We start from the raw sequence: 230,686 nt of genomic DNA on the forward strand, positions 1-230,686 counted from the left end.
ACGGCGGCGCCTTCCCCACACCCACCGCAACGACCCACCGAACCCAACGACACGCCCCAAGTCCCCGAATCAGCCCTTTGTGTTAGCTCCTCTTAGGCGCGGTAACTGGAAGTGCCTCTGCGCCACGGTGTGCACGCTTCGGTACGCGGCACTGCAACTGCGTACTCCAGCAGGTGAGTTGAGCCGGTACGTCGAGGGTCGAGCTGTCACGGTCTGGGCACAGCCCACCCGTCCGGCCCCGGAGCCCGGGAGGGGCAGCCACCATCAGGAGCGTGAACTCAGGTGGGGGACGTCGCCGGCTGCTGTCGGGTGTCGTGTGTGCGGCGGCTGTGGTCGCGTCGGTGGTGTACGCGATCCTGCAGGCGTGGCACGGGGGACTCGGGCCGGCGGATCTTGTGACGGTGCTGGGCTTCCCGCTGGCTGTGGTCGGCGCGGTGGGGATGCTCGCAGGTTTCCGCAAGCCGCGCGACGGTACCGAGGCAACGCTCGCGCTGGAGCAGGCGGGGACGCTGGCCCGGCTGGTCGCCGAGAGCGAAGGGCGGGTCCTCACGCAGTTGCTGGGCAGGGACACCGCGCGGATCAACCTGCGGTACGGCCTGGTTCCGGGTCCGGGTCGAGCCGCACAAGCGCCGGCGGCGGGGCTCACCGTCCCGGACCCCGTAACGGGCCTGCCGGAGATCGCGGCCTACTACCTTTCCACCCGCCCGGCCCGCCTGGTCATCACCGGAGCCCCGGGCGCCGGCAAGACCGTTCTCGCCCTGCAGCTTCTGCTCGACCTGATCGCGGAGCGCGACGACGCCGATCCGGTGCCGGTGCGGTTCTCGCTCGCGCAGTGGGACACCGACGTCCCGCTGCGCAAGGTTCTGGTGCGCCGGCTCATCGACACCTTCAACCTCCCGCGAGCGGTCGCCACGAACCTTGTCGCGCACGGGCTGGTGCTGCCCGTGCTGGACGGCTTGGACGAGATGGATCCCCCCTTGTCGAACGGCGATCCCGACCCGGTCGCTCCCCGGGCCCGTGCCGCTCTCGACCGGCTCAGTGCCTACCAGGACGCCGGGGCGGCGGCGCCGCTGGTGCTGACCTGCCGCAGCGCGCACTACGACGCGTTGGCCGCCGAGGATCTTCTGCTGGACGCGGCCCGCATCACCATCGCCCCCGTCGGTCACACCTCAGCGGTCGCCTACCTGACCGCCCGCGCCCGCGACCTGCCGCGCTGGCAGCCCCTCTTGAACCACCTCGCCGCCAACCCGACGTCCATGCACGCACAACTGCTGTCGACGCCGTGGCGGTTGGGCTTGACCGCGACGGTCTACCACCGCACCGGCGATCCCACCGAACTCCTCGCCCACCCTGCTCCAGCAGACCTCGACAACCACCTCCTGGCCCGGTACATCACCGCCGTCGCCTTCGCTGCCGCCGACGCCAACCCCCACCGTTACGCCCCCCGGCAGATTCACCGCTGGCTCCATCAACTCGCGGCCCACCTCGCGCCCACCCCCTGGGTCCCGGCGCGCACCGACATCGCCATCGACCGCCTGTGGCTCATGGCCGGGCCTCGGCGGGTCCGTGTCACAGACGCCCTCCTGGCAGGCGCCATCGTCCTTCTCCCCCTCCCCCTCGCATGGGCCACTCCGTCGCCAGCCGTGTTCGCTTGGTGTGGTGCGGGCATGGCTCTTGTGCTCGCGTGTGCGCATGGGATGGTCAAGCAGCCGACTGCGGGACGTCTCAACCTCCACCCGTTGGCGACCCCCGCCGGGCGTGCCCGGTTGACGCTGAATCTGGCGGTGTGGGTGGTGCTCGGACCGGTGCTGGGGCTGGTGCTCGGACTCGCGCGCGGCCTGCAGATCGGACTCGCGGCCGGACTGGGCATCGGCCTGGCGATCGGACTCGCGGCCGGGCTCGCGATCGGCCTGGTGGCGGATCAGAGCTCCGCGGCCACGCCAGGCACGATCATCGGCGAAGACGCACGGCTCGGGGTGCTGGTGGGGCTGGAGGCCATGCTGGTGGGCGGACTGGTGGCCGGGCTGCTTTTCGGGGTGGTGGGCGGACTGATGGGCGGGCTCGTGGCCGGGCTGGTCGGTGGGCTGGCGACCGGGCCGCAGCCCAGCAGCGCTTCGTGGCGATACCTGGTGTTCCTGCTGTGCACGCGAAGGAGAGTCCCGTTCCGGCTGGCACGTTTCCTGGACTGGGGCTGTCGGGCAGGGCTCATGCGGTATTCCGGCTCGGCCTACCAGTTCCGGCACCGCGAGCTGCAGTTGTGGCTTGCCGCCCATCCCGATCCGGTCATCTGACCCCGCCGGCCCTCAGGTGAGGCCGCGGGCGATGCCCCGGGCGGCGACCCGCAGGGCCGCGAGCAGTCGCGGGCGGGTACGCCGCAGGTCGGGGACCACGAAACCGACCGAGGCGACGACGCGGTCGGCCACGACCACCGGCACCGCGACCGAGCAGGCGCCCGCTGACATCTCCTCGACGGTGGTCGCGAAACCCTCGGCCCGCACCCGGTCGAGTTGCCGCTCCAGCCGTGCCGGCGCCGTCACCGTGCGGGGGGTGAAGCGGCGCAGGTGCCGGGACAGCACCGCGTGCCGCACCTCGGCGGGCGCGTACGCGAGCAGGACCTTGGCGACTCCGGTGGAGTGCAACGGCAGGCGGGAGCCGATGGTGCTCACGATCGGAACCGACGCGTGCCCGGCGAGCCGGTCCACGTAGAGCACCTCGGCCCCGTCACGGACCGCCAGGTGCACCGTTTCCAGTGTCGCGCCGTAGAGGTCGTGCAGGAACGGCGAGGCGGCCTCGCGCAGGCCGGTCTGGACCGGGGCGAGCATGCCGAGGTCCCAGAGCCGGCGCCCGACGACGTACCCGCCGGTGTCGAGGCGGCGCAGCGCCCCGCAGGCCACGAGTTCGGCGACGAGCCGGTGCGTGGTGGTCAACGGCAGTCCGGACCGTGCCGCGATGTCGGTCAGCCGCAGCGTCCGGTGGTGCTCGTCGAAGGCTCCCAGCAGGGCGAAGACCCGCGCGGTGACGGAGGGCGTCGACATCGGGCCCCCTTCCAGGGTGGCTGTGGGCGCCGTGGCAGCGCCAGGGTGACGGCCACCGCGACGTCCACCCGTTGGAAGCCGATCTCACCGTCGGCGCCGGCCACGGGAGTTCGCCGGACTTCTGCGGCGAGCCGATCGGTGAGCGGATGACGGTGTCCGGCCGGATCCTCGACGGTGACGGCCCCCGGCCCCGCCGGCCCGCCGGGTGTTCCGCCCTTCGACGACGGCGGTGGACAACGAGCCGAGCCACCTGGCGGGGAGGCCGGACATTCCCGATGCCGGCCTCTCACCAACCGTTCAGGCGAACATGCCTCGCCCCAGCCAGTCCTCACGGTTCCGCACGCCCGGCAGGGCGAAGAAGTAGCCGCCGCCGAACGGTGAGATGTAGTCCACCAGGGGCTCGTCGACCAGCCGCTTCTGCACGGTCACGAACTGCCGCTCCAGGTCCTGGTTGAAGCAGACGAAGATCAGGCCCATGTCGAGTTGGCCGTTGGGGTCGGTGCCGTCGCTGTAGTTGAAGCCGCGCCGCAGCATGCGCTGGTCGTCGGCCGAGCCGTCATGCGGGTTCGCGACGCGGACGTGCGCTGTCACCGGCACGACGTTGCCGTACGGGTCACGTGCGTAGTTCGGCACGTCGAACTCGGAGCTGCCGGCCAGCGGCGCCCCGCTGTCACGGTCACGCCCGATCATCCGCTGCTGCTCGGTGACCGAGACCCGGTCCCAGAACTCCACGAACATCCGGATCAGCCGCACGACATGGTAGGAGCCGCCCTCGACCCAGGCCGGCTCCCCGTGGCCGCCGCGGGTCCACACGAGACGGTCGACGAGCGCGCGGTCGCCCGCGAACTCCCGGTTGGCGGTGCCGTCCTTGAAACCGAGCAGGTTCCGCGGTGTGCCGCCGGGCCGCGGCGGGCTGGTGAAGCCCTCCTTCCGCCAGAGCACCTGCAGATCGGCACGCGTGGCGCGCATGATGACGCGCAGCGCGTGCAACGCGGTGTCCTGGTTGTTCGCACAGATCTGCAGCAGCAGGTCGCCGTCGCACAGAGCGCGGTTGAGCGCGTCGTTGGGGAACTCGTCCATCTGCCGCAGCTGGGAGGGCTTCACCTTCTCCAACCCGAAGCGGTGGTCGAACAGGCCGGCCCCCACGCTCACCGTCACGGTCAGCCCGTCCGGTGCGATCCGGGTGCCGAGCACTCCGTTCTCGTAGGCGGTCGACGCCATGCCGTCGTACGGCACGTCCCGGCCGGTGGTCAGGTAGCGGATCGTCGAGGTCAGTGTCCGCAGGGCCTGCTGGAGCCGATCGCGGTCGCCGCAGGTCAGGGTGAAGGACACGAAGACCGCGGCGCGCTGCCGGGGTTCGAGGATGCCGGCCTGGTGCGCTCCTTCGAACGGGAACGCCGCGGGCGGCGTCGGCCCGGCGTCGCGGTCGTCCGCCGCGGCGGACGTGCCGGTGAACGCGGCGGCGACGGCCCCTGCCGAGCCGGCCGCTGCCGCGCCGAGAATGCCCCGGCGCGTGGGGCGCGCGGTGGTCATTTGCCGTTGCCTCCTGTCTCGTTGCCCGAGGCGTTCCCGGCACTGCTGCCTTCGTCCGGGCTGTCCCGGGGCTCGGTGATCGGTGGGATGTGGGACAGCAGCTCCACGGCCTGCTGGACCTGCGCGTCCAGCACGGCCCGCTGCCTGGCGGTGAGGGAGGTCAACGGCACCCATCCGTCCTTGTGGTGGTAGCTCTCGACGAGCGTCCGGGTCTGGCTCAGCCACTGCTGCGTGGCGCCAAGCCAGGGGTCCTGAGCGGTCAGAAGCGGCAGCAGCGGCTTGAGCGCCTGCTCGGTGCCGGTGATGTTCGCGTCGACGGTGGCGAGTTCGGTGTGGCTGCCGGCGTCGCCGGTACCGTTCAGGACCTTGCCGAGGGTGTCCTCGAGGATCTCGTGGGCACGGATGCCCATGTCGAGTGGCGTGATCGAGTTGGGCTTGGCGAGCTCGGCCGGCAGCTTTCCGACGGCGGTGACCAGTGCGTCGGCGTACGGCGTGACGGCCGCCGGCGGTCTCCCCGCCCACAGCAGCGCCTCGATTTTCCGGAAACCGGTGAGGTCGGTTGCGGTGACCGCGGAAGTGCCGCTCGGCGGGGCGCCGTTGATGGCGTCGCCCAGCGGCCCGAAGGCGCCGTACGCGGCGCCCAGCGTCTCGTAGGCCAGATGCGCCGCCAGCCAGTCCCGCTTCGCTGCGGCCGCGTCGCCCGCGTGCACGTCCGCGGCCAGCCGGCGGACTTGGCGGCTCAGCTCCGGCAGCCGGCCGGTCACCCACGCGGTGTACGTGTTGATCGGGATGCGCAGGTCGAGCGGGGTCACCGGCACGATTCCGTGGACCGGTCGTGCCGGCGGGCGACCGGTGACCGTGATCGGCTTGCTGGACTTGATCGTGTAGGCGGTGATGCAGACCCAGCGATAGGTCCCGGGCGGGACGATCCCGGTGACCTGGCGGGTCGCGTTGATGCCGAAGTTCTCGACCTCCAGGTAGATCTTCTTCGAGGTCGTGTCCTGGAGGTAGACCTCCATGTCGTCACCCTCGTCGTTGAGGACGTCGAAGGAGTAGCTGCCGGACGGGCCGCCGGCCCAGCCGTCGATGCAGGTCGGTGAGCCGGCGACGACATGCACCTCGGTGCCCGCCGCCGTGCGCTCGGCCGGGTGCGCCGCCCAGGCCGCCGCGGAGGCGTCGACGAAGGGGCCCCGGGCGGGGGCTTTCCGGGCGGAGCCGTGCCGGCCGGACGCCCACAGGCCGCCCGCGACGAGCGCGGCCGCCAGGACGGGGGCCACGACGAGGGTCCACCGCGGCAACCGCCGCCGCGGACCCCCGTCAGCCGGCAGCCCTTGAGGATCAAGTGCCGGGTGCATGGGTGCTCAGATCTGCGCGACGCGGCCGGCGTAGCGCTGCTTCCAGCCGTCGACCCCCTGGGCGGTGACGACGATGTCGTAGTAGCCCGACTTCGTGGGCCAGGTGACGGTCTTGGACGCGCCCGCGGCCACCGCGATGACCTGGTCGCGACCGAGGAAGTCGTGGGCGGCCAGCTCGAACGTCAGCGCCTGCGAACCGTCGCTGTGCAAGGTGAGCTCGACCTTCTGGTCGGCACCCGGGCCGCGGACCAGCTCGACCTCGACGCGCGGGATGGCCCCGTCGGTCTGCCCGGCCGGAACGACCTCGCCGGCGAACGAGCGGACGAAGCGGTCCGGGCCGTAGATCGAGAACGCGTACTGCCCGCCGGTCTGCGTCGCATCCCATGTGTACGTGCGCGGGCGGGTGTTGCTGACCGTGTACGGCGTGCCGTAGGTCTGCTCCGGGAGGTACTTGTCCGGGAAGACCAGCATGCTCGCGCCCTTGCCCGGGCGGCCGCCGTCGAAGCTCATGGCCGCGGTGACCGTGCCGGCGGCGCGGTCCTCGACCAGCGTGGCGTGCTGGTGGAAGGAGAGCGGGCGGACCTTCAGCGGGCCGGTGGCGTGCTGCGTCGGCATGGCCTGCCCGCCGACCGGCGGCTGCGGCACGGCCGGCAGCTTCGCGTCCTTGTCGACGATCGCGGCCAGGCCCGCCGGGGAGGGCAGCGACGGGAAGGAGTTGTCGAACGCGGTGAAGTCGATCGCCGAGAGCATGTCGCCCGAGACGGTGCGGCGCCACGTGCTGATGTTCTTACAGATGGCCGGCTTGCCGAGAGCGGTGGTCCACTGCTCGAGCAGCATGATGGTCGAGGTGTGGTCGAAGACCTCCGAGCAGACGTGGCCGCCCCGGGTCCACGGAGAGATCATCACCAGCGGGACGCGGCCGCCGAAGCCCGGGTACAGTCCCGGCGCGCACTCGCCCGGCGTGCCGTCCTCCGGGATCGCCGGCAGGACGTGGTCGAAGAAGCCGCCCTGGCCGACGCGGTTGGCACCGTTCGGCTCGTCGTAGTTGAGGATGATGAGGGTCGAGTCCCACAGCTCCGGGTTGTCGTGCACCGCCTGGATGACGCGGTTGACGTAGATCGCGCCGTCGTTGGGGGCGTGGTTCGGGTGCTCGCTCCACGAGGCCGGCGAGGTGATCCAGGAGACCTGCGGCAGGGTGCCCGCGGCGCAGTCGGCGATGAAGCCGCCCAGCACGTGGTCGAGGCTGGTGCGGTCGTTCTTCTGGTCCGCCGGCGGATTGGTGTACGACGCCGTGATGTTCGCGCGCGCGACCACGCCCTTGCCCGGCTCGAGGTCGGCCGCGCTGGCCTTCGCCGGGTTGTACCGCGCGAAGTCGCGCAGCAGGTTGTCCTCGAAGTCGCCGAACCAGCCGGTGTCCTTGTTGTTGTCGACGTACATCTGCCAGCTGACGCCGGCCTTCTGCAGGACCTCCGGGTAGGTCTCCCACTGGAACAGGAACTGGCCGTTCTGGTTGTTGTTGATGCGCGGGCCGCCGCCGAGGACGCCCTGCGGGTCGTTGGTGCCGGTCCACATCATGATGCGGTTCGGGTCGGTGCTGGTGTTGAGCGAGCAGTGGTAGTGGTCGGCCACCGTCCACGCCTTGGCGATGGCGTGGTGGAACGGGACGTCCTGCTCCTCGAAGTAGAACATCCGGCTGCTGGTGTTCTGCGCGTTGTACTTCGTGGTGTCCGCGCGGTAGGGCAGGAGGTAGCCCTCGGCCCGGCTGTTCGGCTCGTAGAAGTTGGTCCGACCGTTCTGCCAGGTCAGCGCCTGCTTGTCGGCGAAGCCGCGGGCGCCCGGCAGGTTCAGCGTGCCGAAGATGTGGTCGAACGACCGGTTCTCCTGCGTGACGATGACGACGTGCTTCAGATCGGCGATCGTGCCGGTCCGGCGCTGCGGCGCCGCGGCCTCGGCGTGCTGCGGCCTGCCGATGCTCAGCCCGGCCGCGGCGGCGGCCGCCGCGCCGGCCGTCAGGCCCGCGGCCCGCAGCACCCCGCGGCGTGAGATCCGGCCGGTACCGGTCGTCTCCGCCGCGGTGACGGCGTCGTCGCCACTGCCCGGTGCGTTCTGCGCGGGCGTTCCCAACTCGTTGCCAGACATGGAGGTGTTCACCTTTCGGTCATGGGGTGGAAGAGCCCGGAATGGGCTGCGCCGGCCGCGCGGGCCGCAAGCGGGGTGGGGGCGGCGGGGGCGGCTGCGCCGGGGCGGGCGGTGGTCTCGGCGGCGACAGCCTCGGCGAGGGCCGGTTCGGCCCCGGTACGGACCGCGCCGCGCGCCTCGACCTCACCCGTGAGGTGCACGGCCTGGTGGCCGCACTCGACGCCTCGCGCCCCTGCTCCGACGACTGTCACTCGCATGACCAACACCGTGGGCGGACTGGATGCAGCACTGAGGATGCGGCGAAGAACGGTCAATGAACACGAGCAGAAGTTAGGACTAGACCCGTTATCGTTCCGTTACTTCACTGCCCGGGGAAGCCAGGGCACTTCGGGGCGAGCCGGGTCAACTGCGGCGCTCGGCGTCAACCGCCGCTCGCAGATGTGCTCGCCGGTGGAGGGGACGTAGCCGGGCGACACGGCACTTCAGCGGTGCCGCACCCACACGTTCGGCTCCACCAACTCACCCCGATCGGCGGCGCGATCGATGACCACCGGAGAGAGAGCCCCCGGGACCACGTAGCTGCCGGAAGCGGGAAGAGCGAGCCCCACCCACTTCTCCCACTCCGCGACCGAGCCCCTCATCACCATGGAGCGCTCGGCAGCGCAGAGCAAACGAGCGCCCATGCGAAGGTGCGACCTCAGCCACGGATCCAACGGAGCGCCATCCGCGCGGGTCCAGCTCATGAACTCGTCCATCGCGATCAGGGGGTAACGCGCCTTCAACGTCGGCCGTACCGGAGCGATGACGCGTGCCAGCCCAGCTCTTTCCCCGGCCGACACGAGCCGTCCCAGCATGTCGGCAGCCAGGCCACGTCCCTGCAGATCCTCACGGACCTGAGCCGCGGCAATCACCAACGTGTCAGCCTGGCCACCCGCCCCACGCAGGGCGACCGCCCGCACCAGCGACTCGTCATAGCCGCCGGGCAAGTCGTCGAGCGACCCGTCCCAGCGCACGGGGACACCCCACCCGCCCGCCACGATCTGGTCCTCGCCATCGACCAGAAGCAGGTTCAGCGCCCCGAACCACTCTCGGACCCTGCCCATCTGCTGGTCAGCGACGGGGTCATGGAAGATGAACTCGGGCCAGCCCGCGCTGAAGATCTCCCCAGCCTGCCCATGCAGATCAGGCCGGTCATCGAAAGCAAAGGTCCGCAGATCCACAGCGCCGGAGCCTACGCCGCTCAGGGGTAACGCGCAGGCCCCAGGCTATGAGCGCTCCATCAGATGCTTGAGCGTGATGAGGTCGGCGAACACGGCATCCGCATCGCGTGCGAAGTCCTCGTCGCTCATCCCCGGCTGTCGGCGAAGAGTGAACACCACTTCGCACCCGGAGCCGTCAGCAGTTACCCGCATCGGGTTGTGGAAGGTCTCACCCGAGGGCAACGTGACGTCGTGATCGAGTACGCCGAACTCATTTCTGGCCGCAAAGGCGACCACGACCCGACCCATGGGTGACTCCACGATCCATTGCCCGCCGACCGTTTCGACGGAGCTGCCCAGCCCCGGGGCCCACTCAGGCAGGTTGGCGGGGTCCGACGCGTAGCCGTACACCTCCTCGGCGAGCCGATCGATGTGCGTGCTGAGGTGCCGGGATTCGGAAGTCGTCGTGCCCATGGATGCGACGCTATCTGCCCCTGCCGGCGCCGTCTTGAACAAACCGGTCACGGCAGGGCGGTGAACCGTGAACCCTGCCCTCACGCCGACTACGTCCCCCGGTCGGCCGCCGCTCCGAAAGGGCTCGGTCAATTGTCAGCTCGGACAGGGAGTTCGGTGATGCCGAGGGCGAAGTCCGTGTTCCCCACTCCGTGGTTGGCGAGGCCCACCGTGACCAGGCCCGCTCCTTCCAGCCAGTGCGCCATTCTCAGGCCGCCGACGTCCAGCGGGCGCAGCCCGAGGCTCTCGATGAACGCCTCCACGCTTGCCTTGGCCTGCGCGTTGTCGCCGGCGAGGAAGACGTCGGGCCGACCCTTCTCCAGGACATGGCGGAAGATGGTGTTGAACGCCTTCACCACGCTGGCGCCGGCCGGGGCGGCCTTGGCGACTTCCTGCGCGATCGAGGTCTCCTCGCGGTGGGCCAGGCCGTCGAACGTGGAATTGAAGGGATTGCTGATGTCGACGATGACCTTGCCCGCGAGAGTGTCTCCGTACCGGGCGACGACCGGCACGACGCTGTCGTGCAAGAGGGCGATGATGACGATGTCCCCGGCCGGGGCGGTGCCCCACTCTCCCGTCGTGGCGCCGTCGCCCAGAGCCTCGGCGAGGTCAGCGGCCTTGGACCGATCGCGGCCCATGACCTCGACGGTGTTGCCGCCCGCTACCGCCCGCGCGCCGATGGTGCGGGCCATGTTTCCGGTGCCGATGATGCTGATGCTGCTCATGAGATGTCCTGCCCTGGTGGTGTGTTGGCCGGTTCAGATGGCGGTGGTGCCGCCGTCCGCGACGAGTTCCATGCCGTTGACGTAGCTGGAGTCGTCGGAGGCGAGGAAGAGGGCGGCGGTGGCGATCTCGTCGGGGTGGCCCATCCGGCCGCGGGGGATGAGGGACTCGAACTGGCGCTTGGTGGCCTCGTCGAAGAGTTCTTCCTGCTTGGCGGTGGCGACCTGGCCGGGGGTCAGGACGTTGACGCGGATACGTCGGTCCTTGAGTTCGTTGAGCCAGACGCGGGCCCAGGCCTGCTGGACGGCCTTGCTGCCGGCGTAGACGCTCCAGCCGGGGAACGCGCCGAGGGAGGCGTTGGAGCCGGTCATGAGGATGGAACCGCCGTCGTTGAAGAGCGGGAGGGCCTTCTGGACGGTGAACAGGGTGCCGCGGGCGTTGAGCCCGAACCAGGTGTCGAACTGGGCCTCGGTGATCTCGCCGAGCGGGGCGGGCTCGCCCCCGCCTGCGCTGGCCCACAGCACGTCGAGGCTGCCCTTCTCCCGCTTGACGGTGTCGTACAGGCGGTCCAGGTCGTCCAGGTCGGCGGCGTCGCCCTGGACACCGGTGACGTTGCGGCCGATCTGCTTCACGGCCTCGTCCAGGGCGTCCTGGCGACGGCCGGTGATGAAGACGTGCGCTCCCTCGTCGACGAACAGCTTCGCGCCTGCCAGCGCCATGCCGGTGGTGCCGCCGGTGATGACCGCGACCTTGCCGTCGAGCTTTCCCATGGCCGTTCCCTTGAGTCGGTGGTGCCGTGTGTACCTGGGACGACGGCGTTATGTACACCGCCCTGTGTACGTACCGTACGGGGCGGGCGGCCGGGACGCAAACTATGTACACCGGTCGTTACCCAACCGGGGTACCATGGCCGCATGACGGAGCTGGAGAAGGGCCCCACGGGCCGCCGCCGCGGCCGGGGCGCCCGTGAGCGCATCCTCAGCGCGTCCCAGCGGCTGTTCCGCGAGCAGGGCATCAACCGCACCGGCATGGACCAGCTCTGCGCGGCGGCCGAGGTGTCCAAGCGCACGGCCTACCAGCACTTCGGCGGCAAGGACGAACTCGTCGCCGAGTACCTGCGCCGGTTCGACCCCTCCGTTCTGTCCGGCGTGTTCGACCGCACCGACCTCACGCCCCGCGAACGGCTCCTCGCCGCCTTCGACATCCCCCCCACCACCCCCCTGTGCCCCTACATCGGTGCCGCCGTCGAACTGAACGACCCCGAGCACCCCGCATCCCAGTACGCGCGCGACTACAAGAAGGCCGTCGCCGCGCGGCTCGCCGGCACCGCCCGCGAAGCCGGCGCCGCTGACCCCGAACAGCTCGGCGAGCAGCTCGCGTTGCTCCTCGACGGTGCCGCGGCCCGCACCCGGGTCCTCGACGCCGACGCCTTCCCCACCGCCGCCGCCATCGCCGCCGTCCTCATCGACAACGCCATCCCCGCCGCAGCCGGCGACGACCGGCGACGGGAGGAAGTGCCGAGCTGACGTGGGCACTCCGCGATGGGGCTGCACCCGCTGGTACGCGACACCGGCCGCCCGGCACCCGGCCCGGACCTGCCGGCTTGTACGCAACTGGCCGCCCGCCTGCTGAAGGCCGCAGCGCAGAAGCGGCCGAGGAGACCGGCAGCCCCCGAGGACCCACCACCGTGGTCGGCCTGGCGGGCCTGCTTCTTCTGGCCCGTGTCGTCCAGTACGACGCAGCCGCGCTTTCCAAGCGGCAACTGAACCAGATGCACACCATCGAACTGCCCCGGCGGACAAGCGCATCCGATGAGCCGTCACCTCCCGCCCGGGACCGGCTCCGGTCCCATGGCATGAACGAGCCGGGCAGGACAGGGCCCCCACAGAGGCGGGAAGATTTTCTCGTCTCTGCTTGACGCAGCGAGGGTGCGACCCCTAAATATGAGAAGAACTTCTCTCCTTGGGGTGTGCCGATGCGGATCCGCGTCGTGGTGCTGATCACGGCGTTCACCGTGGTGATGGCCGGTCCGAACCTGCCGACGCCGCTCCTTCCCGGCTACCGTGCCGCTTTCGGGCTGGGTGCGTTCGGGCTGACCGTACTGTTCAGCACCTACCTCTTCGTGCTCGTCGGCGTACTGTCCTCGGCCGGCCGGGCAGCGCGCCGCGGTTCGCCCCGCGCCTTGCTGCTGGCCGGTCTCCTGCTGGGCGTCGTGTCCGACGTGTGTCTGGCGTGGGGCGCCTCGGCGCTCGCCGGAGTGCTTGCGGGCCGCGCGCTGTCGGGACTCGCGGTGGGGCTGTCGACCGGCGCGACCGCCGTGCTCCTGCGGCATCACGGGCAGGCGCGGTCCGCGTCCGCGACCGCGCTGTGCGCGCTGCTCGGGTCCGCGGTCGGTACGGCGCTGACCGCGACGCTCGCTCAGTACCTGCCGTGGCCAAGGACGTTGTCGTACCTGGTGCACGCCGGGTTCAGCTTGGCCTGTGCGGCGTTCGTCGCTTCCCGGCGTGAGTTCGCCGAGCCCCGGCGGACCGACACCATCGGCCCCGGCACCAGCGGCCCCGGCGGATCCGTCGTGCGGCAGGGGCAACTGGGCCGGTTCGCCGTGGCGTCCGCGACTGGGGTCGGAGCATGGGTGACCGCCGGCATGGTGGTCGCCCTCGTGCCCACCTACGCGGCAGAACTGCTCGGCGCGACCAACCTCGTCGTGGCCGTAAGCCCGGTGGTGCTCTACCTCTTGGCGGCCTGCGCGGGGTCGCTGGTCGCCGGACGACGACCGGCACGCCTCGAACTGGCGGCAGCACCCGCGTTGATGGCGATGGGTCTGGCCCTCACCGCGCTGTCCGGTCCGGTGCGCTCGACGGCGGTGCTGCTGTCCGGCGCGATCGTGACCGGCGTCGGCCAGGGGCTCGGGTTCCGCGGCGGGCTGTTCGCCGCGCTCATGGTGTCCGCGGCGGGGCGCGAGGGGGCAGCGACGTCCCGGTTCAGCGCGCTGGCCTACTTCGGTGCCGCCGTGACCACGCTCGGCATGGGATTGCTGACCGGGCGACTCGGCCTCGATGTCGCTTTCCGCTGGGCCGCGGTGCTCTTCGCCGCCTTCGCGCTCGTGCTCGGCGTCCTCGCCCGCCGCCTGTTCGCCGCGCACACCGCGGAACCGGCCGGCCGGAACAAGGCCGGTACGGCAGTGGGCCGGTAGGGCACGCGGGGTGTTACGCGGGGCTGTCCCGCCAGGCGGCCAGGAGCGAGGCGGACAGGGTGGTCGAGATCCGGCGCGGCGGCCAGTCCAGGCCGGCCAGATCCACGATGACGCGCTCGTCGAACACCGTGATCCACAGCAGGACCGCGTAGTCCAGGTCCTGCTCGGGGATCGTGCCGTCCTGCGCGAGTTCCTCCACCACGGGTGCCAGCGCCGCGTACAGCGCCGACGTCTGCGGGTCCCCGTCGGCCACTCGCTGCAGGAAGCCTTCGGAACTGCGGATGCGCGTCGCCGCGCGTCCCCAGTGGATCGCCAGATCCACCCACCGCTCGCCGATCGCAGCGAAGCGTTCCGCGCCACGGCCGTCGATCGCGTTCAACTCCGCGACCAGGCCGTCGAGCAGCCGGCGGTAGAACGCGCCGTGGACGTCCCGCACATCCTCGAAGTGCCGGTACACGGTCGCGATGGCGACACCGCTCGCGCGGGCGAGGTCCGGCAGGCTGAACCCGGTGCCGCGCTCGGCGAGCAACTCCCCGGCGGCGTTGAGCAGTCGGTCCCGGGTTTGGGCGGTGTCGCGGCGCAGCCGCATCCGGTTCTCCATGATGTCTCCGCAGCATCGTACCCCGCGGCGCTCCAGCGAGAACAAGTTCCCACATCATGCCGTGACCTGCATCGACCATCGCTGCCAGTTCGCTGCGGCGCAGCGCGACGAGCACGCGAATGACACCGGCCCAACTCCGAAGACGCCGACGTGCCCCCGGCCCGCCCATCGGGCCGGGGGCACGGTCGTCGGCACCGCCTGCATCAGCTCGGCCCCACCAGGCTGCCGAGCGCAGCCTCGATGTGGGACACGTCCGGGACGAGGGCCGAGGCCAGTTCGGGGGCTGCCGGGATACGGGAGTCGGGGACTCCGAGGCGCAGCGGGCGGCCCCGCAGGACGCCCGCTTCGGCGACTCGGGTGACGACCTCCGCGCCGAACCCCGCGGTCGTGTTGGCCTCGTGCACGACGGCCAGCCGGCCTCCGGTACGCGCCACCGATTCGGTCACCGCGTCGGTGTCGAACGGGTTGAGCCAGGGCGTCTCGATGACCGTCACCGCTGTGCCGCGCTCGGCGAGTCGGTCCGCGGCCTCCAGCACCCGGTGGGTGATGGCGCCCCAGGTGACGACGGTCGCCGCCGGCCCGGTCCTGCGGGTGTGGCTGCCTCCGACGGGGGCCGGCGGGCGGCCCGTGACGATCTCCTGCTTCGCTCCGAAGTACAGGGTGCGGTTGTCGATGACGATCACCGGGTCGTCGCAGTGCACGGCGGAGACCATGGTGTCGTAGGCGTCCTGCGGGGTGGACGGCATCGCCACCCGCAGCCCGGGGGTGTGCAGGAACAGCGCTTCGAGGTTCTGCGAGTGCTGCGCGCACGCACCGGGGGCGTTGCCCTGCTGGGTGCGGACCACCAGCGGCGCGGTGAGGCGGCCCTCGGAGACGTAGCGCACGTTGGCCGCCTGGTTGACCACCTGGTCGAGCGCGACGAGGAAGAAGTCGGCCCACATGATCTCCACGATCGGCCTGCGTCCCATCATGGCCGCGCCGACCGCGGAGCCGAGGATCGCCGACTCGCTGATGGGCGTGTCGAAGACCCGGTCGCCGAACTCCTTCCACAGCCCGCGCGTCACGCCGTGCACCCCGCCGGGCTTGGCCACGTCCTCGCCGTACAGGAGGGTCTCGGGGACCTCGGCCAGCACCCGGTGGAGCGCGGCGTTGACCGCCCCCGCGTAGTGCACCTTGATCGTTTCCTCAGGCATAGATGTGCTCCCTCACGCTGTTCGCGTCGGCGGGCGGGTCGGCGAGAGCGGCCCGGGCGGCCAGCTCGACCTCTTCGCGCGCGTCGTTCTCCGCGGCCTGGATCTCCGCCGCGCTCACGCCGGCCTCGGCCAGCCGCCTGACCGCCACCGCGACGGGTTCCCGTTCGCGGTCCTCGGCCAGCTCGCCGCGGGTCCGGTAGGTCTGCATGTCGCCCACGTAGTGGCCGACCAGGCGCTGGGTGGTCAGTTCGACGAAGGCGGGGCCGCCGCCCTCCCGGGCGGCTTCGGCGAGGTCGGTGACCGTCTCGCGGATCAGCCGGGGGTCGTTGCCGTCGATCCGTACCGCCGTCATGCCGAGCGCCTGAGGGCGGTCGGTGAGGGTCTGGTTGTGGACGGCCTCGCGGATCGGGGTGAGTTCCGACCAGCGGTTGTTCTCGCACAGGAAGAGCACCGGCAGTTGGGCCGCGGCCGCGAAGTTCATGGCCTCGTGGACCGCGCCCTGGTTCATCGCGCCGTCCCCGAAGACGGTGGCCGCGACGCGGCCGGTGCCGTCGTGGCGACCGGCGAGGGCCGCGCCCACGGCTATGGGGGCGCCGGCGCCGACGATCGAGTTCTCGCCGTGGAAGCCGTGTTCGGGCGCGCTCAGGTAGGCCGAGCCGCCGCGTCCGCCGTTGACGCCGGTGGCGCGGCCGAGCAGTTCGGCCATCAGCGGGCGCAGCGGCGTACCCCGGGCGATGGCCCATCCGTGCCCGCGGTAGGTGGCGAACAGGGCGTCCACCTCGTCGAGCGCGGTGCAGGCGCCGACCGGCCCGGCCTCCTGCCCGATGCACAGGTGTACGGACCCGCGGATGTCCCCCGTCCCGCACAGCGCCTGCGCCTTCTCCTCAAAGGCCCGGATCCGCCACATCGCCCGCAGATCCGCCAACAGTTGTTCCTGCATCGTGCCTCCGCACCCGTCCGGCTCTCGATGGCCCCTCGTCCGGCGCACCCGGCGCCAGCCAGCCCACGTAAGTCAATCGATTGCTTCAAGGTAGTCGAAGACCCTTCCGCCGACAAGGAATCGTCTCTGAGCAGCCTCGTTTCATCCGATTCCGGGCGGACGCGTCTTGCCGGAAGAGGTCTTCGGGCTTACGTTAGACAAACGATTGATCTGACCGGTCGGCTTGCCGTCAGGTCCGGTTGGCACATCAGCCGGACAGGGAGAAGGGGACGATGAGTCCGCAACGTTTCGAACTGCTCATCGGCTTGTACGGGGACGACCGCATGGCGGCGATCCTGTCCGAGCAGGAGCTCATCGCGTCGTGGCTGAAGGTCGAGGCGGCGCTCGCCACGGCCCAGGCCGAGGCCGGCGTGATCGCCGCCGACACGGCCGCCGTCATCGCCGGCGCCGCCGTTCCGGCCACCATCGAGGCCGGGCGCCTGTGGCGGGAGACCCGGAACGTCGGCTACCCGATCCTGCCGCTGGTGCGCCAGCTCGACGAGGCACTGCCCCACGAGCACCGCGGCCGGGCGCATTACGGTGCGACCACGCAGGACATCATGGACACCGGCCTCGCGGTGCAGTTCGACGCGGTCGGCGGCCGGCTCACCGAGCTGACCGACGCGTTCGGCGACGCGATCGCCGCGCTGGCCACGGCCCACGCGCACGTGGTGATCGCGGGCCGGACCCACGCGCTGCAGGCCGTACCGACCACCTTCGGCGCGAAGATGGCCGGCTACCTGGGCGAACTCGCCCGCGACCGCGCCAGGTTGGTGCGGGCCCGCGAGGAGATGACCACCGTGTCGCTGTTCGGCGCCGGGGGCACCTCGGCGGCCTACGGTGAGCACGCGGTCAAGGTGCGCACGCGGGTGGCCGAACTGCTCTCGCTGCGGGCGTCCGACATCCCGTGGCACGTCTCCCGCGACCGGCTCGCCGAGTTCGGTGCGGCCTGCGCCCTGCTCGCCGCGACCTGCGCCCGTTTCGCGCGCGAGGTCGTCGACCTGTCCAGGACGGAGATCGCCGAGGTGTCGGAGGCGGCCGGGCACCTGCGCGGGGCGTCGTCCACCATGCCGCAGAAGGCCAACCCCATCGAGTCCGAGGCCGTCATCGGGATGGCCGTCACGGCCGGCGCGCTCAGCTCGGCGCTCTACCGGATCATGGAGGCCGGCCACGAGCGGGCCGCCGGCGAGTGGCAGGCCGAATGGCAGGTGCTGCCCCAGCTGGCCGCGCTCGCCGCCGGAGCGCTCGGTACGGCCCGCGCCGTCGCCGAAGGCCTCCAGGTCTTCCCCGAGGCCATGCGGCGCAACCTCGGCGCTGACTCCGGGCTGGTGATGGCCGAGGCGTACATGATCGGGCTGGCCCCCCGGCTGGGCCGCGAGAACGCGCACGACCTGGTGTACGCGGCGGCCCGCCGCTGCCGCGCCACCGGGGAGAGCCTGCAGGCGGTGCTGAGCGACATGGTGCCCGGGGAGGCCGCCGGGGCGGTCGCCGAACTGAGGCCCGAGGATTACGTGGGACATCCGGACGTCGCCATCGAGGCGGCGCTCGCCCGGTGGCGTGACCGCGGATGACCGCCACCAACGGGACTCGCCGGGCGGGAGTGTCCGGCTGATGCCAGGAGCAGCGCAGTGGGAAAGGGCAAGGCGATGAAGGACTTCGAAGGCCGGACAGCGGTGGTCACCGGCGCCGGCGGCGGTATCGGCAGGGCCTGCGCCCGGTCACTCGCCGAGCGGGGCGCGCGCGTGGCGCTGCTGGACATCTCCGCGGACAGCGCGTCGCTGACCGCCGAGTCGATCGGCCAGGCGGGCGGCGGGGCAGGCGGCACCACCGCGGTGTACGCGGTGGACGTCACCGACCCGGACGCGGTCGAGGAGGCGCTGGGCCGGGTGGAGCGGGATCTCGGGCCCGTCACGCTGGCGGTGGGCGCCCACGGCATCGTCCGCAACCACCCCTTCCTGGAGCTGCCCGCGGCCGACTGGGACGCGACGCTCGCGGTCAACCTCAAGGGCATGTTCGTGCTGCTGCAGAAGGCGGCGCGCCGGGCCGTGGCCCACGGCGGCGGAGCCATGGTGGCGGTCTCCTCGGTGGCCGGCCGCGGGCCGCGGGCCACGTGCGCGGACTACGCGGCCAGCAAGGCCGGGGTGATCAGCCTGGTGCGGTCGGCGGCCCTGGCGCTGGCCGAGCACGGCATCCGGGTCAACGCGGTCTGCCCGGGCGTGGTGGACACCGAGATGACCCGCGCCATCCACCGCCAGAAGGCGGAGATCGAGGGCATCACCCCGCAGGAGTCCTTCGCCCGGCAGGCGGCGAAGATCCCGCTGGGGCGGATCGAGACCCCCGAGGAGATCGCCGATGTCGTCTCCTTCCTGCTCTCGGCGCAGTCCTCGTACGTCACCGGGCAGGCCCTCAACGCCTGCGGCGGCCTGGAGATGGACTGAGAGATGGACTGACCGACCACGAGGCCCCGACCGGCCGAACGGATCGACCCGACCGGCCGGCACCGACCGGCACCGACCGACAGCGATCGGCAGGGACAACGCACATGCTGCACGGCGTATGGCACTTCAGCTTCACCGTCGCGGACATCGAACAGTCCGTGGACTTCTACACCCGCCTGCTCGGCTTCGACCACATCCACAGCCAGGAGCAGCGCGGCGGCTACACCAGCAAGCTCGTCGGCTACCCGGACGCGCACCTGCGCATCGCCCAACTGGCCGTCCCCGGGCGCGCTCCCGGGCTCTCCACCCACGACCTGGAGCTGGTCCAGTACGTGAATCCGGCCGGCACCCGGCAGGACCCGGAGATCCGCCACCCCGGAGCGGCGCACCTGGCCCTGACGGTGGACGACATCCACGAGCTGTACGAGCGGCTCACCGCCGCGGGCGTGCGCTTCTTCTCCCCGCCCAACGCCATCACCGCCGGTGTCAACGAGGGCGGCTGGACCTGCTACTTCGAGGACCCCGACCGTATCGTGCTGGAGCTCGTGCAGCCGCCGGCCCACCGGCTCGAACCGTAGCCCGCCACCGACCGACGACCAAGGAACCGCAAGCTCCGGAAGGATCCCGACCGTGCTGGACATCTTCGCCCCCATCGCCGCCGCCTGCGACATCTCGGTCCCGCCCGGGGAAGGGCTGCCCGTCGCGGTGGTCGGGGCGGGCGCCATCGTCGATGTGGCCCACCTGCCGTCGTACCGCTCGGCGGGAGTCGAGGTGCGCGGGCTGTTCGACCTCGACGCCGAGCGCGCCCGGGAGGTGGCCGCACGCCACGGTGTGCCGACCGTCTACCCGACCCTGGACGCGCTGCTGGCCGATCCCGAGGTGCGGATCGTGGACATCGCGGTGGCGCCCGCCGCGCAGCCGGAGATCGCCCGCCGGGCGCTGGAGGCGGGCAAGCACCTGCTGTGCCAGAAGCCGTTCGTGCCCGACGAGGCCACCGGCCGGGAGCTGATCGAGCTCGCCGACCGGCTCGGTCTGAAGATCGCGGTGAACCAGCAACTGCGCTACGACGAGGGCATCGCGGCGGCGCGGGCCATGGTGGAGGCCGGGTGGATCGGCGAGCCGACCGCGATGACCTTCACCGTGAACATCGCCACCGACTGGAGCCCGTGGCCCTGGCTGGTCCGCAACGACCGGCTGGAGATCATGTACCACTCCATCCACTACCTGGACGCGGTCCGCTCGGTGCTCGGCGATCCCGAGACGGTCTTCTGCGCCGGCGGCCGCACCCCCGGCCAGCTCGCGGCCGGCGAGACGCGCACCATCAGCACGCTGGTCTTCCCCGGCAACGCCCGGGCCCTGGTGCACGCCACCCACGAGAACCGCACCGGCGACCCGGAGGCCCTCGTCCGCATCGACGGGTCGAAGGGCGCCATCCGCGGCACGCTCGGGCTGCTCTACGACTACCCGCACGGCCGCCCCGACACCCTGGAGGTCAACAGCCGGTCGCTGCCCACCGACGGCTGGCTGCCCTACCCGGTCACCCGCCGGTGGATCCCGGACGCGTTCGCCGGCCCGATGGCCTCGCTGATGCGCGCGGTGTCCGGCGGCGGCGAACCGTACCCTTCCGCGCGGGACAATCTGGGCACGATCCGGCTCGTCGACCGGCTGTACGCATCGATGGACGCCGGGCACAGCATGCCCGTGGAATGATGGCCGTGATGACACCGAAACCAGGGCAGGGCGGCGACAAGGCCGTTCCTCAGAAGGCGGGACCGCCCGGTGGGTCGGCCCCGGGGAAGGTCACGTTGAACGACGTGGCCCTGCTCGCCGGGGTGGACCGTTCCGTGGTGTCCCGGGTGATCAACGACGATCCGCGCCTGAACATCAGGCCCGACACCCGGCGGCGGGTGCTGGAGACGATCGAGAAGCTCGGATACCGCCGCAACGCGGCGGCCCGCAGCCTGCGGACAGCCCGGTCGTACATGCTCGGGCTGTTCATCCCCGACTTCGCCAACCCCGTCTACGCCGAGATCATCAAGGGCGCCGAGACCGAGGCGGGCCGGGTCGGCTACGGGCTGATGACCGCGAGCTCGGAAGGCATCCGCCAGGGGGTCGACCACTACATCGACCTGTTCGGGCACGGGCGCGTGGACGGGCTGCTGTTCGCCGGCGAGGAATCCGGCCGGGAGCTGGAGCAGCTGCGTGCGCTGCGGCTGCCGTGGGTGCTGGTGAACCGGCGGATCGAGGGCAGCGACCGCTACGTGGTCCTCGACGACGAGCACGGCAGCCGGCTCGCCGTGGAGCACCTGGTGGCGCTGGGGCACCGCCGGATCGCCCATGTCGCGGGGCCCGAGACCGCGGACACCGCCCGTCGCCGCCGCGCCGGCTACAGCGCGGCCATGAACAGCGCCGGGCTGGCGGCGGACGCGCGGCTCATCGTCCACGCCGACTACACGCCGGCAGGCGGGCGGGCCGCGATGGACGAACTGCTGGCCGCCGAACACCGCCCCACCGCGGTGTTCGTGGCCAACGTCGCCTCCGCCGTGGGTGTGCTGCACGCCCTGCACGCCGCGGGCCTGTCGGCTCCCGCCGATCTCTCGGTGATCGCCATGCACGACATGCCGCTGGCCGACCACCTCGTTCCGGCGCTGACCACGGTGCGGATGCCGCTGGGCGAGCTGGGGGCGCGCGCGGTGCGGATGATGGCGTCCCGCGGCCCCACCGAGCCGATCACGGAAGTGGTCGCCGAACCGGTGGAGGTCGTGGTCCGCGCCTCCACCGGCCCGCCCCCGGGGACGGCCCCATAGCAGGTGCCGGTGCGGTGGCACGAAGGAAGTCCAGGCAGCCGAGGCTGCCTGGACTTTCCCCGTTGCCGGCCCGGATCGTGGCGGGTACCCGCGGCTACCGGGCCGCCGCGTCCTCCAGCGGGTGGCGGGCGAGTACCGTCACCGAGACGGTCGCATAAGGCATGAGGGGCAGGCTGGTCAGCGCCTCGTGCAGTGCCTCGGCGTCCGGCGCGGACCAGATCCCGACGTTGGCGAGCCGGCCCGGAAGCCGCCAGATCCGCGTCAGCGTGCCCTCCGCGCGCAGCGCGAGACCGCGGTCCCGCTCCCGGGCCAGCAGTGCGGCCCGCTGGTCCGCGGGCATGTCCGGGGGCAGCGCGACCGCGATCTCCACCAGGAACTCCATCCTCTGCCCGCTCAGTTGAGGGCGTCGAGTCGCCGGTGCGCCAGGGCCACCGCGTCCTCGGGCACCGCCTCACCGCTGACCAGGGACCCGACCATGTCGTTGAGCACCTCGGAGATGGCCGGCCAGCGCGGGTCGCGCGGCAGGGCCCTGGTGTGCTCGTGGGCCTCCTCGAACCCCTCGTAGTAGGGGGCGATCCGGGACACGGCCGGGGACGACCAGGAGTCGCGCCGGGTCGCCGTACCGCCCTCCTCCGCGGTGATCCGGTCCATCTGCGGGGTGGTCAGCGCGCGCAGCAGCCCGTAGGCGGCTTCCGGGCGCTCGCTGCCCGCGGCGATCGCCAGCACCCAGTAGCTGTTGAGCGCCACCCGGCTGCCGCCGGGGACGTCCGCCCGCGGGACGGGCGCGCAGCGGACCAGCCCGTGGGTGGGGCTGTCGACGGGAGCGGAAAGGGCGGCGAAACCGCTCCAGTTGACCATCATCGCGGCTTCGCCGGCGGCGAAGTGGACCCCGCTGGCCACGCTGTCCCACTGGGCCGCGGCCGGGTCGACGACCCGGTGGGTGTGCCACAGGTCGTACAGGAAGCGGGCGGAGTCCAGTGCCTGCGCGCAGTCCAGCGACAAACGGCCCTCGGCGTCGGTCAGTTCGGCGCCGCGGCTCCAGAGCTGGGTGAGGAAGTCGTACACCGTGTTGTGCTCGTCGGGGAAGCCCGCGACGATCGTGCCGTGGCGCCCCTCGTCCGGCCGGGTGAACCACCGGGCCTGGTCGGTGTACTGCTCCCACGTGTCGGGCGCGGCCAGCGGGTAGCCGAACTTCGCCGCGAATCCCGCGCGTTCGGCCGGGTCGTCGTAGAGGTCGGCCCGGTAGAGCAGCATCATCGGGCCCACGTGGTAGGGAACGCCGTACGTCGACCCGTCCGGGCCGCGCTGGAGTTCACGCACCGCCGGGTGCCAGGCGTCGGGCCAGCCGGCCGGCGGGGACTGGGCGATGAACGGGTCGAGCGGAAGGATCCTGCCGTCGGCGATCAGGGTGGGGAGCCAGTCGGTCACCACCATGAGGAGATCGGCCTCGCCGCTGATCGCCGCGTCGCCCGCCACCACCTGCTGCTGCAGGTCCAGGATGTCGGGCAGGCGGTATTCGGCCGGGCCGGCCGCGGCCGCCGGCAGCTGGCGGCTCAGCGCCCGGTCGAATCCGTCGAAAGCCCGGCCCAGCAGCCGCAGGGGCCTTTCCGGTGCGGACATGATCCTCCTCGAAACGAGTGCGTGCGTACTGGGAGACATTCCATCAATCGATGGTCTGACGTGCTTCGCGGCTGGACCGCGACGGGGCCTGCGGCTCCGCCGGGGCCGGCGCGGGACCCCCTTCCAGGGCCTCGCCGCCCTGCCCGCCCCGCATCGCCGACCAGCGCGCGCGCACGAAGGACCTGCCCCGCGAACTGCTCGCCGTGTACAGGGCGGCGGCCGCGACCAGGACCGAACCCTGGACCACGTTCTGGTAGTTCGACCCGATGTTGAGGACGTTGAAGCCGTTGCTCAACGTGAAGAGGATCAGGGCGCCGACCACCGACTTGGACACGTAGCCGGAGCCGCCGAACAGCGAGGTGCCGCCGAGGACCGCGGCCGCGATGACGGTCAGCTCGCCGCCGGTCAGCACGGTGGGGTCGACCGAGTTGAACCGGCCCGCGTAGAGGACGCCGACCAGCGCGGCCATGCCGCCGTTGAGCACGAACGCCGCCATCTTGTACCGGTCGACGTTGATGCCCGACAGCCGGGCCGCTTCCGGGTTGCCTCCCACCGCGTACAGGTTGCGGCCGATCACCGTGTACCGCAGGACGGCACCGGCCAGCAGCGCAGCGGCGAGCATGATCCAGACGGGCACGCTCTGGTTGAGCAGCGCCGGCCGGGCACCCGCCACCAGGAGGACGACGATCCCGACGACGGCCAGTTCCACCGTCGTCCGCGTCGGGCGGCGCCCAGCGCGGACCGCCACCAGCACGGCCGCGGCCACGAGCAGCGCGCCCACCGCGAACGCCGTCCCCCGGTCGGGGATCACACGCGCGGTCGAGAAGGTGTGGAAGCCGGTGTTCGTCGCGGTGATGCTCTGGCCGTCGAGGATCGCCTGCACCACGCCGCGTACGGCGGTCAGGGTCCCCAGGGTGACGATGAAGGCGTTGACACCGACCTTCTGCACCAGCACCGCGTTGACCAGGCCGACCAGCACGCCGACCAGGAGCGCGGTGATCAGCGCGAAGGCGATGCCGTGCCCGTCGACCAGCTTGAGGGCGACCGTGCCGGACAGGGCCGCGGTGGACGCCACCGACAGGTCGAAGTTACCCGTGATCAGCATGATCGTCATGAAGACCGACAGGGTGCCGTACAGGGCCGACTGGTCGAGGATGTTGCTGATGTTGACGTCGCTGAGGTAGGCGGGCCGGCCCTGCGCCGAGGAGGAGATGGACAGGACGGCCACGAGCACCACGAGCGCGTAGACCACACCGGCGGAGCGCGGCGACAGGGCGCGACGCCAGCCCGGGGTGCCGCCTCCCGCCGGGCGGAGGACGCCGGTGTCAGTACCGGAGGTCATGATCTGCTGCCTTTCTGCGAGCTGGCGTGAGCGCGCGGTCTACAGTCCGCTGGCGAGAGCGGTCAGTTCGTGGAGGTCGGTGCCGGCGGACGGCCGTTCGGCGACGAGCCGGCCGCGCCGCATCACGAGCACGCGGTCGCAGGCGCTCAGCAGTTCCTCGAACTCCGAGGCGGCGATGAGGACGGCGTGACCACGATCGGCGAGGCGGCGGATCAGCTGGATGATGTCGGCCTTGCCGCCGACGTCGACCCCGGCGGACGGCTCGTCCAGCAGGAACACGCGCGCGGGACCGTAGACCCACTTGGCGAAGACGACCTTCTGGGCGTTGCCGCCGCTGAGCTCGCGGACCGGCGCGTCGACGGACGGCGCCGCGATGCCCAGTTCGGCGACCGCGCGGTCGGCCAGCCTCCTCTCCTCGTCCGGGTCGACCAGGAAGCGGCGCAGGGCGGAGCCGCGCAGGTACGGCAGCGAGATGTTGCGCCAGATCTCCCACTCCGGCAGCAGCCCCAGCCGGGTGCGGTCCTCCGGTACGAGCGCCAGGCCGCGCTTGACCGCATGGCGCGGCGACCCCGGTCGCACCCGCCGGCCCGCCACCTCGACGCTGCCCGTCGCGGCGGGATCGGCGCCGAAGATCGCCTGGAGCAGTTCGGTGCGGCCGCTGCCGAGCAGCCCGGCGAGGCCGACGACCTCACCCGGGCGGACGGCGAGGGTGACCGGGCCGAACCGCTGCGGTGAGGCGAGGCGGTCGACACTGAGCAGCGGCTCGCCGCCCTGCTCCCGTGCCGGGGCCGGCGGCTGCTCCTCCACCTTGCCGAGCCGCTCGCCGACGATGGCGGCGACGAGCCGTTCCTCGGTGGTGTCCGACGTCGGGGCGTCGACGACCACCCGGCCGTCGCGCAGCACCGTCAGGTGGTCGGTGAGGTCGAGGATCTCGTCGAGGAAGTGCGAGACGTACACGAAGGTGGTGCCCTGGTCCCGCAGCCGCCGGACGGTACGGAAGAGCACGTCGCGCTCGGCCGGGGACAGGGCCGCCGTCGGCTCGTCGAGCAGGACCACCGACGGGTCGCGGGCCAGCGCCTGGAGGATGGAGATCATCTGCCGGGCACCCACCGACAGCTCGCCGACCGGCGTGGCCGGATCGAGCGGGTAGCCGATCCGCTCGCACAGCGCGGCCAGTTCGCCCGTCCTGCGGCCGGCGTCCCAGCGCGCCGACTCGCGGCGCCCGAGGAAGACGTTGTCGAGCACGGTCAGCGTGTCCACCAGCGGGGTGTGCTGGTGCACGGCGGCCATGCCGTGGGACAGCGCCTGCGACGGGCTGGACCAGGCCACCGGCTCGCCGCGCCAGCAGACGGTGCCGGCGGTCGCGGTCTGCGCGCCCGAGAGGATCTTGATCAGGGTGGACTTTCCCGCCCCGTTGGCGCCGATCAGGCCGTGCACCGTGCCCGGGCGGATGTCGAGTGACACACCGCGCAGGGCGCGCGTCCCGCTCGGGTACACCATGTGCACGTCCGCGACGGACAGCACCGGCCCTGTGTCGGGGTGCCGGCTCCCCGGTTTCTCCGTGGCCATGGGTCCTACCACTGGGGCGTGCAGTCGGCGGCGTTGGCGGCGGTGATACCGGGCGTGTCGTAGAAGGTGGTCTTCGGCGGGCCGGTCAGCTTGCCGGTCAGCGCGTCGTGCATCATCTGCACCGCCATCGCGCCCTCGTCGTAGGGCTTGTAGCAGACCGTCCCGTACAGGTCGCCCGACTTGATTCCCGCGATGCCGCTCTGCGAGCCGCCGACACCGAGGATCTTGGCGTGCGACCCGGCCGACTTGACCGCCGAGGCGCAGCCGACCGCCATGTCGTCGGAGATGGCGTAGAAGAGGCCGATGCCGGGGTTCGAGGCCAGGATGTTCTGGCAGGCGGACTGGCCGTCCTGCTTGGTCCAGTTGCCCGGCTGGGTGGCGACGATCTGGTACTTGCCGGCGCCGGCGCCGGTCAGCGCCGCCTTGAAGTCGACGACCCGGGTGTTGTTCTCCACGAAGCCCGCGGCCCCGGTGATGACGGCGACCTTGCCGCCGCCCGGAAGGGCCTTGAGCGCCATCTGCCCGGCGGTGCCGCCCGCGGCCTTCTCGTTCTCGTCGAGGACGAACTTCAGCTTCTGGTACGGGTCGTTGACGTCGCGGTCGGCGCCGACATAGCCGTGGACGGTGGCGATGGGGATCCCGGCCGCGTCCGACTGGTCCACCAGCGCCTGTGCGGGGCCGGGCGACAACGGCGACAGCAGGATCGCGTCCACCCGCCGCGCGATCAGGTCCTGCACCTGGCTGGCCTGCTTGGCGGTGTCGCCCTGCGAGTCCAGGTCGACGATCTTCACCCCGAGCTGCGCGGCCTTGGCCTTGGCGCCCTTGGCGATGGCGGCCGGGAAGGTGACGGACTCCTGCTGGTTGGCGAGCCCGATGGTGAAGGTCTTGTCCTTCGCCGCGGCCGCCGGCGTACTCCCACCGGCGTTGCCGGAGCCGGAGCCCGTAGTCTGCACCGTGCAGGCCGCGGTGGCTGCGACGAGCAGCGTCACGGACGCTGCCATGGTTCGGGCTCTACGGGCGTTTCTGCGTACGTTCACTGTGTCTGTCCCGTCTGGGCTTCACACGCGGGCTGGGGTTCCTGACGTGCGGCCCGCCGCTGCCGCGACGCACCGATCGGCACTCTCGTCGATCCGCTAGTCAATCGATTGCCTGAGCGCTTGATCCGACGATAGGAGCCCTTCTAGGCAGGTGCAAGGGGTGTAGAGCACCAAAGATGACACGGCGACGACATCAACTGGTCAAACGGTTGTCTCACGCGGAAGAGGGAACCTGCACCTGACGGGCAGGCACCTCACCACCCCTTGCAGTACGTCGGCGAGGGCCTGGGGCCCTCACGCAACCCTTCCCATAAATGGCACTCAGTGCCACAGTGTGGAGATGAATTCACCCACCACCTCGGGGACCTCACAGGCTTGGGCGGCACTGGGTGCCGATTCTTCGCTGCTCGACCGGGTGTCCTACGGCGGTCCGTCCGGAGGGCTGCCGGCGCGACTGCCCGTCATGGAACTGGCGCGGGCCACCGTCGCGGTGTGCTCGCTCGCGGCCGCCGAACTCACCTCCGCAACCACGGGACGCCCCGTGCCCCGTGTACGGGTCGATGACGAGGCAGTCGCGACGGCATTCCTCAGCGACCGGTTGGTGCGGGCCGAAGGGCGAGCGTGGTCGACCTTCGCGCCGCTGTCCCGGTTCTGGCGGGCGACCGACGGATGGGTTCGTACGCACGCCAACTACCCTCACCACCAGGCCCGATTGCTCGCCGCTCTCGGAGTGCCGGGGAACGCCGACGAGGACACGGTGGATGCGGTGGTGGATGCGGTGGCCCGGACGATCGCGGGGCTTGGCGCGCGAGAAGTGGAGGAGACCGTGTACGCGGCGGGCGGTCTGGCCGTCGCGGCACGCGGCCCCCAGGACTGGGCCAAGAGCGAGCAGGGGGTCCTGGTTGCGGGGCAGCCGCTGCTGACCACGACGCGCATCGATGACGCCCCGGATCGAAGGCCCGGTGGTGCCGCACTACCGTGCGCGGGGCTGCGCGTCCTGGATCTGACCCGAGTACTGGCCGGACCGGTCGCCACCCGAACGCTGGCGCTGCTCGGCGCCGACGTGCTGCGGATCGACGCCCCACAACTGCCAGAAAGTCAGGAGGCCCACAACGACACAGGGATGGGGAAACGCTCGACCACCCTGGACCTGCGACAGACCACCGACCGTCGGCTCTTCGAGGAACTGCTCGATGCGGCAGACGTGGTGGTCACCGGCTACCGGCCGGGCGCGCTGGAACGGTTCGGACTGACGCCCGAGGCGCTCGCCGAGCGCCGACCGGGTCTCGTCATCGCCCAGCTCTCCGCGTGGGGCCGTTACGGACCGTGGGGCGAGCGGCGCGGCTTCGACAGCCTGGTCCAGGTGGCCACCGGCATCGCCGAGCTGGAGGGCTCGCCGGACTCGCCCGGCACTCTGCCCGCCCAGGCACTCGACCACGGCACCGGCTATCTGCTCGCGGCCGGTATCCTGCGCGCGCTCACCGAGCAGCACCGCACGGGCGGCACACGGCTGGTCCGCGTGGCACTGACGCAGACCGCGCACTGGCTGATCCACGACCTGGCACCCGCTCCGGGCGAGGAAGAGGGCTTCGACGCCGAACACTGGCTGACCGAGACCGACAGCCCCATGGGCCGGCTGCGGCACGCGCTGCCGCCGGTGTCGTACGACGGGGGCCCGGTGAACTGGGCACGCCCGCCGGGTCCATGGGGAACGGATGCCCCGGTCTGGAGCGGCGCCTGACGCACACCTTCGGGGCGTGCGCCCGTCACGCCGATGCAGCCGGCGACGTCAGCCTGGAGTTCCTCACCGGAGAACTCAAGGGCTCGCACGCCCCGTCCGGCATCGTGTTCACCGTCTTGCCGCCATGTCCGGCATGGAACGCGAGGACATCCGCAACCGCACCCTCGAAGGCCACGTCCCCTCTTGGGACCAGCCGAAGTCGGTGCGCGCCGGCCAGGCGCGCCGACCAGGTCAGCGCGCATGCACCTGTTATTTTCCGCAGGCTTTGCGATGGACGGACGCTGTTGTCCAGATCAAGGCTGGCCGGGAGGGATCAGGATCCCCTTCTGGCGGCACGAACGACTCGCGCCAGGGCCAACGGCTTCCCCTGATCCTCTCAGCAGGTGACCGTATCCAGTTGCACGGGATGCGGCATGGACGGGCCCAGGGTGACCCGGTAGCAGACGACGGCAGACGCACCCCAGCCGTTGCCCGGCGTCGAGTAGCGCTCGTCCCCCTCAAAGCCGACCACGGTGCTGGTTGCGGCGGGTATCGCGCTCACCATGCCGAGACGTCCGCCGCCCACCGTTGCGGCGAGCGTGCGGAAGTCCGACTCGTCCTTCCTGCCCTGCGCATACGACTCGGCCAGCGCATCTGCGTACCGATGGGCGCGCCGGTCGAGGTCCCTGCGTGCGGAGTGCCGGTGGGAGCTGCTGATGAGACTGCCGACTCCCACCAGGGCCAGGACGATGGCCAGCGGTACCGCGAAAACGGCGGTGACGCAGCCGAGACCACGTTCCAACCGGGACATCGCCCCACCCTCAGCTCTGCTAGCGGTAGTTCGCCCGCGCCAGCGCCCTCGAACGCCAGAGCATATCGGACGGTCCCGGCGCTGTCCGGGTGGTAATTCGCCCCATCGACGCGGGCGTCGGTCACCTCACACGGGAAGCCGCCCGGGCCGGTCTGGGCGGCCCGACCGCGCGAAGACCGCCCAGGCCCCGGAAATGCTCTGGCAGGCGCCGATCCTGCGGGACTGATCCGATGCGGATCGAGCGCTCCGGGGCGCCACGCGGCCGGAACGTGGAGCACGCCGAGGCCCGAGTCCGGCGGCCTGGGTCGTCGTTGGGCCCTGAGCGTTGTCATAGACGACTGACGGAGCCCAGGACAGCAGCCGGGGCCGACGAAAAGGGGGACGCCGAGCCCCGGCTCCCGGACTGCGCCGCTGCCAATCAGTCGTGAGGCCGCAGAACCACGTCCGTGATCACCATCATCAGCGCCTTGACGGCCGCTGCGATCGCCAACCTCGAAGCCAGTTCCTTGGCCCACGTCTTCTTGCCATTGGACACCATCTTCACCTCCCAGAACCCCGGACCATCGACGACGGCTGTCGCCGCGAGATGAGCCACAGGGGAGCGACTCACCTCGGCTGGGAAGGGTGGAACCGGGGCCCGGAACGCCCCCTTTCGCGCCCCGAGCCCCGGCCTTTCCCCTGTTGTCCAAGGTTCAGACAGGTGATGCCACCACTGTACTGAGCGGCTCGTTCAAGTCGCCCCGAACTCACACAAGTTGCTGGGCGCACACAGATGGCGCCTGGCGCGATCTGCCGGGCCAGGACTTCGAGCCCGACGCTCCCGCCGACGTCCTCAACGCCCCGGGCGAGGGCGTCACGGTCAGCATCGACAGCAACGCAACCGCGGCCGTTCTCGTACGGCTGCCCGGTACCGCATGGCTGCTGCGCGCGGATCCCGGCCCGGTCCATCTGCTGGCGGATCATCCTCCACGAGGAGGTCGCCGACCCCGATCTCTCACGTCGCGGATGCGGCGCCCGTGCTCTGCGCCGGCCCGGACGTCAGGGATTTCATCAGTTGACGCATGGTCGGCACGAGAGCCGGCCGCAGGAACTTCGTGTCGGCCACGACCGGCCGCCGGGCGCCGCCACCAGTGGTGGGTGGCTCACCGGAGCCCTGCCATTGGTTGGTGCCGTCGATGCTGAGGGAGAGGACCACACCGCCGTCCAGGACCCGGATGGTCTGCCGAGTGTCGCTGAGCGTGGTGAACGCGAGTTCGCCCAGATGCGCAACGGGCTTGGTGACGCCGACCGCACTGGTCGACGCGTAGGTGCCCAGGCTGGCGAGGGCCAGTGTGTCGTCCTGGAGGCGGCCCGCATCCTGGAACTCGGCTCGGGGATCGGTCTTCTTGTGAAGGTCCACCGTCACTGTCGCCGTGTACTGCGTCGCCCACCCGTCACCGGCCGACTGCGTGCCGAAGAGCGTGCAGGACACGTGGTCAAGGGTCTTGCCTCTGAGTACCGTCCCGGGGCCCGCCTCGAAGTCCTGGAGACCCAGCGCGTCGGTGAAGGGCTGAAGATGCACAGCCGTGCACGTGTCGTCAGGAATGCGGTAATTGTGCAAGCTCGGGTCGTGGGCGTGACCAGTGGCGGTGAACACCCAGCCCCAGACCACCGAGGTCGCCACGACCGCCGCCGCCACCGCCAGAAGCATCCGCGAACGCACCCGCCGTGCGATGCCCGGATCGGCCAAGGGCCGGCTGCCGCCCTGCAGTTCATCTCGTTCCGGCCCCGCTCCCCCGCCGTCGCCCAGTTCCGGCTCGGTGATCATCCGCGGTCCTCCCCCTGCTCCTTGTGCCGATTCACTGGTCTCCCCCGGCAGTAGCTTCATCCCACCAGCGGGCGAGCTTGTCCATCTTCCACTCCCGCCGTGCTGGACCACTCCACCGCGTCCTCACGCTGCTTCTGACCTTGGAGGTCGTGGGCTTTCAGCTCCCGGCACCGAGGCCATGCGCCGGGGCTGGCTCTGAAAGGACGCGGGCGGCCCGGCTCGATGGCCGGGCCGCCCGCGCCTCTGCGGCAAGTCCCCTTCTAGCAGGCGTGATCAGGGTGCAGGGTGAAGTCGAGGACGGTGGTCTGTCCTCGCTTGACCTTGGCCGAGGCCGGATGCGGTGCCCAGCCGTCCTTCGCGGCGGTGACGGTGAGCGGGCTGTTCGCGCTGTCGAGCCACAGCTCGTACCTGCCGTTGGCGTCGGTCCGCAGGGTGAAGCTCTGGGCGGAGCCGTCGAGTTGCACGGTCGCGGCCCTGAGCGGCGCCGGATCGGCGGAGCAGAGCGCTCCGGTGACCGTTCCGGTGATCTTGCCCCAGGACTTGGGCGGCTGGACGGTCATCGCCACGGTGATCGGGGCGACCTGGTAGGGCGTGCTCTGCCGGACCGACAGCGCGGCGGCATAGGTGCCGGGCTGGTTGATCTCCGCGCCCGAGGCGTCCAGGGTGACCTTCACGGTCGTGGACTGCCCGGGCGCCAGCGTGATCGCCGTGGGGTCGGCGGACAGCCAGCCCACGTCGGTGGCACCGGTGCAGTCGCCGTACCCGGGCAGCATCTCGGCGTTGCTGCTCGGGGTGTAGTTGCCGGCGGAACCACCGACCTTGTAGAAGCCGCAGGCGCTACCGGCCCGGTACAGGGCGGCGTTGGAGTTGGGCAGTGCCGTCCAGGTGTTCGTCAGCGGGTCGTAGGAGGTGCCCTTGTTGGTGAGCAGGGTGTTCTGACCGGTCACACCGGCGGACAGCAGCAGCTTGCCGCCCGCGCCGGCCGCGCCCATGCCCCACAGGTCGAAGGGCATGTCCGGCAGCCGCGTCCAGGTGTCGGTCGCGGGGTCGTAGCCGTAGGCGTGGGCGGAGGCGGTGGTGCCGCTGGTGCCGCCCGCGCAGTACAGGGTGCTGCCGATGCCGCCGCAGCCCAGCCACGCGGTGGCTTCCGGGTAGTCGGCCGCGGCGTTCCAGGTGTCGGTCGCCGGGTTGTAGACCTGGACCGCGGTCGCGCCGCAGGCCGAGGCGCAGCCGCCGACGACGTACCACTTGCCGCCGACGACCGCGGAGCCGGCGCCCGCGAAGCCGCGCGGGATGCTCGCGACGGTCGCCCAGGTGTTGGACGCGGGGTCGTACGCCTGGGTGGTCTGCCCGGTCACGCCGGTGTCCGACCAGCCCCCGGTGACGTACAGCTTGCCGTTCATGAAGGCGGCCTGGGGCGCCTCACGCGGCACCCCAGGGTCGGCGACGGCCGACCAGGTGGTCGCCTCCGGGTCGTACACCTTGACCGCGGAGAGGATCGCGGTCCCGCTCAGCCCGCCGACGCTGTAGACCCTGCCGTCGGGCGCGGTGGCCGCGGCGTTGTCCATGACCGCGGTCGGCAGGTTCGCCAGCGTGGTCCACGGAGCCGCGGCCGGGCCGGCCTCGGCGGTGGAGGCGGTGGTGCCGCGGGCCGGGTCGATGAACCCGGGGGTGTAGGTGCCCCGGATCTCCTGGTCCGGGGCGCCGGTCGACCGGCTCTGCAGGGTGAACCCGCGGTCCTGCTCGTCGAGGTTGACCACGGCGTCCGCGGTGCCGGTGTTGGTGACCGTGACGGTGGCCGAGCCGCTGCCCTGCCAGCTCAGCGTCTTGGCGACCGAGGACGAACTGACCGCCAGCCGACCGGCGTTCAGGGCGATGTCCGCGGTGTTGGCGCGGTCGGCGGTGAGGGTGACCGACGAGGTGGCCGCCGAGTAGCGGCCGGCGGACACCGCCAGGGGGTGCGTGCCGGTGAGGGTGGAGAAGAACCAGTAGAAGCCGTCGCCGAGCGCCGGGTCGTCCGGGGTCGGCGCGGAGGTGGCGGACTCGGTCGGCTTGTCGGTGGAGATCACGCCGGCGCCGGCCACGCCTTCGCCGGTGTTCTTGTCGGTCACCTGGCCGACGACCAGGTCACCGGCGACGAGGTCGCAGGTCTGGCCGCCGATGAAGACGTTGTCGACCTCCCAGTAGTAGGAGTAGGCGCCGAGGTAGCGGAACCGCACCCGGACGTCGCTGTGGCCCGCCGCCTGCGGCAGGTCGAAGCGCGCGACGTGGCCGCGGTTGGCGGTGTTGGTCCAGTGGCCGACGTTCGCCCACGTGCCGCCGCCGTCCAGGCTCAGGTCCACGTCGGCGCTGCTGTTGCTGTACCCCTCGTACCAGGTGGCGAACGAGACGTAGGGGTGCGTCTGCGCGCTCATGTCGTAGACCGGGCTGACCAGCGAGGTGTCCTGCTTCCCGCCGGTCCCGTAGTTCCTGCTGTCCACCATCGCCAACGGACCCGATCCGGTGGTCGAGTTGCCGCGGGTGGAGTCGAAGCGCCAGGTCTGGCCGGTACCCGCGCCGTCGGTGACGGTCCAGCCGTCGGGCGGTGTCGTGCCGGACGCGGTGGTGAAGTCCTGGCTGTCGCCGTGCGTCTGGAGGGAGTAGCCGGCCGCGGTGCATCCCTCGTCGACCGGGACGGCGATGTCCTGGGTGAGGTCACTGCCGCCGACCGTGACGCTGCTCTGCGGCTGGGAGTAGCCGGCGTAGGCCGCGGCGGTCTGCAGGGTGTAGCTGCCGTCCACCGGAACGCTCAGCGTGTAGTGCCCGGTGGCCGGGTCGGTGTGGACGGCGCTGGTCGGCTCGCCCTTGACCTGGACGGTGGCGTAGAGCGGCCAGCCGTGGCCGGAGGCGTCCGTGACGGTTCCGCTGATCTTCACGTGCGCCTTGGCGGTGAGGGCCGCGTCCTCGGTGAGGGTCTGCCCGTCGGCCAGCGCGACGCCGGTGAACGTCCTCGTCGCGTACCCGAACTTGGCGACCGCGATGTCGTACGTGCCGGGGTCGAGGCTCAGCGCGTAGCTGCCGTCGGCGGCGCTGGTCGCCCGGGTGCTCCCGGCGGTGACCACTGCGCCGGCGATCGGCGCGCCCGTGGCGGTGTCGGTGACCTTCCCCTGGACGACGCCGTGCGGGCCGCTGGTGAACGCCGCGACGCCGTTGGGCGTCCCGAGGCCGGTGGGGCCGTCGTAGCGGGTGGTGCCGGTGCACAGGTAGCTGCCGCCGCACGATCCGTTGGAGCCCGACGTGACGTCGTTGAGCGCCTGCGGACGCGCGTACGGGAACGTCATCGGGTACGAGCCGGCCGGTGCCGCGCCGGCCAGCGCGTAGACCGCGGCGATGACCGGCGAGGAGACGCTGGTGCCGCCGAACACGTGCCAGGCCGAGGCGGAGTAGACGGCGACACCGGTGTTCGGGTCGGCGACCGCGGACACGTCCGCCACGGTGCGCGCGGCGCAGCCGCTGTCGGTCTGCACCGCCGGCTTCGCGCCGTAGAGCGAGCAGCCGCTGCCGGCGCCGCTCCACGCGGACTCCGACCAGCCGCGGCTGGAGGAGTCGTCGCGGACCAGCGAGGTGCCGCCGACCGCCGTCACCAGGGGCGAGGCCGCGGGGTAGCTCACCCCGTAGCCGTTGTCACCGGAACTGGCGGTGATCACGACGCCCGGGTGGTTGTAGTACGAGGAGTCCGCCTGCGGGTCGGAGGGGTCCTCGGCCCCGCCGTAGCTGTTGGAGACGTATCCGGCGCCCTTGGCGACGGCCGTGTTCACCGCGGTGCCGAGGTTGGCCATCGAGGCGCTGTCCGCCTCCACCAGCATGATCTTGCAGTTGGGGCAGACCGCGCTGACCATCTGGATGTCGAGGGCGATCTCCCCGGCCCAGCCCGAGTTGGCGGCCGGGTAGGAGGTGCCGCCGCGCTGGTCGAACTTACTGAAGCAGCCGTTGGCGGTGGTGCACGCCGCCAGCCCGTACTGCTGCCGGTACGCGGCGAGTTCGGACTCCGCGTTGGGGTCGTCGTAGGCGTCGACGATCGCGACCGTCTGCCCGGCGCCGGCCGTGGACGACGGCAGGTTGTAGGCGGCCTGGAGGTCCGCCGGGCCGAACCCGGACGGCGCGGCGTCGGCGTTGGCCTTGAGCTGGGATGCGGTCTGCTTGACGTCGTCCCGCTCCACCGCCGAACACGCGGCCTGCGACGGGTTCTTGGAGTGCGCGCAGAGGCGGTGCGAGGGGTGTGCGGTGGTCTTCACCGCCGCTGACTGCTTGCTCGCGGCGGCGGGCTGCTGCTGCCCGGCCGCCGCTCCCTGCGCGGCCTGCGCCGGGAGCTGGACGGTCAGGGCGAGCGTCGCGGCGGTCGCCGCGACCCCCAGCAGCCGCCTGAGTTTCTTCCGTGAACGGTCATCGTGTGTCGCCAAGACGTTCTCTCCTGAGAGTGAGGTGCTGACGGGATGGACCCCTGGTCCTGCGAGCCGCGGTGGGCGTCGCAGGACCAGGGGGAACACGGGGCGCCGGCCGCTGCCGGGAGCTGCCGGCCGCCGGGGAGCGGCAGCGGGGTCAGCCGCCTTGACGGGTCACTGCGGCGATCCGACGCCGAAGGCCCGGGTGATGGTCTGGGTCAGCGAACTGCCGTCGCTCGCCGTGACCTTGGCGCGGAGCGTCGCGAAGGACGCGCCGGCCGGGGCGGTCAGGTCGGCGTGCGGCGCCGACTGCCCGTGGGCGGGGTGGACCGTGACGGGCTGCCAGGTGGCGCCGTCGTCCCAGCTCACCTCCATGCTCGGATCGCCGACGGTGGCCGCGGCGGCGCCGGCCACCCGCTGGACCGCGACGTCCACCCGGGTGGTGGTGCCGGGCGCGGCGCGGCCCCGGTCATCCAGCCCGTAGGGGGTGAAGCGGACGGCCATCAGCGGCAGGAGGGTGCCCGAGCCGTCGTCCGTCGCGGAGTCGAAGTCCCACACGGTCTGCACCCGGGTGGACAGGGCGGCATAGGACTGGGCGCGGGTGACGTCCGCGCTGAGGGTGTAGTGGCCGCCCCCCGCCGGGACGGGGATGTTCCGGCCGGAGCCGACGGCGTTCCACGTGCTGACCTGGCGGCCGTCCTCGGTGAGGGTGAGGGTGCCGGTCGCCCCGGAGTCGGTGCCGCCGCGGGTGCCGTCGCCGTCGGCGAACCACGGGGTCGCCGTCCAGACCATGGCGTCGTTGAGACGGTAGAAGGGCGCCGCGGGCAGCGCGGGGCCGAGGATCGGCGCGGCGAAGTCCAAGCTGTGCAGGGCGTGTTGGCCGAAGGTCTGGGACGGGGTGGCCAGGGTCTGGCGGCCGGCGACGTTGGCGCGGTCCAGCCACTGCCCCTCGGTGCGGTAGTCGTGCACGGCCGACGGGTAGGCGACCGGCTGGTCGATGTTGAGCGGCAGCAGGACGTCGTCGTCCGGGGCGGCCGAGGCGGTGCCGGCCGCCGCGACGCCCTGGGCGTGGAAGTGGACGCGGACGTCGGTCAGGTCGCCCCGGTGCACCGAGAACGCGGGGTCGGCGGGCACGCCGCCGGTCCACGTGCGGGTCACGTGGTAGAAGAACGGGCTCGGGGCCGCCGAGGAGGCGCCCTTCGCCGCGAAGACGGCGTACGTGCGGTACTTCGCCGTCGCCTCGTCGAACGGCGTGGCGTACAGCGACTGTCCCGCGGAGGCTCCGGTGGTCACCACGCTCATCGTGTACGACCCGGAGCCCGCGGGCAGTGCCAGCGCGGCCTGCACGGCGGTGGCTTGGGCCTGGTCGTCGTGGACGTCGACGCGGACCGGCGCGGCGGTGCGGGCGTCGAGCGTCACGTCGGTGTCGGTGACCGGTGTCACCGACGCGACGGCCAGGGTGGTGGTCCGGTCCGTGCCGGATCCGCTGGTGATGGTCATGCCGGCCCAGTACTGGGCCTCGGGCACCGTCGCCGTGCCGGTGCCGGCGGTGATCCGGACCGGGTAGCGGTCGCCGGTCCAGCGGTTGACGAGCATGACGCTGCCGGTGGCCGGGCTGCCGTCCCGCTGCACCGCCTTGACCGTCAACTGGTGGGTGGGAACGGCGCTGTTGACGCCGAGGATGGTGCGGGTGACCGGTGTGCCGCCGTGGGAGGCGGTGAGGACCGCGGACCACGGGCCGTGCGGCAGCAGGGCGGCGCGCGTCGTGACCGTCGCTGTGGCGGTGCCGTGCGCGGGCACGGTGACGCTGTCGCGGTCGACGGAGAACTGCGCGGCGTTCCCCGGTTGCGCGGTGGGCGACAGGGGGTTCTCGATCGCCAGGTCGAGCGTCGTGGCGCTGTCACCGGTGTTGGTGAAGGTGACGGTGTGCTCGGTGTCCTTGCCCGCGCCCTGGGACCAGTCCTGCGTCGTCGTCAGGTTCGCGGGGGTGGCCAGGACGGTCTGCTCGACGGCGCGGCCGGCGTCCACCCGCCCGGTGCCCTGCTGGTAGGCGGAGAGCTTGGCGGTGGGCTTGGCGCTGTTCATCAGCGCGGTCTTGATCTGCTCGCCGGTCCAGTCGGGGTGCGCCTGGGCGACGAGCGCGGCGGAGCCGGCGACGTGCGGAGTGGCCATCGACGTACCGGACTTGGAGGTGTGCCCGCCGCCCAGCTTGGCCGCGACGATGTTCACGCCGGGCGCGGTGATGTCAGGCTTGACGGCGTTGTCGCTCGGGCGCGGGCCGCGGCTGGAGAACACGGCGAGCTGGTCGGCGGAGTCCACGGCACCGACCGCCAGCGCGGAGTTCGCGATGGCGGGCGCGCCGACGGAGCCGGGGCCGTTCTCGCCGTCGTTGCCCGCGGCGACCACGAACAGGGTGCCGTCCTTCGCCGACAGGTCGTTGATCACCGCGATGGCCGGGTCGGTCTCGTCGGCGGGGCCGCCCAGGCTCAGGTTGACGACCTTGGCGTGCACGGTGTTGACCGCCCAGTCGATGCCGGCCAGCAGGGCCGAGGTCGGGCAGGTGCCGGTGCTGTCGCAGACCTTGCCGACGGCCAGGGAGGCGTCGGGCGCGACCCCGCGGTAGGTGGTGTCGACGCTGGCGATGGTGGCGGCGACATGGGTGCCGTGCCCGTAGTCGTCCTGCGCGCTGGTGCCGCCGAGGAAGTTGGCGGAGGTGGCGACCCGGCCGGCCAGGTCCGGGTGGCTGAAGTCCACGCCGGTGTCGAGGACGGCGACCGTCACGCCCTTGCCGGTGTAGCCGTCCGCCCACGCCTGGGGCGCGTTGATCTGCGGGACGCTCTTGTCCAGTGCGACGTGCATCCGCCCGTCGAGCCACACCTTGGTGGCACCGCCCGCCAGCGAACGGCCACCGGCGGTCAGGTGCTGCCACGTGGTGACGGCGTCGGCGCGGCCACCGGGTTCCAGCGGCGTCAGCCCGAGGCGGGATATCGACCGGCGCGGGTGGGCCGCGCTGCCGGCCGCGGTGCGCGCCCGCCCGGCGGCGGCGGTGCCCTTGGGGTGCTGCACGATCATGTCGACCGCGCCGCTGGCGCTGGTGCCCTTCGTGCCGTAGCCGGCGTCCAGCAGCGCCCGCACGTCGAACAGCCGGGGGTCGATCCGCCCGGCTGCGAGCAGCGGTTCGGCGTCCGCGGGGACGACCTGCACGTCTCCGGCGCCGAGCGTCGTGGTGGTGAAGGTGAGGTTCTCCCGGCCGGGTGCGGGGGTGACGGTCGCCGAACGCAGGGCGCCGCCGGAGCGTTCGACGGTCACGGTGTCGCCGGTGGGCAGCGGAACGGTGACGGCGGCCGGTGTGCCGGCGGCCGCCGGACCGGACGGCGGTGCCGGGGCCGGCGTCGCCGCGTGGGCGGCGGTGGCCGGAAGGAGAGCGGCCATCGCCACGGCGGTGGCGGTGGCCGCGAAGGATCTCAGACGCACGGAAGGGCTCCTGGGGGTCGGAAGGTGGTGATGCGCCGATGCTGGCAGCGGTGCGGGCGCTGACAGGGGTGTGGACATGGCGACTTGACGACACGACGCGAAATCGACAGGCCGGGCCCCCGGACGGCGGGTCCGGCCGGTTCCGCGGTGGTGGGAAGGCGTGGGCGGCGGGCCCCCGTCACCGGCCGGCCCCGAGAGGACCGGCCGGTGACGGCGAGCGGGGTCAGAGCGTGTCGAGGGTGAAGTCGACGGTGCTGACCTGGCCCTGCTTGATCTTGACGATCTGGAACTGCGGCTTGTAGCCGTCCTTGGTGACCTGCACCGCGAGCGAGTTGAGGCTCTTGTCGAGCCACAGCTGGTAGTGGCCGGCGGCGTCGGTCCGCAGCGTGTAGCTGACCGCGCCGCAGCCGCTCTTCTGCGTCCACTGGCCGCAGATCTGGACGACCGTTCCGCCCACCGGCGCGCCGCCGGAATCAGCGACGGTGCCGGTGATCTTGCCCCAGGAGGCGGGCGGGTCGACGTGCATCGTCACGGCCACGCCGTCGGTGGCGTAGGGCGTGTCGGTGCCGACGTCGAGGGAGGCGGCGAAGTCACCGGGCTGCGTGATACCGGTGGCGTCGGCGGTGACCCGCACGGTGACCGACTGGCCCGGAGCCAGGTCGAACCCGGTGGTGTCCTCGGTCAGCCAGGGGACGTCGCCGCCGCACTGGTCGTAGCCCGGCAGCGCCTCGCCGTAAGGCACCGGCTTGAACCCGCCGGGGGTGCCGCCGATCTTGTAGACGCCGCAGGCCGCGCCGCCGCGGTAGAGCGTGTTGTTGGAGTTCGGCAGCGCCGTCCACTTGTCGGCCGCGGGGTCGTAGGTGAAGCCCTGGTTGGTCACCGACTTGCCGCTGTTGATGGAGCCGCCCATGACCTGGAGCCGGCCGTTCGCGGTGGCCGAGTCCGCGCCCCAGGCGTCCACCGGCAGGGCCGCCTGCGGCGTCCAAGCGGTGGCGCCGGGCACCAGCGCGTAGGTGGCGGTCGTCGGCTTGTTGGCGTCGGCGTTGACGCCGCCGGCGCAGACCACCTCGCCGCCGACACCGCCGCAGGCGGTGAAGGCCACCGGGCTCGGGTACGCGGGTTCCGCGGTCCAGGCGTCCGCCGCCGGGTCGTAGCTGTAGGCCGCCTTCGAGGTCGGCGTGCAACTGCCGGTAGTGCAGCCCCCGATGACGTACAGCTTGCCTTCGAGGACGGCGGTACCGGCCACGGCGAGCCCGACCGGCAGGTCGGCCACGCGGGTCCAGGTGTTGTCCGCCGGGTGGTAGGCGTAGGTGTGCTTGCTGGTGCCGCCGGAGGCGTTCCAACCGCCGGTCAGGTACAGCGTGTTGCCGACGAACCCGGCCGAGGCTCCGTTGAGTGCCTCCGGCAGGCTGGCGATCGACGACCACGCTCCGCCGGCGGTGTCGTAGACGCTGGCGGTGGCGTACGACGCCGAGCCGCTGCTGCCGCCGAGCACGTAGACCTTGCCGGCGTGTGAGGCGACGGCGTTGTCCATCACCGGGCTCGTGTAGTCGGCGATCGGCGTCCACGGGGCCGAGGCGGGCTGCTGCTGGTCGCTCGGCGCCGCCTTCCCGGCCGCGGCCGCGGCGGCCGGCGTCACGGAGTCGGTGAAGCTCGTGTCGGCCGGCTGCACCATCGTCGGGGCGCCGGTGGCGGGCTTGTCCATCGGGGTGTTGCCGGCCGCGGACTCCTCCAGCTTGACGTGGACCGGCTCGGTGCCGTCGTTGCCGAAGGTCACCGTCCCGGACAGCGACGTCGCCGGCTTGGTCTGCCCCATCTGCCCGCTCAGCCGGATCGAGGAGGTGTCCATCGTCAGGTGCCCGGCGCCCAGGTCGAAGTCGTGCTTCGTCACGGCGTCGGCGGCGACGTCGAGGGTGGCCTTGCCCGGCGTGTAGCGGCCGTCGGTGGCGGTGAAGCCGGCGCTGCCGGTGCGGGTGGTGAAGAGCGAGTAGTAGCCGTCGGGCAGGTTCGGGTCGTCCGCGGTCGCCATGGTGACGCCGAACCCGGCCGGGTCGGAGTCGCTCGTGACGGTGGCTCCGACGAGCGGGTCGCCTGTGTTGTGGTCGCGTACGACTCCGGCGACCAGGGCGCCGGGGGTGGGCGTGCAGGACCGGCCGCGGCCGATGACCACGTTGTCCAGCTCCCACCAGGCGCCGGCGTAACCGGTGAAGTGGAACCGCACCTGCACCTGCGGCTGGCCGGCGGCACCCGGGATCGGGAGGTCGACGTGCCCGCGGACGCTGGTGATGCTCGTCTTCTTCCAGACGTTCGTCCAGGTCTGGCCGCCGTCGATGCTGTAGTCGACCATGCCGGTCTGGCCGCCGACCCCGTTGTAGTCGGTGTCGAAGCCGACGCTCGGGGCGTCCACCGCGCTGAGGTCGATCACCGGCGAGACCAGGCTGGTGTCCTGCCCGGCACCCGCGGCGTAGTAGTCCGAGTCGACGATCGCGAAGTTGCCGCTGCCGCCGGTGTGGTTGTTGGCCTTCCCGGGGTCGCTGAACGCCCAGGTCTGGCCGTTGTTCTTGGCGTCGGTGACGGTCCAGCCGTCCTGCGGGGACTTGCCCGTCCAGCCCTCGAAGTCGGTGCCGGTGCCGTCGTAGGTCCAGCCGTAGCCGGTGGCGAAGCAGAGGCTCTTGTCGATGCCGAGGCCGATGTCGGCGGTGGCCGCGCCGCTGCCGCCAGTCAGGTCGACCGGGGTGTCGGAGGCGGCGTAGCCGGACAGGTCGGCCGCGGTCGCGTGCAGCGTGTAGGCCGTGCCGGCCGGCAGCGGGAGCGAGTAGTGGCCGGTGTACGGGTCGGAGTAGACCGCCTCGTCCGGGTGGCCGGCGACGGTGATCCGGGCGCGCATCGGCCAGCCGTGGCCGGAGGCGTCGGAGACGGTGCCGGACACCGTCCGCGTGGCGAGCTTGGTCAGCGCGAAGTCGCCGGTCACCTGCTTGTCGACGGTGACCTGGACGCCGTCGGTGGTCTTCGGCTCGTAGCCGAACATCGAGGCGGTCACCGCGTAGCCGCCCGCCGGGGCGTGCAGGTCGTAGTGCCCGTCGTCGCCGGTGGTCGCGGTGAAGGCGGTGCCGCCCGGGGTGTCCGAGGCGGTGGCGCTGAGCGCGACGCCGGACACCGGCTTGCCGGTGGCGGCGTCGGTGACGGTGCCGACGATCTCGCCGGTCGCGCCCTGGGTCAGCCCGGCGACGCCGTACGGCGTGCCCAGGCCGGTCGGTCCGTCCCAACCCGGCCCCGCCTGGCAGAGCTTGGTGCCGCACGGCCCGTTCGCGCCGGCGGTGACATCGGTGAACTGCGAGGTCGCCGTGTAGGGGTACGACGCCGGGTAGGTGCCCGGGGTCGGCTTGCCGGCGAGCGCGTACATGCCCGCGACCAGCGGCGCGGCCAGCGAGGTCCCGCCGTACTGCGACCAGCCGCCGGCGCCGGGCGTGTTGTAGACACCGAGGCCGGTGGCCGGGTCGGCGTCGGCGGAGATGTCCGCGGTCGCCTTGCGCGCGCCGCACGAGGTGTCGACGTCCTGCTGCCACAGCGGCGCCGGCTCGTAGAGCGAGCAGCCAGAGCCGCCGCCGGCGCCGCCGCGCACCGTGCCCCACGCCGACTCGGTCCAACCGCGGTCCGTGCTGCTGTCCTTGGTCAGGTTGGTGCCGCCGACCGCGGTCACGTTCGGGTTGGTGGCCGGCCAGGACTGGACGTTGCCGGTGTCGCCCGCGGAGACGGTGACCGCGATGCCCGGGTGGTCGTAGTAGCGGTCGTAGGAGCCGACGCCCGGGTCCTCGCCGTCGAGGCCGTAGGAGTTGGATATCGCCACCACGCCGGGCCGCGCCGCGGCGGTGTCGACCGCGGCGCCGAGATCGTCGAGGCCCGCCGTGTCGCCCTGCACGAGCAGGATGTTGCACTTGGGGCACACGCTCGACACGGCGTCCAGGTCCAGCGCCGTCTCCACACTCCAACCGCTGTCGTCCGGCGGGTAGTTGGTGCCGCCGCGCTGGTCGATCTTGGTGAAGCAGCCGTTGGCGGTGGTGCAGGCGCGCAGGCCGTAGTAGCTGCGGTAGACCGCCAGGTCCGCCTCGGCGCTGGAGTAGCCGTAGGCGTCGACGATCGCGACCGTCATGCCGTCACCGCCGTCGGGCAGGTGGTACGCCTGCTGGAGTGCGGCCGGGCTCATCGCCGTGATCGGCGGCGCCGGGACCGCCGGCGCGGCCTGCCCGGCCGCGGTGGCCAGACCGACGGCGAAGCAGTGGGCGACCGGCACCTCGGCGCTCCGCTGCGCGGCGGTGAGCGAGGCGCACGCCGCAGGCTTGTACTGAGGGTCGGTCACCGGCGCCGGATCCGCCGAAGTCGATCCGCCCGGATCCGTCCCGCCGGGCGCGGCGATGCTCGGCACGGCGGTGCCGAGCCCCAGCCCGGCCACCACCAATCCGATCACCACCACCCCGGTCAACCACTGCCACGCCCGACGCGCCACGACCGCACCCTCCTCGTAAAGATCGACGGCGAGACGCTTCCACGACCTGACGTGCCCAACAAGAGGATCCAGGTTGCAGGTTTAGGACACCTGACCTGAAGTGCATGGCGCGCGGATGAGAATCCGTGGGCATCGCCGAGCACGACGGGCGGTTCCACGAGGCGTGGGTGAGGTGTCATCAGGCGGACGCCTGGGCGCTCGCGACGGAGTTGTTGGCCCTGGCCCGCCACCAGATCGTCCGGCCCCTGGCCGCCGAGGGCCTGTTGCGAAAGTCGCTGGTCACGGTCCTTCGGGCTGTGTTTCCATGTCGCGGTGAAGAGCGAGAGCGTGTCCGGCGCGAACGTACCCCCGAGGGCCCGACAGCGCAATGATCGCGACCTCAGTGACTGTGTGCGGGTGCTGACAGAGGTCCATGAGCACGACGGCTATCCGGTGAACTGGCCCGACCTCCCAGGGGCATGGCTCACGCCCCCCTCGCTCATTGCCTCATGGGTGGCGGAACTGGACGGCCGCATTGCCGGCCACATCGGCCTGTCCCGGAGCGGCGTAGAAGACGCGGCTCCTGGGCTGTGGAGCACTCGTGCAGGGACGAGTATCGACGCGACCGCCGTGGTCAACCGGCTGTTCGTCGCCCCGTGGGCTCGCGGCCACGGAATCGGTGCGCTGCTGATGGCGCGGGCGGTCACAGAAGCACAGGCTCGCGGCTTGCATCCGGTGCTCGACGTGGTGGCTTCTGACACTGCGGCGACAGCTTTGTACGAGCGGCTCGGCTGGCAGTTGCTGGCCACAGTAGAACAGCAATGGAGCCCGGAGCAGAAGGTGGCCGTCCGGTGTTATGCGGCGGCAACATGACGGGGTCCCCCTGGTCACAGCCACTCATTGAGCAACCCGGCCTGCGGGTCGGGGACCCCAGGCCGGGTTGCGAGGGTGCGGCGGCAGCCGCCCGCAACCGGCGGGCTACTTGCCGGGTGTGCCGATGAACGTCAGGTAGCTCGAATCGCCCTTACCCGAGATCCCCGTGTTGGGCCCCAGGACCACGCGACCGGCCGGCATCTGCTTCTCGAAGACGACGAGCGGCACGTCCTGGCGGTCAGTGGGGATGTCCCACTTCGACAGGTCGCCCGAGAAATCGTCGTTGAAGAGCACGGCTCCCTGGGGCGAGCTGACCTTGATGCTGTCGTACTCGCCGATATCGCTGCCACCGAGGTTGAAGCCGACCCGTCCGCGGGCGAACGTGCCGTCGGTCCGGTCGTCGACCAGCTTGCCGTCGATGAAGGTGCGCAGGTGGTTGCCGATCGCCTCGATCCGCAGCGTGTATGCGTTCCCGGCCGCGGGCTCGATCGGGATGACCGAGCCGATCAGGGTGGACTTGCCGTTGACCACCGTGCTCATGCGCAACTGTCCGAGGCCGCCCGGGCTTCCGAGCGGGCCCCCGATGTTCCACACGTATCCGTTGCTGCCGTCCGCGGCCCTGAACATCACGCTGGCGCCGCCCTGGATCTGGCGCACCTTCGCCTCGACGACCTGGTCGCCCCAGTCCGCTCCGTCACGCGAGAGTGTCGCTCCGCCTCCTGAGGCCCGCAGCCGGCCGCCGTCGACGATCTGGACCTTGCGCGCGAACTCGCGCTTGCCGACGGTCATGTCGGTTCGGGTGAACCCCTGCTCCTGAAGCCAGGACGGCCACCACGTGCCCTCGCCCCGCTTGTCGAAGGCGACGTACACCGGCGCGGGCTTGGCCAGGTCGAGCGTCAGATAGTCGGCCGGGGCGTTCTTGGAGGCGTCGCCGTTGGCTCCCTTGACCAGGACCGACCCCGCGAGTGCGGACGGGAGCGAGGTGATCCGGTCACTGCGGTCGACGTACGCCGAGACGTTCTCCTGCGCCGTCACCAGCGGGTGGAGCTTGTCGGGCGCGACGACGGACACGTTGTCGCTCTGGATCTGCGGCGTGGTCCGCGGGACACCGAGGGTCTGGGTGCCGAGGTGCTTGACCGCGCTCGCCTGCCGGCCCTGGACCTGCTGGAAGCGGAAGGAGCCGTGCGGCCGGCCGACCCGCTCCAGCACGTAGGACTTCCCGGCCTCGACGTGCGCCGAGATGACCGCGTCACTCGTGGCGGGGACCACGACCCGGGTTCCGGACCCGCTGTCCTCGACGAACTGCACCGACGTCCCGGGCCAGGGGTTCTTGATCTTGAGGGTGTCCGCCGAGCCGGCCTGGATGCCGACCAGGGTCGGCTTGCCCTGGCTCACCTGGGTGCTGACCCGGTGGCCCCCGGCGATCACGACGGTCCCGTCGACGGTCCAGTCGTCCGGCAGCGCGCTCGCGATCCGTACCGTCCCGTCGCTGACCTGGACGAGGGCGTCCTGCAGGGCGTTGGCCACCACGGCGTTCCACGAGCTGTACATGTTGTGGATCGACGCGGGGTCGTCGTTGCGGCCGTGCCCGGTGAAGCCGTTCGGGTACTTCTGCAGGTCCGCTGTGCCCTGGACGAGCAGCCGTTTCATGTCGTCGGCGCGACCGAGGTCGGCGGCCCAGACCGGCGACTCGTCCCACTCACGCGTGAGCGGGAAGACACGCTCGTCGAAGGTGTCCTGCATGATCGTGGAGTCCGCACCGACCAGCCCCCAGGGGCTGAGCGGCTCCATGTCCGTGTTCTGGGTGTTCTTCGCCGGCTCGTTCGTGGCGGACCAGGCGTAGACCTTCTTGCCGTCGCGCGTGGTGGTGGCGATCTCGGGGAGCTTCGTCACCGCCGCGCGCAGCCGGCCGGCCAGGTCACCGTCACCGCGGGCGTCGGCGAGATCGGCGATGATCGGGAACATGACCTTCATGCCCGAGAGGTCGGGGGTGGGGTCGGTGGTGTCCCACTGCGTCTCGAACGAGTTGACGTGTTCGAGGTGCAGGAGCCCGTCGCCACCTTCCTTGAGTTGGGAGAGGTAGAACTTCGCGACCTCTCTCATCAGGGGGTAACCCCGGTCCAGGACACTGGCATCGCGGGTGAACTCGTACTGGCGCCAGAGGTCGTGCGAGACTTCGAGGCCGCCGGTGAGGATCCTGTTCGTCCAGGTGGGATCGGCGCTGCTGACGCACCCGTCCGGTGTGCCGTCGAAGCGCAGCAGCTCGGGCACGCACACGCCGTCGGCACCCGGCCAGTTGCTCTTGGTCCACGCCTCCATCTGGGCGAGGTGCGAGGTGTAGAGGTTGAGGTACGGCGCGTTGAAGCCGGCGGTTCCCGCTCCGTAGTTGGCGTCGACCTGCTGGCGCAGATTGAAGTGGAACCACGTCGACGGCGAGGCCGGCGTGTCCTGCCACGGGTAGAGCATGTCGGCGGCGCCCGCCTGGCCTGTCGGCAGGTCGCCCCGCTGCGTGGATGCCGTGGTGTAGAGCTGCTGGGCGCGAAGGGCCTCGAAGTACTCGCCGGTCCCGTCCGAGGAGGTGATCTTCATCGGCGCGGCCTGGTTCCAGAAGCTGTGCCACCACTTCAGGTGTGCCGTGTCGACCCGGTCCTGGGTCGCGCCCTCCACCGCCTGGCGGCTGGCCTTGCCCACGTCACCACCGGTGTACGAGGGGACCCCCACGACGATGCGGTAGCTGCCGTCGGAGCGCGGCTTGAAGGTCAGCCGAACCGTGTGCGCGTCGACCACCGACGACGTCACGTCGCGGGCGTCGGCGGTGATGGCGGCCACGGCTCCGGTGGTCCCGCCGGATGTGGAGTCGGTGAAGGTCTCCGCCAACGCACCAACCCCGCCGTCGGCGTAGGTGGTGGGATGGCGCCCGTCCCCGAGGCCGAGGTCTGCCGTCTGCTCCTTGCCGGGCTTGGCGCCGGTGACCTCCAGTACGAGCTGGTCGCGGTCGGCGCGGACGAAGGTGCGCGCCGTCATGCCCCTCCCGCTCTGCACCAACTCGGCGTCGGCCAGGTCCAGTCGCCCCTTGTAGTTGGGCGCGCTCGCGAGGTCGAACAGCCCAGGCACGACGAGCCGGCCGGCCGACTTCAGGTCCGGGAACGTGTCGTTGCGGTTGAGCTGCGCGGTGAATCCGTCCTGCGACCAGACCGCCGCACCGAGGTGGCCGTTCCCCAGGGGCATGCTCTGGTAGTCGCGCCAGGCCGGGCCTTCGAGCACCGGGTCGGAGCGCGACACCACGTCGGCGGTGTCCACCTGGAGTGCCCCATCTCGCCAGGCTGAAGTGACGTGATGGTCCGTCGTCGTTGTCCGCGGCGCGGTCGGCGCCGCCGATGCTGCTCCCGAAGCCGGGGAGACGGCCACCATGGCCGTCGTGATGGCGACCGCGAACGCCATTGCGGTGAACGCCTTGCCCATCGGACACACCCTCCTAGTCAAACGATTGACCAGCTAAAGATAATGTGAGGAATGACAGACAGTCAATCGATTGACTTCACCAGAGTCCTGTGCGTGCCGAGCATTCGGCCAGCCTGCGAGCCCTCTCCGCGTTCGAATGCGCAGGCCACGGGGCCGGTGCGAGCCGGCGCGAGCCGGCACGAGAACGCGGCCCTCGCCCGAAGCCGCCCCGATCTTGTAGGGTCCCCGCATATGCCAGCTCGACCCTCGGGCCACACGTCCACGAGATTGAAACGATTCACTGCCGTCCGACGATTCACTACCTCCCGGTGAGCAACGCGCCGCGGCGCCCGGGGAGTCGCAACCGTAAGGAGCATGCTTCATGGCTGAGACACCGCACGAGCCAACGGGACTGCCCCGCCGCCGCTTCCTCAAGTCGGCCGCCCTCGCCGTCACCGGACTGACCGTCATGGGATCGGGTGTCGGCCTCGGCGGCACCGCCGCGGCTGCGTCAGCCGGCTCGACCGCCGTCGACGGCCTGTCCATGGGCGGCAGATCCGACCAGCCGCTGGGCGTCAACGACCGTGCCCCGCTCCTCGCCTGGCGGCTCGAGAACGGCAGGCAGAGCGCCTACCAGATCCGCGTGGCCAGCTCTCCCGGCCCGCTGACCGCCCCCGATCTCTGGGACAGCGGCTGGGTCGAGTCGAGCACCTCGTCCGGCGTCGCCTACGGCGGCAAGGCTCTCCCGTCGCGCCGGCGTGCCGCATGGCAGGTGCGGGTACGGGACGCCGACGGCAGGGTCTCCGACTGGAGTGCCCCCTCCTTCTGGGAGGCCGGTCTGCTCGACCCGGAGGACTGGTCGCCGGCCCGGTGGATCGAGCACGCCACCCGGGGCAACGCCGACCCCTTGCCCGTCTTCGCCCGGGCCTTCACCCTCGACGGCGACCGGCGCGTCGATCACGCGCGGCTCTACCTCGCCGGCCTCGGCATCTACGTAGCCACGGTGAACGGCCGCCACATATCCGACGCGGTGCTCGAACCGGGGAACACCAACCCCCAGCAGTCGGTCGAGGCCGGCACCTACGACGTCACCGCTCTCCTGGCCACCGGCCGGAACACCCTCGGGGTCCAGCTCGGCAACGGCGTCACCAACGTCGGCTCCGTCACCAACGCCGCTGTGGGCCGGACGAGCGTGTACCGCAAGTACACCAGCACGGTCGCCAAGCCGACGACGCTCGCGGTCCCGGCCGCCCCGGGCGACACGACCGTACGCGTAGCCGACGTGAGCGGCTTCGCCGTCGGCGCCACGATCAACATTGACACCGGCGACGGCGGCGCCCGCCTCGAGAGCCGGGTCATCACCGCCGTCGGCACGGACATCGCTTTCGACGGGCCGCTGGCCGAGCAGCACGCCTCCGGCGCCACCGTCACCCGCTCCGGCACCCCCAACGCCACGATCACCGCGGTCAGCCCGCGCCTCATCGCCCGCCTGGAGATCGTCTACACGGACGGCCACACCGACACCTACGTGACCGACGAGAAGTGGCGTACGGCCCTCGGCCCCACCGTCACCGACAACTGGTATGCCGGCAGCGACTACGACGCACGCCGCGAGCAGCCGGGCTGGGACCTTCCCGGAGCGGACCTGACGGACAGCGCGAAGCGGCGCGACGGCTCGCCCACCGGCTGGACCGGCGCCGGTATCGCCCCGCCGCCCAACCTCGCGACGAAGCTCACATGGCGCCGCGCGCAGCCGGTGCGGATCGTGGACACCGTCTCTCCGGTCTCGATCACTCAACCCGTCTCCGGCACCTGGGTGTTCGACTTCGGGCAGAACGCCGCCGCCCTGCCCGAGCTGCACGTGGACGGGTCGCTGCCGGCCGGCACCGTGGTCAGGATGCAGCCGGCCGAGTCGCTCAAGGCCGACGGCACCGTCGACTCGGCAAGCCTGGGGTCGGGCAAGGGCATCCTCGACACGTACACCACCTTCGGCGCGACGGACGGCGAGACGTGGCGCCCCCAGTTCGGCTACCACGGCTTCCAGTACATCCAGGTCACCGGCCTCCCCGCCGGCTACCAGCCGGACACCGGCACCGTGACGGCACGCCATGTCCGCGCTTCGGCGCGGGTCTGCGGCGACGTGTCCACCTCCAGTGAACGGGTCAACCGGCTGCACCGGATGAGCCGTTACTCGATCGCCAGCAACATGATGTCGATCTTCACGGACTGCCCCGGCCGGGAGAAGCTGGGCTGGCTGGCCGACATGCTCCACTCGATGCCCGCCATCGACCGCAACTTCGACATGTCGGCCTATCTGCCGCACATGCAGCAGATCATGCGGGAGTCCCAGCTCGTCGACGGGCCGGATGCCGGGCTCGTACCCGAACACACGCCGGAGTTCCCGGTCTTCGACGGCCAGTGGGCGATGTACCGGAACGACATCAACTGGGGCAGCGCGGTGATCCTCGCGCCGTGGTGGCTGTGGCGGCACCACGGCGACACGGAGACCATGGCCGTGCACTACCGGTCCATGACCGACTATCACGACTACGTGCGCACGACCCAGGCGGGCTCGGGAGCGGACGAACACCTGGTGGACGGCCCGCTCAAGGACTGGGTCGCCCACGACGAGAGCACCCCCGGGCTCCTGGTCGGGACGTACGCGTACTACCTGATGACCGACCGGCTCGCGCAGATGGCCGCCCACCTGGGCAAGGACTCCGACGCCGGCCGCTACCGGACGTTGGCCGGCGCGATCGGGACCGCGTTCAACGACCGCTTCTTCAACGACGAACTGCGCACCTACACCAACGACGGCAACGCGGGCACGGCAGGCACCCAGGCGGCGAACGCGCTCGCCCTGGAAGCCGGCCTGGTCCCGCGCCGGCAGGAGCAGCACGTCCTGGACGACCTGGTCCGCCGGATCCGCGACTACCACCCGAACGGCGGCGGCCCGCACGTCAGCGGCGGGACGATCTCGCTCGGCCCCACGTTCCGGGCGCTGAGCGCGGCCGGTCGCGACGACGTCATCTGGGAGGTCCTGCACGAGGACACGCGCCCGGGGTACGGCTCATTCCTGCTCCCGACCGTCGCCAACCCCCAGGGCATGACGACGGTCCCGGAGCATTGGTACGCGCCGGACGACAACTCCTCGCTGAACCACATGATCCTGCTCCAGATCGACGAGTGGTTCAGCGCGGGCCTGGCGGGCATCCAGCAGGCGCCGGACTCGATCGCGTACGAGCGCATCACGGTGAAGCCGAAGCTGGTCGGGACGCCGGAACACCCACTGACCCGTGTCGAGGGCTCCTACGAGGGGCCGCGCGGGCGGATCAGCAGCGCCTGGCGGATCTCCGGGCCGGACAGCGCGGACTTCGCACTCGACGTCACGATTCCGGCGAACACGGCGGCCGAGATCCACGTGCCGACCGTCCACCCGAACAGGGTCCGGCTCGACGGGCGCCCGGTGCCGGCGTCACGTGCGGCCGTGTTCAAGGGCTTCGCGGACGGCTGTGCCGTCTACTCCGTGGGCCCGGGCACCTACGCACTCAGCTCGCGGCTGCGCTGACGACCGGTACACCGCTTTGCAGGGCAGCGCCCGGACTCCCGTGCGGGAGTCCGGGCGCTGCCCTGTGCGCGCCTTCAGCCGGTTCGCTCTACCAGTCACACGGAGCGTGCAGATCGTGGATCGAGTCGTCGAGTTCCACGGGCCGGTCGGGCCAGCCGTTTCTGGACCATTCGGTGATACGCCATGCCAGCCTCTTGGGCCAGACGGGAGTGCTCGGCAGGAGGGCCACGTCCACCCACGCCAGTTGCTGACCTGGCGACAAGTCACCGGGAACCGCGCGCTGTTCAGCGGATTCCGGGTCGCCCAGGCGCATCAGGTAGTAGTGCTCCACGCGGTCGCTGTTACGTACCACGGCCAGTTGCCGCTCAGCCGTCGCGACCAGACCGGTCTCTTCCGCCAACTCCCGTTCGGCAGCCACCGATGGGGCTTCCCCCGGCTCGACGCCACCGCCGGGGATGAAGTACTTGTGGCCGTCCTCCGGGGCGTATCGGATGAGGAGCATCCGCCCTCCGACCAGTACGACCGCACCTCCCCGGCGAGGAACGTCGGGGGTACGAACCTGCCGTGCATCCGTCATCGTTACTCCTGCACTCCAGCTTCAGATCGCGATGTGGCTGGTCTACCAAGTGCGGCCTGGGCACGGCCACCGCTGACCCTCGTGAGTCGCGTGGACGAACGACAAGACGGTGGCCGCAGGCCACTCGCCCGCCCCGCGGCCCGTTCCCGGCGACGGCTGCCGTTGCGTCCGCGCCGGATCAGCCGGGTATCGGCGCGGTGATGCGGTACCGGCCCGAGGTGATCCTGTGGTCCTCGAGTCCTGGGAGCCGGACGGTCGCCCGGCAGCCCACGGGCACGCTCACGTCGAGAGTGACCGAGCTGCCGGAGCGGCGCCACTCGCTGGTGACCGGACCACGGGGCGTCTGGTAGGTGGCCGCTACATGGGTGAGGTCTCCGACGAAGGTCGGGGCGATCAGCAGGTCGGCGAAGCCGACGGACTGGCCGGCCTGGTCGATGCCGGCAAGGGAAGCGCTGAACCAGCGGTCGATCGCGCCGAGCATGAAGTGGTTCTGCGATCCGGAACCGTCCCAGAACTCGGTGAGCGAGGTCGCGCCACGCGCCAGCATCGCACCGTAACTGGGCGCTGTGGTCTGGGTGGCGATCTCGTAGACGACATCGCTGCGGCCGGCCGCCGCCAGCACGTCGAACAGGGCGGGAAGACCGATCTCGCCCAGGTTGAGGTGGAACCCGTTGGCGGTCAGGTTGGCGAGGAGGTGGTCCAGGACACCGCCGTGCAGTTCGGCGGGGACGATGCCCATGTCCAGGGCCAGCGCGTCGCTGCACTGCGAGCCGGTCGCGTACGTGGTGTTCTTCGCATCGAAGTAGGCGGCGTGGAACGCGTTCCCGATCGCGTCGCGCAGGGTGCCGTACGTCGTCGCGTCGGCGGTGTTGCCGATCGCCGCCGCCACCGAGGAGAGTGCGTCGGCCGCCTTGAAGTAGCCGTAGGTGGCGGTGACTCCGGTGGGTGTGGTGGCGTTGATCGTCGCCCAGTCGCCGAGCCCGTAGTCGAGGAGGTGGCCTTTGGCCTTGGACGTCAGGTAGTCCACATACCGCCGCATGTTCGGGTAGTACGTCGTCAGCAGATCGCGATCCCCGTACGTGCGGTAGTGCTTCCACGGCACGATGACCATCGCGTTGCCCCAGTTGGGGTCGTCGCGGAACCCGCCACCGAACACCGTGTACTCCGGCGCGATGTCCGGCACCATGCCGTTGGGCAACTGGGCGTCGGCCATCGCCTGCACGATGTCGTACGTGTAGGCGGCAGCGTCGTAGTTGCGGGTCACGGTGTCGAAGACGAAGTGGTCCTGCTCCATCCAGCCCAGCTTCTCCCGGGTCGGGCAGTCGGTGAGGACCGAGAACATGTTGCCCTGCACCGCCCTGTCGATGATCCGGTGGATCCCGTTGATCAGTTCGTTGGAGCAACTGAACGATCCGGCGGACGTGTTGGCGGCGCGGAGCACGAGTGCCGTGAGGGTGTCCTTCGAGGGTGCTGCCTGCAGTCCTTCGACCTGGATGTAGCGGAACCCGTGGTAGAGGAACTCCGGATGCCAGGTCTCGACACCACTGCCGCCGAGCGTGTAGCAGTCGTAGATCGGGTTGCCGGTGGAGGCGTAGTCGATCGTGCCGTCGGCCTTCAGCAGCTCCGCCGGCCGCATGGTGATCTTCGTGCCCTGCTGGCCGCGGACCTTGAGCTGCTGCCAGCCGGCCACGTTGGTGCCGAAGTCGAACACGTAAATGCCAGGCTTGGGTTGGGTGATCGCCTGCGGGGTGAGGACGTCGACGACCTCCACGCCCGGTCCGCGCCGTGAGGTGAGGACCGCGTCGGGTGCGGGTGCCGACGAGGCGCTGACCTGCTGCCACGTCGAGCGGTCGGTGCCCGGCTGGTCCCAACCGCGCGGAAGCCGGCGGGCGTCGTAGTCCTCGCCGCCGTACCAGTTGGAGAACGTGACGGGTCCGAGTGCGGTCAGCCACGACCGGTCCGTGACCACCCGTTCGGTGGAGCCGTCGACGTAGGTGACCTCCAGTTGGGCCAGGACCTTCGGCGGCCCGATCCGGGCGTTGAACTTCGCATAGCGGGCGTTGTAGGTCAGCGTGTCGTAAATGCCGGTCCCGACGGTGATCCCCAGGGCGTTGTCGCCCTTGCGCAGCAGTTCGCCGACATCGAGCGTGGCGTAGTCGAGGTGCTTGGTGTAGGTGGTGTTTCCCGGTTCCAGGACGGCGCTGCCGGCGCGATGTCCGTTGACCGTGGCCGTGTAGACGCCCAGCCCGGTGACGTACAGGCGGGCTGACGACACGGGCTTGCGCAGCCGGAACTGCCGGGCGAACAGGGGCAGTCCGGCCGGCGTCACAGGTGGTTCGGGAGGGGTCTGCCCGGTGACGGCGGCAGCCACGGTGAACGGCCCGTCGAGTGAGTCGGCGGTCTGGATGGTGAAGTCGACGGGGAAGTTGGGTGTCCTGCCGTCCGCGGTCCGGATGTCGGTGCGCGGCCAGAGTGTGACGGTGTCGAACGACTGCGGCGCGCCCAGGTCGATGGTGAGCAGGATCGGACTGGCCGAGACATCGGGGTCGTCGTGCTGGAGGCTGGTGAAGCCCACCGGTGCGGTGTCGCCGCTGGTCTTGCCGTCGGTGACGTAGGCCGGCTCCCACGTGCCGGGGGCGCTGTAGACGTCGGTCGCGGTCACGGCGCCGTTCAGCGCGACGTTCACCTTCGGGTCGAGGGAGTCGAACACCTGCATTTCGGCGATCTGCAGGCGGGACACCGGTTGCGGCCATCCCTCCTTGAGCGGCAGGCCGAGCCTGCTGACCGACAGCCTCACGAAGCGGGCCCGCTGCGTCGCGAAGTTCACGGTGGCTGGTGGGACGGGTGAGCTGAGCGCGTCCCAGTCGGCGTTGCCGACCCACGCGGCGGTCCAGTCGCCCGGGTTGAGCAGTCCCATTTCGAAGGAGGCCGTCGGGCTCCAGTCCGAGGTGCGACCGCTTTCGTCCCGAACCCTGACCTGCCAGTACGCTCGGGTCCGTGACGTCAGCGCCCGCCCGGCGTAGACGGCGTGCCCGGCAGCCGAGGCGACCCAGCCGCTGTCCCACTGGTCGGGCCGACCGGAGTCCAGCCGGCTCCGGCTGCCGGCGACACGCACCTGGTAGGCGGTCTGCTCCCGCTGGTTACCGGTGCACGTCAGTGTCCATGACAGCGTCGGTTCGGCGTCGTGGATCCCCGTCGGGTCGACCATGCTGTCGACGCGCAACCCGCCGACGCCGAGCGGGCCGGCCGACGCCGGGCCCTGTCCCGGCTGTCCGGCCCATGCCGGTCCCGCGGCTCCGGCCACCACCGCGCCCGCTCCCACCGCGGCCCCCGCGCCCAGCAATCCACGTCTGCTCAGCCGGCTTTCGCTGGGCTTCGCTCGCTCTCGCATCGTCAGTCTCCGTCTCGTTGATCGCCTTCACGCACGGGTCCTGCGGGGGCGGGTGCCACAAAAACCAACGTGGGACCGTCGTTCCGGTCCCGACGAGCAGCCACCCCGCCTCGCTCTGCGGGGACCAATGTGGCGGATGGGCATCACTTGGTTGGAACGATTCATTTCCCCCGGGTGACGACGCTAGGAGTCCGGACAGTCCAGTGTCAATGCCCGTGCAGCAGCCAGGAAACGTGCCGCGTTGTCAGGTCGGGCGGAGATGCCTCGAGGCGGCTCCCGGAGCCCACCCGGGTCCGTGGGGGATTGAACGATTCAGTGAGTCCGGCGGACGGGGCTCCCGCAGCCGGCGTGGGAACGGGTGTTCGCCGGCCATCAATGCGCCGAGCATTGCCCGGACCGGGCAACCGGCTCGAACCCCGAGGGCCACGGCTCCGGTGGCGGTGCGGTGGCTCGCGCTCGACGCGCCGCTGCCCGGCGACCTGATCCTCGTTCAGGGCGTGACCGGGCAGGGCGCGCCACGAGGACCTGGACACGTCGGCCGCTACCTCGGCGGAGGTGCTCCTCGAAGTACCGCACACCGGCGCCGCTGGCGGCCAGGGCGACTGAGCGGGGGTGCGGAGCCGCGGCAGGGCGGCTGACCGGGTGATTGTCGCCGATTCGCCGCGCTCGCCGCGGTGCTCGTGGGCGCCCATCGCACAGGATTTCTCGCAGGCCCGTCCGCACTCCGCCTCGGCAAGGAGAATCCCGTGTCGACCACTCCCGCCGGCCCCGACGCCCCTCCGGCCGGCTACGAAGACCTGCGGGCCCTGTTCTTCAACTGCACCCTCAAGCGGGGACCCGAGCGCAGCCACACCCAGGGCCTGATCGACCGCAGCGCCGGCATCATGCAGGAGCAGGGCGTGTCCGTCGACGTCGTGCGGGCGGTCGACCAGGACATCGCCACCGGCGTCTGGCCGGACATGACCGAGCACGGCTGGGACAGCGACGCCTGGCCCGCCCTGTTCGAAAAGGTCATGGCCGCGGACATCCTCGTCGTGGCCGGCCCGATCTGGCTCGGCGACAACAGCTCGGTCACCAAACGCGTGATCGAACGCCTCTACGCCTGCTCCAGTCTCCTCAACGACGCCGGCCAGTACGCCTACTACGGGCGAGTCGGAGGCTGCCTGATCACCGGCAACGAGGACGGCGTCAAGCACTGCGCCATGAACGTCCTCTACAGCCTGCAGCACCTCGGCTACGTCATCCCGCCGCAGGCCGACGCTGGATGGATCGGGGCCGCCGGCCCCGGACCGTCCTACCTCGACCCCGACTCCGGCGGCCCCGACAACGAGTTCACCAACCGCAACACGACGTTCATGACGTGGAACCTCCTCCACCTGGCCCGCATGCTCAAGGACGCCGGCGGCATCCCCGCCTACGGCAACCAGCGCACGGCGTGGGACGCCGGCTGCCACCGGGACGCGGAGAACCCCGAACACCGCTGACCGCGAGCGGGACGAGCGCGGGCACCGCCTCGTGGTCCGCGACGGCCACCACCGGCCCCAGGACCGTGGTCACGTCGGGCCGGCCCCAAGTCGTGGTGACCGCACAACGGGTGAACGACCGCCGCGTGGACGAGCAGCCCTGGTGCGCCCCGGAGCCACGTTCGCCGAACGGCGTCCTCGTCGAACGCGGAGCCGGCGACCGCAGCCTGGCATACGGTGCTGGACATCGACACCTTGAGAGAGGCAGACATGGACCAAGGCACCCGCGGCGAGCTCATCGGTCGGCTGGCCGAGGCGATCACGTCCGTCACGACCACGCACCCGCTGCGGGTCGCCATCGACGGGCCGCCCGCCGCCGGCAAGACCACGCTGGCCGACGAACTCGCCGTCGTCCTGCGCGCGCAGGACCGCGCCGTCATCCGCGCGACCATCGACGACTTCCTCTGCCCCCGTGCACGGCGCTACCGACGCGGCCAGTACTCGGCGGAAGGCTGCTACTTCGACGCCCACGACCACGCCGCGCTGTGCCGGGTCCTGCTCGATCCGCTGGGCCCAGGCGGAGACCGGCGATTCCAGCACGCGGTCTTCGACGGAGACGCCGACACCCCGTTGTCGCCGCCGGCCATGACCGCCCCCGCGGACGCCGTACTGCTCTTCGACGGCGTGTTCCTCCTGCGTCCCGAACTCATCGACCGGTGGGACCTGCGCATCCTCGTGTCCGTCCCCTTCGAACAGACGGTGGACCGCGCCCGGGACCGAGGCACAGCGCTGGCCGGATCCACGGCCGACACCGCCGAAATCGAGCGGTCCTGGCGCAACCGCTACATCCCGTCCCAGCAGCTCTACTACGCCACAGCCCGCCCGGCCGACCACGCCGACATCATCGTGCACAACGATCAGATCCAGCGGCCGAGCTGGGAGGTCCGCTCCCACCCGTCGATACACGGGATGTGACCACGTCGCGATCTCACTCCGCAACGAGGCGCGAGGAAGGCCCCCACCGGTGCGGTGGGGGCCTTCCGGCGGAGCGCCAGCCCGGACTCGAACCAAGACCTCCCGCCAGGAAGGCGGGCGTGCTGCTTGCACTACTGGCGCGGGCGGTCGGCTGCACACTGCGCAGGTCAGCCGCCTATGGATGACACTACACACGCCCTCTGCCCTCCGCCCGTCACGTTGCGCCGTCCGGTGGAAGAGGTCGAGTACAGTGCCCGCCTCCGGCCCTGCCGGGCCGTCGCCGCACACCCGCCCCGGCCCGCCGTCGGCCGGCTGCTCAGCCGGACCGGCAGGCAGGGGCTTCCGCGACCTGTCGCCGGAAGCGGGTCGGGGTCGGCAGGATGGGGGCATGGCTGACGGCGAGGTGGGACCGGACGGGATGTGGCCGGTCGTGGTGCGGTATCCGGACGGCCCGGTGGAGGCGGTCGAGGAGGCAGACGCGGTCGATGCGGCCCGGCAGGCGCAGACGCTGATGGTGCGGGGCCCGTTGTACGGGGTGGCCGCGCAGAGCGGCGGCGACGGTCCGCGGTGGCGGGTCGTCAGGTCGGTGACGTCCGCTTGCCCGCAGGACGCCCGGGACCGTCTGAACTCGCTGCTGTGGTTCCGGGCCAAGGACGAAGCGCAGGATCGGGCGGAGCGGCGCGCCCTGCTGGCGGCGGTCGCCCGGCTGGAGACCGAGCGCGTCGACGAGCTGACCGTGCTGGGCAGCCGGTACCGGGTGGTGCGGGCCGAAGAGTATGCAGGAGCCGGCCCGGACGGGATCGAGCTGCCCCGCCCGACCGACCCTGAGCCCGCCGTCGCCGACTGGGAGGGTTCCTACCGCGACCCGGAGGTGGATGACGGGCTGGTGCTGGACCCCGAAGCGCCGCTCACGCCCACTCAGGCCGCCGAACGCCTGGCCATGCGCGGCCTCGCCTACACCGGGACCCAGTTCCCGGAAGACGTGCTCCGCGACGCCGCGCGGGCCCTGAAGGGCCACGCCGACGTGCTGCTGCTCCCGACCAGCTACCGGGTGCTGGAGTACGACGTCGACCGGTGGAGCATCGCCGGCGGCCTGCACACCACCGCCCACGGGGCCCGGCGGTCCTTGGAGTTCGGCCTGACCTGGTTCGAGCCGCGGCACCAGGGCCTCATCGACATCGACGCCGACCGGGACACCGACGCCCGCACCGTGGTCGCCGCCGGCACCCATCCCGCAGCCGGCCGTCTCGCCGCGTTCGTCGAAGCCGCCGACCGGCTCCGCACCGAACACGCCAACGAGGTCGAGGTCCACGGCGTCGTCCGCCGGATCTGCCGGATGCGCCGCCTGCTGCGCTGGGGCCCCGACGGACCCGAACGGCCACGCCCCTCCGACACCGACACCCACCCGCCCGAGCAGATCCACCCCCACCTCGACGAGAACGGCGAGATCCACTACGAGAGGGACCACGAGCCTCCCGAAGCGTGAACAGCCCGGCAGCCGTGGGGAGACGTGGTCGCGGGGAGGGAGCGAAGGGAGGGTCCGCAAAAAGGCGTTGCGGATGTCGTCCCCTCCCCGCGGGACCGGGGGGCGGTAGCGGCTATTCGGGGGTGACGTACGCCCCGGAGATCCCGCCGTCGACCAGGAAGGTGCTTGCGGTGATGAACGACGCGTCGTCGCTGGCGAGGAACGCGACGGCTGCGGCGATCTCGTCGGCTTCGGCGAACCGGCCCATCGGCACGTGCACCAGGCGGCGGGCGGCCCGTTCGGGGTCCTTGGCGAACAGCTCGCGCAGGAGCGGTGTGTTGACCGGTCCCGGGCACAGGGCGTTGACCCGGATGCCCTCGCGGGCGAACTGCACGCCCAGTTCACGGGACATCGCGAGCACGCCGCCCTTCGAGGCGCTGTAGGAGATCTGCGAGGTGGCCGCGCCCATGACGGCGACGAACGAAGCGGTGTTGATGATCGACCCCTTGCCGAAGCGCTGCATGTGGGGGATGGCGTACTTGCAGCACAGGTAGACCGAGGTGAGGTTGACCTCTTGCACGCGCCGCCAGGCTTCCAGGCCGGTGGTCAGGATGGAGTCGTCCTCGGGAGGCGAGATGCCCGCGTTGTTGAAGGCGATGTCGAGTCGGCCGTAGCGCTCGACGACCTCCTCGAACAGGCCACGCACGGCGTCCTCGTCGGTGACGTCCGCCTGGATGAACAGGCCGTCCACGTCGGCTGCGGCCTTGGCGCCCGCTTCGGCGTCGATGTCGACGCACACCACCCGTGCTCCCTCGGCGGCGAACCGCCGGGCGGTGGCCAGGCCGATGCCGCTGGCCGCTCCGGTGATGGTCGCCGTCCGGCCGCTGAGTCGCGTGTTCATGCCTGGGGTTCCTCCGTCGCGATGAAGACGTTCTTGGTCTCGGTGAACGCGGACAGGGCGTCGGGGCCGAGTTCGCGGCCCAGCCCGGACTGCTTGAACCCGCCGAAGGGCGTGGAGTACCGCACCGAGGAATGGGAGTTGACCGAGAGATTGCCCGCCTCGACGCCTCGGGCGACGCGCAGGGCCCGGCCCACGTCGCGGGTCCAGATCGATCCGGCGAGCCCGTAGGCGGTGGCGTTGGCGATGCGGACCGCGTCCTGCTCGTCGCGGAACGGCACGACCAGGACGACCGGCCCGAAGATCTCCTCATTGAACGCCCGGTCGTGCTCGCCGACATCGGCGAGGACCGTCGGCGGGTACCAGTAGCCGGGTCCGGTGGGCGCTTCCCCGCGATAGGCGACCCGGTCGACGTAGGAGGCGACGCGTTCGCGGTGGGCGGCCGAGATGAGCGGGCCCATCTCCGTCTTCTCGTCGGCCGGGTCGCCGACGCTCACGCCCCGGACCGCGGGTTCCAGCAGGGCGAGGAACCGGTCGTGGACGCTTGCTTCGACCAGGATGCGCGAGCGTGCACAGCAGTCCTGGCCGGCGTTGTCGAAGGCGGCGTACGGCGCGGTGGCGGCGGCACGTTCGAGGTCGGCGTCGGCGAAGACGATGTTGGCGCTCTTGCCGCCGAGTTCCAAGGTGACGGGTTTGACCTGCTCGGCGCAGCCCGCCATGACGGCCCGGCCGACGGCGGCGGATCCGGTGAACACGACCTTGCGCACGTCGGGGTGGGTGACGAACCGGCGCCCGACGACGGGTCCGCGGCCTGGCAGGACGGTCAGCACACCCTCGGGAAGCCCCGCGCGCAGGGCGAGTTCGGCGAGCCGCAGGGCGGTGAGCGGCGTGAGTTCGGAGGGCTTGAGCACGACGGTGTTGCCGGCTGCGAGCGCCGGCGCCAGGCCCCATGCGGCGATGGGCAGCGGAAAGTTCCACGGCACGATGACGCCGACCACGCCGAGCGGTTCCTGGAAGGTGAGGTCGACTCCCCCGGCGACCGGGATCTGCCGGCCGAACAGCCGCTCGGGGGCGGCCGCGTAGTAGTCGATGACGTCGCGGACGTTGCCGGCCTCCCAGCGGGCGTTGCCGGCAGTATGGCCGGCGTTGGCGACCTCCAGCGCGGCCAGGTGCTCGCGGTCGGCGTCGACCTCGGCGGCGAACGCCCGCAGCAGCCTGGCCCGGTCGGCGGGCGCCACGGCACGCCACCGGGCGAACGCGGCCTTTGCGAGGGCGATCGCGGCGTCGGCCTCGGCGACCGAGGCCATCGGCACGGACGCGATGACCTCCTCGGTGGCCGGGTTGCGCACCTCGAACACGTCGGGAGCATCGATGTCGGTCATACGACAGCCTCCTTGCGGCCTGCGGCGACGAGGGCCTCGAAGAGCCGAAGGTCGTTGAGGTCGGTCTCGGGGTGCCACTGCACGCCCACGACGAAACGGTGTCCGGGCGATTCGACGGCCTCCACCACCTCGTCGTCCGCCCACGCCGAGGGCAGCAGTCCGGCGCCGATCCGGGCCAGTGCCTGGTGGTGGTAGCAGGACACTTCGGCGGATCCGCCGAGGATCCCGGCGAGCCGGCTCTCCGGACGGACCCGCACCGCGCGCCGCACGAAGCGGCCCGGCACGATCTGGTGCCCGCTGTCCGGGAGATGCTGCTCCAGCGTGCCGCCGAGGGCGACATTCAGCAGCTGCATGCCCCTGCACACGCCGAGTACCGGCAGGTCGCGGGCCAACGCCGCGCGAGCCAGGGCCAGTTCCCACGCGTCGCGTTCCTGGTGCGGCGGCCCGGTGCGTGCGTCAGGCCGCGCACCGTACCGGGCCGGGTCGATGTCCGGGCCCCCGGTCAGTACGAGACCGGCGAGCAACGCCACCAGCGCTTCGACGGCGCCCCGATCCGGCTGCACCGGCAGCAGCACCGGCATTCCACCGGCCCGCACCACGCCGTCCAGGTAGGACTGCGGGACCAGCGCGGCGGGCTGCGACCACACCGACCAGGACGCATGGTCGCGGTAGCCGGACACGCCGATCACCGGGACCCCGCCAGGGGCGACGAGCCGGCCACGTTCCAGGGGGGTGGTCACAGCCGCTCGAATCCGCGGCGCCGCTCCCAGTCGGTCACGGACGCGTCGAACGCGGCGAGTTCGACCCGTCCGGCGTGCGCGTAGTGGCGGACGACGTCCTTGCCGAAGGCGGATTCGGCCGCCTCACTGGTCTCGAACGCAGGCACGGCGTCCCGCAGCGTGGCGGGAACCCGGGGAGCCTCGGAGGCGTAGGCGTTGCCCACGAACTCCGGTGGGAGCGCGAGCTGCTGCTCGACGCCGTGCAGTCCGGCGGCGATGAGGGCGGCGACGGCGAGGTAGGGGTTGGTGTCGCCCCCGGGCACGCGGTTCTCGAAGCGCAGGGAGGACCCGTGTCCCACGACCCGCAGTGCGCAGGTGCGGTTGTCGCGCCCCCAGGCGATCGTGGTGGGTGCGAAGCTTCCGGGCGCGTAGCGCTTGTAGGAGTTGACGTTCGGCGCCAGCAGCAGCGAGAAATCGGCGAGGCAGGCGAGCTGCCCGGCCAGGAACTGCTCCATGGCGGGCGAGAAGCCGTGGGGGCGGGTGCCGGCGAAGACCGGAGTTCCGTCTGCTTCGCGCAAGGACAGGTGGATGTGGCACGAGTTGCCCTCGCGCTCGTCGAACTTCGCCATGAAGGTGAGCGCGTAGCCGTCCTGTGCGGCGATCTCCTTCGCGCCGGTCTTGTACACCGCGTGGTCGTCGCACGTCGTCAGCGCGTCGGCGTACTTGAAGGCGATCTCGTGCTGGCCGAGGTTGCACTCGCCCTTCGCGGACTCCACGGTGAGGCCGGCGCCGGCCATGGAGGTGCGGATTCGGCGCAGCAGCGGTTCGATACGGGCGGTTCCGAGGACGGAGTAGTCGGCGTTGTACTGGTTGGCCGGGGTCAGGTCGCGGTAGCCGCGGTGCCACGCCTGCTCGTAGCTGTCCCGGAAGACCATGAACTCCAGTTCGGTGCCGACGTGGGCGGACCAGCCGTGCTCGGCGAGCCGGTCCAGCTGGCGGCGCAGGATCTGGCGGGGCGAGATACCGACCGGCTGCCCGGCGTGGTCGACGACGTCGCACTGGACCATCGCGGTCGCGGGGTGCCAGGGCACGCGACGCAGCGTGGCCAGGTCGGGTGCGAGGACGAAGTCGCCGTAGCCGGTGTCCCAGGAGGAGTGGGCGTAGCCGTCCACGGTGTTCATGTCGACGTCGACCGCGAGCAGATACCCGCAGCCCTCGGCGCCGCCCGTGCCGAGCACGTCGTCGAGGAAGTACCGGGCCGCGACCCGCTTGCCCTGCAGGCGGCCCTGCATGTCGGTGAGGGCGACGACGACGGTGTCCACCGCTCCGTCCGCGACGTCGGCGCGCAACTGCTCCAGGGTCAGCCGCGGACCGGGTTCCACATGCGTCACAGGTTCTCCACTCCGGAATCGGACAGGGAAGGGTCGGCCGTGCCGGTCCGGGCGGCTTCGGTCATCCGCGGGCCGGTGAACCACCGCCGCGCGGACACCAGCCACCACAGCGCGGAGAATCCGAGAACGACGGCCACCGCGACCGGCGTGTAGTTGAACGATTTCGCGGTGATGGGGTTCGCCGTCGGCAGCATGAACAGCACGCTGATGAACACCGTCCACACGACCGCCACGGCGCCGATCGGGCGGCTCCAGCGCCCCAGGTGCCAGGGGCCGCGTCCGAAGCCGTCGCCTCGCCGCAGCCTCAGGAAGACCGGGATGACGTAAGACAGGTACAGGCCGATCACCGAGATGGACGTCACCGCGGTGTAGGCGGTGGTGTTCCACAGGGCGGGCAGTCCCAGCAGCAGCGCGCCGCCGGCGCCCAGCCACACGGCGCTGGTGGGCGTCTGGGTGCGGGGGTTGATCCGGTGCCACAGCCGCGAGCCCGGGAGCGCGCCGTCACGCGAGAAGGCGTAGATCATCCGGGAGTTGGCGGTCACCGACGCCATGCCGCAGAAGAACTGGGCGCCGATGACGATCAGCAGCAGGAACTTGGCGCCGGTCGCGCCGATCGCGTCGATGAAGATCTGCGCCGGCGGCACTCCCGTCTTGCTGCCCAGCTCCCCGTCGTAGTCCTGGATCGCGAACGTCAGGCCGATCAGCAGCACCCAGCCGGCGACCAGCGAGACCACGATCGCGTTGACGATGCCGCGCGGCCCGGAGATGGCCGCCCCCTTGGTCTCCTCGGTCATGTGGGCGGAGGCGTCGTACCCGGTGAGGGTGTACTGGGCGAGCAGCAGGCCCAGCATCGCGACGTAGAACGACGATCCGAAGCCGGTGTTGTTGACGTAGTGGGTGAACACGAACGACGCCGAGGAGTGCTTGGAGGGCACGATCGCCAGCACGGCCACGATGATCAGCACGCCGACCAGGTGCCACCACACACTGACGTTGTTCAGCAGCGCGACCAGGCGCACCCCGAAGGTGTTCAGCAGGCCGTGCAGTACCAGGATGACGGCGAAGATCTCGACCGTGTGCGCGGGAGTGGTGGAGAAGCCGAACTGCATGTCCAGCAGGGCGTTGGTGAAGAAGGCGGCGCCGTAGTCGATGCCGGCTGTCACCGCGACCTGGCCCATGAAGTTGCACCAGCCCGTGAACCAGCTCCAGGCCGCCGCGTTGCGTGGTGCGAGCCGGGCCGCCCAGTAGTACAGGCCGCCGGCGGTCGGGAACGCCGAGCAGATCTCGGCCATCGCGAGGCCCACGCACAGCGTGAACAGACCCACCAGCGGCCAGCCCCAGGTGATCATCACCGGGCCGCCGGTGTTCATACCGGTGCCGTACAGGGTCAGGCAGCCGGAGAGGATCGACACGATGGAGAACGAGACGGCGAAGTTGGAGAACCCGGACATCGAGCGGGCCAGTTCCTGGACGTAGCCCAACTCCCGCAGACGGCGCTCGTCGTCGCCCGCCTCGCACTGGTCGGCACCGGGGTCCCCCTTGTGGTCGGGGACTTCGCCGGCGTGGTCGGGTGAGCTGGTGGAAGTCATCGGGGCACCCCTGGCGGTAGAGGCGGAAAGGAGGAGCACCCACGACGAAGCGGTGTGCCCTTCCAAGATCAATGGACGACTTTCGGGCCATTGGAGTGCCGCCACTTTGGCGGCCGGGGTCCCAGCGCGTCAAGAGGGCGGTCGCCCGTTCCGGTTACATCGCCGTTACGCTTCGGCCGTGGACGCCGATCACGATCCAGGAGCGCACCGGGAGCCGAAGGTGTCCGGCGGCATGCTCCGTTCGGCCGCCTTCCGTCCTGTCCGGGCCGGAAACGCCTTCGAAGAGACCATCGAGCGCATCCTGCAGGTCATCAAGCTGGGGCTGCTGGGATACGGGGACCGCCTGCCCTCGGAGCGGGACCTCGCGGGGCGCCTGAACGTGAGCCGCGACACGCTCCGCGAAGCCCTGCGCTCGCTCCAGCGGACCGGCTACGTCGAGTCGCGCCGCGGCCGCTACGGCGGCACCTTCGTCACCTACCGGCAGCCCGCACCGCGCCCTGGAGCCCTGCGCAAGGCCGTGGAGGGCTTCGGGAGTGACGACCTGGAGGACGCGCTCACCTACCGACTCGCCCTGGAGACCGGTGCCGCCGAAGCCGCGGCCCGCCGGACCCTGAGCGACAGCCAGCGGGCCGACCTGCGCCGCCACCTGACGGAGCTCGAAGCCGCGCCCCCCGACCGCTACCGCCAGCTGGACACCCGCTTCCATCTGGCGATCGCCGAGCTGACCGGGTCCCCCTCGCTGGCGGCGAGCACCACGGAAGCCCGAATGCGGCTCAACGACCTGCTCAACGCCATCCCCGTGCTCGAGCGGAACATCGCTCACTCCGCACTCCAGCACCGGGCGATGGTCGAGGCGGTCCTCGCCGGCGACGCCGAGGCCGCCCGCCGGGCCACCGAAGAACATCTGGAAGCCACCGCCGCGCTCCTGCGCGGTTTCCTCGGCTGACCCGCCCCCAAACGCGGCCCGGCCTTCACCCGCCTCATACGCCTGACTCCGCTCACGCTCAGTAGCCTCCGCCGACCCGCCCACGGCGGAACGGCCGCGGCAATGTTTCACGGATAAAACACTTGCTAAACTCTTCCCTATGAGCAGCCCGAGCCCTCGGCCCCCGCACATCCGCCGCCTGCCCCTCCTCGGCGCTCTGAGGATCGGCCAGCCGTCCGCCATATGGTTCAAGCCCGCACTCAGCGTGGTCGCCGCAGTGGCCCCGCCCAACCTGGCCCTGGTCGCCCTCGGGCACCTCGACCTGGCGATGTACGCGATGGCCGGATCGCTCTCCGCCCTGTACGCCCACCACCGCCCGTACGCCGCCCGCGCCCGCGTGCTGGCCGCAGTGGTGCTCGGCATGCTCGCCGGACTGGCCGTGGCTCTGACCGCTGCCTCGCTCACCCGGAACACGGCCGTCCTGATCGCCGTCGGGGCGATCCTCGCCGCCGGACAGAAGGTGCTGTGCGACGCCACCCGTATCGGCCCACCCGGCCATGTCGTCCTCACCTTCGTCAGCTCCGCGTCCCTGTTCGCGCCCCAGACCGCCGGCCAGATCCCCGGCCATCTCGGGATCGCCGCCGCCACCGGTACCTGGGCGTGGCTGGTCGGCATGGCACCCGGACTCCTCCGGCCGTACGGTCCCGAACGCCGGGCCACCGCCGGCGCCCTGAACGCGGCGGCGGCCCACGCCGAGGGCCGCGGAGCCTCCTCCCGGGCCGCCGGCGCCGCGGCCGTGCACGCCGCCTGGCAGTCCCTGCGGTCCTCCGGCGCCCGCTCCGCGCCCCGCCGCGGCCTTGAACGGCTCGTCGTTCGTGCCGAGGTGGCCCTCGCGGCGCCCGCCGACACGGACCCCGCCCGCCTGCGTGCCTGGGCCCGCGCCCTGCGCGGCACCGGCCCCGTGCCCCACCCCGACGACCTGGGCCCGGCAATCGACGAACTCCACGGCATCGACGCCGAGTTCGTCGGCCCCCGAAGGCCGTTGTCCGGCCGCCTCCGCCCGCTCGCCCCCATCGCCGTCCGCACCGCGCTCGGCTGCGGCCTCGCCGGCTACGGCTCCCTTGCCCTCGGTGTGGGCCGCCCCTACTGGGCACTGGTCACCGCGGCCTCGCTCTACCAGGCCAACCTCACCCTGAGTTGGAACCGGGGCGTCCAACGGGTCCTCGGCAACCTCCTCGGCGTACTGCTTTTCGCGGCCCTGGTCCCCCTCGCCCATCTCGGCCAAGTGGCCCTCGTGTTGTGCTGCGTCGCCCTCAGCTTCGCCGCCGAGGCCCTGATGGGCCGCAACTACTGGCTCGGCAGTGTCTGCGTGACCCCGATGGCGCTGCTCGTCACCGAGTTCTCGGGGATCCAGCAGCCAGGCGAACTGATGACCGACCGGGTCCTGGACACCCTCATCGGCGCGCTGCTCGGTTTCGTCGCCGCGGTCGCGGTCACCAACCGGCGTGCGGGCGACCGCATCGAGGACGCCCTCGCCACCCTCGACGGCGCACAGCAACGGGCCGCGGTCACCATGGCCGCCGAGTACCCCGCACCCGGCACGCTGGAGGCCGCCCGCCGCGGCCTCGCCGCGGCCCTGGTCGACCTGCGCGACGCCACCGACACGGCGGCGGGCGAGTGGCGGCAGCGCGCCGCCCTGCCTCAGAAGCGGGTGCTCGCCGCCGAACGGAGCGGGCACCGTACCCTCGCGGCGACGGTGCGACGGCAGGGACTGCACATGGCGGAGGAATCGACCACATGACAGCGGCGAGACGGCAGACGGCCGATGGCGGCGGAAGCGGAACAGGCGGCGGAGCAGACGGCGGAACAGCCGCGAGGCGGGAGGCGCCGGGGGCGGGTGCCCGGGAGGAGGCACGCGATCGCCGCGCGTCGCGGGAGTCCGCGTCCGACACTGTTGGCGCCGTCGTGCGCCAGTGGCGCGCTGTTCACCCCGACATCGACACCGGCCCCATGGAGATCATCGGCCGAATCAACCGCTGTGCGGCCCTGCTCCAGCAGGCCGAGGACGCGCCGCTGCGCCGGGCCGGGCTGACCCGCCCCGAGTTCGACGTCCTCGGCACGCTGCGCCGTACCGGCCACGAGCTGACCCCCGGCGAACTGGCCCGTGAGACGTTCTCCTCGGGAGCCGCCGTGACCAAGCGGCTCAAGCACCTCACCGAACGCGGCCTGGTGGAAAGGCGCGGCGACACCCGCGACCGGCGCGTCGCCCACGTCCGCCTCACCGACGCGGGCCGCGCCCTCGTCGACGGCCTCCTTCCCGCGCAGCTCGGGTACGAGGCCGCAGCCCTGTCCGGTATCGACGGCGACCGCCAGGAGGAACTCGCCCGTCGGCTCGGCGAGTTGCTGATTCAGCTGGAGGGTCGTCTCGGCGTGTCCAGGGGCTGAGCCCCAGCGGACGTCCGGTCAGGGGCTCCTGCGCGAAGGGGTCGAAGCGCGGCCCTCCCGGACCGAGCTCGCCTTGGCCGGTTCGCCGGCCGCAGCGGACGGCTCGCTGCTCATCACCGCTGAGGCAGGCGTGCGGCAGCGTCGCCCGGCCGTTCGGGTCCGCCCGGCCGGGCGACGCTGCCTGCCCCCTCAGTTGTAGTGGTGCTCGGGCGGCGGGGTGCTCGTGCACGTCAGCGGCCCGTGCGCCGGTACGATCCGCTCCACGGAGCCGGGGTTCATATGGACCGAGGCCAGCTGCGCGGCGTTGAGGTAGCCGATGAACAGCTGCTTCCCGGCCGGCATCGCGGCCGGGGTGAAGATGAACGTCACCTTGCCGTCGCTGTCCCTCCTGCTCTTCACGACGTTCGTGACCCCGGGCCCGGACCCGCTGGGACTGAGCGTCCCGTCGTCGTGCGGGCCCTTGCAGAACACGCCCTCCTTGATCAGGACCGGGAATCCCGCCTTGCCCAGCGCCTGCTCCAGGCCCGCGTGGTCGCTGAAGTAGGCGGCCTTGTCCCAGGTGACGACCAGGGTGCCGTCCGTCTTCGTGTCGATGGTGTAGGCGGCGGTCTGCACGTGCACCGACCCCGCGCCCGTGCTGTCGCCGCTCGACGGCGGTGCCGTCGAGGGGTTGCTCAGCGCGGGCACCGCGATCGCGAGGGCCACGGCGGACGCGGCGGTGGCCGTGCCCACCAGGCGGCGCCGGTGGCGACGGGCCCTGCCCGCCGCTTCGATCCGCTCCACCGGCGTGGACATGGTGATGTCGTCGAGGGAATCCCTCAGTGCATCGAGCACCTCGTGCTCGCTCATGGTCGGACCTCCTGGTCGTGGGTGGCACCGTCGTGAGGGGTGCCGTCGTGGGTGGTGCCGTCATCGACGGTGACGAGTTGCGCGCGCAACGCCGACACGGCTCGCGACAGATGAGCGGTCACGGTGCCCTCCGCGATCCCCAGCACCTTGGCCGTGGCCCTGGTGTCCAGATCGAGGAAGACCCGTAGCGCGATCACTTCCCGCTGCCGCTGCGGCAGTTGACGCAACACGGCGAGCAGAGCGGGGTCCAGGCCGGGCTCGGCTTCCCGCGGATCAGGCACATCGGGCGGGCCGTCCTCCAGCCCGACCTCCTTGCGTCTGCGTCTCCACCACGACACCCGGGTGTTCAGCGCCGTACGCACGATCCACGCACGCGGCGCCGGATGCCGGCTGACCTTCGGCCAGGACGCCCAGGCCCGGGTGAACGCCTCGGCCACCAGATCCTCCGCGAGCTGCCGATCCCCCACACTCACCAGCACAGCCCGCAGGCAGACGTCCCGCCCGGCCCGGTAGAACTCCTTGAACTCCATCTGCTCCACACCCCCTACACGCCGCAGGCCCCCCACACACTTACCTCCCCCGCTGTGCGTCCTCGGGTGCGGCAGCCAGTCCGGGCCCTTCCGCTCGAGCCCCGGCCGGGCCTGTCCCGAGGATGGCCACCCTCGTGATCACCGCGGCCGGCCATGCCCCCACCCGCCCCCGACGCCTAGCCAACGGAATCCACGCCGGATCCCGCCACGGTGGATGCGCCCACGACGCACCGCCAACAGCCCACGCCGGTATGTACGGGCCGTGCACTTCGCTCAGGACATGATCGCCGCGATCGTCGACGTCGCCACTACTCTCGGCAAGCACCGCTCGGCCCGGTCCGCCCCCCGCACGGCGTTGTCGGCTGCCACGGAACCCTCGCGCTCACCATCAGGATGGAGGCAGCAGGAGGGACAGCGTGAGCAGTTGCCCCCGCCCCCGGTGGTTCAGCCGCCGACGACCACGCACAGGTGGCGCACCGTCTCGGCGATGGCCTCCCGGCCGCGTTCGAGACAGTGGCGCGGGTCGACGGTGTCCGGGCGGGCCGCCAGTGTTTCGCGAACCGCGCGGGTGAAGGCCGCGCTGAGCGCGGTGCCGACGTTGACCTTGGCGATGCCCGCACCGACGGCGCGGCGCAGTTCGCCGTCCGCGACGCCCGACGAGCCGTGCAGAACCAGCGGGACCGGCACCGCGTCCCGCAGCCGTTCGATCAGCGCGTGGTCCAGCGATGCCGAGCGCTCCGTCATCGCGTGGCTGCTGCCCACCGCGACCGCCAGGGCGTCGACGCCGCTGTCCGCCACGAAGCGCGCCGCCTCCTGCGGATCTGTCCGCACCCCGGGTGCGTGCGCGCTCGCGGGCGCACCGGGTTTGCCGCCCACGTAGCCGAGTTCGGCCTCCAGCCACACTCCCGCATCGTGCGCCCACCGCGCCGCGGCGAGCGTGGCCGCGAGGTTGTCGGCGTACGGCAGCCTCCCGGCGTCGAACATCGCCGAGGAGAAGCCCGCGCCGGGCGCGCGGTGCAGGAGTCCGATGTCCGTGACGTGGTCGAGGTGGAGCGCGATGTCGGCCTTGGAGACACGGGCCACCTCGGCCGCGGCTCGCGCGAGCGGCTCGACCTGGCCGCCGTGGAACCGCACGGCGTTCTCGCTGATCTGCAGGATCACCGGTACGCCGGAGGCCGCGGCGCCCTCGGCGATCGCCTCGGCGTACTCCAGCGTGATCACGTTGAACGCCGGGACGGCGCGCCGGGCTGCGGCAGCCTGCTCGACGAGTTCCCGCGTGTGCACCAGGGACATGGGTGGGGCCTTCGATTCTGTGCTGGGCGTGTTGCACGGGTGCAGCCGGCACGGACGAGGCACGTCCGTGCCGGCCGGCTCGGGGGTGTCAGCGCTGGTTGACCGTCGGTGCGGCGTGCGCGACGCCGGCAGCGACGCCCGCCTCCGGACCGGGGGCCGTTGCCGGGTCCTCACCTGTCTTCTCGTCGCTGTACACCATCAGGGTCGAGCCCACGAGGGCGAACACGATGCCGATGGTGCCCCAGACGTTGGGCAGGGTCTGGTAGACCGCCAGGGACAGCACGATCGTCAGGACCGGCGCCAGCGCGTTGGTGATGGGGGCGACCACCGAGGCCTTGCCCCGGCTGAGCGCCATCACCAGGAACAGCGCGCCGATCGCGTTGAGCACCTGGGTGACGGCGGTGAGTGCCGGAGCCTGCCAGGGAGCGCCGGAAGGCAGCCCGCCCATCATCGCGTACGCCACCGGCACCAGCAGGAGCCCGCTGATGGTCATCCACCCGAAGGTCGTGGCGTCGTTGACGCCGACCAGTGCCGCCTTGCGCATGCAGAACGCCTGCGCGCCCCAGGCGATGCAGATCAGGATGGCCAGCAGCAGCCAGGGGCCGTGCGAGGCCGAGCTGCCGCCGCCGGGGATGCTGAGCAGCACGATCGACACCAGCGCGATCACCACTCCCACCACGGCGAGGCGGGCGATGCGCTCACGCAGCAGGACCGTCGCCATGAGCACGGTGATCACCGGGGAGAGCGACACCACGGGGAAGATCAGGTAGGCCGGGCCCTCGGACAGCGCCTGGAAGAGCAGCAGTTGCCCGCCGGCGCCGGTGAGTCCGGCGAGCAGTCCCCAGACCGCCGCGACGGGCCGCCGGTCGAACCGGTTGCCGCGCAGCGCGAAGTAGGCGGGGATCAGCATCGTGAAGGCCCAGATGATGTAGATCATCTCGTTGGGGTAGCCGTAGCGGGAGTTCGGCTCGCTGGAGAACGCGCCCCAGACGCCCCAGAAGACGACCAGCAGGGTCGCGTAGACCATCCAGCTGCGCTTGACGCCGTTCATCACTTTTCCTCATCTGCGGTGTGCGGTACCGATCGCAGGGCGTCGAGCGCGGTGTGATCGAGCGGGGTGCCGGCCAGTTTCGCCGCGTACAGCGCGGCGCCGATGACCGGTTCGTAGAGCGGGCGCCGCAGCTCGTAGCCGGTGTGGCTGCCGTGCAGTGCGGCGGTGAACGACGCCAGGACGGCGTCGGCGGTGAAGGTGCCGCCGGAGTAGGAGACCGGCACGGTCTCGTCGGGTGCGAACTCCAGCCGCCGGCGGGTGACGTCGACCACCGTGGCGAGCTCCCGGCCGGCGTCGGCCAGGATGGCCGCGGCGCAGTCGTCGCCGAGCGTGGCGGCCTCCGCCACCACGCGGCTGAGTGCGGCGATCCGCCCGCGGTCGCCCTTCCACTGGTTGTAGACGATGTCGATCACGTCCAGGTCGGAGACGGGCTCCAGGTGCCTGCGGAGCAGCCCGGCCAGCGGGCCCTCGGGCTGCCGGCCGTCGCTCATCCGCGAGAAGGCGTTGAGCCCGCGGATCGCGATCCAGTAGGCCGACCCCTCGTCGCCGAACAGTTCTCCCCACCCGCCGACGCGTACGCCGCGGCCGAGCCGCTCGCCGTACGTCATCGAGCCGGTGCCGCTGATCACGTTGATGCCGTCGACCGCGCCCAGCGAGCCGGCCCAGCCGCACACCATGTCGTTGTCGCACGCGTAGCGGTCGTGTCCCAGCACGGCTCGCGGGGCGGCGTCCAGGGCCGGCAGGTCTCCGGCGGCCTCCCCGTAACCAGGGAGGGCGAAGAAGGCGTAGTCGAACTGCGCCGGAGTCACCCCGGCCGCGGCGCAGATCTCGTCCACGCCTTGCCGCAGGACGCGCCCGACAAGGTCGATGCCGTCAGAGAAGTAGTACGAACTTGGCGCCTTCGCCCGCGCCAGCACCTGACCGGAGTGGTCGATCAGGCTGAAGGCGGTCTTGGTCCCGCCACCGTCAACACCGAGGAACACGGTGAAACCTCCGTCCGGCGCCCCCGCCACGCCGCTTGAGCCGACTGTCTCAGTTGTGCAGGGAGTGCAGGATCACGCCCTGCACCACCCGGTTGACCTCGCCCGAGGGAAAGGGCTGGTCCGGCCGGATCCCCCTGGCGAGGGACGCGTGCAGGGCCAGGAGCTGGGCGTACACCACGGCCGGCAGGGCCAGGGCGACGTCCTCGACGTCCGCCAGCGCGGGCAGCGCCCAGCTGTCGGGGTCTCCCCCGTGCGGGTCGGCACCGGAGGCCGCGCTCACCGTCACGACGCTGCCGGCGGGCAGCCCGCTCCGCAGCTCCGCGGCGATGTCCAGGTCGTACCGGCGGGTGTAGGGGTCGTTGGACACGTACACGACGACGACGGTGCGTTCGGTGAGTACGGCCTTGGGGCCGTGCCGGAATCCCAGCGAGGACTCCGATGTGGCGACGAGCGCTCCCCCGGTGAGTTCGAGCACCTTGAGCGCCGACTCCCCGGCGAGACCCTTGAGCGCTCCGCTTCCCAGGTACACGATGCGTTCGGGCGCCCGGGCCATCAGGTCGCCCACGGTCTGTTCGGCGTTGGCGGTGATCCACTCGGCCGCCTGCGCCAGGCGGCCGGCGACACCGCGGTAGGCGTCGCCGCCGAGGGCGAGCAGCGCGGCCAGCGTCATGCAGGTGAAGCTCGACGTCATGGCGAAGCCCTGGTCGTTCGCCGCGGCCGGCATCAGCAGCACACGGGAGGCGGGCCGGTCGGCGTGCCTGAGCGCCAGGCTGCCCTGGGCGTTGCAGGTGATCACGAGGTGGTGCGCTTCGGTGAGCACCTGGTCGGCCAGCTCGGTGGCGGCCACGCTCTCGGGGCTGTCTCCCGATCGTGCGAAGGAGACCAGCAGGGTGGGCAGGTCCTCGGCAAGGCATCCGCGGGGGTCGGCCACCAGGTCCGTGGTCGCCACCGCGTCGACGCGCACTCCCAGCTTCCGCGACAGTGCCGTCTGGAGCACCTGCCCGGCGTAGGCGGAGGTTCCGGCGCCGGTGAGCACCACCCGCAGGTCGGGGCGTGCCAGCAGCGGGCGCAGGAAGGCGTCCAGTTCCTCGCGGGATGCGGCGAGGATGCGCTCCACCTCACGCCACAGGGCGGGTTGCTGGGCGATCTCACGAACGGTGTGGGCTGCCCCGTCATCGACGGTCGGGCCGCCGGGGAGGGTGGTCGTCACACGAACTCCTTGTGGTTCGGGTTGCACGCGCGGCTGTAGTCGCGCAGGACGTCGCGGACATGGTCGATGGCCAGGTCGCGGGGTCGGAGCGGGAGCTCTCCCCGGCGGGCCCGGGCGTACTGGAGGGGAAGGTGGGCACTGATCAGCGGCAGCGGAAGGTCGACAGCCGCGAGGTTGTCGAACAGCCGGGCCTGGGCCTGCGCGATCTCGGGGTCGGGCCAGAAGTAGCGGAGCCGGTCGCTGTAGCTGTAGCGGCGGGCCAGGCGCTGCTCGGCCGGGCTGCCCGGGTAGTAGCTCTCCCACAGAGCGGGCTCGACGAGCATCCGCCGCTCGACCACCTCGGGCAGGCCGGAACGTTCACCGGCGGGCACCAGCTCCTCCTCGATCGCCGCGAGGGCGAACAGGGCCTCGCGCAGGGCGAAGGTCAGGCCCGGACCGACTTTGAGGACCGCCCAGTGGTCCTCGACCAGCGCGGTCAGGGCCTCGACGGTCTGGTAGTCGGTCGAATGCGCTTCGAAGACCATGCCGGGTTCGTCGTCGAGGACCTCGCGGAGCTGCACGGTCTGCTCGGGCCGGTAGTCGACGACCCGCAGGTGGTCGAACTCCACGGCCGGCTGGACCACCAGGGCCATGACGCGTGGCCACACGCCCTCGATGCCCTGCGCGGCGAATGCCTTGCGATGCTGCTCCAACGTCGCGCGTGCCGCCTCGGCGCCGGTGGGGGCGAGGACGCCGAGGTCCTCGTGCGCGCCGCCGGGCGTGGGAACCTCGGTCCCGATCACGTAGCGGATGCGCTCCGCACCCTGCGGGCCCACGGCGTCCTCGGCCGCGCGGATCAGCCGCGCGGCGCGATCGGCGACCATGTCGTCGGTCAGCGGCGCGGGATCGCCCGCGCACGGGAAGCTGCAGTCCAGGTGGATCTTGGTGAATCCGGCCGCCGCGTAGGCGGCGACGAGGGCACGGGATTCCTCCATCGCCTCGTCCGGCGGCAGAGCCTGCCACCGGTTCGGGCCGAGATGATCGCCGCCCAGGATCACGCGGTCCAGTTGCAGACCATTGTCGACCGCGATGGCATGTACCAGGTCGCGGAAGTCCGCCGGCCGCATGCCGGTGTAGCCGCCGTACTGGTCGACCTGGTTGGAGGTCGCCTCCACCAGCAGGTGATCACCGGTTTCCAGCGCCTGGCGGACAGCCGCTTCGATGACCAGCGGATGAGCCGAGCACACGGAGGTGACGCCCTGGGATCGTCCGGCCTTTTGCTGTTGGACCACTTCGTCCAGCCAGATCCCCATTACCAGCTCCTTGCATGACTTGCCATACTTTGAACCACTTCGGGCCCAAAGTTCAAACTTGCACGAACGGTACTGGCCTAGGGGGTGGCCGTCAATGGTCGATATCTGGTATTACTCTGGTATGAATCCTTCCGCGGATCCCGCCCCCGCCTTCCCCCGGGGCCTACTGGCTGACGACGCACTGCCGCTGTATGCCCAGGTCGCAACGCGTCTGTGGGCCGATCTCTCGGCCCACGGCGCCCAGGTCGGCGACCGGCTGCCGTCGGAACGCACGCTGGCAACGCGGTACGCCGTGTCGCGCGTCACGCTGCGTGCGGCGCTCACCGAGCTCTCGGCCCGGGGCATGGTCGAGTCCGCCGCCGCCCGCGGATGGTTCGTCACCCGGCCCGCGGCGGTCCCGAACCCGGCTGATGTGGAAACGCCGGACACCGCCGGCAAGCGCACCCATGCCGTCGAGGGCTTCGCCGACTACGCGGCCAAGCACGGCCTGACCACCAGCAGCCGGGTTCTGCACTCGACGGTCCGGCCGGCGACCGTCAGCGAGGCGGAAAGACTGCGCATCGGCCCTGGTGCGCCCCTGTTCGAGATGCGGCGGCTGCGCTCCATCGACGGGCAGGTCGTCGTCGTGGAGCACAATCGCCTGCCGCTGTCGCTGTGTCCCGCACTGGCCGAGACGGACTTCACCACCGCGTCGCTCTTCGCGACGTTGCGCAGCGCCGATCCGCCGCAGCTGCCCCGAGTCGCCGAGTACTCCGTCGAGGCCCGGCTACCGGACGCCACCGAGCGCGAACTCCTGGAGATCGACGACGCCACGCCCGTGCTCCTGGCGCTGCAACTCGCCTTCAACCAGGACGGCCGCCCGCTCGAACTCACCCTGGCCATCTACCGGGGCGACCGCTACCGCTTCCAAGGCACCATCAGCTCATAGGTCCCGTAGGGCATCCCCGCGGGTACGGGGAGCATCGGCTCGTCGGAAAGATCCGCGCTTCCCGCCGTGCCCGCGTACTGCCCGTCGGCGACCTGGGCGGCTTGCTCGCTCAGCGAGGTGACGACGGCCGGGTCCAGCCGATGCGGCAAGCCCCTCGGCGCCGGGCAGCACCCGGAGGCCGTCCGGACCTAGCTGCCGCCTTCGCCCTTGCCGACGTCATCGCTGTGCGGCTGCTCGAACCGTGGATGTGGCGGCGCGAGCGGTGGCGGTGGTGGGGCCGGCGTGTGGATGTTCCGACGTCTGCTCCATCGATCGGACAATTCGAGCATCAGCAGAGCGATGACGAACGCGGCAGCTGTTCTGATCAGGAAATGCAGGACGTGAAAGCCGTTCTGCCAAACGCCCAGGACATCGAACCACGCGGCCCAGAGCAGAGCCCTGCCCACATTGGCCAAGCGCAAAGTGCCACCCCCCTCCGCACCGTCACGCTCCACGGCGTGCCCGCGCACCCGGAGCATCTCATGTGGCCGTCACGGGAGTGGCCCTGACGAAGCCGCCGGGCACCCGAGTCCTTGGGCGCGCGAGCGCCCGGCGCACCCTCTCGGCGAGGTGCTGCGCCGGGCGCCCTGCCTATCTCCCGAGGACAGGCCGGATCAGGAAACGCCCCATGCCGAGGTGCGGCACCAGTAGGTGTAGATACCGCCCTTGTACAGGCACACCGTCAACCGCACGCCGATCCCATCCGTGATGTTCGCGCTGTTCGCGATGCAGGTGTTGTCGGACTGCGGATCGTCGACGTGCTTCAGCGCAGTGCCGGCGCTGTTGTACAGCGTCGCCCTGACCCCATAGCCGTCAGCCTGGTTGTCGCAAGCGACGAGAATGTCACCGTTCCACTTGAACTCCGCCGATCCCCCGGGGTTGCCATCCGTCGTCTCGGTGTAAGGAATGTTCTTCCCTGTGGCAGCCTGCGCAGCCCCCGTCCCCAACAGCAGACCCCCCGTCGAAAGCACCGCGATGACCGCGGCCCCCACCCTCTTCCTCATGCTTCCTCCTGTCGATGGATGAGCCACCATCTGACCGGCGATCGATAAATAGGACGTAATCACTCCATTCCCAGCCACCCCACGAAGGAACGATCCGAACCGGGGCCAAGGAACCGCGATACGTCCCGGCCGGTCACATGCCTGCCCACCATGTCGCCCAGACGCCTGGTGTCGACCTCCCGGGAAACCGCGAACCCTGCCGCCGCGGCCGCCAAAGAAAGCGATGCCTGCTCGCGACATGATGCGCGCCGGCTCAGGAGCGGGGGGCCGCTGTCGCGCTGGCCCGCCACTCCAGTGCCTCGGGCTCCTCCTTGAACTCCACCAGGTGCTGACCGGCATGGCGTTGCAGAGCGTCACGCACGTCCCCCGGGGTGACGTAGAAGAACTCCTTGCGGCCGTTGACGCGGTTCACCCTTCGCGCGTCGAACTCCTGGTGAAGCCTCGTTTCGAGGCCGACGGCATCCTTGCTGAAGATCAGCGCGTGCACGTCGAACCGGAACGGCACGGACGCGCCGCTGAGTTCCTGCACGCGCTCCAGCGGTTCGAGCCTGCGGGTCAGACCGATCTTGACCATCCGGTCGCCGAAGGCGCCGACGTTGGAGATGACGTAGACGTATCCGGCGCGGATGTTGGCGGCCCGGGTCTCGACGTCGCGCAGCGCGCTCTCGATCTCGGCCAGTTTGGCCTCCATCTCGGCTGCGGCGGCGTGGTCGCCACGTTCCCGCAGGCGCTCCAGCGCTGCCTCGTAGTGTCCCTGTTCCTTGCGGAGTTTCTCCAGCTCGCGCTCCAGCTCCCGCTGGACCGCGGCTTCCTCCTTCTCCCGTGCCCGCAGCTCGCGTTGGGCCTCCTTCTCCTCGTCCTTCTTCTGCAGGAAGTCCGAGGTGAGCTCCAACTCCCTGACGCGGGCGTTGTGGTAGCCGTCCGAGATGCGGATGTGCATGGTGGCGCCGAGCTTCGCGATGGTCTCCCGGCTCTTGTACAGGCGATCCACAAGCGAGTTCAAGCGGTGCGGGCGCATACTCCGCACCGCGAAATCGGCCTCCGCGTTGTAGGCGCGCAGCATGAGCTTGGAGAAGTCGCGGATCATCTTCTGGCCCTCGCGCCGGGAGCCGTTGACGGTCCAGTCCGTGGCCGCGAGCACCGCCTGATTGGTCCGGGCGAGGTTCTTGATCTCGGCCTGCAGCGAGTCCAGGCGGCTGCGGTAGGCGATGGCGTCGGCCAACTGGTGCCGGTAGGCGTAGATGCCGACTTCCTGGAGCAGCGCGGTCTCGTCCGCGGTGACGATCCTGGCCTGAGTCGCCGCGAGCTGCGCCTGCGCTTGGTAGGTCTCCCGCTGGTACTTCTCCGCCTCCTTCTGCAGCCGCTGCGTCTCCTTCGCCGTCTGGCGGGCGTCGTCCAGGATCTCCTTGGCCACGTCCCGGGCGTCTTGAAGGATCTCCTCCGCCTCCTCCTCCGCCTGCCCCCGTAACGCCGCTGCCTCCGCGCGGACTTGACGCATAAGGCCGGCGACCGCCTCCGCCTCCGCCCCCTGCGTTCTGGCGATCCAGGCACGGAGCTCGGCGACTTCCGACGGCTCGTTCCGCTGCCGTCGTCCGAACAGGCCCCCGCGTTGAGGCGGCAGGGCGGTCGGGAGCCCGGACGGCGTCGCCCCGGTCCGGGGCGCCTCGGCGGTCGCGCCGCCGAGAGGGCTCCCCGCACCCGGTCCGGCGTCCCCGAGCGTTGCCGACGCTGCCGGATTCCCGGGCACCGTCGGAGCCATCGCACCCGTCGACGCACCGGGAGCCCACGAAGGACCGGCACTGCCCGGAGGCGTCACCATCGGGACCCAGAGCTGCCAGCCAGGCGGAGGCGCCGGCCAGGACGGATCCGGTCTCCACTGCGCGTCCGGCACCCAGCCCTCTTCCGGAACCGGCCATCCCGGCGGCGGGTTGAAGCGGTACTCCATCGCAAGCCCCTCCCTCTCACGGCGCGCGCACGCGCGTCACGGCACCTCCGCACCGGCACGACGGCAGGCGATACGGAGAGGATCATCGTGCCGGACACCATCGATCGATGACCGGACATGTCCGCTCATTGTGACCCGGTCGTGATCGAGGTCTTACACCAGTTGACGTGGGCGGGTTGCCTCCGTGGAAGTGGTGTAGGGGTCGGACCTGTTCGGTACTGCAGCGGCCCCGCAGGCCGCCCTCATCCATCTCGCCGATCACGTCGATGCCGGGAGGCTCCCTGAGCCGTGAGCCATCCCGCTACTGCAGGCGCAGAACACCTGGGGCACGGCTTTCGAAGATCTCGACGAGCTGGTCGAAGACGGTCTGTCCGCGTCGGTCGTGGGCAGCGGCCAACCTGACTTCGACAGCCGCCCGGTTCGAAGGGTGACACTGCGCCAGGACAAGCTCCAACTGGCGCACCGTTTCCGGGTAGCCGAGGTGCTCGCGCGATATGGCGTGGCCGTGCCACGCGACGACATAGTCGTCCGCGTCCGGGGCCCCGGGCCCGCCACTGAGGCAGTCCGCGAAGGCGTCGAGGTTCCAGCCGAAGTACTGGCGTCCCGGGCTGTCGAACGCGTCCATGAGCACGCGCCAGAAGTCATCCAAGGATCGAATCCGAGTGCCGTCCAGCACGAATGTTGCCCTCACGATCCGCAGGATACGTCCGCCTCGGAGTCACGATCATCTGGAGTGAACCTGTGCTGTTCAGGCATCGCCCCGCACGGGTTCGCCGGAGCATGTGCGCTTTGCCGAAGGACTCGTTGGACGCGATGGCGACGCTGTTCTTCTCCTGGCGCTCGGTCAGCACCTGGAAGAGGAGTTCGTCGCCGTGGCGGTCATGTCGGACTTGCCGGTGAGTGCCGGACTCGCCGATCAGGCACTCACCGGCGCAAGCGGGTGCTGAGGGGATCCAGCACGAAGCAGTACAAGAGCACGCCGATGCTGAGCGCTGCGAGTAGCGCCCCGAAGAGGCACCCGAGCAGCGCACACCACGCGTAACCGTGGGCGGCTCCGAGCCCGACGATCCCCGGAACGAGAAACCAGAAGAGGGGCACCTCGATCCCGAGAAGCGCGACGAGGAGCACCTGCCGATAACGGCGTAGCGTCCGGCGAGGAATATCCTTGCGCCGGATCGTCTGCCACGACGCCCCGAAGAACAACCGCTGCAACACCGGCCCGAGGACGATGATCGGCAGCGCCGTGACCACCATCGCACCGGCCTTGCTGTAGCCGGAGTAGTCCTGGTAGCCACTCCCCTGCCCGTAGATGGTCCGCAATCCGCCCACGATGATGAGCACCCCGACCACGAGCCCTGGTATCGCGCTCAGAATGACGCACACCGCCGTCGCGCGCCGTCCGCGCGGACCATGATGTGCCGCCGGTCGAGCCCGTGTCACGGGCCCCTGACTGCCACCACCCATACGGTGACTATGTCCAATGCCAGTCGGGGCATGCCGCAGGGCAGGCTGGACATCGGCTACGACGGCAGGACCTACGAGGAACTGCCTCGCACGCCTTCAGGTGCGCGCCGGAGGTTGGCGGTTGGGGCGCTGGTGCTGTGGTGATGAGCGGCCCGCCGGTGGGCCCGGCGGGCCGCTTCATCGAGCTGTCAGGCGTGGGTGGCCGTCTTGCGGCGACGAGCGAGAAGGAACACGCCCGCGCCGACCGCGATGACCCCGGCGCCGATGCCGGCGAGCGTGGTCATGTTGCTGCCGCCACCGGTGGCCGCCAGGGATCCGCCGGCCTGGGTGGCCGAGGAGGACGGGGCCGGAGCCGAGGTATCCGTCGACGGCGCCGTCGAGCCGCCGGCCGGTGCCGACGCGGACGGGGACGGGGACGGGGAGGCCGTCGTGGTCGGGCCGTTGAACACGATGTCCTGGACGTAGCCGTCGGTCGAGTTGTCCCAGGGGAATGTGACCGGGCGTCCGTCCATGTCGTGCATCATGTTGGAGAGGCCGGCGGTGCCGCGGGCGTCGGCGAGCGTGGCGTCGGCGCGGACGGTGAAGGTCCAGTCCGCGTGGTAGCCGGGCGGCTGGACGATCGAGTCAGGGGCACCGCACCGGTACGGGCCGGTTCCCTTGACACCGTCCTTGACGAGCGAGCAGCCGGTCGGGATCTTCGTGGCCGTGGCGCCCTTGGGGAACGTGACCATCAGGGTGTCCACGCCCTCGCCGCCGCTGCGGTCGAAGATCAGGGCCGGGCCGTTGTTGCGCATGCCGACGGTGACCGGGACGGTGGCGCCCTTGGCGACGTGCACGGCGTCACCCACGGCGGAGTAGTGCGCGTGGCTGTCGGTGCTGACGCCCAGCTCACCGTAGTTGTCGTAGGAGTTCAGGTCGCCGGCCATGGCCGACTTCGACGCGGTGGCCGTCTTGACCGTCAGGGCCGGGCCGGTGCCGGGGGTGAAGCTCTTGGCCGCGGCGACGAGGGCGTCGGCGTCCGGGCCGGGCGGGATGACGCCGACATCGATGAAGGTCTGGTAGGCCTCGGGGGTCACCTTCGCTTTGATGTCGGAGGACAGGCGCCAGGTCGTCCCGGGGGCCATGCTCGTGTTGATGACGCAGACGGCCGTGACGTCCTTGCGGGCGGCGTCACGGGGCTTGCTGTAGCGGCAGTTCGAGAAGTGGTCCGTCAGGTCGAGGCCGGCCATGGTGTTCAGCTCGATGACGGTGCGGGCTGCCGGGGCGTTGCCGCGGTTGGACCACTGGACCGGCGCGCTCACGGTCGTGCCCAGGGCGACGTGTTCGAGGTTCTTCAGGGGCTGCAGGACCAGGTCGGGGCCCGAGCCGACCTTGAGGGTCTCGGTGTCCTCGGCGCTGTCCAGGCCGGCGGCCGTCGCCTTCAGCTTCAGGTCGCCGTGTGCGCCGTTGGCCGCCTTCGGGTCGGCCTTGACTTTCAGGTCCAGGTAGTTCGGCGCGGTGTTGAAACCGTCGACGTGGTCGATGGAGCAGGTGGCGCCCGACCCGCTGGGCGTGCAGCCCTTCGGCCAGGCCGCTACCTGTGCGACACCGGCCAGGCCGCTGGTGTCGATGGTCAGCGTGGCGGCCGGACCGGGGTCGTCGAACTCGTGCAGCACGTGGATGTGCAGGGTCTCGGCGATAGAAGTGCCGTTGACGGCCGCGGGAAGCGTCGGCGTTCCCTGGGCGACATAGATCTCAAGGTAGTCGGGATCTGCGAAGGCGGTGCCCACCCCGGCCGTCAGCGCCGCCATGCATGCGGCCGCTGCCGCCGTGGCGCTGAGTGCCCGCCGTCCGCGCAAGTTGGTTCTCATCGCGTCCTCTCGTAGAGCTGTTCGAGGGGAGGACCATAGCGTGTGCAGAGTGCACCCAATGCGGCGGGTGCGTGACCGTCCTCACACGCCCGTGGAGAGCTGCGGCTCAGCGGTGGCGGGGACACGGGGGCATGGTCGGTCCCCAGCCCAGCCATGACGCGGCCGGCGAGGGCCGCCCGGGCGCGACCCGGTAAAGGGCGGTGTGGTGCGCAGCGGCGATGTCGGGGGCGTCGTGGTGCAAGGCGGGCAGCAGCCGTACCCCGATCGGAGCGGGCGCGAAAGGGGCCTGACCGGCCTGGAAGAGCACCAAGTCCGCCGCTGGACCTCCTGGCACCGCTAAATCACGTGGCGGAAACCGGTCCGGCGTTGATGCCGGAGATGCGGCCGACGGAGTCGAAGGAGACCACCGCCGCGCCCCCGCTGGGCAAAGGCGCGGTGATCTGGTCGGCGGCCTCCTGCACCGAGACGCCGTGCAGGGCGAACCACCCGTTGACCACCAGCCGCGGCGAGCGTGCGAAAAGCTGTGCGCCAGTGAGCAGATGGCGCGGCATGGCGACCGGGTCCAGCCGCGCGGGCTGGAGTTGCGGGTCTTGCGGCACGAAGTAGACCCGGGTCTCCGGTCCGGCCTCCTGGCCGATGTAGCCGGGCGCGCCGAGCACTGCCATGCCAAGGAAGGCCAGCGCCTCGGCGGCGCGGCGCGGATCGTCGAAACGGGCGAGCGCCACGTCCTCCTGCTGCAGCTCCACGATGCCGTGACGACGGCCGAACTCGGGGATCTGCGCGCTGGCGGCGGCCACTTCACTGCCGCGCAGCCCCGGGTTGGCCCAGCCCCACAGCCAGGTCTGCTCGGCCAGGTCGTAGCTGCCCAGCAGTCCCACTCGCAGGCTTCGGCCGCCGGACTCGTAGCGGCACTGTTCCAGATCTGCCGTCCACGGCCCAGCTGGGAAGGCCTGGTCGATCATTTCCAGCTGCTGTACGCCCCAGGCCGCGTGGTATTCGGCGGCGTGCAGGAAGGCGTCAGAGAAGGCCACGGTCATCGGGGCAGCTTAGCCCCTGCCAGACCGGCGGCTCTCGGATGCCTCTGCCCTGGGCCGGCAGGGCGAGGCACTCACGAAGATCGCGATGTAGCGCTGGAGTACCAGGCGGGCTTCGTAAAGGAATCGCGCCTCGGGCGATTGTGCTGGGCGACCATCGCCTGCTCACCCATCTGCGGCCAGTCATCATCGTCACCGATGCAATTGGCTGACGCGGTGAACGGCTGCACCCCCTGTGCTCCGCCCCAACCGACGGTATGCCATCTTGGCCACTAAACATGAACCATCAGGAACATCTCACTCCGCTTGTCCGTACCATCTACGGACAGGCGATTCGCCATAGGGGCAGCCACCGCTGTCTGGCCCAGCCCCGACAACACTGGTGAAGGGCTGGCGGTGCGGCTCCAGCGTCGCAGCCCCGTGCAGTTGTGCGGAAGACAACAAGGAAGGCCGACACCATGTCGCAGAACACGACGGAAACCGCTGGAGTGGCATCTCAGTACGCCGCACAAGTGACCACCGATCTCGAACGCAACACCAAGGAGCAGGAACGGATCAGCGGGGACATCGCCGCGCTGCAGGAGCAGTTGGTGGCACTCCAGCATGACCACTCGGTGCTGCTCAACGTGCAGCAGGCGCTGGGTGTCGCGGCAGCTCCGGTCCAGCCGGCCGCTGCCCCGGAAGACGCTTCGGTGCCCGCTCCGCGTAAGAAGACCGCGGCCGACGCCGGGAAGCAGCCGCGGGCGAAGAAGACGCCAGGGGGCGCGGCTGCCAAGAAGGAGACGTCCAGGAAGTCGTCCGCCCGAACCCCGGCAGGCAAGCCTGCGGACGAGAAGTCGGCCCGGTCCACCCTGGTGGAACTCGTCCGCCGCCACCTTTCCGCTCAGTCCGAGCCGCGCTCCGCAGCGGAACTGACCGAAGCACTCGTCCAGGCCCACCCCGAGCGCGGAATCAAGCCGACGGTCGTACGCACCACCGTGGAAAGCCTGGTCGCCAAGGGCCTGGCGCATCGCAACAAGCAAGGCTCCTCCGTCTTCTACGCCTCCACCCCGGCAGCGCCCGCCCAGTCGGACAAGGATGCCGCGCCGGCAGCGCCTGAGGTCGCCGAGTAACGGTGGCTGGCGCTGCGGAGCGTGGATTGACCGCAGCGCCAGCTGGGCGTGTTGATGGCCCTGGCCGCCCCTTCATGGGAATTGAGGAAGTGGTGAAGCTCCCGGTAGACGGGTTGTTGACCAAGATCAACCTGTCCGCCCGGAGCTTCAAGTCGTCAAGTCACCCGGGCGCCGAACGCCCATGGCGGTCGCTTTCCGGGGTCTGACCAAGAGGGTGACCACCTCGGTCTCCTCCCGCCAATAGGCGATGTTGTGCCGAACGTCGAGGGTCTGGGGATGATCAGGGCCGAGTACCCGGGTCACGTCCCCCAGTAGCGCTTCGAAGTCCGCCACCGCACCGGCGGCGTCCCCTGATTTCCCGCGCAGCCTCGACTGGTGGTGCCGGGTGGTGAGGGTGTCGGGGTGATCAGGCCCCAGCACCCGCAGCCTGTCAGCCAACAACTCCAGCAACTCGGCAGCACCTCCGACCACGTCTCCGAAGTCTCCACGCCAGCAAGCGAGGTCGTGGCGGGTGGAAAGGGTGTCGGGGTGGTCGGGCCCCAGCACCCGCAGCCTGTCAGCCAACAGCTCCGACAACTCGGCAGCAGCTCCAGCCACATCGCCACCGCGTTGCCGAAACCTCGCGATGTCGTGACGCGTGCTGAGAGTGTCAGGGTGATCAGGGCCCGATACGCGCAGCCTGTCGACCAGTAGCTTGTTCAGCGCGGCGGTAGCGTTGGCGACATCCCCGGCACCGCCTTGCCAGTAGGCGAGATTTCCGCGAGTGGTGAGGGTGTGAGGGTGGTCGGGTCCCAGCACCCGCAGCCTGTCAGCCAGCAGCCTGTCGAAGTCAACAACCGCACCAGTCACGTCCCCAGCAGCACCACGCCAGTAGGCAAGGTCGTGGCGCGCGGCGAGGGTGTCGACATGGTCAGGGCCGAGGTGGTGACGCGCAGCGTCGGTGAGCCGCTGGAAGTGATCAGCCGCGGCTGCGGCTTGGCCCGCCACGCCGATACTGTTGCCGCAACGGTAGAGCAGCGCGTGAACGTTGGGGCGGTGGAGCGCGTCGTCCGCCGTACGGGCCAGCGCTGTGGCGTTCGCGCGCAACGCCTGGGCGAGATCGGTGTCGCGTTCGACGCCGGGCCAAGCCGCCGTCAGCGCATCTGCGGCGATACGGGCGATTGCCTCTTGTTCCGGCCTGCTGAGAGTGTCCCGGACGGCTCGCTGAATGACTTGGTGAACACGTACCGCCCGGTGGGCGGCATCAGGATCGTGGTCGACCAGGCTCAGCCGATGCAGCACCCGCACGGCGCTGTGCACATGGGCTGCGGTGACATCTCCGCCCACGTTCGCGGCAGCCGATGACGACCAGCCGACCCTGAGGTAGTCCCGGGCCGGTGCGGAGTGCACCACGCTCGCGGGGATGCCGTTGGGATCGAAAAAGGCCATCAACTGGAGCATGGGGCGCGCCAGGCCCGCGGGACGGAGCTGGTCGGCATGGTCGACGGACAGGGCCCAGGCGGCGGCCATGGTGTGGCTCTGGCCGTCCGGCAGCCGATCGGGAACCGTCTCGGCCAAGTCGCGCGCCCGATCAGCCAGCAGCATGCGGTAAGCCGAGGAACTGATGGCGGCATCCACGAGGTAAGCCGCAGCCTGGGACAGGGCCAGCGGCAGGTGTCCGAGATCATCCGCCAGGGCCGCCAAGTGGCTGGGGGGTTCGGTGCGCCCCTGGATCGCCAGCGCGGCGGCAAGGTACGCGGCGGCCTCACCCGGAGTGAACAGCCCTACGCTGACCAGACGCCGGCCATGGCCGGACAACGCGGCATCACGACGACGGGTCGTGATCAAAGTGCGGCCGGTGGGACTGTCCGGCGGCCACAGACCGTCCAGGTCGGCCGGATCCGCGACGTCGTCCAGTACCACCAGCCACCGGCACAGCCTCTTCTGGGGTTTGGGCTCCAGCCAAGCCAGGAACGCGGCCGCGGCCCAGTCCGGGTCACCGGGGTCGGCGCCCAGCATCTCCACGCCGGCCCGGGCATATCCATTGATGGCGGCGGTGCGGCTGCCGGCGGTGATCCACACCAGCACGTCGATCTCGCCCATGGCCCAGGCGGTGCGGGCGTAGTCTGCGGCCAGCTGGGTCTTGCCGACCCCGCCCATTCCGGTGAGCACCTGCCCCAGCACCGCGGTGCCCCCGGTGTGCACGGCCGAGCGGAGCCGGACGATCTCGGCCCGGTGCTGGAAACATCCCGCCCGCGGCGGGATCTCCCCGACCTGATGCGGCCACACCGCAGGAGTCCGCTGCGCGGGATGCAACGTGACTTGCTGGATGTCCCCACCGGCGGCCACACCGCCCCAGGAGGCGGTGACGGCGGTGCGTACGGTGTTCTGCGGGCCGGACCGTACCCCGGGCGCGCTCAGCCCTGCGTCAGCGGGCCCGGCACCGGAGGGTTTCCCAGGCGCACGTCCCCCATCCGTACCGCCGCCGCCGAACCGTGGTCCGCACGGATGTCAAGGTCTCCGCCCACAGCCAGACCGCCGTCCCCGGCCGACACCCCGCCCGGCCCGGCGGCCGCCCGCACTTCCTCCACTGCCTGGTTCAGCGCCTCGGCGAAGACCGCGTCCCGCTCCACCGCGTCCTCCAGCGCCAACTCCAGTCGTTGCCGGGTCCGCGGTGTCAACTCCCCACCGGCTGCGGCCTCCTCCTCCACCCGCGTCAGCGAAGCATCCGGCCCCAACCGCCGGGCGACCAGCGCGTGCAGCCGCTCCATCGCTGCATCCACAACCTGATCGACTTCCGCATCCGCCCGGCCCCCCACACGACGCGCCTTGCGCACCGCCCAGGCGAACACGTACCCGACCGCGATCTCCACACCGACCACGCGCACTCCCCCGGACGACAACCAACGGCTCACCGACCGTACCCCTGCTGAGCCCAGCCCCACGCCACATCCAACGAACGCCATCGGGCGCAGTTCTTTGAGGGTCGCGCCTTTCCGCGACGGGCGGCGCCGCCGACGCGGTGTCCAGGCCCTGCCGGACCGCGGGGATCACGACGTTGGGGGCGCCGAAGGCCCGGTTCGCCAGTCTGGTGCGTCGCGCTAGGAGCCAGTCTTACCAGCTTGACGCTGTTGGTGCCGTGCGTGGCGTCGTAGGTGTAGGCGAAGACGTTCGGCTGGGAGGGGCCGGCACCGGCGGCAGCGGCCCTTCGGGGATGCCGCCTCAGGAGTGGGGACGAACGTCCAGGAACCGGTGGAGGGACGACGTCATGCTTTCCACGAAGGAGTTACGGGTCCGCTCGGAGAGTAGGTCCAGTGACAAGTACGGGTTGAGGTCCTCCAGTTCGACGAGAAGCAGTTCGCCGTCCTGGGTGCGGCAGGCGTCTACGCGCTGGATGCCGTGGCCGAGGGTGTTCCAGTCGATGAAGCGCCGGGCGAAGGTGAGGTCGGCGTCGGTGGGCTCGTAGGGTTGGAGGACCCAGCGCCGCTCGGGGTCGGGGGCGTAGAGGGCGTACTGGAAGGCGTCGTCGACGTAGTAGAAGGACACCTCGTAGCGGAATTCGACGCGCGGTTGGACGAGGACGTCACCATACGCGAGGTCGCTCAGTTGGTTCCGGGGCACGAAGGTCAGGCCGATGGAGTCCGCGCCTGCCTTCGGCTTGACCGCGTACTGGCCGGCCTCGGGCAGCATGTCCATGTCCTCGGGGCGGTCGACGGTGGGGATGACGGGGTATCCGGCGGCTGTCAGGTCCAGCAAGTACTGCTTGCCGGCCATGTCACCGCGGCCAGAGAGCGGGTTGTATATCAGGGTGCCGCGGGCGGCGGCCTGTTCCCGGAAAGCGTCGTACTGCTTCTGGTAGTGCAGGACGGGCCCGCTGTTGCGGACAACGACCGCGTCGAAGGCGTCCATCAGCGAGGCGGCATCCAGCGGATGGCACAAGGCGATGTCGAAGGCGTCCCGCAGCCGGGAGGTCAGGAAGATGTCCTCGTCGCAGTAGCGCCGCCCCTGGGCTTGGTAGGCGAGGTCAGTCACCAACAGAACTCGGCGGCGGTCGGGCATCGTGGATCTCCTCAGGTTGCGCAGGGACTCTTCGGGGGTGCGGGTGTGCGACGGCGCCGCATGCACAGTGTCCCTGTGTAGCGCGATCGGCAGCACGCAGGGCCGGTCATCCTCCAGGGGCTGTCCGGTCGATCATGTCTGGTGCGGGAGTGGATCTATCCTGAGCACCCAGGGGGTGCTGTGGAGCGAGATGTTCAGCTGGTGCGGGACTTGGTAGCGGCTTCGCCGGGCTTCGAGGACCTGTTCGAGTCGCACGTCTTCAACCAGGGCGGTGTCCTGTCCCACCTGTTCTTCTGGGATGTGGTCCAGGAGACTGTCGCCTCGTTCCTGGGAGGCGACGAGACCGACTGGCGAGTCACTTTGCGGTTCCTGGAAGAGCAGCTTCGACTCGGTGTCCCTGATGTGACCGAGGTGGTTGTCACCTCGTTCCTCTCCAACCTGCCGTGGCCGGACCAGCCCGGGTACGGCCTTGTCGAACACCTTGGTCCCGCCATGAGCACGCGGTTTGCTCTGATCCGACCGTCCGGTTAGGACGTGCTGGCGAGTGGGAACGGCTGCAGCCGTTCTTGCCGATCAGCAACAGGCGTTGCGGCCGGTGGCGGGATCATCGGCAGGTTATCCACGGGATTCTGCACCGGGTGCCGGCCGGGGTGCAGTGGCGCGCCCCCTGCTGCCAGGCCAGGAGCGTGGGTCAGTAGACAACTCCTGGACTGCCGCGCCTCGTGGTGAAGTGCGGCTGCCGAGCGCTGCTCTTGAAAAGCCGTGGCTGCCGGGCAGTCGTGATGCGAAGATCAGCCCGCAGATTGATCCACATCCGCCTCCCGGAGGTCCGCATGGACATCGCCTCGCTGCTGCCGTTGACCACGGCTCGGTTGTCGCTGCGTCTGTTCACTCCCGGCGACGCCGACGACCTGTACGCCTACCAGAGTCTGCCGAGCGTGGCGCGCTACTTGTACCGGCCGGCGCACACGCGGGAGCGCAGCGAGCAGGTTGCGGCCGAGCGCGCGGCGCAGACGGTCTGGAACGCCGACGGGGACAAGCTGGCGCTCGCTGTCTGCCGACGCGGTCAGCCCGGCGTCCTTGGCGAGGTAAGCATCACCCTGGCCGATGCCCGCGCCGCCCAGGCCGAGATCGGCTGGACTGTCGGCCCAGGACACCAGGGGCACGGCTACGCGACCGAGGCGGCCGCGACGCTGGCCGGGTTTGCCTTCGACACACTGGGCGTGCACCGGCTCTACGCACGGCTGGATGTGGAGAACACCGGGTCTGTGCGGGTCTGTGAGCGCCTCGGGATGCGCCGGGAGGCGCACCTGGTCGAGAACGACCTCGATGGGGATCGCTGGGGCAGCGAGTACATCTACGCGGCGCTGTCCGCGGATCTCGGCAGTCGATCAGGCGATTGAGCCCGACGCCGCCTCCTGGCCGTGATCTCCCACTGGGAGAATTCTGGTTTCCCTGGCGGGGATGGCCTGTTCGACGTGGGTCCGGCGGCGATGGTGAAGCCGAAGACCGCGCCGACGGTGGCGGTGAAGAAGACCTTCCGGGCGTTCGCCCCCGATCGGTTACCGCCGCGTCCGACGCTGGTCATGCCCACCCTCGTTGGGAAGCGATCCAGCCGAGCTGGATTCGGCTTTCGGCCCCGGCCTTGAGCATGAGTTCGCCGATGCGGCGTTGGACGGTGCGGCGGGAGACGCCGAGCTGGCTGGCGGCGGCCTGGTGGCATCGGGAGCGACACCCTTCTCCTTGCCGTCCGACGCGGCACCGGCACCACCGATGGTGGAGGTCGTATGCGTGCCGTGCCCATGGAGATCGGCTACCTCCTGTCCGTCGATGAAGCTCTTCGACTGCGAGATACGCCCCGCGAGATCCGGGTGCCCGGCGTCGACGCCGGTATCCAGCACGGCGACCGTCACGCCCTTGCCGGTGAGTCCGGACTCCCATGCCTGGGGCGTGCCGATCTGCGCGTTGGACTCGGCCATGTCGCCGTTCACGCGACCGTCGAGCCAGATCTTCTCGACACCTTCGCTGAAGCGCGCACCACCCGAACTCGCGGCCTGCACACCAGGCTTGGCAGCATCCGGGGCCACAGCACTCCAGAAGTCACCCTCCTGGGCGGCACGAACCGCGGAACCACCGACGCTGGGCAGGGACCGCACCTTCTCGGCGCCCCGCGGCACACTCGGCGCCATCCGCGCGTTCCTGCCGTACGTGACGATCAGCGGCAACCCATCCGCGGCGCCCTTGTCACCGTCGGCGAAGCCCTGGCGTATCAGTGCGCTCACATCGAACAGCCGCGCGTCGAGGGTGCCGGCGTCCAGATACGGCAGTGCCTCGTCCGGGACGACGGTGACCTCGCCGTTCGTCGTCTCGGTGCGGACGGCGCCGGTCGCACCCTTAGGGCGGTCCACGCTGACCGTCTTCTTGCCCTGACCGAGGTCGGTGACGGTGACCTTGTCGCCGGTGACGAGCGTGACGGTATGAGTGGCGTGGACGGTGGCCGAAGGGCGTGCGGCGGCCTCGGCAGTGGGTTGTGCGGCCGCTTGGCCGCCGCCGTCCAGTCCGGCGGCGACGGCCTGCCCTGCTGTACCGGCCGGGAGCAGGACGAGCGCGAGTGAGGCCGACAACAACCCGGCTCTGCGTCTCCGGGGAACTCTGGTAATGGAGCCCTCTCTCCATCAGACCCAGGAGGGATGATCCCGAGTGCTGCGAAGAGTGTGGTGGGGCCAGTGGCGCACGGACCTGGACAGGTCCTGGCAGAAATGGGCATGGCGCCTAATTGCCAGCGCCCGCTGCGAGGCCGTGGCCGCGGACAGGGCCAACTCCTCCAAGGCCAACCGGGCCTACTTACGGCGGCGCCGCATCACCCCAGTCATCCCGGAGAAGATCGACCAGCAGGCCGACTGCAAGAAGACGGGCTCGGCCGGCAGACGGCCGGTCACCTACGATCCCGAACGCGGCTTTCCGCAGCGAGACATGGCCCCCGCCGGGAATCCCCGCACAACCGCGAGGAATCCGCACAGGCTATTTTCGTCGGTAGTCCTCGTCGTAGGTCGGGCTCGGGGTCTACCAGGGTGGGCGGGTGTCGCGGAGTGCTGCCGGGGTCTGGTCGGGCAGGGCTCTGTCCTGGTCGGTGCGCAGCAGCACGCCCGGGTCGGGTTCGAAGTCTTCGTTGGGCGGTGCCGGCTGGTGGAAACGTTCGGTGCGCGGGATGGTGACTTCCACCAGCCGGTCTTCCTGGAACATCCACAGCCCGAAGCAGTCGTCGTCCTGGTCGCGAAGCAGCACTTGCACCGTGTGCGGATGCGGCCACGGCAGGGACTCCAGGTGCTTGAGCAGGCCCTTGCGGGCGCGCACCTTCTCGAACTCCAGGGCCCACCCGAACTCATAGCCCCAGTGCCCCGCGATCGGGACGAAGCGGCCTCGCCACGTGCGTTCCGGGTCGTCCTGGGTCAGTGGTTCCATGACCTCGTCCGACCAACGGGCAAGCACGATGACCTCGGCATCTCTACTCATGACGGAGTATCACCGCACCCGCGCACCTTCCGCAAACACATTCCTCAGCCGGCCCGACGCAGACGAACGAGGGCTGGGTGGTTCCGGTCCGCCGTCAGGACCCGTGGGCCTACGGTCGTCGGGACTGACAGGTCGGGAGACCGCCGTCATGCCTCCGGGAAACGATCGCTCCACACCCTGCACCACCGCACGTCAGAGATTTGCGTCGTTGGCCCAACCCCGTCGTCGCAGAATCACGCCTGGAACGGCTGATCAACACCAGCTACCAAGTCATCACGAACGGATCACCGAGGTCAAACGTGTGCAGGTCGCCCGAGCGCTTTCGCCACCCGGCCTCGGACAGTCGTCCCCAGCGCTGAACGCGGCGATCAGATCGCGCATCACGCCCACAGCCTAGTGAGCCGACCACCAGCCAACTACAGCCCCCGATGGAGCCCCACGGCGCCTTCCCAACCCGAGCGACTGGGGAATGACGTGACCGCAGCCGCGGTGAATTACGTGATCGTCCACACCAGGGTCAGGCGATGGTCGGCCCACCGTCGTCCACGGACCGGATCGGCCGGCATCAGCGGCTCGATCCGATCCCACATCGCATCATTGATCTCCGACCAGACAGACACATCCGATCAACCGGCCAACCTGTCAAAGCGCCCCTAGCGTTGGGAGCTCCGGGCTGGTGACACTGAGGCCGTGAGAACAGAGGGTGGGGAACCGATCAGCGTCTGGCGGGTGCATCCCCAGTTGCTGATGTCGGCAGGCACGTTCTGGGCCTTGGCCGCCATGGCAGTGGTGTGGTCGTGGTTGCACTGGTTGGTTGCGCCGGCTGAAGGACGTGCCGTGCATGCTGCCATCGCGACAGGAATCGTTGTGGCCGTTTCCGCACTGGCGGCGGTGGCGGTCCTCCGGCCCCGGGTTGAGCTCCACGACGACGTGGTGATCATCGTGAATCCGCTGGCCACCTACCGACTGCGGCGGGAGGACATCACCGCCGTGACCCGCGGGCTGCACGGCGCGGAGTTCCACCGCAAAGACGGCTTCAAGACCAACGCTGTCGCCTTGATGGACTCCATCGGCGGCGTTGGGCCCGAGAGGCTTGAGGAACTGCGAGAAGAGCTGGCGCTGTGATTCTTCCAGCCTGAATGGAGGATAGGGCAGCGGTCACGGTGGTCCTGCGGCCTGACGGGGTGGCTGCGCGGGCGAGGTCGTAGAGGTGGGCGCGCTCGGCTTCGTTGAGCCGCAGGGCGTGAGCGAGGGATCCGAGTACCGCGTCCGAGACGCCGCGGAGGTTCCCGCTCCAGGCGGATGGAATAGTCCACGCTCATTCCGGCAAGCAGGGCGACTTCCTCGCGCCGCAGTCCCGCGACCCGGCGGTTCCCGCCGCGTACGGGCGGCCTGCCTGCTCGAGGGTGAGCCGCGCTCGCCGTGTGCTGAGGAATTCTCGGACCGCTGCGGCTACGTCCTCCTTGCCAATGCTGGCCACGGACAGATCCTGCCGGTCAGGAACGGCCCCGCATCGCGAACGTCGCCGTCGCGGCCGGGGTTTGGCGGGTGTCATCGACCTCGGCGCGGCCATCGCCGGTGACCCGGGGGTGTACGCAACCCGGCGCCAGTGTCAGTGCGCCTCCGGACCCGCGGCCGGAGGCGGCTGCGACTGCGACTGCGGCGAACGCGCGGCTCGTGCGCGCCAGGCGACCACGCCCCGCCAGAGTGCCCTGCCGCCTACTGGCCCCGGGGGTCGGGGTGGTCAGGGAGCGGCAGGCCGGCCATGAAGCAGACCGCCGGTTCCGGGGTGGGGCCCTGCGGTTGCCGCCAGGTCGGCGGCGCGCGCCGGGCTCCGGAGTGCCGCCGCTGTTCGTGAAGGTCGGCAACCGTTTCGAGGCTCCCCGTGGGTACCCGTTGGTACCTGGAGGGCGATGCGCTTCGTCGGTCTCCGGCAAGAGACGCGGTGCGGCCGCGCTGATACGATCGCCCGGAATTCGAACGTGGGGGGCCGCTGGAGAATTCGTCCCAGCGGACGTCGTCCTTCCTGCGCTGGCCCTCCGACGTCGCGTCTGCCCGCCCGCACTTCGTGCGGCAGCTCGTCCAGGAGGACATGTGGCGCACACCAACCCTTCTCGCACGGTCCTCGCCGGGGCTGTGGCAATCGCTCTGGCCGCCGTCGCGGGACCGTTCGTGGTGCCGGCGGCTGCCGACTCCGGTACCGACGCTGGGACGTCGCGTCCGTACGCCGACTCCTCGAGCAACGTGGCGCTGGCTGCGGGCTCGGAGGCCGTCATGGCCGGCGTCTCGGGCTTCCTCACTTCTGCGCCCGACAAGAGCCTGCGGTGGACCCGGTACGCCGACGGTTCGACGGTCGATCTGGGAGCGGACATCGAGCAGTGGCGGACGACTCAGCACCTCGGTTCGGTGTCGGACGTCGTGGTCTTGGAACGCGGCTTCACGGGCAGCCCCGACGACCGGGTGGAGCTGCATGACATGTCCACCGGAGAGGTCACCACCATCGCGCTGGGCTCACGGTCGGTCTACGTGGGCGCGGTGGGTTCGACCGTGCTGGCCTGCCCTTACCCGTCCGCAGGTAATGCCGACTGTGCCCACATGCAGCTGCTGAGCACGGTCGACGGCGTTCTCACCGAGCGCCAGATCACCGGTCTGCCCGCCGGCGCGCGATCTGTCGGCGCGTTCGCCTCGGCGCCCGGCTCCCTGACGATGGCCTACAAGGACCCCGCCGGCGCGGACGACGACGTCCACTACGCCGTGCTCGATCTCGCATCCGGGGTCGCCACGCAGACACACCTGACGACGCCCACCTGGGCGGTGACCGCGCTGTCCCCGGCGTACCTGGCCTCCATGACGGACGCCGCGACCGGCACCGCGCAGTTGAGCGTGGAGGACAGGCACACCGGCGTCGTGACGCGGGTCGACACCCACCTGACCACGTCCGGCTCCCTGGTGGGCCTCGTCGGTGACTGGGCCCTGTATGGCACCCGGAACCCGCTCACCTGGGGATCCGCGGACGAGGACCTCTCCTTCCGGGCCGTTCCCGTCAAGGGCGGCCCCAGCCGCAAGCTCATGGACCACGCGACGTCGCTCGCCCCCGCCCCCGACGGCTCACTGCTGGTGATGGGCGGGACCCTCGCCCATGGCGAGGGCGTCTACCGGATCTCCGCCGGTGCCGACGGCGCGCCGGCAGCGGAACTGGTCGTGGGAACGGGCCAGCCGCTGGGCATCACCCTGGTGAGTTCGAACGTACCCGCGGTGGCCGCGCTCGACGTCTCGCCGTGGAGGGCGAGGTGGCAACTGTCGCGCAGCAACGCCGTGGTGACGCTCACCCTGCGCAGTTCGGCCACCGGGGTCACGGAAAAGGCCGTGCTGTACGCTTCCGACACCCCCGACAGCCGGGTGGGTCTGGACACCAGCGGGCTGCTGCACATCAACTGGGACGGATGGACCAGCTCCAGCCAGGCCCCCAACGGCGACTACACCTGGCACGTCACCGCCAAGCCGCTCAACGGACTCGGCCCGGACCTTTCGGTGGGCGGAACCTTCCGGGTCACCCGCCACCCGGCCCCCCACGACTACACGGACAACGGTTCACCGGACCTGCTGGCCCGGGACGCCTCCGGTGTTCTGTGGCGGGAGGACACCTACCACGACCCGTGGAACCCGCAGTTGGGGAGCACCGGCCGGGTGAAGGTGGGTGGCGGCTGGAACATCTACAACCGCATCGCCGCGGTCGGCAACATCGCGGGCCTGCCCGCCGGGGACCTGGTGGCCCGCGACAACGCCGGCGTGCTGTGGCTCTACCTGGGGACCGGCAAGGGCACGTTCGCGACCCGCACCCGCATCGGCGCCGGCTGGAACGCCTACACGCAGCTCACCGGTATGGGCGACCTGTCCGGTGACGGACGCGCCGACCTCGTGGCCCGCGACCGTGCCGGGTACCTGTGGCTCTACAAGGGCACCGGGAACTGGAAGGCGCCGTACGCCGCCCGGACCCGGATCGGCGGCGGCTGGAACATCTACAACCAGATCACCGCGGTCGGCAACATCGCGGGCGGCTCCGCCGGGGACCTGGTGGCCCGCGACAACGCCGGCGTGCTGTGGCTCTACCAAGGAACCGGCAAGGGCACCTTCACCGCCCGCACTCGCATCGGCGGCGGCTGGAACACCTACACCCAACTCATCGGTATCGGCGACAGCGACGTCGACGGCAAGTTCGACCTTCTGGCTGTCGACCGCGACGGGTCCGCGTGGCAGTACCGAGGCACCGGCAACACGAACGCGCCCTTCGCCAAGCGCGAGTTGAACATCCTCTTCTTCGGTCACACCTACAACTCCGTGCTATGAGCCCGCGCCGAGGTGAGGCCCTCGGCGTTGCAGACGCGCACCACCAACCGCACGCACCGCTGTTGTCTTGTGGTCTTCACGCTCGCGCGAGCCCGCGAGCGTGAAGGGCAAGGCCCGCACGCGTTCGGCACGCCGCGCTTCCTCTACTTCGGCGATGGCTGCCGAGTGCCGGCATTCAACGGTGCGGGCGGGTGTCACCACGTCGTCCGGCCACGGTTCAAGCCCGCTGGCGCGTAAGGCGATCATGGCGATAGGGGACGCCGAGTGACGAGCGGGGCGCCTCACCACCCGCCACCAGTAGCGTCGCGGCGGCACCTCCTTGGCCCTCATTGGGCTGATTGAGAGGTTCACCCACCGGTCTGTAGTTGGTGGGCATGGTGCGCACTTCCGTGCCCACCTGGGGCACCCCTCGGGTTCGATCCACTCGACGCTGTCCGGCTCTGGGTAGGGTCTTGGCGCGGCCGTGGCGTCGGCGATCTCCAAGCCCACCTAACCCCGGGGCTGCACGGCCCTGCAGCGGCGGCCGATCAGGCCCCCGGGAGCCCTGTAGTTCGCGGAGGGGACGATCTGTTCGGAGGGGTGCGAGTGGACATGCTTGAGCTGATGGGCTGGCTGGCCGAGCGCGGAATCACGACCGTGTTCAAGGTCGACGGTGAGCGCATGGTCGAGCACAGGAAGGCATGGATGGTCATTGTCAGTGGTGGTCCGCTTGGCGAGGACTCCTTCTTCCGTGCGGACCTGGTCACGGCAGACGCGTGTATGGACTCCTTGCTCACCCACCTGGAGAGCAAGGGCCTCTCACCATTCGCATGATCGACAGACGTGCGCGTGGCCCCCCGCGGTTTCGAGGACGGCCCGCAAAGCCCTGCGGACACCCAGTCCGGCAAGTCTCCACCCGGTGAGTGCGGGGAAGCCATCACCCGATCGGTGACCACATCAAAGAAGCTCAGTCAGCGCCACCGCCCGCTCCCTCCACTCACCAACTCCTGCCATCTCGTCTTCGGCAGTAACGGTGGTGGGTGGAGGTCGAGTCGCGGCGCCCGCCCTTACTGGAGACACTGCAGGCAGGTACGACTACAGCACTGGGCCGGCCGTGACGTTCAGGCCTCGAGAGAGCCAGTCCGATGTCAGGGTCCAGTGCGCGTGCGGAGACTGCACCCAGTCAGGGCTGGGGAAGTCGCCGCTGACCATGGACACGAGAAGTCCGACCATTCCGGAGTCGAAGCGGAAGGTGGTGGCGGGGCCGCGGGCCCACATGACGATCGGCCACCTGTCAGGGTCGTCCCCCTCGGTCAGCCACCAGAAGAGGTCTCCCTGCTCGTTCTCGCCCCACGTCAGAAGGCCGCCGGGTTCGGGATACATGGGGTAGACGGTGCCGCCCCAGTAGTCCTCGTCGCATCCCTCGAACATCGGAGCGATGTCCGAGACGTGCCACTCCACGAAGCCCTTGAAACCGGTCGGCATGCCGGGCCTGGCTGGCATGGAAGAAGGGCCGTGGACGAAACACCTCAACGAGCCAGGCGTGCCGATCTGACCTCCTCCGTACCGGTCCACGAAGGCCCGGTAGTCCGAGGGGAATTCGAACCCAACCTCCGTCATCGAATGCTGCCACGGCGGCCCCGATACGGTCGCCCTCGGCGGCGGCAGCAGCCTGGTAAGCCGGTCCAGCTGATGTGACACTGCGCTACTCCTGAAGGGCTGGCTACCGAGGTTGGGCAACGTGCTGTTCGCGTCGTTCGGCACGTAGACCAAATTGCTCGTGCTTGGTCCCCCCGTCAGGCTCTGGGCCAGGTAACCGAGCTGGAACCCGATAGGGATCGTACTCGTCTTGCTTGAGTAGACCGGCATAGCGAGATACATGACGGCCATCTTCGCTTTCACTGCCTTTTGGGCCTGCTGTTCGAATGACCGCATGCCGTTGCCCGCCCCGTAGTTGGTCTGGCGCCAGCAGGCCGCTACGTTCGCCTTCCTTCCGCTGCCGCCCAGAACCGATGGAGCCAAGTGACAGCTGTTGACCACGCCACCGTACAAGCCCGCAGTCGATTGAGCAGCGGCCATACCGGACGGCTCACTTGCCGAGTTGTACTTCGAGTTCGTCTTCGTTGCACAGACGATGGCGCCCTCGGATCGGCCGCCGTATCCGGTGGGTGCGTAGTATGCCCAACCTCTGTTCTGGGCATTCGGCTGAGAGCCGGGAACCGGGTTGTTCAGGCAGGTGGAGGGGGACGGGTTGTCGGTACCCAGCGGCCCTGGCGGCCGGGGCGCGGGCCCCGGACAAGCTGCCTCCACGTCTGGCTCACCTGGTCTGGCAGCAGCTCCATCACGCCGAGGACGCCTGGGAATCCAACCGTGCTGCCAGCACAATTCCGTGGTTGTTCGCTGGGCCCGCCTTGCGCTGGCAGCCGACGTTCCTGCCTCAATCCTTGCCGCTCTCACGGGGACCAGCATCGACAACGCAACGGACCGGACGAACTTCATCAAACGCGACTGGACCGGCTACATCAGCAGCCGGCGAAGCGACCGCGAAGAGGTCGGTGTCTTTTGTTCGTGAGCACCGGCATCGTGGTCGTCGGTTGGTTCATGCGCGAGAGGACGAGTGCGACGGTGTCTGGAGACGGGCAGGCGGATCTGACGGAGCTGTGGCAGCAGCGTTGGCCCAGTTGCCCGCCGGTTGGGTACAAGCTCCGGGGACCGTATCGGGATGTTTGGGTACGTTTTCACAGCCTGCCGGAATCGAAGCGGTACGCGGAGGACGAGAGCGAGTACACCGTCGTCCTGGAGCGTTACAACACCATCCTCGATGAGCTGTTCGCTGATGCGGACGTGCATGTGATCACACCGCTCTGGACAACCGAGGCAGAGGTTCCACCCTCGCGGGCCTTCACCGGCTATTGGCAGAGCCTGCTGGTGGAGGACGATCCTGACCCCCTGCGCTCCGCACGTACTGCCACCTCTTCGCCGCCCGCCGGCCCTGGCGGCGTGGCTACATCGACGAGTTGCTCCGAGACATCGCCGACGACAAGGTGGCGGGCGTCCTCATCACCGACACCCGGATGCAGCGCATCCACCACCCCTACGACGGTGGCGCCGACGTTTTCCTCGCCACGTCCGAGGAACGGGACCGGGTGCGCGATCGGCATGCCGACTGGCTCTCCCGTCACCCCTCGGGTCTCTGACCGGCCTGAATCTCCGCCCCGCTCAGAATCGTCTCCACTGCGAGTACCGGGTTGAGAGGTTCCACGAGCTCTTTGGTGGCGACGGCCACGAGACGCGCGGGCACATCACCGTCCAGCAACGCGCTCACATATTCGATGGCCTCCGCAGGCGAGAACATCGGCAGCCTCTGGCGCAGTGTCCGTACAGCGTGCACGCGTCCGCGCGCAGCGGCGACTTCGCACAGCGCATCGTGTAGATCGTCTACTGCGGTGCGCACCGGCAGCCCACGTATCCGGGCTCGATAGTCGGCCTCCCACCCCCCGGTTACCGCGGAGACGACGCCGACCCGGTGCATTCCACCGTCGACACGGTCGACCAGGTAAGGCCCGTTACCGGCCAGCATGAACGCCGGATTCCGGGTGCGCACGAACTCCTCGGATGTCCAGGAGACGATCCACGCCAGCTCGTGCTCCTCGACGTGGACCACAGCCATCCGCATCGCGTCCACACCCGCAGCCCGCCACTGCTGATAGTCGCGCTCCAGCTGGTCCTCGACAGCCTGAACGGCGGCCTCTCGCTCGATCACGCATGCAGCTTCCCGCGGCGACCCCTCTCTCGACCAGCGAATTTGCACGGCCCAGGGTGCACCCTCGTCGGGCCGGACGGAGAGCCCGTCATCATCGACATCGAGGGCCTGATGTACACCGATGTCGAAGTGGACCACTGCTGGATGCGGATGCGCTTCGGCCCGCACTACGAGGCACTCCGCAACCCGGACCTCGACCCGCGACGCGTCAAGTACTACCAGTACGTCATGCACCTGGACCTGGTCGCCGGCCCGCTGCGCATCGCCGAGGGCGACTTCCCGAACCGCAAGTGGATGCTCGACGTCGCAGACTTCCATCTACAGAAGGCACTCGCCTACGAGGCATGATGCCGCCGTAGGTCTTCGGCCGATCGCGGCTTCCCACCGGCGCGGTGGGAAACAGCGCTCCGAGGGCCAGATCCAACCTGCTGGCGACGACGTCCTTGGGCGAGGTGAGATCCAAGTGCCAGTCGCCGAAGCGGCGTATCGTGCGCGTGATCAGCGGGCTGACCGCGGCCAGGTCGTCGGGGAACCCGCGCTGGCCTCTACGAGCGGTGAAACAAGGACGTGGCACGTTTCGCTCGTATTCCGGCCCCACCCCTACGTGCACCCCAATGCCAAGGGCCAGGCCAACGCCGCCAGCCAGGTCGAGGACGCAATCCTCGCAGGATGACCCCGCGCGGCTGGCGGGGCAGCGGCGACAACACCCTGCCCCGCCAGCTGGCAACCCGTTCACCTCCCAGGGCTCCAGATCCAGGCCCTGACTTCTGTGCTCGCGTGGCTCGCCCTAACTCCTCACGTAGTTGAAGACCTGAGGAAGAGGGGCGAGAAGCGGCACTGGCCGTTTTCAGAGATCCTCATCGCCCCGGCCGACGAGACGAATCAGCCGGCACGGAGCGTGATGCGCCACCCGCACTCCCCACCGCTGCCATTGACGCTGTCGCGACCGAAGCCCTGCGCTTCGGTGAGATCCTGTCGGCGCGGTCAACGCGCGGACGGTGCGACGCTTGCCTGTCGTGGTGCGCCGGCAGAGGGGGTGAGTCCCACGGTGCCGGTCAGGTTCGCCCCGGCCAAGTTCGCGTTGGTCAGGCGCGCGCCGGTCAGGTTGGCACCGGTCAAGTTCACCCGGACCAGGTCTGCGCCGACCAGATTCGCCCCGGTCAGGTCCGCACCGTGTAGGTCTGCACCGTCCAGATCAGCGCCGTGCAGGTCCGCCTGGTATAGGTAGGTGTCGACCAAGTGAGCACCCCTCATGCTCGTGCCGTGCAGGTCCGCATCCGACAGTTTCACGCCGGTTAGGTCTGCGCCGGTCAGTAGCGCGTCGACCAGGTTCGCTTGGGTCAGGTCCGCACTGTGCAGGTCCGCACGAGACAGATCAGTGCCCTCCAGGTGTGCCCAGGTCAGTTGAGCGCCGCTCAGGTCCGCGCCCTGGAGGTCTGCGCCGGAAAGGTCCATCGAACCGAAGGCGCTGGTCAGTGAGAATTCTGTGCCATGGAGTTCGACGCCGTGGAGGTCTGGGGACGTGTCCGGGACGAGCGGTTCGGCGAGGATGCGCAAGGCAGCGTAGACATCACTGGCGGGGTGATCGGGGGCAGTCTTGCCCCTTCCAGGTTGAGAGGCGTGTCCGCGGATAAAGGCGGCGACGACCTGGGCAACGGTGGGGGCGTCGCGGGGGGAGTCCTGGGCAATGCGCTGCAGCGCGTACAGGCCGCCGATCCGGACCGCTTCAGCGTCGTCGCCAAGGTTGGTGACGGCGGCGGTGTAACGGTCGGTGACCTGACCGTCTCGGGTGAGGTGCTGCTCGCTGGTTGCCTGCCGAACCGTCACCAGCGCTGCTCCGGCCGCCGCGAGGGTGGAGATGCTGACCAGCATCGCCACCGAGCGCTCCAGCCGCGTCCACCATCGCCCGGGGCCCGGGCTCGCCAGGGTCGGGGCGGAGGCGCCGGCGGCGGGGGGTGAAGCCGCCGGCGCGGCGGCCGTGCCGACCGGTGCGGGGGTCGGCGTCCCAGCGGGTGGCACGGCAGGCGAGGTCGACGCGGAAGGCGGCGGGGTCGGCAGTGTCCGACGGCGGCTGAGCCGGATGGCGATGCGCCGTAATCGTGTAATGCGCGCCCCGGGGGCGGGAGTCGGGCTGCTCATAGCGGCACTCCAGCAGATCCCGGCTCCACAGAAGGCTCCGGCGAACGATACGTGACGCTCTTGAAACGCGTCCGCTACCACAGACAGTCCTCAGATCGCCTTGAAACGCCTCCAGCGCTCTGACCTGCTCTGTCACAGTACGGCAGTACCCGTGCCGGTCCGACACCCCCTTCCGTTCCCTCTGCACCTGCGGGCTGCCTCCATCGGGACGTAGGCATGCCGGCGGGACGCGGTCATTACGGAGAAGGGCGACAGGTTCACCATCAGTGATCGGGATGTTTCACGGCCACGGGGGTCCTGGGATGGCTACGGGAACGTACACGAGCTGAAGTCCTGACCCCCAGCGTTCGGCTGCGGGTGACGAAACGTGACGCGCCGTCCAACACGCCCAGGTCAGGGCCCAGCCACCTGCATTCCAGGTGCGACGTACTGGACCTGGAAGACCACGGGCCGATCGAGTCCGGCACGTGGGAGCGCAGCAGGGCGACCGCCTACGACGTCATCCGCGCCACCGAGATCCACCGCTACGCCGCGGTGCTGTGCGAGAACGTCGTGGAGTTCGCCACGTACTGTGAGGTGTTCGAGTGGTGGCGCACCGGCATGCACCACGTCGGCTACACCTCCCAGATCGTCTCGGTGTCCTCCGCGCACATCGGCGGCGCGGGCAACCTGCACGCGCCGCAGTGGCGGGACCGGATCTAGATCGTTTATCTGGACACTTTCATGATCATCGAGTGCGGAGTCACGCGGTGGTGTGTCACCCGATCGAGGCGATCTGCGCCGGGCTACTCCGGTCGGTCATTGCAGGATGCTCAACTTGGCGGCAACGAGTTCGGAGCGGGTCAGCTCCAGCAGTCGACCCATCCAGTTCCGTCCTTCGAGCCCGCGTTCCCCCCAAAAGGTCGATCCGACTTCGGTGTAGATCATTCGGGTGGTGCCTGTGGCCATCAGCGTCTCGGCGAACTCGGGGTGCTGCTGAAATTCGCCCGCAGCAGGCGCGTCATGACGGCGACTCGAACTCGGGGCCAGTCGTCGCGCAGGACGGAATCTTCAGCGAGCTTCTGCGCGTCATGCGGCCTTTCTGCCCCGAGGACCTCAGCCTGTCGGTGTTCGTCGGCGACCGCCAGCGCCCAGTAGGCGTGCGCAACGGTGGGGTAGGTCAGGTTGCCCACGACGATCGAGCGGGGAACTCATTGCGCAGCACGAGGGTGCCCGGGTTCTCGGGCCAGCCGCGGGGGAAGACCGCTTGGTTGAGATGGACGCTGCTCTCGACCGGTTCAGTCGGGCCGTCGGCGGGTGTCTTCGTCTCGTGCTGTTTCCGCAGTTGCTCGCGCTCCGCGAAGTACTCCAAGGCGGAGGCATGCATCTCCTCGGTGACATCGACGGTGTTTCCGTTCCACAGCTCGATCTGGCTACCCGGGCCTGTCACGCTCACCCGGAGGGGGAAGTCTTTGCGGTCCATGTCGCCCAGGGCGTATCTCCGCAGGTGTTCCGGGATGGCTTCGTAGGCTTCTCGAACGGCGGTCCGGTTGGCCTCGATCGGCTGCTGCCGGAAGACGTCGACGGCGGCGAGACAGCGGCGGGTGGAGTCCGGACGGCCGTTGAGGTTGTCGATATCGTCGCGGACCTCGCCGAGCAGCATCTCGGGGGTCAGCCCGGTCTTCGGCTCGGCGAACTTCCACGAGGCGAGGTGGTGGGCCGATGCCTTGGCGCCTTCGGGCAGGTCGGTGGCGACCCATCCTGAGGCGAGTTTGCCGGCGAAGCCCTCCAGGTTTTCCAGACCCCAGCAGTCGACCATTCCGTCGGCGTAGATCAGCAGGTCGGCGAGGAAGTAGTTCCCGCCGTTGCGGATGAAGGCATGGCGCCAGGTGCCCTCAATGCGCTCGCCGTCCACGTCCCGCTTCAACGAATGGCTGTGACGTTAGCCCGGGGGGGCGAAGGTTGCTCATGCCATGCTGGCCTGGCGTCAGCACCACGCAAGTGGAACGAGGGGATATCTCCGATGCCAACTCCGTACTACTGCGCCGACAGTGAGAACGGCGACCACATCGGCGATCCGTCGGAAGACGCCCTGTTCATGCTGATACTGCCTCCCGCCTCGGTCACGTGCCGGCCGGGCACAACGCCCGGGGGGTCAGAAGGAGTCGCCGTACCAGTGGACGGCGCCCGGTGCGGTGACGGTCGCGAGCACCTCGGCGGTGGGGGCAATCACGGGGCGCGCCATGCCGTAGTGCGTGGTCGCGGGGACCGTCTCGGCGAGGAGGTACGGGAGCGCGTCGAGAATGGCGGGCTCCGCGGGGAGGCGCACCGCCGCGGTGGTCGCGCCCGCCGCGCGCGCCCGGATCGCGGCGGCCGACAACAGGGCAGCGGCACCGGCCGCTTCCCGGCCGGGCGCCAGGGCCATCTCCGCGATCTCGGCCTCCCCGGGGGCGGGGTGGCGGAGCACAGCGAAGCCCAGGGGGGAGGGGGCGCGCTCGGTGTCCTCGGCGATCAGGATGGCCGCCGGAGGCGCGTACCAGACGGGTACCCGGTGCTCCCAGTCGTCCGCGCTGCGCACCGTGGTCAGCGGACGAGTCGCGTCGAAACCGTCCCGCAGCGCCCGCAGGGCCGGCAGGTCGGCCCTGGTCGACAGGCGTACGGCCGCGGCGCCGGGGTGCGGCGCCCGCTCGGCGAGCGGGCCGGACCAGCCGGGGGCGGCGAAGGTCCGCCACCCCGCGGCTTCGTAGACCTGCGGCGTGCCGGTGAACAGGAGCGACCAGGCGCAGCCGTCCGCCGTCATGGCGTCCACCGCCGCCGCGAGCAGCCGCCGGACGTGGCCGCGGCCGCGCGCGTCGGGGAGGGTGGCGACGCTGCCGAGGCAGCCGACGCGCTGCGGGCGGCCGGTGGCCGAACGGATCGGGCGCGGCAGGTAGTGGAGCGCCGAGACCACCCGCCCGCTGTCGTCCTCGGCAAGGAAGGTGCGGGCGTGCCGGCCCTGGTCCTGGCCCCACAGGGCGCTGACCGTCCCCGCGTCGGGGAAGGCCGCCGCCCACAGGGCGTGCAGCCCCGGCTCGTCCGCCGCGGTGGCGGTGCGGTAGCGCATGGCGACGGCCTTCCTTTCTGCTGTGCTGCTGTGCTGCTGTGCTGCTGTGTGGAACCGTGTTCGGTAGTGCGGCGATGCGGCGGTCCCGGTGTGGCCCTGCGGCCTTGCGCCTCCGCGGGGATCTGCCGCACCACCCGTCCCGCCCGGTCAGAGGATCAGATTGCCGCCGGTGGCGCTGACCCGCTTGCCGTCCGCCGGCAGGCCCTCCCGGGTCACGCCGTCCTCGGTGCACGCGGTGTGCAGGAGCGACGACGTGCCGGTGAACGCGGCTGCCGCCAGGGCGAGTCGGCCGCCGGTGAGGCGGGCGCCGACCGCGCTGTAGCGGTTGCCGCCGTCCGCGACCTGCACGTGGGCGGTGTCCGCGTCGGCCGCGCTGCTGCGCAGGTCGGCCAGGTCCCAGGTGATGGTGGCGGCGGTCCCGGCCGTGCGGGAGAGCAGGGCCTTGGCCGCGTTGGTGCCAGACAGGACCGCACCGCCGCCGACGCTGATCCGCTGGTCGCGCACGGCGCTGAGCGCGATGCCGGTGTCGGTGAGGCTGCCACCGTCGACGGTGATCTCGGACGCCCCGACCGCGAGCGGCGCCGCGTTCGGGCTGCCGGCCAGCCGGCAGTCGGTGAGGTGGACCGGGCCACTGCCGCGCAGCACGTTGCCGTCCAGGCCGGTGAACGTCGTGCGCACGAAGTGCACCGGCGCCGTCACCGGGGTCTGCACGAGTACGGAGGCTTTCGGCAGGTCGAAGCTGCAGTCGGTGACCGTCGTCGGCCGGGTGGAGCGGGCGGACTTCTGGGCGACGGCGAAGAACGAGGCGGTGCAGCCGCGCAGTTGGGCGCCGTCCGCGTTGATCACCAGGGTGCCGGCCGGGTCGAAGGTCGGCCGGGCGATGACCTTGACGTTCTCCAGCGTCAGGTCGGTGATCCTGGTGTTGGCGGTGAACCAGGAGCAGACGTGGTCGCGCACGGTGATGCGCTTGGCGGAATTGCCCCACTGGACACCGGAATTGGCGATGTCCATCAGGCCGGAGTTGCCCTCGAAAAGAAGGTCGTGCTCGTACTGCCCGTGGGTGGTGAAGGGGTTGCCGCCCTCGTCGTCGCCGTCACCGTGGCAGTTCACGACCTGGCAGTAGGCCGATGCCGTCAGATCGTTGAGGTGCCGGACGTTGCTGGTGGTGCAGTCCGCGACGTGGCCGTAGAGGCAGTAGATCTGCTGGGTGAGGTAGCCGGCACCGCCGTACATCACGGTGGGCGGGTTCTTCAGGCTGCACTGGACCGTGCGGTAGCGAGTGCACCAGCGCCGCATGATGACCGGCCAGAACGTGCCGGTGGCGTGGATGCCGGAGACGTCGCAGTCCACCGCGTACTCGTACGCCACCGGGGCCGATCCGGTGTACTCGTCGTCGACCGCGCCGGTGTCCTGGCCGGCGCCGAGGAAGACGAGGTTGTCCACGCGGGCGCCGACGACCGGTTCGACCCGGCGCCAGGTGACCGTGCGGCCGGCCGCCAGCGGCCAGCCGTTGAGGTAGTCGACGCGGATGTGGGTGCCGTCGATGATCTCGGTGACCTCGACCATCTTCTGCAGCTCGCGCTCGTCGCTCCCGCCGCCGGCCACCTCGTCGCTCTGCACCGCCCACCACTGGCCGACCTCGAACGCGCCGGAGTCGGGCACCGGGAAGGCGTCGGTGAGCTCGATGACCTCGGCGGGCAGCGCGTGGCTGACGGTGTCGGAGGTGAGGGTGCCCTGGAAGAAGAGGACGGCGCCGAACGGGTTGTCGTGGGCGTTGCGCTCGATGCCGCCGGTGTGGACGGTGTGGCCGCCGAAGTCCAGCACGATCCGGGAGCGGTGGTAGGTGTGGCGGCGCCGGAAGAGCAGGTCGGTGTGGGCTTCCACCCGGTGCACGGACGGGTCGTCGACCATGGCGTCCAGCGCGTCGTCGGCGGGGGTGGCCGCGTCGAACAGGCCGAATCCGCGGAAGTCCAGCACACCGTCGTGCAGCCGCCGCCAACGGCCTTGCGCCGGGCGGTCGTTCGGTCGCAGCACGGTGCCGCCGTTGGGCGTGCTGGTGCTGCCGGCGTCCCACCGTACGGTCATGCCGCCGCCGTCGCCGGGCGTGCGGTAGCCGGCGACCACTGCCACCTCCCCGTCCCGCAGCGACTTCGACGCGGTGGCGAGCAGGTCGGCGACGGTGGCCGCGGCGGTCGCGGGCTGCGCCGCACCGCCGGCCTTGGCGCTGCTTGCGGTGGCGTGCGGGTCGCTGCCGGCGGGGCCGGCGGCCTGGGCCGGCACGGTGGTGAGCGCGCCGGCGGCAACGGCCGCCGCGCCGAGCCCGCCGGAGCGCAGCAGGTGTCTTCGGGTGGTGGTCATGGGGTGGTGCCGTCCTTCCGCTGGGGGTCGAGCGACGTGCGGTACGGGGGCATGAACGCGGTGCGCGGCATCTGGTCGGCCAGGACCCCGCCGTCCACCACGATCCGGGTGCCGGTCAGGTAGGCGCCGCCGTCGCCGGCGAGCAGCAGCAGCGCGGCCGTGCACTCCTCGGGCCGCGCGTAGCGGCCCAGCGGGATGCGCCGGCGGTACGCCGCCTCGAACGCCTCCCGGTCGAACGGGAACTCGCCGTCGATGGGGGTGTCCACCATGCCGGGGGCCAGGCTGTTGACGGTGATGCCGTGCGGGGCCAGCTCGACCGCGAGGGTCTGGGTGAGCAGGTCCACCGCGGCCTTGGAGGCGTTGTAGTGCGCCAGCCCGGCCTCGGCGACCAGCGCGTTCTTGGAGGTGATGTTGACGATCCGGCCGGGCACGCCGTCGGCGACCATGTGCTCGGCGATGCGCTGGGTGAGGAAGAACACCGCGTCGAGGTTGACCCGCATCACGCGGTACCAGCTCTCCGGGGTGATCTCGTTGAACCGCTCCAGCGCCGCCGTGCCGGCGTTGTTGACCAGGATGCGGAGCGGACCGGCCTGCTCGCGTACCCGGTCGGCGAAGCCGTGCAGCGCCGCGGTGTCGGACAGGTCCTGCTCGACGACGAGCGCGCCGCGGCCCGTTTCCCGGACCAGCGCGGCGGTCTCGCCGAGCCCGCCGGCGCCGGGCAGGTCGGTGAGGACCAGGTCGGCGCCGGCCTCGGCCAGTGCCACCGCGAAGGCCCGGCCGAGGCCCCGGGCGGCGCCGGTGACCAGCGCCGTGCGGCCGGTCAGGTCGAAGCGCGCCGCGGCGGCCGGGTTCCCGGTGGGGGTCACGACCGCTCCAGCCCGAGCAGGTCCAGCGACGGGCGGTGGATCAGCGCCTCCACGGCGTCCTGGTCGAGCGGGTCGAGGCCGGGGATGCCCGGGATGCGGGCGATCCGTCGCAGCCCGTCCACCGAGTCGTTCACCGTGGTGAACGGGTAGTCGCTGCCGAACAGCAGCTTGTCCCACACGCCGTAGTCCTGCACCAGGCGCAGGCTGTGCCACAGCTGGAACGGCCGGTAGTGCAGCGCGCTGATGTCGGCGTAGACGTGCCGGTGCTTGCGGATCACCGCGATGCACTCGCCCTCGAAGGGATGGCTCAGGTGCGCCAGCACCATCCGCAGTTCCGGGTGGCGCATCGCCACCCAGTCCAGATGCCGCGGCATCGCGTACTCCAGCGGCGCCTGCGAGACGAAGGTGGTGCCGGTGTGCACCAGCAGCGGCAGGCCGTGCTGCTCGGCGTACGCGTAGAGCGGTTCGTACGCCTCGTCCGCGGGGTCGAACCCGGCGTACATCGGCATCAGTTTGATGCCGCGCAGGCCCAGTTCCCGGTGGCCGAAGCGGAGTTCGTCCTGCCAGCCGGACTGGGTCGGGTCGAGCGAGAGGTAGCCGATCAGCCGGTCGGGGTGCTGGGCGACGTATCCGGCGACGGCGGCGTCGTCGACCCACAGCCCGCTGCGGCGCGCCTTGCCGCCGACCACCACGGTGCGGGTGCCCTCCGGCGCGCTGGCCGCGTAGTCCTCGTAGCGCACGGTGAGGTCCACCTCGCCGGCGTGCGCGCGAGCCGACTCGGCCCGGAAGGCGTCGTCGAAGTCGTGGCTGTGCCGGAAGAGATGGGAGTGCACGTCAACGATCATGTGCGGTTCCTCTTCTCCCAGCCGTCCGCGAACATGTTCCAGAAGCGGTGGGTGGGCGGGTGCTCCGCGAAGACCTCGTCGACCAGTTCGATGCCGAGCCCGGGCGCGGTCGGCAGCTCGATGTGGCCGTCGACGATCGGCAGCGCGCCGCGGACCGCCTCGAAGACGTACGGTTCGAGCAGCCCGTCGAAGGTCTCCAGGATCTTGAGGTTGCTGATCCCGAGCGTGGCGTGCACCGAAGCGGTGGTGCACAGCGGGGAGTTGGAGTTGTGCGGGGCGACCAGCATGCCGTGCGCGTCGGCCTGCGCGGCGATCTTCCGCACCTCGGTGAAGCCGCCGGCCATCGACAGGTCGGGCTGCACGATGTCCACCGCGTCGGTGGCGAACAACTGCTTGTACTCGTACCTGTTGTGGAAGTGCTCGCCGCCGGAGATCGGGAACGGCGCGATCTGCCGCAACTCGGCGTAGCGCTCGATGTGCGTCCAGGGCAGCGGTTCCTCGAACCAGCCGATGTCGTACGGCGCCAGCTCGTGCACCAGCCGCCGTGCGGTGGCCATCGCGAACCGGGCGTGGCCCTCGATGAAGAGGTCCACCTCGGGGCCGACCGCCTCGCGCACGGCGGCGACCAGGGCCAGCGAGCGGCGCAGCTCGGTCCGTTCCAGCTCGTGCAGGCCGGCGCCGAACGGGTCGAACTTCAGCGCGGTGAAGCCCTTGGCGACGGTCTCCTTCGCCTTGGCGGCGAACTCGGCCGGCTCGCGCTCGCCGGTGTACCAGCCGTTGGCGTAGACCCGGACCCGGTCGCGGGTGGCGCCGCCGGTCAGCCGGTAGGCGGGCACGCCCAGCGCCTTGCCCATCAGGTCGTACAGCGCCTGGTCCACGCCGGACACGACGATGCCGCCGATGTCGCCGCCGCGCAGGAAGTCGCCCTGGTACATGCGCAGCCACAGCTCTTCGACGTCGAACGGGTCGGCGCCCAGCAGGTGGCGGTGGCCCATCGCCTCGGCCAGCCGGCAGGTCTCGTCCACCCGGTAGGGGTGGGTGATCTCGCCGACGCCGGTCAGGCCCTGGTCGGTGTGGATCCGGACGTAGCCGAAGTCGCGCCAGGCGGTGCCCAGTTGCAGGGTCTCGACCTTGCTGATCCGGCCGGCGGGGCCGGCCGGGCGAGTGGTGTTCACGGTCAGCATCAGCGGGCTCCCGTGCCGGCGCCGGCGCCACCCATGGTGGACACGTGCGCCAGGTCGCTGGGCCCGCCCTCGGCGAGGGTGCGCTTGACAGCCGCCTCGGTCGCCTCCAGCAACTGGTCCACGTCGGCGTCGGTGTGCGCGTAGGACAGATGGCTGCGCTTGAGGTTGAGCGGCAGCTCGAAGACGCCGTGCTCGATGAGGTGGCGGCGGTATCCGACGAACATCGCCGTGTCGTTGGCGAGCAGGTCGTCGTAGCTGAGCGGGGCCGGGCCCGACATGAAGTAGCTGACGAAGACCGAGCCGTAGCCGGTCACCACGGCGGGTACGCCGATCCGCCGGTAGAGCGCGTCGAGTTCGGTGCGCACCCGGGTGCCGAGCCGGAACACGTGCTCGTGCACCGGCTGTTCGCGCAGTTTGCGCAGCGTGGCCAGGGCGGCGGCGACCGGCAGCGGGTGCCCGTTGTAGGTACCGGCGAAGAACACCGGGCCGCCGGGGCGGCTGCTGAACTGCTGCATCAGGTCGGCCCGGCCGCCGAGGGCGCCGATCGGGGCGCCGTTGGCGATGGCCTTGCCGAGGGTGGTCAGGTCGGGGGTGATCCCGCAGATCGCCTGGTAGCCGCCGAGGGCGTGCCGGAAGCCGGTGATCACCTCGTCGAAGACCAGCACGCTGCCGGCCGCGGTGCACTCCTCGCGCAGGGTGCGCAGGAACTCCTCGGTGGGCAGCAGCGCGCCGACGTTGTGCGGGATGGGTTCCACGATGACCGCGGCGATGTCGGCGCCGTGCTCGGCGAACGCCTGCCGTACGGCGGCGGCGTCGTTGAAGCGCAGCACCAGGGTGGCGTCGAGGACTTCGGGCAGGATGCCGGTGGAGGTCGGGTCGTGCCGGCCGACCCGGTCCGGGGCCGAGATGACGTTGAGGCTGACCGCGTCGTGCCAGCCGTGGTAGCAGCCCTGGAACTTCACCACCAGGCGGCGCCCGGTGGCCGCGCGGGCCACGCGCAGCGCGTGGAACGTCGCCTCGCTGCCGGTGCTGGTCAGCAGCACCTGCTCGATCGAGGGGATCAGCTCGGCCAGTTGCTCCGCGAGGTCCACCTCGGCCTCGGTGACCGCGACCCCGGTGAGGCCGATCCGGCCCGAGGCGTCCGCGACCGCGGCGGCCACGTCCGGGTCGTTGTGGCCGAGCAGCGGCGGCCCGAACGCGGCGTGGTAGTCGGTGAACTCCCGGCCCTCGGTGTCCCAGAAACGGGATCCCGCGGTCCGGGCGATCACCAGGTCGGTGAGGCCGGGAATGCTCCGCTGGCCGCTGTTGACACCGCCCGGTATCACCCGGCGGGCCCGCTCGGCGAGCGTCATGTGGTGCTCCTCGCGTCGATGCTGTGGGTGACGGTCCCGGCCCTGCCCGGCCGGGACCGCAGGACGCCATCCGCCCGGCAAGTCGTCGCAGGATTCGTTCGCTGCACTGAAGGAACGATTTTCAAGAACACTGTTCTGAATATCCGAACAGTGGGCTGATCTTAGATCCGGCTTCACGCCTCGGTCAAGGGGGGTCCGGTGGTAAACTGTTTCGCTATGCAGAACAGTGCTGAGCGTGGGCTCGATGACGAGCGGGACCGCGCATCGGGGGCGGAGCCGAAGTACCTGGTGAAGACCGTGGCGCGGGCCGCGGAACTGCTGGAGGTGCTCGCCGCCGGTGGGCCCGGGGCGGGACTCAGCGTGACCGAGGTCGCCCAGCGCAGCGGCGTCTCGAAGAGCGCCGCGTTCGGCCTGCTGCAGACGCTGCGGCACTACGGCCTGGTGGCCGACGAGGGCGAGGGCATGAACCGCCGTTACCGGCTGGGGATGTCGCTGGCCCGGCTCGGCGACCGGGCCCAGGCACAGGTCTCGCTGCGGGACGTGGCACGCCCGATCCTGCGCGAGCTGACCGCCGCCACCGGCATGGCCTCGCGGGTCGCGGTGCCGCAGGACGGCCAGGCGGTGATCCTGGACCAGGTCGACGCCGGCGGCGGCCTGCGGCTGGACCTGCGGATGGGCGCCCGCGAACTGCCGCACTGCACCGGGATCGGCAAGGCGCTGCTGGCCGCGATGCCGGAGCAGGAGGCCAGGGAACTCGTCGCCCGTACCGGGCTGCCCCGCCGCACCTCGCGCACCATCACCGACGAGGCGACCCTCTTCTCCCACCTGGCCGACGTCCGCGCCACCGGCTACGCGCTGGACGACGAGGAGGACGCCGAAGGGATCTTCTGCATCGGCAGCGTGGTCCGCGACCACCGGGACCGGTGCGTCGGCGCGATCAGCATCACCGGCCTCAAGCTCGATCTGCCCGGCTGGCGGTTCCGCGAACTCGGCCTGCAGGTAAGGGACTTCGCCGAAAGGATCAGTCAGAGCCTGGGCCATGGCAACGCCGGGGCAACACCCGAGGGTCGCACGACGGCCACCGCGGGGTCTTGACCGATTCACCGGCAGGGGCATAACGTCTCGCCCCGTCGGACGGTGCAGCGCACGCACCCTGCCCCTGGTCTGCGCTTTTACCGCACCGGTCCGCACCGCCATCCGCATGTCCGGCAAGCGTCACGGGATTCGTCCTCACCCCCAGGCCCATCGAAGGCTGAGGCACACCGTGAACGTATCCCCTGGCCCCGTGCCGGGTTCCACCATCCGCCAGAGCCCCGGGTCGAGCCCCGAGCCGGGCCGTCCCGACACCTCCCGCCGCAAGCTGCTGCGGGCCGGCGGCATCGGCGGCCTGCTGCTCGCGGCCACCACCACCGCGGTCGCCGCGGGGGCGGGCACCGCGTCCGCCACCGGATCCGGCACCGCGACCCCGCCCGGCCAGGCCGCCCCGCCGATCACCGTCGACACCGTCGCCCGGCTGCTCGCGCTCGACCCCAGGCCGCTCGCGAACGGCACGGTCGCGCTGGTCTCCGGCTACCGCGCGGCCGGTGACGGCGGCGGCCTGGTGGTGCGCTGGGACGCCACCGCCACCGACGCCCCCAACGGCGGCACCGTGCTGCGCCCGGCCGGCCTCACCGGCCAGGGCCGCTGGCGGATGGTCCACGACGGCCTGCTGGACTTCCGCCAGTTCGGCGTCTTCGACGCCTCCACCCCGGCCGACGCCGCGCTGGACGCCATGGTCGGCGACCCGGCCGTCCACCGGATCGAGGCGCACACCGACCTGAACTTCACCAAGCGCCACACCTTCTCCCGCTCCGGGATCGAGCTGGACTTCGGCGGCAACAAGGTCACCACCACCGGGATCGAGCCGAACTCCTACAACAACCCGTTCGGCGCGGTGCTGTACTTCCTCGGGAAGGTCACCGGCACCACCGTCAAGTCCCGGCTGTCCGCCCCGATGCCCGACCTCGCCGACATCTTCGAGGTGCCGTCGAGCACGTCCTTCACCGTCGGGCAGTGGTGGAGCGTGGAGATCGACGCGGCCGCCGGCACCGGGCTGTACGAGAAGGAGGTGCAGAAGCTCGTCCAGGTCACCGAGATCGTGGACGGCACGCACATCCGGGTCAACTACAAGATCGGCTGGGACCTGGCCGCCGGGCGCACCTTCACCTGGACCCGCGTCGAGCCGGTCGAGCGCGTCCACGTGCGCAACATGGTCTTCGAGGGCGTGCCCGACGTGGCGGACAACGACACCGTCACCGGCTCGCACCCGATCGCCTACGAGTACGCCGTCTCCTGCGACGTCTCCGGCATCGACGCCACCGGCACCTTCTGGCCGGTCGTCATGCGCCGCTGGTGCACCTACTTCCGCACCTCCGAGTGCCAGTTGAAGAACCCGGCCTCGGTCACCTACGGCGGCGCCGGGTACCTCACCCAGCAGATCTACTGCCTGTACGGCCACGTCGAGGACTGCCACGTCGCCAACGCCCGGCACCTCAACGACTGGACGGCCTCCGCCTACGGCTACGTCACCAACTGCCACGGCGACGGCGACGACCAGGGCCCCTTCGTCACCCACGGCCAGTTCGAGCACGACCTCACCTACACCGGCAACTCCGGGCTGATGACGTTCGCCAACTCCGGTGCGGCCTGGGGCGGCGCGGCCAAGCGGGTCACCGTCCGCAAGCACGCCTGCTCCTGGTTCGTGGCCAGGACCAACGTCACCGACCTGACGCTGGAGGACATGCTGGTCATCGGCAACGCCCAGCCCAACTCCGGGATGATCTGGGTGAACTCCGACGGCGCCCAGCTGCGCGGCTGCGTGGCCTCCGGCCCGCTGGTGGTCTCCCAGTCCTCGAACCGGTCGCAACGGCCCACCGTGATCGCCGACTCGTCCTTCACCCAGGGCAAGGCGTCCGAGGTCACCGCGGCCACCGTCCGCTCCGACGTGCACCTGCTGCGGGTCACCCTCAAGGGCCTGGACGGCGCGCAGTTCAACGGCACCGGCGAACTCGTCCTCGACCACTGCACGTTCACCGGGGCCTCGGCGGGCGCCGGCCCCAGCACGGTCGCGCACGCCGGCACCTCGGTGCACGGCGGCACCTTCACCGACACCGGCCTGGTGCTGAAGTCCACCAAGGACCAGCGGCTGTGGGTCGACGGCGGCGCCCGCTTCGCCGGCGCCAACAGCGCGGCGGCCTTCCTCGCCCGCAGCGGCGCGGACCGCACCGTCAGCTGGCAGCTCGACGGCGTCGACTCCCGCGCCGGGGACGCCGGGACCGCGCACCTGCTGATCACCGACGGCGTCAACCACTACCGCGCTGGCGGCTCGGCCTTCGCCGGCGGCCGCCTCGAACTCGCCCCGGCCGCCTTCACCGGGGACAGCCACCTGCTGCACACCGGCTGCACCGAGGACGGCGTGACCCGCACCGCGATGCCCGCCGAGGGCGACCGGGTGCGGCACACCGCGGGGAACCTGCTGCTCTGAGAGCCGCCGGCCGGGCCGGTCACGACCCGGGCAGCCGGGCCCGTCACGAACCCCGGCCGGCCCGGCCGCCCGACCCGCCCACCCCGCACCGCCCTTGCCCGTCGCGGCACCGCGCGCCGCTCCCGTCCCGCCGACCCTTCGCGCCCACCGTGAAAGAGAGACCATGGCCACCGACCAGACCAGCACCGGCGGCACCCCGATCGAGGGCCGCCCGGTGCGGATCGTCCTCGTGGGCGCCGGCAACCGCGGGCTGACCTACGCCGCATGGATCCGCGACCACCCCGAGCGCGCCCGGATCGTCGCCGTCGCCGACCCGCGGCCGCAGGCGCGCGCCTCCGTACCCGGGGCGACCGGATACGGCGACTGGCGGGAACTGCTCGCCGCGACCGAGGCGAACGGCGGCCCGCTGGCCGACGGCGTGATCGTGGCCACCCAGGACCGCGAGCACGCCGAGCCGGTGCTGGCCCTGGCGCGGGCCGGGTACGCGGTGATGACCGAGAAGCCGCTCGCCCCCACCGAGGCCGAGTGCCGCGCCATCGTCGAGGGCGTCGAGGCGGCCGGAGTGCCCTTCGCCGTCTGCCACGTGATGCGCTACACCCCCTACACCGACCTGGTGAAGAGCGTGGTGGACAGCGGTGTCCTCGGCACCGTCACCGGGCTCGACCACCTGGAACCGGTCGGCTGGTGGCACTACGCGCACAGCTACGTCCGCGGCCCGTGGCGCCGCGAGGACCTCTCCTCGCCGATGATCCTGGCCAAGTCCAGCCACGACCTGGACTGGATCGCCTACGTCACCGGCCACCGGATCGAGACCGTGGCGAGCTTCGGCTCGCTCGCCCACTTCCGCCCGGAACACGCCCCGGAGGGCGCCGCCGCCAACTGCCTGGACTGCCCGGTCGAACCGAACTGCCCTTACTCCGCGCCCAAGCTCTACTACCCGGCGCTGCGCACCACCGGCGGCGCCTGGCCGATCGACCACGTCACCGCGCACGCCACCGGCCCGCAGGACCAGGACGTGCTCACCGAGGCGCTGCGCACCGGCCCGTACGGGCGGTGCGTGTACCGCGCGGACAACGACGTGGTCGACAACCAGGTGGTCGCCATGCAGCTGTCCGGCGGCGCCACGGCGGTCTTCACCATGACCGCCTTCACCGAGCAGACCCACCGCCAGACCCGGATCTTCGGCAGCCACGGCTGGCTGCGCGGCGACGGCGAGCGGGTCGTCGTGCACGATTTCCGCGACGACACCACCCAGGTGCACGACGTCGGCACGAGCGGCTCCAACGCCGCGGACGGCCACGGCGGCGGCGACCGGGTGCTGGTCGAGTCGTTCGTCACCGCGCTCGCCACCGGCGACCGCTCCCACATCCGCTCAGGACCGGTCGAGTCCCTCGGCAGCCACCTCGCCGCCTTCGCCGCCGAACGCTCCCGGCACGGCGGAACGGTCGAGACCGTGCCGATCCGCTGACCTGTACTCCCACCACCGCCCTGCTCCACGCCACGAAAGTGAGAACCACCGTGAGACGCCGTAACACCGCCGCCCTCGCCGTCGTCACCGCCCTTGCCGCCACCGCCGTGGCCGGCTGCGGTTCCGGCACCGGTTCCGGATCCAGCTCGAAGAAGACGATCAACACCTGGGTGTACCCGGTGATCAACGACCCGAAGGCCAACGCCGCCTACTGGGACGGCCTGGTCAAGGGGTTCGAGAAGGAGAACCCCGGGGTGACCGTCAAGGTCTCCACCTACCCGTGGGCCAACCGGGACACCGCGCTGGCCACCGCGATCGCCGCGGGCAAGGGTCCCGACGTGGCGTACCTGATCCCCGACCAGCTCTCCGCCTACCAGCGCAACCTGATCCCGGCGGACAAGTGGATGCCCGCCGCGGACAAGGCGGCCTACCGCCCGGCCGCGCTGAAGGCGGTCACCGTGGACGGCCAGGCGCTCGCCGCCCCCGTGCTGATGTCCAGCTACCCGCTGCTGTGCGACAAGAAGGTCTTCGACGCGATCGGCGAGACCAGCTACCCGACCACCTGGGACCAGCTCGCCGCGCTCGCACCGAAGTTGAAGGCCAAGGGCTTCTACGCGACCAGCTACAGCGGCGACACCACCGCCACCCTCAACATGACCTTCTACCCCCTGCTGTGGCAGGCCGGCGGCGACGTCTTCTCCCCCGACGGCAAGAAGGCCGCCTTCAACAGCGAGGCCGGCGTCAAGGCGCTCACCTGGCTCAAGACCTTCGTGGACAACGGCTGGACGCCCAAGGACCTGGTCACCACCACCCCGCAGATCGAGCAGACCGACCTCGCCAAGAACAAGGTCGCGTGCACCTGGCAGAACACCGCGGCCGAGGTCGAGCCTTTCTGGGGCAAGGAGAACATCGAGGTCGGCCCGGCGCTGGGCAGCACCAAGTCGGTGGCGTACGGCACCGTCGGCACCCTCGCGGTCTTCAAGGGCGCCAACGAGAAGCTCGCCGGCAAGTGGATCTCGTACGTGTCGCAGCCGAAGAACACCGCGGGCCTGCAGACGCCGGGCGGGTACTTCTCGCCGCGCACCGACGCCGCGCCGCTCTACCCCGGCGACACGCTCCAGGAGGCCACCGAGAAGGTGCTGAGCAGCACCGACGTCGGCCCGCTCAACAAGGCCGCGCGCGACGTGATGGGCCTGCTCGCACCGCAGATCCAGGCCGCACTGCTCGGCAAGACCACCCCGCAGAAGGCGCTCGACGACGCGGCCTCGGCCGCCGACCAGCTGATCGCCCGCAAGCGCTGAGCCCGTACGCCGGGGCCGCTCGCAGCAGCCGAGCGGCCCGCCCGGCGCACACCCGACCGCCCCCCACCCGCCGGCGAGGTCCGGCAGCACCCATCGCTCCCCCGAAGGAGGTCCCGTGGCCGCAGTCGCGGAACGTACCACCCGCCCGCAGAGGAACCGACGCGGACCGCACGCTCGCCGCGAGGCCAGGATCGGGCTGCTGTTCGTGCTGCCCTGCTTCCTGCTCTTCCTGGCCTTCCGGTTCGGGCCGGGCGTCGCCGGGCTGCTGCTCGGCTTCACCGACTACACCATCGGCGACACCACCCACTTCACCGGGCTGCAGAACTTCCAGCGGATGATGCACGACCCGCTGTTCTGGTCCTCGCTGCGGGTCACCGTCGTCTACAGCGTGCTGGCGGTGCCGTTCACGATCCTCGCCTCGCTGGGGCTGGCGCTGCTCACCCGGCGGGCCTTCCGCGGTTCCCGGCTCTTCCGGTCGATCTTCTTCCTGCCGGTGGTCACCAGCCTCATCCTGGCGTCCACCGTCTTCATCTGGATCTTCTCCACCAAGGGACCGTGGTCGGACCTGATGGGCCTGCTCGGGCTGCCCGACCAGTCCTGGCTCACCGACTCCGCCCTGGTGCTGCCGGCGCTCGCGCTGGTCGGCATCTGGTCGCGCTGCGGCTACGGCATGCTGATCCTGCTCGCCCGGCTGCAGGACGTGCCGAGGGAGTTGGAGGAGGCCGCGCTGATGGACGGCGCGGGGCCGTTCCAGCGGTTCCGCTACATCGTCGCCCCGCAGCTCAAGCCGGCCTTCTTCTTCCTCGCGGTGATCGAGACCACCAACAGCTTCCAGATCTTCGACGCCATCTACGTGATGACCGGTGGCGGCCCGGCCAACGCCAGCTACAGCCTCGTGTACCAGCTGTACGACGCCGGCTTCAAGTACAGCGACCTCGGCTACGCCAGCGCGCTCGGCTGCGTGCTGTTCGTGATGACCGTGGTCGTGGCGCTCGTGCAGCGCATGGTGCTCGGAAAGGAGAAGTGACCATGGCGAACCTGACCGCAGAGGCCGCCGAGGCGGGGACGGGAGCCGGCGCGGGCTCCCCCTCCGGCCCCAACGCCCGTGGTGCCGCCGCCGGTTCGGCCGCCACCGCCCCCGACGGACGGGCCGCGCACGGCGCGTGGCCGCGCCGTTCCGGCCGCTCCGGCCGGCCCCGCGAGCGCGACACCGTCCCGCGGGCGCTGCAGCCGAGCACCGGCGGGAGGATCGTGCGCGGCGTGCTGCTCGCGGTGGCGTCCGTGGCGACGGTGTTCCCCTTCTACGCGATGCTCGTGCTGTCGCTGAAGCCCGGCGCCGCCGTCTCGCTCCCCGGCAGCCTGCTGCCCTGGCACCTGAGCGGGTCCTCGTACGGCGCGGTGCTCGACGCCCAGGACGTGCCGCGCTGGCTGCTCAACACCCTGATCTACTCGGTGGTCTCGGTGGTCGGGGTGCTGGTGCTGGCCGCGCTGGCCGGATACGCCTTCGCGAAGAAGCGGTTCCGCGGCAGGGAGGCCATGTTCTGGTCCTTCCTGTCCATGGTCATGGTCCCGTACCACGTCACGATGATCCCGACCTTCATCATGATGGCGAAGCTCGGCGGCGTGGACACCTACTGGGGCCTGATCATCCCGACCCTCGCCAACGCCCAGGCCGTGTTCCTGATGCGGCAGTTCATCAAGGACCTCCCGGACGAGATGTTCGAGGCGGCCCGGCTGGACGGGTGCAGCGAGTTGCGGATCTTCGTCAGTATCGTGCTGCCGCTGCTCAAGCCGATCCTCGCCACCCTCGGCACCTTCGTCTTCCTGTGGCACTGGAACGACTTCCTGTGGCCGCTGATCATGGGCCAGAGCAGCGGCATGCGCACCCTCACCGTCGGCATCGCCTCGCTGCAACAGCAGCAGGTGCCGCTCAGCCAGGTGCTCGCCGGATCGGTGATCGCCTTCGTCCCCATCTTCGCCGCCTACCTGGCCGGCCAGCGGTACTTCACCGAGGGCGTCACCGGTTCGGCCGTCAAAGGATGACCACGCACATGCCCCACGCCTCCACGTCCGCCCCCACCCCTGGCGCGCCCGAAGCGGCCACACCGGCAACGGCCGCGCCCGCAACGGCCGCGCCCGCGCTCCCCTGGGCGGCGGGCGCCCTCCTGCCGGAATTCCCCGACGGCGAGCAGCAGCTCGAGGACCTGCTCGCCAGCCCTTCCCCGGCCCTGGTGGCCGACGCCGCCCGGCTCGACGGCGACCTGGTCGTGCTCGGAGCGGGCGGCAAGATGGGCCCCAGCCTGTGCCGGCTCGCCCGCCGGGCGCTGGACGCGGCCGGCCGCGGCGACCTCGCCGTCCACGCCGTCTCCCGCTGGTCGGACCGGGCGGCGGCTGACGCGCTCGCCGCCGAGGGCGTCCACCCGGTCGCCTTCGACCTGCTCGACGGCGACCCGGCGCGGCTGCCGGACGCGGGCAACGCGGTCTTCATGGTCGGCGCCAAGTTCGGCTCCGCGGGCAACCCGGCCCATGCCTGGGCGGTCAACGCGGCGCTGCCCGACCGGATCGCCCGCCGCTACCGCGACGCGCGGATCTCCGCGTTCTCCACCGGCAACGTCTATCCCCTGGTCGACACCGCCTCGGCGGGCTCCGCCGAGACCGACCCGGTCGGCCCGGTCGGCGAGTACGCCATGTCCTGCCTCGGCCGCGAGAGGGTCTTCGGCTACCACGCCGCCGAGCACGGCACCCGCGTCGCGCTGCTCCGCCTCAACTACGCGATCGACCTGCGCTACGGGGTGCTCGCCGACATCGCCTCGGCCGTGCACGCCGGCGATCCGGTGGACGTCACCACCGGCCACGCCAACGTGGTCTGGCAGGGGTACGCCAACGAGGTCGCCCTGCGCGCGCTGCTGCACGCCGACGCCGACGCGTTCACCCTCAACCTCACCGGGCCGGAGACCGCCTCGGTACGGCGGCTGGCGCACCTGTTCGCCGAGGAGTTCGGCCGCGACGGAGCAGGCACTCCTGCCCAACCAGGCCCGGGTCAGGCTACTTTGACGACGGGTCAGGAGTCCGGCACGGCGCTGCTGTCCGACGCGAGCCGCTGCCACGCGCTGTTCGGCTATCCGCCGGTGCCGCTGCGCACGCTCGTCGGCTGGCAGGCCGAGTGGATCCGGCGCGGTCTGCCGCTGTCCGGCCGGCCCACCAAGTTCGACGTCCGCGACGGAAGGTTCTGACCCACCGTGTCCTCCCGCAACCCCGAGAGCACCACCGCTCCCGCCGACCCCGAGGCGAGCGCGCTCGACCTGCTGACCGCAGGAACCGTCATACCGGCCCACCCGCTCGCGCTGGACGCCGAGCGGCGCCTGGACGAGCGGCGCCAGCGGGCCCTGACCCGCTACTACCTGGCCGCGGGCGCCGGCGGGATCGCCGTCGGCGTGCACACCACCCAGTTCGAGATCAGGGATGCCGCCGTCGGCCTGCTGCGCCCGGTGCTCGAACTCGCCGCCGAGACGGCGGACAAGGAGGCCGGCCGGCCCGTGGTGAAGGTCGCCGGCGCCTGCGGGTACACCGCGCAGGCCGTCGCCGAGGCCGAACTGGCCGCCGAACTCGGTTACGACGCGGTGCTGTTGAGCCCCGCGGTGCCCGGTGCCGACGAGACCGGGCTGCTGGACCGGGCCCGCGCCGTCGGCGAGGTGCTGCCGGTCGTCGGCTTCTACCTCCAGGAGGCGGTCGGCGGACGCTACCTTTCGGCCGACTACTGGCGGGCGTTCGCCGACATCCCGTCCGTGGTGGCGATCAAGGCCGCGCCCTTCGACCGGTACCGCACCGCCGAGGTGATCGCCGCCGTGGCCGCGAGCGACCGGGCCCACGAGGTCGCCCTCTACACCGGCAACGACGACGCGATCCTCACCGACCTGCTCACCCCGTACCGCACCTCCGGCGGCGATCTGCGCTGGTTCGCCGGCGGGTTGCTCGGCCAGTGGGCCGTGTGGACCTCACGCGCGGTCGACATGCTCGCGCAGGTCCGCGCGGCGCGGGCCGGCGACCAGCAGCTCATGACCGATCTGCTGCGCAGGGCACCGCAGTTGAGCGAAGCCAACGCGGCGGTGTTCGACGTGCGCAACGCGTTCCGCGGCTGCATCCCCGGCGTGCACGAAGTGCTCCGCCGCCAGGGCCTGCTGGCCGGCACCTGGTGCCTCGACCCCGCCGAACGGCTCTCGCCGCGGCAGGCGGAGGAGATCGCCCGGGTCGCGGACGCCTACCCCTGGCTGACCGACGACGCGTTCGTGGCGGAGCACCGTGATGACTGGCTCCGCTGACCGCGGCGGGCCGGCAGGGGCGCGGCGGCCGGTCGCCGTGGTCGCCGTCGCCCCGGCGCTGCGGCCGCAGTTCTTCACCCCGGACGCCTGGCGGCGGCTGACCTGCGTGGCCGACCCGGTGCTGCTCGACCGGCCGGACGACCGCGCCGCGCTGGCCGGCGCGCTGGCCGGCGCCGACATCCTCGTCACCGGCTGGGGCACCGCCCGGCTCGACGCCGAACTCCTGGCGTCCGCACCGCGGTTGCGGCTGCTGGCGCACACCGGGGGTGCGGTCAGCCCGTACGTGTCCGAGGCGGTCTTCGACCGGGGCGTGCACGTCACCCAGGCCGGCGGCGCGATGGCCCGACCGGTCGCCGAGGTGGCCCTCGCCTTCACCCTCTCCCTGCTGCACCGCATCCACCGCTTCGACCACGCGTTGCGCGGGGGCGCCTCCTGGGAGCAGGCCGGGGCGGCGCCGGAACGGCACCAGATCCTCGGCTGCCCGATCGGCGTGATCGGCGCCTCCCGCACCGGGCGCGCCTACATCGCGATGGTCCGGGCGCTCGGGGCCGAGGTCACCGTGGCCGACCCCTACCTGGACGCCGCGGACGCCGAGGCGCTCGGCGTCCGGGTGGCCGGTCTCGAGGAGGTGCTGGCGGGCAGCCGGATCACCGCGGTGCACGCGCCTGCGCTCCCCGAGACCCGCCACCTCCTGGGCACGCAGGAGCTGGCCCTGCTCCCGGACGGCGCGGGACTGGTCAACACGGCCAGGTCGTGGCTGGTGGACGAGGCCGCGCTGCTGGCCGAGCTGCGCACCGGCCGGATCGACGCCGCGCTCGACGTCTTCGACGACGAACCGCTGCCCGCCGACCACCCGTTGCGCGCCCTGCCCAACGTGCTGCTGACGCCCCATCAGGCTGCGGCCACCGTCGAGGGCCGGCACGCGCTGGGCGACAGCACCGTCGCCGAGATCGAACGCCACCTGGACGGGCGGGAGTTGCTGCACGCCGTGGGCCGGGAGGCCCTGGAGCGCGTCGAATAGCCGTACAGCCCGCACCCGTTGGCACCCGCACCCGCACCACGATGCGCGCACCCGCATCGCCTTCACGAAGAGAGAACGCCCATGCGCCTGATGCGCCTCGGACCGGCCGGTGGCGAGCGCCCCGTGCTCGGCACCGCCGACGGCAGGACGTACGACCTGTCCGGCCTCACCCCCGACATCGACCCCGCGTTCTTCGCGGTGGACGGCGTCGCGCGAGCCCGGAAGGCGCTGGCCGCTGGGCACCTGCCAGAACTGCCGGCGGCGCAGGTCGAGGGCCAGCGCACCGGCGCACCGGTGGCCCGGCCCCGCGCGGTGCTGTGCATCGGCCAGAACTACGCGGCCCACGCCCGCGAGTCGGGGGCCGAGCCGCCCACCGAGCCGATCCTCTTCCACAAGAGCCCCAACACCGTGGTCGGCCCGCGGGACAGCGTGCTGATCCCGCGCGGCTCGAAGAAGACCGACTGGGAGGTGGAGCTGACGGTGGTGATCGGCCGCCGTGCCCGCTATCTCACGGAGGACGACGACCCGCTGGCGTACGTCGCCGGGTACGCGGTCGGCAACGACGTCTCGGAGCGCGCCTTCCAGTTGGAGACGCCCGGCGGCCAGTGGTCGAAGGGCAAGAGCTGCGAGACGTTCAACCCGCTGGGCCCGTGGCTGCTCACCGCCGACGAGGTCCCCGACCCGCAGGCGCTGCGGCTGCGCTCCTGGGTCAACGGCGAGGCGCGGCAGGACTCCTCGACCGCCGACATGATCTTCGGTGTCGCGGAGATCATCCGCCATCTGTCCCAGTACCTCGTCCTGGAGCCCGGGGACCTGGTCAACACCGGTACGCCCGAGGGCGTCGCGCTCTCCGGGCGCTTCCCGTACCTGGCCGCGGGCGACGTGATGGAGATGGAGATCGACGGCCTGGGCCGGCACCGCTCGGTGTGCGCCGATGCGTGAACGTCCCGTGCCCGCAGGGCCGGGCGAAGGGGCCGGAGCCGGGGCGTTCGCCGGGGCCGCGCGGTGAGCGGGTGCTGACGGTCGACGCCCAGCCGGTGCTGACCGGCGGCTTCCGGCTCGCCGAGAGCCCGGTCTGGGACGCGCCCCGCGAGCGGCTGCTCTGGGTCGACATCGAGGCGGGGCAGGTTTACGAGGGGCGGCTGCGGCCCGACCGAGTGGAGGTCGTACAGCGGCATCGCCTGCCCAGTACGGTCGGCGCCGTCGTCTGCGCGGCCGACGGCCGCCTGCTCGTCGCCGGCCGGCACGGCCTCACCGTCCTGCTGCCGGACGGGACGCGCCGGGCCGGCGCGCGGGTGCTGCCGAACGGAACGCCTGGGCGGCTGAACGACGGCGGCTGCGACCCGGCCGGGCGCTTCCTGGTGGGGAGCGCCGCGCTCGACGGCCGCCGCGGCGCGGACGTCCTGGTCAGGCTCTCCGGCGACGGGCCGCCCACCGTCATCGACGACGATCTGACCTGCTCCAACGGCCTGGCCTGGTCGCCCGACGGCCGGTTGATGTACAGCGTGGACACCGGCCCTGGCCTGGTCCGGGTACGCACATACGATGCGGCGGACGGCGGGGTCGGCGAGCGCAGCGACTTCCTCCGCGTCGGTGACGGGCTGCCGGACGGCCTGTGCGTCGACCGCGACGGCAACGTGTGGGTGGCGGTGTGGGGTGCGGGCGAGGTGCGCTGCTACTCGCCCGATTCGCGGCACCTGGCCACCGTCCACGTCCCCGCCGCATACCCCTCCAGCGCCGCCTTCGTCGGGCTCGGCCTCGACACCTTGCTGATCACCGCGGGCGGCCCCGGCGGCGGCCTGTTCGTCGCACGCCCGGGCGCGCGCGGCACTCTGGTCCCGGCATGGAACGGCGTCAGCTGTTGAGATCCCGCGCTCGGCGTAGCCGCCTTCGGCCCCGCCCAGGACGTCGGAGACGAGGTGGCGGAGCACGTGATGGCCGTCAACGCGCTGGCGCCCGTCGCCTTCTTCCGTTGCGCGCTGCGACCTCCGGTCCAGGTCGCGGCGATCGCCGCCGCCACGGGCGTCGTCGCGGAGAGCCCTCAGCCGCTCATGGCGGACTACAGCGCATCCAAAGCCGCCCTCGGGGCGGGGCTCGACGCCGTTCGGCGCGAGACCCGACGTTCCGGTACCCAGGTGCTCGACGTCCGGTTCGGGCACCCGGACACCGGCTTCGCCGATCGCGCCGTGTCGGGCAGCCCGCCGCCGCTGCCCCGCGGCGCGGACCTCCAGCAGGCCGTCCGAGCGATCGCCGACGCGCTGGAGACCGGCGTCGACTTCGTGCGCACCGCACCCGCCGCTGCTGGTGCGGGTCCGGGCCTGCCGATGCGGTGACAGCTGAGTGGCAGCAGGACTTCCGTGCCGAAGAAGGCTCCAGCGAAGAGTCCGCGCAACAAAACGAAGACCGGCGCGCCTGGGCGGGCGCGCAGGGTTCCGCCCGGGAGCAGCCGCGGAAGGGCCAGTACCAGCAGGACGACCGCGGTAACCCCACAGACCGCCGCCGTGGGCAGGGAACGGCTTTGTACGGCGTACTGCGTGAGCGTCCCACCGACCGCTGCGCCGGCCGCGGCCCGCACCAGGTCGGCGCGCGGGGAGACGTCCGCAATCCCTTCGAGGGCGTCGTCGGTTCGGACTTGGGAGAGCAACAGCCCCGCGGCGGGAAGGAACAGGACAGGGATGGCGAGGAAAACCCAACGCCAACCGAGACACTGGGTGACGAACGCGGTCAGCGGCGGCCCGGTGACCGCGGGCACGACCCATGCGCTCGCCATCATCGCGAAAGCCTTCGGACGCAGTTCGTCGGTGTACAGGCGGACCACGACGACGTAGAGGACCACGATCACGGATCCGGCGCCGAGTCCCTGGACGGCACGCCCGGCGAGGAAGAGGCCGACGTCGGGCGCGATGCCGACGAGCAGCGATCCCAGACAGAAGAGAACGGCCCCGACGGTGAACGGCCGTGCCGGTCCCCAACGGTCCACGGCACCGCCAGAGACCACACTGGCGAACAGCGATGCCGCGAGGTAGAGGCCGAACACGAGACCGTACAGCCGGATGGCATGCAGGTCGCTCAACGCAGACGGCAGCGCCGTGATGACAGCGAACGCCTCGAAGGCGACGAGCGCCAGGAGGGCGGCGATGCCGGCGGTGGCTCTGCGGTATTCGGCTATCCACACGGATCGGATCTCCGCGTCGTCATCAATGCCTCGGCGGACGGACCGCTGGCGGACCGATCACCCTACCCAGCCACCGAACCGACATGCCCAGAGGATTGGATCGGACGCTCGGTCCACAGCTGCGCTGATCCGTCGCGGATGATAAAACGTACTGTCTTGGAGGCGCGGTCGAGGTGGAGGGTGCGTTCCTCGGTCCATCCCTGAAGCCTGAACTCCCCTCCGCCGACGTGGATCAGCGCCGTCTCTTCGTGCGCCGCTCCCTCGGTAAGGACGAGACCGTCGGGTCGGTCGAACACGGCGAACTCGACATCGGTCGGGTCAGTGGCGCGTTCGTTGAAAGCCTCGCCCGACCAGTGCCGGAACTCGGCGGGCATGGCGAAGCGGCAACAGAACGTGGCACGTTCTGCCCGGCGTAGTGTGATCTCCGGTCGCTCGAACAGCACGTCCGCGATGTCGACGGTGTCGAGGAAGTCCGGGGGGAAGACCTCGAACAGGCGCAGGCTCACGGCGCAGTCGATGACGAGGTGCACGCGGTCACTCCCCCCGGTGTTGGCGATGGAATGGGGGCGGGAGAAGTCCCCGTACCAGAACGTGCCCGGCTGCCAGCGGTGCGTCTCGCCGTCGAGGACGAGTACCGCGTTGTCGTTGGTGGTGATCGGGACATGCAGACGCACCATGCCCTTAGCGAAACCTAACGGGGTGTCGCGGTGCGTTTCGACGGCGGCACCCACGCCCAGTGACATCAATCGGGCGCTGCGGACGCCGGTCGGAAGCGAAGCGATGATTTCGGCGAGGTAGGGCGTCCGCCCCAGCCATCGCGTGTCGCGGAACGGCAGTGGGCCCGGTCCGCCCGCGTCCGTTCGCCGCTCATCGCCGCCGGGACTGCGCAGCGGCAGAACACGCCAGTCCGCAGAGTACTCCTCGCTGGCTCCGTCCACCGAGTAGGTCTGCTGGCGCCTCCAGGTGTCGCGGGTGAGCATGTCGAACTCGGCCCGCAGCCGCTCGGCGTCGAAGGCGGGGGTGAGCCGGACGGCCGCCGGCGTTCGGATCGTAGCGTTCCCGGGTACAGACGTATCGTCGATCATACGTTTCTCCTGGCTACGAGTGGTTGTGCGCTGTCGTGCCACCTACCGTTGTGCTCGGTGTCCACGGTGAATCCGGCAACGGTCAGATCCGCGTGCACGTCGTCGAAGGGGTGGAAGTACCGCGTGCGCCGCATCGTCTGCACGGCGCGGTGGGTCCCGCATTCGGTGATGTAGCGGTACCGGATGTCGGCCCTGCCGGCAGCTGCCGCGGTGACTGCCGCGCGCAGTGTGTACCGGCTCCGGCCGACGCGGACCTCCGCCACCGTCGTGTCCACCCCGTCGGGATCCGGCGTCACCGAGAGGTCGTCGACCATGTCGAGTGCCAGGATCGCGCCCGGCGCGAGATGGTCGCTCAACTCGGCGAACGTTGCCCTGCGGTCCGCGGCGTCGAGGAACTGAAGTGAGCCCGCGAGGTAGGCGTAGTCGAACCTTCCGTCCAGGCCCATTCCTGGAGCCTGCCCGGCCGTGACCGTCACGTGAGGCCAGAGCGCAGGGCGTTGGGCGAGTTTCGACAGCAGGGCGCTGCGCATGCTCGCCGAGGGTTCGACGCACCACACATTGGCGTCACGTGCGCCGACGGCCAGGGCCACACGTCCGGTTCCCGCTCCGACATCGACGACTCGCATTCCGGGTTGCGCCAGTTCGGCGAACGCGGAAATCCGCGGCGGCGCCGACTCACCCTGTGCGGCCGCGATCAGGTCGTACAGGCCGGCGACCGACTCGTACGAGTCCTCGGCCTCGCCCTCCGCAGCGGTGGCGGGCCTGGGCGCGCTCACTGGAGGCGTCCTGTCCCCTGTGCTGCGGCTCGCACATCCTCGTCGTACGTGGCCAGCCGGCCCAGCACCCAGGCCATCGCCGGGGCGTTGTCGTCGAGCGCCTCCCTGTTGATGTCGTCGAGCCGGTCGCACGCCTGGTGGTAGCAGTGGTCGAACATCTGCCCGGCCTCCCCGCCGTAGCGTTCCTGCTGTGCCGGGGTCTTGACGTTCAAGTTGCCCCCGTCGATCCCTGCGACGGGTATGCCGGCAGCCTCGAAGGGGAGATGGTCGGAGCCGATGTCGTCCGGGCTCTCCCGGTCGTAGGGCAGTCCCTTCGAGTCGAAGTACGCCGCGAACAGGTCGGCGATCACATGGCCGCCGCCGGACCCGGAATCCCAAACGAAACGGGCGTAGTTGGGCGAAGCGATGAGTTCACCGTTGACCACGGCGGTGATCTGCTGTCGTTGCGTGGAGGTCAGTTGACTCACGTAGTAGTCGGATCCGATGTCGACGAGCTCCTCTGCGCCCCACCACACGAACCGGACCTTGTTCGTCACGGTGCGCTGGTAGGGGGCCAGTTCGAGGGCCGTCTGCAACACCGTGGCAGCCGTCGAGCCGTTGTCGTTGATCCCGGGGCCCTCGGTCACGCTGTCGAGATGGCCCCCGACCAGCACCACGTTGTCCGGGTCGCCGCCCGCGGTCTCCGCAACGAGATTCACCGTGGTGCGTGGCACGTCCTGCGCGCGCAGCGTGAGATGGACGCGCACCCCGCCGCCGGCCGCCGCTCGGGCGAGAATCTCCCCTTCGCGCTGTGACACCGACGCCACGGGGATGGTGTAGGCCGGCGGCGTGAACCCGATGAGCCGGTAGATGTTCTCCGGTGACGGGGTCGGGTAGTACAGCAGGAAGGCGCGCGCCCCGGCGCCGGCTGCCACCTGCTGTTGCACGCCGTATCCGCAGGCCGCGCGCGCGAGGACCACGATGGCGCCCGCGGCCGGGACGCCGTCGTAATCGGCGCTGTTGCAGCCCGTGCGGCCCGTGGGCAGCGATACCAGAGGCGCGTCGATGCCCGCCGGCCCGGTCGAGGGCGTGAACCGGGTCATGAGCACAGGGGTGTCCCCGTCACCCTCCCCGGCGCCGCTCACGACGAGCTGCTCCTTCTGGACGTCGAAGTCGGTGTAGGGGACGCTCTGCTCGACGACGTGGTATCCGGCGGCCTTCATCAGACCGCTGACGTAGCGGACCGAGCGGGTGAAGCCGACCTTGTCGTAGCCGCGGTTGCCGTCGCTGGTATCCGCGATCTGCTGGAGAGCCTGCAGGTGACGGTAGACATCGCTGCCGGTGACGTCGGTCGCGAGTTGATCGGCGATCGGATAGGCGGACGCGTCACCGCTGGTCGCGGGCCGGGCACTCGCGGCATGGGCGGCGCCTGACGGCTGCGCGAGCAGCAGTGTCAGCAGCAGGGCGCTCACCGTTCCGCCCAGTTTCGTCGAGTTCGCAAATGCTCTCACGAGGTCTCCACTCCTCACGGCGTACGCGCTAGGGATCGGTGCGGGCCGCCAACGGCCACGGTCAACGAGCACAGCCCGCGAAGGGTGGCGGTCGTCTCGTACACGGGGGCTTCGGTCGCGGCGAAGTCCAGACCGGAGGCCGCCAGGGCCGCGAGGACGGCCCGCAGCTGCAAGGTCGCCAGGCTGGCGCCGAGACACGCGTGCGCGCCTCGGCCGAAGGCCAGATGGATCCCCTTGCGCCGGTTCAGGTCGACGTCATCGGGTTGTGTGAAGACATCGGGGTCGCGGTTGGCCGCCGCGAGGAACAGCACGACGACGTCACCTTGGTGTATCTGTTCCCCTGCGACGACGGAGTCCCTCGTGCACACGCGTGCGTCGGCCTGCACGGGCCCGTCCAGCCGGATCAGCTCGTCGACCAGTGAGTTGAGGTGCGACAGGTCATCGGGGCGGGGCAGCAGTCCGGGGTTCGCGACGAGCCGGGCGAGCGCGTTGCCCAGGAGGCGGCTGACCGATTCGTATCCGGCGTGCAGCACCGCGCGCAGGGAGTTCGCCAGCAGCGCCGCCGGCACGCTCGGCTCACCAAGACTCGCCCGCCGTGCCGCCGCGAGGAAGCCGTCGTCGCCGGCGTCACGCAGCCAGTCGCCGACGATCCGGCTCAACTCGCCGCGCGCCCGGTTCCCAGGCTCGGCCCGACTCGGATCGAGACCCGCGTCCATGCTGCGGACGATGGCGTTCGACAACTCCTCGAACCGCGGGCCGTCGGGTGCCTGGACCCCGAGGAAGTCGCACATCGTGCGGAGCGCGACAGGTCGGGCGAACTCCCGTACCAAGTCGACAGGACGATCCCGTTCACGTAAGGCCGCCACGTGCGCAGCGGCGATCTCGGCCACCCGGTCCGCCATCGATGCCGGTGACTGTTCGTGCAGCGCGGAGACGAGGAGATGCCGGATCGCGCCATGCTCGGGCGGGTCGAGGGACTGTACGCTCAGCTGGGCGTCCGGGATGTCCTCACCGACCCGGCGGAAATCCGAGCCGAAGGCCGCGGTGTCGCTCAGGATCTGCCGGCACTCCTCGTATCCGGTGAGTACCCACGAGTCCAACGTCGCGTGCCAGTACACCCGTCTGTGCTCACGGAGTCGCTTGTAGAACGGGTGGGGTCCGGCTATGACCGCCGGGGCCAATGGGTCGTAGATCGGATCCCGCAGAGCCTTGGTCGTCTCTCCGGCCATGACCAGTGCTTCCCCTTCGATGTGGAACTTCTGTGGGCAGGAGCGGCGCTGCGGTCATGCCCGCGCGTGCGCGCACATGACCGCAGCGGCAGAGTGCGTCAGTGGATGTAACGCATGGTTTTCTCCCTTCTCCCGGTAGGTGTGACACCGTCGTTGAGATGGCTCCGACGGTGTGGTCTCACGCGTCCTGCCGGGCCGTTGCCCGGCGGGACGCTCATCCGTGCCCCAGAACCTCTATGGGGAGCGGGAGTCGGTGCAGGCGGTAGGGAAGAGCTACCGCGAGCCCTCCGACCGCGAGCAGCATGCCGTCGGCCAGCAGGTTCTGGACCGAGGGGTAAGAGGGGTCGTCCGCGGCGGGCAGCGGATGGGGGTCGGCGAAGTGCTCGAGGGCACTGACGGATTCGGGGCGGTCCAGAACGATCTCGTCCCGGGTGGCGCCCGGACGGAAGTCGCGCACGATCAGGAATCCGGGACCGCGGCGATAGTGGAGGAGGCCGTACCGGTAAGTCGCCCGCCAGGTGCGCACCGTGGCGGATTGATCCGCCTCGATCGGAGGGCTCAGGTGGAAGAGGATCCGGGGAGCGGGGAGCCGGGACAGGTCGGCTCGCCAGGGTAAGGATCGTGCGTGTGCGGTGTGCTCCCGCAGCGAGCGGACGAACTCCACGGCCTCCTGCGCACGGTCGGCGGCGAAGGACACCCGACGGGCCTCGGACATCGGGGGCACGGCCTGGGCCATCATCGACCTCCGTCCGGGACTTCCTGCGATGCGTACGGCTGCGCACCGGCGTGCGCATCGCGTTTGATACTCGGCCTGTTCGTGGCCAGCGCGACGAATCGGCCGCCCTCCTCGAAGACGAGTCCCTGGTCCTTCCAGGCCCCCAGCCAGGATCCGATTTCCGCGGCTTCCCGGTCATGGCCCTGTGCTGCCAGCCGCTCTCGGAGCGCACGTGGGTTGCGGGGGGTGCGAAGCACCTCGTATGCGGCGGCCTGGGCTCCGGTCTCCAGCCTGATCTCACACGTCGGCCATCCCACGCGCCGGTCCACGAGGACCGGTGATTCCTGGCCGTCGTGGTGCAGGACCAAGCTGCTGCCGGCGTAGCCGTCATGCCACGTCTCGATCGCCATGCGAAGCCGCGTGGCCGCCGTGTCCCCGATACCCATCGCCGGGGTGTCGAACTGGTAGACGAGGTCGTGGAGTTCAGCCTCGGGCAGGTCGTAGACGTGGTCGTACAACGCGGCGGGGCGGCGACGTAGGAAGCCGAGTTCCGGGCGCTGGAAATAGGGACTGTAGCGCTCCAGGAGGATACGTACGGCGCCGGCCGGCGGCTGGAGGTGCACCAAGGCGGGTAACTGGTCGACGACCGTTGTGTAGTGGTCCTCCCGCTCACCGGGAAAGCCGTACAAATAGTTCCAGTCGACGGTCACATCGCTCTCTTCGCACATACGCAGGAGCCGGATGTTCTGCGTGGCGTGCACTCCCTTGTTCATGATCTTCAGAACGTCGGAGCTGAGGTTCTCGATGCCCGGCTGGATGTGAACCAGGCCCGCGGAGCGCAGCATGGCGATGTCCGCTTCGCCGAGGTTGGACTTGACCTCGTAGTAGAAGTTCAGATCCATGTCGGCGGCGGCGAGCTCGGGGAGCAGGGTCCGTAAGTAGTCCATGTCCAGAATATTGTCGACCGCCACGATGTCGAGAATGCGGTGGCGCTCCACGAGTGCCTGGAGATGCAGACGGACTTGGTCCGGGGAGCGGGAGCGATATTTCATCGTCAGACCGTTCAACCCACAGAAGGTGCAGGTGTGCTTCTCTCCCCACCAGCAGCCACGCGCGGCCTCGTAGAGAAGGGTGGGCTTAACTAAGGACCTGATCGGGCTTTTCTCAAGAGTGCTGAAGTAGCTGTCGTAGTCGGGGCACGGTACTTCGTTCATCGGCTGCGGCGCCCTGGGCGGGTTCGTCACCGTGGCGCCGTCCTTCGTACTCCATGAAAGGCCACTGACCTCTTCCACGGGAAGGACACCATCGAGATGATCGATGAATTGCACGTAGGAACGCTCGGCTTCCCCGCTGATGACGTAGTCCACGAAGGGGAAGTTCCGCTGCAGGGCCGGTCCCATCGGGGCATCGCAGTTCCCACCGCCGAAGAGGACGGGGATGTCCGGGGCCAGTTCCTTGATGCTCCGGGCCATGGCAAGCGAGGGCACGTTCTGCTGGAACGTACTGCTGAACCCGATGACGTCCGGACCAGTGGCGACGATCTCGCGCGCCAGCATGGTGATGAAGTCGGCGGCGTGCTCCGCCATCACCTCGGACTTTCCCGGGTCGAGGCTGTTCTCGGCCAGATGGGCACGGAAACGCTCACGACGCCAGTGCGGCGTTCCGTAGAGCGCCGATGTGAAGACCCAGTCGCCCATACCGTGCCAGACGCCGATGTTCGCGACGTAATCATAGTCGTGGGGCGTGATCGCACCGTCAGTGACTTCGTAAAGGTACTCGGCCCAGCGCAGATTGAGGAAATGCGAGCGCACTTCGTGCCGGCTGCGGCACTGGTCGGTTTGGACTTGCAGAATTCCAAGTGGCAAGGAAGGCGTCGCTAGTAGATGCCACGGCATGGAGACAAGTGCGATCCGCATACCTCTGCCTTCTCGTCAGATGGCCTTAACGGTCGGCTAATGTCGAACGAAGTTCTGCATCTGGTGGCGTGGCGCGTTTCACTGGCTTCTAGCGTCAGGCACTACTGGGGCGCACGCAAGGGGCCGGAGATGAAAATTTGAGTTTTGATGTAAGAATTCAGCCAGGAGCACTGAGTGGCGATTTGGTGTTGTCACGTAGTTGGTGTGCAATCGTCTGATAGCTCCCAGTACGTAAGCATTGACGAGGTTGGTTCACTGTCCGGATCGCTGGTGATGCCCAGGATGGGAGTGCTCGTTGGGGTTCGCCTCGGATCGCCCAGGTGGGCTTGGCGAAATTGTCGGCTCCGAGGTTTTCAGAGGGCGTTTAATGCAGATGAATTTTCCCTTATGTCTTGGTACTCCAGCCGTAGATCGCGATCTTCACGCCGGAGCGGATGTCGCGTTCGTCGTCGATACCTTCTCCCGCCGCATCATCGGCTGGCCCGCGGCCACCACCAAGCACACCGAACTCGTCCTGTCCGCAATGGAGATGAGCCGGTGGCAGCGTGACCGCGAGGGCAACCGTCACCAGCCGGGACAGCTGGTCCACCACAGCGATGCCGGCTCTCACCACACATCGTTCGCCCTTGCCGAGCATCTTCACCAGGGCCGACACCCTTGCATCAGCCTGGCCGCCACAGACTTTGAAACTGGCCGAAGAGGGCCGGATCGTCCTGGACGACCGGGACGAGTGGAGCGCGCACCAGCCTTCGGCAGCGGACGAGAACGCCTACCTCGAGGAGCACGGATTCACCGAGTACGCCCGGTGGTACCTGGGCATCGAGAACGCCGCCGCGCACCTGCACGGCCTGCTGGACGGCAGGCGGGCCGCGAACCGGTGACAACGCCGAAAAAGGGCACCCTCACCCGGCCCCCGGCGACGGATCGTCCAGTGGCGCTAGGCGTCGTCGCCCCGCTCGCCCTCCGCCTGGGACGGCTCGCTCCGGGGGACGTCCGGGTGCTGTTCCGTTGCGGTTTCCTCGCCCGACTCATCCCGCTCGCCCTCGGCCTGCGAGGGTGTGCGCGAGTACCAGGCGTCGTGTTCAGGGGCTCCGGACTTCATGACGGGCCTCCTTCGTCGCTCACGTCCATCCTTCCCTCTCAGGCCGTGTGGCGACCTGGGCCTTGAGCGTGACCCAGGTGACGGAAGGTGGTGTGCGATAAACAATACCGTATCCGGGACGGCTTTTCCGCACACTCTTCTGGGCGCCACCGGGCGCGCATCCAGTAGACCCGGTCCGCCCATCCACGGCCGTTTACAGAATGCCATTGGACATGAGTTTTTCCGTCTCCCTATTTCCGCGGAATGTAGATCCACCCCGATAGCGCCGGCCGCCTGCTGCGCACCTACCGACGCACCATCGATCACCAGGAGTCCTGAGCGGCCCACCGGCCGGCGCCGTCCCCGTGCCAGCATCATCGTCTCCGCAACCGGGTCTTCATAGGGGAGGACGGCGGCGCCTACAAGTCGGGCACGGGGGAGGCCGGCGAGGCGGCCTGGATTCGTCCTCGGTGACCCGCTGCCGGCCCCGGTTGAGCATTCCAAGCCCCGCACCACGAACCCGCGCCGGCGTACAGCCCCGGTCGCGCCGGCACTCGTGCCAGGGGCCGTGCCGCTCAGTCCGGGAGGGTCGCCGGGCGGGTTCGCGGGCGGGGAAGGGGCGGGGCCGGGCGCCAGTCGGCGCGGTGGTTGCCCTGGCCGCGCTTGGGGCGCCGGGTCGGCCAAAGCAGGACGTACCCCGTCGAGAGCAGGACGAAGCCCAGGCGCAGCAGCCCCCGCGCGGAGTCCGACGGCACCAGCAGCGCACCCCCGTACAGCAAGGCGAGCGCTGTCCAGCTCCACCACGGCACCAGCCGGCGCTGCCCGACCCCGTCCCAGAGCAGGGTGCCGAGCAGGATGGACGCCGTGTAGTACGTGTAGATGCTGGGGTCGAGCAGGATGCGGGCGTTGGCGCCGAGCAGCACCACGCCCGGCCAGCGCCCGCGCCACACCGCGACGGTGCCCAGGCCCATGCCGACCGCGAACTGCGCCGGGCGATCCCACCACGGCGTGACCGGGTCCGAGACTCCCAGCCAGCGCAGCGAGGAGGCCGGCTGGTTGGGGATGGTGAACTTCGCTGCCGCGAGCGAGCCCAGATCGCCGAGGTAGAAGGGCAGCCACGCGAGGGCCACCAGCCCGCAGAACCACAGGAAGGCGCGCAGCCGCGCCGGGCGGGGCAGCGCCAGCAGCAGCGGCAGGAAGGACAGCGCCCAGGGCTTGGAGTCGACGGCCAGCGCGAGGTAGGTGCCGACCATGGTGGGTCGGTTCCGGACCAGCGCGTGCACGGCGAGTGTGGTGAAGAACAGCGCCAGCACGTCGTCGAGGTGCCCGAACCGGACGGCGACTTCGACCCACATCGGTATGAAGGCCAGGCCGGCCACCAAGATGCGCTGCTGGAGCCTGCGGTGGTTCATGCCGGTTCCGCGGTGGTACCAGGCGGCCGTCCGGCCGACCAGTACCAGGACCACCAGGCCCAGCGCGGACATCGTCGCCTCGGCCAGCAACTGCCCGACGCGGTCGGAGAACGGCGCGAACAGCCGGGCCGCCGCCAGGCTGGCCGGGCCGATCTGGAGTTCCGGGTGGTGCGCGTACACCGACAGGCCGCCACCGGGCCGGCCACTGAAGAGCAGTTGCTCTCCCTGGCGCAGGTAGTGCCACGAGACACCGCCGGTCGGCGCCACGACCAGGAACCAGAGAACCGTCCACGCGCTCAGCAGGACCAGATGCCTGCGGAACTGGAGGCGGCTCGTCCGCTCGGTGCCCGCACCGGGTTCCTGGCCACCTCGTGCCGCGGTTTCTGCCTGCACCTGCTCCTCTTCCTGTCCGGCAGCACGCGTTACGCGGTCAGTGAGATCGGCCGGATGGGGCATCGGTTCACCAACTCGGGAAAAACTCTGGCAAAACTCTCGTATGGCTGACCGGGGCAGACCGGCGTTCTGCGGTGGGCACGACGCCGCGTCCGCCTGGGGGGACCACGCGCACCCGTAACGCCATCAGCTCCTGCGCCGTAGCGCTGTTGTGCGCCACTGCGCTGACGGCCTGCAACGCCGGGGCCCCGGCCGGACTCATGCGCTACTCGATGTTCAAGGGGACTTCACGTCCCTGCCGGCACGGCCCCGCCGGCCCGGCGGCTATCCGGAGCGGCGGCTATCCGGAGCGGCGGACGGGGCGTCGTCACGCAGGCGCGGCGAGCGGCGGGTGCTCCAGCACGCGGGGCTTGTACTCGACCAGTTGAATGCGGCCGTCGAAGGTGCGGTGGTTGATCATCTCGAGGGCGACATCCGGATAGCCGTCGTAGATGCGTTCTTCGCCCGTGGCCCCGGTGATCACCGGGAACATCACGACCCGGAAGCGGTCGACGAGTCCGGCCCGCAGCAGGGACCGGCACAGGCTGAGGCTGCCGATCGTGCTGAGGAGCCCCCAGCCACTCGCCTTCATGGCGCGGACCGCCTCGACGGCGTCGTCGCGGACGAGCGTGGAGTTGGCCCACGTCAGCGGCTCCTCGAGCGAGGAGGAGAACACCACCTTGGACGCTTGCGTGAGCTCGTCGACGGACGCCTCCTCTTCGGGCCTGAAGTCGTCCTGGCCACTCGGGACATCGCCCGCGGCGAAGCCCGACATCAGGCGGTAGGTGTTCGCTCCCATCAGGTAAGTGGCCTTGGGCTGGTCGCCGAGCCATGCGAGGTACTCCGGGCCCTCCAGGCCCCAGAAGCCGGGCCATCCCTCTCCCGATGCGCATCCGTCGAGGGAGGTGATGAAGTCGACGAGAAGCTCCGACATGCCGGTGTCCTTTCCTACGGTGTGACGAGCTTGGACCGGCCGGGAGCCGGAAACTCACCGCGGGCCGCCGTTCCTCCGCCTCTCCGTGCACGAGAAGGTGCTTCACCGGATGAGCAACTGACCCTCCAGGACGAGGGCACGGCCACCGCGCTCGCTGCCGCACCGACCCGCGGGTGGCGGGTGCGCGGCGCCACGCGCCCGTTCCGCCCGCCGGAGGCGTTAGCGTGGGGTCCCGGCGGGCGGAACACCGCGGGCTGCGGGGCGGGTCGGCTGCCCGCGCGGTCGTGCCGCCAGCACAAGGCACCGGGCGAGAGCGGAGTGGTGGGTCGTGGAGGAGCGCGTTCTGGGGCGGACCGGCCGGAAGGTCGGCGTGGTCGGGCTGGGCGCCTGGCAGTTGGGCGCGGACTGGGGAACGGTCGACGAGGGCGAGGCACGGTCCGTGCTGTCGGCGGCCGTGGAGGCGGGCGTGACGTTCATCGACACCGCCGACGTCTACGGTGACGGCCGCAGCGAGCGACTGATCGGCCGGTTCCTCGCGGACAGCGGAGCGCAGGGCATCACCGTGGCCACCAAGATGGGCCGGCGCGTGCCGCAGGACCCGGCCGCGTACACGCTGGAGAACTTCCGCGCCTGGACCGACCGTTCCCGCGCCAACCTCGGCGTCGACCGTCTCGACCTGGTCCAGCTCCACTGCCCGCCCGCAGCGGTCTACGCGGACGACGCGGTCTTCGACGCCCTGGACACCCTGGTAGCCGAGGAGCGCGTCGCGGCGTACGGGGTGAGCGTGGAGACGAGGGCCGAGGCCCTGGCGGCGATCGCCCGGCCCGGGGTGGCCAGCGTCCAGGTGATCCTCAACATGCTGCGGCTCGGGCCGCTGCGGGAGGTCCTGCCGGCCGCCCGCGAGGCCGGTGTGGGCATCATCGCCCGGGTGCCGCTGGCCAGCGGCCTGCTGTCCGGGCGCTACGACGAGAGCACCACGTTCGCCGCCGACGACCACAGGAACTACAACCGGCACGGCGAGGCCTTCGACGTCGGCGAGACCTTCTCCGGCGTCGACTTCGCCACCGGGCTCGAAGCCGTCCGCCGGCTGCGCCCACTGGTCCCGGACGCGGCCACGATGGCGCAGTTCGCCCTGCGGTGGATCGTCGACCAGCCCGGGGTCTCCGTGGTGATCCCCGGCGCGCGCAACCCCGAGCAGGCCCGCGGCAACGCGGCGGCGGCCTCCCTTCCGCGCCTGTCGCCCGAGGCCCTGGACGGCGTGCGCGCGGTGTACGAGGAGCTGATCGCCCCCCAGGTGGCCGATCGCTGGTGACGTGACGTCAGTGCCACGCACGCCGAGGAAGGGTGCCGCGTCTCCCAACTCGGCGGCGTGGCCGCGGCGTTCGGGCGACAGGTGGCGGCGACGGTCACGATCGCAGCCGCCGCAGGGCCGGGTCGGGGCAGTTCCTGCTCTGCGCATTGACGGTGAGCACTGCGCGCCGGTAGCTTCTGGCCGATGGTGTGACAACGTTGTCGGTCATGATCTCTGCCGCCCTCCGCGGCAGCGGAAAGGAGCCGCTTCCCATGCGCTCGCACCGCCTGAAACTCGCTGTGACCGGAGCCCTAGTGACCGTTCTGGCGGCCGGTACCGTGTCCGCGGCGTCCCCCGACGCGATCGCCCGCCCGGCCGGCTCGGGCCGGGCCCAGTCACCGGCGAGCACGAACGCGTTCCGCGCCACCGCGACGTACGCGTCGCTGGAGAGGTACTTCGGCACGACGGACGGCTCCGGCCTGTTCCACGAGCAGTATCCGGTGGCGGCCGGCGACAACCCCTACTCGTACGAGTGGCCGCTGTCCCAGGCGCACGTCGCTGCACTGGACATCTCGGCGGTCGATCCCGGCTACCAGGAGCAACTCGCGGCGGTCGACCGCGCCCAGGAGCACTACTGGAATCCGGTCGGCGGGACCACCGGGGTGCCCGGCTACGACTCCTACGTCATCGCCCCGTACGGAGCGGGCGGCGACCTGTTCTACGACGACAACGAGTGGGTGGGCCTGGAGAAGGTTCAGGACTACCTCCAGCACCACGACCGTGCCGCGCTCGCACGGGCGGAGCAGATCTTCACGCTGGTCAGGTCCGGGTGGGACACCGACCCGAGCCACGCCGATCCCGGTGGCGTCTTCTGGACCCAGGCTCCCTGGAGCCAGGACCGGAACACCGTGTCCAACATGCCCGCCGCCGAACTGGGACTGCGTCTCTACCAGATCACCGGCAAGCGCGCCTATCTCGACGACGCCAGGCGGTTCTACGACTGGACAAACGCCCACCTGCAGAGCCCCGACGGGCTCTACTGGGACCACGTCAACCTCGGCGGCGACATCGAGAAGACCTTCTGGTCCTACAACCAGGGCGTTCCGATCGGGGTCAACGTCCTGCTCTACCAGGCCACCCACGACCGGACCTACCTCGCCCGCGCCGAGCGGATCGCCGAAGCCGCCTACAGCTACTACGTCACCGGCGGCAGGCTCAAGAGCCAGCCGGTGTACTTCAACTCGATCTTCTTCAAGAACCTCCTGCTGCTGCAGTCCGTCGCCGGAGGCAGCACGTACCAGCGGGCGATGGCCGACTACGCCGGCTGGGTGTGGACCACGGCCCGGGACGCGAGGACCGGCCTGGTGCACTTCGGCACGAGCGGCGCCACCCAGGCGATCGAGCAGGCCGCCACGGCGCAGATCTTCGCGGTCCTCGCCTGGCCGCGGTCGGCGTGGCCGACGCTGTACTGAGCGGGGCGCCCGGACGGGCAGCAGCAGAGCGACGACGGTGACGGGCCGGTGGCAGTGGGGCACTCGCGCGTGGCGGTGGGACGGCCCGGGAACGACCGGGCGCGTCAGGCGGCCGGGAGCGGGTGCTGCGCGGTGAGAGCGCCGGTGATCGCGGGGCGGACCCTGGTGAGCATCAACTCCAGGAATCGGTCCTTCAGGCAGGTCCTTGCGTTTCGAGCATGGCGGGGGTCTTTCTCCTCAGACGAGGTCCGCGGCGCGGACGGTGTGGAGGTGGATCACGGCGTCGTAGGCGTGGGCGAGGGCGGTCTTCGCCGGCTGGGACGACCAGTAGAGGCCGTAGGAGCGGGTGGGACGTGCGAGGGACAGCCGGTCCTTCGCGGCGGGCGGGGCGGTGCGCAGGTCGAGGACGCAGCCGTGGGGGTGGACGCGGTCCGGGGTGTGCTCGTTGTAGCCCCGGAGGGCCGGGGCCACGCGGTAGGTTGCGGGCTGCTGGGCGTTGGGGCCGGGCAGGGCGTTGATGGTGCCCTCGTTGAAGGTCAGTCCGATGCTCACATAGCCGTCCCCGAGTTCCCTGCGGAGGAAGGCGCCGACCGGCTCGGGGAACTCCGGCTCTCCGAGACATAGGAGATGTGGCCGTTGTGGGAGGCGAGCAGGATGCGACCGCCCCGATGGCGCAGCCACCAGGCGGTGTTGGCGGCCTCCGGGCGGATCGGCGCGTAGAGCGCCTCGATCCGGTCGGCCAGGTCGGGGCGATGGGTGTCGGCGACCGCGACGCCGATCGCCAGCATCCACAACTGGCCCGGGCGGGCGTCCCGGTTAGCGATCGTCTCCAGCAACTGACCGAGATGCAACCGTTGGTGCTGAACCCGTGCAGGTCGAGGTAGAGCTGCCCGTCGGGGAACTCCGGGGTCAGCAGGTGCGCGGCGTGCACGGCCAGGGCGGACTTGCCGACGCCGCCCATCCCGTCGATCGCCACCGTCGCGGACTCCCGTGCCGCGGCGAGGAGTTCGTTCAGCTCCCGGCGGCGCCCGGTGAACGCCGCGACATCGTGCGGCAGATCGTTGCGCACCGGGGCGGCGGCAGCAGCAGGCTGCGCCCCGCTCCGCGCCCGCTCCCACACCCCGCGCAACGGCCGGGGATCGCGCCCCGCCACCCTGCACAGCGCCACCACGGTCGGCCAGGGCGGGACGGCCTGACCGGAGAAGTACCGTGACAGCGACGAGCTGCTGCCCTTCACGTCACGGGCCAGATCGCGCAGGCTCCGCCCGGTCAGGTCGCGCAGTTCCCGCAGCTTCTCGGCCAACTCCTCGCCCAAACCGGCCAGCCTCTCACCGACTCCACATGCCGACCGTAGGCTGGCGACTCCGAAGCCCGGCGGCGCAACCGCTCCCTCCTCGCCCCGGCGGCAGACGCAGCCCTCTCGGCGACCGCGTGGGCGCCCCCAGCGTGTCCCTGACCTGCCGCGGATCCCGGCCGCCGCCCCCGACCAGGGCCGCGGCTGCGACGAACTGCCCTCCCCAGGATGCGGCAGGCTCACTCCGGGGAAGCGGACGACAGGGACTTCATCAGCTGGCGCATGGTCGGCAGGAGAGCGGGCCGCAGGAACGTCGTGTCGGCACTGACCGGCCGCAGGACCGCGCCGCCGGTGGCCGGAGGCGTGCCGGTGCCCTGCCATTGATTGATGCCGTCGAAGGTGAGGGAGAAGACCGCGCCGCCGTCGAGGGCCCGGATGACCTGACGCTTGTCGCTGAGGATGGAGTACGCGCGCTCGCCCAGGCCCGTGACCGGCCTGATGACCCCCGAGACGGGGAACGCGGCGTAGGTTCCCTGGCCGTTGACCGCCAGGTTGCTGTTCTGCACGCGACCTGCGTCCTCGAATTCCGCCTGGGGATCGGCCTTCTTGTGCAGGTCGACCGTCACCGTCGCAGTGTACTCAGTCGTCCAGCCGTCACCGGCCGATCTCGTGCCGGACAACACGCAGGACACATGGTCGAGAGCCTGCCCCCTGAGCACCACTCCGGGGTCGGCATCGAACTGCTCAAGGCCCAGGGCCTCGGTGAACGGCTCGAGATGCGCGGCGGTGCAGGTGCTGTCGGGTATGCGGTAGCCGTGCAGGTCCAGCACATGCGTACGGCCGTGGACCACGGCGACGAGCACCGCGCCCCACACCAGGGAAGTCGCCACGACCGCGGCCGCCACCGCCCCCACATCCTCCTGCCCGTCCACCCGGCGGCCGGGGACCCGGACGACGGACGTCCGCCCCCCTCCAGTTCATCGCACTCCGGCCCCACTTCGTCGCCGTCGCCCGCCAGTTCCGGCTCGGTGATCATGCGCGGTCCTCCCCTGCTCGTCGCCTCCCCCGCCGTCGAGAACCGCGGTGACCGCGGCTCCTCCACAACGAGGGCCCCCGGCAGCGTATGCACGGAACGCCCGTCCGGACGACCGAGGTTGACCACGCAGCGGCAGGCGTTCGGCCGCAGATCGCCGAGATCGCCGGGATCTCCCCCGTCAGTCGTGTGTCGTGGGGTGCAGGACGGCTTCGGCGATCTCCCGCACCCGATCCCTGGTGATGCCCGCGCGCTGCTCCACCGCCAGCGGATGGCCGGTGGGTTCGAGCTCGACAAGGGGGCGTCGCCCGACCTCGCGGGTGTGCACGTGGGTCTTCAGATCGAGGGTGCGGGGCGAGTAGGGCGCGAGCGACGTGCACAACCAGCCGAAGTAGGGCTCCTCGCTCTCCCGGCCGGGCGTGTTCCACAGGTCCAGGGCGCGGGCGAAGTTGTCCCGGCTCAGGGAGACCCACACACCCCAGGAGAAGACGCCGGGGCTCCCGAGCACAGGTATCTCGATCAGGCCTCTGACGAAGAAGTGCTGCGCCTTGATGACGCATTGGTCCGAGGAGAGCATGCTGGCGCCGTCGCCCTCGAAGCCCGGGTCCCAGACGTCTGGAGCCATGGTGGAGTACCCCAGGGGCAGCTCCGCGTGGTGTTCACCGCAGCAGGAACAGGTGTACCCGAGATCGTCGGTCATGAGCGGAGCCTAGCGACGCCCGCTACCTCGCCGGAGGCGGAGGCGATCGCCGACGGCCTCCACGCGCGCACCGACGGCTTCACCCGGCCGCCACGGTCCACACCGACCACCCCCCTCGCGGCACCGACCCCCACCCATCGCTCGCCCACCACGGAACCGCCTGAGCGCTTCGGGCCCGAGGCCGAGCCTGCCCGGCGTGGGTTCCTGAGGGAGGTCTTCCGGCACGGTGACGCGGCCGTGGCATCCGCCGCGGGGGCCGGAGAAGCATGCGCAGGCCTCCGGCGGTCCTTGTGACTACACGCCCGCGGCGGTCACGACGGCGTCGGTGGCGAAGCCGAGGAGCAGTCCGAGCAGGATCATCCAGCTCGTGAGTTCCTTCATACCGGTCTTGCGGGCCACCGACAGCAGTTCGATGACGACGTAGAGGATGGAGCCGGCGGCAAGGCCGAGGAAGGCGATGGACAGGTAGTCGTTGACGACATGCTGGCCGACAAGGGTGCCGAGGAAGGTGGGACCGCCGCCGATCAGTCCGAGGAGGGCGAGGCGTGACCAGGAGGGCCGCTCGCCTTCGGCGGACAGCGGGGCCACGATGCCGAAACCCTCGGTGGCGTTGTGCAGGCCGAAGCCGATGATCAGCAGGACGGCGAGGGAGATCTCGCCCGAGGCGGCCGAGTTCCCGATGGCCAGGCCCTCGGCGAAGTTGTGCAGGCCTATCCCCACGGCGATCATCATCGCGAGACCGGCGGCCCGCGAACTCTTCGCGACCGGCCGCTCGGTGACAGCCGCGGCACCCGGACCCTCGGACAGACCAGAGGGGCGGCGACGGGCGCGGCCGGCCAGCCAGCGGTCATAGTGGACGAGGCCCATGAGCCCGGTTCCGACGCCGGCCGCCAGCATCGCGCCGCCCGCGACCGCCTTGGTCCAGCGATGGTCGCCGAGGGCCGTGTCGGTCGGCTCCCACGCGGCGGTGAGCACATCCCAGATCAGGAAGAGCAGGATGCCGATGGCGACGGCGTTGAGTGCCGCCCGGAGCCGGGGCGCGGGCCGCTGGAGCCGGCCTATCGGCAGTCCGAGGTAGATGGTGAAGCCGGCGATGGCGCCGAGAAGGACGATGTGGGACGAGGACACGTGCGGCTCCGGGGACGGGGAATATGCCGCGCAGACCCTAGAACAGGCAAGGCTCACCTAACAAGCGAACGAGACGTCGGACCGCCGTGGGCCGTGGAGCCGGACACCGGGGCTGTCTACTACGTTCAGCCGGATGGCGAGCCGTGGTTCGCCAACTCCTCCGTCGTCGTCTGGGTGCAGTGCCTGCACCACTACGGGCTGCGGGTCGACACCTGCGATCTGCTGCTCAATGCCGGTGACCACGAAGAGAGCGCTGTCCTGGCCGAGTTGGAAGAGCTGGCGGCCGAGCTGGAGGAACGCGATCCTCCCGCGTTCGCGGGGTACCAGGGATACATCTGGCCCGAGTTCCTGGCGCGTTGGTTGTGGTGACGGCGGCCGACGGCGATCTGGACACCGGCTCGCGGTGGCCGTGCTCCGCAGCTTCTGCACGGCTTGTCCCGGGGCGACGGCAGGCAGGACGGGGCTCCCGCGCGGCTGGATCGTCAGGCGGTAGCGGCAGGCGTCGTCGGTGAACGCGGTGCCGGTCGGACCCGTCGGGCAGGTCAGCCGGGGCCCTGGGCCCCGGGCGGTGTGACGAGCAGGTCGCACCTGCCGATGCCGTAGGCGAGGAGGCAGATCGTGTGCGGGTGAGGAACCGCCCCGGATCGGTTGATGTGGACTTCGCGGTCCCCGACAGTCACGCTGTCGGGCTGGATCCGCCACATCGTCCGGCAGACGGTGACACGAGTGATGCCCGGCCATCGGCTGTCCAACGCCGCTATCAGAGGCGGCAGTTCTCGGCCCAGGTCGTGCGAACGCGGCCACCACGTGCCGTCGAGCCGCTGGGGCGCATCGCTCAGCGGCCCCAGCCGCACCCGTGCCGGGCGGTCTTCCGGGAGCTCTGACAAAGGGTGCTCGGTCACGGCCAAATCTGCCGAGCTCCTTCTACCAGCTCCGGAGGCGGCTCCGTAGCGCGGGCCGGGGCAGGATCCGGAGGCCGGGAGGTGTCGATGCTGAGGTTGAGGCGCGTGCCCGAACCCGTATCGCCGGCGGGATAGCTGCGCTGCTCGGTACTCGCGAACAAGGAACGCAGCACCTGCGCCACGGACCTGGCCACATCCGGCGAAGCCGCGGTGATGCGCACCTCAGCGACGCCCGGCGCAGGGAGAGAGGGATCCGGTGAGAGGAGTGTCCCCGGCCGTTCCCGGCGCCGCCAGTCGGGCGCCTGTCCTGTTCGGGACGCAGCGTGGGCCTGGGGGTCTGTGGACGCGCCGCCCTTGTATTCCAAGGGCTCCTCGGGATCCTGTACTCGGTCGACCGCCGTCGACAGACCACTGCCTGCCTTTCCCTCCGCTGCGCGTCCCCCGTCCTCGGCCACGGACGGGACCTCGCTTCGTTCGGGTTCCGTCGCGAACTCCTCGCCTGAAATTTTACGGGAAGACGCGATGTCCGGGCTGCCGCGAGGGGGAAGATTTTCGAACCGTGCATAATCAATGGCGAAACGGCCGGTGGTCGTCGTCATGGGGTGGACCCGTCTCCGGCCTTCGCGAAAGCGTGACCGGCATTGACCTTCATCAAGAACGGCGCCCGCATGGCAGCCGACGTACAGAAAGCTCTCGATGCTGCAACCCTACCGCTCAGACCAGCGGAACGGTTGTCGGCCGTCATCGCCCTTCCACTGGGGAGTAGGCTGAAGACACCGAGGGTATTTCGTGCACCCGCATTCAGCTCGTGTCGTTTTCGGCGATTGATGACCACCGGGCCGGCGTTCCGGCCCGGGGTGAGGTTCGCGCCATGACTGCGACGGCTGTGCGCATACCGGTGACCGAAGAAGCCCCCAGGAACCCCGCCTCCCACCGGCTCCGTCTCTCGCTGGCACCCGCGGGCTCCGCGCCCTCCAGAATCGACGGCGCCTGGTGGCCCTACTCCCGTGATCTGGCCGCGGAACTCCCCGCACTCGTCGACGAACTCGACCTGACCTGGGACCGGATCACCCACATCACCGTCAACCCGACCTACTGGCCGGTGATCCCGCACAAGGTGCAGGGCAACGGCCATGTGGTGAGGGTCGGTTGGTTCAAGGAGGAGCAGGATCCGCATCAGCTGATGCTGCTGTCCTACCGCGCGGGCCGCTGGGACCTCCTCGTGATCCCACCGGAGACACCTCCCGCCACCGCCGCGTGGCTGATGACCGTCGCGGCCGACCCCCTGCGAACCACCACGGGAAGCCAGTTGATGGCGGAAGCCGCCCAGCGCACCGCCGAGGAAGCCCAGGACACACCGGAGGCGGTCTGGGACTCCGAAGGAGGCCACGCCGCCCGCTCCGAGAGCGCGCCGCCACGCGATGCCGCGAAGAAGGCGGCCTGAGGGCGCCCCGACAGTGATCCGAGTGCGGTCGCCGCCTCCCCGGGCAGTGCCCTTGGGCACCCCTACGGCAATGGCGGCCGTCGCCGCCCGATCGCCGCTCCCCTCCGGCCGTGCGGCCGGACCGTGGAGCCACCTACGGAAGTGACACCCATGATCGTCCTGATCACCCTTCTCGTCATCGTCGGTGTGGCCGGCCTGATCCTGCTCACCATGAGCGTCCACGACGTCCAGCAGTACCAGCGAGGCGTGGTGTTCCGTTTCGGACGTCTGCTACCGGACATCCGCGGGCCCGGGTTGCGCCTGATCAGGCCGATCGGGGACCGGATGCGCAAGGTGTCGGTGCAGACCGAAGTGCTCGGTGTGCCGGCGCAAGGAGCGATCACCGCGGACAACGTCACGCTCACCGTCGACGCGGTCATCTACTTCCGTGTGCTCGACCCCGTCAAGGCCCTGGTCAACGTCACCGACTACCGCGCGGCGGTCTCCCAGATCGCCCAGACCTCGCTCCGCTCGGTCATCGGACGCGCCGACCTCGACACGCTGTTGTCGGACCGCGACCACGTCAACGCCGAGCTGAAGAAGGTCATGGACGCACCCACCGAGGAACCGTGGGGACTGCGCATCGAACGCGTGGAGATCAAGGACATCGCGCTGCCCGAGTCGATGATGCGCTCGATGTCCAAGCAGGCCGAGGCCGAACGTGAGCGCCGGGCCCGTGTCATCGCCGCGGACGGCGAGTTCCAGGCCTCCCAGCGCCTCACCGACGCCGCAGCCACGATGGCCGACACCCCCGGCGCACTCCAACTCCGCCTGCTGCAGACCGTGGTGGACGTCGCCGCGGAGAAGAACAGCACCCTCGTCATGCCCTTCCCCGTCGAACTCCTCCGCTTCTTCGAGCAGCACGACGACGGCCAGCACGACGGGACCTCCGCACACCGCGAGACCCATCCGTCCGTACTCGCCGACGCCGTCACCGCCGCGGCTCTGCCGGCCGGCATGACCGTGCCCACCGCCAACTGCGACGCCCGCGCCGACCGCGCCCAACTCGCCCGCGAGCGACGCACCAACTGGCCCACGCCCGAGCAGGTGGCAGACGAGGCCAGCGCGCGCGACGCGACCCCGACTCCGACCCCGAACTGACGGGCGGCGCGCCCTCCAGCCAGGTCGCACGCCAGGGCTGGAGGGCCATTCGACGGATCATTCCGGCACGCTGAGCGTTCGCTCCCGACCGGCCTCGTCGGGTTGCCTACTCTTGTAGCCGTAACTCTCCCGGGCCGCGGAGAAGGTGAGCCTGTCGATGAAGTGGCGGTCGGGAACCGCGCCGCACGACGTCCCCGGCGTCGGCCTGGGTGACGACCCGACGCTGTGCGAGCATTGATCCGGTACGCGTGACCAGACGAGCCGGGATCTTGCCGTGCGGAGGGCCTTTCGCAGAGAGCCACAGCACCATCTGAAGCCGCCCCAACCCTCAAAGGGTCACGTCCTGACGCCTTCCTCCAGTTTTGGTGGGCCGGCCTGATGCAATGCGCTCCGGTTGAGTACTGCGCGGACGCGCTCGCGGATCTCTTCCGGCGACCCGTTGGTGATGCGCGAGCCGATCCCGCACGCGGCGGCTCCAGCCGCAACCCAGGCAGGGACATCTTCCGGGGCGATGCCGCCGGTAGGGACTAGTGGCGCTTGGGGCAGGGCAGCCCGGATGTCGGAGATCCACGTCGGCGAGAGGGCGCTGGCAGGAAACACCTTGACGGCATCGGCGCCGTGTTCGAGGGCGCGCACGATCTCAGTGGCCGTGCCGCAACCGGGGATGGCGGCAGCGCCGTGCCGCTGCGCGACCCGGATGACGGAAGGTTCCACGTTCGGGGCGACCAGGAAAGCCGCACCGGCTTGGATCGCCGCCACGGCGGCAGCCTCATCGAGAACGGTGCCGGCCCCGATGACGGCGTCCGGGTGCGTGCGGACGAGTTCGGTGATCGCTGCGAGCGCCTCGCGGTTGGTGAGCGGCACCTCTACCGTACGCAGCCCCGCGGTGAGCATGGTGCGGGCGGTGGCTACGGCGCTGGCGGCGTCAACAGTTCGGGCAATGCCGATGACGTGCTGGGCGAGGGCTTCGCGGATGATGTCGTGTCGGTACACGTCAAGGACCTGTCTCTTCTGGTCGGGTCGGGGGATTGCGAGTGATGGCGCGCCTCAGCGATCGACCTCGTCCCTGCCAAGTTCGGCAGCCGTCGGCAGGCCGCCGATGTCCGTGACCTCCCCGACGACCAGCGCCGCGCTCACTGCTCCAGCGTGAAGCGCTTCGCGGGGGTCTCTTCCCCGCAGCCACGCTCCGAGGTATCCGGCGACCAGTGCGTCGCCGGCCCCGACAACGTCGACCACCGAGCGGGCAAGCGTCGGCTGCCGCCAGGTGCCCTGTGCGGTCGTGACGCTCGCCGACTTGTCGGCGTGCTTGACCACCACCGTGCCGACTCCCCGGTCGAGCAGTGAATCGGTTTCCTGACCGAGGACTTGGAGCTCGTCGTCGCCGGCGAAGACCAGGTCCGCGCGATCCAGGAGTGGCCCCACCACCGTTCTCCACCGTAGGCCGGAAGCAAGCCTGTACCGGATGTTCGGGTCGAAGGACACCGTGGCCCCCTGCTCCCGAGCCATCTCCAGGAGGCTGAGGACTGCAGCGTGGGCGGCGTTCGAGAGCATGGCCGTGATTCCCGTGACGTGGACGAGGCGTGCGCCGGACAGCCCCCTCGCTCTGACGAACCGGGCGGACATTGCGGACGCTGCCGAACCCGTCCGGCGGTACTCGACGTTGATGCTCCGGGCCGGGTGGCTGTCGCGTAGCAGCAGCCCGGTCGGGCGGACAGGGTCGATCTCGACGGCAGAGACGTCGACGCCCTCGGCTCGCAGCTCACGCAGCACCGCGTCGCCCGCCGCATCGGCGCCGACCCTTCCGAGCCAGCGGGCACGCAGGCCCAGGCGAGCCAGTCCAACCGCGACGTTGGTCTCCGCGCCGGCAATCGAGGCCCCGAACACCGTAGCGCGGTTCAACGCAGTACCGGGTGATGCGACGAGCAGACGCATCGCCTCGCCCAGAACCACGACGTCAGCGTCGCCTACGTCGGGAGAAACACCCGAGGCAGCCCGTTCTGGCTCAGGACCGGACATGCCCCGCGCCTTCCGGAAACGGGAGGGGGTCCATGTCGATCAGGTGGCGCGGGCAGAAGCCGAGCAGCCGGCGGGCGGCCCCGGTGTCGATGGGTACTTCGCGCCCCAGCAGCTCGCGTCGTGCCTCCGTCACCGGATGGTAGGCGGCCATGAGTTTCGCGGTCGGATACGGCGCCAGCGTTTCCGGTGCTGCCAGGAAGACCTTGTGGAACCCGGTGAGGGGTGCCGTGATCGCCAGCCAGCACGCTTCCGCGGCGTCCCGGACGTCGAGGTACGACCATACGTCCGGAGCGCCGGCCATGGGGTCGGCCACTGTCTGCGCCAGGCGCTCGCCGGCGCGCTCCGCGTTGGTCACCAGCGGGAACCGGAGCCCGACCAGCGTCATGCCGTGTCGCAGCGCCATCACCTCGGCGGTGTCCTCGTCCACCCGCTTCGACAGGCCGTAGGCATCGGTGATCTGCAGCGGCAGGTCCTCGTCGATGGGCACGTAGGCAGGGTGCAGGGCCCGGGCCGACCACGGCAGGCCCAGGATCGAGTAGCTGGACGCGAACGCCAGCCTCGCGATGCCTGCCTGTCCCGCTTCCTCCATCACCGCGAACGTGGCCCGGGTGTTGGTGGTGAACACCTCCAACGGCGTGCCATCGTTCGGCGAGGACATCGCCGCCAGGTGGACGACCGCGTCCACGCCGTCCAGAGCGCGGCGCACAGCTTCGGGGTCGCCCGCATCTCCGACGACCACCCGATCGGCGCCGAGTTCGTCCGGTTCGTCGAGCACCAGGGCTGTGACGCGCACACCTCTCGACAGCAGGTCCGCGACGACGACCCGCCCTATCAACCCCGCGGCGCCGGTCACCAGCACGCGGCTGGGCTGGAAACTGCTGGTCACGGGGCCTCCAGACCGCCGTCGGGGCGGCGCACACGCGTTGCCCACTGTTCGAACAGGAATTTGGTCGGCGTGAAGCGGCTCGCCGCCTTCTCGTCGAGATCGACACCCCAGCCGGGTTTCTGCGACGGCGTCAGGTGGCCGTCGGTGACTACCCGAGTCCCGGGGAACACCTCATGGGTCGCGTCGTTGTAGGCGTGCGACTCCTGGTATCCGAAGGCGGGGGTGGAGATGTCGACGGCGAGGTTCGCGGCCACACCGACGGGTGAGATGTCGCCTGGCGAGTGGAAGGCGGTGCGGACGCCGGCCAGCTCGCACATGGCGGCGAGCTTCCGCGTCGGGGTCAGCCCGCCGATCGAGGAGGTGTGGAACCGCACCAGGTCGACACCACCGCCGCGGATCAGGCGCGCGGCCTCCGGCAGTGAACCGATCTGCTCACCTACGGCGATCGGAACCGGCGAGGCCACGCGGACCTCGGGGAGCCGGTCGTAGAGTTCCGGCGCGATGACGTCCTCGAGGAACGACAGCCGGTACGGCTCCAGCGCCCGTGCCAGGACTACCGCCTGTTTGGGCGTCAGCCGGCTGTGCACGTCATGCATCAGGTTGACACCTTCGCCGAGTCGCGCTCGCGCGGCCTCGAAGAGGCCCGGTGTCGCCCGCAGGTACTGTTCTGCGTCCCAGCCGTCGGGGTGCGGTGAGCGGGGGTAACCACCGGGCGAGCCCGGCGCGCCGTAGGTGCCGAGACCGGGGCCGCCCACCTGGAGCCGGACGTTGCGGTATCCCTCGGCAATCAGCTGCTGGGCCTGGTCCAGGGTGTCCTGGACCGTCGCGCCCGCTGCGTGCGAGTACACCTCGACCGCCGCACGGCAGCGTCCACCGAGCAGTTCATGGACCGGCATCCCGGCCCGCTTCCCGGCGATGTCCCAGAGGGCCTGGTCCACGCCGGACAGCGCGTTGTTCAGCACGGGCCCGTTGCGCCAGTACGAGGAGTAGTGGACCTGCCGGGTGATGTCCTCAATGTCGGACGGATGCCGTCCGATGACGAGCGGCGCTACGTGCTCTTCCAGCGCCGCTACCACGGCCGCATAGCGTTGGGTGAAGGTCGCGCAGCCCAGGCCGTACAGGCCGTCGTCCGAGGTGTCGACCCGTACGACGACGAGTGGCATGCCCTCCGGCGCGGTGACGATCGCCCGCACCTGGGTGATCCGCAGCGAGTCCCGAGCGGTCCAGGGCGGAGCCGTCTCCGGCAGCCTCCCTTCGGCGTCCAGGAGCCGGTCAGGCACGTGTGGCTTCACAGAAGGTCCTTTCCATGGAACAGGGACGGTCCGCCCGGGGCGGCGTCGTTCAGCCCTTGAGGCCGGTGAACGAAACCCCGCGGATGATGTAGCGCTGGAAGACGAGGAAGAGCCCGATCGGCGGCAGTGAAGCGATGAACAGGCCCGCGATCAGCAGGGCTTGGTCGGATGTCTGCGCCAGGCGGGGCAGGGCGACGGCGAGCGGCTGCTTGTCCGGACTCGTGATCACCAGGAGCGGCCACAGGAATTCCGTCCAGGCGGCCATGACCGACAGCAGCGAGACCACCGCCAGGATGGGCTTCGACATCGGCAGGACGATCCGCCAGAAAACGGTGAAGGCCCCGGCACCGTCGACCTGCGCCGCTTCACACAGTTCGCGTGGGATCTCGTCGAAGAATCGTTTCACCAGAAGGATGTTGAACGTGCTGGCGCCCGCCGGCAGCCACACCGCGAACGGGGTGTCGATGAGGTTCCAGCCGATCAGCGGGAGATGCAGGATCGTCACGTACTGGGCGATCAGCGTGACGGTTCCCGGCACGAACAAGGTCACCAGGATCGCGCCGTAGACGTACTTCCCGTACCAGGGCTTCAGCACGGACAGCGCATAGCCGGCGGTCGTCGCCACCACGATCTGGACCGCCCACACTCCCGCGACCAGGACCACCGAGTTGAGCAGGTAGTGCCCAACCTGCAGGGTGTTCCAGGCGTCGGCGATGTTGCCCCAGTGCGCATGTGACGGCCACAGGGCCATCGGATGGTGCAGAAGGTCCTGGGTGCCGGTCACGGCGCCCTTGGCCATCCAGAACAGCGGTCCCGCTCCCTCGACCAGCAGTGCGACGAGGAGCAGGCCCTGGACGGAGGACAGAGTGGCGCGCACGCCGCGGCGTCGCCGGTCCGCAATGCTGATCAGTCCGGCGTCGGAGGTTTCCTTCACGAACTCCACCTCCTGGTGGCGCGCAGGTACACCGCGGAGAGCACGCCCAGGACGGCGGCGAGCAGGACGCTGAGCGCCGAGGCCATGCCGTAGTCGCCGTCGACGAACGCGTAGCGGTAGATGAGGAACAGGACGGTGACGGTCGCGTCGTTCGGGCCGCCGTCGGTCATCACGAAGGGCTGAGTGAAGACCTGGAGCGTGCCGATCAGCTGGAGCAGCAGCATGACGAGAACGACGCCGCGCAACTGCGGGAGCGTCACATGCCATATGCGGCGGAGGATCGACGCTCCGTCCAACTCACTCGCCTCGTACAGTTCCCTCGGAACCGAGTGAAGTGCGGCGAGGTAGATCAGGACGCTGCTGCCGGCTCCCGCCCAGGTGGCCTCCAGGACGAGGCTGGGCATCGCCCAGGTGCTGGACTGAAGCCACGGGTACGGTCCGAGGCCGACCAGGCCGAGGACGTGATTGAACAAGCCCGCGTCGGGGTCGTAGAACCACTTCCACAGCAGGACGGCCACCACCGGCGGCAGCGCCACGGGCAGATAGACCAGCACCCGGTACAGCCCGCCAAACCTGCGGATCGTGGACATGGTCACGGCCATGAAGAGTGGCACGGGGAAGCCGATCACCAGAGCGAGCAGCGTGAACCACAGCGAGTTCCTGACCGCGGTCATCAGCACCGGGTCGGCGAACAGGTTGGTGAAGTTCTCGAACCCCACCCAGCGGGGCGGGTCGGTGAGGTTCGTACGCTGGAAGCTCATCAGAACGCTGCGGACGATCGGTCCCCACGAGAAGTACGCGAAGACCACGAGCGCCGGCAGCAGGAAGGGCAGGGCGGTCCAGGCGTCCCGACTGCGTGGGCGGTTCCTTGGCTGACGGCGCCTGCCCGCCGCTCGGGTCCTGCCGCCCGGCCTCGGGGCAGGAGCCGTCCCGGGACCTCCAGGACGGGCGGGGATCGTGCCCGTGTCCCGGCCCGCCCTGATGCCGGCTGTCACTGAGCCCTCTTCAGTGCGGCGGTCACCTTCGTCTCGGCGTCCGACAGCGCAGCGTTAATGTCCGTCCCGTGCTTCGTCAGCACCGCCTGCACCACGTTGTCCAGAGCCGCGTAGAGGTCCTGGGCGGCAACCGGGGGCTCCGCCTTGTAGGTGAGCTTGGCGTCGCCTGCGATGTAGGGCTGGTAGTGGGCCACGGGCAGGTTGACGTAGGGCTTGATTGCCGCCTGGATCTTGTCGTACGCGGCTCGGCCGAACACCGGGACCGTGGGGATTCCTACCGGGATGCCGTCGGCGGCACTGGCCTTGGCGCTGGGGGCGGCAATCGTCTCGTCGTAACCCTGACGCAGCGACATGAAGTCGATGAACTTCACGGCCGCAGCACGCTGGGCCGCGTTGGCTCTGGCGCTGACCATCCAGACGGTGCCGCCCAGGAGCGTGGCGTTCCCGCCGCCCTGCGGCATCGCGCCGAGCCCGAGCCTGGACGTGTCGCCCTTGTAGTTCGCGACATAGTGACTGATCAGGTCGGGGGCGGAGACGAACATGCCCACATTGCCTGCCGCCATGTCCCTGATCAGGTCCTCCTGGCCGCGCAACTGGTTGGTGCCCATGGACTTGTCGTCCCAGCGCATCGCGGCCAGCAGCGCGAGGGCGCCCCGCGTCGGTTCCGCGTTGAACGCCGGGGCGTATCCCGAACCGGCGGCGATCTCCATCTCACCGCCGCGGGTGTACGTCTCCGCGGTCAGGTGCCAGCCGCCGGTGTTCTGGGTGGTCATCTCGCCGAAGCCCGGGACTCCGGTCTTGTCGGTGATGGCCTTCGCGGCGGCTCGGAGTTCGTCCCATGTGGTGGGCGGCCTATCGGGGTCCAGCCCGGCCTTGGTGAACAGCTCTCGGTTGTAGGCCAGGCCCAGTGAGTAGGCGGAGGCGGGAAGGCCGTAGACGTGGCCGTCGCGGGACGTCATGGCGATGATGCGGGAGTCGTACTGGGCGAAGATCGGGAGGCCCTTGGCCTCCGCCGTGATGTCCGCGACCTGGCGGCGCTGGATCAGACCCGCCGGTTCGGTCATCGGCACGGTGAGCACGGTGCTCGCGGTCCCGCCCGCGAGCTGGGCCGCGAAGGTTCGGGCATCCCACTGTTGGTCCGAGGGGGAGACCTTGATGCCGGGGTTCGCGGTCTCGAACTGTGCGAGGCGGTCGAGGTACTGCTTACGGGCCGCGGCGTTGGTTGTCGGCGGCATGCCCATCGCGGTGATGCGCACCTGCCCCGGCTTGTCCCCCGAGGATTTGCCCGAGGAACAGGCCGCGAGCGTCGCGGCGGCAGCGGCACCGGTGGCCATCCCCAGCAGGCCGCGGCGGGACAGGGTTCTGGAAGCGGAGAGCTGTGGTTCGTTCATAGCGGGACAACCCCTCTGGTGTTCGCGCGTGAAGGAGGCTCCGGACGACCGCTGTCGAGTCCGGCTGTGGCCCCCAGGGGCGGGCCGGGCCGCCGAAGTAGTGGTGGTGACCATATTTACATCGTGTTAACGTGTCAACCACGTTGGCGAAGTTCGTGGCCCGACCAGACTCACTCGACCTAGTGGCCACCAACGAGTCCCCGGCACGACTACATTTGTCATGTCAAATCTGAAGGAGTGAGATGGGCAACGCGCCGCTGTACCAGCGCATTAAGGCCGAACTGCGTGCCGCCATCGCCCGGGGGGAGTATGAACCGGGGAGTCCGTTCGTCACCCAGCGCGAACTATGCGAGCGGTACGACGTGAGCACCACCACTGCGGTGAAGGCTCTGAACGACCTGGTCACCGAAGGCCTGCTCGTCAGGCAGCAGGGCCGGGGCACGTTCGTCGCAGAGCGCGGGCCTCAGGATTCGCGGATGTCGGGGGGGGCGGCGTCATCGATCGCGTGCATCGCGCACGGCGTGGCCGGGCCGTATGTGTCAACGATGATCAGTGGTGTGGAATCGGTGTGCTCCGAGCTGGGATACCGGATGTATCTGGCCGACACGGCGCGCCCCGGCGAGAGCGCATCGCCGGAGCGTGAGGCGAATGCGCTGCGCGAAGCGCTGGACAGCCATGCGGCAGGAATCGTCCTGTACCCAGTTCAAGGCCACGCGAACGGCGACCTGATCATGGAGATCCAGCGGCGTGGTGTCCCGCTGGTACTGGTCGACAGGTATCGGTCGGACATCCCGACCGATGTCGTCGTCGTGGACAACTTCACCATTGGATACGAGCTGACCCAGCATCTCATCGCTGCGGGCCACACGCGCATCTTGACGCTGTGGAGTGAGACTGACGTGACCAGTGTGTGGGACCGGCTCAGCGGACACGTGAAGGCCCTACAAGAGGCCGGCGTCGCCGTCCGGCCCGAGTTCACCTTGCTGCGCAACTACCTCGACCTGCCCGAGGAGGGACGGCGCGCGATGCTGCGATCTGCCCTGGAAGGTACCGAGCCTGCGACGGCTGCACTGTGCTCGCAAGGCTTCGTCGTGGCCTCCGCGGCCGCCGATCTGGTCGCACTCGGGCTCAGCGTCCCCAACGACTTCGAATTGGCGGGCATGGACGACGAAGGCCCATTCGACCTGCTGCCTCTGACAGCCTTCGCCGCCCAGCTGCCGAACCGGGAGATGGGTGCGACGGCCATGCGGCTGCTGGCCCAACGGATCCATGAGGGGGATAAGGCCACAGGGCCTCAAAGAATCACACTGCCGACCAAAGTCCGGACCCGCGACCAGACATCCGCACATCTGCGCGTCGTGGGCGGCGCGGCGAGCTGAATCGCTGGGGCCGGGTTCTGTTCGACCGAGCGCGTCCCGCGACGGACCAGGCCGCGGGACGCGTGGACACGGGTTGGCGCTAGTCGTTAACGAGTTGGACCGGGCGAAGAAGGCTTGAGTTCTTGGTCGCGGCGATGCCGTCCCCCCAGGCAGCGAAGTTACGGCCCTTGCCGTCGTTGTCGTTGACCAGGGCCGAAAGGCCGAACGGCACGGTCGGTGGACCTGCCGTCCCAAGGGCGGACCAGGGTACGTCGACCTGGTAGTGCGTCACACTGCCACTACGGGTGATGCTCGCAGTGGCACCAGGGGTCGGCCCGGCGGACTGGCCTGTCGGTGGTGTCCAGGTGTAGACGGCGGGACCGCTGGGCAGAAGCGCGGCTCCGATCTCGACGCGCTGGGGGTTGAGCCCTGGGAGCGCTGGCGTGATCGCGAATTGGATGCTGTCGGCGTTCCACATCAGGCTCGGGTCGGTGTTCGGCTGGTCGAAGACGTTGTCCGTGACGTCAGCGACGAACTCCAATCCGGTGGCTGTGAAGGACGGACGGAGGGTCCCGGACAGGTCGTTCGCACCGCCGTAACCACCGTTGGTGTAGGTCCGGTCGACCTGGGTACCGAGGTTAATCGGAGGAGCGTGGCCGGCGCCCGCCGGTTCGACCGGATTCCAGCCGGTCCAGCCCGCATCGGTGCTCTGGGCACCGCTGCCCTCGGTGACGCGATCGAAGAACCACTGCTTGTCCCACGTGGGCAGGGTGGGCACGTCGGCTGTGATCGTCGTGCTCTGGCCTGGCGGTATGTCGGCGATACCGGTGAAGGTGCCGCTGCCCTGGACGGTGGTTCCGGTGAGGACCTTCCAGTCGACAGAGGAGATCGGGAGGGGGGTCTGTGTCCGGTGGTTGGTGATCGTGATCTTGAGTTGGTTGTGCAGGGGGTTCGCTGACGACACATGGGGGACGGTGGTGACCGTGGTGGCGGCCACCACCGTCGTCTCGGCTGCGAGGCGCATGCTCGTGACGCCGGCGACGCCTGCCTTCACCACTACGGTCCGCTTGCCGAGCTGGCTGTTAGTCGGGACGTCGATGGTGGCTCGGGCCGCGCCGGAGGCGTCGGGCACGAGCGTGAAGCGCTTGCCGTAAACCGCGCCCGTCAGCGGGATCCTCGAGTGTGCGGTGATCGTGGCCGGAATCGACTCCGCGGTGTTCGAGGTCTGCGGAACGGACAGCGTGACGGGCGGCTGGGCGAGGACGTGCATCTTGAGGGTTGCGGCCGCGCCTGCGGCGTTTCGGACAAAGAGCGGGTGCTGGTCGAGGCTGAGCGTGACGGCCCCGCTGACCGGGGTGTAGGTGGACTGCCGGCCGAACTCGTCCGTCACCGTGACGGGGCCGCTCGCGGTCACCTGCACAGTGCTCGGTGTCGTCGCCCACATCACGTGCGTCGTGTTCGAGCCGCTGCCGAACCGGTAGGAGTAGGCGGGAGCGGTAAGACCGTCACTGCCGGTGAACGGCAGGCCGCCAATCTGTCGCAGGATGGTTGCCTGGGTGGCCAGCGCGGGCTTCGGCGCCTGAGCGACCACGCCGGTTGTAGGCTGCTTGAGCAGCCCGAAGTTGTACTCCTTGTTGGTCGAGCCGGTGCCGTCGTTGAGCAGGTCATACCAGAAGTACTTGTCGATCCCCGCGGCGAAGGCAAGCACCGGCAGGCGGACCGCGTAGTCGGCCTGGTCGGCTTCCGTGGCTCCGCCGGGCATCACGGTCTGGCCGCTCTCGGTCAGCCACAGCGGCATGTCCTTGCCACTGTTGTTGTCGCGAATCTGCTGTTTGAGCCAGGGGATCTCCCCAAAGGCGTTCTCCGGGTTCCCGTCGGCGTAGGCGTGGATGCTGAAGGTGTTGATGTACTGCAGCGCGCCGGCGGACAGCAGGCCGCTGATCCAGGGCTTGTCGATTCCGGCGCTGACCGGGCCTATGAGGTTGGTGTCGGTGTGCCCGCCGCTGATCTTCACTGCCTGGTACACCGACTTGAGCATGTTCAGGTAGCAGTTGACCTTTGTGGTCACGGTCTGTGCGCAGGCCGCTGCGGTGTCGAAGCCGCCGTCGAACTCGTTGTAGACCTCGATGTCCTTGGTGTACTGGCCGAAGTGGCTGGCGATGCCGTTCGTGTAGGCGCCGAAGGCGTTCCAGCCGGCCTGGGTGTAGGGGGTGTAGCCGCCGTCGTAATTCGGGTTCGAGTATCCCGAGATCAGCAGGGTGCGGAGACCACTCTGGCTCGCGAGCGGGACCTCTGCGTCAGTGACGTAGTTGCTCCAGTTGTAGGTTCCGGCGGGGTTCTCGACCAGCGCCCAGTTCTGGTCGGTGCGGACCTCGCTGAAGCCGAGGTGGCTGATGAGCGGGAACAGCGTCGCGTCGTTCGGCTGGTGGCCGAAGTGGATGTCCATACCGAAGCGCTGGTCGGTTGTGGAGGTGCCGGGAGCAAAAGCGCTGAGCACCGCGAAGGTGGTCGGCACGGTCGTCGCCGCGGTTCCGCTGCCGGCGGTCACCGACAGTGTGTAGTAGCCAGGGCCGAGCGATGTCAGGTTGATCGACCCTGCACCGCTCACCACCGCCGTAGTGCCGGAGGCGACCTGGGTCCCGCTCTCGTCTCCCACCGTGTACGAGACCGACGTCTGGTCAGAGGAGACGGTGATGGTGCTTGCGCCCTGGTCGAAGACCAGGACCGGATTCGTCACGGTCAGGGCTGCCGCGGCGTGCGCGGCCGGGGCACTTACGGCCACCGCGGCAAGAACGCTCGTGGCGAGTGTGAAGGCAGCGGCCGCCGCCTTCACACGGAGGGTATGGGTAGTACGTCTGATGCGACCTGATCTGAGGTACATGAGGACCTCCTCGAAGTGCCTCCCTCATCCCTGGAAGGCTGTGGCCGAGACGCTAGGCATGACGCGTTAAGGTGTCAATAGATGGGGCCGCTCATCTTCCGATGCGGCCGCCAGAGCAGCCCTGGGCGCATATTTAACGCTTTAAGTTCTGCCCGCACCCAGTAGACAAATTGGTGTCAAATGCAATGAAACACACAAAAGGGATACATGGCCTGCGCCCGTCCCGGACGCACGTCCGGATACTGCTCGGGTCCCCGAAAAAGCGCGGAACTCCGCCCAGGGGACGAACACCGTTACCGGCTCCTGCGAGGATCACCAGGCAGCCGGACCGCGGCGAGCGCATTGCGCTGCATGCGGAGACACGCCAGTTCTGCCCGGAGACGAGCCACTGCTCAGCGACGTCCGCGCCGAACCTCCTCGGTCGCGGCGACCGCCTGATCGAAGGCCGCGATGCTCGCTACGATGCTCTGATCTGTGTGTGCCGTGGAGATGTACCACCGGCCGCCGGGAAGGACAAAGACCCCGTTGCGCAGGAGTTCGACGGCGATCCGGTCGTAGTGCGCCTGATCCGCCATGAGGAAACCATCGAACGTGTCGGGGTCATTTGTGGCGATGCTTGCTTGAACCACCGGGCCGACTTGGTTGACGATCGCCTCGATGCGGTGCTTCCCGAGCGTGTCACGCAGCCCATCCGCGAGCATGGCACCGTGGCGGTCGAACTCCGCGTACACACCCGGCTGGTCGAGGATGCCGAGCGTCGCCTTCGCGGCCGCGAGGACGATGGGATTGCCATTGTACGTCCCGGCGTGCACGACGCCCGCCAGAGTCTGCTCGATGATGTCCGCGCGTCCGCCGACAGCGGCGAGCGGAAAGCCGCCCGCGATCGCCTTCGCCAAGACCACGAGGTCGGGTGTGACCCCGAAGCGCTCGGTCGCGCCCCCTCTGGCGAGCCGGAATCCCGTGATGACCTCGTCGAACACCAGCACGACGCCGAACTCGTCTGCCAACGCGCGTATTCCCTGGAGAAACCCTTCGGGCGGCGCAATGACGCCCGAGTTGCACAGCACGGGTTCGGTGAAGATCGCCGCGATGTCCTTGGACGGATCGGCGAGCACCCGACGCACCGCTTCGAGGTCGCCCCACGGCAAGACCTCCGCGTGATCGAGAGCTTCCGGGCTCTGACCGCGCGTCGCCGGCCGGTCGAGGTTGCCCTGGGCGTCGGGGCGATAGCCGAGCAACATCTGGTCGGACCAACCGTGGTAGTGGCCTGCGAACTTGATGAACCGCTGATGCCCCGTACGGGCTCGCACAACGCGAAGCGCGATCTGGTTCGCCTCCGTCCCCGTGTTGGACCAGAGCACCCGCTCGACACCGGGTATCCGTTCGCACACCATCTCGGCTACCTCGTACTCCAACCGGTGCCCCGCGCCGTAGGTCGCGCCTCTGGGAAGCTGGCGTTCCACGGCGGCGACCAGGTCGGGGTGCGCATGACCGACAATGACCGGCCCCCAGCCGAGGACGTAGTCGAGGTAGCTGTTGCCGTCGACGTCGTAGAGGCGGTCGCCTTGCCCCCGCTCGAAGAAGATCGGATGTGGCTTCATCGAAGCCCGCATCCCTGTCGCCACTCCGCCGGGGAGGGTACGGCAAGCCCGTTCGTACGCGGACTTCGAATTCGCCCAACCCATCGTGCCCATGACCTGTTCTTCCCCTCATCGGTGATCTCGGATTGACTGGGCCGGCCGCTAGCGGCCGGTCGGCCTCAGGAAGCGGAGTTCAGGCGCGGAGGCCAGCGGCAGATTGGCGGTGACCTCGACGCTCTTGTCCATCGCATACAGCGAGTACGGAGCGGTCAGTATCAGCATCCAGGCCGTCTCAGCAGTCCGCCTGCCGATCTTCCTGGCGATGTCGGCACGTTCCCGCTCCGGGCTGACGTTGAAGGCGTTGACGAGCTCGGTCATGGTCGGGTCGTCGTAATTCCACGGGTTGAACAGACCCTTGTGGGCGACGTAGAACTGCTGCGCAAGATAGCTCGCGATGTAGTTGTTAGTCGCGGCGAACTTCGGCTCGGTGACGGCGGTGTACCAATCCGTCGTCTTGTAGGTCACCCGGATCCCGATGTCCCCCAACGACTGCTTGATGATCGGGTCGTACTTCGTCAGCGCCGGCTGGTCGCTGTACGCCGGTAGTACGAGATCGAACCCGTTCGGATAGCCCGCATCGGCGAGTAGCTTCCTCGCTCGGGCGACGTCGTACGGATAGAGGCTCTCCAATGACTTGTCGTACTGCGGGAATCCCTTGATCCACGGCTGCAGGGTGGGAGTCGCGTACCCCTGGTCCAGATTCTTCGCGATCATTTTGCGATCGAAGGCCATGTTCATCGCCTGGCGAACGCGCACATCAGCCAGCGCCGGACTGATGGCACCTGACTTGTCACCGAGCATGAGGCCCCGCACCTGACCGGGGGTCTCCAACACCTTGAAGCCTGCGGAACTCACCTGGGGCGCGGTGTCCTCGTCGACCGGAGCGAAGTCGACCTGGCCGCTCCGCAGCGCGTTGACGGCTGCCACCGTGTCCGGGTAGACCTTCATCACGATGCTGTCGTAGGGGAACTCCTCCGCGTCGCCGTAGCCCTTGTTGCGAACGAACCGGTACTCGGTGCCAGGTGTCGAGGCCGAGGTGTCGAGTTCGTACGGGCCAGAGCCGACAGGATCTGCCGCGAGCTTGTCGGGGGCCTTCAGTGCCTTCGGGCTCATGACCGGCGTGGTCGCAAGGTAGATCTGAATCTGATTGGCGCCTTGCGCCGCCCCTTCCGGTGTGACGGCGATCTGGACTGCGCCGTCGACCACTTTCGCTCCTGAGGCGAAGCGTCCCCAGTTAATCGCGATGTTGTGCCTGATCCAGAAGTTGACGTTTCCGGCAACGGCGTTCGCGTCGAGCGGGGTGCCGTCCGTGAACGTCGCTCCGTCGCGGATCTTGAGCGTCACCTTCGACAGATCGGGAGCGAATGTCCATTCCGATGCGACGCCCGGCCCGAAGCCCATCTGACCGTCCGGGCCCTGTTTCCATCGAATGACGAACTCGTAGACCGGGCGGACGAGTAGCGAATCGTAGTCGCTGTAGCCGGGTGAGAAGTTGTACGCTTGTCCCGCGGTCGGCGAGACCATCGCCATGACCAAAGTTGAGGAATTGCCTGCTGCCGGACCACCGCCTGCACATCCGGCGAGTGTCAGCACCGCCACAGCCGCCGCGATTCCACGGTGTCTCATGAGGGCTCCTTGTCCGCAAGGGCCTTGAGCCGCTCGATCGCCAGTGCCGTCATCCTGCCCCCGGCCTCCGGGACGAGTCGCGATACCGTGCCGAGCCGCGTTTCATATCCGCCGTGCGAGAACGCGCACTCCGTGGGCACATAGCCGACCCACCCGTTCGCGAGTTCGATCACGAAAGTGTAATCGAACGGTGAGCCGTCCTTCGTTTCGAACCCGAGTTCCGAGAAAATCTCTGCGGGATAGGTCGCGAAGCCCACATCGCCTACGCGAATCGCCATGATCTCGGCCTCTTCGAGGACTTCCCGACCCGGCGCCTCGCGTTGGGCACGGTCGATCTCGATGATCTGTTCAGAGAACCCTGCCTGGAGGAACCGATTATCGAAGAAGGTGTACCGGTGCCCGGTCGCACGCAGGTTGTACGCATCCATGTCGACACTCTTCCGGTCCTGTTCCAAGAACCAGCGTGCCGCTTCGACATGCTTCGCCGCCGCCTTGCGCTGCGGCAGCGACAGCCAACCGGTGCTCACGACGACGACCGCGTCCGCGATCTCTCGGGCGGCGTCCATCGCCACGACCGCGGCCTCGACAAGGGCGTTCGACCACCGGTCCGAGAGCGCGATGGGCCCCCACTCCCCCATCTCCCTATGGCCCCAGGGCGCGACGGTGCGCATGCTTCCGGGGTCGGCGGCGCCGCCCTCCACTGTCCAGAAGGGGGGTGCCGACATGTCTCGCCAGTAGAGGTTGCCGCCGGCCCCCTGCAGGAAGAGGAACTCCGCGTCGTACGCAGCACCCAACTTGGTCACGAACGCTCCGGCGATGTCGGCCGAGTAGATCGGTTCCAGGCCGAACATGTGCGGGTGGACCGCGAAGTTCGCCAATCCGCCGACCACGGTGCCGTCGGCACGCTCGGCGAAGAGGACCTGCAGGGTCTCGTCGGCGGGTCCCTCCATTCGCTCGAAGTCGTCCACCCACTGGGGGCCTTCGTTGCCGACCTCACCTCCGGCGTACAGGGGACGGCGGTTGAAGGTCAGTCCATACGTCCGCGCCGATCCCACGCGCAGAGTCACGGGTTCGGCCCGGGCGAGAGCCTCAGCCGCCGCGTCACCGATTTTGACCGGGAGGCCGTGCAGGAAGGGCTCGTCGATCTCCCCGGCCCACACCTGAACCGTTCGGGCGGAGCTGTGCGTGTGGGTGCAACTGACGACCACTCGCTCTCCGGGGAAACCCGTGCGGTCGGCGATGCTCTCCCGAATCGAGGCGACAGTGTCGCCTGCCAGCGCGATGAGATCGCACGACACGAACATGACGGCTTCCGCACCGTGCCGGATGATGGCGACGCGGGCGTTTAGCGGCCAGTGGACGCCGACGATCTGACGATCGCCGTCCTCGTTGGTCTGGCCCGACGTTCCGATGGGCGGTGTGATGTCGATCCGGGCGAACCCGGCCTCATACGGGACCACTGTCGTCTCCTTCCTCTTCCGCCGCAAAGCCTGCGGCCTCCTCGCTCGATGACCGCTCGGCGTCGACCTGGTCGCGTCGAGGGGCGTCGTCCAGGATCGAAGCGAGCAGCATGCGGGTGTACGGATGCTGCGGGTCGTGGAAGACCTCGATCACGCCCCCCGTCTCCACGACCTCGCCTTCCTTCATCACGACGACGCGATCGCAGAAGTCCGCGACGACGCCGAAGTTGTGCGTGACGATGAGCACGGCGAGTGAGAACTCATCCTTGAGGGCGCGCAGCAGATCGAGCACCTCAGCCTGCACCGTGACATCCAGCGCGGTGGTGGGCTCGTCTGCGATCAGCAGCGCCGGCCGCGAGGCAACAGCACCGGCGATCAGAACACGCTGGGCCATTCCGCCTGAGATCTGGAAGGGATACGCGTCGAACGTGCGCAGGGGATCGCGGATCCCCACGCGAGCAAGCATCTCGAGGGCGATCGCCTTCGCGTCCGCGCGTGAAACCGAGCCCCGCGCCCTGATGCCATCCACCAGTTGCGCCCCGACCTTCGACGACGGATCGAGGTTCGACATCGGTTCCTGGGGGACGTACGCGAGGCGACGGCCACGCAGCTTGGTGAACCGGGCATCCGCCAGGCCGATGAGCTCGGTGCCTGCCAGCACGATCGAGCCGTCGACAATGACGGCGTCGTCAGGGAGGAGTCCCAGGACCGAGAGGACGGTCTGCGTCTTCCCGGATCCCGATTCACCGACGAGGCCGACGACCTCGCCCGGCTGCACGGAGAAGGAAGCCGACCGCACGACGTCCTTGGCGACACCACCGTTCCCGTAAGCGATTCGCAGATCTGTGACGTCAAGCAACGCACCTCTGCCGTGTTTCGCGCGCACGACGTCCCCGGGTGCATTCGGCGGGGGCTCCACGACCGCCCCGATCGTGCGATGTGCAGCGGCGTCGCCGAAGAGCTGCTCGACACGCCTGCGGCGGGCGCGTGCGCTCGGCTTGACCTGGGTATTCTCGGCGCGATCACGGATCGAGTTGCCGAGTAGCACGAACGCGGCCATCGTCATACCGAGTGCCAGACCGGGCCAGACGAGCTGCCACGGAGCGGTGTAGTAGTTGGTGAAGGCGTCATTCAGCATCCCGCCCCAGGTCGGTTCCAGCCGATTGCCGAGGCCGAGGAACTCCAGGCCCGCGGTGGCGGCCATCGCTCCCGCGAAAAGGAACGCCGCGAGGACGATCACCGGGCCTCTGACCGCGAGCAGGACGTGGCGCGCGATGATGCGCACGGCGGAGAGGCCGGCGACGCGCGCCGCGTCGACGTAGAGCTCGTTGCGCACGCGGATCGTGAGCGTCCGCACCAGCAGATAGACGCTGGGTGCCTGGAGCACTCCGAGGACGGCGACGGCGACCGTGGTCGAAGCTCCGGTGACCGTGTAGAGGGCGATCAGAAGGATGATGCCCGGAACGGCGATCAGCACCGAGAAGAGCCACATCGTCGCCGACTCGATGAGCCCGCGGAAGTACCCCGCGACCAGCCCGAGGGTCACGCCGAGCGCGAGAGCGACGCCGGTGAGGACCAGCCCCGCGACCCACGCGCCACGCGTGCCCGCAATGATCCGCGAGAGGATGTCGCGGCCGTACTTGTCCCCGCCCAGGATGTACTCGGTCGTGAACGGCGGGGCGTTCGTCAGCGAGAGGTTGACCCTCTCCGCCGGGAAGGGCATGACGAGTGGCTGCAGGACGGCCACGACGCCGAAGACCACGATGACGAAGGTGGCCACGGCGGCGAGCGGATCGCGCCGGAGTGCCCGGAGGAAGCCGGGGGTCACCACACTTTCGGCCACCGTGTCCTGGCGGGGGCTGACGGTCATTTGAGCCTCATCTTCGGGTTCACGAATCCGTTCAGGATCTCGGTGAGCAGGTTCACCACCACGACGACGACCACCATGAACGCGACCGTGCCCATGACCACGGGGACATCGGCACTGTTGCCCGCCGCGATCGCGATCGTGCCGACACCGGGGAGCGCATAGATCCGCTCGATGATGACGGCGCCCCCGAGGATCCCGATGACCTGCAACGAGAGGATGGTGAGCACGGGAGCGGACGCGTTACGCAGCGCATACTTGAGCAGCACTCTGCGGGTGGAGATGCCCCGGGAACGGAGTGTGCGGATGTAGTCCTGCCGCAGGACTTCGAGCAGCGTGCCGCGCAGTTGCGTCCCCACAAAGGCCACCGCGCCCAGCGCGATGGCGAACGACGGCAGGATGATGCTCGACAACCAGCCGCCGAACGACTGCGTGAGGGGCACGAAGCCCGTCGCGGGAACGAGCTTGAGCGTCAGGCCGAAGATGATGTCGAGTACGAGCGCGAGCCAGTATCCGGGGATGGCCTGCACGAACACCGAGAGAAGCTGCAGGCCCCGATCGATGACGCCGCCCGTCGTCGCCGCAGCGACACCGAACGGGATCGCGAGCAGGACGGTGAGCACGATGCTCACGACGACGAGGCTCAGTGTGACCGAGACAGCACCGGCGAGCATGGTGCCCACGTCCTGCCCGTTGAGGATCGATCTGCCGAGCGACCCGTTCAGCACCCCGCGGAGCCAGTCGACGTACTGCACGATGATCGGTTCGAGTAGCCCGCGGTTCTCTGCGAAGCGCCGCACCTGGTCCGGCGAGGCTTGCTGCCCCAGCGCCTGACTCGCGATGTAAGTGCCGCCTCGGGCGAAGAGCATCCAGAAGGTCAGCAGGGTGACGGCGAGGAAGATCGCCACGCCGGTGACGAGTTTGCGCAGTGTGTAGGCCAGCACCGTGTGCCCTCTTCCGTGGCTCGGTCGCTCATCGCCGCGACGGCTGCTACCCGTCCGATCGGTGAGCTCGATCTCAGAGTAATCAGATCAAGTCATCAGATGCAATCAATCAGTCTCATCAGGTGAAGCATTGAAGCTCTGCTGGCGACGGTGCCGCGATCGAAGGGGCCTACGGCAGGCTTAGTAGATTCGCGCCAGCAACCCACCGTCGACCACGAGATCGATACCGGAGATGAACGCGGCGTCGTCCGACGCGAGGAAGGCAGCGGCCGCCGCGATGTCCTCGGGGCGCCCCAAGCGCCCGACCGGGTACTGCCGTTCGATCTCGGCACGCGCATGTGCTGGGTCCGGCAGCGAGTCGAAGTACTCGCGAACCATCTCCGTCTCGATGTCTGCGGGGCAGATCGTGTTGCAGCGGATACCGGCTGAGCCGTGCGACGCAGCGAGTGACTTCGCCATCGCGACGAGTCCGCCCTTCATCGCGCCGTACGCCCCGAGGCCGGCGTCCCCCACCAGCCCGAGCACGGAGGACGTGAAGATGATCGATCCGTGCCCGGACGCCTTGAGCGGGTCGAGTGCACTTCGCACACCGAGGAAGACCCCCCGCAAGTTGACGCGCTCCATGCGATCCCAGTCCTCGAGGCGGGTCTCCTCGAACGGGGCGACCACCTGCACAGCGGCGTTGGCGTGGAAAACGTCCAGCCGCCCGGTCTCCTCCATCGCCACCCGGACAGCCGCTGCATTGCCGTCCGCGGTCGAGATATCGGCCGCGACGCCGACGGCGCGACCCGGAAGGCCCGCGAGTTCGTCGGTCAGCCTGTGCACCGCTTCGCCTCGATCCACGCAGACGACGACGGCACCCTCGGTTGCATAACGTCGGGCACAGGCCGCGCCGATCCCTCCGGCCGCCCCGGTGAGCACTACGGTCCGCCCTGACAGTCTCATATGGGGGACGATAGCAAATCTCATTCAGTGAACTATGCATGTCTCAGTGGGTGAGCATAGATCTGAGGAGGTGGGCTGCCGGCGACCGCCCTCCCACGTCATCGCAAGCGCCCCGCTGCCTTGATGGCGGCGGTTTGATCGCCGAGACCGGAGCGTGGATCATTGTGGTCGTGTCTACGCTGTCGCAGCCCTCGTTCGAGGAGCCGGGCGCGTCGGCGGAACCCGTCGAACGCCTCCCGTCGCCCCCGGCTGCCTGCGTCCGCGTCACCTCCTGTGCAGTTTCCTTCCAACAGCGGGAGTGGCGCCGTGTCCAACGCCCTTGACCGAGGCCTCGATGTGCTCGAAATCCTCGCGCGTCGTGGCGAGGCACGCGTAGCCGACCTCGTCAACGACCTCGACGTCTCCCGCGCCACAGCCTTCCGGATCATGGTCACTTTGGAAGGGCGCGGCTTTGTCGAGCACGTCCCCGAGCGCCGCACCTGGCGTCTGGGACGAGCGATCAGCGAGCTCGCCGCGGCCGTCGATTCGGACGACATCACCAAGGTCGCGGCGACGACGCTCGCCGATCTGGCGGAGCGCACGCAGGAGACCGTCAACCTCGCCACCGTGCATCGCAGCCGGGTCGTCTGGGTGGACACCATCGACAGCCCGCATGCCCTGCGGATGACGACCACGCTCGGGGAGAACGTGGCGATCCACGCGACCGCTGCCGGCAAGGCGATTCTGACCGCCGTTCCTGACGGGGAATGGCACCGCCTCCTGCCGGCCGAGCCGTTCCCCGCCTTCACGCCCAACACGCCGACGTCCATGGAGGCGTTGCGCATTGAGGTCCAGCGCGCCAAGGAACGGGGCTGGGCACTCGACGACGAGGAGTGCGAGCTCAACGGCGTCTGCGTCGCCGCCCCCATCCTCAACGGCCAGGGACACCCGATCGCTGTGATCTCGATCTCGTCGACGTCCGGCCGCCTCCCCGCAGAGCGACGCGTGGAACTCGGCGAGCTCGTGCGCGATCGCTGCGCACGCCTGTCGACACCCTTGACGGGCGGCTGAGCCGCCCACGGAGCGTTTCAGACCTCCGGAAAGAGCACCTGCCGAGGAAGCCCCTCGACCTCGTCGATCAGCAGAGCGCTCCACCCCTCGTAGTCCCCTTGCTTGTAGGAGCGGATGACTTCGCGACTCGGTGCGTGCTCGATCGCGTCCCCGAGATCGTGCAGGACGGTGTCGGTGCCTTCGACACTGAAACCGCCGTCCTCCTCCGCGACGATCACGGCGCCGTCGGGAAGACGGATGACGTGGTCACCTCGGTGCGCGAGCACGAGCGCGCCCCAGTGATGCACGACGTGGCCCTCGACACTCGTCGGATTGATCGTCTGACGTGCCCAGGCGACGACCTCCCCGTCGAGCACGATCTCGTCGCCGGCAGTGAGCCCGACCGTCGCGATGAGAAAGCCGTCGACGATCCGGGAGGCGACCTCGACGCCGTTCAGCGAAAGCGTCGGCGACCGGACCCAGTGCGGCACGAAGAAGTGGATCTCAACGGGACGCGCGACGGACGAGGCAACAACCTCGATCGAGGTGTGGGCCCGACGCGGGTACGACGTCCGCTGCCGCAGCGTCAGAGTGCCGCCCGCCAGCTCGAGTTCGGCGACCGAGTCCGCCGGGAACGTGATCGCGAACGCGTCCTCCCGAACGTGATACGTGGAGGTGATGGCGGTCGCATGCCCCTCGGCGCCGCGCTGCGTGCAGCAGAAGAACGCCTCGTAGAAGTCGCGCATGCGGATGATCGGACCGCCGAAGCCGGCGCAGCTGTCACACCCGAAGCCACCGTTGCCCCGCTGGCCCCGACTGACCGCGTTGTTCCAGATGAGGTGCGCGTCTTCGAGGTACCTGGCCTCGCCGGCGACCCGCCAGAGCCCCACGGCGACGATGAAGGAGTCCACGACGGCGCAGGGCTCGGTCCAGGTGTCCGGGCGCCCGAACCAGTTGTTGTTCGCGTAGTTCTCGGTCATGGCGCGTTCGCGATACAGCCGGTACCGCTCGAGGACGGCATCGAGGTATCGCTGATCGCCGGTACTGGAGTACACCCGCAGGAGGGCGCGAAGCGTCGTCAACGTCGCATGGGTCTGGACGTTCGTGCCCAGCAGGTCCGTTTCGAGGAACCTCCGGAAGCCGGCTTCGATACTGTCGAGCAGCTCAGTGCTCGGCGCGAACTCCAGAACCTGCGACATGCCGTCGAGCAGCATGAACTGGTTGCCGATGTCTGACGACATGACCCAGTTCCCCCACTGCCAGGTGGCGGCGCCGACCATCTCCCCCTGGCCGCGACCGCGCTCCCCGATGGTGACGGGGTAGGTCGCCCACCAATCGCGCATCGGCAGCGCTATCCGGTCCACGAGCCGCTCGAGCAGCGCCAGGGACTCGTCGTCGCCAACCCAGTTGTGGTATTCGATGAGTCCGCGCATGAGCCATCCGTGCGGGCTGCCGAGTTGCTGCTCGTTGAGCGCGTGCGGGTCGATCCGTGCGCCGAAGTAGCCGTGGTCGTTCATGTGCGTGCGCAGTCCGCCCATGATGCGCGCCGCCTGTCCCGAGTCCTCGTCGAGGACTCGGGACAGCAGGATGTTCGCGTGCAGCGTTCTCGCCACCCAGTCGCCCGGCCAGTCGTCCGAGTCGACGTTGGTGAAGATCTGAGGGTCCTGGAAGGCCCGGTACTGGAGGCGGTTCCAGTTCGCTCGCGCCCGGGCTGCGAGGGTGCCACCCACGCTCACCCGCTCGGGGCCAAGTGGACTCCACTGGGACTCCTGCGTCATCGGTCTTCCTCTCTCGGACCCGCGTTCCACCTTCGCGGAGAGTCAGGTAGGCTCACTGATTGAAGCACTCTCTGATCCTACAGTGAGACTGTTGAGGTGATCGGTCGCCATGTCGTCACAGCGCCTCGAAATTGAAGACCTCACGGTCGCGTACGGCCACGGACGGAAGCAACGCGACGTCCTGCACGGCGTCTCCCTGTCCATCAGCGCCGGTGAGACCTTCGGGCTCGTCGGAGAATCCGGATCGGGCAAGACGACGCTCGGGCGTGCGGTGCTCGGGCTCGTCCCGACCAGATCCGGCACGATCCGCTACAACGGTGGGGACATCACGCGTGCGGCCGCGAGCGATCGCCGATCGCTCGCGCACGACGTCCAGGTCGTCTTCCAGGATCCCTACACATCGCTCAACCCGGCGATGACCATCCGCAACATCCTCACCGAGCCGCTCCGCGTGCGAGGCGTCAGCAAAGCGGACGCCGACCGGCGGGTTCGAGATCTGCTGGATCGGGTTGCGATGCCCGCTGACGTGCTCGGACGCCACGCCCGTGACTTCTCGGGCGGCCAGCGGCAGCGCATCGCGATCGCACGGGCCCTCGCGCTCGATCCCGGCCTCATAGTGTGCGACGAACCGGTCTCCGCACTCGACCTGTCGACGCAGTTGCGCGCTCTCGACCTCCTCATCGACATCCAGGAGAAGACAGGGGTCTCGTACCTCTTCATCTCGCACGACCTCGCCGTCGTGCGCCATATCTCGCACAGCGTCGCCGTCATGCGCCGCGGCGAGATCGTCGAGAATGGCCGGACCGAGGCCGTCACGGAGCATCCGCAGCACCCGTACACGCAGCGGTTGTGGGCGTCGAACCTCGTGGCGGACCCGATCGAGCAGGCCGAGCGGCGTCGCATCCGTGCCGAGACGATGTCGGAACCCGCAGCCTGAACCGGCTGGACCTACCAGGAGAGACGCACCATGAATCTGCGCAGCGACCAGTGGTACGGCACGGGAGATCGCAACGCGTACATCCACCGCGCGTGGATGCGACGCGGCGTGCCCTCCGACGCGTTCGGAGGGCGCCCACAGATCGCGATCGCGAACACCGCGTCGGACCTCACCCCGTGCAACGCCCATCACCGCGACATCGCACAGTTCGTCAAGAACGGCATCTGGGAGGCCGGCGGCGTGCCCCTCGAACTCCCCGTGCCGTCCTTGGGCGAGACCCAGATGCGGCCGACAGCGATGCTGTGGCGGAACATGGCTGCGATGGCGACCGAGGAGATGCTCCGCGCCAACCCCATCGACGGCGTCGTGCTCCTCGGCGGATGCGACAAGACGATCCCCGCCCTGCTGATGGCGGCGGCTTCGGTCAACATCCCCGCCGTCGTCGTGCCAGGCGGCCCCATGCAGTCGGGGACGTTCCGTGGCAGGACACTCGGTTGTGGCACTGACGTCTGGCGGCTGAGCGAAGAGGTGCGCGCCGGCACCCTCAGTGAGGAGGAGTTCCAGTCCTCCGACTCCTCGATGATCCGCAGCGCCGGGCACTGCAACACGATGGGCACGGCATCGACCATGGGGCTGCTGGCCGAAGTTCTCGGTGCGGTCCTGCCCGGGCTCGCCGGGACTCCGGCCGCGGACGCGCGATTGCGCGAGGGAGCCCAACTGACCGGCCGGCTTGTCGTGGAGATGGTCCAGGACGACCGCCGCCCGAGCACGCTGTTCAGTGCAGGCTCCTTCCACAACGCGATCGTCGCGCTGTCGGCCCTGGGCGGATCGACCAACGCTGTCATCCATCTCCTCGCGATCGCGGGACGGTTGGAGATCCCGCTGTCGATGGCGGACTTCGACCGGATCGGTTCAGCGGTCCCGCTGCTCGTGAATCTTCAGCCGGCCGGCACTCACCTCATGGACGACCTCTACCGCGCCGGTGGCCTCCTCTCGGTGCTCAAGGAGGTCCGCTACCTCCTCGACCCCGAGGCCCTGACCGTCACCGGCCGGACACTCGACTCATACCTCGACGCCGCTGAGGTCTGGGATCGCGAGATCATCCGGACCGCCGACGAGCCGCTGCTCCAGGAGGCGGGCATCGCCGTACTGCACGGCAATCTCGCTCCCTCCGGCGCGATCATCAAGCCCGCAGCCGCGACACCGCACCTGTTGACGCACCGCGGCCGGGCCGTCGTGTTCGACAGCGTCGAAGACTTCGCGGCGCGCATCGACGACCCCGCCCTCGATGTCGACGCCGACTCGGTCCTCGTACTGCGAGGCTGCGGGCCCAAGGGCTACCCAGGAATGCCCGAAGCATCCAACATGCCGCTGCCGAAGAAGCTCCTCGCACAGGGAGTGCGCGACATGGTGCGCGTCTGCGACGGACGGATGAGTGGTACCGCATACGGAACCGTCGTGCTCCACGTCAGCCCGGAGTCGGCGGTCGGCGGCCCGCTCTCCCTCGTCAGGACTGGCGATTGGATCGTGCTGGACGTCCCGGCACGACGCATAGACATCGAAGTCGCCGACGAGGAATTGCAAAGGCGCCAGCCGTCCGCAGGCGCAGCCGCAGCCTACGCGAAGCCGACCCGCGGATGGGAACGGCTCTACATCGATCACGTGCAACAGGCTGACACCGGCGCCGACCTCGACTTTCTCATCGGATCATCCGGCTCCGTCGTGGCTCGCGAATCCCACTAGTCGCAACGGACACCCGGGACTTGGCCGAAGCTGCCTCAGCGTGTTCCGGCTGCGGCGGCTCGCAGTCCTGGCTCACCCGCGGTCCGGAGGCGAACCCTCCATCCAGATCGTCAGCCGCCAGCCCGACTCCCCGCTCGACGGGACGACGGCGTAGTCGCCCGGTTCGGCCTCGTCCAGGACGAAGACGCGGCCGAGCATGGGTTCGATCCCGATGCTGCGGTACGGGTGGTTCGCCGGCCAGCCGCCGAGGTTGCGCCACAGAGCGACGGAGATCGGCTGCTCGCCCTCGGCTTCGAGGTGGAAGTGAAGGCGGTGGTGACCGTCCTCCACCGCGAGGGAGGGGGTGGAGATCGTCGCGGCGATCGCCGTGCCGTCGGCCGGGCCGAGCCGGTTCAGCGGGAATCCTGCTGGGGACGGCCACGGACCTTCGAGGTAGGGCGCGCGGGTCGGCCAGGGACTCAGGAGGCGGGGGCGATCTTCCCGGAAGATCCTGGTCGGCGTGCCGACCGGGGCTTGGAGCTGGGCTTCGTCCGACAGGTCGAGCAGCCCATGGGCGGCCCAGATGAAACGGAAGCCCGGCTCGGCGGCCAGGCGGTAGTCGGCAACGATCGCGCCGTCGACGACGCAGATTGTACGAGAGAGGGCGAATTCTCCAGTCCGCACCTTGAGGCCCAGGCCGAGACCACTGCCGACGGCATCACCTGGACCGGTGCGGTCACGGCGCGCTGCCCAGGTGGGTTTGGCTGCACCGGCCTCGGCGCTGCAGGTGGCCGCCCCGGCCGCCTCCTGGGCCGACCATGGCAGCGCCCACACCGAGCCGTGGTCCGGCGACCCGCTGATGGTGGGAACACACTCCTCCAGCCCGCCCGCGTCGGCGAATTGGTCACCTGGGCGGGCCGTGGCGCGGCGGGGCTCATCGCGTGACCACAGCCATTCACGGCCGCCGCCGGTCAGGGAGGTCCAGCGGCCGCCGTACTCGGGGTCGGTGGTGACGCCGAGCGGGATCCGAGAGGCCATGTGCGTACTCACCAGTTCGTGTAGGTGCCGTCGGGACGGTGCAGCGGGGAACGCTCGGCGGGGCGGGGCTCGGGGGCGGCGCGTGCGGCGGCGAGGTCGATCTCGACCCCGAGACCGGGCCGCCCCGACGGGGTCAGGCGGCCCGCGGCGGAAGTGAAGCCGATGTCGAAGAACTCAGGTGTGGTCTGGCCACCCCCGGCTCGCTCCGAGCCTCGGGCCGACATCCGCGTCTGCTCCTGCACGCGGACATTCGACGTCGCCAGGTTGAGATGCAGTGCGGCCGCTGCGTTGACCGGCCCACACGGTACATGCGTCGCGATGTCGATGTAGTGCGTCTCGCACCAACCCGCGATCTTCCGCGCCTCGGTGATCCCGCCGGCGATGCCGACGTCGATCCGGGCCACATCCACCAGGTCCTCCTCGACCAGCCGTCGGAATTCCCACTTGGACCCCAGTTGCTCGCCGGCCGCCAGCGGCACAGCGGTCCGGGAACGCAGCATCCGATAGGACTCCAGCCCCTCGGCCCGCAGCGGATCCTCGACGAAGTACGGCCGCGCACCCTCGACCTCCCGGCACAGAGTCACCGCATCGGCGGCCCGCAGCCGGGTGTGGACGTCGATGATCAACTCGACGTCGTGGCCGAGCGCGGCGCGCGCGCTGTGGAACCGTTCGATCGTCCGGCGCAGCACGGTGCCGGGTTCGCCGACCGGGTCCGGGGGAGCAAAGCGGAGGTGCCGCCAGCCGTCGGCGACCAGGGCGCGGCAGGCCGCGAGGAACTCGGTCGGTGGGGCGTTGTCGCCGGGCACGTGGGCGTAGCAGGGCACGTAGTCCCGGACCCGGCCGCCCAGCAGTTCGTAGGTGGGAACGCCGAACCGCTTGCCGGCGAGGTCCCACAGGGCGACGTCCACGGCCGCGACGGCGGACGCCACGATCCGGTCGGCCGGGTAGAAGCCGTTGCGGGCCATGGTCTGCCACAGGTGCTCGATGCGGGACGCGTCCTGGCCGATGAGCAGCGGCCGCAGATGCTCCAGCGCCCCGCGCACCGCCAGGTAGCGGTCGCGCAGACCGATCTCGCCCAACCCGTGCAGGCCGGACTCGGTGTGCACCACGGCCAGCACCATGGCCTGGTCGCCGTCCGGCAGGGTCAGGATCTCGACGTCAGTGATCTTCATCGGTCGGGCCGCTCCGTTCTGCCGTACCTGACTGGGATCGGCCCAGAAGCTGCCGTCGTCGATGCGCGGCATCGCCAGTTGGGGAGAAGATCGACGCCGCGGGAGGTGAACCGGATCATGCCTCCCCCCACCACGAGCGATAGAAGGGATCGTCCGGGCCGATCGAACCGCGCTCGACCGGCTGAGCGGTAAGCGCGGACTTGTACAGGCTGGTGAGGAACTCGGTGGTGCGGCGTGCATCCGTCGCGGTGTGCTCCGGCGGCTCGCCGCGCCGCATGGCGGCCACGACCTTCGCCAGCTGCGGCGTCTGATGTGCGGCGACCGCCGCTCCGATCGTGTCCCATCCCGGGGCGGCCGGCGGCTGATCGGGGGCCGCGGTGAACTTCCAGTGCTCGTTCCGGTATTCGTACAGGTGCCGCAGCTCGACACTGGCCTGGCGGCAGTCGATCCGCAGGTAGGACTCCTGGCTCGCCGACACCACGCTGTTCACGATCGAGGCCTGCGCCCCCGAGGCGAAGGCGACGTGGGCCAGCGAGACGTCCTCGGTCTCCAGTGGCCGGTCCACGGTGGCAATCCGGGCGCTGACTTCGGCCCAGTCCGGCATCAGCCACAGCAACAGGTCCATGGCGTGGATCCCCTGGGTGACTGTGGCCCCGCCGAGTTCCGTCGCCCGTCGGCCCCGCCAGGGCGCAGCGTAGTAGTCGGCCCCCCGGTACCAGGTCGTCTGGCACAGGGCCAGCAGTGGCGGTCCGATCCGGCCGCTGCGCATAAGCGCCCGGAGATGGGTGGCCCCGGAACCGGCGCGCCACTGGAAGACCGGGGCGCAGAACCGCCCCGTCGCTTGCTCCGCCGCCAGGATCCGGTCGTGATCGGCCAGCGACCCGCACAGCGGCTTCTCGCAGTACACCCACGCCCCGGCCCGCAGGGCCGCGACGGTCAGTTCGGCGTGGGTGGCGGACGGCGTGCAGATCAGGACGAGGTCCGGCAACTCGGCGGCGAGCATCGCGAGCGGGTCGTCGTAGTCGGCCGCGACAGCATGGCGCGCGGCGAATTCCGCGGCCCGCGCAGAGTCCGCGTCCGCCACGGCCACGAGCTCGAGGTCCTTGCTCGCCGCACGCACCGCAGGGATGTGGGCGTCCTCGGCGATGCTGCCGGCTCCGATGATCGCCGTCCGGTACGGCCGTGCCATGGATGACTCCTCATATCGCCGATGGCGATGCTCAAGGTGCGGTGGTGGTGAGCTGGACTCCAGAATTAAAGCGTTAACACGCTATGTCAAGCATGGGCCGGTGTCGACCAGTTCAAACCTGGCGAACTCCGAACCTGACCCACCGCAGAACTCGTATGCGACGACAGGTCCATGATGCGGATGCCGGGTGGGCACCGCCATTGACACTTTAACGTGTCATAGCTAGCGTCGGCGCCGTTCGCCCGCCCTCCTGCGAGCGGGAACCTCGTCCAGGAGGACCGTCGTCTTCGGTGATTCCGTTCACGTCGGATCAGCCCGCAAGAGGCGTTTCAGCATCAGCCGTGGACGGGGGGCGGAAGCACCGCCGTCACCCTCGCCGCGGACCGATCCCCAGTCGCCTACAAGATCGCGCAACCCACTGATACTCGGAAAGGCCAGAGGGAACCACATGCTCGACTACGACATGCCACTCGAAGAGCTAAGGACCTACCGCGCGGACATCGAGGCGCCGGGTGACTTCGACGCCTTCTGGGCCGCCACCCTTGCCGAGGCCCGGCAGTTCCCGCTGACCGCAGTCTTCGAGGAGGTCGACACCGGGCTCGTCGGAACCCGCACCTACGACGTCACTTTCGCCGGGTTCGGCGGCCACCCGATCAAGGGCTGGTTCACCGTCCCGGCCGCCGCGACCGAGCCGCTGCCACTGGTCATGCACTACGCCGGCTACAGCGGCGGACGCAGCCTTCCGCACGTCTGGGGCCTGTGGCCGCTGGCCGGCTATGCACACTTCATCATGGACACGCGCGGCCAGGGCAGCGGCGGCAACGTCGGTGACACGGCCGACCCGGTGGGTTCGGGCCCTGCGGGAGCCGGGCACATGACGCGTGGCGTCCTCGATCCGGAGCAGTACTACTACCGGCGCGTGTACACCGACGCGGTGCGGGCGGTCGAGGCCGCGCGCTCGCATCCCCTCGTGGACCCCGCGCGCACCGCGGCCGTCGGCGCCAGCCAGGGCGGCGGCCTGACACTGGCGGTCGGAGCCCTGGTGCCTGACCTCCTCGCGATCGCGCCGGACGTCCCGTTCCTGTGCCACTTCGACCGCGCGGCGTTCGCCTCGCCGACGAACCCGTACCAGGAGATCGCGCTCTATCTCAAAGCCCACCGCGACCACGTGGAGCCCGCGTTCCGCACCCTGGCCTACTTCGACGGCGTGCACATGGCGGCGCGTGGCAAGGCTCCCGCGCTGTTCTCCGTGGGGCTCCAGGACGAGGTTTGTCCGCCGTCCACGGTGTTCGCCGCCTACAACGCGTACCAAGGGGAGAAGGACATGGCGGTGTACCCGTTCAACGCGCATGAGGGCGGTGGCCCGTTCCAGGAGGCCCGGGTGCTCCGCTGGATCACGAAGTACCTCGCGCGATGAGCCTCCTCCTCCGCGATGCCCATCTGACCTACCCGCACAGCAACGGCTTCCACGCGGACGGCGACCGCGTCGCCCTGGTCCGCTACGACCTTGACGCGGCCCGGATCTTCAGCGTCCGGTGGCGGCCCGATGAGGCACGGGACGAGCGGGTGCTGCACGAACTCCCGCCCGACGGCTACGGAACCGACGCCCTGGTCCTCCCCGACTTCGCCCGCGACACCGGCCGGATGGCCGTGGCCCACGACGACGTGCTCTGGGTCGCCGACCCCGGCGGTTCGCTCGAACCCGTGTGGCGGGCGCCGGCCGGTCTCGCGCTAGACCACCTGCTGAGCCTGACGCACGACGGGTCGCGCGTCGCCGTCGGCACCGAGGGTCACAACACCTGGTCGGGCTGGGAGATCGAGGTGTCCACGGGCACGGCGACGCGCGTCTTCCAGAAGACCTGGTGGGCGAACCACATCGCCCGCAGCCCGTACGACGAGCGGTGGATCGCCTTCAGCCACGAGGGAATCGCGATCCAGACCCCCGACCGGGTCTGGGCCTGGCACCCTGAGCGGGCCCCGAACGGGATGTGCGTGCTCGATCAGTACGAGATCTCCGAGAGGCCCGGCGCGTTCGTCGCCGTGGGCCACGAACGGTGGTGCCACCACGACCTTGCGGTGGTCGCCGTCGCCTACGGAGACAGCGAGGTCGGGCCGCGCGGCCTCTACCTCGCAACCCCTGACGACCGCCCGCCGCGGCTGGTCAGCGCCGGCGACCGGTACTGGCACTGCGACGTGAGCCGCGACGGCCGGTACGCCGTCGTCGACACCACCGGTCCGACCGACGCACCGGGGCGCGGCTGGCAGAACGCCGGCGGGGTCTCCGACGTCCTGCTGGTGGACATGGCCGACGGCGCGACCCGCCGGCTGGCCCGCACCCAGGCCACCCGGCACCCATGGCATCCGCACCCGGTGTTCGCGCCGGACGGCTCCGCGGTGCTCTTCAACGACCTCGGCACCGACGAGCGGGGGACGGTCGTCGTATCGCTGTGAGTCCCGACGCGCTGCGCGAAACCGCTACTCACAGAATGAGGACACGAGCCGATGAAGGCCGAACAGGTCACCCGGGCCGGGGCGTATCACGGGGAAGGCCCCGTGTGGTGGCCCGACTGGGGCGGCTTGGTCCACGTCGATATGCTCGCCGGCGACCTGCTGCGCATGGACGGTTCGGGCAATCTGCACCTGCGGCATGTCGGCACCGTGGCCGCCGCGCTGCGTCCGCGCGCAAGCGGCGGAATGGTGCTGGCGCGGGAGCGGGACGTGGTGGTCGCCGAGACGCTCGACGGGCCTCTGCGGGTCCTGGCCGTCGTGGTCGAGGACCCGGATTTGAGGTGCAACGAAGGGTGCTGCGACCCCGCAGGCAACTTCTACGTCGGTACGCTGTCCCGCTCCGGCGCCTCTGACCGCGCCGCCCTCCACCGGGTGCTTCCTGACGGCACGGTAGACACCGTGGTCACCTCCGTCTCGCTCTCCAACGGGCTCGGCTGGACGGCCGACGGCGACTGCGCCTACTACGTCGACACGCCCACCCGGCGGATCGACCGGTTCGACCACGCGCCGGACGACGGGCTGTGCAACCGGCGACCGTTCGTGTCCCTGCCGGAGACGGCCGGACTACCCGACGGACTCGCGGTGGACGCGGAAGGAGGTGTCTGGGTCGCGATGTGGGAGGGCTCCGCGGTTCGGCGCTACTCGGCCGGCGGCGTGCTCGAGGAGGTGATCCAGCTGCCGGTCCGCAAGGTCACCGCCTGCGCATTCGGCGGGGAACAACTCGACGAGCTGTACATCACCACGTCCCGAGCAGGGGAAGACTCTCCCCACCCAGCCGCAGGAGCGGTCTTCCGTGCGGAGCCGGGTGTCCGCGGGCTGCCCGCGACGACCTTCGCCGGCTGAGCAGACCCGTAACGGGCGAGGGCGATCGACCGGCACGGCCAGCAGCGGACTCGCACGCAACGCACGCGCCGATTTGGCACCGTCCCCCGCCACGGCCTCCACAGGGCGCCGGCCGATCGTGCCCGGATGGCCGGCGGTCAGGAACCCGGCGGCCTCCGGCGGGCCAGGCGAGCGGCAGCGACGTGCCGGTCACACAAGCATCCGCCCGCCGCGGGGCGGGTGCGGTAGCGGAGGCCGGCGTGCGTGGCGAGATGTCGTCATGCCCGGCGCAGCGACTCCGGCAGAAAGCCCATACCTGGCCGTTGCCGCGACGGTGTCCAACAGGTGGTCATAGATCGCACATCATGAACTCCTTGTTCAACCTTGTTCGACGGCAAGGAAGTTCTATGCATACCCTTCAGAGGCCCTGACGCCGGGAGGAGCCGCGTCCACCCGCCGTTCTCGGCAGCAATGTCGGGCAACGGGCAGGGGGCCGCACATGATCACCGAGCCGGAACTGGCAGGCGACGACGCGAAGGTGGACCGCAGCGAGAAGAACTGCACGGGGGCAGGCGTCTCTCGCCCCAACCGCCCGCCGCCCGGTGGACGGGTACACGGATGTGGGTGGTGGCGACGGCCGCAGTTGTGGCGACCTCCATGGTCTGGACCGCGGTGCTCATCGTCACAAGCCCTGGCCGTACGCATGAGCAGAACCTCCACGGCTACCGCATACCCGACAGCACCTGCACTGCCGCGAATCTCCAGCCCTTCACCGAGACCCTGGGGCTCCAGCAATTCGACGCCGATCCCGGGTTGGTGTTCAGGGGGCGGCCCTTGAGCATGTGCGCGAGCGGGTCGTCAAATACCGGCCGGTGGGTCTGCCCGAACCTGTTCCAGCTTGCAGTGAACGCTGCCGCCCACGGCCAGGTCCGGCCGCTGAGCAGGGTGCGATGGCAGCCGCTTCGACGATCTGGGCTGAACTGCTGTGGCCAACCGTCCCGGGGGGGCCGGGCGGTTGCCCACAGCGTCTTGCGAGAGGAGATCAGAAGAGCAGCGTGTAAATGCTCCAGTTGGTGCCCACCTGGGCCTTGGGCGCCCAGACCGCGGGCTGCTTCCTGTGCCCTGGTAGAGGTAGAGCAGGCCGTTCGCGTCCCGGGTGACCAGGTCCGGCTTACCGTCGCCGCTCCAAACCCCAACCCCGATCATGGAGTTGTACGCACTCCACCCGGCAGCCGATCTGTACGCGGGCGGCGCACGGTGCAGCAGCGTTGCCGGTGCCGTTGTAGAAGTACAGGATGTCGGTGGTGTCACGGGCGGTCAGGTCAGCCTTGCCGTCACCGTCGAGGTCGCCGACGCCGTTGAGGGCACAGGGGGCGATTCGCAGGGCGTGGCGACTACCGGGCACGTTCACCGCTGTGCTCCGCTCCTCGATCACGCGGCTGGGGCACCTCGGGGTGGCTTCGGCTCTGCATCCGTGACGGGCCGATGGCCTGCGACGAACATCTCGACGAGTCGCTGCTGCTGCTCGGAGGAAGCCTGTTCCAGTTCGGAGGTATCGTCGCCGAGGACGATGCGCGCCTTGCGAAGGCGCCGCGTTGCGAGCCAGGTCTCCACCATCTGCAGGGGCTCCGCGCAGAGCGATCGGCGACAGGGTGACTGCTAGCGCACCGACGGCGATCGCCTCCATGGGCTTCGCGCCCGCTGACACGTCCTCCGAGCGCACGAACTCCACGTCGTCGACGTCGGTCTCCAGCAGATTCGCCCTGAGTTGGACGGTCAGCTCGTCCAACTCGACCTGATCGCTGTCGGGCTCGCCCTCGAACGTCAGCCTCATCACGCGCCCGCTGTCCACGGCATCCCCAGCAAGCGGCCGACAACCCGTCAAGCCTAACGGTGAGGGGCGGGATGCGTCCTGGAGCCCGAAGACATGGCGCCGGCCGGCACGGCGTGGTCGAAGGCGACGGCGTCGGTCAACAGGGGCTGGAATCCGAGGGAGCCGCCCAGCCACCGGGCGCCGTGCCTCCGGTTTCCTACTGCGCTGTAACGCGCGGACCGCTCACCCGGCGGCCGCGTGCGCGGTACTCCGTCCGTCCATCCGCGCCCGGCGAGGTCCGCAAAGTGCGCGGACTGCCGCTCACCGGACTTACCCCCGGTCAGTTCCTCCCGACGGTCAAGGCGGCAAGCACAGGCCCGCTATCCAGTTCTCTGGGGCAACAAAATGAACGCCGAGGCGGCTCGACTACGGTCGGCACTCAATGACACGTGTCACGTGATGCGCACACGACCAGCCCGCTGACCTGCGGAAATACAGGCATTCGCCCGTGCCTCTCACAAGTTCTCACATTCGAACCCGGACAATACAGACACCAAAGGCCGCCCCCGCATAGCGGAAGCGGCCTCTGACCTGCACAAACACCGTCGGGACGACAGGATTTGAACCTGCGACCCCTTGACCCCCAGTCAAGTGCGCTACCAAGCTGCGCCACGTCCCGGTGCTTGGTCGGTTCGGGGGCTTGCCCCCGGGGTGACCTTGCACGAGAACAATACCGCACCTCGGGGGGTGTTCGCGCGCACCCTGGGGGCGGGGGGCGGAGGTAGGGGGAAGGGCCCAGGCGGGTTGAGTAGGGGTACTCATGTGGGGCGGGTCACAGGGGCGGGATCGTGGGGGCATGTCGAAGGTGATTCCTCCGCAGCAGACGACGGCCGCGTTCGCCGTCCAGGCTGCGATCTCGTTCGCGCTGTCGCTGGGTGCGATGGTGGTGGGAGTGGCCTATCTGCCGGTGGGGGCCTGGATTCGGGCTTTCCTGGCCGTGGGGCTGCTCTATGTGGTGACCTCGGCGTTCACGCTGGCCAAGGTCATCCGGGACCGGCAGGAGATCGGGCAGGTCACGAACCGGGTGGACCAGGCCCGGCTGGACAAGCTGCTCGCCGAGCACGACCCCTTCAAGGTCGAGGGGGTCTGAGACCTGGTCGCCGGGTCGCCGTGCCAGGGGACGGCGGGCGGCCCGGCGGCCACTCCGGGAACGGGGCGACCAGAACCACTTCACCCCACCTCCGGGTCGTCCCCGAGCAGATACCGGGCCCCCGAGCCGAGCCGGGCCGCCACGTCCGCGGGATTGGACAGGCTGCAGCGGCTCACCGACAGGCAGCCGCATCCCACGCACTCGGTGAGGCGGCCCCGCAGCCGCTGCAACTCGGCGATCTGCTCGTCGATCCGTTGCTGCCACGCCGTCGCGATGCGGTTCCACTGCGCGGTCGTCGGCACGTGGTCCTCCGGCAGCTGGGCCAGCGCCTCGCGGACCTCGTCCAGGCTGAGGCCGATGCGCTGGGCGGCGCGGATGAAGGCGAGCCGGCGCAGGGTCGCGCGGCGGTAGCGGCGCTGGCCGCCGGCGGTGCGTTCGGCGTGGATCAGGCCGACGTCCTCGTAGTAGCGCAGGGCGGACGCGGCGTGGCCGCTGCGGGCGGCCAGCTCGCCGATGGGGAGCAGGTCGCGCGAAGTGAGCTTCATACACACCGAGCGTAGCGCTTGACCTCAAGCGGGCTTGAAGTTGCACAGTCGTCGCCATGGCAACCATGACGGGGACCCGCCCACACTACGGGTACGACGACCTGCGCGGACTGATGTCGCGCATGACCGGGGACGAGAAGCACGGACCGGCCGCCACCTCGACGCTCGACGTCCTGTGGGTGCTCTACGACCGCGTGCTCCGGGTCTCCCCGGAGACCGCGGACGACCCCGGGCGCGACCGCTTCCTGCTGTCCAAGGGCCACGGCCCGATGGCGTACTACGCGGTGCTGGCCGCGCGCGGCTTCCTCCCCGAGGAGTGGCTCACCGGCTTCGGGGCGTACGACTCGCCGCTCGGCCACCACCCCGACCGCACGCTGGTGCCGGGCGTGGAGATCGGCTCGGGCTCGCTCGGGCACGGCCTGGCGCTCGGCGCGGGCAGCGCGCTGGGCCTGCGGGCGCAGGGGCTGACCGAGCCGCGGGTGTGGGTGCTGGTCGGCGACGCCGAGATGGACGAGGGCAGCAGCCACGAGGCCGTGCAGTACGCCGGCGCCGTCGGCCTGGAGCAGCTGAACGTGGTGGCGGTGGACAACTCCTCGGCGACGTACGGGTGGCGCGGCGGGCTGGCCTCCCGGTTCGAGGCCGAGGGTTGGTCGGCGGTGACCGTCGACGGCCGCGACCACCAGGCCCTGTTCGAGGCGTTCATGGCGCCGCATCCGGGGCGCCCGCACGCGGTCGTGGCCCGGGTCGAGCCCAAGGACGCGGCGAGCGCCGCCCAGGCCACGCACGTCACCGGCAACGCCAACCACTAGGACACGGGGGTACTTCGATGGACACCATGCGTGAGCGTTTCGCCACCGTCACGACCGAACTGCTGGACGCCGACCCGCGGCTCGCCCTGGTCCTCGCGGTGATCTCCTCGGACCGCTTCAAGGACGCGGCACGCGCCCATCCGGATCGGGTGATCGACGTGGGGATCCGCGAGCAGCTGCTGGTCGGGGCATCCGGCGGGCTCGCCCTGACCGGGCTGCGGCCGATCGTGCACACCTTCGCCAGCTTCCTGGTGGAGCGGCCGTTCGAGCAGGTCAAGCTGGACCTGGGGCATCAGGGCGTGGGCGCAGTCCTGGTGAGCGCCGGCGCCTCGTACGACATCGCGGCCGGCGGCCGCACCCACCAGTCCCCCGGCGACGTCGCGCTGCTGGACACGCTGGACGGCTGGACGGTGCACGTGCCGGGGCACCCGGACGAGGCGGAGGCGCTGCTGCGGCACGCGGCGGCGGACGGCGACCGGCGGGTGTACGTGCGGCTGAGCGACCACGCCAACGCCGAGCCGCTGCCGGCCACGCCGGGCCGCTTCCAGGTGGTCCGCGAGGGGCGCGGCGCGGTGGTGCTGGCCGTCGGGCCGATGCTGGACGCGGTGCTGGAGGCGACGGCCGGCCGGGACGTCACGGTGCTGTACGCCTCGACGGTACGGCCGTTCGACGCGGCGACGGTCGCGGCCGCGGTGGGGCGCTCGGTCCGCCCCGACCTGGTGCTGGTCGAGCCCTACCTGACCGGCACGTCGGCGCCCTTCGCGACCGAGGCGCTGGCCTCCTTCCCGCACCGCGTACTGGCATTGGGCACCCGCCGCGAAGAGCTCCGCCACTACGGCTCCTGGCAGGAGCACGTCGCCGGCCACGGCCTGGACGCGGCGACCCTGCGGGAGCGGATCGACGCTTTCCTGGAGGTGTAGTCGGCGGCTGCCGGGAGCTGCCTGGGGCCTGTCCTGGGGGTGCCGATGCGCACGGGCCCCGCCCGGATGTTCGCGGGGGCTGCGCCGATGTCCGCGGGCACAGCACCGAATGTGTACGGGCGGGGCTCGTTTGCCCGCCGGCTCGCCGCGGATTCCCCCGGGCCGGGCGGAGATGCCCGCGGCCGGGCGCGAGGCGTGGCCATGCACCTCCCGCCTTCGTGCCCGGCCGGGCTTCGACCGGGGCCCGTGCGCGGGGCGCGGTCGAAGACGGCCGGGCTTCGACCGGGGCCCGTGCGCGGGGCGCGCTGGCAGTAGCCCACATCGCTGTCAGCGGGCTTGCCGCCACACGGTCAGCGGCGCTGCGTCGCCCTTACGCGCCCGCCGGCTCGGGGCCGTCCTCCGCGTCGCCGGCGTCCGCGGCCGTCGCGGGCTCGGGCGTGCCGGCCGCAGCAGAGGCGGGCGGTGCTGCCGGCGACGGCGCCTCGCCGCCCGCACCCGCGGGGCTGCCCGCCGCACCGCCGCCCCCGGCCGAGCCGCCGTCCGTGCCGGTGCCGGGCTTCGTCGCGCCCGGACGCGCGCCCAGGACGTGACGCCGCGCGTCCTCCGCGCTGTTCTGGGCGCCCAGAGTGCCGAAGTAGAAGCCCGCGACGGTGGCGAGGACCGTCATGAGGGCGGTGACGATGGTCTTGCGCAGGTCGCCGGAGTCGGCGCCGGAGGAGAGCATCGCGACGGCGAGGGCGAAGCCGACGAGGGCCAGGATGAGGACGGCGATGATGCTGCGGGTGAGGCCGCGGACGCCGCGGGGCTCGCGCATGTCGCGCAGGAAGTCGCGGACGTCGGCGTCGGTGGCGGCCTGGTCGATGAGGTGGTCGGTGAGCTGCTGGCGCCACGCGGTGGCCCGGCGGACGTCCATGATCATCGGGATCACCGCGATGACGGCGATGACCACGACGACGGCCGCGACGAGGATGAATGCCGTCCGGCCGCCGATGCCGGGTATCGGCTGGCTCTGAGCGGCCAGCTCGGCGGCCCGCGCCAGGCCGGCGTGGGCAAAGGTGTGGGCCATCGCAGGGTCTCCCGAAGTCTCAAGGGCGGGCAGGATCCCAGCGCGCGCCCCGAGCGGTCAAGTCCGTTGCGAACCACGGGCGTTCAGCCCCGCGTGCGGCCCACACGCACGGCCCCCGCGTACGGCCCGTGGCGGGCCGCTGACCGGGATCGGCAGGTGCCCGCCAGGCCCGCCCGGCCCGTCCACCCCGGCCCGTCCACCCCGGCCCGTCCACCCCGGCCCGTCCACCTGGACCCGCGGGCGCCCCGCCGTCAGGCCGCCAGGCCCCGCCGGCACCCCCGCGGCAGGATCCCGCGAGCATCCTTGCCAAGAAAGCCGCCCTCACACTGGCCCGATTTGCATATTTCCTGTACATATGACCCCATGGCTCGAATTGCGGGCCGTCCCCGGTCCGAGGGCACGGCTCTCCGTGTACCGCCGCCCCGAACCGGCACGACCGGCACGTCTCGGTCCGGCCGGTTTCGATCCGGCGCGTCTCGGCCCGGGCCCACCTCCCCCGGCCCCCGCAAGCCGCAGCACGGGCACCCGCGTCCGGTGAGCGACGCCGCGCGGGAGACTCCGAGGCGCGGCCTGCGAAACGCGCTGCGTGTGCACAGCCTCGCCGGCCAGGTCTTCGTCCTCCAGGCGGTGATCGTGCTGCTGCTCGTCGCGGTCGCCGTGATCGAGCAGGTGGCGCAGTCGCGGCACGACAGCACCTCCGAGGCCCGCAACCGCTCGCTCGCCGTCGCCGAGACGTTCGCGCACTCCCCCGGGGTGGCCGCCGCCCTGCACGCGCCGAACCCCACCGCGATCCTCCAGCCGCAGACCGAGGCCGCCCGCAAGGCGGCGGGCGTCGACTTCATCGTGATCACCGACGCGCACGGGGTGCGCTACACCCACCCCAAGCCCGACCGGATCGGCAAGAAGTTCGTCGGCGACATCGACCAGCCCCTGCACGGACGCCCCATCACCGAGACGGTCAACGGGACCATCGGCCGCCTGGTGCAGGCCGTCGTGCCCATCGAGGACGCCAACCACAAGGTCGTCGGGCTGTCGTCCGCCGGCATCACCGTGAAGAAGATCAGCGGCGTCACCAACCGCCAGATCCCGTACCTGGCCATCGGCGGCGTGCTCGCCCTGGGCCTGTCCACCGGAGGCACCGCCCTGGTCACCCGCCGGCTCCGCCGCCAGACCCACGGTCTGGGACCGTACGAGATGGCGCGGATGTACAAGCACCACGACGCCGTGCTGCACGCCGTACGCGAGGGAGTGGTCATCGTCGGCGGCGACAAGCGCCTTCTGCTGGCCAACGACGAGGCACGCCGGCTGCTCGACCTGCCCGCGGACGTGGAGGGCCGGCCGATCGCCGAGCTGGGGCTCGGCGAGCCGCTGGCCGGCGTGCTGGCCGCGGGCGACCCCGTCAGCGACCAGGTGTTCGCCGCCGGAGATCGGGTGCTGGTGCTCAACCTGCGCTCCACCGACCGCGACGGCGGGCCTCCCGGCAGCGTGGCGACCCTGCGGGACTCCACCGAGCTGAGCGCCCTGTCCCATACCGTCGATCGCGCCCGCGGGCGGCTGAGGCTGGTGCACGAGGCGAGCTCGGCGATCGGGACGACCCTGGATGTGAAGCGGTCCGCCGAGGAACTGGCCGACTGGGGCGCCGGGGAGTTCGCCGACCTCGTCACCGTCGACCTGGTGGACGGCGTGATGGCCGGGGACGAGCCGGAGCCCGGCAGCACCCTGGTGCACCGGGCCGCCGTCGGCGGCAGCCTCGGGGCACCGGTCCAGTCGGTCGGCGACACGTTCACGTACCGGCCCGCGACACCGCCGGCGCGGAGCCTGAGCAGCGGCCGCGCCCTGCTCATGCGCGACCTGCGGGTCGAGCCGGGATGGCAGACCCAGGACCCGGACCGGGCCCGGCGGATCCTGGCGTACGGGCTGCGCTCGTTCGTCAGCGTGCCGCTGCGGGCCCGCGGGGTGACGCTCGGCGTGGCCATCTTCTGGCGCGACGGCCGGCGCGCCGCCTTCGAGGCCGACGACATCTCGGTGGCCGAGGAGGCCGCCGCGCACGCGGCGCTGTGCATCGACAACGCCCGCCGCTACACCCGCGAGCACTCCATGGCGGTGACGCTGCAGCGCAACCTGCTGCCCCGCGGGGTGCCCCGGCAGGGCGCCATGGACGTCGCGTACCGCTACCTGCCCGCGCAGGCCGGCGTCGGCGGCGACTGGTTCGACGTCATCCCGCTGCCGGGCGCCCGGGTCGCCCTGGTGGTCGGCGACGTCGTCGGCCACGGCCTGCACGCCGCCGCCACCATGGGCAGGCTGCGCACCGCCGTGCACAACCTGTCGGCCCTGGACCTCCCGCCCGACGAACTCCTCGGGCACCTGGACGAATGGGTGGAGCGGACGGACCTCCAGGAGGACGCCCCGGACCGCGGCCAGCCGATCACCGGAGCCACCTGCCTGTACGTCGTCTACGACTCCGTCGCCGGCACGGTGACCGCCGCGACGGCCGGCCACCCGCCGCCCGCCGTGGTCCACCCCGACGGAACGGTCGCCTTCCTGCGCCCGCCGGTCTCACCGCCGCTGGGGCTCGGCGCCGGCCTGCCCGTCGAGACCGAGACGCGCCACCTGCCGGAGGGCTCGCGGCTCGTGCTCTACACCGACGGGCTCGTCGAGGACCGCCACCGGGACATGGACTCCAGCCTGGAACTGCTCGGCAAGGCCCTGGCCGGTCCCGCCCGCACTCCGGAGGACACCTGCACCGCGGTGACCGAGGCCCTGCTGCCCGCCCGCCCCGCGGACGACGTCGCGCTGCTGGTGGCCCGCACCCACCGGCTGGCCCCGGACCACGTCGCGGAGTGGGACGTCGCCGACGACCCGTCGGCCGTCGGCCCGCTGCGTGACGCGTGCAGCCGGCAGCTGGAGCAATGGGGCCTGGAGGAGCTCTCCTTCACCACCGAGCTGATCCTCAGCGAACTCGTCACCAACGCCATCCGCTACGCCGACGGCCCCATCCATGTGCGGCTGCTGTACGACCGCACCCTGGTCTGCGAGATCTCCGACGGGAGCAGCACCTCCCCGCACATCCGCCGGGCCGGGGACACCGACGAGGGCGGCCGCGGCCTGTACCTCGTGGCGAGCTTCGCCGAACGCTGGGGCACCCGCTACACCCCGCGCGGCAAGACCATCTGGTCCGCCCAGACCCTCCCCCCGGGCACGGCGCCCGCCGAGTAGCGCGTGCGTCGCCGGAGGCGGGTGACGCGGGCGGCGGGCACGGGCGGAGTGCCGGACTCCCCTGGCAGGGTGGGCCCGCGGGCCGGTGCGCGGCGCCCGGTCGACGGCCCCCGGTAAGGAAATGGACATCCTTGATCGGGGGGCCTAGCGGCGGGGCCCGCCTCCTGAGCAGAATCGTTCACGCGAACATCAGACCACCACGTTCACCTCACCCCGGGCTCGGTGCGGGCCTGCGCGAGGATCCGAGGAGCAGCAACGATGCACGAGGCGGCGGACGCCGGGCCACTCCCCTACTACGAGGATCCGTCGCCCGGTTCGGGAGCGCTCCCTCCGCGGGCCTGGTGGGCGTCGTCGGACGCGCGGCGGTTGAACCTCGGGGGTGCGTGGCGGTTCCGGCTGTCGGCGAGCGCGACCGCGGAGGACGAGTCGTTCGCCCGCCCGGGCTTCGAGGCGTCCCGCTGGGACGTGCTGCCGGTGCCGTGCCACTGGCCGCTGCAGGGCCACGGGCGCCCCGCCTACACCAACGTCCGCTACCCGTTCCCTGTTGATCCGCCGCACGTGCCGACCGGGAACCCGACCGGCGACCACCTGCGCCACTTCGACCTGCCGGACGACTGGCCGGGCGGCGCGGCGGTGCTGCGCTTCGACGGCGTGGAGTCGTGCGCCCGGGTGTGGCTGAACGGCGAGGAACTCGGGGTGTTCAAGGGCAGCAGGCTGCCGACGGAGTTCGAGGTCGGGGACGTGCTGCGGCCGCGCGGCAACGTGCTGGCGGTGCGGGTCCACCAGTGGTCGTCGGGCAGTTACCTGGAGGACCAGGACATGTGGTGGCTGCCCGGGATCTTCCGGGATGTCACGCTGATCGAGCGGCCCGAGGGCGCGGTCACCGACTTCTTCGTGCACTGCGGGTACGACCACACCACGGGCCTGGGCACGCTGCGGGTGGACTGCGAGCCGCAGGGCACGGTCACGGTCCCGGAGTTGGGCCTGGACATCCCGACCGGTGAGCCGGTGATCGTCCCGGTGGAGCCGTGGTCGGCGGAGGAACCGCGGTTGTACGACGCGGAGTTGGCGACCGAGGGCGAGCGGATCCCGTTGCGGATCGGCTTCCGCACGGTGGCCGTCGAGGACGGCGTGCTGAAGGTCAACGGCCGCCGGATCCTGCTGCGCGGCGTCAACCGGCACGAGTTCGACCCGGACCACGGCCGGGCCGTGGACCTGGAGACGATGCGCCGCGACGTGCTGCTGATGAAGCGGCACAACCTCAACGCCGTGCGGACCAGCCACTATCCGCCGCATCCGGCGTTCCTGGAGATGTGCGACGAGCTGGGGCTGTGGGTCGTCGACGAGTGCGACCTGGAGACGCACGGCTTCGAGGAGGTGGGCTGGCGCGGCAACCCGGTGGACGACGAGCGGTGGACGCCTGCGCTGCTGGACCGGGCGGCGCGGATGGTCGAGCGGGACAAGAACCACCCGTCGGTGATCATGTGGTCGCTGGGCAACGAGTGCGGCACCGGCCGGGGCCTGTCGGCGATGGCGTCGTGGATCCGGGAGCGGGACGCCGCCCGCCCCCTGCACTACGAGGGCGACCTGTCGAGCGCGGACGTGGACGTGTACTCGCGGATGTACGCCGACCACGCCGAGTGCGAGCTGATCGGCCGGCGCGCCGAACCCCCGCTGGAGGACGCCGCGTCGGACGCGCGCCGGCGGGCGATGCCGTTCCTGCTCTGCGAGTACGCGCACGCGATGGGCAACGGCCCCGGCGGCCTGACCGAGTACCAGGAGATCTTCCACGCGCACGAGCGGTGCCAGGGCGGCTTCGTGTGGGAGTGGATCGACCACGGGCTGCGGCGCAGGACCGCGGACGGCACGGCGTACTTCGCGTACGGCGGGGACTTCGGCGAGGAGGTGCACGACGGCAACTTCGTGTGCGACGGCCTGCTGTTCCCCGACCGCACGCCCTCGCCGGGTCTGCTGGAGCTGAAGAAGGTCGTCGAACCGGTGCGCATCGAGGGCGACCCGGTGGCCGGCACGGTGACGGTCACCAACCTCCATGACTTCGCGGACCTTTCGGCCCTGGCGTTCCGCTGGGTCTACGAGGAGGCGGGCCGGGCCGTGGACAAGGGGCGGCTGAAGGTGCCAGAACTGCCGCCGGGGCAGAGCGCGGTGCTGGAACTGCCGCCGGTACCCCGGACGCCGGGCGGCGGCGAGGGGTTCTGGACGGTGCGGGCGGTGCTCGCCGAGGACACCGCGTGGGCGCCCGCCGGGCACGAGATCGCCTGGACGCAGTTCGCGGCCGACCCCGAGCCGCACGGACGGCAGTTCGCCCCGCGCGGGAAGCCGCGCTCCCCGCGGCTGGCCGAGGGCGGCATGGTCGTCCTCGGCCCGGGCGTGTTCGACGCGGCGACCGGAGTCCTGCGCTACGTCAACGGCCTGCAGATCACCGGCCCCGCGCTGGACGTGTGGCGCGCCCCGATCGACAACGACCGCGGCATGGACTGGTACCCGCAAGGCCAACTGGAAAGCCAGTGGCGCCGGTTGGGGCTGCACCGGATGCAGCACCGGGTGGTGCGGGTGGCTGTCGGCGGGGACGCGCTGACCGTCGCCACCCGGGTCGCCCCCGCGGCCTCCGACCTCGCGCTGCACACCGTGTACACCTGGTCGGCGACCGGGGACCGCCTCACCGTGGACGTCGAGGTGACACCGGAGGGCACATGGACGCTGCCGCTCCCCCGGCTGGGCCTGCGCATGGGCGTGTGCCCGACGATGGACGAGGTCGAGTGGTACGGCGGCGGCCCCGGCGAGGCGTACACCGACACCCGGGCCGCCTCCCGCATCGGCCGCTACCGCTCGACGGTGGACGCCCTGCAGACCCCGTACGTGCGGCCGCAGGAGAACGGCGCGCGGGCGGACGTGCGCTGGGCCGAACTGCGCCGCGACGACGGCACGGGCCTGCGCGTGGACGGCACGCCGTCGTTCTGGCTCACGGCGCGGCCGTGGAGCACCCAGGAGCTGGACGCCGCGCAGCACACCCACGAACTCGTCCGCGGGCGCACGTTGTGGCTGCACCTGGACCACGCGGTCCACGGTGTCGGCAGCCACGCCTGCGGACCCGAGGTCCTGCCGGACTTCCGGCTGGCGGCCGCCCCGGCCGCCTTCTCCTTCACCTTCACGATGCTGGGTGGCCCGACCCCGCCCGGCCCGAACCGTCCGGAGCACTCGTGACCAGCCCCTCCGTTCGCCCCTACCGGCCGGCGGACCTGCCGGCCCTGTACGACATCTGCCTGCGCACCGCCGACGCCGGGCAGGACGCCACCGGCCAGTACCCGGCGCAGGACCGGGAGTTGGTCGGCGCGATCTTCGCCGCGCCCTACGCGATGCTGGAGCCGGACCTGACGTTCGTCCTCGACGACGGGCAGGGCAACGCCGTCGGCTACGTGCTGGGGACCGGCGACACGGCCGCCTTCGTCAAGCGGTTCAGGGACGAGTGGCTGCCCGGCGTCGCGGACCGCTGGCCCGCACCGGACGGCGAGCCGGCGACGTCCACCGAGGTGATGGCCTGGCTGCTGCACACCCCCGAGCGGTTGGTGCTGTCCGAACTCGCCGCGTATCCGGCGCACTTGCACATCGACGTGCTCCCGGACTTCCAGCGCGGCGGCCACGGGCGGGCGCTGATGGAGGCGTTCCTCGCGGCACTGGCCCGAAAGGGCGTCCCCGCCGTGCACTTGGGCATGCTGACCGTCAACACCCCGGCCAGGGCCTTCTACGACCGGCTGGGCTTCCACGAGATCCCGGTGACGGACCCGGGGGTCCTCACCTACCTGGGCAAGGCGACGGCCTAGAGATCCCGCTCACGCCCCCGAGGCCGAAGGCCGTGGCCCGGGGGCGGGGGCGTTGCCGGGAGGCCCGGGCCCTAACGTTGCCGCATGCACATGAAGCCGTCACGAGTCGAACTGCACCCGCTCACCCTCGCCGACCAGGACGAGTTCTGCTCGCTCGTGCGGGCCAGCGCCGAGCTGCACACGCCGATGCGGCTGCCGGAGACCGCGGAGGCGTTCCAGTCCTGGATGCGCCGCTTCGACGACGGCACCAACCTGGGCTTCCTTATCCGCGTCCGGGAGACCGGCGCGGCCGCCGGCACGGTCAACATCAACTCGATCATCCGGGGCCGCTACCAGGGCGCGTCCCTCGGCTATGCGGCCTTCGTCCCGTCCGCGGGGCAGGGCTACATGACCGAGGGGGTCGCCGCCACCGTCGAGTACGCCTTCGGTGAGCTCCACCTCCACCGGCTGGAGGCGAGCATCCGGCCGGCGAACAAGGCGTCCCTGGCGCTGGTCCAGCGCCTGGGCTTCGCTTACGAAGGCGTCTCGCCCGCCTACCTCTACATCGACGGGGCCTGGCACGACCACGAGCGCTGGGCCCTCACCGCGCCGAGCCCCTGGACACCCGATCCGTCCCTTCCCGCGGTCTGAGGGTCCTGGCGGGTTCCCCGCCTGCGTGGGCCACGGGACGTGCTGACCGGCACCCGTCCCGCTGCGGGGGCGGGGCGCGCCTCCGCGGCGGAACGGGTGCCGTACGGGCTCCTGCGGACGGTCAGGAGCCCGCGCAGGTGAGGCCGGCCGGCGGCGTCGCGGACGAGGCGTTGACGACGAACCCGAAGGTGGTGGAGGCGCCGGGGGTGAGGGCGCCGTTGTAGTCGGCGTTGCGCACGGTGATGCTGCCGGTGGTGCCGGTGTTCACGCCGTTCCACAGATTGCCGACGCTCTGGCCCGAGGGCAGCGTGAGGCCCACGTTCCAGGTGCTGAGCGCGGTGCTGCCGGTGTCCTTGACCGCCACCTCGCCCTGGTAGCCGCCGGCCCAGCTGCTCACCGTGGTGTAGGTGGCGGTGCAGGTGCCCGGGCCCCCGGTCCCGCCGGTGCTGCCGCCGGACGTGGTCCCGGACGAGGTCCCGGTGGACGTACCGCCGTTGGTCGTGCCCGACGTGGTGCCGGTTGACGTGCCGCCGCTGGTCGTGCCGGACGTGGTCCCGGTCGTCGTCCCCGTCGACGTGCCGCCGTTGGTGGTGCCCGAGTCGGTGAGGGTCGGGGTCTGCCAGTCCCGCCAGGCGGCGAGGCTGCCGGCCTTCAGCGGGGAGATGTGGAAGCCGCCGGACGAACCGCCGGTCTTCAGCAGGAACTTGGCGAGGTTCTGCTGCAGCGGCGTCTTCCACTCCGGCCGCACCGCGCAGTGCGTGCCGTCCTGGACGTCGGACCAGTACGTGATGTTGCCGCCGGCACCGAGGGCGGTGTAGATCTCGGCCGCGCCGAGCGCCGACACGCTGCCGGACCTGGCGCCCAGCCAGTCGACGTGCGGGTTCTCCATGATGAGCAGCCCGCGCGGGGCGACCATGCCGACGATCTCGTGCATGTCCACCGGCAGGGTGCTCGGGTTGCCGGTGAAGGAGCTGAACGCGTCGCCCAGCCAAGGCTGTTCGGAGTAGGCGCTGCTCAGCGGCTGGGCGCCGCTCTCCCCCGCGATGCCGCGGAGGACCGGCACGCCGCCGCTGCCCGACTCGATCGGCATGGTCAGCGCGATCCGCTGGTCGAACGCCCCGGCCACGATGGCGCCCTTGCCGTACCGCGAGCATCCGGTGACGCCCATGGCGTCGGCCCGCAGGATGCTGCCGTCGGACTGCCCGATGACGTCGAGGATCCGGCTGACGCCCCACGACCAGGCCATCAGCAGGCCGGTGCTGCTGGACGAGCCGTAGATGCTGTAGAAGGCGCCCTGCTTGCTGCTGCGCGGGGTGCCCTCGCTGCCGACCGTGTTGGGGTCGAGGCTGACGACGGCGACCCCGGAGGCCTTGATGGTGGCGGTGTCGGCGCCGAGGCCGCCGATCACGATGACGGCCGGGAAGGGACCGGTGCCGCTCGGCAGGTCCACGGTCGCGGAGAAGCTCGAACTGCGGCCCTGGTCGGAGACGTTGACGGTGATGCCGGTCCGGGTGACGGTCCCGGTGACACCCGCCGGCTTCGCCGGCTTGCTGCCGTAGACGTAGCGCTCGGACAGCTGCTTGATCTCCTCGCGGCGGCAGCGCCAGTCGGCCTTGGTGGTGATGCGGGTGCCGTCGATCCGCTTGAACGGGTCGGGCAGCAGCGCGTCGGACGTCAGGGCGCCGGGCGCCGGCACGGCGCAGTCGGCGCCGTCGTCCTCGGCGGCGGGCTGTGCCTGGGCGGCGTCGACGGCCCGGACGCCGGAAACGGAGGGGTGGGCGGTGAGCGTCTGGTGGGGGGCGAGTGCGGTGGTCGCCAGGCCGGCGACGGCCACGAAGACGGCGACGGCCCACGCCCGGGGCCGGTAGCGGCGGAAGCGCATGGAGGTCCTCCAGAGACCTGCGCGCACAAGCGGACGCGGCTCCCTGCCCGAGGGCACGGGTCCGAGGTCTGCCGGTGCGCGGCATGTGGGGGGAAGGCGCACGCGCTCCCAGGCGCATGGGAGCGCTCCCATACTAGAGATGCCTCCCACCCGTGACAACAACGTCGGCCGTCCCGGGCCAAGTTGGCCGCTTTCCCCCCTTCAGCCGCGCACCCCGCAGCCCAGCGGGACGCACATGCCGGCCGGCGTCGAGGCCCTCGCCCGTCAGTCAGGGGCGCCGCTCGCTCATGGCGCCACGGGCGGGCGGAAGAGCGGGCCATAGGTGCCGGAGGCGTTCGGGATCGGAATCGTCATCAACTCGACGGCGGTGGGCTCCAGCCCGCGCATGGCATGGATCGCGGCGTCCAGGCTGCGCTGCCCACCACCGGACCACGCGGTCTCCAGGGAGTCGAGGACGGAGTGGTAGGTGGTGTCGAACTGGCTCAGGAGCTGGGTGACGTGTGCCGACGTTCCGGTCCAGCCGCCGGACGGGGCAGGGGCCATGGGGCGGGCGTCGGGGAAGGGGATGGGGGCGCCGGTGAACTCCCAGCCGCCGGCGGTCTGCTGGAGAGAGCAGCCGTGGTAGATCTCGCCGAACGCGTAGTAGTGCGCCGGCTGGTCGTCCCCGAACGTGTCGGAGGGCGAACTACTGGTGCCCTCGCCCTGCTCCTTCACGGCCTCGAGGGCTCGCTCGACGTCGTCCAGGCTCCGCACCGGCTCGAGATCGTGGGTCCCGATGCGCTCGGCGAGCTGACGGTCCGCCGACAGGGCCGGAGCGGTGGCCTGGAACGCGTTGAGCAGCTCGCCGTAGAAGGCGCCGATCGTGGGCGGGCCTTCGCCGCTTCGGGCCAGCGGGGTCTCGGGGGCTTCGATGGCCATCAGCACATCGTGCACGAAGGCCCTCGTCAGGCCCGACAGGTACACCGTCAACCCGGCGCGTACGCCGCCGGGCAGAGGCCCGGGGTAGACCGGTGCCGCATCCTTGATCCGGGGCCGGCCGCCCACGGCGACCAGCAGGTTGCAGACGACGCCGAGGTGGTACATCTCGTCGTCGACGATGCGCCGGATCAGCCGTGCTGCCTGGCCGGTGCGGTCCTTCACCGACCACCAGGCGCACAGGTACGGCGGGAGGGTGGACAGTTCGAGCTCCACCGCGATCTGCAGAGCCGTCTTGATCCAGTCGAGGTCGCGGTCGCCCCCGGCGACCGCGAGGAGCCGGACCACTGATCCGGCGCCGTCCGCGGAAACCGGTGTGCCGCCCGGCGCCGCGGCCGCCCGCATCACGGGGTTCAGTGGGCCGACGGCCGCCGCGGCGGCCGATGCCAGCAGCGACCGGCGCCGGAACGACGCCCGGTCACCGCCGCCTGCGCTGATGCCCGTCATGGTCGCCTCCGCGCGCGGTCGGGGATCCGGCCGGTGGCCGCCGGTCGTGGAGGCCCGGCCCGACCGTTCGCGAAGCTAGCAGCCGGCGGCCCGTGCTTCCGCGAGCACGCACCCTTAGGCACCGGTGGCCACCCGGTCGGCGGACGTTCCCCCGAGGCCGAACCGCCCTCATAGGCGATGACCGGAGACAAAAGCAGGTGATCCGGCTGCCGCCGGGAGGTCAATAGGCCCTGGTAGGACGCGGTCGGTTCGCAGAGGGCGCGGAGGAGGCGGGCGCGATTCTGGACGCAGCGCAGGGTGCCTTCGAGTGGCCTGGACAGCAGACTTCCGTTCGGGGAACGGTCACCGTGACCGTTCCCCGAACGCTTGTGCAAGGTCCCCTTCCGAACCGGCGGCTCTTGACCTGCTGATTCAGAGTTCAGGAACAGGCTTGAATGCCCTTACCAGGCACCACCCTTGGGATTGGTCTTGCCACCTGGACGCTTGCCGGGGTCTTTGCACGGACGCTTGCCGGGGCGGTTGCCGTGGTCCTTGCCCTGTTCCTCCCGCAGAACGAAGGTGACCTGGGTCTCCACGTGTTCCTCGACGATCACCGGGCTGATGCAGGGCTTCCTGGGCAGGGCGTAGCCGTCGGGGACGCCGACGATGCAGACTCCGTACGTGCCGGGGGGCAGGTCCTCGACGTCGCAGGTGCCGTTGGCGTCGGTGGTGCAGGTGCCCACCGTGTCGTCGGCGGTGTCGGTGATCCTCACTTCGGCGCCCCCGACGGGGTTGCGCGTCTTCTTGTCGATGACCTTCGAGATGATCGAGCCGCCGCTGACTTCGAAGTTCAGACACACCGTCTCGTGGTCGACCGTGGCGCAGATCAACTCGGGCCGGGGCTGGCCGGCGGGCCACGTGGTGGTGGCGTGCAGCGACGCGTCGGTGATCACCTGATCAGGTGCCAGGGTGCCCGGATCGGCGGTGAACGTGGTCAGCACCTGGTGGAAGAAAGGTCCGACCGGCGAGTTCCCACTGGAGTCGTTCTGCAGGCTGGCGGTGATCTGTGCCTGCTGTCCGGCTGCGATCCCGGCGGGCTCGGAGTGGATCGTCAGGACCAGCCAGGGCTGGAATTCGACCTGGCCGTCCGCCGTCCCGGCCACGTGGTCGCAGCCGCCCCCGTTCGGCATGTCGTTGCAGCCCCACCAGTTGTACCGCGCATCGATGTCCGCGGCCGGGTCGTCGTCGACCAGGCCCTGCCCGGAGCCGCTGTCGACGATCCGGTTGTACTGGACCGTCATCGGCCCGGAGTAGGCGCCCTGCGCAACGAAGACGCCGGAGCCACCCGACCCGGTGATGGTGTTCTGCGTGATGGTGGTATCCGAGCTGGGTGTTTCCTGACCGCGCGGGGTGAAGCCGATGGCGTCGTGACCGGAGTCGACGATGCGGTTGCGCAGCACGGTGACGCCACTGCTGTTGGAGATTTCCACGCCGAACCGGTCGGTGAACGTTCCGGTCCGCTCCATGGTGTTGTCCGCGATCGTGATGTCGGTGTTCGTCACCGCGGCGAAGCCGGTGAAGAGCAGAACGCCGCCGCGGGTCTTGTCGGCGATCGTGTTGTGCGTGATCTCGATGTCGTGACAGGCGCCGGACACCTGGACACCGCTCCAGCCGCCGATCATGCTGTTCCGGGTGACGACCGCGTCCGAGACGACGACGAGCGTGACCGGGAACTCGCCGTCCATGTCGTTGTCCGCGATGGTGATGTTCCTCGTCGCCCCCGGGACTTCACCGCCGGCGATGTTGATCGGTGCGTTGCCGTTGTCCTGGAACGTGCTGTGCGCGAACGTCGCGTTCGCCAGCGGCCGATAGGTGAAGACCCCGTTGCCCTGCGCCCCGGGATGGAGGGTGGCGTTGTTGTTGCCGATGAACAGGTTCTGCTCGAAGACCGAGGGGATCGCACCGTTGGAAGACGGGGCGAATCCCTTGAGGTTGTTCGAGAAGATGTCGTTCTCGACCGCGTAGCCGCTGAAATTCTCGCTGGTGGTCACCCCCGCACCGTCGGCGTTCCCGGTGAAGGTGAAACCGTCGATCGACACCCCGTTGGCCTGCGCGATCCACATGTCCTCCTGGATCGGGGTGTTGAGCGTGGTCGTGATGACCGTCTCACCCTGGCCGCCGGGAGTGCGGGTGCGGGCGTCCACTCCGGCCTGGGCACCCTCGAGATGCAGGTCGGCCTTCCGGATGACCAGGGGAGAGGTCATGACGTAGGTGCCGGCCTGCACCCTGATGGTGTCTCCGGGCGCCGCCTCGTTGTAGGCGAACGGAACGGACGCACAGGGCACGGCGGCCGAGCCGCACCCCGGCGTGTCGTTCCCGGTGGCTGCGACGTTGATGACGGTCGCGGCGACCGCCGGAGGTGCGACTCCCAGCACTGGGCCCGCCCCGCCGAGCAAGGCCGCCAGCCAGTAGGCCGGCCATCGTGTCTTCATCGAGGGACACCTTCCGACGTAGTCACACTACGTAGTTGTTCGTAGCAGAGAGTAAGGAAAGGTAACACGGTCTCCACCGGTGGGATCGCGACGCGAGGGCGCCCGTCGGCCTGAGTCGCCCCCACGGTGGACGCGGGAAAGCCTCCATCCACGCCCAGCAGCACGGCATCCTCCTCGCGGACTGCCTGCTGACAGCACACCGCTACGCCACCGGGCCCGGCGTGACCCGCGACCGGCCAGGCGCCACCACCCTCAGCGCCCTGACCTGGGCCCGCACGGTCGTAGAGACCCCGGCTGCTGGGCCGTCTCGACAAGATCGAGGTGGACGACGCGGGGCCGATCCCGCGTCGGCGCTGCGCGGACGGCGTCGGCCGGATCCTGGAGTCGATCACCAATGGCTTCTGGTTCGCCCTCGGCCACCCCAGCGTGGTGGTCCTGCTCGCCGCACTGGTCGCCGGCGACGCGCTCCTCGCCAACACCCTGACCGACCGGGGCTCCGGCACCCACCAGACCCTCGGGGTCATCAGCGTCACCGTCTCCGGGACGTTCCTCTACGTCATCGCGGCGCTCAACCTCATCGCGCTCGTCGGGATCCTGCGCGTCTTCACCGCCATGCGCGCCGGACGCTACGACGAGGCCGGGTTGGAGGCGCACCTCGACTCGCGGGGCTTCATGAACCGCATCCTCGGCCGCCTGACGAAGTCCATCACCCGGCCCGGCCAGATGTACCCGATCGGTTCCTGTTCGGCTTCGGCTTCGATACCGCCACCGAGGTCACGCTCATGGTCATGGCCGGCAGCGGCGCCGCCGGACTGAACGCGTGTCGCATTCTCGTACGACCCGGGTGAAATGCCGGCAAGCGTCGCGATTGACGGCTCGATCGGGCCGTGGTCCGCTGGCGGACAAGGCCGTCGATTGCCCTCGGAACAAGCCCCGCTGAGGCAGCGCATCTCATGCAGGGCCTGGTGCAGTCTCAACCTGACGCCATGGAGGGGTGGGCTCTGGCCTCTGGCGGCGCCTGAATCCTTGGGGGCAGGCGCCCACCGAACAGGCCCTGCGCCGGGGGCGGGCGGGCGTCACCCTCCGGCCCCGTAGGTCCCGTGCTGCGGACGGCCGGTCGAGTCGAAGGTGTGCACCGACAGGCCGCCGGGGGTCGTGCGGTGGTCGACGAGGCGCAGGCCGACCGGTGCGCCGCCGTCGGGGAACAGGCGCCGGCCCTGGCCCAGCACGACCGGGGCGATCACCAGCCGGAAGGTGTCGATCAGCCCGGCGGCCAGCAGGGACTGGGCCAGCTGTGCGCTGCCGTGGAGGTGCAGTTCCCGGCCGGGCTGCCGCTTCAGCTCGGCGACCTGGGCGGACACGTCGCCCGACAGGATCGTGGTCGGATTCCACTCCGCCTTGGTCAGGCTGTGGGAGGCCACGAACTTGGGCAGCCTGTTGAGGAAGCGCGCGGCGGGGTGGTCGGTCATCGTCGGCCAGTCCCGCGCGAAGTTCTCGTACGTGCGGCGGCCGAACAGGAACGCGTCCGCCTGGGTGAGCCAGACACCGGCCAGCCGCTCGAACTCGTCGTCCAGGTGCGGCACGAACCAGCCGCCCCCGGTGAACCCGTCGCTGGTGTCCTCGTCCGGGGACCCCGGCCCCTGGGAGACACCGTCGAGCGTCAGGAACTCCTGCACCACCAGCTTCATCGCGCACCACTCCCTCGTCGACCTCTTCGGCCTCGACGACCGATTCTGCGGGAGGCGGGATCGTCCCCTTGGCTTTGACGCCGTGGCGCGCGGGAACTCACCGGTCCGGACCCTGCCGGCCCTGGCGGCCTCGTGAGCGCCGGGGACAGTTCGGACCCTCAGCACTCACGAGGCATCGGACGGTCGGGAAGAGAGCTTCCACTGCTGGGAGTTGCCGCCCGGGCACGTGACGAGCTGGACCTTGCGGGCGGTCTCCTCGGCTCGTTCCGGTGCGGCGGAGCGCCGCCGCACGGTGAGCAGCGGACACCCGGCCCGGCGGCGCCGCAACGGCCGGCCCCGGCCGGCAATCCGGCCGGGGCACCGGACAGCCGCCGGGGTCACGAGGGCTGTACCCGCGGTCAGTTGGGGGCGACCGGGGAGCGGGTGGGGTCGGGGAGGCCGTCGCCGGTCCCGTCCGTGCCGGGCACGGGGCGCAGCGGCGGGTGGTCGGCCCAGCCGCCCTCGGGGAGGACCGCGCACTCGCGCCACCACCAGTCGTCCGGCTGCGGGTCGGCCGGTTCGAAGGGGCGGCCGACGCGCGGGGTGGCGATCGCGGCGCCGTGCGCGCGGGCCGCGGCGACGGTGCCCTCGGCGGGGTCGGACCAGGCGTGCGGCGCGAGGTTGAAGGTGCCCCAGTGGATCGGCATCATGACGCCGGCCGGGGTGCCGCCGGACAGGTCGACGTGGGCCTGCATGCCCTCGGCGGGGGTCATGTGGATGTCGGGCCAGTGCTCGGAATAGGCACCGATCTGGATCATCGTGGCGTCGAACGGGCCGTGCTGGGCGCCGATGTCGGCGAAGCCGGGGAAGTAGCCGGTGTCGCCGCTGTGGTAGACGCGGTGGGTGCCGTCGGTGACGGCCCAGGACGCCCACAGGGTCTGCTGGCGGCCGCGCAGGCCGCGCCCGCAGAAGTGCCGGGCGGGGGTGGCGGTCAGGGTGAGGCCGGCGACCTCGGTGGACTCGTTCCAGTCCAGCTCGCGCAGCCGCTCCGGCGGGACGCCCCAGTACTCCAGGTGGCTGCCGACGCCCAGCGGGACGGCGAACACCACGTCGCTGCGCACCAGCGCCTTGATCGTGGGCATGTCCAGATGGTCGTAGTGGTCGTGCGAGATGACGACGACGTCGAGTCCGGTGAGCGACTCCACCGGCACCGGGGCGGGGTGCACGCGCCGCGGCCCGATGAACGAGAAGGGGGAGCAGCGCTCGCCCCACACGGGGTCGAACAGCACCCGGCGGTCGCCGATCTCGGCGAGCACCGACGAGTGCCCCATCCATGTGAGGCGCAGTCCCGAGGCGGCGGGCCGGGCGAGGTCGGCGAGCGTGGTGGGGTGCACCGGGATCGGGCGGGCGGGCTTGCGGGCGAGCCGGGCCTGCTTGCGCATGTTCGCCGGAATCGACTTGATCAGGCCCCCGGTGGGCACGCTGCGTGCGCCCACCGGGTTCACGAAGGCGCCGTCGGCGTAGTTCGGCGACGTCAGGATGCGTTCCAGCCGCGCTCCCGTGGGGTCCGCTCCGAACGGCGCGGGGCGCAGCCGTACGAGGCGGGAGGGCGGTCGGCCTGCGGCGGTCACGGGGTCCTCCTGGCGGGGTCGTCCGGGCGGCGGGGTGTCCGCCGCCTTCCATTGTCCGCCGGCCTCCATTATGCGGTGGCGGCCTCCGGTTCGCGGGGCAGGAAGTCGAGTTCCACCGCGTCCCGGACCGGCCGGTACCCGAGTTTCTCGTAGAGCCCGTTGCTGACCGGGTTGGCGAGGTCGGTGACGAGCAGCACCTCGCTCGCCCCGGCGTCCAGGGCGGCGCGGGAGACCGCGGCGACGACGGCGCCCGCGTAGCCGCGGCCGCGGTGGGCCTGCGGGGTGTAGACGGCGACGACGCGGACGGCGCCCGCTGCGGGCACGGTGGAGCCGGCCATCGCGACCGGGCGCCCGTCGGGCCGTTCCCACAGGGTGCGGCCGCCGTGGGCGATGGCGTCGTCGACGGCCTTCTGCCCGCCGGGGAGGATGCCGCCGACGCTCACCGCGAACTCCTGGTGCCAGCGCCACAGCAGGTCGCGGTCGGCGGGGCCGGCGACGCGGGCCGCGCCCGGCGGTGCGGGCTCGCGCGGGGTGAGCCCGGCCAGCCGGTGGAAGCGGGTGTTGCGGCGGACGGCGACGGTGTCGCCGGTGCGCGCCCGCCATCCGTCGCCGAAGGCGCGGGCCGCCGCGGCCTCGCCGCGCACGCCGGCCGGGGTGCCGGCCCGGCCGGCCGCGACGGCGGCCGCCCAGGCGCCGGGCAGTGCCGCGGCGGCGTCGGGCGGGGCCGCGCTCACCAGCGGCGGGTGCGGCGGGGTCTGCAGGACGGCGGCGGCCACCTCTCCCCCGCCGTCGGGCCGCCAGTGGCCGAACAGGGGCGGCTCGGCCCCGTAGGCGTCGGTGCCGCGGCGCTGGAGGGTGTCGAGCACGGTGAGCAGGACGGAGTTCTCCACGGCGCGGGAGCGCAGGTGGGCGCCGGCCGCGGCGGTGAAACGGTCGAGGTCGTGGTCGAGTGTCCAGCCCATGGCCTCATCCTGTCCCACCGCCGCCCGCGGCCGCATCCGTGTTTCCCTGCGCTCCCTGGGGCCCGGCGGGGCCGCGGAGCCGCGGTCCCCGCCCGGCCGCGGTTCCTCAGGCCGTGGCGGTCAACCCCCGGCGGGCCAGCAGCGGTTCGACGCGCGGCGGGCGGCCGAGGACCGCCTCGACGGCGCCCATGGGGTCGACGCTGCCGCCGCGGGACAGCAGTTCGCGGCGGAAGGTGTCGCCGTTGCCGCGGGTCATCCCGCCGTGCGAGCGGAACCAGTCGACGGTGTCGGCGTCGAGCACCTCGCTCCAGATGTAGGAGTAGTAGCCGGCGCTGTACTGGCTGCTGAAGACGTGCGCGAAGTACGTCGTGCGGTAGCGGGGCGGGATCGCGGGCAGCGCGAGGCCGGCCTCGTGGAGGGCCTTGGCCTCGAAGGCCAGCGGGTCGCCGGGGTCGGTGCCGGCCGGCAGGGTGTGCCAGGCCCAGTCCAGGAGCGTGGCGGCCAGGTACTCCACGGTCGCGAAGCCCTGCCCGAACTGCGCCGCCTCCTTCATCCGGGTCACCACGTCGGCGGGCATCGGCTCGCCGGTGCGGTGGTGCACCGCGTACGCCCCGAGGATCTCCGGCCACAGCGACCACATCTCGTTGACCTGCGAGGGGAACTCGACGAAGTCGCTGGGCACGCTGGTGCCGGAGAAGAACGGGTAGCGCACCGCGGAGAACAGCCCGTGCAGCGCGTGCCCGAACTCGTGGAAGAGGGTGTCGACCTGAGTGAACGTCAGCAGTGTCGGCTCGCCCGCCGCGGGCCGCTCGATGTTGTGGTTGTTGACCACGACGGGCTTGCGGCCCAGCAGTTCGGACTGGTCCACGAGGGAGTTCATCCAGGCGCCGCCGCGCTTGGACTCGCGTGCGTAGAAGTCGGCGAGGAACAGGCCGATGCCCGAGCCGTCGGCGTCGAACACCTCGAAGAGGCGGACGTCGGGGTGGTAGCCGGGCAGGTCGTGGCGCTCGCGCAGGGTGATGCCGTAGACCTCGCGGGCGGCGCGGAACACGCCGTCGTGCAGGACGCGTTCGAGTTCGAAGTAGGGGCGCAGGGCTGCTGCGTCGACGTCGTAGCGGGCCTTGCGCACCTTCTCGGACCAGTAGGCCCAGTCCCACGCCTCGACCGGCCGGCCGGCCAGTTCGGTCAGCGCCTCGGCCTCGCGCTGGGCGTTGGCGACGGCCGGCGGGACCAGGCGGGCCAGCAGGTCGGTGACGGCCTGGGTGCTGCCCGCGGTGCGGTCGGCGACCACGTAGGCGGCGTGGCTGTCGTAGCCGAGCAGGGCGGCGCGTTCGGCGCGCAGGGTGGCGATGGTGACGGCGAGCGGGCCGTTGGTGTCCTGGGCGCGGTCCAGGGCGGCGGTCAGCAGCCGGCGGCGGACCTCGCGGTCGTCGAGGGAGGCGAGCTCCGGCTGGTTGGAGAAGTTCTTCAGGCTCAGCACCCACGCGCCGTCGTGGCCGGTGGCGCGGCCGTTCTCGGCGGCGGCCGCGATCGCGTCGGGCGACAGTCCCGACAGCTGCGCGACGTCGTGGAGCACCAGGGCGGCGTCCCGGCTGGCGGCCAGGGTGTTCTGGCCGAAGGCGGTGCAGGCGGCGGCGATCCGCGCGTTGAGGTCGCGCAGCCGCTCCCGCTCGTCGGGCGAGAGCTGTGCGCCGGCACGGACGAAGGCGGTGTGGTAGCGCTCCAGCAGGCGCAGCGACTGCGGGTCCAGGCCGAGGGTGTCGCGGGCCTCGTACAGCGCGGAGATCCGGGCGAACAGCGCGGCGTTGAGGTGGATCGCGTCGCCGTGCTCGGCGAGCAGCGCGCTCACCTTCGGCTCGATCTCCCGGACGTCGTCGGTGACGTGGGCGGCCGCCTGGTTGGCGAAGGCGGCCGTGACGCGTCCGAGGAGGGCGCCGGAGCGCTCCAGGGCGACGAGGGTGTTCTCGAACGTCGGTGGTCCCGGGTCCGCGGCGATGGCCTCGACTTCGGCCAGGTGCTCGGCGATTCCGCGTTCGAGGGCCGGCAGGTAGTGCGCGTCGCGGATGTCCGCGAAGGGCGGCAGCTCGTAGGGCAGGGTGCTCGGGCTCAGGAACGGGTTCGTCGTCACCGTTCCGACCCTACGCCCACCCACTGGGGGCGGCGCAGCCGTTTAAAAGGCGGCCGTCCTCCCGCCCTGGAGCGGGAGGACGGCCGTTCGGTCAGCCGCTCTTGCGGCGGAATTCGCGGGGGCCGCCGGCGCGGCCGTGGGCTCCGTGGATCTTGGACTGGTCGGGGCCCGCCCCGCCGGTGCCGCCGTGGCGGGCACCCTGTTTGCGGGCCAGGGCTTCGCGGAACTTCCGCTTGACGTCGTCCTCGCCCGCTGCTGCGGCCTCGGGGGCCGTCTCGGACTGGTCGGCCGCGGTGGTGTCCTCGGCGGTGCCGTCGGCGGGCACGGCGGCCGGTTGCTCTCGGTCGGTCATGGAAACAGCCTCGCATGCCCGGGCCCGACCGCCCACCCGATATCGCCTGGACGGACGGCGCGTGTACGGTTCCGGTCACCACCGCCGAGGAGGATCCGATCCATGACCTGGCTGTTGTACGGCGCCACCGGGTACACCGGGCGCCTGATCGCACGCCGCGCCGTCGCCCGTGGCATGCGTCCGGTGCTGGCCGGTCGCAGCGCCGCCAAGTTGCTGCCGCTGGCCGCCGAACTCGGCCTGGAACACCGGGTGTTCGGCCTGGACGACGCGGGCGCGATACGCCGCGGCCTCAAGGGCGTGGAGGCGGTCGCGCACTGCGCGGGGCCGTTCGTGCGGACCGCGCTGCCGATGGCGCGGGCGTGCGTCGACACCGCGACGCCGTACCTCGACATCACCGGTGAGATCGACGTGTTCGAGTCGCTGTGCGAGCTGGGGCCGCGGGCGGCTGCGGCCGGCATCGTGCTGCTGCCCGGCGCGGGCTTCGACGTGGTGCCGACCGACTGCGTGGCCGCGCTGCTGGCCGACCGGCTGCCGGACGCCACGCAGCTGGACCTGGCGTTCCTGGTCGGCGGCGGGGCCAGCCCCGGCACCGCGCGGACCGCGCTGGCCGGCGCGGCCGACGGCGGCAGGATCAGGGCCGGCGGGGAGATCCGCACGGTCCCGGTGGGCTCCCGGCAGGTGCGGGCGGCGTTCCCCTCGGGCGCCAGGACCGTGGTGTCGGTGCCGTGGGGCGACGTGAGCACCGCCTACCACTCGACCGGGATCCCGGACATCACGACGTACACGGCGGTGCCCGCGCCGGCGCTGGCGGCCAGCCGGGCGCTGCGGCTGGGGCCGCTGCGCGGGGCGCTGACGGGGCTGGCCGGGCTGGTGGTGCGCGGGCCCAGCGAGCGGGCGCTGGGCGGCACCCGCAGCGAGGTCTGGGGCCGTGCCAGGGACGCGGCGGGCAACACCGTCACCGCGACGCTCTCGGGCCCCAACCCGTACAGCATGACCGCGGACTCGGTGCTGCGGATCGTCGAGCGGCTGCCCTCCCTCCCGGCGGGCTTCCGCACCCCCTCGATGGCGCTGGGCGCGGACTTCGCGGGCACGCTGGAGGGCGTGACGGTCACCATGGAGGCGCTGCGATGAGCGCGGTCACCGGGCCCGCCGGCGGGCTGCTGGTGCGTCCTGCCCGCCGGGACGAGGCGGAGCTGCTGACCGCCCTGGTGCTGCGGTCCAAGGCGCACTGGGGCTACGACGAGGCGTTCATGGCCGCCTGCCGGGACGAGCTGGCGGTCGCCGCGGACGCGGTCGCCGCGCACCGCACCGCCGTCGTGGAGGACCGCGACGGCGGCGCGGTGCTGGGCGTGGTCACCGTCGAGGGCGAGCCGCCGCAGGGCGCGATCGGGATGCTGTTCGTCGACCCGGTCGCGATGGGCCGCGGCGTGGGCCGGCTGCTGTTCGGGCACGCCCTGCGGGCGGCCGCGGACCTCGGCTTCACCCGGCTCACCATCGACGCCGACCCGAACGCCGAGGCGTTCTACCGGAGGATGGGCGCGGTCACGGTGGGCCGCACCCCGTCCGGTTCGGTGCCGGGGCGCACGCTGCCGCTGATGACCGTGGACGTCGGCGCGGGCGCCTGATCGACGGTCCGGCCGGCGGCGGTCAGACCTTGCGGGCGACCGCGCCGTAGAAGCCGATCCGCTTGACCTCCTCCGGGTCAGGGGTGCTCGCCGGCCGCCACATCGGCACCTGGACCAGCCCGGGGTCGAGCAGTTCGAACCCGTCGAAGAGGGCGCGGACCTCGTCGTAGGGCCGGGTGTTCAGCGTGGCGGTGGCCTTGTTGTAGACCTTGAACACCTCGGGCAGGCTGGCGGCGTGGAAGTCGGCGGTGGCGTGCGAGAGCACCAGGTGGCTGCCGGCCGGCAGGGCGTCGCGCAGCGCGGCCACGATCCCCGCCGGGTCCTCGTCGTCCTTGATGAAGTGCAGCACCGCCACGAGCATCAGCACGACCGGCTGCCCGAAGTCGATCAGGTCGCCGAGGGTGGGGTGGTCCAGGATGCTCTCGGGCTTGCGGACGTCGGCGAGGAAGAACCCGGTGTTGCCCCCGCTGCCGGTCAGCCGCGCCCCGGCGTGGGTGGCCACGATCGGATCGTTGTCGACGTAGGCCACCCGCACGTCCGGTGAGATCGAGTGGGCGATCTCGTGGGTGTTGGGCGAGGTGGGGATGCCGGTGCCGATGTCGATGATCTGCCGCACGCCGCCGTCCACCAGGTACCGGACGGCGCGTTCCAGGAAGTCCCGGTTGGCGCGGGCGGCCGGGATGATGTCGGGCAGGAAGTCGATGACCCGCTGGGCCGCTTCCCGGTCGACCTCGTAGTTGTCGCGCCCGCCGAGGTAGTAGTCGTACATCCGGGCCGGGTGCGGCCGGGAGGTGTCGATCTGCTCGGAGGGGAATCCCCGGTCGGTCATGCCTGCTCCTTCAGCCGGCCGACCGCGCCGTACACGCCGACCGGACGGTCCGGGACCTGGGTGGTCTCGTCCGGCCGCCACTCGTGGACCTGGACCAGGCCCGGTTCCACGAGGTCGAAGCCGTCGAAGAGGGCGAGCACCTCGGCGTGGGTGCGCGGGGTGAGGGAGGCGGTGGCCTTCTTGTAGACCGCGGCGACGTCGTCGGCGCGGTCGCCGTGGAAGTCGCCGGTGGCGTGCGAGAGGACCAGGTGGCTGCCGGGCGGCAGCGCCTCGCGGTAGGCCGCGATCAGGCCGGCGGGGTCGTCCTGGTCGGCGACGAAGTGCAGCACGGACACCAGCATCAGCGCCACCGGCTGCCGCACGTCGATCAGTTCGCCGATCGTGGGGTGCTCCAGGATGCTGCGCGGCTTGCGCATGTCGCCGAGGAAGAACCCGGTGTTGCCGGTGCCCAGCAGCCGCGCGCCGGCGTGGGTGGCCACGATCGGGTCGTTGTCGATGTAGGCGACGCGCACCGACGGGTCGACCGCGTGCGCGATCTCGTGGGTGTTGGGCGAGGTGGGGATGCCGGTGCCGATGTCGATGATCTGCCGCACGCCGCTGTCCACCAGGTGGCGGACGGCGCGGCGCAGGAAGTCGCGGTTGGCCCGGGCGCCGAGGACGACCTCGGGGACGACCTCCAGCACGCGCTCGGCGGCCTCGCGGTCGACCTCGTAGTTGTCGCGCCCGCCGAGGAAGTAGTCGTACATCCGGGCCGGGTGCGGCCGGGAGGTGTCGATCTCGTCGGCGGTGAATCCCTGGTCGGTCACGCCGTCCTCCGGGTCCGGGTCGTGGCTTGCTGCGGCAGGTGGGGCATGCGGGTCCGGGCGTGCCGGATCGGGCGCTGGGTCGGGCGCTGGGTCGTGGCCATCAGAGGAGGAAGTCCGCCTGGCCGGCCTTGGCGCCCTGGATGAACGTGGTGATCTCGTGGTTGGTGTAGATCAGCGCCGGGCCGTCGGGGTCGGTGGACTGGCGCAGCGCCACCCGGCCGTCGTTGAGCTTCTTGGCCTCGACGCAACTGCCGCCGTTGCCGCCGCTCCAGGGCTTCCGCCAGCCGTCCGCGCCGAGTTCGGCGGCGGGCATGCCGTTGTAGATGACGTCGGCCCCGCCGCGGGCGGGGTCGTGGAGGTCGTCGGGGTGGGCGGCGGCGAATATGCCGGTGCCGCCGTCGTTGAAGCGATCCATGGTTCAGATCTCCTTGCGCATGCCATCGAGGATGGCTTTGGTGCTGTGTGCGGGCGCTGCCTGCGCGCACATCCGGTCCAGGGCCTCCAGGAACGTGGACACGTCGTCGCGTTCGTCGAAGTAGACGCCGCCCACCAGGCTTTCGGAGTAGGCGATGTCCGGGAGTTCCCTGAGCTGGAACCGGAAGATATGGAAGGGCCCGTACATCGCCGGGTGCGGTCCGGCGGTGAACGGGATCACCTGCAGTTGTACGTTGGGCAGTTCGGTGGCCTCGATGAGCGCGCCGAGTTGTTCGCGCATCACGGTGCGGCCGCCGATGGGACGGCGCAGCACCGTCTCGTCCATCACGACCCACAGCAGGGGCGCGCCCTCGGCGCGGGTGAGCAGGCTCTGCCGCTCGACGCGCAGGGCCACCAGCCGCTCGATCTCGTCCGCGGTGGCGTGCGGCAGTCCGGCGCGCAGTACGGCCCCGGCGTAGTCGGGGGTCTGCAACAGGCCCGGCACGTAGTGCGGTTCGTAGGCGCGGATGACCGCGGCCTCGCCCTCCAGGCTCACGAAGGCGCTGAACCAGTCGGGCAGCACGTCGCGGAAACTGTGCCACCAGCCGGGGCGGTTGGCCTCGCGGGCGAGCGCCAGGAAGCCGCCGATCTCCTCGGGCGCGGTGATGCCGTAGGTGGTGAGGAGCTTCTCCACATAGGGCAGTTTCAGGCCGACTTCGGCCTTCTCCATCCGGCGGATGGTGGCATGGGTGACGTCGAGCGCCTGTCCGGCCTGCTCGTAGCTGAGCCCGGCCTTCTCCCGGAGATCCTGGAGGCGTTTGCCGAGCACCATGCGCAGGACCGTGGGAGCGCCTCCCGGCCGCGGGTCCGTCACTGCTTCAACCTCCAACTACCGTGGCTGACAAGCAGTGTGTCATGCAGTCAGCTGTTTCAACAGCGTGTTCCCCACGATTCTGCAAATTACAGAACGGACCTTGCCATGTGTGAGGGGGCAGCCTCATAGTGTCAGGGTGGTCTCCTCACCAGACACCCTCCGGCACGAGCGCCGGCTCGGTGTCGGCGACCCCTGCCGCCGTGACGTCTTCCGGCTGCCCGCGTCGAGCGCGTCCGTGGCGGACGCCCGTGGGCGGGTTCGCGCGCGCCTGTCCGAATGGGGCCTGGACCCCGAACTGCTGGACGACGCCGGGCTGGTGGTGACCGAACTGTTCACCAACGCGGTGCGGCACACGCACAGCGAGAAGATCACCTGCATGCTGCAGGACGCCGGCGGCGCCATACGGCTGGAGGTCACCGACCAGGGCCGCGGCACCGGCGTCCCGGTGCCGTGCGACGCGCGCGAGGACGAGGAGGGCGGGCGCGGGCTGCTGCTGGTCAGCCTGCTCTCGCTGGCCTGGGGGTCCGACCCCGCGGACAGCGGCCCCGGCCGCAGGGTCTGGGCCGAACTCGCCACCGGCCGCACTCCCCGCCAGCGCCAGGCCGGTTGACCTCAGGACCGCCCGAACGCGGTCCGCCCGAACGGCCTTCCGGCAACGACTAACCCAGCGGCAGCAGGTCGGGGCGCTTGGGCTCGCGGTGGTCACCGGAGGACTCCCCGCGCAGCCGCCGCCCGATCCACGGCACCAGGTGCTCCCGGGCCCACTGGATGTTCTCCCGCCGGACCTCCGACGGCAGGCGCTGCGACTGCGGCGGCCACGGCTCGTCGGGATCGGCCGGCACCTCCAGGCCCAGCACCTGCCCGGCGCGCAGCGCGATCCTGGTGTGCCCCTCCGGCGACAGGTGCAGCCGGTCCTCGCTCCACGCCCGCCGGTCCTGCACCGCGCGCAGCGACCACAGGTCGAGCACCGGGCAGTCGTACCGGTCGGCGATGGCCCGGACATGGGCGGTGTACGTGGCGATCTTCCCCCGCAGATGGCGCAGCACCGGCACCCCGCGGGTGTCGAAGCCGGTGCACACCAGGACGGTGCCGACCGCCGCGGTGAGGTCGGCGACGGCCGCCTCGAACCGTTCGGCGATCACGTCCGGATCGGTGCCCGGCCGCAGGATGTCGTTGCCGCCGGCGCAGAACGTCACCAGGTCCGGGGCGAGTTCGACGGCCCGCGGGACCTGCTCGGCGACGATCTGGTCGAGCAGCCGGCCGCGGACGGCCAGGTTGGCGTAGCGGAACTCCCCCGGCGGCCCCTCGGCCGCCCGGCGCCCTGCCAGCAGGACGGCGAGCCGGTCGGCCCAGCCGACCATGGTGCCGTCGGGACCCGGATCCCCCACGCCTTCGGTGAAGCTGTCCCCCACCGCGGTGTACGACCCGATGGTGCTTTTGGTGTTCTTGAGCGAATCGTCTGCCACGTCCGGTCATTGTTCTCCTGCGGAGGTGACCTACGCGACCGTAGGGAGGGGTTGACGCGACGTGATCCATCCCACCGGGTCAAACCCGGCGCAGATGGAATACGGCGGCGTCCAGGTCGCCGCCGAGGGTGGTGCGCAGCCCGTGCTCGGCGAGCACCGCGCCGCGCCGCACCACCCCGGTGGCCAGGTCCCGGTAGGAGGCGGAGGGGTCGAGCCCGCGCAGCCGCAGCGGCGCGGGGGGATCGCCGTACCGCTGGGCCTGCAGCCAGGCCAGCACCACGGTCTCGTCGCCGCGCACGTACTGCACGGCGCTCAGGCCGCCGTCGCCCGGTGGCCGCAGCCGGTACAGCGCGCCGCCGTGCACCACAGGCCGGACCGCGGTGTACAGCGCGATCCAGGTGGCCGCCTCGGCCCGCTTGTGCACGCCCCACTCCAGCAGGTCGCCGTCCAGCGCGAGGGCGCCGGCCATGGCGGTGACGAAGCGGAAGCGCAGCGACCCGGCGCGGTGGTTGGGGCCGGGGGCGCGGCCCGCGGTGACGGGCGCGGTCATCGTGACGGCCGGGTGGAGCTGGCTGAAACCGTGCTGGACGTCGAGCCGGTCGAGGGGGTCGGTGGTGTCGCTGGCCGCCACCTGGTCGGCGCGGGCGAGGATGCCGAGGTCGGTGCGCCCGCCGCCGCCCGCGCCGGTCTCGACGGTGAGGGAGGGGTGGGCGGTGCGCAGCCGGTCCAGCAGGGCGTACAGGCCCCGCACATGCCCGGCCCACAGCCGCTGCGGGTACCGCTCCCCCGGCCAACCGGCCTCGGTGTAGGGCCGGTTGACGTCCCAGGCGAGGTGGTCCACGGGGGCGCTGTGCAGCAGCGCGTCCAGTTCCCCGGCGAGGTGGTCGCGGACGTCGGGCCGGGCGAGGTTGAGCAGCAGCCGGCCGCCGTACTCGGTGCGCCGCCGTCCTGGCTGCTGCTGCACCCAGTCGGGGTGGAGCCGGATCAGCTCGCCGCCGGTCTCGACGGTCTCCGGTTCGACGCGCACGCCCAGCCGCATGCCGAGCCCGTGGACCTCGTCGGCGAACGCCTTCAGCAGGCCGCCGGCGGGCCCGGGGCGGGCGGCACGGGCGGAGCCCGCCGTCTCCTCGCCGAAGAGGGTGCCGCGCGCGGCGTCCACGACGTACAGCTCGACGCCCATCTGCGCGGCGCGGCGCGCCAGCTCCTGGTGCTGCCGCAGGTCGGGCCCGGCGGCCCGCGCGCCCGGTGCGCCGGCGGCCGCGGCGGGACCGGGGACCGGGCCGGTCACCGGGCCCGGCCGGTAGGCGACCGGGCGGGGCCGGTCCACGTCGGGCAGGACGTGGGCGCGCTGGTAGGCGTGCCAGGCGCGGCTGGCCGCGCCGAACCCGCCGTCGCTGTACAGCCCGGCGAAGACCGGGCCGGTGAACGAGCCGCCGGGAGTGAGGCGGACGAGCCCGGCGTCGTCGTGGCCGGCGCCGCCGGTGGCCTGGACGCGGCCGTCGGGGAGCACGGCGACGGCGATCCGCCAGGAGCCGGACCAGGCCAGCGCGCCGGTCCACACCTGGCCGTGCTCCTCGGTGGCCTCGCCCTCGTCGAGCGCGAACCAGGGCAGGTGGTGGTGGGAGGTGTGCCCGCTGCGGCTGCCGATGACCCGCTCGCCGGGGGCCAGCGGCGCCCGCGCCAGCCGTGACTCCGCGCCCCAGCGGCCGTGCAGCTGGGACATCCGCCAGGCCGGCCGGTGCGGCAGCGTCCAGGTGGCCGAGTCGGCGCGCAGGAGTTCCAGCGCGGGGGTGCCGGCGTGGCCGACGTGGGCGGCGGTGATCCAGCGCTCGACGACGTCGCTGCCGGGCGGCAGCCGGTAGTGGAGGGTCAGGTCGAGGTGGTGCAGGGAGTCGTGGAAGTGCAGCCGCAGTTCCTCGCCGTCGGGGCCGCGGACGGTCTCGTCCTCCTCGAAGCACCACTCGGTGCCGCGGACGGAGCCGTCCGCGGACGGCTCCGAACGCACGGACAGGGCGGGCCGGGCGAACCGCGGGCCGCCCTCGACCGGGTACTCCTCGCGGCCGTCCAGGGCGGACTCGAAGGGGCGCTCCGCGGGCAGCGGGTCGACGGCGAGGGCCTCGGCGTCGGGCAGCGCGATCCGGGCGCCCCAGTGGAGGTGGAGCAGGTCGTCGCGGTCGGTCACGTGCAGCGCGTAGCTGCTGCCCGGTCCTGACAGCAGCCAGAGCCGGCCGGATCCGCCCGTTTCGATCATGCGTTCCCCTCGCCCCCGTCGGATCCGGACATCATCGGCCCGGGCCTGGCACAGGGCAATGGCCTGCCGGACACATACCGTTCGGTACGTGGTTTCCCGCGCTGCCGTATCGTCGGGTGTGCCCCAGCATGAGCGGTGAGCGACGACGAAGGAGCGCAGGTGACGCAGGAAGTGCGGCAGTCCACCCCGACCGGGGACGAACCCGAGCTGACCGATGTGCGCAATTTCCGCGACGTCGGCGGCCTGCCGACGGTGGACGGCCGCCGGGTGCGGCACGGCGTGCTGTTCCGCAGCGGGCACCTCGCGCACGCCTCCGAGCAGGACACCGCGTTCCTGGAGAGCCTGGGCCTGCACACCGTCTTCGACTTCCGCAACGGCGACGACATAGCCCTGGAGGGCCCGGACGCCGAGCTGACCGGCACCCGCAACATCAACATGCCGCTCAGCGACCCGGCGGAGGGTGCGGGCTTCTGGGGCACCGTGCGCGACGGCGACATCGCCGCGCTGCGGGAGGTGCTGGGCGACGGCAAGGGCGCGGAGCGGATGGCCGCCGCGTACCGCAAGCTCGTCCTGGAGCGGACCGGCGAGCACTCCCGGATGCTGGCCGAGCTCTCCGACGCCGAGGACCCCGCGGTCCCGGCGCTGCTGCACTGCGCGGCCGGCAAGGACCGCGCGGGCACCTCGATCGCGATCATCCTGCTGGCGCTGGACGTCGAGCGCTCCGCGATCGAGGAGGACTACCTGCAGAGCAACGCCCGGCACCGCCGCTACAAGGTGGTGCGCGGCGACGGCAGCACCGGCACCGCGATCGACCCCGTCATCCGCGACCTGCTCAGCCCGCTCTTCGAGGCGCGCGTGGAGTACCTGCGGGTCGCTTTCGCGACGATCGAGGAGGAGTGGGGGTCGGTGGACCGCTACCTGGCCGAGGGCCTGGGGCTGACGCCGGAGCGGCGCGCACGCCTGAAGGACCGGCTGCTCACGGACTGAACGCGCCGCGGCGGCGCCCGCCCGGTCCACCCCGGGCGGGCCTGCTACCGGCCGCCGGGCCAGGGGTCGAGCGGGCTGGTCCTGGCCGCCGGCTGGGTGGCGGCCAGTTCGGTCCGTGCCGGGCCGTCGGCGGCGCCGCCGGGGAACGCCGGCAGCGGCCACAGGCAGGCCCCGCTGACCACTCCCCCGGTGCCGCCGTCCAGCGCCGCCGCGGCCCACCGCGCGGTGAGCGCGTTGACCGCGTGCACGGTCGTGCCGTCCGTCATGCCCGTCCCCCCGTGAGCCGGCCGGCGGTCCCCCCTGGTCGGCCCGCCGGCCGGATGATGCCGTGCCGCCGCCTACCGGTTGGCGACGGCCTGCTTGACCAGCGTCTTGCCGAAGTCCCACATCAGGCCGCCGCCGTCGTGGGCGTCGTCCATCACCGCGGTGAAGGCGGTGACGAAGCGGTCCGCGTCGGCCTCGGTGAACACCAGCGGCGGGATCAGCTTGATGACCTCGATGTGGTCGCCGGAGACCTGGGTGAGGATGTGGTGCCGCTGCAGCAGCGGGACGACGACCATCTGCGCGAACAGCCCCTTGCGGGCCGCCTGCAGCATCGTCCAGCGGCTGCGCAGGCCCAGCGACTTGGGCCGGCCGAACTCGACGGCGACCATCAGCCCGCGTCCGCGGACCTCCTTGAGCATCTCGTACCGGTCGGTGAGTCCGGCCAGCCGGGTGCGCAGCAGGTCGCCGACCCGGCGGGAGTTCTCCACCAGCTGCTCGTCCTCGATCACGGACAGGCTCGCCAGACCGGCGGCCATCGCCTGGTTGTTGGAGCCGAAGCTGGCGGAGTGGACCAGCACCCGGTCCATCGAGGAGTAGACCTTCTTGAAGATCCAGTCCTTGCCGAGGGTCGCGCCGACCGGCACGTAGCCGCCGGACAGCGCCTTGGCCACGGTGACCAGGTCCGGTTCGACGTCCTCCTGCTCGTACGCCCAGAAGGTGCCGGTGCGGCCGAGGCCGGTCTGCACCTCGTCGCAGATCAGCAGCGCCTTGTGCTTGCGCAGCAACTCCTGGGCGGCGCGCAGGAATCCCGGCGGCATCAGGTACACGCCGTGGCCCTGGATCGGCTCCACGATGAGCGCCGCCACGTCGCCGCGCTTGAGTTCGCGGGCCAGCGCGTCGAGGTCGCCCAGGGCGATCGCCGTGTCCGGCAGCAGCGGCGCGAAACCGTCCTGGAAGCCGGGTTCGCCGTTGACCGACAGCGAGCCCGTGGTCAGGCCGTGGAAGGAGTGGGTGCAGTACAGGACGCGGGGCTTGCCGGTGGCGTACCGGGCGAACTTCAGCGCGGTCTCGACGGCTTCGGTTCCGCTGTTCCCGAAGAACACCCGGTCCAGGTGCGGGGTGTGGGCGAGTAGCTTCTCGGCGAGCAGGCCGGGCAGTGGCTGGCAGTCGAAGCGGGTGAGGTCGGGCAGGCCGGCGTCCAGTACGTCGTGCAGCGCCTTGCGTACCACCGGGTGGTGCCGGCCCAGGCCCTGGACGCCGAACCCGGCGAGCATGTCGAGGTAGTCGTTGCCTTCGGCGTCCCAGAAGTGGGCGCCCTCGGCCCGCTCGTAGTACCGGTCGAACCCGATCGTGTGCAGCATGCGCGGCAGTTGGTGGTTGAGGTACCGCGCGTGCAGGTCGTAGCGCTCACCGCCGCGTTCGGCGAGCAGCGTCGCCAGGTCGAAGCCCTTGGGCCGGCCCGCCGGGTCCTGCTCGCCGGAGTCCTGTCCGCCGGCGTCCCGCCCGGGCGCCGCGTCAGAGGCTGTCATCGCTCACCTGCTCCTTGCGTACGTGGATCCGCTCCGAAGTATGCGCGGGCCGCGCGGGTGCCGGGACGGCGGGGTCGACGGCCGCGGCGGTGCGCGGGCGGCCGGCGGCGGGGACGGCGGCGTGGCCCGCGGCGCGCCCGGTGACGCGGGTCAGGGCCGCGCCGATGCCGCCGGCGATCTCCGCCGGGGTGAGGCCGATGTCGGCCAGGATCTCGCCGCGCTTGGCGTGCGAGAGGAACTGGTTGGGGATGCCGAAGTCGCGCAGCGGCACGTCCACACCGGCGTCGCGCAGCGCCTGCGCGATCGCGGAACCGACGCCGCCGGCCCGGCCGTTGTCCTCCACCACCGCCACCAGCCGGTGTGCGGCGGCCAGTTCGGGCAGCGCGGGGTCGACGGGCTTGACCCAGCGCGGGTCCACCACGGTCACCTCGATGCCGCGCTCGGTGAGGAGTTCGGCCGCGGTCAGGCAGGTCGCGCCGAGCGCGCCGACGGCGACCAGCAGCACGTCGGCCTGCTGCCCGCCGGCGGGCCGGTGCAGGACGTCCATGCCGCCGATCCGGCCGACCGCCGGCAGCGGTGCGCCCGCGGTCTCCTTGGGGAAGCGGACGACGGTGGGCGCGTCCTCGACCGCGACGGCCTCGCGCAGCTGGGCCCGCAGCTGGTCGGCGTCGCGCGGCGCGGCGATCCGCAGGCCGGGGACGACCTGGAGGATCGACATGTCCCACATGCCGTTGTGCGACGCGCCGTCCACACCGGTGACCCCGGCCCGGTCCAGGACGAAGGTGACCCCGCACCTGTGCAGCGCCACGTCCATCAGCACCTGGTCGAACGCCCGGTTGAGGAACGTCGCGTACACCGCGACGACCGGGTGCAGCCCGCCGGTGGCCAGGCCCGCGGCGGACGTGGCGGCGTGCTGCTCGGCGATGCCGACGTCGAAGACCCGCTCGGGGTGGGCCCTGGCGAACGCCTCCAGGCCGACCGGCTGCAGCATCGCCGCGGTGATCGCGACGACGTCGGGCCGCTCCTCGCCGATGCGGACCATCTCGTCGCTGAACACCGAGGTCCACGAGGGTCCCTGGGAAGGTGACAGCGGCAGGCAGGTCAGCGGGTCCATCGCGCCCACCGTGTGGAAGCGGTCCGCCTCGTCCTGCTCGGCCGCCGGGTAGCCGCGGCCCTTCTCGGTCAGGCAGTGCACCAGCACCGGGCCGTGGAAGCGGCGGGCGCGGCGCAGCGCGGACTCCACGGCGGCGATGTCGTGGCCGTCGATCGGGCCGAGGTACTTCAGGCCCAGGTCCTCGAACATGCCCTGCGGCGCGAAGGCGTCCTTGAAGCCCTTCTTGGCGCCGTGCAGCGACTCGTACAGCGGCCGGCCGACCACCGGCGTCTGCTGCAGGACCTGCTTGCCCCAGGACAGGAAGCGCTCGTAGCCGTCGGTGGTGCGCAGCGTCGCCAGGTGGTTGGCGAGGCCGCCGATGGTGGGGGCGTAGGAGCGCTCGTTGTCGTTGACCACGATGATCAGGGGGCGGTCCCGGGCGGCGGCGATGTTGTTCAGCGCCTCCCAGGCCATGCCGCCGGTCAGCGCGCCGTCGCCGATCACCGCGACGACCCGGTCGCTGCAGTGCCGCACCTCGTTGGCCTTGGCCAGGCCGTCGGCCCAGCCCAGCACGGTCGAGGCGTGGCTGTTCTCGATCACGTCGTGCTCGGACTCGTCCCGCGACGGGTAGCCGGACAGGCCGCCCTTGCTGCGCAGCTTGGAGAAGTCCTGGCGCCCGGTGAGGAGCTTGTGGACGTAGGCCTGGTGGCCGGTGTCCCACAGGATCCGGTCGGCCGGCGAGTCGAAGACGCGGTGCAGCGCGATGGTCAGCTCCACCACGCCGAGATTGGGTCCCAGATGGCCACCGGTTCTGGCCACTGCCTGGACGAGGAACTGCCTGATGTCGGCGGCGAGTTCGTCGAGCCGGCCCTCGGGCAGCGCCTTCAGGTCGCGTGGGCTGTGGATGTTCTCCAGCGTCGACATGTGCAGACCTCGTTCCCTGCCGGATGTGCGGTGTGTCCCCTGACGTCCCCGTGTGGCCCCCGTGTACCCCTTGGCGGGTACGCGCGCGGGTCACCGGTACGGCGTTGCCGCCGCCGGTGACCCGTACGCGTCCAGCCGATCAGCCGCTCACCGGCGGGGTCACTTCGCGCGGTTCGACGCGACGGTCTCCCGGGCGGCGCGCAGGGACTCCTTCAGGGAGCCCATGGTGGCCAGGACGGCGGTCGGCTCGTAGCCGCAGTGCGCCATGCAGTTGTCGCACCGCTCGTCCTTGCCGCGGCCGTACTTGTCCCAGTCGGTCTTCTCGATCAGCTCCTGGTAGGTGGGCACGTAGCCGTCTGCCATCAGGTAGCAGGGGCGCTGCCAGCCGAACAGCGAGTAGTTCGGGATCGCCCAGGCGGTGCAGGGGAAGTCGGCCTTGCCCTCGAGGAAGTCCAGGAAGAGCGGGCTGTGGTTGAGCCGCCACTTGCGGCGGTTGCCGTCGCCGAACGCCTTCTTGAACAGCTCGCGGGTCTGCTCCACGCCCAGGAAGTGCTCCTGGTCGGGGGCCTTCTCGTAGGCGTAGGCGGGCGACAGCATCATCTCGTCGACCTGCAGGTCGTCATTGAGGAAGTTGAGCACCTCGATGATCGTCTGCGGGGTGTCGGTGTTGAAGAAGGTCGAGTTGGTGGTGACGCGGAAACCGCGGCGCTTGGCCTCCTTGATCGCCTCCACCGCCTCGTCGAAGGTGCCTTCCTTGGCCACCGACTCGTCGTGCCGCTCGCGCATGCCGTCGATATGAACGGTAAAGGCAAAGTAAGGAGACGGCGTGAATTTGTCGATCTTCTTACGGAGCAGCAGGGCGTTGGTGCACAGGAAGACGTACTTCTTGCGGGCCACCAGCTGGCGGACGATCTCGTCGATCTGGGGATGCATCAACGGCTCGCCGCCCGCGATGGACACCATCGGCGCACCCGACTCCAGCACCGCGCCGACGGCCTGGGCCACCGGCATGCGCTGCTTGAGCACCCCGGCGGGGTGCTGGATCTTGCCGCAGCCCTCACATTTCAGGTTGCAGGCGAAGAGCGGTTCGAGTTCGACGATGAGCGGGAACTTTTCGCGGCGCCGGACCATTTTCTGTTCGAAGAGGTACGACGCGACACGGACGGTCTGACGGAGCGGCATAGCCATCTAGCTCACCTCCAGGGGAGCGCGGTAGTGCGGTGCCATTCGAGAAAGGCGGGAACAAGATCTCTGAGCACCCGGAAAGCGAGGATCCCGGTGCGAAGCGTGCCGACCCGGACGAGTTCGAACTCGGGCGTGTCGACGACCACGCGGGCCGCCGCGACACGGTGCGCCCCCTCGGCGAGGGCGGCGCGGCGCATCGCGGCCGACTCCATGTCCACGGCGATGGCACCGGCCGCCGCGAGAGCGGTGCGCTCGGCGCCCCGCACGACATGGTCGGACTCCGCCAGGGTGCCGGTGTGCACGGTGTGGCCGGTGTCCGCGAGGGCGGTCTTGAGCGCGGCGGCCAGCGCCTGGCTCTCGTGCCCGTCATCGGCGACGACGACGTCCCCCGGCCGCATGCCGGGCGCGAGCCCGGCGCAGAAGCCGGTGGTCAGGACGGCGGCGTCGGCGTGGTGCGGATCGTGCAGGGCAGCACGGACGGCCCGGTCCGCGGCCTTCGGCCCCATGCCGGTACGCAGCACGGTGACCTCCTCCGCGGAGCTCCTGGCCGCGCCCCTGCGCAGCGCGAACCGCTCGATGCGCAGGGCGCACACCACCAGCAGCGGCGGCTGGGTACGACCCACGAACTAGGCTCCCTTCTCGACGGCGACATGGGCGGCGCCGGCGGTTCCGAAGGGCTCGGAGCGCACGTAGCGGCCGAGCGCGGTGAGCGGGAACACCATCCGGTACAGGTGGTAGTTGATCGAGAAGTCCCGCGGGAAACCGGTACCCGTGAAGTACGGCTCGTCCCAGGAACCGTCCTCCAGCTGGGTGTCCACCAGCCAGCGCACCCCGCGGGTGACGGCGTCGTTGTCCCGTTCCCCGGCCGAGAGCAGCGCGAGCAGCGCCCACGCCGTCTGCGACGGCGTGGAGTGGCCGCGGCCGATCCACTCGGTGTCGGAGTACGACCGCAGGTCCTCGCCCCAGCCGCCGTCCGCGTTCTGCACCGACTCCAGCCAGCCGACGGCCTTGCGGATCGCCGGGTGGGACGCGGGCAGCCCCGCGGAGGCCAGCGCGGGCACGGCGGAACCCGTGCCGTAGATGTAGTTGACCCCCCAGCGCCCGAACCAGGCGCCGTTCTCCTCCTGCTCCGACAGCAGCCAGGCGATGCCGCGCTGCGTGTGCGGGTCGTTCTCCAGGCCGAGGGCGGCCATCATCTCCACCACGTGCGCCGTCACGTCGGCCGACGGCGGGTCGATGACCTCGCCGAAGTCGCAGAACGGCAGCCGGTTGGGGAACGGGCTGGTGTTGTCGGCGTCGAAGGCGCCCCAGGCGCCGTTCCTGGACTGCATGCCGACGTTCCAGCGGACCGCGCGGTCGATCGCGGAGTCCACCTGCGCCTGGTCGGGGTGGGCCACCCGGCGCAGCGCCAGCACCACTTCCGCGGTGTCGTCGATGTCCGGGTAGTTGTCGTTGTGGAACTCGAAGGCCCAGCCGCCGGGCGCCAGCTGCGGGCGCTGCACGGACCAGTCGCCGGGCCGGGTGATCTGCTCCCCGAGCATCCAGTCCGCCGCCTTCACCAGCCCCGGGTGGTCCGCCGGCAGCCCGGCGTCGGCGAGCGCGATGGCGGCCAGGCAGGTGTCCCACACCGGCGACTGGCACGCCTCGATCATCCGCACGCCGTCCTCGGGCCACACGGCGAAACGATCCAGCGACTCGAGTCCTGCCTTGAGAACCGGGTGGTCGAGGTCGTAGCCGAGCAGATGGAGGGCGATCACCGAGTACACCGCGGGCGGCTGGATACCGCCCCAGCAGCCGTCCGCCTCCTGGCGCTCGATGATCCAGCGGGCGCAGGCGTTCATCGCCGAGCGGCGCACCGGGCGCGGAGTGAACCGGCGGTAGACGTGCAGCGCCTGGTCGAGGCGCTGGAAGATGCCGTCCCAGGTGGTGATCGGGGCCTTGCGGCGCTTGGGGTTGGGCGCGGCCGGGTCGATGTGCAGCTCGTCGATGCCGAAGGGCGTGGGGCGGACCGGGCGGTGGGCGCCGACCACGGTCAGCGGCACGATGGTCTGCCGTGCCCAGCAGCCGAACGAGTAGATGTTCAGCGGCATCCACTTGGGCAGGTAGATGATCTCCGGCGGCAGTTCCGGCAGGTCCTCCCAGCTCCACCAGCCGAACAGGGCCAGCCAGATCCGGGTGAAGACCCGGCTGGCGGCGACCCCGCCCTCGGCGCGCGACCACTTGGCGGCCAGCTGCATGTGGGCCTCGTCCGGGTCGTCCCCGGCCAGCCGCAGTGCCACGTAGGCCTCGATGGTGGCGGACAGGTCGCCGGGGCCGCCGTGGAAGGTCGGCCAGGCGCCGTCCTCGCGTTGCTGCGAGCGGATCCAGCGGGCGGAGGCGGCCGTGACCTCGGGGTCGCTGATGCCGAGGAACTGGCGGAGCATCAGGTCCTCGGCATCCATGGTCACATTGGTTTCGAGGTCGCCCTTCCACCAGCCGTCAGGGTGCTGCCGTGCCAGAAGGTGGTCTGCGGCGCGCTGCACGGCACGCTGCGCCGCCGCCTCGGGTCCGCCGGTGGGAACAGGGTCCGGCGCCGAGGTGCTGCTGGCCGAAGGTGTCCGGTGGGTTGGCGTCCCTGGACTGCCATCGGTCGTCGCTGTCATGGCTTCCCCTTTGCAGTTGAGACTTCTGCGGTGTTGGGGCGGCCGTCGGCCGTCACATGCGAGGGTCGGGCGACGTCATGCGCTCCACGTTGTTGCTGTTGCTTCTCCTGCTACTTCTCGCGGACCACCACAAAATCCGCAAGACCGACCAGCTTGTCGTGCACATCTTCCGGCATGCCCACGCTGTCCAGCGCGGCAATGGCGGTCGCGTACTGCCTGCGGGCTTCCTGGGACGTCCACTCGCGACCACCGGCCTCTTCGATCAACGCCGCGCGCATGGCGAACTCTTCCTCGCTGAAGGCATCGTTTTCCGGATTCTTCGCGTCGGCGGCCAGCAGTTCACCCAACCGCTCCGACGCGGAGCCGCCCGCGGCCAGCGCGGCGACGACCGGAAGAGACTTCTTGCGCTGCCGCAGGTCGCTCCAGGTCTGCTTGCCGGTGGTCGCCGGGTCGCCCCAGATGCCCAGCAGGTCGTCGATCGCCTGGAACGCCAGCCCCAGGTGGTAGCCGTAGTCCTCCAGCGCGTCGGCGTCGGCCTCGCTGGCCCCGCCGAGCACCGCGCCGATGGAGGAGGCGCAGGCCAGCAGGGCGCCGGTCTTGTTGCCCTCCATCTCCAGGCACTCCTCGACGGTGACCCGCTCGCGGTGCTCGAAGGAGATGTCCTGCGCCTGGCCGTCGATCAGCTTGCGGGTGGCGGTGGTCAGCCGGCGGGTGGCCCGCCCGGCGTCGACCGTGCCCTGCTCCAGCAGGATCTCGTTGGCGAGCGCGAACAGTGCGTCGCCGACCAGGATCGCCTGGGCCGGGCCGTGCACCTTCCAGACCGTGTCACGGTGGCGGCGCTGCTCGTCACCGTCCATCAGGTCGTCGTGCAGCAGCGAGAAGTTGTGGACGAGCTCCACCGCCACGGCGCCGGGCACGCCCGTCTCGGCGGGAGCCCCCGCGGCCTGGGCGGACAGCAGCGCCAGCGCCGGGCGCACGGCCTTGCCGCCGTCGCCCTCGGCCGGGCGGCCGGCCTGGTCGATCCAGCCGAAGTGGTATGCGGCGACGGTGTCCATCGGGGGAACGAGGCGGGCCACTGCGGCGCGGAGGACGGGGGTGGTCAGGATGCGGCCGTTTTCCAGCAGCGCGATGACGCTGTCAGCGGTCACGTTGTCTCCTCTTGTTGCACCAATTGCACTCATGCCGCCTCCAGGACGCCGTTGTCGTACGGAAGACCCAGGGTGGACAGGGCTTCCCGGGACGCCTGGAGCCCGCTGCGCACCGCGCTTTCCATGGTCGCGGGCCAGCCGGTGGCGGTCCACGCCCCGGCCAGGAACAGGCAGGGGTCGCCGGTGACCGGTCCAGGACGCAGCGCACCGACTCCCGGCGCGGGCGCGAAGGTCGCGGTCCGCTCCCGGGTGACGAAGAAGTCGCGGACCTCCGCGCCGCGCGCGGCCGGCAGCACGCGCGCGATCTCGGGCAGGTAGCGGTCGCGCAGGGTGGCGACCGGCAGGTCGATCTCGTCCTGGACGGCGGACTGGGACACGGCCACGTACTGGCCGCCGCCGGTCAGTCCGGAGCTTGCGGTGCGGTCGAAGATCCACTGGACAGGGCTGCCGACAGCCGCGACGAACGGCTGGTCGAGCACCTGTCTGTCGTAGATCACATGGACATTGAGGATCGGCGCGGTACCGATCCGCAACAGCTTTTCCGGCTCCTTCACAGCACCTTCGGGCAGCAGCGCGTGCGCCTCGCGCTGAGGGACCGCCAGCACCACGGTGTCGGCGGCCAGTTGCTCCGCGCGGCCCGGGCCGGTCTCCACGGTCACCTGGCGCTGCCCGCCCTCGCCGTCGATCGCGCTCGCGCGCGTGCGCAGCAGGACCGTGACCCCGGCGGCCTCCAGGGCCGCGGTCGCGCGGCCGTGGTGGAGGTCGCCGAGCGGCGCCGACGCCCAGCCGATGTCGGCGGCCCCGGGGTCGGACAGCAGGCCGGTCTTGAAGACCTTCGCGGCCAGGCCCAGCGAGGCCTCGCCCGCGGTGGCGTTCAGGGTGGCCACGCCGACCAGGTCCCACAGGGCCTCGATGGTGCGGTCGGACTGGCCGCGCGCGGCGAGCCAGCTGCCGAAGTCGGTGCGGTCCAGCGCCGGGTCGTCCAGGTCCAGGCCGCGCAGCGCCAGCGCGGCGCGGCCGACCGAGGCCCGCTCGCGCAGCGACAGGTGCGGGTAGCGGGCGAGGCTGGCGGCCAGGTGCAGCGGCACCGGCAGCGCGGCCCGGCTGAGCCGCCCGGCGCGCCCGGTGTCGGCGTCGACCACCGGGACCTCCAGGCGCTCCTGAAGGGTCACCAGGTCGCGGGCGGCGATCCGGTCGAGGAACCACTGGTAGGCGGTGCAGCAGCGCAGGAAGACGTGCTGCCCGTTGTCGACCGACAGGGCGCCGCGCTTGAAGGAGAAGGCCAGACCGCCGAGCCGGGGCCGGGCCTCGGTGAGCGTCACCTGCATTCCGGCGTCGGCCAGGGCCAGCGCGGCGGTGGTGCCGGCCAGCCCGCCGCCGACCACCACGGCACGGCGGCGCGCGCCGCCGCCGGCCGGCGCGCCGGAGGCCGGCCGGTCGTCGTCGGTGCTGCTCTGCGTGGTGGTCATGCGCCCTCCCGTCGGGCTGCGCCCCGCGGGGTGCAGCTGGCCGTCGCGGAAAGTGACGCGATGCGCGTCGCCTGGGTTGCCTGGTCGTGGAGCTTCCGTGTTGCGGTGTCCGCGCCCTCGCGGATGGGTGTCACACGTCGCTCCGTGGGCCGTGCGCGGTACGGCGGGCGTCGACACCGGCGAGGCCGCGGACCGCGACGTACGCCTTCTCCCGCCCGGGCAGCGACACCCGGCCGCGCAGTATCGCCAGCGGGTCGGCGGCGATCCTCTCCAGCAGGCGGCGGTAGATGCCGGCCATGGCGGCGACGCAGGCGCCGCTCCTGCGGTCCAGCATCGGCAGCAGCCGGTAGCCGGTGGCGAACAGCTGGCGGGCGCGGCGCACCTCGTACTCCACCAGACCGGTGAAGTCGGAGCCCGGCGGCGGCGTGTCGCCGTGGAACCCGTCCGCGCAGCCGAACTTGGCCAGGTCCTCGGCGGGCAGGTACGTGCGCCCGTTCCCGGCGTCCTCGCGGACGTCCCGGAGGATGTTGGTGAGCTGCAGGGCGAGGCCGAGCGTGTCGGCGTATTCGGCGGCACGTTCATGATCGTGCCCATTCACGGTGCCGAAAACGCCCAGGGAGAGCCTTCCGATCGCTCCTGCCACACATCGGCAGTAGACGGCCAGTTCGTCCCAGGTCTCGTAGGTTTCACCCCGAACGTCCATCTGGACGCCGTCGATGAGTTCGTCGAGGCCGTCGAGCGGCAGCCGGAACCGGGCGCCGGCGTCGGCCAGCGCCACCGCGACCGGGTCGACGTCGTCCTCGGCGACGTCGCCCTCGCGGATCCGGACCAGCACCTCGCGGGTGGCCTCGAGCCGCCGCACCTTCTCCGCGGTGTCCAGCTCGCCGTCGCCGATGTCGTCGACGCGGCGCGAGAAGGCGTACAGCGCGGACATGGCCTGCCGCTTGGCGGTGGGCAGCAGGCGGATCCCGTAGGCGAAGTTGCGGGCCTCGTGTCCGGTCACGACCTCGCAGTACCGGTAAGCGGCATGCACCAGCCCGGACGTGTGGGCGGAACCGTTCATGGTCCGGCTCACCCCTCTCTTCGCAATGTCGACCCCACCTCGCGCAGCAGCCCGGGCTTGGTGGCCTTGGGCGAACCGGCCAGGACGTCGTGGCCGGCCGACTCGACCGCCTTGAGCGCGGCGCGACCACCACCGACGAACCCGGCGAGCAGTAGCCGAAGCCTTCCTCGGACGCTACCCACCAGGGGGGTGCCTTCATCCAACAGGTCCCGGGCGCGGCCCGCCTCGAAGGCGACCAGCTCGCGCACCCGGCTGTTCGCGCTGGGGGCGGCGAGGTCCGCCTCCTCCACCGCGAAACGTTTCATGTCCGCAGCCGGAAGGTAGATCCGGTCGCGGCCGAGGTCCTCGGCCACGTCCTGCAGGTGCTCGACGATCTGCAGTGCGGTGCACACGGCGTCGGAGCGGCGGATCCGTTCGGGCGTGGAGGTGCCGGTGATGGACAGCACCAGCCGGCCGACCGGATTGGCCGACAGCTCGCAGTAGGCGAGCAGGTCTTCGTAGGTGGCGTAGCGCGTGACGTGCTGGTCCTGCCGGTTGGCGCCGATCAGGCCCAGGAACGGTTCGGGGGTCAGGCGGTGGCGCCGCACGGTGGGGCGCAGGGCGAGCAGCAGGGGGTGGCCGGGGGTGCCGCCGTCGAAGACCCGCCGCAGGTCGGCCTCGAAGGCGTCAAGCATGGCGGTGCGGTCGCCGGCGTCCTCCGCGGACAGGCCCAGGCGCACGGCGTCGTCGCGCCCGCCGTTGGCGAGGTCGCCGTCGCCGATGTCGTCCACCAGGCGGGCGAACCCGTAGACGGCCATGAGGTCCTGACGCCAGGCGCGCGGAAGGAACACCGGTGCCACGGGGAAGTTCTCGCGCGCGGCCTTGTCCAGGACGGCCCGGGACGAGTCGTCCCCGGTCACTGTGCGGATCCCGGTACGCAGGCGGCGAGCGTGCCCCGGCACAGCATGGTCCCGATCTTCATGGCCGCCACATCCCCCGTTCTACACCGCCCGGACGAATCTTCCCATTTCGGACACGCCGCACCGGGAGTCGCGCACACCCCGTCTCGCTCATGACCCAGGCACCGAGTACCGGTACAGCTTACGTCCGGGCAGCTACCGGCGTACGCCGGGGGCGTGACAGGGGTGGTCGCGGCATCCGTTGCGCCACCCAACCATTTCAACGCACCACCCCCGCCGGATCATCCGGCGGGGGTGGTGGTTTTCGGCAACAGTACGGTCAAGAACGGATGAAGCTGAGGTCACTTCCCGCTGTGCGCCTCGTACGCCTTGATGACGTCGTCGGTCGGACCGTCCATCAGCAGCTCGCCCTTCTCCAGCCACACCACCCGGTCGCAGGTGTCGCGGATGGAGTTGTTGTTGTGGCTCACCAGGAAGACGGTGCCGGCCTCCTGGCGCAGTTCGCGGATCCGCGCCTCCGAGCGCCGCTGGAACGCGCGGTCGCCGGTGGCCAGCGCCTCGTCGATCATCAGCACGTCGTGGTTCTTGGCCGCGGCGATGGAGAACCGGAGCCGGGCCGCCATGCCGGAGGAGTACGTGCGCATCGGCAGCGAGATGAAGTCGCCCTTCTCGTTGATGCCCGAGAAGTCGACGATCTGCTGGTACCGCTGGTTGACCTCTTCCTGGGACATGCCCATCGCGAGGCCGCCGAGCAGCACGTTGGTGCTGCCGGTCAGGTCGTTCATCAGCGCCGCGTTGACGCCCAGCAGGGACGGCTGGCCGTCGGTGTAGATCTTGCCGCGCTCGGGCGGGAGCAGGCC

The 230,686-nt window shown here is 70.7% G+C and carries 189 protein-coding genes, 2 tRNA genes and 7 pseudogenes (1 of these 198 cut by a window edge); 66 read left to right on the forward strand and 132 right to left on the reverse strand.

Annotated elements, in window-relative coordinates; all coding sequences use genetic code 11:
* The first annotated feature begins 272 nt into the window (after positions 1-272).
* The gene (locus tag ACH4TG_RS16835) at positions 273-2,291 is read left to right on the forward strand and encodes an NACHT domain-containing protein (protein ID WP_398243060.1); all 2,019 of its coding nucleotides are present in this window, start codon (positions 273-275) and stop codon (positions 2,289-2,291) included.
* Positions 2,292-2,303: 12 nt separating this feature from the next.
* On the opposite strand, the gene ACH4TG_RS16840 is transcribed toward ACH4TG_RS16835, so the two are convergent.
* From ACH4TG_RS16840 to ACH4TG_RS16880, 9 genes are all read right to left on the reverse strand, one after another.
* A complete protein-coding gene (locus tag ACH4TG_RS16840; protein ID WP_398243061.1) occupies positions 2,304-3,035 on the reverse strand; it encodes an IclR family transcriptional regulator in 732 nt (243 codons plus the stop codon).
* A 297-nt stretch (positions 3,036-3,332) separates the two neighbouring features.
* On the reverse strand, positions 3,333-4,568 hold the full coding sequence (efeB, locus tag ACH4TG_RS16845; protein ID WP_398243063.1) for an iron uptake transporter deferrochelatase/peroxidase subunit: 1,236 nt from the start codon (positions 4,566-4,568) through the stop codon (positions 3,333-3,335).
* The gene (locus tag ACH4TG_RS16850; protein ID WP_398243064.1) at positions 4,565-5,845 is read right to left on the reverse strand and encodes an imelysin family protein; all 1,281 of its coding nucleotides are present in this window, start codon (positions 5,843-5,845) and stop codon (positions 4,565-4,567) included. The genes efeB and ACH4TG_RS16850 overlap by 4 nt, the downstream gene beginning before the upstream one ends.
* Positions 5,846-5,929: 84 nt before the next feature.
* On the reverse strand, positions 5,930-8,062 hold the full coding sequence (locus ACH4TG_RS16855) for an alkaline phosphatase family protein (RefSeq protein ID WP_398243065.1): 2,133 nt from the start codon (positions 8,060-8,062) through the stop codon (positions 5,930-5,932).
* A gap of 8 nt (positions 8,063-8,070) precedes the next feature.
* On the reverse strand, positions 8,071-8,319 hold the full coding sequence (locus ACH4TG_RS16860) for a hypothetical protein (protein ID WP_398243066.1): 249 nt from the start codon (positions 8,317-8,319) through the stop codon (positions 8,071-8,073).
* 225 nt (positions 8,320-8,544) lie between these two features.
* Positions 8,545-9,282, reverse strand: a complete 738-nt coding sequence (locus tag ACH4TG_RS16865) for a hypothetical protein (RefSeq protein WP_398243067.1) — start codon at positions 9,280-9,282, stop codon at positions 8,545-8,547.
* Between the two features lie 45 nt (positions 9,283-9,327).
* Positions 9,328-9,735: an SRPBCC family protein gene (locus ACH4TG_RS16870; RefSeq protein WP_398243068.1), complete on the reverse strand. Its 408-nt coding sequence runs from the start codon at positions 9,733-9,735 to the stop codon at positions 9,328-9,330.
* Positions 9,736-9,863: 128 nt separating this feature from the next.
* Positions 9,864-10,499 carry an NADPH-dependent F420 reductase gene (locus ACH4TG_RS16875; RefSeq protein WP_398243069.1) on the reverse strand — a complete coding sequence of 212 codons (636 nt, stop codon included), beginning with the start codon at positions 10,497-10,499 and terminating at the stop codon, positions 9,864-9,866.
* A gap of 33 nt (positions 10,500-10,532) precedes the next feature.
* Positions 10,533-11,267 carry an SDR family NAD(P)-dependent oxidoreductase gene (locus tag ACH4TG_RS16880; protein WP_398243070.1) on the reverse strand — a complete coding sequence of 245 codons (735 nt, stop codon included), beginning with the start codon at positions 11,265-11,267 and terminating at the stop codon, positions 10,533-10,535.
* A gap of 144 nt (positions 11,268-11,411) precedes the next feature.
* On the opposite strand from ACH4TG_RS16880, the gene ACH4TG_RS16885 reads away from it, so the two are divergent.
* Both ACH4TG_RS16885 and ACH4TG_RS16890 read left to right on the forward strand, forming a co-directional pair.
* Positions 11,412-12,023, forward strand: coding sequence for a TetR/AcrR family transcriptional regulator (locus ACH4TG_RS16885; protein ID WP_398243071.1), 612 nt, complete (start codon positions 11,412-11,414; stop codon positions 12,021-12,023).
* A gap of 449 nt (positions 12,024-12,472) precedes the next feature.
* The gene (locus ACH4TG_RS16890) at positions 12,473-13,690 is read left to right on the forward strand and encodes an MFS transporter (RefSeq protein WP_398243072.1); all 1,218 of its coding nucleotides are present in this window, start codon (positions 12,473-12,475) and stop codon (positions 13,688-13,690) included.
* Between the two features lie 13 nt (positions 13,691-13,703).
* Here the strand turns inward: ACH4TG_RS16890 and ACH4TG_RS16895 are convergent, their stop codons facing one another.
* The 3 genes from ACH4TG_RS16895 to ACH4TG_RS16905 all read right to left on the reverse strand — a co-directional run bounded on the left by ACH4TG_RS16895 (position 13,704) and on the right by ACH4TG_RS16905 (position 16,424).
* Positions 13,704-14,291 carry a TetR/AcrR family transcriptional regulator gene (locus ACH4TG_RS16895; protein ID WP_398243073.1) on the reverse strand — a complete coding sequence of 196 codons (588 nt, stop codon included), beginning with the start codon at positions 14,289-14,291 and terminating at the stop codon, positions 13,704-13,706.
* Positions 14,292-14,494: 203 nt separating this feature from the next.
* Positions 14,495-15,484 (reverse strand): alpha-ketoacid dehydrogenase subunit beta, encoded by a 990-nt coding sequence (locus tag ACH4TG_RS16900; protein WP_398243074.1) that lies wholly within the window; start codon positions 15,482-15,484, stop codon positions 14,495-14,497.
* A complete protein-coding gene (locus ACH4TG_RS16905) occupies positions 15,477-16,424 on the reverse strand; it encodes a thiamine pyrophosphate-dependent dehydrogenase E1 component subunit alpha (protein ID WP_398243075.1) in 948 nt (315 codons plus the stop codon). The genes ACH4TG_RS16900 and ACH4TG_RS16905 overlap by 8 nt, the downstream gene beginning before the upstream one ends.
* Before the next feature lie 272 nt (positions 16,425-16,696).
* Between ACH4TG_RS16905 and ACH4TG_RS16910 the strand changes: the two genes are divergently transcribed.
* From ACH4TG_RS16910 to ACH4TG_RS16930, 5 genes are all read left to right on the forward strand, one after another.
* On the forward strand, positions 16,697-18,034 hold the full coding sequence (locus tag ACH4TG_RS16910) for a lyase family protein (RefSeq protein ID WP_398243076.1): 1,338 nt from the start codon (positions 16,697-16,699) through the stop codon (positions 18,032-18,034).
* A 57-nt stretch (positions 18,035-18,091) separates the two neighbouring features.
* A complete protein-coding gene (locus ACH4TG_RS16915; RefSeq protein WP_398243077.1) occupies positions 18,092-18,901 on the forward strand; it encodes an SDR family NAD(P)-dependent oxidoreductase in 810 nt (269 codons plus the stop codon).
* 104 nt (positions 18,902-19,005) lie between these two features.
* Positions 19,006-19,479 (forward strand): VOC family protein, encoded by a 474-nt coding sequence (locus tag ACH4TG_RS16920; RefSeq protein ID WP_398243078.1) that lies wholly within the window; start codon positions 19,006-19,008, stop codon positions 19,477-19,479.
* Between the two features lie 52 nt (positions 19,480-19,531).
* Positions 19,532-20,611 (forward strand): Gfo/Idh/MocA family protein, encoded by a 1,080-nt coding sequence (locus tag ACH4TG_RS16925; RefSeq protein ID WP_398243079.1) that lies wholly within the window; start codon positions 19,532-19,534, stop codon positions 20,609-20,611.
* Positions 20,612-20,715: 104 nt separating this feature from the next.
* Positions 20,716-21,708 (forward strand): LacI family DNA-binding transcriptional regulator, encoded by a 993-nt coding sequence (locus tag ACH4TG_RS16930; protein WP_398243448.1) that lies wholly within the window; start codon positions 20,716-20,718, stop codon positions 21,706-21,708.
* Between the two features lie 94 nt (positions 21,709-21,802).
* Here ACH4TG_RS16930 and ACH4TG_RS16935 read toward each other — a convergent pair whose 3' ends face one another.
* The 5 genes from ACH4TG_RS16935 to ACH4TG_RS16955 are packed head-to-tail and all read right to left on the reverse strand — an operon-like array spanning position 21,803 to position 27,240.
* Complete coding sequence (locus tag ACH4TG_RS16935; protein ID WP_398243080.1) at positions 21,803-22,090, reverse strand: muconolactone Delta-isomerase; 288 nt, start codon at positions 22,088-22,090, stop codon at positions 21,803-21,805.
* Positions 22,091-22,101: 11 nt separating this feature from the next.
* Positions 22,102-23,328 carry an extracellular solute-binding protein gene (locus ACH4TG_RS16940; protein WP_398243081.1) on the reverse strand — a complete coding sequence of 409 codons (1,227 nt, stop codon included), beginning with the start codon at positions 23,326-23,328 and terminating at the stop codon, positions 22,102-22,104.
* Positions 23,329-23,371: 43 nt separating this feature from the next.
* Positions 23,372-24,670, reverse strand: a complete 1,299-nt coding sequence (locus tag ACH4TG_RS16945) for an ABC transporter permease (protein WP_398243082.1) — start codon at positions 24,668-24,670, stop codon at positions 23,372-23,374.
* Positions 24,671-24,709: 39 nt separating this feature from the next.
* On the reverse strand, positions 24,710-26,239 hold the full coding sequence (locus tag ACH4TG_RS16950; RefSeq protein WP_398243083.1) for a sugar ABC transporter ATP-binding protein: 1,530 nt from the start codon (positions 26,237-26,239) through the stop codon (positions 24,710-24,712).
* Positions 26,240-26,244: 5 nt separating this feature from the next.
* The gene (locus ACH4TG_RS16955) at positions 26,245-27,240 is read right to left on the reverse strand and encodes a sugar ABC transporter substrate-binding protein (protein WP_398243084.1); all 996 of its coding nucleotides are present in this window, start codon (positions 27,238-27,240) and stop codon (positions 26,245-26,247) included.
* A 376-nt stretch (positions 27,241-27,616) separates the two neighbouring features.
* Between ACH4TG_RS16955 and ACH4TG_RS16960 the strand changes: the two genes are divergently transcribed.
* Positions 27,617-29,017: a CoA transferase gene (locus ACH4TG_RS16960; protein ID WP_398243085.1), complete on the forward strand. Its 1,401-nt coding sequence runs from the start codon at positions 27,617-27,619 to the stop codon at positions 29,015-29,017.
* 376 nt (positions 29,018-29,393) lie between these two features.
* On the opposite strand, the gene ACH4TG_RS16965 is transcribed toward ACH4TG_RS16960, so the two are convergent.
* The 6 genes from ACH4TG_RS16965 to ACH4TG_RS16990 all read right to left on the reverse strand — a co-directional run bounded on the left by ACH4TG_RS16965 (position 29,394) and on the right by ACH4TG_RS16990 (position 44,013).
* On the reverse strand, positions 29,394-29,807 hold the full coding sequence (locus tag ACH4TG_RS16965) for a hypothetical protein (protein WP_398243086.1): 414 nt from the start codon (positions 29,805-29,807) through the stop codon (positions 29,394-29,396).
* 418 nt (positions 29,808-30,225) lie between these two features.
* Complete coding sequence (locus ACH4TG_RS16970) at positions 30,226-30,402, reverse strand: hypothetical protein (RefSeq protein WP_398243087.1); 177 nt, start codon at positions 30,400-30,402, stop codon at positions 30,226-30,228.
* 399 nt (positions 30,403-30,801) lie between these two features.
* A complete protein-coding gene (locus tag ACH4TG_RS16975; protein ID WP_398243088.1) occupies positions 30,802-31,614 on the reverse strand; it encodes a hypothetical protein in 813 nt (270 codons plus the stop codon).
* Positions 31,615-31,874: 260 nt separating this feature from the next.
* Entirely contained in the window at positions 31,875-36,053 is a 4,179-nt protein-coding gene (locus ACH4TG_RS16980) for a carboxypeptidase regulatory-like domain-containing protein (RefSeq protein WP_398243089.1), read from the reverse strand.
* A 156-nt stretch (positions 36,054-36,209) separates the two neighbouring features.
* Entirely contained in the window at positions 36,210-39,509 is a 3,300-nt protein-coding gene (locus ACH4TG_RS16985; protein WP_398243091.1) for a S8 family peptidase, read from the reverse strand.
* Positions 39,510-39,732: 223 nt separating this feature from the next.
* Complete coding sequence (locus ACH4TG_RS16990) at positions 39,733-44,013, reverse strand: carboxypeptidase regulatory-like domain-containing protein (RefSeq protein ID WP_398243092.1); 4,281 nt, start codon at positions 44,011-44,013, stop codon at positions 39,733-39,735.
* 312 nt (positions 44,014-44,325) lie between these two features.
* On the opposite strand from ACH4TG_RS16990, the gene ACH4TG_RS16995 reads away from it, so the two are divergent.
* Positions 44,326-44,865 carry a GNAT family N-acetyltransferase gene (locus ACH4TG_RS16995; protein ID WP_398243093.1) on the forward strand — a complete coding sequence of 180 codons (540 nt, stop codon included), beginning with the start codon at positions 44,326-44,328 and terminating at the stop codon, positions 44,863-44,865.
* Between the two features lie 105 nt (positions 44,866-44,970).
* Here ACH4TG_RS16995 and ACH4TG_RS17000 read toward each other — a convergent pair whose 3' ends face one another.
* Positions 44,971-48,327, reverse strand: coding sequence for a glycosyl hydrolase family 95 catalytic domain-containing protein (locus tag ACH4TG_RS17000; RefSeq protein ID WP_398243094.1), 3,357 nt, complete (start codon positions 48,325-48,327; stop codon positions 44,971-44,973).
* 361 nt (positions 48,328-48,688) lie between these two features.
* On the opposite strand from ACH4TG_RS17000, the gene ACH4TG_RS17005 reads away from it, so the two are divergent.
* The gene (locus tag ACH4TG_RS17005; protein ID WP_398243095.1) at positions 48,689-51,874 is read left to right on the forward strand and encodes a family 78 glycoside hydrolase catalytic domain; all 3,186 of its coding nucleotides are present in this window, start codon (positions 48,689-48,691) and stop codon (positions 51,872-51,874) included.
* Between the two features lie 88 nt (positions 51,875-51,962).
* Here the strand turns inward: ACH4TG_RS17005 and ACH4TG_RS17010 are convergent, their stop codons facing one another.
* Positions 51,963-52,451 (reverse strand): NUDIX hydrolase, encoded by a 489-nt coding sequence (locus tag ACH4TG_RS17010; RefSeq protein WP_398243096.1) that lies wholly within the window; start codon positions 52,449-52,451, stop codon positions 51,963-51,965.
* Positions 52,452-52,629: 178 nt separating this feature from the next.
* On the reverse strand, positions 52,630-55,842 hold the full coding sequence (locus ACH4TG_RS17015) for a family 78 glycoside hydrolase catalytic domain (RefSeq protein ID WP_398243097.1): 3,213 nt from the start codon (positions 55,840-55,842) through the stop codon (positions 52,630-52,632).
* Positions 55,843-56,588: 746 nt separating this feature from the next.
* On the opposite strand from ACH4TG_RS17015, the gene ACH4TG_RS17020 reads away from it, so the two are divergent.
* Together ACH4TG_RS17020 and ACH4TG_RS17025 are read left to right on the forward strand one after the other, a co-directional pair.
* The gene (locus ACH4TG_RS17020; RefSeq protein ID WP_398243098.1) at positions 56,589-57,326 is read left to right on the forward strand and encodes a flavodoxin family protein; all 738 of its coding nucleotides are present in this window, start codon (positions 56,589-56,591) and stop codon (positions 57,324-57,326) included.
* 249 nt (positions 57,327-57,575) lie between these two features.
* The gene (locus tag ACH4TG_RS17025; protein ID WP_398243099.1) at positions 57,576-58,280 is read left to right on the forward strand and encodes a cytidylate kinase family protein; all 705 of its coding nucleotides are present in this window, start codon (positions 57,576-57,578) and stop codon (positions 58,278-58,280) included.
* Between the two features lie 72 nt (positions 58,281-58,352).
* Here the strand turns inward: ACH4TG_RS17025 and ACH4TG_RS17030 are convergent.
* Positions 58,353-58,421: transfer RNA gene (locus tag ACH4TG_RS17030), tRNA-Gly, on the reverse strand.
* Positions 58,422-58,668: 247 nt separating this feature from the next.
* On the opposite strand from ACH4TG_RS17030, the gene ACH4TG_RS17035 reads away from it, so the two are divergent.
* Positions 58,669-59,766 carry a DUF5954 family protein gene (locus tag ACH4TG_RS17035; protein WP_398243100.1) on the forward strand — a complete coding sequence of 366 codons (1,098 nt, stop codon included), beginning with the start codon at positions 58,669-58,671 and terminating at the stop codon, positions 59,764-59,766.
* A 112-nt stretch (positions 59,767-59,878) separates the two neighbouring features.
* Here ACH4TG_RS17035 and ACH4TG_RS17040 read toward each other — a convergent pair whose 3' ends face one another.
* Genes ACH4TG_RS17040 through ACH4TG_RS17060 form a run of 5 tightly spaced genes read right to left on the reverse strand, consistent with a single transcriptional unit; the run spans position 59,879 to position 65,724 of the window.
* On the reverse strand, positions 59,879-60,646 hold the full coding sequence (locus tag ACH4TG_RS17040) for a 3-oxoacyl-ACP reductase (protein ID WP_398243101.1): 768 nt from the start codon (positions 60,644-60,646) through the stop codon (positions 59,879-59,881).
* The gene (locus tag ACH4TG_RS17045) at positions 60,643-62,025 is read right to left on the reverse strand and encodes an aldehyde dehydrogenase family protein (protein ID WP_398243102.1); all 1,383 of its coding nucleotides are present in this window, start codon (positions 62,023-62,025) and stop codon (positions 60,643-60,645) included. Before ACH4TG_RS17045 ends, ACH4TG_RS17040 begins: the two co-directional genes overlap by 4 nt.
* Complete coding sequence (locus ACH4TG_RS17050) at positions 62,022-62,765, reverse strand: gamma-glutamyl-gamma-aminobutyrate hydrolase family protein (RefSeq protein WP_398243103.1); 744 nt, start codon at positions 62,763-62,765, stop codon at positions 62,022-62,024. Before ACH4TG_RS17050 ends, ACH4TG_RS17045 begins: the two co-directional genes overlap by 4 nt.
* Positions 62,762-64,135 (reverse strand): glutamine synthetase family protein, encoded by a 1,374-nt coding sequence (locus tag ACH4TG_RS17055; RefSeq protein ID WP_398243104.1) that lies wholly within the window; start codon positions 64,133-64,135, stop codon positions 62,762-62,764. The genes ACH4TG_RS17050 and ACH4TG_RS17055 overlap by 4 nt, the downstream gene beginning before the upstream one ends.
* A complete protein-coding gene (locus ACH4TG_RS17060) occupies positions 64,132-65,724 on the reverse strand; it encodes an amino acid permease (protein ID WP_398243106.1) in 1,593 nt (530 codons plus the stop codon). Before ACH4TG_RS17060 ends, ACH4TG_RS17055 begins: the two co-directional genes overlap by 4 nt.
* Positions 65,725-65,956: 232 nt before the next feature.
* Between ACH4TG_RS17060 and ACH4TG_RS17065 the strand changes: the two genes are divergently transcribed.
* From ACH4TG_RS17065 to ACH4TG_RS17075, 3 genes are all read left to right on the forward strand, one after another.
* Entirely contained in the window at positions 65,957-66,670 is a 714-nt protein-coding gene (locus ACH4TG_RS17065) for a FadR/GntR family transcriptional regulator (RefSeq protein WP_398243449.1), read from the forward strand.
* Between the two features lie 139 nt (positions 66,671-66,809).
* Positions 66,810-68,450, forward strand: coding sequence for an FUSC family protein (locus ACH4TG_RS17070; protein ID WP_398243107.1), 1,641 nt, complete (start codon positions 66,810-66,812; stop codon positions 68,448-68,450).
* A complete protein-coding gene (locus tag ACH4TG_RS17075; protein WP_398243108.1) occupies positions 68,447-69,094 on the forward strand; it encodes a MarR family winged helix-turn-helix transcriptional regulator in 648 nt (215 codons plus the stop codon). Before ACH4TG_RS17070 ends, ACH4TG_RS17075 begins: the two co-directional genes overlap by 4 nt.
* Before the next feature lie 189 nt (positions 69,095-69,283).
* On the opposite strand, the gene ACH4TG_RS17080 is transcribed toward ACH4TG_RS17075, so the two are convergent.
* The 7 genes from ACH4TG_RS17080 to ACH4TG_RS17110 all read right to left on the reverse strand — a co-directional run bounded on the left by ACH4TG_RS17080 (position 69,284) and on the right by ACH4TG_RS17110 (position 76,302).
* Positions 69,284-69,943: a hypothetical protein gene (locus ACH4TG_RS17080; RefSeq protein ID WP_398243109.1), complete on the reverse strand. Its 660-nt coding sequence runs from the start codon at positions 69,941-69,943 to the stop codon at positions 69,284-69,286.
* Positions 69,940-70,473 carry a SigE family RNA polymerase sigma factor gene (locus ACH4TG_RS17085; RefSeq protein ID WP_398241415.1) on the reverse strand — a complete coding sequence of 178 codons (534 nt, stop codon included), beginning with the start codon at positions 70,471-70,473 and terminating at the stop codon, positions 69,940-69,942. Before ACH4TG_RS17085 ends, ACH4TG_RS17080 begins: the two co-directional genes overlap by 4 nt.
* A 444-nt stretch (positions 70,474-70,917) precedes the next feature.
* Entirely contained in the window at positions 70,918-71,766 is an 849-nt protein-coding gene (locus tag ACH4TG_RS17090) for a ketose-bisphosphate aldolase (protein ID WP_398243110.1), read from the reverse strand.
* An 88-nt stretch (positions 71,767-71,854) separates the two neighbouring features.
* Complete coding sequence (locus tag ACH4TG_RS17095; RefSeq protein WP_398243111.1) at positions 71,855-72,817, reverse strand: DMT family transporter; 963 nt, start codon at positions 72,815-72,817, stop codon at positions 71,855-71,857.
* A complete protein-coding gene (locus tag ACH4TG_RS17100; protein ID WP_398243112.1) occupies positions 72,817-73,800 on the reverse strand; it encodes an N-acetylglucosamine kinase in 984 nt (327 codons plus the stop codon). Before ACH4TG_RS17100 ends, ACH4TG_RS17095 begins: the two co-directional genes overlap by 1 nt.
* A gap of 49 nt (positions 73,801-73,849) precedes the next feature.
* Entirely contained in the window at positions 73,850-75,010 is a 1,161-nt protein-coding gene (locus ACH4TG_RS17105; protein WP_398243113.1) for an SIS domain-containing protein, read from the reverse strand.
* Positions 75,007-76,302, reverse strand: coding sequence for a D-tagatose-bisphosphate aldolase, class II, non-catalytic subunit (locus ACH4TG_RS17110; protein ID WP_398243114.1), 1,296 nt, complete (start codon positions 76,300-76,302; stop codon positions 75,007-75,009). Before ACH4TG_RS17110 ends, ACH4TG_RS17105 begins: the two co-directional genes overlap by 4 nt.
* Before the next feature lie 121 nt (positions 76,303-76,423).
* Here ACH4TG_RS17110 and ACH4TG_RS17115 point away from each other — a divergent pair, with 121 nt between their 5' ends.
* Entirely contained in the window at positions 76,424-77,230 is an 807-nt protein-coding gene (locus ACH4TG_RS17115) for a GntR family transcriptional regulator (RefSeq protein ID WP_398243115.1), read from the forward strand.
* Here ACH4TG_RS17115 and ACH4TG_RS17120 read toward each other — a convergent pair.
* The 7 genes and pseudogenes from ACH4TG_RS17120 to ACH4TG_RS17150 all read right to left on the reverse strand — a co-directional run bounded on the left by ACH4TG_RS17120 (position 77,200) and on the right by ACH4TG_RS17150 (position 81,568).
* Entirely contained in the window at positions 77,200-77,379 is a 180-nt protein-coding gene (locus ACH4TG_RS17120) for a hypothetical protein (RefSeq protein ID WP_398243116.1), read from the reverse strand. The genes ACH4TG_RS17115 and ACH4TG_RS17120 overlap by 31 nt on opposite strands.
* 39 nt (positions 77,380-77,418) lie before the next feature.
* Positions 77,419-77,685, reverse strand: coding sequence for a hypothetical protein (locus tag ACH4TG_RS17125; protein WP_398243118.1), 267 nt, complete (start codon positions 77,683-77,685; stop codon positions 77,419-77,421).
* 198 nt (positions 77,686-77,883) lie between these two features.
* Positions 77,884-78,273 (reverse strand): hypothetical protein, encoded by a 390-nt coding sequence (locus ACH4TG_RS17130; protein WP_398243119.1) that lies wholly within the window; start codon positions 78,271-78,273, stop codon positions 77,884-77,886.
* Positions 78,274-78,526: 253 nt separating this feature from the next.
* Positions 78,527-79,687 carry a DUF4041 domain-containing protein gene (locus ACH4TG_RS17135; protein WP_398243120.1) on the reverse strand — a complete coding sequence of 387 codons (1,161 nt, stop codon included), beginning with the start codon at positions 79,685-79,687 and terminating at the stop codon, positions 78,527-78,529.
* Positions 79,688-80,519: 832 nt separating this feature from the next.
* Positions 80,520-80,909 (reverse strand): barstar family protein, encoded by a 390-nt coding sequence (locus ACH4TG_RS17140; RefSeq protein WP_398243121.1) that lies wholly within the window; start codon positions 80,907-80,909, stop codon positions 80,520-80,522.
* A 103-nt stretch (positions 80,910-81,012) separates the two neighbouring features.
* Positions 81,013-81,099, reverse strand: a pseudogene (locus tag ACH4TG_RS17145) (AAA family ATPase); the annotation flags it as partial.
* A gap of 43 nt (positions 81,100-81,142) precedes the next feature.
* Positions 81,143-81,568: a hypothetical protein gene (locus tag ACH4TG_RS17150; protein WP_398243469.1), complete on the reverse strand. Its 426-nt coding sequence runs from the start codon at positions 81,566-81,568 to the stop codon at positions 81,143-81,145.
* 123 nt (positions 81,569-81,691) lie between these two features.
* On the opposite strand from ACH4TG_RS17150, the gene ACH4TG_RS17155 reads away from it, so the two are divergent.
* Positions 81,692-81,826, forward strand: a complete 135-nt coding sequence (locus ACH4TG_RS17155) for a hypothetical protein (protein WP_398243122.1) — start codon at positions 81,692-81,694, stop codon at positions 81,824-81,826.
* Positions 81,827-81,870: 44 nt separating this feature from the next.
* Here the strand turns inward: ACH4TG_RS17155 and ACH4TG_RS17160 are convergent, their stop codons facing one another.
* Both ACH4TG_RS17160 and ACH4TG_RS17165 read right to left on the reverse strand, forming a co-directional pair.
* Entirely contained in the window at positions 81,871-83,532 is a 1,662-nt protein-coding gene (locus tag ACH4TG_RS17160) for an LPXTG cell wall anchor domain-containing protein (protein WP_398243123.1), read from the reverse strand.
* 341 nt (positions 83,533-83,873) lie between these two features.
* Positions 83,874-84,569, reverse strand: a complete 696-nt coding sequence (locus tag ACH4TG_RS17165) for a DUF6882 domain-containing protein (protein ID WP_398243125.1) — start codon at positions 84,567-84,569, stop codon at positions 83,874-83,876.
* 455 nt (positions 84,570-85,024) lie between these two features.
* Between ACH4TG_RS17165 and ACH4TG_RS17170 the strand changes: the two genes are divergently transcribed.
* Complete coding sequence (locus ACH4TG_RS17170) at positions 85,025-85,678, forward strand: hypothetical protein (protein ID WP_398243126.1); 654 nt, start codon at positions 85,025-85,027, stop codon at positions 85,676-85,678.
* 147 nt (positions 85,679-85,825) lie between these two features.
* On the opposite strand, the gene ACH4TG_RS17175 is transcribed toward ACH4TG_RS17170, so the two are convergent.
* From ACH4TG_RS17175 to ACH4TG_RS17185, 3 genes are all read right to left on the reverse strand, one after another.
* Positions 85,826-88,006 (reverse strand): tetratricopeptide repeat protein, encoded by a 2,181-nt coding sequence (locus ACH4TG_RS17175; protein ID WP_398243127.1) that lies wholly within the window; start codon positions 88,004-88,006, stop codon positions 85,826-85,828.
* Positions 88,007-88,074: 68 nt separating this feature from the next.
* Positions 88,075-88,539, reverse strand: a complete 465-nt coding sequence (locus ACH4TG_RS17180) for a hypothetical protein (protein ID WP_398243128.1) — start codon at positions 88,537-88,539, stop codon at positions 88,075-88,077.
* 340 nt (positions 88,540-88,879) lie between these two features.
* On the reverse strand, positions 88,880-89,716 hold the full coding sequence (locus ACH4TG_RS17185; RefSeq protein ID WP_398243129.1) for a hypothetical protein: 837 nt from the start codon (positions 89,714-89,716) through the stop codon (positions 88,880-88,882).
* A gap of 180 nt (positions 89,717-89,896) precedes the next feature.
* Between ACH4TG_RS17185 and ACH4TG_RS17190 the strand changes: the two genes are divergently transcribed.
* Positions 89,897-90,247: a hypothetical protein gene (locus tag ACH4TG_RS17190; RefSeq protein WP_398243130.1), complete on the forward strand. Its 351-nt coding sequence runs from the start codon at positions 89,897-89,899 to the stop codon at positions 90,245-90,247.
* 302 nt (positions 90,248-90,549) lie between these two features.
* Positions 90,550-91,119, forward strand: coding sequence for a GNAT family N-acetyltransferase (locus ACH4TG_RS17195; RefSeq protein WP_398243131.1), 570 nt, complete (start codon positions 90,550-90,552; stop codon positions 91,117-91,119).
* Between the two features lie 312 nt (positions 91,120-91,431).
* Here ACH4TG_RS17195 and ACH4TG_RS17200 read toward each other — a convergent pair.
* From ACH4TG_RS17200 to ACH4TG_RS17210, 3 genes and pseudogenes are all read right to left on the reverse strand, one after another.
* A pseudogene (locus tag ACH4TG_RS17200) lies at positions 91,432-92,376 on the reverse strand (S8 family serine peptidase); the annotation flags it as partial.
* 403 nt (positions 92,377-92,779) lie between these two features.
* Entirely contained in the window at positions 92,780-93,229 is a 450-nt protein-coding gene (locus ACH4TG_RS17205) for a hypothetical protein (RefSeq protein WP_398243132.1), read from the reverse strand.
* 512 nt (positions 93,230-93,741) lie between these two features.
* Positions 93,742-93,849, reverse strand: a pseudogene (locus ACH4TG_RS17210) (IS5/IS1182 family transposase); the annotation flags it as partial.
* A gap of 70 nt (positions 93,850-93,919) precedes the next feature.
* On the opposite strand from ACH4TG_RS17210, the gene ACH4TG_RS17215 reads away from it, so the two are divergent.
* Positions 93,920-94,354: a hypothetical protein gene (locus ACH4TG_RS17215; protein ID WP_398243133.1), complete on the forward strand. Its 435-nt coding sequence runs from the start codon at positions 93,920-93,922 to the stop codon at positions 94,352-94,354.
* Positions 94,355-94,382: 28 nt separating this feature from the next.
* Here ACH4TG_RS17215 and ACH4TG_RS17220 read toward each other — a convergent pair.
* Positions 94,383-94,700 (reverse strand): annotated as a pseudogene (locus ACH4TG_RS17220) (helix-turn-helix domain-containing protein); the annotation flags it as partial.
* 665 nt (positions 94,701-95,365) lie between these two features.
* Between ACH4TG_RS17220 and ACH4TG_RS17225 the strand changes: the two are divergent.
* Positions 95,366-97,576 carry an FG-GAP repeat domain-containing protein gene (locus ACH4TG_RS17225; protein WP_398243134.1) on the forward strand — a complete coding sequence of 737 codons (2,211 nt, stop codon included), beginning with the start codon at positions 95,366-95,368 and terminating at the stop codon, positions 97,574-97,576.
* A 591-nt stretch (positions 97,577-98,167) separates the two neighbouring features.
* The gene (locus ACH4TG_RS17230; protein ID WP_398243135.1) at positions 98,168-98,389 is read left to right on the forward strand and encodes a hypothetical protein; all 222 of its coding nucleotides are present in this window, start codon (positions 98,168-98,170) and stop codon (positions 98,387-98,389) included.
* Between the two features lie 261 nt (positions 98,390-98,650).
* On the opposite strand, the gene ACH4TG_RS17235 is transcribed toward ACH4TG_RS17230, so the two are convergent.
* A complete protein-coding gene (locus ACH4TG_RS17235; protein WP_398243136.1) occupies positions 98,651-99,058 on the reverse strand; it encodes a hypothetical protein in 408 nt (135 codons plus the stop codon).
* Between the two features lie 1,514 nt (positions 99,059-100,572).
* On the opposite strand from ACH4TG_RS17235, the gene ACH4TG_RS17240 reads away from it, so the two are divergent.
* Positions 100,573-100,752, forward strand: coding sequence for a hypothetical protein (locus ACH4TG_RS17240; protein WP_398243137.1), 180 nt, complete (start codon positions 100,573-100,575; stop codon positions 100,750-100,752).
* Here ACH4TG_RS17240 and ACH4TG_RS17245 read toward each other — a convergent pair.
* On the reverse strand, positions 100,734-101,318 hold the full coding sequence (locus ACH4TG_RS17245; protein WP_398243138.1) for a YrhB domain-containing protein: 585 nt from the start codon (positions 101,316-101,318) through the stop codon (positions 100,734-100,736). The genes ACH4TG_RS17240 and ACH4TG_RS17245 overlap by 19 nt on opposite strands.
* A gap of 42 nt (positions 101,319-101,360) precedes the next feature.
* On the opposite strand from ACH4TG_RS17245, the gene ACH4TG_RS17250 reads away from it, so the two are divergent.
* Complete coding sequence (locus tag ACH4TG_RS17250) at positions 101,361-101,666, forward strand: hypothetical protein (protein WP_398243139.1); 306 nt, start codon at positions 101,361-101,363, stop codon at positions 101,664-101,666.
* A 636-nt stretch (positions 101,667-102,302) separates the two neighbouring features.
* Here the strand turns inward: ACH4TG_RS17250 and ACH4TG_RS17255 are convergent.
* Positions 102,303-103,190, reverse strand: coding sequence for a pentapeptide repeat-containing protein (locus ACH4TG_RS17255; RefSeq protein WP_398243450.1), 888 nt, complete (start codon positions 103,188-103,190; stop codon positions 102,303-102,305).
* A gap of 624 nt (positions 103,191-103,814) precedes the next feature.
* Between ACH4TG_RS17255 and ACH4TG_RS17260 the strand changes: the two genes are divergently transcribed.
* Complete coding sequence (locus ACH4TG_RS17260; RefSeq protein ID WP_398243140.1) at positions 103,815-104,159, forward strand: hypothetical protein; 345 nt, start codon at positions 103,815-103,817, stop codon at positions 104,157-104,159.
* A 245-nt stretch (positions 104,160-104,404) separates the two neighbouring features.
* Here the strand turns inward: ACH4TG_RS17260 and ACH4TG_RS17265 are convergent, their stop codons facing one another.
* From ACH4TG_RS17265 to ACH4TG_RS17300, 8 genes are all read right to left on the reverse strand, one after another.
* Entirely contained in the window at positions 104,405-104,629 is a 225-nt protein-coding gene (locus tag ACH4TG_RS17265) for a hypothetical protein (protein ID WP_398243141.1), read from the reverse strand.
* Entirely contained in the window at positions 104,617-105,351 is a 735-nt protein-coding gene (locus ACH4TG_RS17270; protein WP_398243142.1) for a hypothetical protein, read from the reverse strand. The genes ACH4TG_RS17265 and ACH4TG_RS17270 overlap by 13 nt, the downstream gene beginning before the upstream one ends.
* 240 nt (positions 105,352-105,591) lie before the next feature.
* The gene (locus ACH4TG_RS17275) at positions 105,592-106,539 is read right to left on the reverse strand and encodes a GNAT family N-acetyltransferase (RefSeq protein WP_398243143.1); all 948 of its coding nucleotides are present in this window, start codon (positions 106,537-106,539) and stop codon (positions 105,592-105,594) included.
* Between the two features lie 147 nt (positions 106,540-106,686).
* Entirely contained in the window at positions 106,687-108,897 is a 2,211-nt protein-coding gene (locus ACH4TG_RS17280) for a peptidase C14 (protein WP_398243144.1), read from the reverse strand.
* Positions 108,894-109,763, reverse strand: a complete 870-nt coding sequence (locus tag ACH4TG_RS17285) for an SDR family NAD(P)-dependent oxidoreductase (protein ID WP_398243145.1) — start codon at positions 109,761-109,763, stop codon at positions 108,894-108,896. The genes ACH4TG_RS17280 and ACH4TG_RS17285 overlap by 4 nt, the downstream gene beginning before the upstream one ends.
* Complete coding sequence (locus tag ACH4TG_RS17290; RefSeq protein WP_398243146.1) at positions 109,760-110,608, reverse strand: amidohydrolase family protein; 849 nt, start codon at positions 110,606-110,608, stop codon at positions 109,760-109,762. Before ACH4TG_RS17290 ends, ACH4TG_RS17285 begins: the two co-directional genes overlap by 4 nt.
* On the reverse strand, positions 110,605-111,792 hold the full coding sequence (locus tag ACH4TG_RS17295) for a mandelate racemase/muconate lactonizing enzyme family protein (RefSeq protein ID WP_398243147.1): 1,188 nt from the start codon (positions 111,790-111,792) through the stop codon (positions 110,605-110,607). Before ACH4TG_RS17295 ends, ACH4TG_RS17290 begins: the two co-directional genes overlap by 4 nt.
* Entirely contained in the window at positions 111,792-113,144 is a 1,353-nt protein-coding gene (locus ACH4TG_RS17300; protein ID WP_398243149.1) for an aspartate aminotransferase family protein, read from the reverse strand. The genes ACH4TG_RS17295 and ACH4TG_RS17300 overlap by 1 nt, the downstream gene beginning before the upstream one ends.
* A gap of 216 nt (positions 113,145-113,360) precedes the next feature.
* Between ACH4TG_RS17300 and ACH4TG_RS17305 the strand changes: the two genes are divergently transcribed.
* The 12 genes from ACH4TG_RS17305 to ACH4TG_RS17360 all read left to right on the forward strand — a co-directional run bounded on the left by ACH4TG_RS17305 (position 113,361) and on the right by ACH4TG_RS17360 (position 127,109).
* On the forward strand, positions 113,361-114,239 hold the full coding sequence (locus ACH4TG_RS17305; protein ID WP_398243150.1) for an IclR family transcriptional regulator: 879 nt from the start codon (positions 113,361-113,363) through the stop codon (positions 114,237-114,239).
* Positions 114,240-114,834: 595 nt separating this feature from the next.
* Positions 114,835-116,667 (forward strand): peptidase C14, encoded by a 1,833-nt coding sequence (locus ACH4TG_RS17310; RefSeq protein ID WP_398243451.1) that lies wholly within the window; start codon positions 114,835-114,837, stop codon positions 116,665-116,667.
* 163 nt (positions 116,668-116,830) lie between these two features.
* Positions 116,831-118,135, forward strand: a complete 1,305-nt coding sequence (locus ACH4TG_RS17315) for a Gfo/Idh/MocA family protein (protein ID WP_398243151.1) — start codon at positions 116,831-116,833, stop codon at positions 118,133-118,135.
* Positions 118,136-118,185: 50 nt separating this feature from the next.
* A complete protein-coding gene (locus ACH4TG_RS17320; RefSeq protein WP_398243152.1) occupies positions 118,186-119,436 on the forward strand; it encodes an extracellular solute-binding protein in 1,251 nt (416 codons plus the stop codon).
* A 115-nt stretch (positions 119,437-119,551) separates the two neighbouring features.
* Positions 119,552-120,463 (forward strand): carbohydrate ABC transporter permease, encoded by a 912-nt coding sequence (locus ACH4TG_RS17325; RefSeq protein WP_398243153.1) that lies wholly within the window; start codon positions 119,552-119,554, stop codon positions 120,461-120,463.
* A 2-nt stretch (positions 120,464-120,465) separates the two neighbouring features.
* On the forward strand, positions 120,466-121,479 hold the full coding sequence (locus ACH4TG_RS17330) for a carbohydrate ABC transporter permease (RefSeq protein WP_398243154.1): 1,014 nt from the start codon (positions 120,466-120,468) through the stop codon (positions 121,477-121,479).
* Between the two features lie 8 nt (positions 121,480-121,487).
* Complete coding sequence (locus ACH4TG_RS17335) at positions 121,488-122,669, forward strand: NAD-dependent epimerase/dehydratase family protein (RefSeq protein ID WP_398243155.1); 1,182 nt, start codon at positions 121,488-121,490, stop codon at positions 122,667-122,669.
* Positions 122,670-122,675: 6 nt separating this feature from the next.
* Entirely contained in the window at positions 122,676-123,755 is a 1,080-nt protein-coding gene (locus ACH4TG_RS17340; RefSeq protein ID WP_398243156.1) for a dihydrodipicolinate synthase family protein, read from the forward strand.
* Complete coding sequence (locus ACH4TG_RS17345; protein ID WP_398243157.1) at positions 123,739-124,776, forward strand: hydroxyacid dehydrogenase; 1,038 nt, start codon at positions 123,739-123,741, stop codon at positions 124,774-124,776. Before ACH4TG_RS17340 ends, ACH4TG_RS17345 begins: the two co-directional genes overlap by 17 nt.
* 81 nt (positions 124,777-124,857) lie before the next feature.
* Complete coding sequence (locus tag ACH4TG_RS17350) at positions 124,858-125,718, forward strand: fumarylacetoacetate hydrolase family protein (RefSeq protein WP_398243158.1); 861 nt, start codon at positions 124,858-124,860, stop codon at positions 125,716-125,718.
* 71 nt (positions 125,719-125,789) lie between these two features.
* Entirely contained in the window at positions 125,790-126,641 is an 852-nt protein-coding gene (locus ACH4TG_RS17355; RefSeq protein ID WP_398243160.1) for an SMP-30/gluconolactonase/LRE family protein, read from the forward strand.
* Between the two features lie 69 nt (positions 126,642-126,710).
* On the forward strand, positions 126,711-127,109 hold the full coding sequence (locus ACH4TG_RS17360; RefSeq protein WP_398243452.1) for a hypothetical protein: 399 nt from the start codon (positions 126,711-126,713) through the stop codon (positions 127,107-127,109).
* Between the two features lie 17 nt (positions 127,110-127,126).
* Here the strand turns inward: ACH4TG_RS17360 and ACH4TG_RS17365 are convergent.
* The 8 genes and pseudogenes from ACH4TG_RS17365 to ACH4TG_RS17400 all read right to left on the reverse strand — a co-directional run.
* A pseudogene (locus ACH4TG_RS17365) lies at positions 127,127-127,951 on the reverse strand (MFS transporter); the annotation flags it as partial.
* A 62-nt stretch (positions 127,952-128,013) separates the two neighbouring features.
* Entirely contained in the window at positions 128,014-129,036 is a 1,023-nt protein-coding gene (locus ACH4TG_RS17370) for an aspartyl/asparaginyl beta-hydroxylase domain-containing protein (protein WP_398243161.1), read from the reverse strand.
* Entirely contained in the window at positions 129,033-129,812 is a 780-nt protein-coding gene (locus ACH4TG_RS17375) for a class I SAM-dependent methyltransferase (protein WP_398243162.1), read from the reverse strand. Before ACH4TG_RS17375 ends, ACH4TG_RS17370 begins: the two co-directional genes overlap by 4 nt.
* Positions 129,809-131,302, reverse strand: coding sequence for a M28 family peptidase (locus ACH4TG_RS17380; protein WP_398243163.1), 1,494 nt, complete (start codon positions 131,300-131,302; stop codon positions 129,809-129,811). The genes ACH4TG_RS17375 and ACH4TG_RS17380 overlap by 4 nt, the downstream gene beginning before the upstream one ends.
* Positions 131,303-131,316: 14 nt before the next feature.
* The gene (locus tag ACH4TG_RS17385; RefSeq protein WP_398243164.1) at positions 131,317-132,531 is read right to left on the reverse strand and encodes a cytochrome P450; all 1,215 of its coding nucleotides are present in this window, start codon (positions 132,529-132,531) and stop codon (positions 131,317-131,319) included.
* Between the two features lie 214 nt (positions 132,532-132,745).
* The gene (locus ACH4TG_RS17390) at positions 132,746-133,246 is read right to left on the reverse strand and encodes a DUF5825 family protein (RefSeq protein ID WP_398243165.1); all 501 of its coding nucleotides are present in this window, start codon (positions 133,244-133,246) and stop codon (positions 132,746-132,748) included.
* Positions 133,247-133,266: 20 nt separating this feature from the next.
* Entirely contained in the window at positions 133,267-135,162 is a 1,896-nt protein-coding gene (locus tag ACH4TG_RS17395) for a RiPP maturation radical SAM C-methyltransferase (protein ID WP_398243166.1), read from the reverse strand.
* Between the two features lie 385 nt (positions 135,163-135,547).
* Positions 135,548-135,805 carry a hypothetical protein gene (locus tag ACH4TG_RS17400; RefSeq protein WP_398243167.1) on the reverse strand — a complete coding sequence of 86 codons (258 nt, stop codon included), beginning with the start codon at positions 135,803-135,805 and terminating at the stop codon, positions 135,548-135,550.
* A 40-nt stretch (positions 135,806-135,845) separates the two neighbouring features.
* Here ACH4TG_RS17400 and ACH4TG_RS17405 point away from each other — a divergent pair, with 40 nt between their 5' ends.
* Entirely contained in the window at positions 135,846-136,043 is a 198-nt protein-coding gene (locus ACH4TG_RS17405; RefSeq protein WP_398243168.1) for a hypothetical protein, read from the forward strand.
* 56 nt (positions 136,044-136,099) lie between these two features.
* Here ACH4TG_RS17405 and ACH4TG_RS17410 read toward each other — a convergent pair whose 3' ends face one another.
* The 3 genes from ACH4TG_RS17410 to ACH4TG_RS17420 all read right to left on the reverse strand — a co-directional run bounded on the left by ACH4TG_RS17410 (position 136,100) and on the right by ACH4TG_RS17420 (position 139,021).
* Entirely contained in the window at positions 136,100-136,264 is a 165-nt protein-coding gene (locus tag ACH4TG_RS17410) for a hypothetical protein (protein WP_398243169.1), read from the reverse strand.
* Between the two features lie 554 nt (positions 136,265-136,818).
* Positions 136,819-138,048, reverse strand: a complete 1,230-nt coding sequence (locus ACH4TG_RS17415; protein WP_398243171.1) for a hypothetical protein — start codon at positions 138,046-138,048, stop codon at positions 136,819-136,821.
* A 367-nt stretch (positions 138,049-138,415) separates the two neighbouring features.
* Entirely contained in the window at positions 138,416-139,021 is a 606-nt protein-coding gene (locus ACH4TG_RS17420) for a dihydrofolate reductase family protein (protein ID WP_398243172.1), read from the reverse strand.
* Positions 139,022-139,349: 328 nt separating this feature from the next.
* Between ACH4TG_RS17420 and ACH4TG_RS17425 the strand changes: the two genes are divergently transcribed.
* The gene (locus tag ACH4TG_RS17425) at positions 139,350-140,333 is read left to right on the forward strand and encodes an aldo/keto reductase (protein ID WP_398243174.1); all 984 of its coding nucleotides are present in this window, start codon (positions 139,350-139,352) and stop codon (positions 140,331-140,333) included.
* Positions 140,334-140,584: 251 nt separating this feature from the next.
* On the forward strand, positions 140,585-141,784 hold the full coding sequence (locus ACH4TG_RS17430) for a glycoside hydrolase family 76 protein (protein WP_398243175.1): 1,200 nt from the start codon (positions 140,585-140,587) through the stop codon (positions 141,782-141,784).
* A 237-nt stretch (positions 141,785-142,021) separates the two neighbouring features.
* Here ACH4TG_RS17430 and ACH4TG_RS17435 read toward each other — a convergent pair whose 3' ends face one another.
* The 6 genes and pseudogenes from ACH4TG_RS17435 to ACH4TG_RS17460 all read right to left on the reverse strand — a co-directional run bounded on the left by ACH4TG_RS17435 (position 142,022) and on the right by ACH4TG_RS17460 (position 145,939).
* Positions 142,022-142,336, reverse strand: coding sequence for an erythromycin esterase family protein (locus tag ACH4TG_RS17435; RefSeq protein WP_398243176.1), 315 nt, complete (start codon positions 142,334-142,336; stop codon positions 142,022-142,024).
* Complete coding sequence (locus ACH4TG_RS17440; protein ID WP_398243177.1) at positions 142,333-142,635, reverse strand: hypothetical protein; 303 nt, start codon at positions 142,633-142,635, stop codon at positions 142,333-142,335. Before ACH4TG_RS17440 ends, ACH4TG_RS17435 begins: the two co-directional genes overlap by 4 nt.
* Before the next feature lie 293 nt (positions 142,636-142,928).
* Positions 142,929-143,321 (reverse strand): annotated as a pseudogene (locus tag ACH4TG_RS17445) (helix-turn-helix domain-containing protein); the annotation flags it as partial.
* On the reverse strand, positions 143,318-143,983 hold the full coding sequence (locus ACH4TG_RS17450; protein ID WP_398243178.1) for a hypothetical protein: 666 nt from the start codon (positions 143,981-143,983) through the stop codon (positions 143,318-143,320). The pseudogene ACH4TG_RS17445 and the gene ACH4TG_RS17450, both read right to left, overlap by 4 nt.
* Before the next feature lie 309 nt (positions 143,984-144,292).
* A complete protein-coding gene (locus ACH4TG_RS17455) occupies positions 144,293-144,811 on the reverse strand; it encodes a DUF2199 domain-containing protein (RefSeq protein ID WP_398243179.1) in 519 nt (172 codons plus the stop codon).
* Positions 144,812-145,105: 294 nt separating this feature from the next.
* A complete protein-coding gene (locus tag ACH4TG_RS17460) occupies positions 145,106-145,939 on the reverse strand; it encodes a ZIP family metal transporter (protein ID WP_398243180.1) in 834 nt (277 codons plus the stop codon).
* A gap of 93 nt (positions 145,940-146,032) precedes the next feature.
* Here ACH4TG_RS17460 and ACH4TG_RS17465 point away from each other — a divergent pair, with 93 nt between their 5' ends.
* Positions 146,033-146,308, forward strand: a complete 276-nt coding sequence (locus ACH4TG_RS17465; RefSeq protein WP_398243181.1) for an SUKH-4 family immunity protein — start codon at positions 146,033-146,035, stop codon at positions 146,306-146,308.
* Between the two features lie 173 nt (positions 146,309-146,481).
* On the opposite strand, the gene ACH4TG_RS17470 is transcribed toward ACH4TG_RS17465, so the two are convergent.
* Complete coding sequence (locus tag ACH4TG_RS17470; RefSeq protein ID WP_398243453.1) at positions 146,482-146,841, reverse strand: DUF5994 family protein; 360 nt, start codon at positions 146,839-146,841, stop codon at positions 146,482-146,484.
* Positions 146,842-147,712: 871 nt separating this feature from the next.
* Between ACH4TG_RS17470 and ACH4TG_RS17475 the strand changes: the two genes are divergently transcribed.
* Both ACH4TG_RS17475 and ACH4TG_RS17480 read left to right on the forward strand, forming a co-directional pair.
* Entirely contained in the window at positions 147,713-148,285 is a 573-nt protein-coding gene (locus ACH4TG_RS17475) for a DUF5994 family protein (protein WP_398243182.1), read from the forward strand.
* A gap of 150 nt (positions 148,286-148,435) precedes the next feature.
* Positions 148,436-149,425: an SPFH domain-containing protein gene (locus ACH4TG_RS17480; protein WP_398243184.1), complete on the forward strand. Its 990-nt coding sequence runs from the start codon at positions 148,436-148,438 to the stop codon at positions 149,423-149,425.
* A 336-nt stretch (positions 149,426-149,761) separates the two neighbouring features.
* Here ACH4TG_RS17480 and ACH4TG_RS17485 read toward each other — a convergent pair whose 3' ends face one another.
* The 7 genes from ACH4TG_RS17485 to ACH4TG_RS17515 all read right to left on the reverse strand — a co-directional run bounded on the left by ACH4TG_RS17485 (position 149,762) and on the right by ACH4TG_RS17515 (position 156,939).
* Positions 149,762-150,418, reverse strand: coding sequence for a bifunctional 4-hydroxy-2-oxoglutarate aldolase/2-dehydro-3-deoxy-phosphogluconate aldolase (locus tag ACH4TG_RS17485; protein ID WP_398243185.1), 657 nt, complete (start codon positions 150,416-150,418; stop codon positions 149,762-149,764).
* Positions 150,419-150,472: 54 nt separating this feature from the next.
* Complete coding sequence (locus tag ACH4TG_RS17490; protein ID WP_398243186.1) at positions 150,473-151,441, reverse strand: sugar kinase; 969 nt, start codon at positions 151,439-151,441, stop codon at positions 150,473-150,475.
* A complete protein-coding gene (locus tag ACH4TG_RS17495) occupies positions 151,428-152,327 on the reverse strand; it encodes an NAD-dependent epimerase/dehydratase family protein (RefSeq protein ID WP_398243187.1) in 900 nt (299 codons plus the stop codon). The genes ACH4TG_RS17490 and ACH4TG_RS17495 overlap by 14 nt, the downstream gene beginning before the upstream one ends.
* Positions 152,324-153,520 (reverse strand): enolase C-terminal domain-like protein, encoded by a 1,197-nt coding sequence (locus ACH4TG_RS17500; RefSeq protein WP_398243188.1) that lies wholly within the window; start codon positions 153,518-153,520, stop codon positions 152,324-152,326. Before ACH4TG_RS17500 ends, ACH4TG_RS17495 begins: the two co-directional genes overlap by 4 nt.
* A gap of 148 nt (positions 153,521-153,668) precedes the next feature.
* The gene (locus ACH4TG_RS17505; protein WP_398243189.1) at positions 153,669-154,553 is read right to left on the reverse strand and encodes a carbohydrate ABC transporter permease; all 885 of its coding nucleotides are present in this window, start codon (positions 154,551-154,553) and stop codon (positions 153,669-153,671) included.
* Positions 154,550-155,509: a carbohydrate ABC transporter permease gene (locus ACH4TG_RS17510; RefSeq protein ID WP_398243454.1), complete on the reverse strand. Its 960-nt coding sequence runs from the start codon at positions 155,507-155,509 to the stop codon at positions 154,550-154,552. Before ACH4TG_RS17510 ends, ACH4TG_RS17505 begins: the two co-directional genes overlap by 4 nt.
* Positions 155,510-155,544: 35 nt before the next feature.
* A complete protein-coding gene (locus ACH4TG_RS17515; RefSeq protein ID WP_398243190.1) occupies positions 155,545-156,939 on the reverse strand; it encodes an extracellular solute-binding protein in 1,395 nt (464 codons plus the stop codon).
* A 242-nt stretch (positions 156,940-157,181) separates the two neighbouring features.
* On the opposite strand from ACH4TG_RS17515, the gene ACH4TG_RS17520 reads away from it, so the two are divergent.
* Positions 157,182-158,318 carry a GntR family transcriptional regulator gene (locus ACH4TG_RS17520; RefSeq protein WP_398243191.1) on the forward strand — a complete coding sequence of 379 codons (1,137 nt, stop codon included), beginning with the start codon at positions 157,182-157,184 and terminating at the stop codon, positions 158,316-158,318.
* Positions 158,319-158,397: 79 nt separating this feature from the next.
* On the opposite strand, the gene ACH4TG_RS17525 is transcribed toward ACH4TG_RS17520, so the two are convergent.
* From ACH4TG_RS17525 to ACH4TG_RS17555, 7 genes are all read right to left on the reverse strand, one after another.
* Positions 158,398-161,130: a hypothetical protein gene (locus tag ACH4TG_RS17525; RefSeq protein ID WP_398243192.1), complete on the reverse strand. Its 2,733-nt coding sequence runs from the start codon at positions 161,128-161,130 to the stop codon at positions 158,398-158,400.
* A gap of 440 nt (positions 161,131-161,570) precedes the next feature.
* Positions 161,571-162,779 carry an aspartate aminotransferase family protein gene (locus tag ACH4TG_RS17530; protein WP_398243193.1) on the reverse strand — a complete coding sequence of 403 codons (1,209 nt, stop codon included), beginning with the start codon at positions 162,777-162,779 and terminating at the stop codon, positions 161,571-161,573.
* A 141-nt stretch (positions 162,780-162,920) separates the two neighbouring features.
* Positions 162,921-164,348, reverse strand: coding sequence for an ABC transporter substrate-binding protein (locus ACH4TG_RS17535; protein WP_398243194.1), 1,428 nt, complete (start codon positions 164,346-164,348; stop codon positions 162,921-162,923).
* 92 nt (positions 164,349-164,440) lie between these two features.
* Positions 164,441-165,904 (reverse strand): hypothetical protein, encoded by a 1,464-nt coding sequence (locus ACH4TG_RS17540; RefSeq protein WP_398243195.1) that lies wholly within the window; start codon positions 165,902-165,904, stop codon positions 164,441-164,443.
* Positions 165,891-167,774 carry an ATP-binding cassette domain-containing protein gene (locus ACH4TG_RS17545; protein WP_398243196.1) on the reverse strand — a complete coding sequence of 628 codons (1,884 nt, stop codon included), beginning with the start codon at positions 167,772-167,774 and terminating at the stop codon, positions 165,891-165,893. Before ACH4TG_RS17545 ends, ACH4TG_RS17540 begins: the two co-directional genes overlap by 14 nt.
* Positions 167,771-168,715 (reverse strand): ABC transporter permease, encoded by a 945-nt coding sequence (locus ACH4TG_RS17550; protein WP_398243197.1) that lies wholly within the window; start codon positions 168,713-168,715, stop codon positions 167,771-167,773. Before ACH4TG_RS17550 ends, ACH4TG_RS17545 begins: the two co-directional genes overlap by 4 nt.
* A gap of 180 nt (positions 168,716-168,895) precedes the next feature.
* Positions 168,896-169,660 (reverse strand): SDR family NAD(P)-dependent oxidoreductase, encoded by a 765-nt coding sequence (locus ACH4TG_RS17555; RefSeq protein ID WP_398243198.1) that lies wholly within the window; start codon positions 169,658-169,660, stop codon positions 168,896-168,898.
* A gap of 306 nt (positions 169,661-169,966) precedes the next feature.
* Between ACH4TG_RS17555 and ACH4TG_RS17560 the strand changes: the two genes are divergently transcribed.
* The gene (locus tag ACH4TG_RS17560) at positions 169,967-170,710 is read left to right on the forward strand and encodes an IclR family transcriptional regulator (RefSeq protein WP_398243199.1); all 744 of its coding nucleotides are present in this window, start codon (positions 169,967-169,969) and stop codon (positions 170,708-170,710) included.
* A 17-nt stretch (positions 170,711-170,727) separates the two neighbouring features.
* On the opposite strand, the gene ACH4TG_RS17565 is transcribed toward ACH4TG_RS17560, so the two are convergent.
* A complete protein-coding gene (locus ACH4TG_RS17565; RefSeq protein WP_398243200.1) occupies positions 170,728-172,467 on the reverse strand; it encodes a hypothetical protein in 1,740 nt (579 codons plus the stop codon).
* Between the two features lie 109 nt (positions 172,468-172,576).
* Here ACH4TG_RS17565 and ACH4TG_RS17570 point away from each other — a divergent pair, with 109 nt between their 5' ends.
* Both ACH4TG_RS17570 and ACH4TG_RS17575 read left to right on the forward strand, forming a co-directional pair.
* Positions 172,577-173,404 carry an ABC transporter ATP-binding protein gene (locus tag ACH4TG_RS17570; protein WP_398243201.1) on the forward strand — a complete coding sequence of 276 codons (828 nt, stop codon included), beginning with the start codon at positions 172,577-172,579 and terminating at the stop codon, positions 173,402-173,404.
* A gap of 30 nt (positions 173,405-173,434) precedes the next feature.
* Entirely contained in the window at positions 173,435-175,147 is a 1,713-nt protein-coding gene (locus ACH4TG_RS17575) for an IlvD/Edd family dehydratase (protein ID WP_398243202.1), read from the forward strand.
* A gap of 72 nt (positions 175,148-175,219) precedes the next feature.
* Here the strand turns inward: ACH4TG_RS17575 and ACH4TG_RS17580 are convergent, their stop codons facing one another.
* The 3 genes from ACH4TG_RS17580 to ACH4TG_RS17590 form a co-directional block, all read right to left on the reverse strand.
* A complete protein-coding gene (locus tag ACH4TG_RS17580; protein WP_398243203.1) occupies positions 175,220-176,164 on the reverse strand; it encodes a hypothetical protein in 945 nt (314 codons plus the stop codon).
* A gap of 8 nt (positions 176,165-176,172) precedes the next feature.
* Entirely contained in the window at positions 176,173-177,336 is a 1,164-nt protein-coding gene (locus ACH4TG_RS17585; protein ID WP_398243205.1) for a mandelate racemase/muconate lactonizing enzyme family protein, read from the reverse strand.
* 115 nt (positions 177,337-177,451) lie between these two features.
* Positions 177,452-178,525 (reverse strand): Gfo/Idh/MocA family protein, encoded by a 1,074-nt coding sequence (locus tag ACH4TG_RS17590; RefSeq protein ID WP_398243206.1) that lies wholly within the window; start codon positions 178,523-178,525, stop codon positions 177,452-177,454.
* 448 nt (positions 178,526-178,973) lie between these two features.
* Here ACH4TG_RS17590 and ACH4TG_RS17595 point away from each other — a divergent pair, with 448 nt between their 5' ends.
* From ACH4TG_RS17595 to ACH4TG_RS17605, 3 genes are read left to right on the forward strand one after another with little or no spacing between them, the layout of a single operon-like run.
* Positions 178,974-179,942 carry an acetylxylan esterase gene (locus ACH4TG_RS17595; protein ID WP_398243207.1) on the forward strand — a complete coding sequence of 323 codons (969 nt, stop codon included), beginning with the start codon at positions 178,974-178,976 and terminating at the stop codon, positions 179,940-179,942.
* Positions 179,939-180,976 (forward strand): hypothetical protein, encoded by a 1,038-nt coding sequence (locus ACH4TG_RS17600; RefSeq protein ID WP_398243208.1) that lies wholly within the window; start codon positions 179,939-179,941, stop codon positions 180,974-180,976. Before ACH4TG_RS17595 ends, ACH4TG_RS17600 begins: the two co-directional genes overlap by 4 nt.
* A 51-nt stretch (positions 180,977-181,027) precedes the next feature.
* Complete coding sequence (locus ACH4TG_RS17605) at positions 181,028-181,876, forward strand: SMP-30/gluconolactonase/LRE family protein (protein WP_398243209.1); 849 nt, start codon at positions 181,028-181,030, stop codon at positions 181,874-181,876.
* A 1,150-nt stretch (positions 181,877-183,026) separates the two neighbouring features.
* Here ACH4TG_RS17605 and ACH4TG_RS17610 read toward each other — a convergent pair.
* On the reverse strand, positions 183,027-183,290 hold the full coding sequence (locus tag ACH4TG_RS17610) for an FG-GAP repeat domain-containing protein (RefSeq protein WP_398243210.1): 264 nt from the start codon (positions 183,288-183,290) through the stop codon (positions 183,027-183,029).
* Positions 183,287-183,472, reverse strand: coding sequence for a hypothetical protein (locus tag ACH4TG_RS17615; RefSeq protein ID WP_398243211.1), 186 nt, complete (start codon positions 183,470-183,472; stop codon positions 183,287-183,289). The genes ACH4TG_RS17610 and ACH4TG_RS17615 overlap by 4 nt, the downstream gene beginning before the upstream one ends.
* A 35-nt stretch (positions 183,473-183,507) precedes the next feature.
* On the opposite strand from ACH4TG_RS17615, the gene ACH4TG_RS17620 reads away from it, so the two are divergent.
* On the forward strand, positions 183,508-183,654 hold the full coding sequence (locus ACH4TG_RS17620; RefSeq protein ID WP_398243212.1) for a hypothetical protein: 147 nt from the start codon (positions 183,508-183,510) through the stop codon (positions 183,652-183,654).
* 619 nt (positions 183,655-184,273) lie between these two features.
* On the opposite strand, the gene ACH4TG_RS17625 is transcribed toward ACH4TG_RS17620, so the two are convergent.
* Positions 184,274-184,347: transfer RNA gene (locus ACH4TG_RS17625), tRNA-Pro, on the reverse strand.
* 177 nt (positions 184,348-184,524) lie between these two features.
* Here ACH4TG_RS17625 and ACH4TG_RS17630 point away from each other — a divergent pair.
* Positions 184,525-184,818, forward strand: a complete 294-nt coding sequence (locus tag ACH4TG_RS17630) for a YiaA/YiaB family inner membrane protein (RefSeq protein WP_398243213.1) — start codon at positions 184,525-184,527, stop codon at positions 184,816-184,818.
* A gap of 80 nt (positions 184,819-184,898) precedes the next feature.
* On the opposite strand, the gene soxR is transcribed toward ACH4TG_RS17630, so the two are convergent.
* Entirely contained in the window at positions 184,899-185,363 is a 465-nt protein-coding gene (soxR, locus tag ACH4TG_RS17635; protein ID WP_398243214.1) for a redox-sensitive transcriptional activator SoxR, read from the reverse strand.
* A 56-nt stretch (positions 185,364-185,419) separates the two neighbouring features.
* Here soxR and ACH4TG_RS17640 point away from each other — a divergent pair, with 56 nt between their 5' ends.
* Complete coding sequence (locus ACH4TG_RS17640; protein ID WP_398243215.1) at positions 185,420-186,172, forward strand: transketolase; 753 nt, start codon at positions 185,420-185,422, stop codon at positions 186,170-186,172.
* A 17-nt stretch (positions 186,173-186,189) separates the two neighbouring features.
* Positions 186,190-187,092 (forward strand): transketolase family protein, encoded by a 903-nt coding sequence (locus tag ACH4TG_RS17645; RefSeq protein ID WP_398243216.1) that lies wholly within the window; start codon positions 186,190-186,192, stop codon positions 187,090-187,092.
* Between the two features lie 370 nt (positions 187,093-187,462).
* Here ACH4TG_RS17645 and ACH4TG_RS17650 read toward each other — a convergent pair whose 3' ends face one another.
* Positions 187,463-188,158, reverse strand: coding sequence for a hypothetical protein (locus ACH4TG_RS17650; protein ID WP_398243217.1), 696 nt, complete (start codon positions 188,156-188,158; stop codon positions 187,463-187,465).
* 363 nt (positions 188,159-188,521) lie between these two features.
* Between ACH4TG_RS17650 and ACH4TG_RS17655 the strand changes: the two genes are divergently transcribed.
* The 4 genes from ACH4TG_RS17655 to ACH4TG_RS17670 all read left to right on the forward strand — a co-directional run bounded on the left by ACH4TG_RS17655 (position 188,522) and on the right by ACH4TG_RS17670 (position 195,843).
* On the forward strand, positions 188,522-191,374 hold the full coding sequence (locus tag ACH4TG_RS17655; RefSeq protein WP_398243218.1) for a SpoIIE family protein phosphatase: 2,853 nt from the start codon (positions 188,522-188,524) through the stop codon (positions 191,372-191,374).
* 258 nt (positions 191,375-191,632) lie between these two features.
* The gene (locus tag ACH4TG_RS17660; RefSeq protein ID WP_398243219.1) at positions 191,633-194,596 is read left to right on the forward strand and encodes a glycoside hydrolase family 2 TIM barrel-domain containing protein; all 2,964 of its coding nucleotides are present in this window, start codon (positions 191,633-191,635) and stop codon (positions 194,594-194,596) included.
* Entirely contained in the window at positions 194,593-195,213 is a 621-nt protein-coding gene (locus ACH4TG_RS17665) for a GNAT family N-acetyltransferase (RefSeq protein ID WP_398243220.1), read from the forward strand. The genes ACH4TG_RS17660 and ACH4TG_RS17665 overlap by 4 nt, the downstream gene beginning before the upstream one ends.
* A 90-nt stretch (positions 195,214-195,303) precedes the next feature.
* Positions 195,304-195,843 (forward strand): GNAT family N-acetyltransferase, encoded by a 540-nt coding sequence (locus ACH4TG_RS17670; RefSeq protein WP_398243221.1) that lies wholly within the window; start codon positions 195,304-195,306, stop codon positions 195,841-195,843.
* A gap of 121 nt (positions 195,844-195,964) precedes the next feature.
* On the opposite strand, the gene ACH4TG_RS17675 is transcribed toward ACH4TG_RS17670, so the two are convergent.
* The 3 genes from ACH4TG_RS17675 to ACH4TG_RS17685 all read right to left on the reverse strand — a co-directional run bounded on the left by ACH4TG_RS17675 (position 195,965) and on the right by ACH4TG_RS17685 (position 201,618).
* Positions 195,965-197,725 carry a cellulose binding domain-containing protein gene (locus tag ACH4TG_RS17675; protein ID WP_398243222.1) on the reverse strand — a complete coding sequence of 587 codons (1,761 nt, stop codon included), beginning with the start codon at positions 197,723-197,725 and terminating at the stop codon, positions 195,965-195,967.
* A gap of 285 nt (positions 197,726-198,010) precedes the next feature.
* Complete coding sequence (locus tag ACH4TG_RS17680) at positions 198,011-199,147, reverse strand: ferritin-like protein (RefSeq protein WP_398243223.1); 1,137 nt, start codon at positions 199,145-199,147, stop codon at positions 198,011-198,013.
* Between the two features lie 440 nt (positions 199,148-199,587).
* Positions 199,588-201,618, reverse strand: coding sequence for a right-handed parallel beta-helix repeat-containing protein (locus tag ACH4TG_RS17685; protein ID WP_398243224.1), 2,031 nt, complete (start codon positions 201,616-201,618; stop codon positions 199,588-199,590).
* 345 nt (positions 201,619-201,963) lie between these two features.
* Here ACH4TG_RS17685 and ACH4TG_RS17690 point away from each other — a divergent pair.
* Positions 201,964-202,460 (forward strand): annotated as a pseudogene (locus ACH4TG_RS17690) (HoxN/HupN/NixA family nickel/cobalt transporter); the annotation flags it as partial.
* Between the two features lie 234 nt (positions 202,461-202,694).
* On the opposite strand, the gene ACH4TG_RS17695 reads toward ACH4TG_RS17690, so the two are convergent.
* The 5 genes from ACH4TG_RS17695 to ACH4TG_RS17715 all read right to left on the reverse strand — a co-directional run bounded on the left by ACH4TG_RS17695 (position 202,695) and on the right by ACH4TG_RS17715 (position 208,358).
* Complete coding sequence (locus tag ACH4TG_RS17695) at positions 202,695-203,306, reverse strand: dihydrofolate reductase family protein (RefSeq protein WP_398243225.1); 612 nt, start codon at positions 203,304-203,306, stop codon at positions 202,695-202,697.
* Positions 203,307-203,704: 398 nt separating this feature from the next.
* Positions 203,705-204,916: an MBL fold metallo-hydrolase gene (locus ACH4TG_RS17700; RefSeq protein ID WP_398243226.1), complete on the reverse strand. Its 1,212-nt coding sequence runs from the start codon at positions 204,914-204,916 to the stop codon at positions 203,705-203,707.
* Positions 204,917-204,984: 68 nt separating this feature from the next.
* Positions 204,985-205,878 (reverse strand): GNAT family N-acetyltransferase, encoded by an 894-nt coding sequence (locus tag ACH4TG_RS17705; protein WP_398243227.1) that lies wholly within the window; start codon positions 205,876-205,878, stop codon positions 204,985-204,987.
* Between the two features lie 106 nt (positions 205,879-205,984).
* Complete coding sequence (locus ACH4TG_RS17710; protein ID WP_398243228.1) at positions 205,985-208,006, reverse strand: M3 family metallopeptidase; 2,022 nt, start codon at positions 208,004-208,006, stop codon at positions 205,985-205,987.
* A 91-nt stretch (positions 208,007-208,097) separates the two neighbouring features.
* Entirely contained in the window at positions 208,098-208,358 is a 261-nt protein-coding gene (locus ACH4TG_RS17715) for a DUF5302 domain-containing protein (RefSeq protein ID WP_398243230.1), read from the reverse strand.
* Between the two features lie 102 nt (positions 208,359-208,460).
* Here ACH4TG_RS17715 and ACH4TG_RS17720 point away from each other — a divergent pair, with 102 nt between their 5' ends.
* Together ACH4TG_RS17720 and ACH4TG_RS17725 are read left to right on the forward strand one after the other, a co-directional pair.
* Positions 208,461-209,489, forward strand: coding sequence for a saccharopine dehydrogenase family protein (locus ACH4TG_RS17720; RefSeq protein WP_398243231.1), 1,029 nt, complete (start codon positions 208,461-208,463; stop codon positions 209,487-209,489).
* Positions 209,486-209,983, forward strand: a complete 498-nt coding sequence (locus tag ACH4TG_RS17725) for a GNAT family N-acetyltransferase (RefSeq protein WP_398243232.1) — start codon at positions 209,486-209,488, stop codon at positions 209,981-209,983. Before ACH4TG_RS17720 ends, ACH4TG_RS17725 begins: the two co-directional genes overlap by 4 nt.
* Before the next feature lie 22 nt (positions 209,984-210,005).
* Here ACH4TG_RS17725 and ACH4TG_RS17730 read toward each other — a convergent pair whose 3' ends face one another.
* The 4 genes from ACH4TG_RS17730 to ACH4TG_RS17745 all read right to left on the reverse strand — a co-directional run bounded on the left by ACH4TG_RS17730 (position 210,006) and on the right by ACH4TG_RS17745 (position 212,864).
* The gene (locus ACH4TG_RS17730; protein WP_398243233.1) at positions 210,006-210,812 is read right to left on the reverse strand and encodes an SAM-dependent methyltransferase; all 807 of its coding nucleotides are present in this window, start codon (positions 210,810-210,812) and stop codon (positions 210,006-210,008) included.
* A complete protein-coding gene (locus tag ACH4TG_RS17735; RefSeq protein WP_398243234.1) occupies positions 210,809-211,618 on the reverse strand; it encodes an SAM-dependent methyltransferase in 810 nt (269 codons plus the stop codon). Before ACH4TG_RS17735 ends, ACH4TG_RS17730 begins: the two co-directional genes overlap by 4 nt.
* Positions 211,619-211,718: 100 nt before the next feature.
* The gene (locus ACH4TG_RS17740; RefSeq protein ID WP_398243455.1) at positions 211,719-211,931 is read right to left on the reverse strand and encodes a DUF397 domain-containing protein; all 213 of its coding nucleotides are present in this window, start codon (positions 211,929-211,931) and stop codon (positions 211,719-211,721) included.
* Positions 211,932-212,036: 105 nt separating this feature from the next.
* Entirely contained in the window at positions 212,037-212,864 is an 828-nt protein-coding gene (locus tag ACH4TG_RS17745) for a helix-turn-helix domain-containing protein (RefSeq protein WP_398243235.1), read from the reverse strand.
* A gap of 178 nt (positions 212,865-213,042) precedes the next feature.
* On the opposite strand from ACH4TG_RS17745, the gene ACH4TG_RS17750 reads away from it, so the two are divergent.
* A complete protein-coding gene (locus tag ACH4TG_RS17750; RefSeq protein ID WP_398243236.1) occupies positions 213,043-213,516 on the forward strand; it encodes an ATP-binding protein in 474 nt (157 codons plus the stop codon).
* Positions 213,517-213,565: 49 nt separating this feature from the next.
* Here the strand turns inward: ACH4TG_RS17750 and ACH4TG_RS17755 are convergent, their stop codons facing one another.
* Together ACH4TG_RS17755 and ACH4TG_RS17760 are read right to left on the reverse strand one after the other, a co-directional pair.
* Positions 213,566-214,372 carry an SGNH/GDSL hydrolase family protein gene (locus tag ACH4TG_RS17755; RefSeq protein WP_398243237.1) on the reverse strand — a complete coding sequence of 269 codons (807 nt, stop codon included), beginning with the start codon at positions 214,370-214,372 and terminating at the stop codon, positions 213,566-213,568.
* Positions 214,373-214,451: 79 nt separating this feature from the next.
* Positions 214,452-216,623, reverse strand: coding sequence for an alpha-galactosidase (locus tag ACH4TG_RS17760; RefSeq protein ID WP_398243238.1), 2,172 nt, complete (start codon positions 216,621-216,623; stop codon positions 214,452-214,454).
* 159 nt (positions 216,624-216,782) lie between these two features.
* Here ACH4TG_RS17760 and ACH4TG_RS17765 point away from each other — a divergent pair, with 159 nt between their 5' ends.
* Positions 216,783-217,610, forward strand: coding sequence for a tyrosine-protein phosphatase (locus ACH4TG_RS17765; RefSeq protein WP_398243239.1), 828 nt, complete (start codon positions 216,783-216,785; stop codon positions 217,608-217,610).
* Between the two features lie 44 nt (positions 217,611-217,654).
* On the opposite strand, the gene ACH4TG_RS17770 is transcribed toward ACH4TG_RS17765, so the two are convergent.
* The 11 genes from ACH4TG_RS17770 to ACH4TG_RS17820 form a co-directional block, all read right to left on the reverse strand.
* The gene (locus ACH4TG_RS17770; protein ID WP_398243240.1) at positions 217,655-217,876 is read right to left on the reverse strand and encodes a hypothetical protein; all 222 of its coding nucleotides are present in this window, start codon (positions 217,874-217,876) and stop codon (positions 217,655-217,657) included.
* Between the two features lie 72 nt (positions 217,877-217,948).
* The gene (locus ACH4TG_RS17775) at positions 217,949-219,403 is read right to left on the reverse strand and encodes an aspartate aminotransferase family protein (protein WP_398243241.1); all 1,455 of its coding nucleotides are present in this window, start codon (positions 219,401-219,403) and stop codon (positions 217,949-217,951) included.
* Positions 219,390-221,420 carry a 1-deoxy-D-xylulose-5-phosphate synthase gene (dxs, locus tag ACH4TG_RS17780; protein ID WP_398243242.1) on the reverse strand — a complete coding sequence of 677 codons (2,031 nt, stop codon included), beginning with the start codon at positions 221,418-221,420 and terminating at the stop codon, positions 219,390-219,392. The genes ACH4TG_RS17775 and dxs overlap by 14 nt, the downstream gene beginning before the upstream one ends.
* Positions 221,421-221,579: 159 nt before the next feature.
* Positions 221,580-222,608: an adenosyl-hopene transferase HpnH gene (gene hpnH, locus ACH4TG_RS17785; RefSeq protein ID WP_398243243.1), complete on the reverse strand. Its 1,029-nt coding sequence runs from the start codon at positions 222,606-222,608 to the stop codon at positions 221,580-221,582.
* A 5-nt stretch (positions 222,609-222,613) separates the two neighbouring features.
* Entirely contained in the window at positions 222,614-223,228 is a 615-nt protein-coding gene (locus ACH4TG_RS17790; RefSeq protein ID WP_398243244.1) for a 1-hydroxy-2-methyl-2-butenyl 4-diphosphate reductase, read from the reverse strand.
* A gap of 3 nt (positions 223,229-223,231) precedes the next feature.
* The gene (gene shc, locus ACH4TG_RS17795; protein ID WP_398243245.1) at positions 223,232-225,247 is read right to left on the reverse strand and encodes a squalene--hopene cyclase; all 2,016 of its coding nucleotides are present in this window, start codon (positions 225,245-225,247) and stop codon (positions 223,232-223,234) included.
* 110 nt (positions 225,248-225,357) lie between these two features.
* A complete protein-coding gene (locus ACH4TG_RS17800; RefSeq protein ID WP_398243246.1) occupies positions 225,358-226,428 on the reverse strand; it encodes a polyprenyl synthetase family protein in 1,071 nt (356 codons plus the stop codon).
* Complete coding sequence (hpnE, locus tag ACH4TG_RS17805) at positions 226,425-227,864, reverse strand: hydroxysqualene dehydroxylase HpnE (RefSeq protein ID WP_398243247.1); 1,440 nt, start codon at positions 227,862-227,864, stop codon at positions 226,425-226,427. Before hpnE ends, ACH4TG_RS17800 begins: the two co-directional genes overlap by 4 nt.
* A gap of 130 nt (positions 227,865-227,994) precedes the next feature.
* A complete protein-coding gene (gene hpnD / locus ACH4TG_RS17810; RefSeq protein WP_398243248.1) occupies positions 227,995-228,927 on the reverse strand; it encodes a presqualene diphosphate synthase HpnD in 933 nt (310 codons plus the stop codon).
* 8 nt (positions 228,928-228,935) lie between these two features.
* Entirely contained in the window at positions 228,936-229,826 is an 891-nt protein-coding gene (hpnC, locus tag ACH4TG_RS17815) for a squalene synthase HpnC (protein ID WP_398243250.1), read from the reverse strand.
* A 341-nt stretch (positions 229,827-230,167) separates the two neighbouring features.
* Positions 230,168-230,686, reverse strand: the 3' portion of a protein-coding gene (locus ACH4TG_RS17820) for an ABC transporter ATP-binding protein (protein ID WP_398243251.1). The gene runs 291 nt beyond the window's last position; only the last 519 of its 810 coding nucleotides appear in the window; the start codon falls outside the window, past its right edge — the gene reads right to left on this strand; its stop codon occupies positions 230,168-230,170.

Source organism: Streptomyces sp. NPDC020917, assembly GCF_044333795.1.
Lineage (GTDB): Bacteria > Actinomycetota > Actinomycetes > Streptomycetales > Streptomycetaceae > Actinacidiphila.

Coding starts and splice junctions, on each gene's coding strand:
- ACH4TG_RS17680 (WP_398243223.1), bottom strand. CDS start 199,147: ATGACGGGCATCAGCGCAGGCGGCGGTGACCGGGCGTCGTTCCGGCGC.
- ACH4TG_RS16860 (WP_398243066.1), bottom strand. CDS start 8,319: ATGCGAGTGACAGTCGTCGGAGCAGGGGCGCGAGGCGTCGAGTGCGGC.
- ACH4TG_RS17345 (WP_398243157.1), top strand. CDS start 123,739: ATGACTGGCTCCGCTGACCGCGGCGGGCCGGCAGGGGCGCGGCGGCCG.
- hpnD (WP_398243248.1), bottom strand. CDS start 228,927: ATGAACGGTTCCGCCCACACGTCCGGGCTGGTGCATGCCGCTTACCGG.
- ACH4TG_RS17595 (WP_398243207.1), top strand. CDS start 178,974: ATGCTCGACTACGACATGCCACTCGAAGAGCTAAGGACCTACCGCGCG.
- ACH4TG_RS17695 (WP_398243225.1), bottom strand. CDS start 203,306: ATGAAGCTGGTGGTGCAGGAGTTCCTGACGCTCGACGGTGTCTCCCAG.
- ACH4TG_RS17615 (WP_398243211.1), bottom strand. CDS start 183,472: ATGGTGGAGACCTGGCTCGCAACGCGGCGCCTTCGCAAGGCGCGCATC.
- ACH4TG_RS17290 (WP_398243146.1), bottom strand. CDS start 110,608: ATGATCGTTGACGTGCACTCCCATCTCTTCCGGCACAGCCACGACTTC.
- ACH4TG_RS17570 (WP_398243201.1), top strand. CDS start 172,577: ATGTCGTCACAGCGCCTCGAAATTGAAGACCTCACGGTCGCGTACGGC.
- ACH4TG_RS17310 (WP_398243451.1), top strand. CDS start 114,835: ATGGTCCACGACGGCCTGCTGGACTTCCGCCAGTTCGGCGTCTTCGAC.
- ACH4TG_RS17005 (WP_398243095.1), top strand. CDS start 48,689: ATGGCTGAGACACCGCACGAGCCAACGGGACTGCCCCGCCGCCGCTTC.
- ACH4TG_RS17060 (WP_398243106.1), bottom strand. CDS start 65,724: ATGACTTCCACCAGCTCACCCGACCACGCCGGCGAAGTCCCCGACCAC.
- ACH4TG_RS17040 (WP_398243101.1), bottom strand. CDS start 60,646: ATGAACACGCGACTCAGCGGCCGGACGGCGACCATCACCGGAGCGGCC.
- ACH4TG_RS17720 (WP_398243231.1), top strand. CDS start 208,461: ATGACCTGGCTGTTGTACGGCGCCACCGGGTACACCGGGCGCCTGATC.
- ACH4TG_RS17685 (WP_398243224.1), bottom strand. CDS start 201,618: ATGAAGACACGATGGCCGGCCTACTGGCTGGCGGCCTTGCTCGGCGGG.
- ACH4TG_RS17725 (WP_398243232.1), top strand. CDS start 209,486: ATGAGCGCGGTCACCGGGCCCGCCGGCGGGCTGCTGGTGCGTCCTGCC.
- ACH4TG_RS17390 (WP_398243165.1), bottom strand. CDS start 133,246: ATGTCCGAGGCCCGTCGGGTGTCCTTCGCCGCCGACCGTGCGCAGGAG.
- ACH4TG_RS17075 (WP_398243108.1), top strand. CDS start 68,447: ATGACAGCGGCGAGACGGCAGACGGCCGATGGCGGCGGAAGCGGAACA.
- ACH4TG_RS16965 (WP_398243086.1), bottom strand. CDS start 29,807: ATGTCCCGGTTGGAACGTGGTCTCGGCTGCGTCACCGCCGTTTTCGCG.
- ACH4TG_RS17235 (WP_398243136.1), bottom strand. CDS start 99,058: ATGCCAGCCAGGCCCGGCATGCCGACCGGTTTCAAGGGCTTCGTGGAG.
- ACH4TG_RS17770 (WP_398243240.1), bottom strand. CDS start 217,876: ATGACGGACGGCACGACCGTGCACGCGGTCAACGCGCTCACCGCGCGG.
- ACH4TG_RS17185 (WP_398243129.1), bottom strand. CDS start 89,716: ATGCCCGACCGCCGCCGAGTTCTGTTGGTGACTGACCTCGCCTACCAA.
- ACH4TG_RS16910 (WP_398243076.1), top strand. CDS start 16,697: ATGAGTCCGCAACGTTTCGAACTGCTCATCGGCTTGTACGGGGACGAC.
- hpnH (WP_398243243.1), bottom strand. CDS start 222,608: ATGGCTATGCCGCTCCGTCAGACCGTCCGTGTCGCGTCGTACCTCTTC.
- ACH4TG_RS17255 (WP_398243450.1), bottom strand. CDS start 103,190: ATGCTGGTCAGCATCTCCACCCTCGCGGCGGCCGGAGCAGCGCTGGTG.
- ACH4TG_RS17045 (WP_398243102.1), bottom strand. CDS start 62,025: ATGACCGACATCGATGCTCCCGACGTGTTCGAGGTGCGCAACCCGGCC.
- ACH4TG_RS17195 (WP_398243131.1), top strand. CDS start 90,550: ATGGACATCGCCTCGCTGCTGCCGTTGACCACGGCTCGGTTGTCGCTG.
- ACH4TG_RS16855 (WP_398243065.1), bottom strand. CDS start 8,062: ATGTCTGGCAACGAGTTGGGAACGCCCGCGCAGAACGCACCGGGCAGT.
- ACH4TG_RS17070 (WP_398243107.1), top strand. CDS start 66,810: ATGAGCAGCCCGAGCCCTCGGCCCCCGCACATCCGCCGCCTGCCCCTC.
- ACH4TG_RS17590 (WP_398243206.1), bottom strand. CDS start 178,525: ATGGCACGGCCGTACCGGACGGCGATCATCGGAGCCGGCAGCATCGCC.
- ACH4TG_RS17715 (WP_398243230.1), bottom strand. CDS start 208,358: ATGACCGACCGAGAGCAACCGGCCGCCGTGCCCGCCGACGGCACCGCC.
- ACH4TG_RS17080 (WP_398243109.1), bottom strand. CDS start 69,943: ATGAGCGAGCACGAGGTGCTCGATGCACTGAGGGATTCCCTCGACGAC.
- ACH4TG_RS17585 (WP_398243205.1), bottom strand. CDS start 177,336: ATGAAGATCACTGACGTCGAGATCCTGACCCTGCCGGACGGCGACCAG.
- ACH4TG_RS16975 (WP_398243088.1), bottom strand. CDS start 31,614: ATGATCACCGAGCCGGAACTGGGCGACGGCGGGGGAGCGGGGCCGGAA.
- ACH4TG_RS17085 (WP_398241415.1), bottom strand. CDS start 70,473: ATGGAGTTCAAGGAGTTCTACCGGGCCGGGCGGGACGTCTGCCTGCGG.
- ACH4TG_RS17170 (WP_398243126.1), top strand. CDS start 85,025: ATGTCGCAGAACACGACGGAAACCGCTGGAGTGGCATCTCAGTACGCC.
- shc (WP_398243245.1), bottom strand. CDS start 225,247: ATGACAGCGACGACCGATGGCAGTCCAGGGACGCCAACCCACCGGACA.
- ACH4TG_RS17645 (WP_398243216.1), top strand. CDS start 186,190: ATGGACACCATGCGTGAGCGTTTCGCCACCGTCACGACCGAACTGCTG.
- ACH4TG_RS17295 (WP_398243147.1), bottom strand. CDS start 111,792: ATGCTGACCGTGAACACCACTCGCCCGGCCGGCCCCGCCGGCCGGATC.
- ACH4TG_RS16935 (WP_398243080.1), bottom strand. CDS start 22,090: ATGGAGTTCCTGGTGGAGATCGCGGTCGCGCTGCCCCCGGACATGCCC.
- ACH4TG_RS17130 (WP_398243119.1), bottom strand. CDS start 78,273: ATGAGGAAGAGGGTGGGGGCCGCGGTCATCGCGGTGCTTTCGACGGGG.
- ACH4TG_RS17480 (WP_398243184.1), top strand. CDS start 148,436: ATGATCGTCCTGATCACCCTTCTCGTCATCGTCGGTGTGGCCGGCCTG.
- ACH4TG_RS17430 (WP_398243175.1), top strand. CDS start 140,585: ATGCGCTCGCACCGCCTGAAACTCGCTGTGACCGGAGCCCTAGTGACC.
- ACH4TG_RS16945 (WP_398243082.1), bottom strand. CDS start 24,670: ATGACCTCCGGTACTGACACCGGCGTCCTCCGCCCGGCGGGAGGCGGC.
- ACH4TG_RS17275 (WP_398243143.1), bottom strand. CDS start 106,539: ATGCGCTACCGCACCGCCACCGCGGCGGACGAGCCGGGGCTGCACGCC.
- dxs (WP_398243242.1), bottom strand. CDS start 221,420: ATGTCGACGCTGGAGAACATCCACAGCCCACGCGACCTGAAGGCGCTG.
- ACH4TG_RS17065 (WP_398243449.1), top strand. CDS start 65,957: ATGCTCCGTTCGGCCGCCTTCCGTCCTGTCCGGGCCGGAAACGCCTTC.
- ACH4TG_RS17600 (WP_398243208.1), top strand. CDS start 179,939: ATGAGCCTCCTCCTCCGCGATGCCCATCTGACCTACCCGCACAGCAAC.
- ACH4TG_RS17385 (WP_398243164.1), bottom strand. CDS start 132,531: ATGGCCGGAGAGACGACCAAGGCTCTGCGGGATCCGATCTACGACCCA.
- ACH4TG_RS17350 (WP_398243158.1), top strand. CDS start 124,858: ATGCGCCTGATGCGCCTCGGACCGGCCGGTGGCGAGCGCCCCGTGCTC.
- ACH4TG_RS16940 (WP_398243081.1), bottom strand. CDS start 23,328: ATGTCCGCACCGGAAAGGCCCCTGCGGCTGCTGGGCCGGGCTTTCGAC.
- ACH4TG_RS17280 (WP_398243144.1), bottom strand. CDS start 108,897: ATGACCACCACCCGAAGACACCTGCTGCGCTCCGGCGGGCTCGGCGCG.
- ACH4TG_RS17015 (WP_398243097.1), bottom strand. CDS start 55,842: ATGCGAGAGCGAGCGAAGCCCAGCGAAAGCCGGCTGAGCAGACGTGGA.
- ACH4TG_RS17675 (WP_398243222.1), bottom strand. CDS start 197,725: ATGCGCTTCCGCCGCTACCGGCCCCGGGCGTGGGCCGTCGCCGTCTTC.
- ACH4TG_RS17730 (WP_398243233.1), bottom strand. CDS start 210,812: ATGACCGACCGGGGATTCCCCTCCGAGCAGATCGACACCTCCCGGCCG.
- ACH4TG_RS16960 (WP_398243085.1), top strand. CDS start 27,617: ATGAATTCACCCACCACCTCGGGGACCTCACAGGCTTGGGCGGCACTG.
- ACH4TG_RS17095 (WP_398243111.1), bottom strand. CDS start 72,817: ATGAACGGCGTCAAGCGCAGCTGGATGGTCTACGCGACCCTGCTGGTC.
- ACH4TG_RS16895 (WP_398243073.1), bottom strand. CDS start 14,291: ATGGAGAACCGGATGCGGCTGCGCCGCGACACCGCCCAAACCCGGGAC.
- ACH4TG_RS17370 (WP_398243161.1), bottom strand. CDS start 129,036: ATGATCGACGATACGTCTGTACCCGGGAACGCTACGATCCGAACGCCG.
- ACH4TG_RS17300 (WP_398243149.1), bottom strand. CDS start 113,144: ATGACGCTCGCCGAGCGGGCCCGCCGGGTGATACCGGGCGGTGTCAAC.
- ACH4TG_RS17775 (WP_398243241.1), bottom strand. CDS start 219,403: ATGACAGCCTCTGACGCGGCGCCCGGGCGGGACGCCGGCGGACAGGAC.
- soxR (WP_398243214.1), bottom strand. CDS start 185,363: ATGAAGCTCACTTCGCGCGACCTGCTCCCCATCGGCGAGCTGGCCGCC.
- ACH4TG_RS17740 (WP_398243455.1), bottom strand. CDS start 211,931: ATGCCCGCCGCCGAACTCGGCGCGGACGGCTGGCGGAAGCCCTGGAGC.
- ACH4TG_RS17410 (WP_398243169.1), bottom strand. CDS start 136,264: ATGAAGTCCGGAGCCCCTGAACACGACGCCTGGTACTCGCGCACACCC.
- ACH4TG_RS17090 (WP_398243110.1), bottom strand. CDS start 71,766: ATGTCCCTGGTGCACACGCGGGAACTCGTCGAGCAGGCTGCCGCAGCC.
- ACH4TG_RS17000 (WP_398243094.1), bottom strand. CDS start 48,327: ATGGGCAAGGCGTTCACCGCAATGGCGTTCGCGGTCGCCATCACGACG.
- ACH4TG_RS17420 (WP_398243172.1), bottom strand. CDS start 139,021: ATGTCGGAGCTTCTCGTCGACTTCATCACCTCCCTCGACGGATGCGCA.
- ACH4TG_RS17580 (WP_398243203.1), bottom strand. CDS start 176,164: ATGGCCTCTCGGATCCCGCTCGGCGTCACCACCGACCCCGAGTACGGC.
- ACH4TG_RS17330 (WP_398243154.1), top strand. CDS start 120,466: ATGGCGAACCTGACCGCAGAGGCCGCCGAGGCGGGGACGGGAGCCGGC.
- ACH4TG_RS17475 (WP_398243182.1), top strand. CDS start 147,713: ATGACTGCGACGGCTGTGCGCATACCGGTGACCGAAGAAGCCCCCAGG.
- ACH4TG_RS16950 (WP_398243083.1), bottom strand. CDS start 26,239: ATGGCCACGGAGAAACCGGGGAGCCGGCACCCCGACACAGGGCCGGTG.
- ACH4TG_RS17165 (WP_398243125.1), bottom strand. CDS start 84,569: ATGACCGTGGCCTTCTCTGACGCCTTCCTGCACGCCGCCGAATACCAC.
- ACH4TG_RS17490 (WP_398243186.1), bottom strand. CDS start 151,441: ATGTCCGGTCCTGAGCCAGAACGGGCTGCCTCGGGTGTTTCTCCCGAC.
- ACH4TG_RS17395 (WP_398243166.1), bottom strand. CDS start 135,162: ATGCGGATCGCACTTGTCTCCATGCCGTGGCATCTACTAGCGACGCCT.
- ACH4TG_RS17605 (WP_398243209.1), top strand. CDS start 181,028: ATGAAGGCCGAACAGGTCACCCGGGCCGGGGCGTATCACGGGGAAGGC.
- ACH4TG_RS17230 (WP_398243135.1), top strand. CDS start 98,168: ATGCTTGAGCTGATGGGCTGGCTGGCCGAGCGCGGAATCACGACCGTG.
- ACH4TG_RS17800 (WP_398243246.1), bottom strand. CDS start 226,428: ATGAGTGCAATTGGTGCAACAAGAGGAGACAACGTGACCGCTGACAGC.
- ACH4TG_RS17360 (WP_398243452.1), top strand. CDS start 126,711: ATGGCCGTCAACGCGCTGGCGCCCGTCGCCTTCTTCCGTTGCGCGCTG.
- ACH4TG_RS17575 (WP_398243202.1), top strand. CDS start 173,435: ATGAATCTGCGCAGCGACCAGTGGTACGGCACGGGAGATCGCAACGCG.
- ACH4TG_RS17025 (WP_398243099.1), top strand. CDS start 57,576: ATGGACCAAGGCACCCGCGGCGAGCTCATCGGTCGGCTGGCCGAGGCG.
- ACH4TG_RS17670 (WP_398243221.1), top strand. CDS start 195,304: ATGAAGCCGTCACGAGTCGAACTGCACCCGCTCACCCTCGCCGACCAG.
- ACH4TG_RS17630 (WP_398243213.1), top strand. CDS start 184,525: ATGTCGAAGGTGATTCCTCCGCAGCAGACGACGGCCGCGTTCGCCGTC.
- ACH4TG_RS17110 (WP_398243114.1), bottom strand. CDS start 76,302: ATGGGGATCTGGCTGGACGAAGTGGTCCAACAGCAAAAGGCCGGACGA.
- ACH4TG_RS16885 (WP_398243071.1), top strand. CDS start 11,412: ATGACGGAGCTGGAGAAGGGCCCCACGGGCCGCCGCCGCGGCCGGGGC.
- hpnE (WP_398243247.1), bottom strand. CDS start 227,864: ATGACCACCACGCAGAGCAGCACCGACGACGACCGGCCGGCCTCCGGC.
- ACH4TG_RS17555 (WP_398243198.1), bottom strand. CDS start 169,660: ATGAGACTGTCAGGGCGGACCGTAGTGCTCACCGGGGCGGCCGGAGGG.
- ACH4TG_RS17745 (WP_398243235.1), bottom strand. CDS start 212,864: ATGGTGCTCGGCAAACGCCTCCAGGATCTCCGGGAGAAGGCCGGGCTC.
- efeB (WP_398243063.1), bottom strand. CDS start 4,568: ATGACCACCGCGCGCCCCACGCGCCGGGGCATTCTCGGCGCGGCAGCG.
- ACH4TG_RS16900 (WP_398243074.1), bottom strand. CDS start 15,484: ATGCCTGAGGAAACGATCAAGGTGCACTACGCGGGGGCGGTCAACGCC.
- ACH4TG_RS17650 (WP_398243217.1), bottom strand. CDS start 188,158: ATGGCCCACACCTTTGCCCACGCCGGCCTGGCGCGGGCCGCCGAGCTG.
- ACH4TG_RS17640 (WP_398243215.1), top strand. CDS start 185,420: ATGGCAACCATGACGGGGACCCGCCCACACTACGGGTACGACGACCTG.
- ACH4TG_RS17010 (WP_398243096.1), bottom strand. CDS start 52,451: ATGACGGATGCACGGCAGGTTCGTACCCCCGACGTTCCTCGCCGGGGA.
- ACH4TG_RS17530 (WP_398243193.1), bottom strand. CDS start 162,779: ATGAAGCCACATCCGATCTTCTTCGAGCGGGGGCAAGGCGACCGCCTC.
- ACH4TG_RS17455 (WP_398243179.1), bottom strand. CDS start 144,811: ATGACCGACGATCTCGGGTACACCTGTTCCTGCTGCGGTGAACACCAC.
- ACH4TG_RS16875 (WP_398243069.1), bottom strand. CDS start 10,499: ATGAGCAGCATCAGCATCATCGGCACCGGAAACATGGCCCGCACCATC.
- ACH4TG_RS17155 (WP_398243122.1), top strand. CDS start 81,692: ATGTCCAATGCCAGTCGGGGCATGCCGCAGGGCAGGCTGGACATCGGC.
- ACH4TG_RS17035 (WP_398243100.1), top strand. CDS start 58,669: ATGGCTGACGGCGAGGTGGGACCGGACGGGATGTGGCCGGTCGTGGTG.
- ACH4TG_RS16870 (WP_398243068.1), bottom strand. CDS start 9,735: ATGGGCACGACGACTTCCGAATCCCGGCACCTCAGCACGCACATCGAT.
- ACH4TG_RS17565 (WP_398243200.1), bottom strand. CDS start 172,467: ATGACGCAGGAGTCCCAGTGGAGTCCACTTGGCCCCGAGCGGGTGAGC.
- ACH4TG_RS16920 (WP_398243078.1), top strand. CDS start 19,006: ATGCTGCACGGCGTATGGCACTTCAGCTTCACCGTCGCGGACATCGAA.
- ACH4TG_RS16840 (WP_398243061.1), bottom strand. CDS start 3,035: ATGTCGACGCCCTCCGTCACCGCGCGGGTCTTCGCCCTGCTGGGAGCC.
- ACH4TG_RS17705 (WP_398243227.1), bottom strand. CDS start 205,878: ATGGGCTGGACACTCGACCACGACCTCGACCGTTTCACCGCCGCGGCC.
- ACH4TG_RS17305 (WP_398243150.1), top strand. CDS start 113,361: ATGCAGAACAGTGCTGAGCGTGGGCTCGATGACGAGCGGGACCGCGCA.
- ACH4TG_RS17515 (WP_398243190.1), bottom strand. CDS start 156,939: ATGAACGAACCACAGCTCTCCGCTTCCAGAACCCTGTCCCGCCGCGGC.
- ACH4TG_RS17205 (WP_398243132.1), bottom strand. CDS start 93,229: ATGAGTAGAGATGCCGAGGTCATCGTGCTTGCCCGTTGGTCGGACGAG.
- ACH4TG_RS16890 (WP_398243072.1), top strand. CDS start 12,473: ATGCGGATCCGCGTCGTGGTGCTGATCACGGCGTTCACCGTGGTGATG.
- ACH4TG_RS17520 (WP_398243191.1), top strand. CDS start 157,182: ATGGGCAACGCGCCGCTGTACCAGCGCATTAAGGCCGAACTGCGTGCC.
- ACH4TG_RS17160 (WP_398243123.1), bottom strand. CDS start 83,532: ATGAGAACCAACTTGCGCGGACGGCGGGCACTCAGCGCCACGGCGGCA.
- ACH4TG_RS16905 (WP_398243075.1), bottom strand. CDS start 16,424: ATGCAGGAACAACTGTTGGCGGATCTGCGGGCGATGTGGCGGATCCGG.
- ACH4TG_RS17655 (WP_398243218.1), top strand. CDS start 188,522: ATGGCTCGAATTGCGGGCCGTCCCCGGTCCGAGGGCACGGCTCTCCGT.
- ACH4TG_RS17315 (WP_398243151.1), top strand. CDS start 116,831: ATGGCCACCGACCAGACCAGCACCGGCGGCACCCCGATCGAGGGCCGC.
- ACH4TG_RS17545 (WP_398243196.1), bottom strand. CDS start 167,774: ATGACCGTCAGCCCCCGCCAGGACACGGTGGCCGAAAGTGTGGTGACC.
- ACH4TG_RS17535 (WP_398243194.1), bottom strand. CDS start 164,348: ATGGCGATGGTCTCGCCGACCGCGGGACAAGCGTACAACTTCTCACCC.
- ACH4TG_RS17335 (WP_398243155.1), top strand. CDS start 121,488: ATGCCCCACGCCTCCACGTCCGCCCCCACCCCTGGCGCGCCCGAAGCG.
- ACH4TG_RS17660 (WP_398243219.1), top strand. CDS start 191,633: ATGCACGAGGCGGCGGACGCCGGGCCACTCCCCTACTACGAGGATCCG.
- ACH4TG_RS17115 (WP_398243115.1), top strand. CDS start 76,424: ATGAATCCTTCCGCGGATCCCGCCCCCGCCTTCCCCCGGGGCCTACTG.
- ACH4TG_RS16880 (WP_398243070.1), bottom strand. CDS start 11,267: ATGGGAAAGCTCGACGGCAAGGTCGCGGTCATCACCGGCGGCACCACC.
- ACH4TG_RS16955 (WP_398243084.1), bottom strand. CDS start 27,240: ATGGCAGCGTCCGTGACGCTGCTCGTCGCAGCCACCGCGGCCTGCACG.
- ACH4TG_RS17760 (WP_398243238.1), bottom strand. CDS start 216,623: ATGATCGAAACGGGCGGATCCGGCCGGCTCTGGCTGCTGTCAGGACCG.